At 59.2% G+C, this 225,197-nt stretch carries 225 protein-coding genes, 2 tRNA genes and 2 pseudogenes (2 of these 229 cut by a window edge); 107 read left to right on the plus strand and 122 right to left on the minus strand.

The features are described from left to right. The 6 genes from ACQZ60_RS00260 to ACQZ60_RS00285 form a co-directional block, all read left to right on the plus strand. Positions 1–328: the final stretch of a sigma-54-dependent transcriptional regulator gene (locus ACQZ60_RS00260; RefSeq protein ID WP_448734581.1), read on the plus strand. It extends 1,019 nt beyond the left edge of the window; 328 of the gene's 1,347 nt are visible here — the last part of the coding sequence; the start codon falls outside the window, past its left edge; the stop codon is at positions 326–328. A 198-nt stretch (positions 329–526) separates the two neighbouring features. Next, entirely contained in the window at positions 527–1,510 is a 984-nt protein-coding gene (locus ACQZ60_RS00265) for a tripartite tricarboxylate transporter substrate-binding protein (RefSeq protein ID WP_003524332.1), read from the plus strand. Positions 1,511–1,609: 99 nt separating this feature from the next. Further along, the gene (locus tag ACQZ60_RS00270) at positions 1,610–2,071 is read left to right on the plus strand and encodes a tripartite tricarboxylate transporter TctB family protein (RefSeq protein WP_035240376.1); all 462 of its coding nucleotides are present in this window, start codon (positions 1,610–1,612) and stop codon (positions 2,069–2,071) included. A gap of 9 nt (positions 2,072–2,080) precedes the next feature. After that, a complete protein-coding gene (locus ACQZ60_RS00275; protein ID WP_003524335.1) occupies positions 2,081–3,586 on the plus strand; it encodes a tripartite tricarboxylate transporter permease in 1,506 nt (501 codons plus the stop codon). Between the two features lie 148 nt (positions 3,587–3,734). Beyond that, entirely contained in the window at positions 3,735–3,947 is a 213-nt protein-coding gene (locus ACQZ60_RS00280) for a SlyX family protein (RefSeq protein WP_059759493.1), read from the plus strand. 13 nt (positions 3,948–3,960) lie between these two features. Further along, entirely contained in the window at positions 3,961–4,512 is a 552-nt protein-coding gene (locus tag ACQZ60_RS00285; RefSeq protein ID WP_448734582.1) for a DUF924 family protein, read from the plus strand. A gap of 67 nt (positions 4,513–4,579) precedes the next feature. On the opposite strand, the gene dnaJ is transcribed toward ACQZ60_RS00285, so the two are convergent. The 3 genes from dnaJ to ACQZ60_RS00300 form a co-directional block, all read right to left on the minus strand. Continuing rightward, a complete protein-coding gene (gene dnaJ, locus ACQZ60_RS00290; RefSeq protein ID WP_004439156.1) occupies positions 4,580–5,716 on the minus strand; it encodes a molecular chaperone DnaJ in 1,137 nt (378 codons plus the stop codon). 90 nt (positions 5,717–5,806) lie between these two features. Continuing rightward, complete coding sequence (gene dnaK / locus ACQZ60_RS00295; protein WP_003524342.1) at positions 5,807–7,708, minus strand: molecular chaperone DnaK; 1,902 nt, start codon at positions 7,706–7,708, stop codon at positions 5,807–5,809. A 309-nt stretch (positions 7,709–8,017) separates the two neighbouring features. Further along, positions 8,018–8,107, minus strand: a tRNA-Ser gene (locus ACQZ60_RS00300). Between the two features lie 220 nt (positions 8,108–8,327). Between ACQZ60_RS00300 and ACQZ60_RS00305 the strand changes: the two genes are divergently transcribed. From ACQZ60_RS00305 to deoA, 10 genes are all read left to right on the plus strand, one after another. After that, the gene (locus ACQZ60_RS00305; protein ID WP_448734583.1) at positions 8,328–8,645 is read left to right on the plus strand and encodes a hypothetical protein; all 318 of its coding nucleotides are present in this window, start codon (positions 8,328–8,330) and stop codon (positions 8,643–8,645) included. Between the two features lie 75 nt (positions 8,646–8,720). Beyond that, a complete protein-coding gene (gene msrA, locus ACQZ60_RS00310) occupies positions 8,721–9,371 on the plus strand; it encodes a peptide-methionine (S)-S-oxide reductase MsrA (protein WP_020812546.1) in 651 nt (216 codons plus the stop codon). A gap of 214 nt (positions 9,372–9,585) precedes the next feature. Next, positions 9,586–10,578, plus strand: coding sequence for a BMP family lipoprotein (locus tag ACQZ60_RS00315; protein ID WP_004439166.1), 993 nt, complete (start codon positions 9,586–9,588; stop codon positions 10,576–10,578). Between the two features lie 82 nt (positions 10,579–10,660). Continuing rightward, the gene (locus ACQZ60_RS00320) at positions 10,661–12,166 is read left to right on the plus strand and encodes an ABC transporter ATP-binding protein (RefSeq protein WP_137004407.1); all 1,506 of its coding nucleotides are present in this window, start codon (positions 10,661–10,663) and stop codon (positions 12,164–12,166) included. A gap of 7 nt (positions 12,167–12,173) precedes the next feature. Beyond that, on the plus strand, positions 12,174–13,277 hold the full coding sequence (locus ACQZ60_RS00325) for an ABC transporter permease (protein WP_142174694.1): 1,104 nt from the start codon (positions 12,174–12,176) through the stop codon (positions 13,275–13,277). Positions 13,278–13,283: 6 nt separating this feature from the next. Next, positions 13,284–14,255: an ABC transporter permease gene (locus ACQZ60_RS00330; protein WP_448734584.1), complete on the plus strand. Its 972-nt coding sequence runs from the start codon at positions 13,284–13,286 to the stop codon at positions 14,253–14,255. Positions 14,256–14,274: 19 nt separating this feature from the next. Continuing rightward, complete coding sequence (locus ACQZ60_RS00335; RefSeq protein ID WP_003524353.1) at positions 14,275–14,664, plus strand: cytidine deaminase; 390 nt, start codon at positions 14,275–14,277, stop codon at positions 14,662–14,664. Continuing rightward, entirely contained in the window at positions 14,664–15,464 is an 801-nt protein-coding gene (locus ACQZ60_RS00340) for a purine-nucleoside phosphorylase (RefSeq protein WP_003524354.1), read from the plus strand. The genes ACQZ60_RS00335 and ACQZ60_RS00340 overlap by 1 nt, the downstream gene beginning before the upstream one ends. A 2-nt stretch (positions 15,465–15,466) precedes the next feature. Further along, positions 15,467–16,240 carry a deoxyribose-phosphate aldolase gene (gene deoC / locus ACQZ60_RS00345; RefSeq protein WP_020812542.1) on the plus strand — a complete coding sequence of 258 codons (774 nt, stop codon included), beginning with the start codon at positions 15,467–15,469 and terminating at the stop codon, positions 16,238–16,240. After that, on the plus strand, positions 16,237–17,553 hold the full coding sequence (deoA, locus tag ACQZ60_RS00350; protein ID WP_080657640.1) for a thymidine phosphorylase: 1,317 nt from the start codon (positions 16,237–16,239) through the stop codon (positions 17,551–17,553). Before deoC ends, deoA begins: the two co-directional genes overlap by 4 nt. On the opposite strand, the gene ACQZ60_RS00355 is transcribed toward deoA, so the two are convergent. The 9 genes from ACQZ60_RS00355 to cyoA all read right to left on the minus strand — a co-directional run bounded on the left by ACQZ60_RS00355 (position 17,546) and on the right by cyoA (position 26,455). Next, complete coding sequence (locus tag ACQZ60_RS00355) at positions 17,546–18,067, minus strand: TIGR02281 family clan AA aspartic protease (protein ID WP_448734585.1); 522 nt, start codon at positions 18,065–18,067, stop codon at positions 17,546–17,548. The two genes, deoA and ACQZ60_RS00355, sit on opposite strands and share 8 nt — an antisense overlap. A 134-nt stretch (positions 18,068–18,201) precedes the next feature. Further along, positions 18,202–18,831, minus strand: coding sequence for a uracil phosphoribosyltransferase (gene upp, locus ACQZ60_RS00360; protein WP_003524359.1), 630 nt, complete (start codon positions 18,829–18,831; stop codon positions 18,202–18,204). Between the two features lie 95 nt (positions 18,832–18,926). Then, positions 18,927–19,904 carry an adenosine deaminase gene (locus ACQZ60_RS00365; RefSeq protein ID WP_020812539.1) on the minus strand — a complete coding sequence of 326 codons (978 nt, stop codon included), beginning with the start codon at positions 19,902–19,904 and terminating at the stop codon, positions 18,927–18,929. Then, positions 19,901–21,121, minus strand: coding sequence for a phosphopentomutase (locus tag ACQZ60_RS00370; RefSeq protein WP_035264400.1), 1,221 nt, complete (start codon positions 21,119–21,121; stop codon positions 19,901–19,903). Before ACQZ60_RS00370 ends, ACQZ60_RS00365 begins: the two co-directional genes overlap by 4 nt. 113 nt (positions 21,122–21,234) lie before the next feature. After that, positions 21,235–21,996, minus strand: coding sequence for an SURF1 family protein (locus ACQZ60_RS00375; RefSeq protein ID WP_020812537.1), 762 nt, complete (start codon positions 21,994–21,996; stop codon positions 21,235–21,237). Between the two features lie 277 nt (positions 21,997–22,273). Continuing rightward, positions 22,274–22,669 carry a cytochrome o ubiquinol oxidase subunit IV gene (gene cyoD / locus ACQZ60_RS00380; protein WP_003514416.1) on the minus strand — a complete coding sequence of 132 codons (396 nt, stop codon included), beginning with the start codon at positions 22,667–22,669 and terminating at the stop codon, positions 22,274–22,276. Continuing rightward, the gene (gene cyoC, locus ACQZ60_RS00385) at positions 22,669–23,295 is read right to left on the minus strand and encodes a cytochrome o ubiquinol oxidase subunit III (protein ID WP_020812536.1); all 627 of its coding nucleotides are present in this window, start codon (positions 23,293–23,295) and stop codon (positions 22,669–22,671) included. The genes cyoD and cyoC overlap by 1 nt, the downstream gene beginning before the upstream one ends. A gap of 6 nt (positions 23,296–23,301) precedes the next feature. Next, positions 23,302–25,305 carry a cytochrome o ubiquinol oxidase subunit I gene (gene cyoB, locus ACQZ60_RS00390; RefSeq protein ID WP_003524365.1) on the minus strand — a complete coding sequence of 668 codons (2,004 nt, stop codon included), beginning with the start codon at positions 25,303–25,305 and terminating at the stop codon, positions 23,302–23,304. A gap of 76 nt (positions 25,306–25,381) precedes the next feature. Beyond that, positions 25,382–26,455 carry a ubiquinol oxidase subunit II gene (gene cyoA, locus ACQZ60_RS00395; protein ID WP_031234366.1) on the minus strand — a complete coding sequence of 358 codons (1,074 nt, stop codon included), beginning with the start codon at positions 26,453–26,455 and terminating at the stop codon, positions 25,382–25,384. A 306-nt stretch (positions 26,456–26,761) separates the two neighbouring features. Between cyoA and ACQZ60_RS00400 the strand changes: the two genes are divergently transcribed. From ACQZ60_RS00400 to ACQZ60_RS00410, 3 genes are all read left to right on the plus strand, one after another. After that, positions 26,762–28,090: an MFS transporter gene (locus ACQZ60_RS00400; protein ID WP_020812534.1), complete on the plus strand. Its 1,329-nt coding sequence runs from the start codon at positions 26,762–26,764 to the stop codon at positions 28,088–28,090. Between the two features lie 406 nt (positions 28,091–28,496). Further along, a complete protein-coding gene (locus tag ACQZ60_RS00405; RefSeq protein WP_020812533.1) occupies positions 28,497–33,998 on the plus strand; it encodes a glutamate synthase-related protein in 5,502 nt (1,833 codons plus the stop codon). After that, complete coding sequence (locus ACQZ60_RS00410; protein WP_020812532.1) at positions 33,995–35,764, plus strand: sulfite reductase subunit alpha; 1,770 nt, start codon at positions 33,995–33,997, stop codon at positions 35,762–35,764. Before ACQZ60_RS00405 ends, ACQZ60_RS00410 begins: the two co-directional genes overlap by 4 nt. Positions 35,765–35,803: 39 nt before the next feature. Here the strand turns inward: ACQZ60_RS00410 and ACQZ60_RS00415 are convergent, their stop codons facing one another. From ACQZ60_RS00415 to fabA, 5 genes are all read right to left on the minus strand, one after another. After that, the gene (locus tag ACQZ60_RS00415; RefSeq protein ID WP_020812531.1) at positions 35,804–36,397 is read right to left on the minus strand and encodes a TadE/TadG family type IV pilus assembly protein; all 594 of its coding nucleotides are present in this window, start codon (positions 36,395–36,397) and stop codon (positions 35,804–35,806) included. Further along, the gene (locus tag ACQZ60_RS00420) at positions 36,394–36,990 is read right to left on the minus strand and encodes a TadE/TadG family type IV pilus assembly protein (protein ID WP_020812530.1); all 597 of its coding nucleotides are present in this window, start codon (positions 36,988–36,990) and stop codon (positions 36,394–36,396) included. Before ACQZ60_RS00420 ends, ACQZ60_RS00415 begins: the two co-directional genes overlap by 4 nt. A 188-nt stretch (positions 36,991–37,178) precedes the next feature. Then, positions 37,179–37,985 (minus strand): enoyl-ACP reductase FabI, encoded by an 807-nt coding sequence (fabI, locus tag ACQZ60_RS00425; RefSeq protein WP_020812529.1) that lies wholly within the window; start codon positions 37,983–37,985, stop codon positions 37,179–37,181. Positions 37,986–37,991: 6 nt separating this feature from the next. Continuing rightward, on the minus strand, positions 37,992–39,215 hold the full coding sequence (fabB, locus tag ACQZ60_RS00430; RefSeq protein WP_003524377.1) for a beta-ketoacyl-ACP synthase I: 1,224 nt from the start codon (positions 39,213–39,215) through the stop codon (positions 37,992–37,994). Positions 39,216–39,290: 75 nt separating this feature from the next. Further along, positions 39,291–39,806, minus strand: coding sequence for a 3-hydroxyacyl-[acyl-carrier-protein] dehydratase FabA (fabA, locus tag ACQZ60_RS00435; RefSeq protein WP_003507274.1), 516 nt, complete (start codon positions 39,804–39,806; stop codon positions 39,291–39,293). 317 nt (positions 39,807–40,123) lie between these two features. Here fabA and irrA point away from each other — a divergent pair, with 317 nt between their 5' ends. After that, a complete protein-coding gene (irrA, locus tag ACQZ60_RS00440) occupies positions 40,124–40,543 on the plus strand; it encodes an iron response transcriptional regulator IrrA (RefSeq protein ID WP_003507276.1) in 420 nt (139 codons plus the stop codon). A gap of 67 nt (positions 40,544–40,610) precedes the next feature. On the opposite strand, the gene ACQZ60_RS00445 is transcribed toward irrA, so the two are convergent. Continuing rightward, complete coding sequence (locus ACQZ60_RS00445; protein WP_035264404.1) at positions 40,611–41,249, minus strand: trimeric intracellular cation channel family protein; 639 nt, start codon at positions 41,247–41,249, stop codon at positions 40,611–40,613. A gap of 78 nt (positions 41,250–41,327) precedes the next feature. Here ACQZ60_RS00445 and ACQZ60_RS00450 point away from each other — a divergent pair, with 78 nt between their 5' ends. Beyond that, positions 41,328–41,846, plus strand: a complete 519-nt coding sequence (locus tag ACQZ60_RS00450; RefSeq protein WP_051671926.1) for a hypothetical protein — start codon at positions 41,328–41,330, stop codon at positions 41,844–41,846. A gap of 12 nt (positions 41,847–41,858) precedes the next feature. Here ACQZ60_RS00450 and ACQZ60_RS00455 read toward each other — a convergent pair whose 3' ends face one another. After that, positions 41,859–42,569, minus strand: coding sequence for a YoaK family protein (locus ACQZ60_RS00455; protein WP_003524382.1), 711 nt, complete (start codon positions 42,567–42,569; stop codon positions 41,859–41,861). Positions 42,570–42,774: 205 nt separating this feature from the next. Between ACQZ60_RS00455 and ACQZ60_RS00460 the strand changes: the two genes are divergently transcribed. From ACQZ60_RS00460 to ACQZ60_RS00495, 8 genes are all read left to right on the plus strand, one after another. After that, positions 42,775–43,716: an ABC transporter substrate-binding protein gene (locus tag ACQZ60_RS00460; RefSeq protein WP_020809180.1), complete on the plus strand. Its 942-nt coding sequence runs from the start codon at positions 42,775–42,777 to the stop codon at positions 43,714–43,716. 138 nt (positions 43,717–43,854) lie between these two features. Next, the gene (locus ACQZ60_RS00465; RefSeq protein ID WP_020809179.1) at positions 43,855–44,628 is read left to right on the plus strand and encodes an ABC transporter permease; all 774 of its coding nucleotides are present in this window, start codon (positions 43,855–43,857) and stop codon (positions 44,626–44,628) included. Next, on the plus strand, positions 44,628–45,413 hold the full coding sequence (locus tag ACQZ60_RS00470) for an ABC transporter ATP-binding protein (RefSeq protein ID WP_020809178.1): 786 nt from the start codon (positions 44,628–44,630) through the stop codon (positions 45,411–45,413). Before ACQZ60_RS00465 ends, ACQZ60_RS00470 begins: the two co-directional genes overlap by 1 nt. Before the next feature lie 34 nt (positions 45,414–45,447). Next, positions 45,448–46,185 (plus strand): histidine utilization repressor, encoded by a 738-nt coding sequence (gene hutC / locus ACQZ60_RS00475; protein WP_020809177.1) that lies wholly within the window; start codon positions 45,448–45,450, stop codon positions 46,183–46,185. A gap of 193 nt (positions 46,186–46,378) precedes the next feature. Continuing rightward, positions 46,379–47,584 (plus strand): tonB-system energizer ExbB, encoded by a 1,206-nt coding sequence (gene exbB / locus ACQZ60_RS00480; RefSeq protein ID WP_031233509.1) that lies wholly within the window; start codon positions 46,379–46,381, stop codon positions 47,582–47,584. A gap of 6 nt (positions 47,585–47,590) precedes the next feature. Beyond that, a complete protein-coding gene (gene exbD, locus ACQZ60_RS00485) occupies positions 47,591–48,067 on the plus strand; it encodes a TonB system transport protein ExbD (RefSeq protein WP_020809175.1) in 477 nt (158 codons plus the stop codon). Then, positions 48,064–48,990 carry an energy transducer TonB family protein gene (locus ACQZ60_RS00490; RefSeq protein ID WP_020809174.1) on the plus strand — a complete coding sequence of 309 codons (927 nt, stop codon included), beginning with the start codon at positions 48,064–48,066 and terminating at the stop codon, positions 48,988–48,990. The genes exbD and ACQZ60_RS00490 overlap by 4 nt, the downstream gene beginning before the upstream one ends. Positions 48,991–49,140: 150 nt before the next feature. Further along, entirely contained in the window at positions 49,141–50,130 is a 990-nt protein-coding gene (locus ACQZ60_RS00495; protein WP_020809173.1) for an Ldh family oxidoreductase, read from the plus strand. Between the two features lie 217 nt (positions 50,131–50,347). Here ACQZ60_RS00495 and ACQZ60_RS00500 read toward each other — a convergent pair whose 3' ends face one another. The 16 genes from ACQZ60_RS00500 to phnG all read right to left on the minus strand — a co-directional run bounded on the left by ACQZ60_RS00500 (position 50,348) and on the right by phnG (position 64,694). Beyond that, a complete protein-coding gene (locus tag ACQZ60_RS00500; RefSeq protein WP_020809172.1) occupies positions 50,348–50,593 on the minus strand; it encodes a helix-turn-helix domain-containing protein in 246 nt (81 codons plus the stop codon). A gap of 464 nt (positions 50,594–51,057) precedes the next feature. After that, complete coding sequence (locus ACQZ60_RS00505) at positions 51,058–52,098, minus strand: AraC family transcriptional regulator (RefSeq protein WP_020809171.1); 1,041 nt, start codon at positions 52,096–52,098, stop codon at positions 51,058–51,060. Between the two features lie 87 nt (positions 52,099–52,185). Continuing rightward, positions 52,186–52,785: a phosphonate metabolism protein/1,5-bisphosphokinase (PRPP-forming) PhnN gene (gene phnN, locus ACQZ60_RS00510; RefSeq protein WP_020809170.1), complete on the minus strand. Its 600-nt coding sequence runs from the start codon at positions 52,783–52,785 to the stop codon at positions 52,186–52,188. Beyond that, the gene (locus ACQZ60_RS00515; RefSeq protein WP_020809169.1) at positions 52,782–53,918 is read right to left on the minus strand and encodes an alpha-D-ribose 1-methylphosphonate 5-triphosphate diphosphatase; all 1,137 of its coding nucleotides are present in this window, start codon (positions 53,916–53,918) and stop codon (positions 52,782–52,784) included. The genes phnN and ACQZ60_RS00515 overlap by 4 nt, the downstream gene beginning before the upstream one ends. After that, positions 53,915–54,604, minus strand: a complete 690-nt coding sequence (locus tag ACQZ60_RS00520) for a DUF1045 domain-containing protein (protein ID WP_448734586.1) — start codon at positions 54,602–54,604, stop codon at positions 53,915–53,917. The genes ACQZ60_RS00515 and ACQZ60_RS00520 overlap by 4 nt, the downstream gene beginning before the upstream one ends. Positions 54,605–54,884: 280 nt before the next feature. After that, positions 54,885–56,234 (minus strand): phosphonate ABC transporter, permease protein PhnE, encoded by a 1,350-nt coding sequence (gene phnE, locus ACQZ60_RS00525; protein ID WP_448734587.1) that lies wholly within the window; start codon positions 56,232–56,234, stop codon positions 54,885–54,887. Continuing rightward, entirely contained in the window at positions 56,234–57,220 is a 987-nt protein-coding gene (gene phnE / locus ACQZ60_RS00530) for a phosphonate ABC transporter, permease protein PhnE (RefSeq protein ID WP_269828381.1), read from the minus strand. The genes phnE (ACQZ60_RS00525) and phnE (ACQZ60_RS00530) overlap by 1 nt, the downstream gene beginning before the upstream one ends. A 72-nt stretch (positions 57,221–57,292) precedes the next feature. After that, positions 57,293–58,198, minus strand: coding sequence for a phosphonate ABC transporter substrate-binding protein (gene phnD, locus ACQZ60_RS00535; RefSeq protein ID WP_035264407.1), 906 nt, complete (start codon positions 58,196–58,198; stop codon positions 57,293–57,295). An 85-nt stretch (positions 58,199–58,283) separates the two neighbouring features. Continuing rightward, a complete protein-coding gene (gene phnC / locus ACQZ60_RS00540; RefSeq protein ID WP_035264410.1) occupies positions 58,284–59,144 on the minus strand; it encodes a phosphonate ABC transporter ATP-binding protein in 861 nt (286 codons plus the stop codon). Positions 59,145–59,378: 234 nt separating this feature from the next. Further along, positions 59,379–59,996, minus strand: coding sequence for a transferase hexapeptide repeat family protein (locus ACQZ60_RS00545; protein WP_448734588.1), 618 nt, complete (start codon positions 59,994–59,996; stop codon positions 59,379–59,381). Then, on the minus strand, positions 59,993–60,700 hold the full coding sequence (phnL, locus tag ACQZ60_RS00550) for a phosphonate C-P lyase system protein PhnL (RefSeq protein ID WP_003524417.1): 708 nt from the start codon (positions 60,698–60,700) through the stop codon (positions 59,993–59,995). Before phnL ends, ACQZ60_RS00545 begins: the two co-directional genes overlap by 4 nt. Before the next feature lie 4 nt (positions 60,701–60,704). Continuing rightward, positions 60,705–61,481, minus strand: coding sequence for a phosphonate C-P lyase system protein PhnK (phnK, locus tag ACQZ60_RS00555; RefSeq protein WP_003524419.1), 777 nt, complete (start codon positions 61,479–61,481; stop codon positions 60,705–60,707). After that, positions 61,478–62,380 (minus strand): alpha-D-ribose 1-methylphosphonate 5-phosphate C-P-lyase PhnJ, encoded by a 903-nt coding sequence (locus ACQZ60_RS00560; protein WP_020812955.1) that lies wholly within the window; start codon positions 62,378–62,380, stop codon positions 61,478–61,480. The genes phnK and ACQZ60_RS00560 overlap by 4 nt, the downstream gene beginning before the upstream one ends. Before the next feature lie 133 nt (positions 62,381–62,513). Continuing rightward, on the minus strand, positions 62,514–63,623 hold the full coding sequence (locus ACQZ60_RS00565) for a carbon-phosphorus lyase complex subunit PhnI (protein WP_020812953.1): 1,110 nt from the start codon (positions 63,621–63,623) through the stop codon (positions 62,514–62,516). A 1-nt stretch (position 63,624) separates the two neighbouring features. Then, positions 63,625–64,233, minus strand: a complete 609-nt coding sequence (phnH, locus tag ACQZ60_RS00570; RefSeq protein WP_020812952.1) for a phosphonate C-P lyase system protein PhnH — start codon at positions 64,231–64,233, stop codon at positions 63,625–63,627. Continuing rightward, the gene (phnG, locus tag ACQZ60_RS00575; RefSeq protein ID WP_020812951.1) at positions 64,233–64,694 is read right to left on the minus strand and encodes a phosphonate C-P lyase system protein PhnG; all 462 of its coding nucleotides are present in this window, start codon (positions 64,692–64,694) and stop codon (positions 64,233–64,235) included. The genes phnH and phnG overlap by 1 nt, the downstream gene beginning before the upstream one ends. A gap of 82 nt (positions 64,695–64,776) precedes the next feature. Here phnG and phnF point away from each other — a divergent pair, with 82 nt between their 5' ends. Next, positions 64,777–65,514, plus strand: a complete 738-nt coding sequence (gene phnF, locus ACQZ60_RS00580; protein WP_020812950.1) for a phosphonate metabolism transcriptional regulator PhnF — start codon at positions 64,777–64,779, stop codon at positions 65,512–65,514. Between the two features lie 8 nt (positions 65,515–65,522). Here the strand turns inward: phnF and dapB are convergent, their stop codons facing one another. The 4 genes from dapB to mepA all read right to left on the minus strand — a co-directional run bounded on the left by dapB (position 65,523) and on the right by mepA (position 69,055). Beyond that, positions 65,523–66,350: a 4-hydroxy-tetrahydrodipicolinate reductase gene (gene dapB / locus ACQZ60_RS00585; RefSeq protein ID WP_020812949.1), complete on the minus strand. Its 828-nt coding sequence runs from the start codon at positions 66,348–66,350 to the stop codon at positions 65,523–65,525. Between the two features lie 126 nt (positions 66,351–66,476). After that, positions 66,477–67,499 (minus strand): glucokinase, encoded by a 1,023-nt coding sequence (locus ACQZ60_RS00590; protein ID WP_031234470.1) that lies wholly within the window; start codon positions 67,497–67,499, stop codon positions 66,477–66,479. A 22-nt stretch (positions 67,500–67,521) separates the two neighbouring features. Continuing rightward, positions 67,522–67,905 (minus strand): methylglyoxal synthase, encoded by a 384-nt coding sequence (locus ACQZ60_RS00595; protein ID WP_020812947.1) that lies wholly within the window; start codon positions 67,903–67,905, stop codon positions 67,522–67,524. Positions 67,906–68,005: 100 nt separating this feature from the next. After that, a complete protein-coding gene (gene mepA / locus ACQZ60_RS00600) occupies positions 68,006–69,055 on the minus strand; it encodes a penicillin-insensitive murein endopeptidase (protein ID WP_080852839.1) in 1,050 nt (349 codons plus the stop codon). Positions 69,056–69,260: 205 nt separating this feature from the next. On the opposite strand from mepA, the gene ACQZ60_RS00605 reads away from it, so the two are divergent. The 7 genes from ACQZ60_RS00605 (at position 69,261) to ACQZ60_RS00635 (ending at position 79,399) form a co-directional block, all read left to right on the plus strand. Continuing rightward, a complete protein-coding gene (locus tag ACQZ60_RS00605; protein WP_448734589.1) occupies positions 69,261–71,105 on the plus strand; it encodes an extracellular solute-binding protein in 1,845 nt (614 codons plus the stop codon). A gap of 139 nt (positions 71,106–71,244) precedes the next feature. Beyond that, a complete protein-coding gene (locus tag ACQZ60_RS00610; RefSeq protein WP_003524435.1) occupies positions 71,245–72,339 on the plus strand; it encodes a microcin C ABC transporter permease YejB in 1,095 nt (364 codons plus the stop codon). After that, positions 72,339–73,484 carry an ABC transporter permease gene (locus ACQZ60_RS00615; protein ID WP_448734590.1) on the plus strand — a complete coding sequence of 382 codons (1,146 nt, stop codon included), beginning with the start codon at positions 72,339–72,341 and terminating at the stop codon, positions 73,482–73,484. Before ACQZ60_RS00610 ends, ACQZ60_RS00615 begins: the two co-directional genes overlap by 1 nt. Before the next feature lie 5 nt (positions 73,485–73,489). After that, on the plus strand, positions 73,490–75,130 hold the full coding sequence (locus ACQZ60_RS00620) for an ABC transporter ATP-binding protein (protein WP_448734591.1): 1,641 nt from the start codon (positions 73,490–73,492) through the stop codon (positions 75,128–75,130). 102 nt (positions 75,131–75,232) lie between these two features. Next, positions 75,233–76,480 (plus strand): NAD(P)/FAD-dependent oxidoreductase, encoded by a 1,248-nt coding sequence (locus ACQZ60_RS00625; protein WP_196378173.1) that lies wholly within the window; start codon positions 75,233–75,235, stop codon positions 76,478–76,480. 254 nt (positions 76,481–76,734) lie between these two features. Further along, entirely contained in the window at positions 76,735–78,096 is a 1,362-nt protein-coding gene (locus ACQZ60_RS00630) for a glutamine synthetase family protein (RefSeq protein WP_003524441.1), read from the plus strand. A 1-nt stretch (position 78,097) separates the two neighbouring features. After that, positions 78,098–79,399, plus strand: coding sequence for an NAD(P)/FAD-dependent oxidoreductase (locus ACQZ60_RS00635; protein WP_448734592.1), 1,302 nt, complete (start codon positions 78,098–78,100; stop codon positions 79,397–79,399). Here the strand turns inward: ACQZ60_RS00635 and ACQZ60_RS00640 are convergent. From ACQZ60_RS00640 to rirA, 7 genes are all read right to left on the minus strand, one after another. Further along, positions 79,396–79,884, minus strand: coding sequence for a gluconokinase (locus ACQZ60_RS00640; RefSeq protein WP_031234467.1), 489 nt, complete (start codon positions 79,882–79,884; stop codon positions 79,396–79,398). The two genes, ACQZ60_RS00635 and ACQZ60_RS00640, sit on opposite strands and share 4 nt — an antisense overlap. 109 nt (positions 79,885–79,993) lie before the next feature. Continuing rightward, entirely contained in the window at positions 79,994–80,734 is a 741-nt protein-coding gene (locus ACQZ60_RS00645) for an ABC transporter permease (protein ID WP_448734593.1), read from the minus strand. Beyond that, the gene (locus tag ACQZ60_RS00650; protein ID WP_448734594.1) at positions 80,731–81,669 is read right to left on the minus strand and encodes an ABC transporter ATP-binding protein; all 939 of its coding nucleotides are present in this window, start codon (positions 81,667–81,669) and stop codon (positions 80,731–80,733) included. Before ACQZ60_RS00650 ends, ACQZ60_RS00645 begins: the two co-directional genes overlap by 4 nt. Beyond that, positions 81,666–82,832 (minus strand): ABC transporter permease, encoded by a 1,167-nt coding sequence (locus tag ACQZ60_RS00655; RefSeq protein ID WP_448734595.1) that lies wholly within the window; start codon positions 82,830–82,832, stop codon positions 81,666–81,668. Before ACQZ60_RS00655 ends, ACQZ60_RS00650 begins: the two co-directional genes overlap by 4 nt. Positions 82,833–82,928: 96 nt before the next feature. Next, the gene (gene osmF, locus ACQZ60_RS00660) at positions 82,929–83,840 is read right to left on the minus strand and encodes a glycine betaine ABC transporter substrate-binding protein OsmF (RefSeq protein WP_020812934.1); all 912 of its coding nucleotides are present in this window, start codon (positions 83,838–83,840) and stop codon (positions 82,929–82,931) included. A 140-nt stretch (positions 83,841–83,980) separates the two neighbouring features. Next, positions 83,981–85,027, minus strand: a complete 1,047-nt coding sequence (locus ACQZ60_RS00665; RefSeq protein WP_031234466.1) for an AbrB family transcriptional regulator — start codon at positions 85,025–85,027, stop codon at positions 83,981–83,983. Positions 85,028–85,197: 170 nt separating this feature from the next. Further along, complete coding sequence (rirA, locus tag ACQZ60_RS00670; RefSeq protein WP_035264574.1) at positions 85,198–85,668, minus strand: iron-responsive transcriptional regulator RirA; 471 nt, start codon at positions 85,666–85,668, stop codon at positions 85,198–85,200. Positions 85,669–85,841: 173 nt separating this feature from the next. Here rirA and ACQZ60_RS00675 point away from each other — a divergent pair, with 173 nt between their 5' ends. After that, positions 85,842–86,891, plus strand: coding sequence for a Fe(3+) ABC transporter substrate-binding protein (locus ACQZ60_RS00675; RefSeq protein WP_035264601.1), 1,050 nt, complete (start codon positions 85,842–85,844; stop codon positions 86,889–86,891). A gap of 42 nt (positions 86,892–86,933) precedes the next feature. On the opposite strand, the gene ACQZ60_RS00680 is transcribed toward ACQZ60_RS00675, so the two are convergent. From ACQZ60_RS00680 to ACQZ60_RS00690, 3 genes are all read right to left on the minus strand, one after another. Continuing rightward, positions 86,934–88,004 carry a M48 family metallopeptidase gene (locus ACQZ60_RS00680; protein WP_020809665.1) on the minus strand — a complete coding sequence of 357 codons (1,071 nt, stop codon included), beginning with the start codon at positions 88,002–88,004 and terminating at the stop codon, positions 86,934–86,936. Beyond that, positions 87,994–89,064, minus strand: a complete 1,071-nt coding sequence (locus tag ACQZ60_RS00685; RefSeq protein WP_020809666.1) for a YjgN family protein — start codon at positions 89,062–89,064, stop codon at positions 87,994–87,996. Before ACQZ60_RS00685 ends, ACQZ60_RS00680 begins: the two co-directional genes overlap by 11 nt. A 225-nt stretch (positions 89,065–89,289) precedes the next feature. Beyond that, positions 89,290–90,786 carry a CoA-acylating methylmalonate-semialdehyde dehydrogenase gene (locus ACQZ60_RS00690; protein ID WP_003524451.1) on the minus strand — a complete coding sequence of 499 codons (1,497 nt, stop codon included), beginning with the start codon at positions 90,784–90,786 and terminating at the stop codon, positions 89,290–89,292. Between the two features lie 106 nt (positions 90,787–90,892). Here ACQZ60_RS00690 and ACQZ60_RS00695 point away from each other — a divergent pair, with 106 nt between their 5' ends. The 7 genes from ACQZ60_RS00695 (at position 90,893) to pncB (ending at position 97,758) form a co-directional block, all read left to right on the plus strand. After that, positions 90,893–91,774, plus strand: coding sequence for a LysR family transcriptional regulator (locus tag ACQZ60_RS00695; RefSeq protein ID WP_142780018.1), 882 nt, complete (start codon positions 90,893–90,895; stop codon positions 91,772–91,774). A gap of 123 nt (positions 91,775–91,897) precedes the next feature. Beyond that, entirely contained in the window at positions 91,898–92,815 is a 918-nt protein-coding gene (locus ACQZ60_RS00700; RefSeq protein WP_031233695.1) for a DMT family transporter, read from the plus strand. Positions 92,816–93,106: 291 nt separating this feature from the next. After that, positions 93,107–94,213, plus strand: a complete 1,107-nt coding sequence (locus ACQZ60_RS00705) for a DUF475 domain-containing protein (RefSeq protein WP_020809669.1) — start codon at positions 93,107–93,109, stop codon at positions 94,211–94,213. Positions 94,214–94,575: 362 nt separating this feature from the next. Further along, positions 94,576–94,920, plus strand: coding sequence for a MarR family transcriptional regulator (locus ACQZ60_RS00710; RefSeq protein ID WP_003507384.1), 345 nt, complete (start codon positions 94,576–94,578; stop codon positions 94,918–94,920). A gap of 18 nt (positions 94,921–94,938) precedes the next feature. After that, positions 94,939–95,790 carry a C40 family peptidase gene (locus ACQZ60_RS00715; protein WP_080865728.1) on the plus strand — a complete coding sequence of 284 codons (852 nt, stop codon included), beginning with the start codon at positions 94,939–94,941 and terminating at the stop codon, positions 95,788–95,790. 93 nt (positions 95,791–95,883) lie between these two features. Beyond that, positions 95,884–96,243 (plus strand): hypothetical protein, encoded by a 360-nt coding sequence (locus ACQZ60_RS00720; protein ID WP_031233701.1) that lies wholly within the window; start codon positions 95,884–95,886, stop codon positions 96,241–96,243. A gap of 210 nt (positions 96,244–96,453) precedes the next feature. Then, positions 96,454–97,758, plus strand: coding sequence for a nicotinate phosphoribosyltransferase (gene pncB / locus ACQZ60_RS00725; RefSeq protein ID WP_003507389.1), 1,305 nt, complete (start codon positions 96,454–96,456; stop codon positions 97,756–97,758). A gap of 109 nt (positions 97,759–97,867) precedes the next feature. Here the strand turns inward: pncB and ACQZ60_RS00730 are convergent, their stop codons facing one another. Next, positions 97,868–99,262 (minus strand): leucyl aminopeptidase family protein, encoded by a 1,395-nt coding sequence (locus tag ACQZ60_RS00730; RefSeq protein WP_035264577.1) that lies wholly within the window; start codon positions 99,260–99,262, stop codon positions 97,868–97,870. A gap of 256 nt (positions 99,263–99,518) precedes the next feature. On the opposite strand from ACQZ60_RS00730, the gene ACQZ60_RS00735 reads away from it, so the two are divergent. Beyond that, positions 99,519–100,229, plus strand: coding sequence for a tetratricopeptide repeat protein (locus tag ACQZ60_RS00735; protein ID WP_003524462.1), 711 nt, complete (start codon positions 99,519–99,521; stop codon positions 100,227–100,229). Positions 100,230–100,303: 74 nt separating this feature from the next. On the opposite strand, the gene ACQZ60_RS00740 is transcribed toward ACQZ60_RS00735, so the two are convergent. From ACQZ60_RS00740 to ACQZ60_RS00780, 9 genes are all read right to left on the minus strand, one after another. Further along, entirely contained in the window at positions 100,304–101,290 is a 987-nt protein-coding gene (locus ACQZ60_RS00740) for a type II secretion system F family protein (RefSeq protein ID WP_020810200.1), read from the minus strand. Between the two features lie 8 nt (positions 101,291–101,298). Beyond that, a complete protein-coding gene (locus ACQZ60_RS00745) occupies positions 101,299–102,303 on the minus strand; it encodes a type II secretion system F family protein (RefSeq protein ID WP_020810201.1) in 1,005 nt (334 codons plus the stop codon). 15 nt (positions 102,304–102,318) lie between these two features. Continuing rightward, positions 102,319–103,791, minus strand: a complete 1,473-nt coding sequence (locus ACQZ60_RS00750) for a CpaF family protein (protein WP_020810202.1) — start codon at positions 103,789–103,791, stop codon at positions 102,319–102,321. A gap of 33 nt (positions 103,792–103,824) precedes the next feature. Continuing rightward, the gene (locus ACQZ60_RS00755) at positions 103,825–105,108 is read right to left on the minus strand and encodes an AAA family ATPase (RefSeq protein ID WP_020810203.1); all 1,284 of its coding nucleotides are present in this window, start codon (positions 105,106–105,108) and stop codon (positions 103,825–103,827) included. 34 nt (positions 105,109–105,142) lie between these two features. Beyond that, positions 105,143–105,835 (minus strand): CpaD family pilus assembly protein, encoded by a 693-nt coding sequence (locus tag ACQZ60_RS00760; RefSeq protein WP_448734596.1) that lies wholly within the window; start codon positions 105,833–105,835, stop codon positions 105,143–105,145. 56 nt (positions 105,836–105,891) lie between these two features. Next, positions 105,892–107,475 carry a type II and III secretion system protein family protein gene (locus tag ACQZ60_RS00765; RefSeq protein ID WP_448733122.1) on the minus strand — a complete coding sequence of 528 codons (1,584 nt, stop codon included), beginning with the start codon at positions 107,473–107,475 and terminating at the stop codon, positions 105,892–105,894. After that, on the minus strand, positions 107,472–108,278 hold the full coding sequence (gene cpaB, locus ACQZ60_RS00770; RefSeq protein WP_020810206.1) for a Flp pilus assembly protein CpaB: 807 nt from the start codon (positions 108,276–108,278) through the stop codon (positions 107,472–107,474). The genes ACQZ60_RS00765 and cpaB overlap by 4 nt, the downstream gene beginning before the upstream one ends. Positions 108,279–108,405: 127 nt before the next feature. Continuing rightward, positions 108,406–108,918, minus strand: coding sequence for an A24 family peptidase (locus ACQZ60_RS00775; RefSeq protein ID WP_448734597.1), 513 nt, complete (start codon positions 108,916–108,918; stop codon positions 108,406–108,408). Positions 108,919–109,017: 99 nt separating this feature from the next. Then, positions 109,018–109,209: a Flp family type IVb pilin gene (locus ACQZ60_RS00780; protein WP_003524475.1), complete on the minus strand. Its 192-nt coding sequence runs from the start codon at positions 109,207–109,209 to the stop codon at positions 109,018–109,020. Positions 109,210–109,650: 441 nt separating this feature from the next. Between ACQZ60_RS00780 and ACQZ60_RS00785 the strand changes: the two genes are divergently transcribed. Continuing rightward, positions 109,651–110,034, plus strand: a complete 384-nt coding sequence (locus ACQZ60_RS00785) for a pilus assembly protein N-terminal domain-containing protein (RefSeq protein ID WP_031233864.1) — start codon at positions 109,651–109,653, stop codon at positions 110,032–110,034. A gap of 186 nt (positions 110,035–110,220) precedes the next feature. On the opposite strand, the gene ACQZ60_RS00790 is transcribed toward ACQZ60_RS00785, so the two are convergent. Together ACQZ60_RS00790 and ACQZ60_RS00795 are read right to left on the minus strand one after the other, a co-directional pair. Further along, a tRNA-Leu gene (locus ACQZ60_RS00790) sits at positions 110,221–110,307 on the minus strand. Positions 110,308–110,426: 119 nt separating this feature from the next. Next, positions 110,427–110,732: an Rdx family protein gene (locus tag ACQZ60_RS00795; RefSeq protein ID WP_020808445.1), complete on the minus strand. Its 306-nt coding sequence runs from the start codon at positions 110,730–110,732 to the stop codon at positions 110,427–110,429. Positions 110,733–110,877: 145 nt separating this feature from the next. Here ACQZ60_RS00795 and ACQZ60_RS00800 point away from each other — a divergent pair, with 145 nt between their 5' ends. The 4 genes from ACQZ60_RS00800 (at position 110,878) to ACQZ60_RS00815 (ending at position 113,729) form a co-directional block, all read left to right on the plus strand. Further along, on the plus strand, positions 110,878–111,327 hold the full coding sequence (locus ACQZ60_RS00800; protein WP_020808446.1) for a DoxX family protein: 450 nt from the start codon (positions 110,878–110,880) through the stop codon (positions 111,325–111,327). Positions 111,328–111,465: 138 nt separating this feature from the next. Continuing rightward, positions 111,466–112,191 (plus strand): type 1 glutamine amidotransferase, encoded by a 726-nt coding sequence (locus ACQZ60_RS00805; protein WP_448734598.1) that lies wholly within the window; start codon positions 111,466–111,468, stop codon positions 112,189–112,191. A gap of 58 nt (positions 112,192–112,249) precedes the next feature. Continuing rightward, on the plus strand, positions 112,250–112,438 hold the full coding sequence (locus tag ACQZ60_RS00810) for a YegP family protein (RefSeq protein ID WP_059759498.1): 189 nt from the start codon (positions 112,250–112,252) through the stop codon (positions 112,436–112,438). A 178-nt stretch (positions 112,439–112,616) separates the two neighbouring features. Further along, on the plus strand, positions 112,617–113,729 hold the full coding sequence (locus tag ACQZ60_RS00815) for a glycoside hydrolase family 25 protein (protein WP_035240397.1): 1,113 nt from the start codon (positions 112,617–112,619) through the stop codon (positions 113,727–113,729). A 12-nt stretch (positions 113,730–113,741) separates the two neighbouring features. Here ACQZ60_RS00815 and ACQZ60_RS00820 read toward each other — a convergent pair whose 3' ends face one another. Beyond that, a complete protein-coding gene (locus tag ACQZ60_RS00820; protein WP_448734599.1) occupies positions 113,742–114,617 on the minus strand; it encodes a DMT family transporter in 876 nt (291 codons plus the stop codon). A gap of 116 nt (positions 114,618–114,733) precedes the next feature. On the opposite strand from ACQZ60_RS00820, the gene ACQZ60_RS00825 reads away from it, so the two are divergent. Then, positions 114,734–116,146: an aminotransferase-like domain-containing protein gene (locus tag ACQZ60_RS00825; protein ID WP_448734600.1), complete on the plus strand. Its 1,413-nt coding sequence runs from the start codon at positions 114,734–114,736 to the stop codon at positions 116,144–116,146. A gap of 72 nt (positions 116,147–116,218) precedes the next feature. After that, positions 116,219–116,536: a hypothetical protein gene (locus tag ACQZ60_RS00830; RefSeq protein ID WP_003524488.1), complete on the plus strand. Its 318-nt coding sequence runs from the start codon at positions 116,219–116,221 to the stop codon at positions 116,534–116,536. A 71-nt stretch (positions 116,537–116,607) separates the two neighbouring features. Here the strand turns inward: ACQZ60_RS00830 and ACQZ60_RS00835 are convergent, their stop codons facing one another. Continuing rightward, complete coding sequence (locus ACQZ60_RS00835; RefSeq protein WP_020808452.1) at positions 116,608–117,066, minus strand: Rrf2 family transcriptional regulator; 459 nt, start codon at positions 117,064–117,066, stop codon at positions 116,608–116,610. Between the two features lie 154 nt (positions 117,067–117,220). On the opposite strand from ACQZ60_RS00835, the gene ACQZ60_RS00840 reads away from it, so the two are divergent. Beyond that, entirely contained in the window at positions 117,221–118,111 is an 891-nt protein-coding gene (locus ACQZ60_RS00840; RefSeq protein ID WP_448734601.1) for an NAD(P)/FAD-dependent oxidoreductase, read from the plus strand. Positions 118,112–118,174: 63 nt separating this feature from the next. Here the strand turns inward: ACQZ60_RS00840 and ACQZ60_RS00845 are convergent, their stop codons facing one another. Both ACQZ60_RS00845 and ACQZ60_RS00850 read right to left on the minus strand, forming a co-directional pair. Beyond that, positions 118,175–118,402 carry a DUF2188 domain-containing protein gene (locus tag ACQZ60_RS00845; RefSeq protein WP_173614953.1) on the minus strand — a complete coding sequence of 76 codons (228 nt, stop codon included), beginning with the start codon at positions 118,400–118,402 and terminating at the stop codon, positions 118,175–118,177. Positions 118,403–118,417: 15 nt separating this feature from the next. After that, positions 118,418–118,615 carry a hypothetical protein gene (locus ACQZ60_RS00850; protein ID WP_448734602.1) on the minus strand — a complete coding sequence of 66 codons (198 nt, stop codon included), beginning with the start codon at positions 118,613–118,615 and terminating at the stop codon, positions 118,418–118,420. 570 nt (positions 118,616–119,185) lie between these two features. On the opposite strand from ACQZ60_RS00850, the gene ACQZ60_RS00855 reads away from it, so the two are divergent. Then, positions 119,186–119,740, plus strand: a complete 555-nt coding sequence (locus tag ACQZ60_RS00855) for a hypothetical protein (protein ID WP_448734603.1) — start codon at positions 119,186–119,188, stop codon at positions 119,738–119,740. A 101-nt stretch (positions 119,741–119,841) separates the two neighbouring features. On the opposite strand, the gene lepA is transcribed toward ACQZ60_RS00855, so the two are convergent. From lepA to ACQZ60_RS00870, 3 genes are all read right to left on the minus strand, one after another. Beyond that, entirely contained in the window at positions 119,842–121,680 is a 1,839-nt protein-coding gene (gene lepA, locus ACQZ60_RS00860) for a translation elongation factor 4 (protein WP_035264582.1), read from the minus strand. A 61-nt stretch (positions 121,681–121,741) separates the two neighbouring features. Then, positions 121,742–122,611, minus strand: coding sequence for a carbon-nitrogen hydrolase family protein (locus tag ACQZ60_RS00865; protein ID WP_448734604.1), 870 nt, complete (start codon positions 122,609–122,611; stop codon positions 121,742–121,744). After that, the gene (locus ACQZ60_RS00870; RefSeq protein ID WP_448734605.1) at positions 122,608–123,216 is read right to left on the minus strand and encodes a GNAT family N-acetyltransferase; all 609 of its coding nucleotides are present in this window, start codon (positions 123,214–123,216) and stop codon (positions 122,608–122,610) included. The genes ACQZ60_RS00865 and ACQZ60_RS00870 overlap by 4 nt, the downstream gene beginning before the upstream one ends. Before the next feature lie 73 nt (positions 123,217–123,289). Between ACQZ60_RS00870 and ACQZ60_RS00875 the strand changes: the two genes are divergently transcribed. The 3 genes from ACQZ60_RS00875 to ACQZ60_RS00885 all read left to right on the plus strand — a co-directional run bounded on the left by ACQZ60_RS00875 (position 123,290) and on the right by ACQZ60_RS00885 (position 124,909). Further along, the gene (locus ACQZ60_RS00875) at positions 123,290–123,691 is read left to right on the plus strand and encodes a ketosteroid isomerase-related protein (RefSeq protein ID WP_035264585.1); all 402 of its coding nucleotides are present in this window, start codon (positions 123,290–123,292) and stop codon (positions 123,689–123,691) included. Between the two features lie 97 nt (positions 123,692–123,788). After that, a complete protein-coding gene (locus tag ACQZ60_RS00880; RefSeq protein ID WP_020808461.1) occupies positions 123,789–124,370 on the plus strand; it encodes a helix-turn-helix domain-containing protein in 582 nt (193 codons plus the stop codon). A gap of 20 nt (positions 124,371–124,390) precedes the next feature. Further along, entirely contained in the window at positions 124,391–124,909 is a 519-nt protein-coding gene (locus ACQZ60_RS00885) for a GNAT family N-acetyltransferase (RefSeq protein ID WP_020808462.1), read from the plus strand. Positions 124,910–124,927: 18 nt separating this feature from the next. On the opposite strand, the gene ACQZ60_RS00890 is transcribed toward ACQZ60_RS00885, so the two are convergent. Further along, positions 124,928–126,001, minus strand: a complete 1,074-nt coding sequence (locus ACQZ60_RS00890; RefSeq protein WP_448734606.1) for an alpha/beta hydrolase family protein — start codon at positions 125,999–126,001, stop codon at positions 124,928–124,930. A gap of 145 nt (positions 126,002–126,146) precedes the next feature. Between ACQZ60_RS00890 and ACQZ60_RS00895 the strand changes: the two genes are divergently transcribed. Next, positions 126,147–127,241, plus strand: a complete 1,095-nt coding sequence (locus ACQZ60_RS00895) for a helix-turn-helix domain-containing protein (protein WP_031233329.1) — start codon at positions 126,147–126,149, stop codon at positions 127,239–127,241. A gap of 6 nt (positions 127,242–127,247) precedes the next feature. Here the strand turns inward: ACQZ60_RS00895 and ACQZ60_RS00900 are convergent, their stop codons facing one another. Together ACQZ60_RS00900 and ACQZ60_RS00905 are read right to left on the minus strand one after the other, a co-directional pair. Next, positions 127,248–128,351, minus strand: coding sequence for a TRAP transporter substrate-binding protein (locus ACQZ60_RS00900; protein ID WP_448734607.1), 1,104 nt, complete (start codon positions 128,349–128,351; stop codon positions 127,248–127,250). Between the two features lie 162 nt (positions 128,352–128,513). Next, positions 128,514–128,984: a group III truncated hemoglobin gene (locus ACQZ60_RS00905; protein ID WP_020808467.1), complete on the minus strand. Its 471-nt coding sequence runs from the start codon at positions 128,982–128,984 to the stop codon at positions 128,514–128,516. Between the two features lie 140 nt (positions 128,985–129,124). Between ACQZ60_RS00905 and mbfA the strand changes: the two genes are divergently transcribed. After that, positions 129,125–130,108, plus strand: coding sequence for an iron exporter MbfA (gene mbfA / locus ACQZ60_RS00910; protein ID WP_020808468.1), 984 nt, complete (start codon positions 129,125–129,127; stop codon positions 130,106–130,108). Positions 130,109–130,165: 57 nt separating this feature from the next. On the opposite strand, the gene ACQZ60_RS00915 is transcribed toward mbfA, so the two are convergent. Further along, a complete protein-coding gene (locus tag ACQZ60_RS00915) occupies positions 130,166–130,780 on the minus strand; it encodes a transglutaminase-like cysteine peptidase (RefSeq protein ID WP_003524508.1) in 615 nt (204 codons plus the stop codon). A gap of 118 nt (positions 130,781–130,898) precedes the next feature. Beyond that, complete coding sequence (locus ACQZ60_RS00920; protein WP_448734608.1) at positions 130,899–131,687, minus strand: alpha/beta hydrolase; 789 nt, start codon at positions 131,685–131,687, stop codon at positions 130,899–130,901. 187 nt (positions 131,688–131,874) lie between these two features. Between ACQZ60_RS00920 and infC the strand changes: the two genes are divergently transcribed. From infC to pheT, 6 genes are all read left to right on the plus strand, one after another. Beyond that, positions 131,875–132,411: a translation initiation factor IF-3 gene (gene infC / locus ACQZ60_RS00925; protein WP_078051391.1), complete on the plus strand. Its 537-nt coding sequence runs from the start codon at positions 131,875–131,877 to the stop codon at positions 132,409–132,411. Between the two features lie 190 nt (positions 132,412–132,601). Beyond that, positions 132,602–132,805 carry a 50S ribosomal protein L35 gene (gene rpmI / locus ACQZ60_RS00930; protein ID WP_003493355.1) on the plus strand — a complete coding sequence of 68 codons (204 nt, stop codon included), beginning with the start codon at positions 132,602–132,604 and terminating at the stop codon, positions 132,803–132,805. Positions 132,806–132,845: 40 nt separating this feature from the next. Continuing rightward, complete coding sequence (rplT, locus tag ACQZ60_RS00935; RefSeq protein WP_003493358.1) at positions 132,846–133,250, plus strand: 50S ribosomal protein L20; 405 nt, start codon at positions 132,846–132,848, stop codon at positions 133,248–133,250. A 175-nt stretch (positions 133,251–133,425) separates the two neighbouring features. Continuing rightward, positions 133,426–134,304 carry a phosphotransferase gene (locus ACQZ60_RS00940; protein ID WP_448734609.1) on the plus strand — a complete coding sequence of 293 codons (879 nt, stop codon included), beginning with the start codon at positions 133,426–133,428 and terminating at the stop codon, positions 134,302–134,304. Continuing rightward, entirely contained in the window at positions 134,297–135,379 is a 1,083-nt protein-coding gene (gene pheS / locus ACQZ60_RS00945) for a phenylalanine--tRNA ligase subunit alpha (RefSeq protein WP_448734610.1), read from the plus strand. The genes ACQZ60_RS00940 and pheS overlap by 8 nt, the downstream gene beginning before the upstream one ends. Positions 135,380–135,403: 24 nt before the next feature. Next, positions 135,404–137,827, plus strand: a complete 2,424-nt coding sequence (gene pheT, locus ACQZ60_RS00950) for a phenylalanine--tRNA ligase subunit beta (protein WP_448734611.1) — start codon at positions 135,404–135,406, stop codon at positions 137,825–137,827. A 58-nt stretch (positions 137,828–137,885) separates the two neighbouring features. Here the strand turns inward: pheT and ACQZ60_RS00955 are convergent, their stop codons facing one another. After that, entirely contained in the window at positions 137,886–138,887 is a 1,002-nt protein-coding gene (locus ACQZ60_RS00955; protein WP_448734612.1) for an aldo/keto reductase, read from the minus strand. A gap of 117 nt (positions 138,888–139,004) precedes the next feature. Between ACQZ60_RS00955 and ACQZ60_RS00960 the strand changes: the two genes are divergently transcribed. Next, a complete protein-coding gene (locus ACQZ60_RS00960; protein WP_448734613.1) occupies positions 139,005–139,895 on the plus strand; it encodes a LysR family transcriptional regulator in 891 nt (296 codons plus the stop codon). Here ACQZ60_RS00960 and ACQZ60_RS00965 read toward each other — a convergent pair whose 3' ends face one another. The 4 genes from ACQZ60_RS00965 to ACQZ60_RS00980 all read right to left on the minus strand — a co-directional run bounded on the left by ACQZ60_RS00965 (position 139,896) and on the right by ACQZ60_RS00980 (position 142,945). Continuing rightward, entirely contained in the window at positions 139,896–140,339 is a 444-nt protein-coding gene (locus ACQZ60_RS00965; protein WP_448734614.1) for an N-acetyltransferase family protein, read from the minus strand. Position 140,340: 1 nt separating this feature from the next. Continuing rightward, positions 140,341–141,291, minus strand: coding sequence for an aldo/keto reductase (locus tag ACQZ60_RS00970; RefSeq protein WP_448734615.1), 951 nt, complete (start codon positions 141,289–141,291; stop codon positions 140,341–140,343). A 110-nt stretch (positions 141,292–141,401) separates the two neighbouring features. Further along, positions 141,402–142,385 carry a GlxA family transcriptional regulator gene (locus ACQZ60_RS00975; protein ID WP_448734616.1) on the minus strand — a complete coding sequence of 328 codons (984 nt, stop codon included), beginning with the start codon at positions 142,383–142,385 and terminating at the stop codon, positions 141,402–141,404. After that, the gene (locus ACQZ60_RS00980; protein ID WP_448734617.1) at positions 142,385–142,945 is read right to left on the minus strand and encodes an isochorismatase family protein; all 561 of its coding nucleotides are present in this window, start codon (positions 142,943–142,945) and stop codon (positions 142,385–142,387) included. The genes ACQZ60_RS00975 and ACQZ60_RS00980 overlap by 1 nt, the downstream gene beginning before the upstream one ends. 182 nt (positions 142,946–143,127) lie before the next feature. Between ACQZ60_RS00980 and ACQZ60_RS00985 the strand changes: the two genes are divergently transcribed. Further along, entirely contained in the window at positions 143,128–144,111 is a 984-nt protein-coding gene (locus tag ACQZ60_RS00985) for a Gfo/Idh/MocA family protein (protein ID WP_448734618.1), read from the plus strand. On the opposite strand, the gene ACQZ60_RS00990 is transcribed toward ACQZ60_RS00985, so the two are convergent. Next, on the minus strand, positions 144,108–144,479 hold the full coding sequence (locus ACQZ60_RS00990) for a hypothetical protein (protein WP_448734619.1): 372 nt from the start codon (positions 144,477–144,479) through the stop codon (positions 144,108–144,110). The two genes, ACQZ60_RS00985 and ACQZ60_RS00990, sit on opposite strands and share 4 nt — an antisense overlap. Positions 144,480–144,491: 12 nt before the next feature. After that, a complete protein-coding gene (locus ACQZ60_RS00995; protein ID WP_020812414.1) occupies positions 144,492–144,734 on the minus strand; it encodes a hypothetical protein in 243 nt (80 codons plus the stop codon). A 189-nt stretch (positions 144,735–144,923) separates the two neighbouring features. Between ACQZ60_RS00995 and xseA the strand changes: the two genes are divergently transcribed. Next, on the plus strand, positions 144,924–146,522 hold the full coding sequence (gene xseA, locus ACQZ60_RS01000; RefSeq protein WP_448734620.1) for an exodeoxyribonuclease VII large subunit: 1,599 nt from the start codon (positions 144,924–144,926) through the stop codon (positions 146,520–146,522). Here xseA and ACQZ60_RS01005 read toward each other — a convergent pair whose 3' ends face one another. From ACQZ60_RS01005 to ACQZ60_RS01015, 3 genes are all read right to left on the minus strand, one after another. Next, positions 146,523–147,725, minus strand: a complete 1,203-nt coding sequence (locus tag ACQZ60_RS01005; protein WP_448734621.1) for a mandelate racemase/muconate lactonizing enzyme family protein — start codon at positions 147,723–147,725, stop codon at positions 146,523–146,525. Positions 147,726–147,782: 57 nt separating this feature from the next. Next, positions 147,783–148,490 carry a FadR/GntR family transcriptional regulator gene (locus tag ACQZ60_RS01010; protein ID WP_003520144.1) on the minus strand — a complete coding sequence of 236 codons (708 nt, stop codon included), beginning with the start codon at positions 148,488–148,490 and terminating at the stop codon, positions 147,783–147,785. Positions 148,491–148,597: 107 nt separating this feature from the next. Beyond that, positions 148,598–149,098 (minus strand): MarR family winged helix-turn-helix transcriptional regulator, encoded by a 501-nt coding sequence (locus ACQZ60_RS01015; RefSeq protein ID WP_162935940.1) that lies wholly within the window; start codon positions 149,096–149,098, stop codon positions 148,598–148,600. A gap of 81 nt (positions 149,099–149,179) precedes the next feature. On the opposite strand from ACQZ60_RS01015, the gene pecM reads away from it, so the two are divergent. Next, positions 149,180–150,043, plus strand: a complete 864-nt coding sequence (gene pecM, locus ACQZ60_RS01020) for a 4-hydroxybenzaldehyde efflux transporter PecM (protein WP_127756734.1) — start codon at positions 149,180–149,182, stop codon at positions 150,041–150,043. A gap of 6 nt (positions 150,044–150,049) precedes the next feature. Here the strand turns inward: pecM and ACQZ60_RS01025 are convergent, their stop codons facing one another. From ACQZ60_RS01025 to ACQZ60_RS01035, 3 genes are all read right to left on the minus strand, one after another. Continuing rightward, positions 150,050–151,288: an aminopeptidase gene (locus ACQZ60_RS01025; RefSeq protein ID WP_448734622.1), complete on the minus strand. Its 1,239-nt coding sequence runs from the start codon at positions 151,286–151,288 to the stop codon at positions 150,050–150,052. A gap of 88 nt (positions 151,289–151,376) precedes the next feature. Further along, positions 151,377–151,853 carry a Cys-tRNA(Pro) deacylase gene (ybaK, locus tag ACQZ60_RS01030; RefSeq protein WP_125145165.1) on the minus strand — a complete coding sequence of 159 codons (477 nt, stop codon included), beginning with the start codon at positions 151,851–151,853 and terminating at the stop codon, positions 151,377–151,379. Positions 151,854–151,865: 12 nt separating this feature from the next. Further along, complete coding sequence (locus ACQZ60_RS01035) at positions 151,866–152,213, minus strand: ArsC family reductase (protein WP_003520139.1); 348 nt, start codon at positions 152,211–152,213, stop codon at positions 151,866–151,868. 237 nt (positions 152,214–152,450) lie between these two features. Here ACQZ60_RS01035 and ACQZ60_RS01040 point away from each other — a divergent pair, with 237 nt between their 5' ends. Further along, positions 152,451–152,618 carry a hypothetical protein gene (locus ACQZ60_RS01040; protein WP_003503889.1) on the plus strand — a complete coding sequence of 56 codons (168 nt, stop codon included), beginning with the start codon at positions 152,451–152,453 and terminating at the stop codon, positions 152,616–152,618. A 198-nt stretch (positions 152,619–152,816) separates the two neighbouring features. On the opposite strand, the gene ACQZ60_RS01045 is transcribed toward ACQZ60_RS01040, so the two are convergent. Together ACQZ60_RS01045 and ACQZ60_RS01050 are read right to left on the minus strand one after the other, a co-directional pair. Next, entirely contained in the window at positions 152,817–153,533 is a 717-nt protein-coding gene (locus ACQZ60_RS01045) for a 2'-5' RNA ligase family protein (protein ID WP_020812406.1), read from the minus strand. 90 nt (positions 153,534–153,623) lie between these two features. Then, positions 153,624–154,325 (minus strand): methyltransferase family protein, encoded by a 702-nt coding sequence (locus ACQZ60_RS01050; protein WP_020812405.1) that lies wholly within the window; start codon positions 154,323–154,325, stop codon positions 153,624–153,626. 357 nt (positions 154,326–154,682) lie between these two features. On the opposite strand from ACQZ60_RS01050, the gene ACQZ60_RS01055 reads away from it, so the two are divergent. From ACQZ60_RS01055 to ACQZ60_RS01075, 5 genes are all read left to right on the plus strand, one after another. Next, on the plus strand, positions 154,683–155,261 hold the full coding sequence (locus ACQZ60_RS01055; RefSeq protein ID WP_020812404.1) for a TetR/AcrR family transcriptional regulator: 579 nt from the start codon (positions 154,683–154,685) through the stop codon (positions 155,259–155,261). Between the two features lie 143 nt (positions 155,262–155,404). Next, on the plus strand, positions 155,405–155,893 hold the full coding sequence (locus tag ACQZ60_RS01060; RefSeq protein WP_020812403.1) for a hypothetical protein: 489 nt from the start codon (positions 155,405–155,407) through the stop codon (positions 155,891–155,893). A 193-nt stretch (positions 155,894–156,086) separates the two neighbouring features. Continuing rightward, positions 156,087–156,905 carry an SDR family oxidoreductase gene (locus tag ACQZ60_RS01065; RefSeq protein ID WP_020812402.1) on the plus strand — a complete coding sequence of 273 codons (819 nt, stop codon included), beginning with the start codon at positions 156,087–156,089 and terminating at the stop codon, positions 156,903–156,905. A gap of 346 nt (positions 156,906–157,251) precedes the next feature. After that, positions 157,252–158,799, plus strand: coding sequence for a class I SAM-dependent methyltransferase (locus ACQZ60_RS01070; RefSeq protein WP_020812401.1), 1,548 nt, complete (start codon positions 157,252–157,254; stop codon positions 158,797–158,799). Positions 158,800–158,907: 108 nt separating this feature from the next. Continuing rightward, on the plus strand, positions 158,908–159,900 hold the full coding sequence (locus tag ACQZ60_RS01075) for an AraC family transcriptional regulator (RefSeq protein WP_020812400.1): 993 nt from the start codon (positions 158,908–158,910) through the stop codon (positions 159,898–159,900). A 69-nt stretch (positions 159,901–159,969) separates the two neighbouring features. Here ACQZ60_RS01075 and guaA read toward each other — a convergent pair whose 3' ends face one another. The 13 genes from guaA to ACQZ60_RS01140 all read right to left on the minus strand — a co-directional run bounded on the left by guaA (position 159,970) and on the right by ACQZ60_RS01140 (position 173,531). Further along, on the minus strand, positions 159,970–161,547 hold the full coding sequence (guaA, locus tag ACQZ60_RS01080; RefSeq protein WP_448734623.1) for a glutamine-hydrolyzing GMP synthase: 1,578 nt from the start codon (positions 161,545–161,547) through the stop codon (positions 159,970–159,972). An 83-nt stretch (positions 161,548–161,630) separates the two neighbouring features. Continuing rightward, positions 161,631–162,269, minus strand: a complete 639-nt coding sequence (locus ACQZ60_RS01085) for a 5'-methylthioadenosine/S-adenosylhomocysteine nucleosidase (protein WP_448734624.1) — start codon at positions 162,267–162,269, stop codon at positions 161,631–161,633. Beyond that, complete coding sequence (locus ACQZ60_RS01090; RefSeq protein WP_425648005.1) at positions 162,266–162,715, minus strand: PaaI family thioesterase; 450 nt, start codon at positions 162,713–162,715, stop codon at positions 162,266–162,268. Before ACQZ60_RS01090 ends, ACQZ60_RS01085 begins: the two co-directional genes overlap by 4 nt. A 78-nt stretch (positions 162,716–162,793) precedes the next feature. Beyond that, positions 162,794–163,246 (minus strand): TspO/MBR family protein, encoded by a 453-nt coding sequence (locus ACQZ60_RS01095; protein ID WP_448734625.1) that lies wholly within the window; start codon positions 163,244–163,246, stop codon positions 162,794–162,796. 51 nt (positions 163,247–163,297) lie between these two features. Further along, positions 163,298–164,392: a DUF1513 domain-containing protein gene (locus tag ACQZ60_RS01100; RefSeq protein WP_448734626.1), complete on the minus strand. Its 1,095-nt coding sequence runs from the start codon at positions 164,390–164,392 to the stop codon at positions 163,298–163,300. Positions 164,393–164,396: 4 nt separating this feature from the next. Next, on the minus strand, positions 164,397–165,518 hold the full coding sequence (locus tag ACQZ60_RS01105; protein ID WP_448734627.1) for an imelysin family protein: 1,122 nt from the start codon (positions 165,516–165,518) through the stop codon (positions 164,397–164,399). Further along, on the minus strand, positions 165,518–167,041 hold the full coding sequence (locus ACQZ60_RS01110) for a di-heme oxidoreductase family protein (protein WP_448734628.1): 1,524 nt from the start codon (positions 167,039–167,041) through the stop codon (positions 165,518–165,520). The genes ACQZ60_RS01105 and ACQZ60_RS01110 overlap by 1 nt, the downstream gene beginning before the upstream one ends. A 58-nt stretch (positions 167,042–167,099) precedes the next feature. Then, positions 167,100–168,377, minus strand: coding sequence for an imelysin family protein (locus tag ACQZ60_RS01115; RefSeq protein WP_448734629.1), 1,278 nt, complete (start codon positions 168,375–168,377; stop codon positions 167,100–167,102). Positions 168,378–168,532: 155 nt separating this feature from the next. Beyond that, the gene (locus ACQZ60_RS01120) at positions 168,533–169,822 is read right to left on the minus strand and encodes an RsmB/NOP family class I SAM-dependent RNA methyltransferase (RefSeq protein ID WP_448734630.1); all 1,290 of its coding nucleotides are present in this window, start codon (positions 169,820–169,822) and stop codon (positions 168,533–168,535) included. A 61-nt stretch (positions 169,823–169,883) separates the two neighbouring features. Beyond that, on the minus strand, positions 169,884–170,252 hold the full coding sequence (locus ACQZ60_RS01125) for a septal ring lytic transglycosylase RlpA family protein (protein ID WP_003503862.1): 369 nt from the start codon (positions 170,250–170,252) through the stop codon (positions 169,884–169,886). Positions 170,253–170,680: 428 nt separating this feature from the next. Then, positions 170,681–171,553 (minus strand): SDR family oxidoreductase, encoded by an 873-nt coding sequence (locus tag ACQZ60_RS01130; RefSeq protein WP_448734631.1) that lies wholly within the window; start codon positions 171,551–171,553, stop codon positions 170,681–170,683. 3 nt (positions 171,554–171,556) lie between these two features. Further along, positions 171,557–172,708, minus strand: a complete 1,152-nt coding sequence (gene queG, locus ACQZ60_RS01135; protein WP_448735303.1) for a tRNA epoxyqueuosine(34) reductase QueG — start codon at positions 172,706–172,708, stop codon at positions 171,557–171,559. 130 nt (positions 172,709–172,838) lie between these two features. Beyond that, positions 172,839–173,531 (minus strand): glutathione S-transferase family protein, encoded by a 693-nt coding sequence (locus tag ACQZ60_RS01140; RefSeq protein ID WP_003520121.1) that lies wholly within the window; start codon positions 173,529–173,531, stop codon positions 172,839–172,841. Positions 173,532–173,690: 159 nt separating this feature from the next. Here ACQZ60_RS01140 and ACQZ60_RS01145 point away from each other — a divergent pair, with 159 nt between their 5' ends. Continuing rightward, positions 173,691–174,497, plus strand: coding sequence for an undecaprenyl-diphosphate phosphatase (locus ACQZ60_RS01145; RefSeq protein WP_080852772.1), 807 nt, complete (start codon positions 173,691–173,693; stop codon positions 174,495–174,497). Positions 174,498–175,099: 602 nt separating this feature from the next. Here ACQZ60_RS01145 and ACQZ60_RS01150 read toward each other — a convergent pair. The 6 genes from ACQZ60_RS01150 to dnaN all read right to left on the minus strand — a co-directional run bounded on the left by ACQZ60_RS01150 (position 175,100) and on the right by dnaN (position 179,819). Then, on the minus strand, positions 175,100–176,080 hold the full coding sequence (locus ACQZ60_RS01150; RefSeq protein WP_448734632.1) for a complex I NDUFA9 subunit family protein: 981 nt from the start codon (positions 176,078–176,080) through the stop codon (positions 175,100–175,102). A gap of 121 nt (positions 176,081–176,201) precedes the next feature. Then, complete coding sequence (locus ACQZ60_RS01155; RefSeq protein ID WP_003520118.1) at positions 176,202–176,489, minus strand: DUF1330 domain-containing protein; 288 nt, start codon at positions 176,487–176,489, stop codon at positions 176,202–176,204. 20 nt (positions 176,490–176,509) lie between these two features. Continuing rightward, positions 176,510–177,217, minus strand: a complete 708-nt coding sequence (gene pyrF / locus ACQZ60_RS01160; protein ID WP_196378115.1) for an orotidine-5'-phosphate decarboxylase — start codon at positions 177,215–177,217, stop codon at positions 176,510–176,512. A 4-nt stretch (positions 177,218–177,221) separates the two neighbouring features. Further along, positions 177,222–177,818, minus strand: coding sequence for a histidine phosphatase family protein (locus tag ACQZ60_RS01165; RefSeq protein ID WP_448734633.1), 597 nt, complete (start codon positions 177,816–177,818; stop codon positions 177,222–177,224). 95 nt (positions 177,819–177,913) lie between these two features. Continuing rightward, positions 177,914–178,507 carry a phospholipid N-methyltransferase PmtA gene (gene pmtA / locus ACQZ60_RS01170; protein ID WP_003520115.1) on the minus strand — a complete coding sequence of 198 codons (594 nt, stop codon included), beginning with the start codon at positions 178,505–178,507 and terminating at the stop codon, positions 177,914–177,916. 193 nt (positions 178,508–178,700) lie between these two features. Next, positions 178,701–179,819 (minus strand): DNA polymerase III subunit beta, encoded by a 1,119-nt coding sequence (dnaN, locus tag ACQZ60_RS01175; protein WP_031233744.1) that lies wholly within the window; start codon positions 179,817–179,819, stop codon positions 178,701–178,703. 267 nt (positions 179,820–180,086) lie between these two features. Between dnaN and rsmI the strand changes: the two genes are divergently transcribed. The 11 genes and pseudogenes from rsmI to ACQZ60_RS01230 all read left to right on the plus strand — a co-directional run bounded on the left by rsmI (position 180,087) and on the right by ACQZ60_RS01230 (position 189,927). After that, complete coding sequence (gene rsmI / locus ACQZ60_RS01180) at positions 180,087–181,028, plus strand: 16S rRNA (cytidine(1402)-2'-O)-methyltransferase (RefSeq protein WP_020809802.1); 942 nt, start codon at positions 180,087–180,089, stop codon at positions 181,026–181,028. Then, a complete protein-coding gene (locus ACQZ60_RS01185) occupies positions 181,018–181,386 on the plus strand; it encodes a YraN family protein (RefSeq protein WP_020809801.1) in 369 nt (122 codons plus the stop codon). The genes rsmI and ACQZ60_RS01185 overlap by 11 nt, the downstream gene beginning before the upstream one ends. A gap of 34 nt (positions 181,387–181,420) precedes the next feature. Beyond that, positions 181,421–181,561: pseudogene (locus ACQZ60_RS01190) on the plus strand (maltose acetyltransferase domain-containing protein); the annotation flags it as partial. Between the two features lie 222 nt (positions 181,562–181,783). Then, positions 181,784–181,948, plus strand: a pseudogene (locus tag ACQZ60_RS01195) (DapH/DapD/GlmU-related protein); the annotation flags it as partial. Positions 181,949–182,068: 120 nt separating this feature from the next. Continuing rightward, entirely contained in the window at positions 182,069–183,367 is a 1,299-nt protein-coding gene (locus ACQZ60_RS01200) for an extracellular solute-binding protein (protein ID WP_020809799.1), read from the plus strand. A gap of 83 nt (positions 183,368–183,450) precedes the next feature. Beyond that, the gene (locus tag ACQZ60_RS01205) at positions 183,451–184,419 is read left to right on the plus strand and encodes an ABC transporter permease subunit (protein WP_020809798.1); all 969 of its coding nucleotides are present in this window, start codon (positions 183,451–183,453) and stop codon (positions 184,417–184,419) included. 11 nt (positions 184,420–184,430) lie between these two features. After that, entirely contained in the window at positions 184,431–185,273 is an 843-nt protein-coding gene (ugpE, locus tag ACQZ60_RS01210) for a sn-glycerol-3-phosphate ABC transporter permease UgpE (RefSeq protein ID WP_020809797.1), read from the plus strand. 10 nt (positions 185,274–185,283) lie between these two features. Next, positions 185,284–186,384, plus strand: coding sequence for a sn-glycerol-3-phosphate import ATP-binding protein UgpC (locus ACQZ60_RS01215; protein WP_020809796.1), 1,101 nt, complete (start codon positions 185,284–185,286; stop codon positions 186,382–186,384). Between the two features lie 109 nt (positions 186,385–186,493). Continuing rightward, positions 186,494–187,006 carry a cupin domain-containing protein gene (locus tag ACQZ60_RS01220; protein ID WP_035264088.1) on the plus strand — a complete coding sequence of 171 codons (513 nt, stop codon included), beginning with the start codon at positions 186,494–186,496 and terminating at the stop codon, positions 187,004–187,006. Positions 187,007–187,249: 243 nt separating this feature from the next. Further along, positions 187,250–188,209, plus strand: coding sequence for a glutathione synthase (gene gshB, locus ACQZ60_RS01225; RefSeq protein ID WP_003503823.1), 960 nt, complete (start codon positions 187,250–187,252; stop codon positions 188,207–188,209). Positions 188,210–188,394: 185 nt separating this feature from the next. Continuing rightward, positions 188,395–189,927: a YifB family Mg chelatase-like AAA ATPase gene (locus tag ACQZ60_RS01230; protein ID WP_020811509.1), complete on the plus strand. Its 1,533-nt coding sequence runs from the start codon at positions 188,395–188,397 to the stop codon at positions 189,925–189,927. A 217-nt stretch (positions 189,928–190,144) separates the two neighbouring features. On the opposite strand, the gene cysK is transcribed toward ACQZ60_RS01230, so the two are convergent. The 3 genes from cysK to dut all read right to left on the minus strand — a co-directional run bounded on the left by cysK (position 190,145) and on the right by dut (position 192,429). Then, entirely contained in the window at positions 190,145–191,113 is a 969-nt protein-coding gene (gene cysK, locus ACQZ60_RS01235) for a cysteine synthase A (protein WP_003520103.1), read from the minus strand. Positions 191,114–191,253: 140 nt separating this feature from the next. Next, the gene (locus tag ACQZ60_RS01240; protein ID WP_003520102.1) at positions 191,254–191,871 is read right to left on the minus strand and encodes a LysE family translocator; all 618 of its coding nucleotides are present in this window, start codon (positions 191,869–191,871) and stop codon (positions 191,254–191,256) included. A gap of 87 nt (positions 191,872–191,958) precedes the next feature. Then, on the minus strand, positions 191,959–192,429 hold the full coding sequence (gene dut, locus ACQZ60_RS01245) for a dUTP diphosphatase (RefSeq protein WP_035264085.1): 471 nt from the start codon (positions 192,427–192,429) through the stop codon (positions 191,959–191,961). Positions 192,430–192,519: 90 nt separating this feature from the next. On the opposite strand from dut, the gene ACQZ60_RS01250 reads away from it, so the two are divergent. The 3 genes from ACQZ60_RS01250 (at position 192,520) to ACQZ60_RS01260 (ending at position 195,851) form a co-directional block, all read left to right on the plus strand. Further along, positions 192,520–194,103, plus strand: coding sequence for a peptide chain release factor 3 (locus tag ACQZ60_RS01250; protein ID WP_035264080.1), 1,584 nt, complete (start codon positions 192,520–192,522; stop codon positions 194,101–194,103). 171 nt (positions 194,104–194,274) lie between these two features. Next, positions 194,275–195,480 carry a bifunctional phosphopantothenoylcysteine decarboxylase/phosphopantothenate--cysteine ligase CoaBC gene (gene coaBC / locus ACQZ60_RS01255; RefSeq protein WP_448734634.1) on the plus strand — a complete coding sequence of 402 codons (1,206 nt, stop codon included), beginning with the start codon at positions 194,275–194,277 and terminating at the stop codon, positions 195,478–195,480. Beyond that, a complete protein-coding gene (locus ACQZ60_RS01260) occupies positions 195,477–195,851 on the plus strand; it encodes an MmcQ/YjbR family DNA-binding protein (protein ID WP_003520098.1) in 375 nt (124 codons plus the stop codon). The genes coaBC and ACQZ60_RS01260 overlap by 4 nt, the downstream gene beginning before the upstream one ends. Before the next feature lie 8 nt (positions 195,852–195,859). On the opposite strand, the gene olsE is transcribed toward ACQZ60_RS01260, so the two are convergent. From olsE to ubiE, 3 genes are all read right to left on the minus strand, one after another. After that, positions 195,860–196,774, minus strand: coding sequence for an ornithine lipid hydroxylase OlsE (gene olsE, locus ACQZ60_RS01265; protein ID WP_065654590.1), 915 nt, complete (start codon positions 196,772–196,774; stop codon positions 195,860–195,862). A 165-nt stretch (positions 196,775–196,939) separates the two neighbouring features. Continuing rightward, complete coding sequence (gene ubiB, locus ACQZ60_RS01270) at positions 196,940–198,514, minus strand: 2-polyprenylphenol 6-hydroxylase (protein WP_142780077.1); 1,575 nt, start codon at positions 198,512–198,514, stop codon at positions 196,940–196,942. A 36-nt stretch (positions 198,515–198,550) separates the two neighbouring features. Continuing rightward, positions 198,551–199,327: a bifunctional demethylmenaquinone methyltransferase/2-methoxy-6-polyprenyl-1,4-benzoquinol methylase UbiE gene (ubiE, locus tag ACQZ60_RS01275; protein ID WP_003520094.1), complete on the minus strand. Its 777-nt coding sequence runs from the start codon at positions 199,325–199,327 to the stop codon at positions 198,551–198,553. Positions 199,328–199,470: 143 nt separating this feature from the next. Here ubiE and mutM point away from each other — a divergent pair, with 143 nt between their 5' ends. The 4 genes from mutM (at position 199,471) to dnaA (ending at position 203,964) form a co-directional block, all read left to right on the plus strand. After that, complete coding sequence (mutM, locus tag ACQZ60_RS01280; protein WP_448734635.1) at positions 199,471–200,367, plus strand: bifunctional DNA-formamidopyrimidine glycosylase/DNA-(apurinic or apyrimidinic site) lyase; 897 nt, start codon at positions 199,471–199,473, stop codon at positions 200,365–200,367. Between the two features lie 31 nt (positions 200,368–200,398). Further along, positions 200,399–201,172: an enoyl-CoA hydratase gene (locus ACQZ60_RS01285; protein ID WP_003520092.1), complete on the plus strand. Its 774-nt coding sequence runs from the start codon at positions 200,399–200,401 to the stop codon at positions 201,170–201,172. A 195-nt stretch (positions 201,173–201,367) separates the two neighbouring features. Then, the gene (rpsT, locus tag ACQZ60_RS01290; protein ID WP_003493474.1) at positions 201,368–201,634 is read left to right on the plus strand and encodes a 30S ribosomal protein S20; all 267 of its coding nucleotides are present in this window, start codon (positions 201,368–201,370) and stop codon (positions 201,632–201,634) included. Positions 201,635–202,503: 869 nt separating this feature from the next. Beyond that, positions 202,504–203,964, plus strand: coding sequence for a chromosomal replication initiator protein DnaA (gene dnaA, locus ACQZ60_RS01295; protein ID WP_003520091.1), 1,461 nt, complete (start codon positions 202,504–202,506; stop codon positions 203,962–203,964). 69 nt (positions 203,965–204,033) lie between these two features. Here the strand turns inward: dnaA and hemW are convergent, their stop codons facing one another. Genes hemW through rph form a run of 3 tightly spaced genes read right to left on the minus strand, consistent with a single transcriptional unit; the run spans position 204,034 to position 206,617 of the window. Next, positions 204,034–205,233 (minus strand): radical SAM family heme chaperone HemW, encoded by a 1,200-nt coding sequence (gene hemW, locus ACQZ60_RS01300; RefSeq protein ID WP_059759503.1) that lies wholly within the window; start codon positions 205,231–205,233, stop codon positions 204,034–204,036. Positions 205,234–205,238: 5 nt separating this feature from the next. Beyond that, a complete protein-coding gene (gene rdgB, locus ACQZ60_RS01305) occupies positions 205,239–205,883 on the minus strand; it encodes an RdgB/HAM1 family non-canonical purine NTP pyrophosphatase (RefSeq protein ID WP_003520089.1) in 645 nt (214 codons plus the stop codon). 17 nt (positions 205,884–205,900) lie between these two features. Beyond that, positions 205,901–206,617: a ribonuclease PH gene (gene rph / locus ACQZ60_RS01310; protein WP_003503798.1), complete on the minus strand. Its 717-nt coding sequence runs from the start codon at positions 206,615–206,617 to the stop codon at positions 205,901–205,903. Between the two features lie 135 nt (positions 206,618–206,752). Between rph and hrcA the strand changes: the two genes are divergently transcribed. Next, positions 206,753–207,844 carry a heat-inducible transcriptional repressor HrcA gene (gene hrcA / locus ACQZ60_RS01315; RefSeq protein WP_020811203.1) on the plus strand — a complete coding sequence of 364 codons (1,092 nt, stop codon included), beginning with the start codon at positions 206,753–206,755 and terminating at the stop codon, positions 207,842–207,844. Between the two features lie 112 nt (positions 207,845–207,956). Further along, positions 207,957–208,592 (plus strand): nucleotide exchange factor GrpE, encoded by a 636-nt coding sequence (gene grpE, locus ACQZ60_RS01320; RefSeq protein WP_059759318.1) that lies wholly within the window; start codon positions 207,957–207,959, stop codon positions 208,590–208,592. A gap of 81 nt (positions 208,593–208,673) precedes the next feature. On the opposite strand, the gene ptsN is transcribed toward grpE, so the two are convergent. The 6 genes from ptsN to lptC form a co-directional block, all read right to left on the minus strand. Continuing rightward, a complete protein-coding gene (gene ptsN, locus ACQZ60_RS01325) occupies positions 208,674–209,135 on the minus strand; it encodes a PTS IIA-like nitrogen regulatory protein PtsN (protein ID WP_003503792.1) in 462 nt (153 codons plus the stop codon). A gap of 82 nt (positions 209,136–209,217) precedes the next feature. Then, entirely contained in the window at positions 209,218–209,790 is a 573-nt protein-coding gene (gene hpf, locus ACQZ60_RS01330) for a ribosome hibernation-promoting factor, HPF/YfiA family (RefSeq protein WP_003520085.1), read from the minus strand. A 234-nt stretch (positions 209,791–210,024) separates the two neighbouring features. After that, positions 210,025–211,575 (minus strand): RNA polymerase factor sigma-54, encoded by a 1,551-nt coding sequence (gene rpoN, locus ACQZ60_RS01335; RefSeq protein ID WP_448734636.1) that lies wholly within the window; start codon positions 211,573–211,575, stop codon positions 210,025–210,027. Positions 211,576–211,842: 267 nt separating this feature from the next. Next, on the minus strand, positions 211,843–212,652 hold the full coding sequence (gene lptB, locus ACQZ60_RS01340) for an LPS export ABC transporter ATP-binding protein (protein WP_020811788.1): 810 nt from the start codon (positions 212,650–212,652) through the stop codon (positions 211,843–211,845). 9 nt (positions 212,653–212,661) lie between these two features. Next, the gene (locus ACQZ60_RS01345) at positions 212,662–213,225 is read right to left on the minus strand and encodes an LptA/OstA family protein (RefSeq protein WP_003503784.1); all 564 of its coding nucleotides are present in this window, start codon (positions 213,223–213,225) and stop codon (positions 212,662–212,664) included. 13 nt (positions 213,226–213,238) lie between these two features. Beyond that, positions 213,239–213,904: an LPS export ABC transporter periplasmic protein LptC gene (lptC, locus tag ACQZ60_RS01350; RefSeq protein WP_003520082.1), complete on the minus strand. Its 666-nt coding sequence runs from the start codon at positions 213,902–213,904 to the stop codon at positions 213,239–213,241. A gap of 234 nt (positions 213,905–214,138) precedes the next feature. On the opposite strand from lptC, the gene sppA reads away from it, so the two are divergent. The 10 genes from sppA to ACQZ60_RS01400 form a co-directional block, all read left to right on the plus strand. Then, the gene (sppA, locus tag ACQZ60_RS01355) at positions 214,139–215,092 is read left to right on the plus strand and encodes a signal peptide peptidase SppA (protein WP_035259534.1); all 954 of its coding nucleotides are present in this window, start codon (positions 214,139–214,141) and stop codon (positions 215,090–215,092) included. Positions 215,093–215,094: 2 nt separating this feature from the next. Then, positions 215,095–215,421 (plus strand): integration host factor subunit beta, encoded by a 327-nt coding sequence (locus ACQZ60_RS01360; protein ID WP_219256707.1) that lies wholly within the window; start codon positions 215,095–215,097, stop codon positions 215,419–215,421. A 65-nt stretch (positions 215,422–215,486) separates the two neighbouring features. Continuing rightward, positions 215,487–215,828, plus strand: coding sequence for a LapA family protein (locus ACQZ60_RS01365; protein ID WP_448734637.1), 342 nt, complete (start codon positions 215,487–215,489; stop codon positions 215,826–215,828). Between the two features lie 202 nt (positions 215,829–216,030). Beyond that, positions 216,031–217,164, plus strand: coding sequence for a class I SAM-dependent methyltransferase (locus ACQZ60_RS01370; protein WP_448734638.1), 1,134 nt, complete (start codon positions 216,031–216,033; stop codon positions 217,162–217,164). Beyond that, a complete protein-coding gene (locus ACQZ60_RS01375) occupies positions 217,161–218,021 on the plus strand; it encodes a TrmH family RNA methyltransferase (RefSeq protein ID WP_448734639.1) in 861 nt (286 codons plus the stop codon). Before ACQZ60_RS01370 ends, ACQZ60_RS01375 begins: the two co-directional genes overlap by 4 nt. Further along, positions 218,021–218,509, plus strand: a complete 489-nt coding sequence (gene lspA, locus ACQZ60_RS01380) for a signal peptidase II (protein WP_443405702.1) — start codon at positions 218,021–218,023, stop codon at positions 218,507–218,509. Before ACQZ60_RS01375 ends, lspA begins: the two co-directional genes overlap by 1 nt. A gap of 55 nt (positions 218,510–218,564) precedes the next feature. Beyond that, positions 218,565–220,811, plus strand: coding sequence for an ATP-binding response regulator (locus tag ACQZ60_RS01385; RefSeq protein ID WP_448734640.1), 2,247 nt, complete (start codon positions 218,565–218,567; stop codon positions 220,809–220,811). Positions 220,812–220,905: 94 nt separating this feature from the next. Beyond that, on the plus strand, positions 220,906–221,787 hold the full coding sequence (olsB, locus tag ACQZ60_RS01390) for a l-ornithine N(alpha)-acyltransferase (protein WP_448735304.1): 882 nt from the start codon (positions 220,906–220,908) through the stop codon (positions 221,785–221,787). A 190-nt stretch (positions 221,788–221,977) separates the two neighbouring features. Next, positions 221,978–224,629 carry a DNA mismatch repair protein MutS gene (gene mutS / locus ACQZ60_RS01395; protein WP_448735305.1) on the plus strand — a complete coding sequence of 884 codons (2,652 nt, stop codon included), beginning with the start codon at positions 221,978–221,980 and terminating at the stop codon, positions 224,627–224,629. Positions 224,630–224,725: 96 nt separating this feature from the next. Then, on the plus strand, positions 224,726–225,197 hold the 5' portion of the coding sequence (locus tag ACQZ60_RS01400; RefSeq protein WP_448733061.1) for a [protein-PII] uridylyltransferase. It continues 2,357 nt past the right edge of the window; 472 of the gene's 2,829 nt are visible here — the first part of the coding sequence; it begins with the start codon at positions 224,726–224,728; the stop codon falls past the right edge of the window.

The following is a 225,197-nucleotide window of genomic DNA, read 5'->3' on the forward strand; positions in this document are numbered from 1 at the left end:
GGAAGACATGGAGGTACCGCAAAGTCTGCTTTCGGCCGTCTCCCTGCGTGAGTGGCCGGGCAATGTGCGTGAATTGCGCAATGCCGCAGACCGCTTCGTTCTCGGTCTGGAAAGCGATGTTTCCGAAACCTCGCTGCCGTTTCAGGATGACGGAAAAGCGGCCCTTTCCGCGCGGGTTGCGGCTTATGAAAAAAGCCTGATCGCACATGCAATCGCCGCGCACAGCGGAAATCTGAAATCCGTTTATGAAAATCTCGGCATTTCGCGCAAAACGCTCTATGAAAAAATGCAGAAATACGGGCTGCACCGGCACATGACCGAGGTCTGATGGGTGGATTTCCACCCATGGATGAGCCCCCATGGGTAGAAATCCACCCATTGCCGTCCGGGATAGCAATAAAAGCGCACCTTACTACAAGACCGCCATTGCTGAACGGTGATCCCGGATCGCAAATATCTCACCCCGGTCGCCATGGAGGAGCATGCGCGGCTGAAGTGGCGAAACATTTTCATCCGGGAGGAATCGATGAAAATACTGAAGACAGTCACCGGCCTTGCTGCCGCCGCTGCCGTTTCCCTTTTTGCGCTGTCCGCATCCGCTCAGAACTATCCCGAGCGCAACATCACCATGGTCGTGCCCTTTGCCGCCGGCGGCCCGACGGATACGGTTGCGCGCCTTGTCGCTGAATCCATGTCGAAGGACCTTGGCCAGCAGATCATCGTCGAAAATGTCGGCGGCGCAGGCGGTACGCTGGGTGCTGGTCGTGTGGCATCGTCCGATCCGGACGGCTACACCGTTCTTCTCCACCATATCGGCATGGCAACCAGTGCCACGCTCTACCGCAAGCTCGCTTATGACACGCTGAACGCCTTCGAATATGTCGGCCTGGTCACCGAAGTGCCGATGACCATCCTGTCGCGCAAGAACCTCGAGACGACGGATCTGAAAGGTCTGATCGAATACGCCAAGGCGAACAAGGACAAGGTCACCGTCGCCAATGCCGGCATCGGCGCTGCCTCGCATCTGTGCGGCATGCTGTTCATGAGCGCCATCGAAACCCCGCTCGTCACCGTTCCCTATAAGGGTACCGGTCCGGCCATGACCGATCTGCTCGGCGGCCAGGTTGACATCATGTGCGACCAGACCACCAATACCACCAAGCAGATCCAGGGCGGCACCGTGAAAGCCTATGCCGTGACCACGGCCAAGCGGCTGGACGTGTTGCCGGATGTGCCGACGGTTGTTGAAGCTGGCCTACCGAAGCTCGAAGTGGGTATCTGGCACGGCATTTATACGCCGAAGGGCACGCCTGCGGAAATCAACGAAAAGCTCTCCAAGTCGCTGCAGGTCGCGCTGAAGGACAAGAATGTCGCGGCTCGTTTTGCCGAACTCGGCACCACGCCCTCCTCGGAAAGCGATGCGACGCCTGCGGCGCTGAAGGCCAAGCTTGAAAGCGAAATCGCGCGCTGGAAGCCGGTGATCGAGGCTGCCGGCCAATATGCCGACTGATGAACGCGGAATGACCGGCGGTGTCTCGCCGCCGGTCGACCGTGATCATTTTAACAGACGGACCGGTGTGATGCCGGCCGCGGTGGAGAGGCATCTTTCATGAAGTCGTTATTTAATGACCCTGCCGAGGCAGTCTGCGGGGCAATTTTCATGGGACTTGGCGTCTTTTTCGCCTTGCAGTCTTATGGGCTGGAGATCGGAACCGCCTTTCGCATGGGGCCGGGCTATTTCCCGCTCGTGTTGGCAATCATCCTGATCCTGCTCGGTGGCGTCATATTTCTGCGCTCAGCCCGCCCGGCCGGAGAAGGTATCGGAGCAATCGCCTGGCGGGGCATATTCTTCATCCTGCCCGCGCCAATCTTCTTCGGTTTCACTGTCCGGGGTCTTGGTTTCGTGCCGGCGCTTTTTTTCAGCGCCCTTATCGCAGCCTTCGCCTCGCACAAGATGAGCCCGCTCATGGCGGTCATTCTTTCCGCTGCCATCACGGTCTTTTCCGTCGCTGTTTTCAACTACGGTCTCGGCCTGCCGTTCCAGCGCTTCGGCCCCTGGCTTAAATTTTGAGGTGCCGTGATGGATTTGCTCGATAATCTCGCTCTCGGTTTCGTCACGGCATCTTCGCTGGCAAACCTGTTCTTCTGCCTGATCGGCGTGCTGCTCGGCACCCTGATCGGTGTGCTGCCCGGCATCGGCGCGACGGCGACCATCGCCATGCTGCTGCCGATTACCTTCCAGCTCGAGCCCGTCTCGTCGCTGATCATGCTCGCCGGCATTTATTACGGCGCGCAATATGGCGGCTCGACCACGGCTATTCTGATCAATATGCCGGGGGAATCCTCCTCTGCCGTCACCGCCATCGATGGTTACCAGATGGCGCGCAAGGGCAAGGCGGGCGCTGCTCTCGCCATCGCCGCCATCGGCTCGTTCTTTGCCGGCACGGTTTCCACCTTCCTGGTGGCAATCTTCGCTCCGCCCTTGACCGCAATTGCGCTGGAATTCGGCGCGGCGGAATATTTCTCGCTGATGGTCGTCGGCCTTGTTTCGTCCATTGCACTTGCCCATGGCTCCATCGTCAAGGCGCTGGCCATGGTCGTGCTGGGCCTGCTGCTGGGTTTGGTGGGCACCGATATCTATAGCGGTACGCCGCGTTTCACCCTCGGCATCCGCGAATATGCCGACGGTCTGAACTTCGTGGCCGTGGCCGTCGGCGTCTTCGGTATCGCCGAAATCCTGCGCAATCTCGAAAATGAGCGCACCCGTTCGGTGCTGATCGCCAAGGTCAGCGGGCTGATGCCGACACGGGAGGATTTCAGGAAAATGATCGCGCCGGTGCTGCGCGGCACGGTCATTGGTTCCGCGCTCGGCATTCTTCCGGGCGGCGGCGCGATCCTTGCGGCCTTCGCTTCCTATACGGTGGAAAAACGCGTCTCCAAGAACCCGGAAGAATTCGGGCATGGCGCGGTTGCCGGCGTAGCCGGTCCGGAATCCGCCAACAATGCCGGCGCGCAGACCTCCTTCATCCCGCTGCTCACGCTCGGCATTCCCGCCAATCCGGTGATGGCGCTGATGATCGGCGCGATGATCATTCAGGGTATCGTGCCGGGTCCGAACGTCGCGATCGAACAGCCGGCACTGTTCTGGGGCATCATCGCCTCCATGTGGATCGGCAACCTGATGCTCGTCATCCTGAACCTGCCGCTGATCGGGCTGTGGGTGAAGCTTCTGACGGTGCCCTATTATGTGCTGTTCCCCATCATCATGGCCTTCTGCGCCATCGGGGTCTACAGCGTCAATTCCAATGTCTTCGATCTCTATGCCGTCGCCTTCTTCGGCTTCATCGGTTACGTGCTGGTGAAACTGCGCTGCGAGCCGGCGCCGCTGCTCCTGGGCTTCGTGCTTGGGCCGCTGCTGGAGGAGAACCTGCGCCGTGCCATGATCCTGTCGCGCGGCGATCCGACCACCTTCGTCACCCGGCCGATCAGCGCCACCCTGCTCTTCATTGCTCTGGCCGTGCTGATCGTCGTCTTCCTGCCCAGCGTGAAGAAGAAGCGCGAAGAGGTTTTCGTAGAAGAAGACTGAGGAATACCAAAGACTCGGATGCCGGCGATGGAAACATCGCCGGCTTTTTCCGTTTCTGGATCGCCATGACGAATTCGCTTCACCAAAGCGACATATGGTTGACTTAGGCGCTTTTAGGCCCAAGGAAGGGCTGGAAAGAGAGGTCGATATGACGTCGGAAACCGAAAAACGGATCATCGCGCTCGAGGAGACGGCCGCGCACCAGGCCAAGGTGATAGAGGAGCTGTCCGATCAGCTGGCGGAACAATGGAAGGTGGTGGAGCAGACCCGCGCCAAGCTCGACCGCCTGACGGAGAGGTTCCTGAGCCTGGAGGAGCAATCGCTGGACGCGCCCGCGATCACTCGACCGCCGCATTATTGACAGGGAAGAGCCAATGAAAAACGACACCGCCGCGCTGGCCGCCGATATCGTCGATTTCTGGAAGAAGGCCGGACCGGACAAGTGGTTCGACAAGGACGCCGCCTTCGACAACCACTTTCACGACCGTTTCCGCGATGCCCATTTTGCAGCAGCACGGCGTGAGCTGGACGACTGGCTGGAGAGTGCGGAAAGCAGTCTCGCGCTGATGCTTCTGCTGGATCAGTTTCCGCGCAACTGCTTTCGCGGCACCGCTCACATGTATGCAACCGACCCGCTGGCACGGCTCTTTGCCGACGAGGCCATTCGCCGTGGCCACGATCGGGCGATGGGCGGGGATTTGCGTGTTTTTTTCTATCTGCCCTTTTCCCATGCGGAAGATATCAAGGCCCAGCGGCGCGCCTGCGACCTGAACCAGCCGCTTGGCGGGCTTTATCTTCACCATGCCGAAGAACATCGCGATATCGTCGAGCGTTTCGGCCGCTTTCCGCATCGCAACCACATATTGCTGCGGGAAACGACGCCGGCGGAACGGCAATATCTGGATGAAGGCGGCTTTTCCGGCTGAGCCGGAAACGAAAACGCCGCCAGTCCCGAAGGGTGGCGGCGTTCTAAAGGCATGGGAGCGGCGACAGTCAGCCGTCGAAGAATTCCTTCATCCGAGCGAAGAAGCCCGTCGATTCCGGATTGTTCTCCTTGGAGGAGAGCTGCTCGAACTCCTGCAACAGCTCGCGCTGACGCTTGCTGAGTTTCTGCGGCGTTTCGATCTGAATCTGGATATAGAGGTCGCCCGTCTGCGCCGAACGCAGCACCGGCATGCCCTTACCCTTCAGACGGAACTGTTTGCCCGGCTGGGTTCCTTCCGGAACCGTAACGCGCGACTTGGTGCCGTCGAGCGTCGTGACATCGAAAGTGCCGCCAAGCGCTGCCGTCGTCATGGAGATCGGTACGGTGCAATAGAGGTCGGCGCCGTCGCGCTGGAAGAATTCATGCGGACGCACGGACAGGAAGATATAGAGATCGCCCGCCGGACCGCCGCGCATGCCAGCCTCGCCTTCGCCCTGCAGGCGAATGCGGGTGCCGTCCTCGATGCCCGAGGGAATGTTGACGGAAAGCGAACGCTCTTCGGTTACACGGCCCTGACCGTGGCACTTGCCGCAGGGATCCGAGATCGTCTGCCCGCGACCATGGCAGGTGGGGCAGGTGCGTTCCACCGAGAAGAAGCCCTGTGCTGCACGCACGCGGCCGGAACCCTGACAGGTGGCGCAGGTCTTGGGCTGCGTGCCGGGCTTTGCACCCGAGCCGGAACAGACATCGCAGGTGATCGAGGTCGGAACCCTGATCTGCGCCGTCTTGCCGGTGAAGGCCTCTTCCAGCGTGATTTCCATATTGTAGCGAAGGTCGGCGCCGCGCTCGCGTCCGCCGGAAGAACGGCGCGCACGGCCGCCGCCCATCATCTCGCCGAAGATATCTTCGAAAATATCCGAGAAGCCGCCATTGGCGAAACCGCCGCCGCCAAAGCCGCCACCGCCGCCCATGCCGCCATTTTCAAATGCGGCGTGGCCGAAACGGTCATAGGCCGCGCGCTTCTGCGGGTCCTTCAGCGTTTCATAGGCTTCGTTGATTTCCTTGAATTTCCGTTCGGAATCGGCATCGTCCGGGTTCTTGTCCGGATGGTATTTCATCGCGAGTTTGCGGAAGGCGCTTTTCAGCTCTTTTTCGTCCGCGGTCTTGCTGACGCCAAGTGTTTCGTAAAAGTCTGCTTTCGCCATTAAGTTAACAAGCCCCGCAAATGGATTTCCGGCTGCACGTCGGCAGCCGGATGTCTTGCATATGTTTTCAGGAGACGGGAGGTCACGCGATTAGGCGGACTTCTTGTCGTCCTTGATTTCCTCATAGTCGGCGTCGACGACGTCGTCCTTGCCTTCTGCGGAAGCATCGCCGGCCTCGGCCTGCTGCGCTTCGTAGATGGCCTGACCGAGCTTCATGGAAACTTCCATGAGGGTCTGGGTCTTGGCCTGAATGTCGTCTGCATCCGGCTCAGCGGCTTCGACGGCGGTCTTCAGGCTGGCAATGGCGTCTTCGATAGCCTTGCGGTCGGTCTCGGAAACCTTGTCGCCATATTCCTTCACCGACTTCTCGGTGGAGTGGATGAGGCTTTCGGCCTGGTTCTTGGCTTCCACACCCGCACGGCGCTTCTTGTCGGCTTCGGCATTGGCTTCGGCGTCCTTCACCATCTTCTCGATGTCGGCATCGGAGAGACCGCCGGAAGCCTGGATGCGAATCTGCTGTTCCTTGCCGGTGCCCTTGTCTTTCGCCGAAACCTGCACGATGCCGTTGGCGTCGATATCGAAGGTCACTTCGATCTGCGGAACGCCACGCGGTGCCGGCGGCAGGCCGACGAGGTCGAACTGGCCGAGCAGCTTGTTGTCCTGCGCCATTTCGCGCTCACCCTGCGAGACGCGGATGGTCACGGCCGACTGGTTGTCTTCGGCGGTCGAGAAGGTCTGGCTCTTCTTGGTCGGGATCGTCGTGTTGCGATCGATCAGACGCGTGAAGACACCACCCAGCGTTTCGATGCCGAGCGACAGCGGGGTCACGTCGAGCAGCAGAACGTCCTTGACGTCGCCCTGCAGAACGCCGGCCTGGATGGCGGCGCCCATGGCGACAACTTCATCCGGGTTCACGCCCTTGTGCGGCTCCTTGCCGAACAGCTGCTTGACGACTTCCTGCACCTTCGGCATGCGGCTCATGCCACCGACGAGAACGACTTCATCGATCTCGGAAGCGGAAACGCCGGCATCCTTGAGTGCTGCCTTGCAGGGCGCGACGGTGCGCTGCACCAGATCGTCCACCAGGCTTTCGAACTTGGCGCGGGTCAGCTTCAGCGTCAGGTGCTTCGGACCGGAAGCATCGGCCGTGATGAACGGCAGGTTGATTTCGGTCTGCTGCGAGGACGAAAGTTCGATCTTCGCCTTTTCGGCAGCTTCCTTGAGGCGCTGCAGGGCGAGCTTGTCGTTCTTCAGGTCGATGCCCTGATCCTTCTTGAACTCACCGGCCAGATATTCGACCAGACGCATGTCGAAGTCTTCACCACCAAGGAAGGTATCGCCATTGGTGGACTTCACTTCGAAGACGCCGTCGCCGATTTCCAGAACGGAAATATCGAAGGTGCCGCCGCCAAGGTCGTAAACGGCGATGGTCTTGCCGTCCTTCTTGTCGAGGCCATAGGCAAGCGCTGCCGCAGTCGGCTCGTTGATGATGCGCAGGACGTCCAGACCGGCGATGCGGCCGGCATCCTTGGTTGCCTGACGCTGGGCGTCGTTGAAGTAGGCAGGAACCGTGATAACGGCCTTCTCGACCTTTTCGCCGAGATAGGATTCAGCCGTTTCCTTCATCTTCTGAAGGATCATCGCGGAAATCTGCGAAGGGGAATAGGGCTTGTCCTGCGCCTTCACCCATGCGTCGCCATTGTCACCCTTGACGATTTCAAAGGGAACGAGGGCCTTGTCCTTTTCGACGGTCGGGTCTTCATAACGGCGGCCGATGAGGCGCTTAACCGCAAACAGGGTGTTGGTCGGGTTGGTGACCGCCTGGCGCTTGGCCGGCTGGCCGACAAGGCGTTCGCCATCGTCGGAAAATGCCACCATGGACGGCGTGGTGCGCGCGCCTTCCGCGTTTTCAATTACTTTCGTGTCCTTGCCGTCCATCACTGCAACGCAGGAATTGGTCGTGCCAAGGTCGATACCGATTACTTTTGCCATGCTCTTCTCTCCTTGAAGCGAGCTGTCGGAACCCCGTGAGGCATTCTTGTGGCAGCTCCTTGACTTGGATTTGCAGTATTTGCTGCAGTTCTGCGGCGTATATAAGGAGCGATTTTTCCTGCTGCAAGGCGCAAGAGAGGGGGAAGCGCAGCAAAAAAGCGCAAGAAACCCCTGTCTGTGCAGAAGCATAGCCATCACGGCTTGCGGAAGAGGGAAAACGCGACTTGTGTGCTACACGGCGCCGTCGGTCGGCATCGCGGCGGGCGAACCGGTGAGGCTTGCTTTTAACGGCATCGGGGTGGGGTGAAATGGCGGACAGGGTGGGATTCGAACCCACGGTACGCTTTCACGCACACACGCGTTCCAGGCGTGCGCCTTAAACCACTCGGCCACCTGTCCTTTTTCAAATCTGCATGTTTTGAAGAATGCAAATCACTGGAACGGCGCGATATATACCGATGAATTCGCAGGGATCAACACGAATCTGACAGTTTTTTGAAATGTCGGCAATTTCCTGTGTTCCGATGCGATTGCAAACCGGTTTTCCCGCCTTTATCGATGCATTATAGATTTCAAAATATGGCTGTCTGACCGGCAGATCGTAAACGAGGTGTCCCTGATGAAAGCTTTTTTGCGGTTTTTGAGCTTTCTTTTCCTCGTTGCGGCGGTTTTTCTGGGCGTGCTCGATTCGATCCGCTCGGTTTCCACATCCTCGGTCAACATCACCGGCATCCTGTCCGTCTGGAACTATCTTCTTCCTGCTTCCCGCACCATGGTGGAAGCGGCCATGGCTCACTATATTCACCCTGAAGCGTGGCGCTTCATTGAAAATGCCCTGTCGGCGGTGCCCGCATTTGCCGTTTCCCTGGCGCTTTCCCTGTTCTGCTGGATGGCGGGTTACAGGAAACACAAGGCGATGAGGCGGTTATCGGCCTGACCTCGTGTCTGTCGAATTGGGCGCCCGCAGACGTGAACCATGAGAAGCGGCGGAACTGGCCGCATGGAGGACCGAATGTTCCTGTTCGATACGCTTTCAAAAAAAACGACGATGCCGACCGAAGAAACCGCCTTGCCCGGCCGTGAAGAGGCGCTTGCGGTGCCGGAAGCCCATTTCGTCAATGGCCGGCCCTTGAAGGGGCCTTATCCTGACGGACTTGAAACCATCTATCTCGGCATGGGTTGCTTCTGGGGTGCGGAACGGTTGTTCTGGAAAACGCCGGGCGTGTGGGTGACGGCGGTGGGTTATGCCGGCGGCTTCACCCGCAACCCCACCTATCAGGAGACGACGACGGGCCAGACGGGCCACGCCGAAGTGGTCAAGGTTGTCTACGATCCGGCGGTGATCTCGCTCTCGGGCCTGCTGAAGATATTCTTCGAGGAGCATGATCCGACACAAGGAATGCGGCAGGGCAACGATGTCGGCACGACCTACCGTTCCGCCATTTACGCGACGACGGAAGGGCAGTTGCAGCAGGCGCAGAAGGCGAGCGATGCTTTTCAACAGGCTTTGGACGAGGCCGGCCATGGCAGCGCCATCACCACCGAGATCGGGCCGCTTGAAAAGTTTTATTACGCTGAAGACTACCATCAGCAATATCTTGCCAAGAACCCGGGCGGCTACTGCGGCCTGAGGGGAACCGGCGTAAGCTGCAATATCGACTAGATTTTTTGCAGGTCGCCCCGGTGGAAAGACCAAAAAAGCGCCAGAATAAAGTTTTTCCACCGGGTCAAAAAAACCGGATGAATTTTTCATTGAGCCATGCAAGGATATGAGGCAAGCACAGCCGGGAAAACGGCTGGCGGTTCCGCAGACATTCCCGGTCAACGGGATTGCGGGAGGACCCTTAAAATATCAATTGCAACAACAGGGCTGCACAATGAAAAAATCCCTTCTGACGCTTTTTGCGCTCGCCGCAATGTCGGCTTCCGCGCTCGCCGCCGATATCAAGCCGGCGCTGGTCTATGGCACGGGCGGCAAGTTCGACAAATCGTTCAACGAAGCCGCTGCGGCCGGCGCTGAAAAGTTCAAGGCAGAAACGGGCATCGAGTTCCGCGATTTCGAACCGACCAGCGACACGCAGGGCGAACAGGCCATCCGCAACTTTGCGAGCAAGGGCTTCAACCCGGTCGTTGCCGTTTCCTTCGCCTGGACCTCGGCCATGGAAAAGGTCGCAGCAGAATTCCCCGACACCAAGTTCGTCATCGTCGATTCCGTCGTCGAACTGCCGAATGTCCGCTCGGTCGTCTATAAGGAGCACGAAGGCTCCTATCTCGTCGGTCTGCTGGCCGGCATGGCCTCCAAGACCGGCAAGGTCGGCTTCATCGGTGGCATGGATATTCCGCTGATCCGTAAGTTCGCCTGTGGTTATGCACAGGGCGCAAAGGCTGCCAACGACAAGATCGAAGTCTTCCAGAACATGACCGGCACCACGGGTGCTGCCTGGAACGATCCGGTGCGCGGCGGCGAACTCACCAAGAACCAGATCGACCAGGGTGCGGACGTGATTTACGCGGCAGCCGGTGCGACCGGTATCGGCGTGCTGCAGACTGCCGCCGACAACAAGAAGTTCTCGATCGGCGTCGATTCCAACCAGAACCACCTGCATCCGGGTTCGGTTCTGACCTCCATGGTCAAGCGCGTCGATCTGGCCGTCTACAATGCCTACAAGGATGCCAAGGACGACAAGTTCACCCCCGGCATCGTTGCGCTCGGCGTCAAGGAAGATGGCGTCGCCTACGCCCTCGACGACAATAACAAGGCCCTGATCACGCCGGAAATGACCGCTGCCGTGGACAAGGCGAAGGCCGATATCATCTCCGGCGCCGTCAAGGTTCATGACTATATGGCGGATAATTCCTGCCCGAAATGATATGATATGTAACGGGGGCGCATGATGTTTTTCATCTTGCGCCCTTTTCATATCCAGCCTTCGGAGAGGTTTCGGTTTGAGTATGGACCCTGCAATCGAACTGGTGGGCATCGACAAGAAATTCGGTGCCGTTCACGCCAACAAGAATATCAATCTGACTGTCGCCAAGGGCACGATCCACGGCATCATCGGGGAAAACGGTGCCGGGAAATCGACCCTGATGTCGATCCTATACGGCTTTTACCAGGCGGATGCCGGTGAAATCCGGGTGAATGGCACGCCCGTCGCGATCCGTGACAGCCAGACGGCCATCAATGCCGGCATCGGCATGGTGCATCAGCACTTCATGCTTGTGGAAAATTTCACCGTGCTGGAAAACGTCATGCTCGGCGCGGAAGGCGGCGCATCGCTCGCCAAGGGCCGGGCGGCGGCCCGCAAGGAATTGCAGCGCCTAGAGGACGATTACGGTCTGGAAGTCGATCCGGATGCGGTCATCGAAGAATTGCCGGTCGGTCTGCAGCAGCGCGTCGAAATCCTTAAAGCCATGTATCGTGGCGCCGAAATCCTGATCCTCGATGAGCCGACCGGCGTTCTGACGCCGGCTGAGGCCGATCACCTTTTCAAGATTCTCGGCGTCCTGCGCGAGCAGGGCAAGACCGTCATCCTCATCACCCACAAGCTGCGCGAAATCATGGCGATCACGGATTCCGTCTCCGTCATGCGCCGCGGTGAAATGGTCGCGACCCGCAAGACCTCCGAAACCAGCGTCGAGGAACTGGCCGAACTGATGGTTGGCCGCCGCGTGCTGCTCAGGGTGGAAAAGGGCGAGACGACACCGGGCGATGTTCTGCTCTCCATCCGCAATCTCACTGTCAAGGACAGTCGCGGCGTCACCATGGTGGACGATGTCTCGCTCGATGTCCGCGCCGGTGAAATCGTCGGCATTGCCGGCGTGGCGGGTAATGGCCAGTCGGAGCTGCTCGAAGCCATCGCCGGCATCCGCAAACCCTATTCGGGCGAGATATGGGTGGATGGCCAGAAGGTGGACCGCCCCGATCCGGCCATTCTGCGCAGGCTCGGCCTCGCGCATATCCCGGAAGACCGCCACCATATGGGGCTGGTCTTGAAATTCGAGGAATATGAAAACTCCATCCTCGGTTATCACCATGATGAGCGATACGGCAAAGGACCTTTCCTCAACCCTGAGGCCATCCGCAGGGATGCGGTCGAAAAGATAGAGAAATACGATATCCGCCCGCCGAACCCGCAGTTGAAGACCGCCAATTTTTCTGGCGGCAATCAGCAGAAGATCGTCGTTGCGCGCGAAATCGAGCGTGACCCCAAGATGCTGATCATCGGCCAGCCGACACGCGGCGTGGATATCGGCGCCATCGAGTTCATCCATCGCCGCATCATCGAAATGCGCGATGCCGGTAAGGCTATTCTGCTGGTTTCGGTCGAACTCGATGAAATCCGTTCCCTTTCGGACCGGATCATGGTCATGTTCGCCGGCCGTGTCGTTGGAGAAAAAACGGCGGAAGCCGAAGAACAGACGCTGGGCCTGATGATGGCCGGCATCGCCGCATGAGGCATGAATGAGTACCGCTTCCGTACCCCTACCAAACTGGATCAGCTACGGCCTGTTGCCGTTGCTGAACGTCGTCACCGCCTTTCTGATTTCCGGCCTCGTTGTCTGGTCCATCGGTGAAAACCCGCTGGCAGCACTTCGCCTGCTGATCGAAGGCGCGCTCGGCCGTGGTGATGCCATCGGCTTCACGCTGTTTTACACGACGAGCTTCATCTTCACCGGCCTTTCCGTCGCAGTCGCCTTTCATGCGGGCCTGTTCAACATCGGCTCGGAAGGTCAGGCCTATATTGGCGGGCTGGGCGCCGCGCTGGTGGCGCTGGCGCTCGACCGCTACGTGCCGTGGTATGTGACGATGCCTTTCGCCGTCATCGGCGCCGCGGTTTTCGGCGCAGCCTGGGCCTTCATTCCGGCCTGGCTGCAGGCAAAACGCGGCAGCCACGTTGTCATCACCACCATCATGTTCAACTTCATCGCGGCTGCGCTGATGGTCTATCTGCTGGTGAATGTGCTGATCGTGCCGGGCAAGATGGCGCCGGAAACGCGCACCTTCCTGCCGGGCGGGCAATTGCCGAAATTGGACTGGCTGATGGCGCTGTTCGGTCTCAAACTTGGGCCGGCGCCGTTCAACGTCTCCTTCATCATCGCGCTGGTCATGTGTTTCCTCGTCTGGGTACTGATCTGGCGCACCAAGCTCGGTTATGAGATGCGCACGCTCGGCATCAGCCCGTCGGCCGCCATCTATGCCGGTATTCCCTATGCGCGCACGGTCATCATCGCCATGCTGATTTCCGGCGGTCTTGCGGGCATGATGGCGCTGAACCCGGTCATGGGCGCTTCCGCCCGCCTGCAGGTGGAATTCGTCGGCGGTGCCGGTTTCGTCGGCATCGCCGTGTCGCTGATGGGGCGAAGCCATCCGCTCGGCATCATCTTCTCGGCATTGCTGTTCGGCATTCTCTATCAGGGCGGCGCTGACCTTTCCTTCGAGATGCCGAACATTACCCGCGAGATGATCGTGGTGATCCAGGGTCTTGTGATCCTGTTTGCCGGCGCGCTGGAATATATGTACCGGCCGGCGGTTGTCCGCATCTATCAGCGTTTGGCAAAGGGGTGAGCTGATATGGATTTTTTCGATATGCTGGTCAGCATCCTCGGCTCGACCGTCCGCCTCACCATCCCGCTTCTGTTTACTGCACTTGCCGGGCTCTTTTCCGAACGTGCCGGCGTGTTCGATATCGGCCTTGAAGGCAAGATGCTGGCGGCGGCCTTCGCCTCCGCCTGCGTCGCCTATCTCGCAGCGGACCCATGGGCCGGTCTGCTGGCGGGCATCACGGTCTCCATCCTCTTCTCGCTGATCCATGGTTTCGCCGTCATCACCAATCGCGGCAATCAGATTGTGTCGGGCGTAGCGCTGAACTTCATCGCCGCCGGCCTGACGGTGGTTCTGGGGCAGGCCTGGTTCGGACAGGGAGGCCGCACGCCGCAATTGCCGTCCGAAGGCCGCTTTGCGCCGATCATCCTGCCGGGTGCGGATGCGATGCGCGAAGTGCCTTTCATCGGCCCGCTTTATGCCAATGTCATCTCCGGCAACAATATCCTCACTTATCTCGCTTTTCTGGCGGTGCCGCTCTCCTGGTGGGTGCTTTACCGCACCCGTTTCGGCCTGCGTCTGCGCGCCGTGGGTGAAAACCCGGGCGCGGTGGATACGGCAGGCATTTCGGTGACATGGATGCGCTTTCGCGCCGTCATCGTCGCCGGTTTCCTCTGCGGTTTCTCGGGCGCCTATCTTGCCGTTGCGCAATCGGCGGCCTTCATCGCCAATATGTCGGCCGGCAAGGGCTATATTGCGCTCGCGGCGCTGATTTTTGCCAAATGGAAGCCGGTGCCGGTCATGTTCGCCTGCCTGCTCTTCGGTTTTCTGGATGCCTTCGCCAACTTCATGCAGGGTAAATCCGTGCCCGGTATCGGCGAGGTGCCGGTGCAGATTTTCCAGGCCATGCCCTATATTCTGACCTGCATCCTGCTTGCCGGTTTCATCGGCGTCGCCAAGCCCCCCAAGGCCGGTGGCGTTGCCTATGCGAAGGAGCGTTAAACCCATGTCCCGAGACCCGATGTCCCATGCCCTGTTCGAGGCAGCGGTGGAGGCCATGGCCTTTGCCCATGCGCCCTATTCGAAATTTCCGGTCGGTGCGGCGATCCGCGCCGAAGACGGCAAGATCTACAAGGGCGCCAATATCGAGAACCTCTCCTTCCCGCAGGGGTGGTGCGCTGAACCTTCCGCCATCAGCGCCATGATCATGGGTGGGGCGAAGAAGATCAGCGAAATCGCCGTTATCGCCGAAAAGCTTGCTCTTTGCCCACCCTGCGGCGGCTGCCGGCAGAAGATCGCCGAATTCGCCACGCCGGATACGAAAGTCTATCTCTGCGACGAAACCGGCGTGCAGAAGGTGATGACCATGGAAGAGCTTTTGCCCTTCAGCTTCAAGACAGAGCTGCCCTGATGCCGGATATGCTGATCGATATTCTGGTGGAACGCCTGAACGGCCTGATGCCGCGTGTCGCCATCGTCCTCGGCTCGGGTCTCGGTTCACTGGTGGAAGACGTCAGCGATCCGATCCGGGTGCCCTATGCCGAACTTCCCGGTTTTCCCGCAAGCGGCGTTTCCGGCCATGCGGGCGAGCTGGTGGCGGGCTATCTTGGTGGTGAGCCGGTCATGATGCTCTCCGGCCGGGTGCATTATTACGAAAAGGGCGATCCGTCCGCCATGCGCGCGATCATCGGGGCGCTGGCCGGTCTCGGCGTGCAGTCGCTCATCCTCACCAATTCGGCAGGTTCGGTCAGGCAGGATATGCCGCCCGGGTCGGTCATGCAGATCACCGATCACATCAACTATTCCGGCATGAACCCGCTGATTGGCGAGGAAAGCGACCGCCGCTTCGTCGGCATGACCACCGCTTACGATCCCGATCTGATGCTTGCCATGCGCAACGCCGCCATCCGCGCCACGGTGCCTTTGTTCGGCGGCGTCTATATGTGGTTTTCCGGCCCGAGCTTCGAAACGCCGGCGGAAATCCGCATGGCGCGGCTGCTGGGGGCGGATGCCGTTGGCATGTCCACCGTGCCGGAAGTCATCCTTGCGCGCTTTTTCGGGATGCGCGTTGCCGCCGCATCGGTTATTACCAATTACGGTGCCGGCATGACCGGCGCGGAACTGAGCCATGAGGAAACCAAGGACATGGCTCCGGTGGGCGGCAAGAGACTTGCCGCTATCTTAAAGGAAATGATCGCAGGAGGAGCGTGACCATGGAACTCCAGCGTCCGCGCGAAGCGGCTGCCCTGACACTGTCCTTGCTGGACCTGACCAATCTTAAGGAAGACTGCACACCCGAGCAGATCGCGGCTTTGTGCCAAAGGGCGCATACGGAATACGGCAATACGGCTGCAATCTGCATCTGGCCGCGCTTCGTGGCGCAGGCCCGTGCTGCTTTCGGAAAAGACCATGCTATCCGCATCGCCACGGTCGTCAATTTTCCTTCGGGCGATCTGGACATCGCGACCGTGGTTGCCGAAACCGAGGCGGCAATCCGCGACGGCGCTGACGAAATCGATCTCGTCATTCCCTATCGCAAATTCATAGCAGGCGATGAAACGGCGGTGTCCACCATGGTGGCCGCCGTTCGCAAGGCCTGCGCAGCACCCGTGTTGCTCAAGGTCATTCTTGAAACCGGCGAGTTGAAGGACAAGGCGCTGATCCGTCGCGCATCCGAACTCGCCATTGCCGAAGGGGCCGATTTCATCAAGACCTCAACCGGCAAGGTTGCCATCAATGCCACGCTGGAGGCAGCCGACATCATGTTGCAGGCGATCCGCGACAGCCGGCAGAAGGTGGGTTTCAAGCCCGCCGGCGGCATCGGCACGGTGGAGGACGCCACGCTTTACCTCAGGCTTGCGGAAACCATCATGGCGCCCAACTGGGCCATGCCGTCCACCTTCCGTTTCGGCGCTTCGGGTGTTCTCGATGATGTGCTGAACGTGCTGGCCGGCGGCGAGCCCGCCAAGGCCGCCAGCGGGTATTGAGCTTGATCCCGCAGGAAATCATCCGCCGCAAACGCGATGGCCTGTCACTTGAGCCTCGGGAGATTGCCGCTTTCATAGAGGCGCTTTCGAAAGACGGCATCTCGGAAGGGCAGGCGGCCGCCTTTGCCATGGCGGTGTTCTTTCGCGGCATGAACCGGGATGAGATGGTGGCGCTGACACTCGCGATGCGCGACAGCGGCGATATCCTCTCATGGAGCGATCTCGGCAGGCCGGTGGCGGACAAGCATTCCACCGGCGGCGTCGGCGATAATGTCTCCCTGATGCTCGCCCCCATCGTTGCCGCCTGCGGTCTCGCCGTGCCGATGATTTCCGGCAGGGGCCTTGGCCATACCGGCGGCACGCTGGACAAGCTGGAAGCGATCCCCGGTTACAACGTCATGCCGGACGAGGTGTTGTTTCGCCGGACGGTGAAGACGGTCGGCTGCGCCATCATCGGCCAGACGGGCGATCTCGCTCCCGCCGACAAACGGCTTTATGCCATTCGCGATGTGACCGCGACGGTCGATTCCATACCGCTGATCACGGCCTCCATCCTGTCGAAGAAGCTTGCAGCCGGGCTGCAGACGCTGGTTCTGGATGTGAAGGTCGGCAGCGGTGCTTTCATGCAGAGTGTTGAGGATGCCCGCAATCTGGCCCGCGCGCTGGTCGATGTGGCGAATGGTGCAGGGCTGCCGACAACGGCGCTGATAACCGACATGAACCAGCCGCTCGGCGATGCCGCCGGTAATGCGGTCGAAATCGTCAATTGTCTGGATTTTCTGGCCGGTCGCAAGGCCGGCACCCGTCTTGAAAAGGTGGTCCTGTCCTTTGCGGCGGAAATGCTAGTGCAGGCGCAAAAGGCGGCCACGCTGGAGGAAGGAGAGGCGCTGGCGTCAGCTGCGCTCTCCTCCGGCCGGGCGCTGGAAATCTTTGCGCGGATGGCTTCGGCACTGGGCGGTCCATCGGATTTCGTCGAGCGCCCGTCGCGCTATTTGCCATCAGCGCCGGTCATTCTTCCGGTTCTGGCGGAGCGCAGCGGTTTGCTCGCCTCCTGCGCCACGCGCGATCTTGGCATGGTTGTCGTCGAACTCGGCGGCGGCAGAAGAAAGCCATCAGACACGATCGATCCTTCCGTCGGTATTTCGGATATCCTGCCGCTCGGTACGAAAGTGGAAAAGGGCGAGCCGATCGCCATTGTCCACGCCGCTTCCAGTGACGAAGCGGAACATGCCGTGAAAAGAATAGCGGCCTGCTATGGAATTGCTGACAGCGCGCCGGAAATCGATGCGCCCATTCTCGAGCGGATCACCTGACCAGCCGCATCTCGCCGCCCGATACCTTGAAAGACGACAATTGCTTCAGGAAGCTCATGCCGATCAGCATGTTGTTAAGCGCATTGTCCTTCAGCACCATGGCGTCGACATTCTGAACCCGGATAGCGCCGATCTCCACCCGGTCCAGTTTCACATAGGCCGCCATGGTCTGACCATTGGCCGTTGAAATCGCATATTTAAAATCGAGGCTGTTGACGCCGTAACCGAGACGGCGCGCAATCGTCTCGTTGATGGCGACCATGGAAGCGCCGGTATCGACAAGCCCGTCGAAGGATTTGCCGTTGATGCGGAAGGTGGCATTGAAGTGGCCGCGGGCATCCGCTTTCAGATTGACGCCGCCAAGGGAGACGGACTCCGGTTTGGCCGCTTCGGGTCTGGCTTCCGCTTTCTCGATGCTCGTTTCCGGGCGCGGCTGAAATTTTTCCACCAGCGCCGGAATTTGCGTGGCACCGACCGAAAGACCAACAAGCAGGAAAATCGCGCGCGCCAGCAAGTCGTTGCTCCTCAAAGGGCAGGGTTATTTTTGCCGAGAATAGACGTAAAACATGCTGAAATCTTAAAAGAAAAAGCCATTCGCCGCTTATCGGGCGGCGAATGGCTCAAACGGTTAAGCGATGATGAACGGCGTTATTTGGTGCCATACATGCGGTCGCCGGCGTCCCCGAGGCCGGGAACGATATAACCCTTCTCGTTCAGATGGCTGTCGATGGCGGCGGTGTAGATATGCACATCGGGATGCGCTTCACGGAAATTCTTGATGCCTTCGGGCGCCGCCAGCAGACACAGAAAGCGGATGTTCTTCGCACCGCGTTCCTTCAGCTTTTCCACGGCGGCGATGGAGGAGTTGCCGGTTGCCAGCATCGGATCGACAACGATGATAAGGCGCGCATCGAGGCTTTCCGGAGCCTTGAAGTAATATTCGACAGCTTCCAGCGTGTCATGATCGCGATAAACGCCGATATGGGAAACACGCGCCGAAGGCACGAGCTCGAGCATGCCTTCCAGCAGGCCGTTGCCGGCGCGCAGGATGGAGGCGAAAACCAGCTTCTTGCCTTCGAGCACGGGGGCTTCGATGGTTTCGAGCGGCGTATCGATGGTTTCCATCGTCATCTCAAGGTCGCGCGTCACTTCATAGCAGAGCAGCGTCGAAATTTCCCTGAGCAGGCGGCGGAAGCCGGCCGTGGAAGTTTCCTTCTTGCGCATGATGGTAAGTTTGTGCCGCACCAGCGGATGTTCGATGACTGTGACGCCGTCCATGAAACTGGCCTTCCTTTTATCTTATGCCCCTGTAATTCACCGAAAGCGTGCTTTTCGCAAGCCTTCTTCGCGGTTTTACCCTGCGAACCGCAACGTCAGGCGCCGTCGAGTTTCGCAAGCAGTCGTGCGCGTGTTGCCTCGTCCACGAAGGCGCATTCCAGCGCGGTCCGCGTCATGCGGTCGATCTCGGCATCGCTGAAGCCGAACTCATCCGCAGCCAGCGCATATTCCCGCGCAAGCGAGGTGAAGAAGAACGGCGGGTCGTCGGAACTGATGCACACTCGCACCCCTGCATCGCTGAGAGCTTTCAGCGGGTGGCTGGCAAAATCAGGATAGACGTTGAGAGCGATATTCGAGCCGGGGCAGACTTCCAGAACCGTTCCCGCCTCGGCCAACCGGGTGATGAGACCGGCATCTTCGATGGCGCGCACGCCATGCCCGATGCGGGACGGTTTGACGAGATCGAGCGCATCGGCAACGCTTTCCGGTCCGCAAACCTCGCCGGCATGAATGGTTAGTCCAAGGCCGGCATCGCGGGCGATGTCGAAGGCGCGTGCATAATCGGCGACGCGGCCCATCCGCTCCTCGCCGGCCATGTTGAAGCCCGTCACCAGCGGATGTTGGGCACGTGCCGCATATTCGGCCGCGGCGATTACCCGCTCCGGGCCGAAGTGGCGCTCACCGGTGACGATGATGCGGGTTTCGATCCCCGTCTTTTCCCTTGCGATGCGGATGCCTTCGGCAATGCCGGCTAGATAGGCGTCGGCACCGAGCCCGATGCGGTCGCCGTGATCGGGCGAAATGATCAGTTCGCTATAGATCGTATTGGCTTCGGCGAGTTCGGTCAGGTAGGTCTCAGTCAGGATGGCATAGTCCTCATCCGTTTTGAACACCTGCGCCACCGCATCGTAACAACGGATGAATTCGGCGAAATCCGACCAGACATATTGGCCGTCCCGCAGAAAGCCGCTGGTGTCGATGCCGTATTTCTCCGCCTGTTTCGCGACAAGGGCGGGCGGGGCCGCACCTTCGATGTGGCAGTGAATTTCCGCTTTCAGCAAATGCGATGTCAAATGAAGCTCCTGCCGTGAGAACCGGCCTCGATGCCAAGATGGTGGGCGATGCTTTCGCCGATATCGGCGTAGCTTGAACGGATGCCGACATCGCGTGAGCGAATGCCCGGCCCGAATGCCATGATCGGCACCCGTTCCCGTGTATGGTCCGTGCCCCGCCAGGTGGGGTCGCAGCCGTGATCGGCGGTCAGAAGGGCGATATCGCCTGGCGCCATCTTGCGATGGATTTCGGGGATTCGCGCATCGAAGGCCTCAAGGGCGGCGGCGTAACCGGCAACGTCGCGGCGATGGCCATAAAGCATGTCGAAATCGACGAAATTGGTGAAGACGAGATCGCCGTTTTCAGCCTCGTCGATAGCCTGCAACGTCGCATCCATCAGGGCGCTGTTGCCATTTGCCTTGATGACGCGCGAGACGCCCTGATGGGCGTAGATATCGCCGATCTTGCCGATGGCGTGTACTTTTCGGCCGGCCTCCAGAAGTCTGTCGAGCAGGGTCGGCTCCGGCGGCAGAACGGAGAAATCGCGGCGGTTGCCGGTGCGTTCGAAAGTCGCGACCGTCTCGCCGATGAAGGGGCGGGCGATGACGCGGCCGATATTCAGCGGATCGAGCAGCTTGCGCACGGTCTCGCAGAGCGCGATGAGACGCTCCAGACCGAAATGCGTTTCATGCGCGGCGATCTGGAAAACGGAATCGGATGAGGTGTAGCAGATCGGTTTACCGGTCCTGATATGCTCCTCGCCGAGCGCAGCGATGATCTCGGTGCCGGAAGCATGGCAATTGCCGAGAATGCTCGGAATATCGGCTTGCCTGCAGATCGCTTCCACCAGTTCCGGCGAAAACGCATCGCCTTCCGTCGGGAAATATCCCCAGTCGAAGGTGACGGGCGTACCGGCGATCTCCCAGTGACCGGAAGGCGTGTCCTTGCCCTTGGAGATTTCGCTGGCGGAGCCGTGCAGGCCGAAAATGCGCTCAGGCGGTTCCATGCCGGCGGGAATGTCGCCGCTTGCCTGCCGCGCGATCTCCAGCAGGCCGAGCGAACACATGTTCGGCAGTTTCAGCGGACCGGAGCGAAGCCCCGCTTTGTCGGCAGCTCCTGCTGCACAGAATTCCGCGATATGGCCGAGTGTGTTTGCGCCAAGATCGCCATAACGCTCCGCGTCGGGTGCGCCGCCGACGCCGAAGGAATCCAGAACGAGAAGAAATGCTCTTGCCATAACTCACCGAAACAAAATGCGCCGACGGGCAATGTCAGGCCGAACTGTCGTTATAGATCAGCAAAACGTGAAGAAGGAAGTGCTTTTATGAACCATCCGGTAAAACCAGCTGCTTAGTCCTTGTCCCGTTTCGGTTTGGGGGCGTTGAGGTTGCGCAGGACATACCACCCCGCAGCCACCACCATCGCCGCCAGAATATACCACGTAACGGCATAGGAGAGGTGGTTGTTGGGAAAGGTGAGCATGGTCTTGCCGCCGACCGGCAGGCCGCCCGGATTGGGTGTCGCATCGGCGTCGACATAGAACGGCGCGACATCGGAAAGGCCCGATGCCTGCGAGATTTGCGGAATGTTGCGGGAATACCAGCGGCCGTTTGCCGGATCGTTGGTGCGCAGGAAAAGCCCACCGGTCTCGGGCGCGCGCATCAGCCCGACGATCTCGACGTTTCCGGTCGGTTCGCCTTCCTGGCGGGAGGACGGGTCGCGCCTGTCGGACGGCACGAAGCCGCGATTGACGATGATGCTGGAGCCATCGTCCCGCTTGAGCGGCGTCATCACCCAGTAACCGGGGCCGAGGTCCGTGACCGTATAGACCTGAACCTCCCTGTCATTGAGGAAGGTGCCGGACAGTTTCACACGGCGATATTCGTATTCCGCCGGATCGCCGAGCGCCGGCCATTCTTTGACGGCAGGGGCGTCGACGGGATCGGCATGGGCGCGGGCTTCGACCCGCTCGATAAGATCGAGCTTCCAGGAAAGGCGCTTGACCTGCCAAGTACCGAGCGCGAGCAGCAGACCCGTCAGAACAACGGTCAGGAACAGGACGACGATGGCCGCAGGGCGGATGCGCCGGTTATGGGGTGTGGTTTCGCTCATGTCACGGTCCTTGCGAAGCGCGCCTGGCAGAAACCAGTCTGCTTTGGCGGGTTTCCTAGAGCATTTCCAGGAAAAGTGGAACCCGGTTTTCCGTCCGGAAATGCGCCAAAACAAAGAGTTAGAGTGTTTTCGCGATTCGAAGAAAAGCGAAAAACTCTAGCGCCCGCATGCGCTTTTTCCAGCAAATAACCCCATAAATCGCACCACGATTCATGGGGTTATGTGTTGGTGCGTTAGCCGGCCCGCCGGAAACCCGGCAGGCCGTTTATTATGCTGCTCAGGGCAGGTTCTTCACATCTTCGATGTGCAGCGGCATCATGTTCTTGTTCATGTTGTACATGACCCAGAGCGAGCCGGAGAGCGTGATCAGGAGCACCACGACGGTGAAGATCAGCGCCATGAAGGTCCAGCCGCCTTCGGACTTGGTGTCCATGTGCAGGAAGTAGATCATGTGCACGAAGATTTGGATGACGCCGAGACCCATGATCGCGATGACCAGCAGGGTCTTGTTTTCAAGAACGTCGCCCATGACCAGCCAGAAGGGGATCGCCGTCAGGATGACCGACAGGACGAAGCCGATCATGTAGCTCTTGAAGGTGCCGTGGCTCGCGCCATCATGGTGATGATGGTCGTCGCCATGCGCGTCGTGATGTGCGTGTGCTTCGGAACTCATCAAAGAACTCCCATGAGGTAAACGAAGGAGAAGACGCCGATCCAGATGACGTCAAGGAAGTGCCAGAACATCGACAGGCACATCAGGCGGCGCTTGTTTGCCGCGATCAGGCCGTGCTTGGCGACCTGGAACATCAGCGTGACGAGCCAGATGATGCCGAAGGTGACGTGCAGACCGTGCGTACCGACCAGCGCGAAGAAGGCCGACAGGAACGCCGAACGCTGCGGACCCGCGCCTTCCGCGATCAGGTGATGGAACTCGTAAAGTTCCACGGCGAGGAAGGCGAGGCCGAAGAGGCCGGTCACACCCAGCCAGACCAGCGTGGCCTTTACCTTCTGCTTTTCCATTTCCAGCATGGCGAAGCCATAGGTGATGGAGGAGAGAAGCAGGAAGCCGGTATTGATCGCCACCAGCTTCAGGTCGAACAGGTCGGCGCCGGAAGGGCCGGCCGCATAGTTGCGGCCGACAACGGCATAGGTGGCAAACAGCGTCGCGAAGATAAGGCAGTCGCTCATCAGGTAGAGCCAGAAGCCCAGCGAGGTGCCGTTCTCCGGGTGATGGTCTTCCTTCAGGTAGAAGACCGGTGGTTCAGCGCCGTCGACGCTTTGTGCAGGTGTATGAGACATGTTCCGTTACGCCTGTTCCGCGAGCAGCTTGGTACGCTCCGCTTCGACCGTCGAAACGTCGGAAGCCGGAATGTAATAATCGCGATTGTAGTTGAAGGTATGGGCGATGGAGACCGCGATGATGGCGAGCATCGACAGAGCCGCAAGCCACCAGATGTGCCATACCAGGGCGAAGCCGAGAACCACGCTGATGGCGCTGATGATCACGCCCGCGCCGGTGTTCTTCGGCATATGGATCGGAATGAAGCCTTCCTTGGGACGGTTGTAACCGCGCTTCTTCATATCCGCCCAGGCGTCGACATCATGGATGACGGGCGTAAAGGCGAAGTTGTAGGCGGGCGGCGGCGACGATGTCGACCATTCCAGCGTACGGCCGTTATAGGGGTCGCCGGTCACGTCACGCAACTTGTCGCGCTTCAGGAAGCTGACGATGAGCTGGATGACGAAGGAGGCTATGCCGAGCGCGATCAGGAAGGCGCCGAAGGCGGCGATCACGAACCAGATCTGCAGGGAATTATCTTCGAACTGGCTGATACGGCGGGTGATGCCCATCAGGCCGAGAATATAAAGCGGCATGAAGGCGAAATAGAAGCCGATGAACCAGAACCAGAAGGACAGCTTGCCCCAGAACGGATCGAGCCGGTATCCGAATGCCTTCGGGAACCAGTAGACGATACCCGCAAGCACACCGAACACGACGCCACCGATGATGGTGTTGTGGAAGTGGGCGATGAGGAACAGCGAGTTGTGCAGCACGAAGTCCGCCGGTGGAACGGCGAGAAGAACGCCGGTCATGCCGCCGATGACGAAGGTGATCATGAAGCCGATGGTCCAGAGCATCGGAACGTCGAACTTGATGCGGCCCTTATACATGGTGAAGAGCCAGTTGAAGATCTTCGCGCCCGTCGGGATCGAGATGATCATCGTGGTGATGCCGAAGAAAGCGTTGACGCTTGCACCGGAACCCATGGTGAAGAAGTGGTGCAGCCACACGATATAGGCGAGGATGGTGATGACGCCCGTGGCGTAGACCATCGATGCATAACCGAAAAGGCGCTTGTTGGAGAAGGTCGAGACGATTTCCGAGAAGACGCCGAAGGCCGGCAGCACCAGGATGTAGACTTCGGGATGGCCCCAGATCCAGATGAGGTTGACATACATCATCGGATTGCCGCCGAGATCGTTGGTGAAGAAGTTGGTGCCAACGTAACGGTCGAGGGTGAGAAGGGCGAGCGTGCCGGTCAGGATCGGGAAGGAGGCCACGATCAGGATGTTCGAACACAGCGATGTCCAGACGAAGATCGGCAGGCGCATCATGGTCATGCCAGGCGCGCGCATCTTGATGATCGTCACGATCAGGTTGATGCCCGATAGCGTCGTTCCCACACCGGCGATCTGCAGACCCCAGATATAATAATCGACCCCGACACCCGGGCTTCCATCGATGCCGGAGAGCGGCGGATAGGCCAGCCAGCCGGTCTGCGCATATTCACCGATGAACAGCGAGATCATGGTGATGACGGCGCCGGCCGTGGTCATCCAGAAGGAGAAGTTGTTGAGGAAGGGGAACGAAACGTCGCGGGCGCCGATCTGCAGCGGCACGACGAAGTTCATCAGACCCGTGATCATCGGCATGGCCATGAAGAAGATCATGATGACGCCGTGGGCCGTGAAGATCTGGTCGTAATGGTGCGGCGGAAGGTAACCTTCCGATCCGCCAGACGCGATCGCCTGCTGGACGCGCATCATGATGGCATCGGCGAAACCGCGCAAAAGCATGACCAGCGCCAGAATGATGTACATGATACCGATCTTCTTGTGATCGATGCTCGTGAACCATTCATTCCAGAGATAGCCCCAGAGGCGGAAATAGGTGAGGGCGCCGACGACGGCGATACCGCCCAGAGCCACGGCCGCGAAGGTCGCGACAAGAATGGGCTCGTGAAGCGGGATGGACTCCCATGTCAGCTTCCCGAACAGGAACGACGTTTGATCGGAATTGACGATCATTTTTAGCCTCTTGCGATTCTAAGACATAAGATCGGCGCAGCCATTGGCCGCGCCGCATAATGCCGGGACGTATCCGTCAGCCAGCGACTTGTTTCGTTTCCGGCAGCGCCGCAGGCTCGAAAGTCTGTCCTTCGAGCGCAGCCGGAGTGGATTGGGGACCGCTGGCGACGCCAAAGGGCGCAAGCGGCGTGCAGACGACGGAGTTCAGCGCCTTGGCGATATCGATTCCTTCCTTGCCGCCGCCGCCATTGGCGTCGATATGCATCATGTCACGCATGCAGAGCTTGTTGGGCTCGACGCAGCGGTTGAGGATGGCGCTGTAGAGTTCGGGATCGACCGAAGCGAAATATTGTACCGGCTCGCGCTCGGAAGGCTTGGCGAATTCCAGATATTCCTGACGGCCGAAGCCCTTGCCGCTTTCTTTCGCCTTCGCCACCCACTGGTCGAAGCCCTGCTGGCTGAGGCCGTGGAACTTGAAGCGCATGTGGGAGAAGCCGGGGCCGGAGAAGTTGGCCGAGAAGCCGTCATAAACGCCTTCCTTGTTGATGACGGCGTGCAGCTTGGTCTGCATACCGCCCATGGCGTAGATCTGGCCGGCGAGCGCGGGCACGAAGAAAGAGTTCATCGCCGTCGTGCCGGTGATCTTGAAATTGATCGGAACATCGACCGGAGCAGCGAATTCATTAACGCTGCCAATGCCGAGTTCGGGATAGAAGAACAGCCACTTCCAGTCCATGGCCACCACTTCCACCGTGATCGGTTTGACATCGGCGGTCACCTGGCGGTTCTCGTCGATACGCTCCAGCGGGCGATAGGGGTCGAGACGGTGAGTGGAAATCCAGGTGACCGTGCCGAGCATCAGGATGATGGCGACCGGAGCCGACCAGATCACCATTTCAAGGCGCGTGGAGTGGTGCCACTCGGGATCGTAATCCTCGGCCTTTGCCGATTCCCGATACTTCCATGCGAAGAAAAGCGTCAGGACGATGACGGGGACGATGATCAGCAGCATCAAGACCGTGGACGTGATGATAAGATCGCGCTGCTGGATGGCGACGTCGCCCGAAGGGTTCATCACCACGAGGTTACAGCCGCTGAGCAGCAGCAGAGCCGGGATTGCCAGAAGGGCGGACGGGAGTTTTTTGATCATGCGCACGTTCTTTGAACTCGTACAGTTTGGATTATGCCGCGAATAATTGCCGAACATCATTTTTCAAATGAGGTATATTGTCGCGGTGCAGCGAAACCTTCGCGATGCACCATGTCTCGGGCAGAGCTGCGTTTAAGGACGGAGCGCGTGCATTATCGCATGGTCGGCTGACTGGGCAACCCTTTATTGCCAAACTTCAATTGACGTTACGTAGGGTGCGTGTGACAATCCGTCGCATCGTAACGCAACGGAAGAGGAGCCGGCGCGTTACAGGAAATGGTTCGTCCATGACGCAGGAGGGATATTATGAGTTATACGAATGCTGCTCCATCCTTTGGGCAGGCGCCGGAGGCGAACGGAAATGGGGCCGGTCCCGTTAAGGTCGATCCGGATCGCATCACGATTGCGGTCATTCTTGCGAGAATGACGGAATTCTTTGACTTTTTCATCTATGCCATCGCCTCCGCGCTCGTTTTCCCCCACGTCTTCTTTTCTTTCGTCGATCCGCTGACGGCGACGCTCTATTCCTTTGCGGTTTTCTCACTGGCCTTTATCGCAAGGCCGATCGGCTCGCTGATCTTCCTCCAGATCGACCGCAAATTCGGGCGCGCCGTGAAGCTGATGGCCGCCCTCTTCACGCTCTGTGGTTCCACCATGGCGATCAGCTTTCTTCCGTCCTATGCGGAAGCGGGCATGCTTGCTCCCTGTCTTCTGGCGGTATTCCGCATCGGCCAGGGCCTTGGGCTCGGCGGCGCATGGGACGGTCTTGTTTCGCTGCTCGCCATGAATGCACCGCAGAAACAGCGCGGCTGGTACGCCATGATGCCGCAGATCGGTGCGGCCATGGGCTTCGGTCTCGCCAGCGCCTTTTTTATTGTCTTCGTGACACAGCTTTCCAATGCGGAATTCCTCGCCTGGGGCTGGCGTTTCCCGTTCTTCGTGGCGCTGGCGCTGAATGTTCTCGCGCTCTTCGCCCGCCTGCGCATGATCGTGACGCCGGAATTCCAGGCCATGCTGGAACAGCACGAGCTGGAACCGCGCCCCATGTTCAAGATGCTGCGCTCGCAGTTTCCGGTGGTGGTCACAGGTGCATTCGTGCCGCTGGCAAGCTTTGCGCTCTTTCATCTTGTCACGGTCTTCCCGTTGAGCTGGGTTTCGCTCAACACCAGCCAGCGTGTCTCGGACTTCCTGTTCGTGCAATTCGTCAGCGCCATCATCGCCGGCGGAATGATTGTGGTCTCCGGTATTCTGGCCGACCGGATCGGCAGGCGGAAGCTTCTGGCCATCGCAGCGGTGCTGATCGGCCTTTTCAGTCTGGTTGCGCCGGTTCTTCTTGGTTCCGGCGATATTGGCCGCTATCTCTTTGTGCTGATCGGATTCTCGCTGCTTGGCCTGTCTTTCGGGCAGGCGGGCGGCGCGCTTGCTTCCCGCTTCAGCCGTGAGTACCGCTATACCGGCGCATCGCTCACCTCGGATATTTCCTGGCTGATCGGCGCCGGTTTTGCGCCGCTCGTCGCGCTCGGATTTTCGTCCAAATTCGGCCTTTTCGCAGTCGGTATTTACCTGATGTCGGGTGCGCTCTGCACGCTGATTGCCCTTTGGTTCAGCCGCACGCTGGACATGCCTTCGGAGTGATCTAGGCAATTTAAAAATCTCTGCAGCCATCGCGCCGCGGAATCCTGTCGGATTTCGCGGCGTTTTTGTTTTTTTATTGCGCCGAGTCGATTTTAATCTTGACTCGGTCGATCATGAAATATTATGTAAGCAATACTGACGTAATTCAGTGTATCTCACCGCCGGAAAGCCGGCCATCAGGGAACGCGATGCGAACGACGACGATCATTATTTGCGAAAAAGCGGCCATCGCCGCCAAGCCGTTTGACGGCCGCAAAACGACCGTTCGCGCCATTAAACGCCGATAAGCAGCAGAATGAGGAGCAGCCAGGTCGCCTGCGGCTCCGCCCGCAGAGTGCCGGCTGACGCGCCGGGTTTCGGGAAAGAGGGCGATGCCGCGCGAAATGCGCAACGAGAGGAGAGTGCCTTGAGTGTGACGGAGCAAAAATTCGGCCTTTACGATGCGGCTTTTGAAAAAAGCAGCTGTGGTGTCGGTTTCATCACCCGCAAGGACGGCGTGCAGACGCATGATGTGCTGAAGCGCGGCCATGAGGCGCTCTGTGCCGTGCCGCATCGCGGCGGCATGTCGGCGGAAGGTGTCGGCGATGGTGCCGGCGTGTCGCTGGATTTGTCGCTCTCCTTCTTTCGGGAATTGACCGGTGAGGCCGGCTTGCAGGCCGGCCGGTTCGGCGTCGGTAATTTTTTCCTGCCGCAAAATCCGGCTTTCCACGGCGAGGCTGTCGGTATCATCGCAAACGCCCTCAAAGAGCAGGGCTTTTTAATCCTGCTCGTTCGCGATGTGCCGGTGAATGACGCGGCCATCCGCCCCGCCGCCATCCCTTACCAGTTGCCGATCCGGCAATGGGTTTTCTCGGCTCCTGCCGAATGCGCAACCCTCGCCGAATTCGACTGGCGCATCCACAAGGCGCTGCTGGCCATCGAGGCGCTTGCCTATACCGTGCCGGAACTTGCCGGCTTTTATCCGTTGTCACTCAGCGCCCGCACGCAGGTTCTGAAAGGGCGTCTGAACTCGCATGAGGTCATGCCCTATTTCTGTGACCTTACCGATCCGCGCCATGAAGTGCATACGATGTATTTCCACACGCGGTTTTCCACCAATACCGATCCGCATCCCTCCATGGCGCAGCCCTTCCGCCTGATGGCGCATAATGGCGAACTCAATACCGACAAGAAGAACCGGCTGTCTGAAGCGGCCGTGGCGCTGGCGAAGAATGCCAGCATCATTCGGCCGAAGGGCCAGTCGGACAGCTGCCGTCTGGATCAGACCCTGCAGGCACGGGTAATGGAAGACGGTCTCGACCTCGTCACCGCCGTGGTCTCGATGATGCCGCCAGCCTGGGAAAACGACGATACCCTGTCACCCGACGTCAAGGCGATGCTGGAGTATTTCTCGCTCTATGAGGAAAAGAATGACGGCCCGGCCGCGCTGATCTTCGGCGATGGCACCATCATCGGCGCGCGGCTTGATCGCCTCGGCCTGCGCCCGCTGCGCACCGTCGAGACGCAAGATTATCTCTGCGTCATGTCGGAGGCCGGGCAGATCGCGTTTCCGGCGGAAAGCGTCATCCGCCGCGGCCGCATCGAGGCGGGCGGCATGCTTTATTACGATCACGCCGAGCGTCGTGCTTTTTCCACGGTCGAGGCGCTGGAGCTTCTGGCCGCGCAGCGGGACTATTCCTCGCTGCTATCTGAAGCGCGCGTAATGCTTGGTGATCTGCCGGAGGTGCCCGCCGACAAGCAGGGCTCGCCGCTGCGTTACAATGGCGATCTGGAACGCCACCAGCGTTATGTCGCCTATTCGCATAATCAGGAAAGCTTCAAGTTCCTGATGGACCCGATGCTGGCCTCCGGCGCGGAAAAGATTTCGGCGATGGGTTACGGCAATGCCATCAATGCGCTTTCCGATCAGGAAGGCGGCGTCGCGAAGTATTTTTCACAGCGTTTCGCGCAGGTCACCAATCCGCCGCTCGACAGTATTCGTGAGGCCGATGGCATGACGTTGCGTGTCGCCCTCGGTGCGAAGCCGAACAGCGGCGCGAAGAAGGCCCGCCAGATCGTCGTGCGCTCTCCGATCCTGACCCATCTCGATATGCTGCGTATTCGCGAACAGTCGGAGACGCCCCTTCGTCGTTTTGAAATGCTCTATTCGCCGGTCTTCGATGTTGCGGAGGCTAATGAAACGGCCCTGCGGCAGGCAATCGATGGTCTCTGCGATGAGGTTGTGGCTTTCGCAGCAGAGGAAGGCGGCATCGCCGTCATCACCGACCGGCATGTCTCGGCAGGCCGCGCCGCTCTGCCGATGATCATGGTCGTTTCCGCCATCAATCAGCGGCTGATCGAGGAAGGTCTGCGGCTGCGTATTTCCCTGATCGTGGAAAGTGGCCAGTTTTCTTCCTCGCATCACATAGCAGCCGGCCTCGGCTTCGGCGCTTCTGCCGTCTATCCGCTTGGCGTGCAGTTCCGCGCTGAGGAGAAATTCGGTGCCGATGCCGACAAGGCCTTCAAGCGTTTTGCCAAGGCGGCGGAAAAGTCGCTGATGAAGACCATGGGCAAGGTCGGCCTGTGCACGGCGGAAAGTTACATTGGCGGCGAGTTCTTCGAGCCGAACTTCCTCGACACCAACGATGCTGTATTGAAGCGCTATTTCCCGAATGTGAAGACCCCGGTTGGCGGCGTCAACTTCGCCGTCATCGCGCAGGCCGTGGCGGACTGGCACTGCAAGGCGCTGTCCGTGAAGGGCGAAAACGACATTCCGCTGCTCGGCCTCTTCAAGGAGCGCGCGGAAGGCGCCGGCCATTCCTATGGCACAACGGCGGTGCGCGGTTTCGTGGATATGACGGAGGAAAAGATCGGTTTCGACAAGGGAACCGAAAACGAGGAGGCGCTGCGTCTCCTGCCGCTCAACCGGCTCGAAGATGCGTTCGGTCTCAACGATGCCGCCTATTATCACAACAGCTTCGACCGGCTAACGCCAGACGCAATCGACAGATTCGAGGTAACACCTGGTTACCGCGCCTTCGCCCGCATGATGGCGGAGGAAAGGGCGCGCCGCCCCGCCGCCTTGCGCGATGTTCTGGAATTGCCGGCCGATCTGACCTTCGCCGGTTCCGCGGAAGAATTCCGTCGGGAAATGGGCCGTTTTTCCCGGCAGGGCAATAACAGCTTCATGGTGCGCGGATTGCGCTGCGAAGAGGCGGGAGACGGCGCTTTCCGGCTGCAATTGACCGGCCCGCACGGTCATGAGCTTGCCCGGCTTGCCGCACTCGGCCAATCGCTGCTCGACCGTTTCGGCGCGGATATTCCAGGCCATTGGCTGGAAGGTGGCGCACTCATGGTTCAGGCTAAGGGTGAAGCATCCGCCTATCTCTCGCTTATCCGCACTGCACCGGAAAGCATTCCGCTCGATGCCGTTCAGAAGGCGAGCGAGATCACCAAAACCCTCGCATCGGGTGCCATGAGCCACGGCGCGCTGGTTGCCGCTGCCCATGAGGCGGTCGCCCATGGCACCAACATGGTCGGCGGCATGTCGAATTCGGGTGAGGGTGGCGAGCATATTTCCCGTTACGGCACCATCCGTGCCTCGCGCATCAAGCAGTTCGCTTCTGGCCGCTTCGGCGTCTGGGCCGGTTATCTTGCCGATCCGATGCTGGAGGAAATCGAGATCAAGATCGGTCAGGGCGCAAAGCCGGGTGAGGGCGGGCAGTTGCCGTCTCCCAAGGTGACGGTGGAAATCGCCGCCGCACGCGGCGGCACGCCGGGCGTCGAGCTTGTCTCGCCGCCGCCGCATCACGATACCTATTCGATCGAGGATCTGGCCCAGCTCATCCATGACGCCAAGGCAGCGCGCGTGCGGGTCATCGTCAAGCTGGTCTCGTCGGAAGGCATCGGCACGATTGCGGTCGGCGTCGCCAAGGCGGGGGCGGATGTCATCAATGTCGCCGGCAATACCGGCGGCACGGGTGCGGCGGCCGTCACCAGCCTCAAATATACCGGCCGTGCGGCGGAGATCGGCATTGCCGAGGTCCATCAGGCGCTTTGCGCCACCGGCCTGCGCGCCAAGGTGCTGCTGCGTTGCTCCGGCGCACACCAGACGGCGAGCGACGTGGTGAAATCCGCCCTTCTTGGCGGCGACAGCTTCGAATTCGGCACGACGGCGCTGATGATGCTGAAATGTGTCATGGCCAAGAACTGCAACATCAAGTGCCCGGCCGGTCTCACCACCAATCAGGAAGCCTTCAACGGCGATCCGCGGGCGCTGGCGCAATATCTCATGAATATCGCCCATGAAACGCGCGAGATTTTGGCCGGGCTCGGGGTTGCCTCGCTGCGGGAGGCACGCGGCCGTTCCGATCTTCTTCATCTCCTCGATCATCCGGCGAGCGTCGGCCAGCTTGACCTCCGGGCAATGCTTGCCGTGGTCGAAGAGGTGAAGATCGACAGCCCCGTCTATATGGAAAAGGACTTTGCACTGGACGATGCCTTCATCGAACTCGTGCGCTCGGCCCTGGTCGACAGCAGGCGCGAGAACATCGAGCTTGGCGGCAATCGTTTCCTCAACAATTGCAACAAGAGCGTCGGTGGCCAGCTCGCCGTCGATATCGAACGCATGCTGAACCATGAGCTTTCCGATGAAGAGGCGGATGCGCTGCCGGCGGTGAAGCGGGACAGCCGTGGCCGCCGGTTCCTGGAGGCAGGTTCGGTGCGCATCGATACGTCCGGTTCCGCCGGGCAGTCTTTCGGCGCTTTCTGCAATGACGGCATGGTCATGGTCCATACCGGCACCTGCAATGACGGCGTCGGCAAAAGCGCCTGCGGCGGCACCATCGTCGTGCGCTCCCCCGGCGGCGGCTCAGAAGAGGCGGGCGGTAATGTGCTGGTCGGCAATTTCGCGCTGTTCGGCGCCACCGGCGGCCGCACCTTCGTGGAAGGGCAGGCGGGTGACCGTTTCGCCGTTCGTAACTCCGGCGCCACCGCCGTGGTCGAAGGCGTGGGTGATTTCGCCTGCGAATACATGACCAACGGCGCGGTGCTGAACCTGGGCAGCTTCGGCAAGGGTTTCGGCAACGGCATGAGCGGCGGCTTTGTTTATCAATATGATCCCTATGGCGATTTGCCGAAGAAGGTCAGCCACGATTCCATCCTGCTCGGCGCGATCACGGGAGAGGATGAGCAGGCCGCGATTCACAATCAGGCAGTCCACCAGCTTCTGACCTTGCATGTCGCGGAGACCGGCTCGGCCAAGGCGACATGGCTGTTGGAAAACTGGGAAAGTGAACAGCATAATTTCGTCTACGGCATGCCGCGTGCCCTGCTGCTTTATCAGGACAGCGATGAGATCCTCAAAGCCAAGCCCCGCAAGGAGTTGCTGGAGGAACTTGCATCCGCGCTTGCCGCCCACCAGCTGCGCAAGTTCAAACTCGCCTATCGCGACCGCAAGGCCGTCCTGAACGGAACGGTGCCGGGTTATGGCGAGACGGATACGGAAGACATGTATGCGCTGCTCAACAATTATACCGTGTTGAGCATGGCGCAGGCCATCGCTTTGCAGCGGCTGCCGCTGGCCTCGGGCCCTTCCGATCCCGCCATCGAAAAAGCCGTGCGCAATCTCATCCTCACGGAAGATTATGCGCTGATGCAACGGCTGCTGAAATATGCGCGCGAGGCGCTTTCAGACCATAGCGATGAACAGCTTGCGGTGATGATCGCCGCCAAGCGGCTCGACGATTACAAACAGGCGCTGGCGCGCAGGAACATCTGGTCGGTGGACAGCCCCGGCACCTATGGCTGGATCATTCAGCAGAACCGGAAAAACATCGAGAAGATCGGCCGTCTGCCGGGCTTCGAGGAGCTTTTCGCAGCCCGCGCCATCCCCGACCTCGCCACCGCATCCAGCCACAGGGCAGCATGATGAAGATACCTTATATTCCCGAAGACGCGCCCTTCAACGGTGATCAGCGCGCATGGCTTTCCGGTTTTCTGGCGGGGCTCCATTCCCGTGCCGCCATCGGCCTGGAGACATCGGTTGCCGCCGCTGCTCCCAGGGCGGCGGCCAGTGTGCTGAATATTCTCTTCGGCACCCAGACCGGCAATGCCGAGGCGCTGGCGATGGATATTGCCGCCGCCGCCCGCGCGCAGGGCATGCAGCCGGTGGTGACGGCACTCGATGATGTCTCGATGGACAGTCTCGGCGCCATGAAGCGGGTCATCGTCGTCACTTCGACCTATGGCGAAGGTGAAATGCCTGACAATGCCCAGCTTTTCTGGGAAGCGCTCGCCGCGGACAGCGCGCCGCGTCTGGACGAGGTGAATTTTGCCGTCCTCGCGCTCGGCGATACCGGCTATGACGGCTTCTGCCAGGCGGGCAAGCTTATCGATACGCGGTTCGAACAACTCGGCGGCAAGCGTATGAAGACGCGTATCGATTGCGATATCGACTTTGAGGACGCTGCCGCCGCATGGATCGGTGAGACCCTGCCGCTCGCGGTTGCTGTCGATGGCGGCAGCGCGGCATCTGTCACCATGCCCGACATCGCCGAGCCGCCCGTACGGGCAAAACAGGGCTGGAGCCGCAAAAATCCCTATTCCGCTGAGGTAAGCGTCAATCGTCGCCTGTCCGGTCCCGGCTCGTCCAAGGAAATTCGCCACTACGAATTCGATCTCGGCGAAAGCGGCCTGGACTATGAGGCGGGTGACGCTCTTGGCGTCGTGCCCCTGAACGATCCGAAACTGGTCGGCGCGCTGCTGAAACACTTCGGGGCGGCTGCGGACAGCCAAATCGCCGTGCTGGACCGGCCGGTCGGCGATGCGCTTCTCAACATGTTCGAGATATCGACGCCTTCGCGCGAACTCGTCGCCGAAATCGGCAAGCGGGCGGGGCATGACGAACTCAGCCACATTCTCGCAAACGGGGACAGGGAGCAGCTGGCCGCCTTTCTCTGGAGCAAGGATATTCTCGACCTCATCAATCTCGGCGGAAAGCCACTATTCGATGTTGCTGAATTCGTGACATTCCTGAAGCCGCTGCAACATCGCGCCTATTCCATCTCCTCCAGCCCGCTGGTTGCAAAAAACAGCGTGCATCTGACCATCGCCAGCGTGCGTTATCGCGCCGAGGGCCGTGAGCGTGGCGGCGTGTGCTCCACCTATCTCGCCGACCGCGTGGAGGCCGGGCAGAGTGCCGGGATTTTCGTCTCGCCGAACAAGGCGTTTCGTGTGCCGCAGGACAATGATGCACCTGTTATCATGGTGGGACCGGGTACGGGCATCGCGCCGTTCCGGGCTTTTTTGCAGGAACGGCAAGCCCGAGGCGCAAAGGGCAAAAACTGGCTGTTTTTCGGCGACCAGCACCGGCAGTCGGATTTCATCTATGAAAACGAGCTTGGCGACATGAGCCGCGATGGTGTGCTCACCCGCCTCGATCTCGCTTTCTCGCGGGATCAGGCGGAGAAGATCTATGTCCAGACCCGCATGCGGCAGAACGGCAAGGCGCTCTATCAATGGCTTGAAGAGGGCGGTTATTTCTACGTCTGCGGCGACGCGACCCGCATGGCGAAGGATGTCGATGATGCCCTGCACAGCATCGTCAGCGATGAGGCCGGCATCTCCGCCGAGGCGGCGAGCGAGTATGTGAACCGGCTGAAACGCGAAAAACGTTATCTGCGCGACGTCTACTAACTATTGCCATGACGAGACCGTTCTGACGCACCGATTGGTTCAGCAATTGGTGCAGACGGTCTCGGCGTCGCGTTGCTTGAAGAAATACTCGCGGCCGATCGTGATCGACTTCACCCCGGACGAGGCAAGATCGGGCATGAACATCAGCAATTCATGCGGGATGGAAAGTTCGACGTGGATGAGAAAGCTGTTTTCCACGAGCAGGCGCGTCGGAACGGCGACCGGTGACCCCACCGCATAGGGTCTCAGATTTTTCTCATCCCAGGACCAGGTGATTTTCGCCTGTTTTTGCGCGTCGATCTTGATGCCGCTGATCTTCAGCTGCAGACCCTTGGTACTATAGGGCGCAAACACGGCGGCTGCGACATCCTGCATGCCCGCGAGATAGGTTTTATCGACGGAACCTGTTTTCGATATCAGATCGTTGATGGAAGCTGCTGCGCTGCTTGCCCGCTTGTAGGTGTTGTATCCGATCGTCAATTCGAACGAGGTCAGATAAAGCGCAAGCAATATCGGAAAGAGGATCGCGAACTCCACCGCGCCCACGCCTCGGCGATCTTTGGCAAAGCGTGAAACGAGCGCCATCAGGCGTCGTTTGCCGTTTGCCGCAACGGACACCAGCCCTGCCATCATGAGCCCCCGCCTGTGATGTATTTCTCGTTCATGAACGCATTTGTCGCGACGATGAGGAAATGTGAGGGCATCGATCCGTCGGCCGGACGTATTTTTGTCAGGTATGGCCGGATGATATCGGCAACCACACGCCAGCGATAATAAACACGCAACATGTTGATGGTTTCCGGCCCGCCCGGTTTGAAGCCGAATTGAGCCGTATCGAGATCGTAATATTCGCCATAGGCCTTCAGCGGTATCGTGGTCGGAATATCCTTGAAGGCGGTAAAGGAGCGAAGGTCGATATAGAGCTTCTGTTCTTTCTGGATTTCATCCGCTGAGCAGGTGATCATCACTGAAACTTCATTGCAGAAGCTCTTGCGGAAATCCTCTTTCGAAATCGAGCTGCTGATCTGCCCGGTGCGCAGACGCCGCGCCATGTTCTCGGTGGCATTGGCGACGACCTGTTCCGCCATCAGGGCGATGAAGGTCTCGATGATCGCAAAGACGACGAGGAAATAGGGGATCGCGAGTATCGCGAATTCTATAGCCGCTGTCCCGTCGCGCGAGACTCCGAATTTTTCCAGCAATGGCTTCAGTTTGGCCAGTCGCATGAGGCGATATCGATCTCTAAGAATATGCGGCAAGCGCAACCGTTGAATTTGTTGCGGACCATAACCACCCGATGTTTAAATTCAGTTACTCCAATAAATTATACTTTAGTGATTTCCGAAATTGATACGGCCCACAATATAAAAAGCCCGGCACATGGCCGGGCTTTTGTTGACGCTGAAACGGACGCTTATTCCGCATCCGCTTTGGAGAGAACCTCCAGCGTGGGTGTGGAGGTGATGTTATAACCACAGTCCACATAATGGCATTCGCCGGTTACGCCGCGCGACAGATTGGACAGCAGGTAAAGCGCCGATCCGCCGATATCGTCGATATCCGCCGTCCGCCGAAGCGGTGCGTTTTTCTGGTTCCATGCGTAGATCGCCCGCGCATCCGAGATGCCGGCACCCGCCAGCGTGCGGACCGGACCGGCCGAGATGGCGTTGACGCGGATGTCACGCGGGCCGTAATCGGCGGCGAGATAGCGAACGGACGCCTCGAGCGCCGCCTTGGCGACGCCCATGACGTTGTAGTTCGGAATGACACGCTGCGAACCATTATAGGTCAACGTCAGCATCGAGCCGCCATTGGTCATCAGTTCTGCGGCGCGCTTGGCGATTTCCGTGAAGGAGAAACAGGAAATGACCATGGTGCGGCTGAAATTCTCGCGCGTCGTATCCGCGTAGAGGCCCTTCAGCTCGTTCTTGTCGGAAAAGCCGATGGCATGGACGATGAAATCCAGCGAGCCCCATTTTTCGCGGATCGTCGCGAACAAGGCGTCGACCGAGGCGATATCCTCGACATCGCATGGCACGATGAAATCGGATCCGAGTTCGGCGGCGAGCGGTTTCACACGCTTGCCGAGCGCTTCACCCTGATAGGTGAAGGCCAGTTCCGCGCCCTGTGCCGCAAGCGCCTTGGAGATACCCCAGGCGATGGAATGATTGTTTGCGACGCCCATGATGAGGCCGCGTTTACCCTGCATGATGCCGTTCATGGGCAATTATCCGTTATGACGCTGGAAGACGAGCGTGGCGTTGGTGCCGCCGAAGCCGAAGGAATTGGAAAGGATGGTGTCGATCTTGGCGTTGTCGATGCGGCTGCGAACAATCGGAACGCCCGCAAATTCGGGATCGAGTTCGGAAATATGCGCGCTTTCGCCGATGAAGCGTTCCTGCATCATCAACAGGCCGTAGATCGATTCCTGCACGCCGGCCGCACCCAGCGAATGGCCGGTGAGCGACTTGGTCGACTGGATATGCGGGATCTTGTCGCCGAAGACTTCCCGGATCGCGCCGATTTCCTTGCTGTCGCCAACCGGCGTCGAGGTGCCATGGGTATTGATGTAGTCGATGTCGCCCTTGACCGTGGAAAGCGCCTGCCGCATGCAGCGGATTGCGCCTTCGCCCGAAGGCGCCACCATGTCGTAACCGTCGGAGGTCGCGCCGTAACCGACGATCTCGGCGTAAATCTTGGCGCCGCGCGCCTTTGCATGTTCCAGCTCTTCGAGAACCAGCACGCCCGCGCCGCCGGCAATCACGAAACCGTCGCGGTTGACGTCATAGGCGCGCGACGCGACGCTCGGCGTCTCGTTATACTTGGACGACATGGCGCCCATGGCGTCGAAGAGGTTGGACATGGACCAGTCCAGATCCTCATGGCCGCCCGCGAACATCACGTCCTGCTTGCCCCACTGGATCATTTCAGCGGCGTTGCCGATACAATGCGCCGAGGTGGAGCAGGCCGACGAGATGGAGTAGTTGACGCCATGGATCTTGAACCAGGTGGCAAGCGTCGCGGAGGCGGTGGAGGACATGGCCTTCGGCACGGCAAAGGGGCCGATGCGCTTCGGGCTGTTGTTCTTCAGCGTGATATCGGCTGCCTCGACGATGGTGCGGGTGGAAGGACCGCCCGAACCCATGATGATGCCGGTGCGCTCATTGCCGCTGATGTCGCTCTCTTCGAGACCGGAATCGGCGATCGCCTGCTTCATCGCGACATGGTTCCACGCGCCGCCCTGCGACAGGAAGCGCATGGCGCGGCGGTCGACCAGATCGGTCGGGTCGAGAGACGGCTTACCCCAGACCTGGCATTTGAAACCGTGTTCGGCAAAATCCGGCGAAAATGAAATGCCGGATTTGGCATTGCGCAGCGATGCGGTGACTTCAGCGGCATCACCGCCGATGGAAGAAACAATACCGAGGCCGGTGACAACAACTCGTCTCATGAAAGGGACCTTTTCTTAAGATTTCGGCTGGACGACCGAAGCCGCCCGGCGTTTGTCAGGACTATTCCGTCTGCCTCAGGCAGCCTTTTCCTTCGACAGGCCTACGCGCAGGTCCGTCGCCTGATAGATGGTTTCGCCATCCGCCTTGAGCCAGCCGTCAGCGGTTCCGAGCACCAGACGGCCACGCATCACGCGCTTGAAATCAATACCATATTGAAGGAGCTTGGTGTGAGGGCGAACCATGCCCTTGAACTTCACTTCGCCGGTGGAAAGCGCCATGCCGCGGCCTTCTTCGCCCAGCCAGCCGAGGAAGAAGCCGGTCAGCTGCCACATGCCGTCAAGGCCCAGGCACCCCGGCATGATCGGGTTGCCCTGGAAATGGCAGGGGAAATACCAGTCGTCGGGGCTGACATCGTATTCGGCGCGGATGAAACCCTTGTCGAAGGCGCCGCCGGTTTCGGAAATTTCGGTAATGCGATGGACCATGAGCATGGGGGGCAATGGGAGCTGTGCATTTCCCGGGCCGAACAATTCGCCGCGACCGCAGGACAGGATCTCCTCGTAATTGTAACTTGATTGCCTCGTTGCCATACCGCTTTCACTTCCCCAGTTACTGGTGTTGATCGACTTCACTAGAGCAAGTTAGGTTCAAAATGAAGCGCTGCAAGGGCAGAGGCCGCTCTGCCCACATTCTTTGTCTTCGAACCTTCTTCGCAGAAGTCATTACCTCAATATGCCGTCCGCATACAGGAACCGTACGGCTGGAACCAGAGGAAATTTGCAGGAATGGCCGGTTTGCCGCCATTTGCCGCGCCTAAGCCACGCCGAAACTATTGAAAGCACTCGCCGCAAAAGATATATGCTAATGCAATTGGTAAGTTTCATACCTCTGTTTGGAATGGGATTGCATGGCATTTGACGCCACATTGGATATCGGAACGAGGTTGCGGCGCTCGGGGCTGCGCCCCACGCGACAGCGTGTGGCTTTGGGCGATCTGCTTTTCGCAAAGGGCGATCGCCATCTGACGGTCGAGGAACTGCACGATGAGGCGGTCACCGCCGGCGTGCCCGTTTCTCTCGCCACGGTCTACAATACGCTGCACCAGTTCACCGAAGCCGGCCTCATCCGTGTTCTCGCCGTGGAAGGCGCCCGCACCTATTTCGACACCAACGTCTCGGATCACCACCACTTCTTCGTGGAGGGCGAGAACGAGGTTCTGGATATTCCCGTCAATAACCTCCAGATCGACAATTTGCCGGAAGCGCCCGAGGGCATGGAAATCGCCCATGTGGACGTGGTCATCCGCCTTCGTCGCAAGCGCGGATGAGGCTTAAGTCCGAAAACAGAAATGGCGCCCACGGGCGCCATTTCTGTTTTCGGCGGTCTTCCATATATCACTTCATGATGTCTTCCGGCCGTCTGCCGGGCTTTGCCTTGTAGGGCGGAAAAGTCCAGCCGAAGATCAGCGCGCCTGACCGGACGGCGAAGGCCGTCAGGACGCCTGCGGCTGATGCGGCATAAAGCGGTGCGCCGAGGAAATAGACGACAATGAATGTGGAGGAGCCCAAGAGCGCGCAGGTGATGTAGATTTCCGGGCGCAGCAGCACGGAAGGTTCGCCGGCGAGAATATCGCGCAACACACCACCGAACGTCGCCGTCAGAACGCCGGTGACGATGGCGACGGTTGCGGAGCCGCTGGCGGCAAGCCCCTTGGCGGCTCCCATGACGCAATAAGCGGAAAGGCCCAGCGCATCGAGCCAGATCAGTACGCGGTAACGGGATTCGAACAGATGCGCGGTGAAGAACAGCAGCACCGCGACCGAGACGCAGACGAGGATATAGGTCGGGTTCACCACCCAGAATACCGGCGTCCTGCCAAGCACCAGATCGCGCACCGTGCCGCCGCCAATGCCGGTCGCGGCGGCGAAAAACAGGAAGCCGATCAGGTCGAGCTGCTTGCGCGAGGCGGCGAGCGCACCGGTTGCGGCAAAGATGGCGACGCCGGCATAGTCGAGAAAACCCAGAAGCGTCATGAAAAGGTTCCCCCCGGAAACACGGGCTGCGAACACGTCAGTGTCGCGCAAGCACTAAACTCTAGGCTGGCCGCCCGGATGATCGCAACATCCATAACCGAAACGGATGCAAAGGAAAATGCCGTGCGAATCGCTCTCGTTGCCGCTCTTCAGGCGCTGGTTCTCTTGATGTTTCCGGTGGCGCTCTCGGCGCAGCAGCAACTGGTGAACGACCCCGAGATCTACGAGAAGGATCATTTCCGCAACGAGTGCAAGGTGGCGGCCTTCGGCGACGATTTCGTCACGCGGCTGGATATCAACAATGACGGGCTGATGGACGCCGTCGTCAATCACGGCGTTCTCGATTGCGACGGCGAAGAGGGCCGCAGCTGCGACGACGAGGGATGCCCCTATAATTTCTATGTCCAGGTGAAAGAGGGCGGTTATCTGATGATCGCGACGGCCCGAATTTACGACTATGATTTCATCAAGCGCTTCGGCAACATGGTTTTTGTGCTGAAGATGCATCCGCGTTATTGCGAGCGTACCGACAAGGAGCCCTGCCTGATGACGGTGCGGGTGCGCGGCACGAAATTCGTCACCATCTCGCGAAAGTGACGGCGACGATTTTCAAGGCGTAATTCGCCGGATTTTGACCCTTTGATTGTAGCGCTGGCGAAGCGAGCGCGGGATGATGAAGGTGGCGATGGCGACGGCGAAAACCGTGGCCGCAACCACCCAAAGGGCATTCGATTGCAGGGTGGCGGCGAGAACGGCGCCGCATATCGCGCCGCATATCATGCCAAGCCATGGCACGATCTGAATGCCCCAGTCGAGGCTTCGTTCGCCGAGAAGAAAACGACCGATGCCGCGGCCGAAGCGGGAAAGCGCGCCGGTCACATAGGTAAGCCCGATTGGCAGTCCCTCAATGTGCTCAACGGCGGCGTTGACCATGCCCATGGCGAAAACGACGAGATAAAATTGCGCAAGAGCGGAAGTCTCGCCGCCGAGCAGCGCGGCAATTGTTACCAGCAATCCCACCGCCATCAGAACGGCGAAGATGCGCCGGTCGAACTTATGCGCCACCACGATGCCGCCGGCATTGCCCGCCACGAAGGCAACGATTGCGAAAAGCAGTTTCGCGGCGTGGGAATAGAGGCCAGCCTCCATCGAGACTGCGGCGCGTGTGGTGTTGCCGGTCATGAAGGATACGAAGTCACCTGAAATATGCAGGCCCACCGCATCCGTCATGCCCGCGATGAAGGAAATGGCGGCAACCAGTGCAATTCCAGTTCCGGTTCGCCTTGCCCTGATGATACTGCGACGTCTTTGTCTGGTCATGGAAAGCTCGATATGGAAAAACGGCGGCCTGCGCGCGGGGCCGTGTTATCCTATGTCTAGAATGCCGGATGGTGTATTTGCAATCTTTCTGGAGGCCTTCGGAAGCTTCTATTTTGTCTAGACAAATATAAAATCCCTGCCTACCATGCCTCAAATAAAGCGATAAACAACATCGCACAAAAATAAATCAAAAGGGGTTCAGATCATGAAGAAAACATGGGTTCTCGCCACAGTCGCCGCGCTCTTTTCATCCGCTTCCGCCTATGCCGAGACGTCGGTGACGATTGGCATGTCCGGCTGGACCGGTTTTGCGCCGCTGACGCTCGCCAAACAGGCCGGCATTTTCGAAAAGAACGGCCTGAAGGTCGACATCAAGAAAATCCCGCAGGCGAGCCGCCATCTGGCCCTTGCTTCCGGTGACATTCAGTGCGCCGCCACCACGGTGGAAACATGGATCGCGTGGAATGCCAATGGCGTGAAATCCACCCAGATTTTCCAGATGGACAAGTCGCATGGCGCGGATGGCATTGCGGTGCGCAGTGATGTTGCCAAGGTCGCGGACCTGAAAGGCAAGACGGTTGCCGCCTCCGCGCCGGGCACCTCCCCTTATTTCTTCCTTGCCTGGATCCTCAAGGAAAACGGCCTCACTCTTAAAGACGTCAAGGTCGTCAACCTCGAGCCGGGACCGGCCGCGCAGGCATTCGTTGCCGGTCAAAATGATGCGGCCATGACCTATGAGCCCTATCTGTCCACCGTCCGCGCCGCCCCCGACAAGGGCAAAATCCTCGCCACGACGCTGGATTATCCCGCCGTCATGGATACGTTCGGTTGCACCCCGGATTTCCTGAAGGCCAATCCGCAGGCGGCGAAAGCCCTGGCGGACAGCTATTTCCAGGCCCTCGAGCTCATCAAGGCCGATCCCGAAAAGTCCTATGCGACGATGGGGGCGGATGTGAAGCAGACCGGCGAGGCCTTTGCCGCTTCGGCAAAGTTCCTCGAATGGCAGGATAAGGCCGCCAACCAGAAGTTTTTCGAGGGTGAATTCAAGGCATTCTCGGAAAAATCGGCGGACCTGCTGCTGGAAATCGGCGTGATAAAGTCGAAACCCGATCTTTCGACCCTCGCGGATACGTCCTTCATCAAGTAACAGAAAAGGCGGCCGCATTCCCTGCAGGGAATATTGCAGCCAAAGACAAGTGAGTGCGTCGATTGTGCGTCACGAAACGCGCACGGCGTTCTGATGGCGCGGCGAAGGTGCCGCGCCGGTTTTCCGGACAGGCGACAGATGCAACCTCTTCAACCCATAAGGAACAGCACGAGAATTGCTCTCGGCATCCTGTTCTTCGTGCTGTTTTTTTCCGCCTGGGGCTTTGCCACGCTGGGCGGTTTCGTATCGCCGACCTTTCTGGCCGACCCCATCACCATGCTGAAGGACGGCATCTATTTGCTGACCGATCAGGGTTTTGCCAGCGATATCGGCATGACAATCTGGCGCGTGGTCGGCGGTTTCGTGCTGGCATCGCTCGTTGCCGTGCCGGTCGGCATCGCCATGGGGGCCTATAAGCCCATCGAGGCGCTGCTTGAGCCTTTCGTCTCCTTCGCACGCTATCTGCCGGCTTCCGCCTTCGTGCCGCTCCTCATTCTCTGGGCCGGCATCGGCGAGATGCAGAAGCTGCTGGTGATCTTCATCGGCGCGGTGTTCCAGATCATCCTGATGGTGGCCGTGGCTGTCGCCGGCACGCGGCGTGATCTGGTGGAGGCCGCCTATACGCTTGGTGCGAAGGACCGGGGCGTTGTTCGTCGTGTTCTCATTCCCGCCAATGCGCCCGATATTGCGGAAATCCTCCGTCTCGTTCTCGGCTGGGCCTGGACCTATGTCATTGTCGCTGAACTGATCGGCGCCTCCTCGGGCATCGGCTATATGATCATCAACAGCCAGGCGCTGATGGCGACCGGGCAGATCATCTTCGGCATCATCGTCATCGGCATTATCGGTCTTATTTCGGACTTCGCGTTTAAATCGCTGAACCGGAAGCTTTTCGCCTGGAGGCTTGCCTGATGAGCGAACTCGTTATCAAGGGCGTCAGCCGCACTTTTCCGGGTGTGCAGGGCGGGCAGCCGACGCTGGCCCTCCAGCCCACCGATCTGGAAATCCCCCGCAATGATTTCGTCACCATCCTCGGCCCGTCGGGATGTGGAAAATCGACCTTGCTGCGCATCATCGCCGGTCTCGACCGCCCAACGACGGGCGAAGTGCTGCTGTCCGGCAGGGCGGTGACGGGGCCGGGGGCGGATCGCGGCATGGTGTTCCAGTCCTACACCCTGTTTCCCTGGCTGACGATCCGCGAAAACGTCGCCTTCGGCCTGCGCGAACGCGGCGTTGCCGAGAAGGAAAAATGGGAGATTGTCGACAGCTATATCGACAAGGTCGGCCTGCGCGGCTTCGAGAACCATTGGCCGAAACAGCTCTCCGGCGGCATGCAGCAGAGAACGGCCATTGCCCGTGCCCTGGCGAACGGCCCGAAAATCCTGCTACTCGACGAGCCTTTCGGCGCTCTCGACAACCAGACGCGCGGACTGATGCAGGAACTGCTGCTCGGTATATGGGAGCGGGAGCAGAAGACGGTCATTTTCGTCACACACGATATCGAAGAGGCGGTCTTCATGGCGTCGCGTGTGGTGACCATGTCCGCAAGGCCGGGTCGCATCAAGTCGATCACGCCGGTCGACCTGCCGCATCCGCGTCACTACACCGTCAAGGCCAGCCCGGAATTTTCTGAGCTGCGCGCCAAGCTTACGGAGGAAATCCGCAGCGAGGCGATTGCCGCCGCTGCCCATGGATAGTTGATCCGGCAAAGGGGAGGATAAAAGCATCGGGATGAGGAGCACAGGCGCCGATCTTCAGGAAAAATCGCTGCACGAGCGCATTCGCAATGATGTCGAGCGCCACATCATGTCGGGCGAATGGCCGCCGGGTTATCGTATTCCCTTCGAACACGAGATGACCCGGCAATATGCCTGTTCGCGCATGACGGTGAACAAGGCTCTCGGCGAACTGGTGCAGCGCGGACTCATCGAAAGACGCCGCCGTCTCGGCACCTTCGTTCGCCAGCCCCATGCGCAATCCGCCGTTCTGGAAATCCACGATATTGAGCGGGAGGTGCAGGCGCTGGGTCTGGTCTACGGTTACCGTCTTGACAAACGACGGCTGCGTCCTGCGGGGGAAGAAGACGGCGCGGCCATGGCGCTTGCCGCCGAGGCCCCGGTCCTGGAACTCACCTGCACGCATTTCGCCGGCGGCGTTCCCTTTTGCCTTGAGGAGCGCATCATTAATGTCACCGCCGTTCCGGAGGCGGAAGCCGCGGATTTTTCACAGATCGGGCCGGGGACGTGGCTGCTGAAAATGGTGCCCTGGAGCGCTGCCGAACATCGCATCAGCGCCGTTTCCGCCGACCGTAAAAATGCAGCCGCGCTCGGTATTGCTTCCGGTGCTGCCTGTCTGGTGATCGATCGGCGGACCTGGCATGGGGCGGACTATATCACTCGTGTCCGTGTCACCTATCCCGGTGACCGTCATGCTCTCATTGCGCAGTTTTCGCCCTCGCAGAGCAGCTGAAGGCCTTCGATCGGTCAATTTTTTGTAAAGAAGAGTTTACGGGTCGTCTTTTGACAATATAATAGTTGTCAAAAGAACTCAGGTTTATTATCGGAACGTCAAGCTTTCACGACGGTATCCGTTCATGACCCCGGTTTTCAGGAACCGGTCAATCTGCGGATGAGTTCATCGACGGAAATCCGGGATAAAAATTATGTCAGCTGAGACCTCAACTTCTTCCGCATCCTTCAACAAGGCAAACACAACAAGGCATCTCTCCCTTGCCATGACTGTCACCTTGCTGGCCGGCTTGAGTGCCGGCGCGGTTTTCGCTCAGACGGCACCGGAAACCCAGATACAGACCGCACCGCAAACGGAAGCGGTTCAGCCGGCACAGCCGGCCGCTCCTGCAACGCCGAGCGCTCCGGCTGCCGCGCCCGTCCAGCCTTCCGCGACTGCACCGGAACAGCCGGCTGCCACCGCACCCTCGCAGCCTCAGTCAACTCAGCCCGCACCGGTCCAGCCTGCGCCGGCTCAGCCCGCGACGAATACCGCGCCGGGAGCCGAAGGCCTGGCGCCGCAGCCGACGCAGACCGAGCAACCCGCACAGACGGGCCAGACGACCGCGCCGAATGAAGCCGCGACCCCGATAGAGCCTGTCAGCACCGAGCCCGCGAGCGCTGAACATCGTGCGGATATCCCGCACAACCTTTCTCCCTGGGGCATGTTCATGGCGGCCGACTGGGTCGTGAAGGGTGTCATGATCGGTCTTGCCTTCGCATCTCTGGTCACGTGGACGGTCTGGGTCGCGAAGTCTATCGAGCTTGCAGGTGCGCGGGTGCGCGCCGGCTCGACGCTCAAGGTCATTCGCAGGGCAAAAACCCTGACCGAGGCCACCGAGGCCGTCGAAAAGAAGGGCGGGCCGGCAGCACTGATGCTGCGCATGGCAACCCACGAAATGCAGCTTTCCGATGCGGTGGTCGAACATACGGATGGCGGCGGTATCAAGGAGCGTGTCTCTTCGGCGCTGTCGCGTATCGAAACCCATGCGGGTCGCCGCATGTCGCGCGGAACGGGTGTTCTTGCGACCATCGGTTCCACCGCTCCCTTCGTCGGTCTGTTCGGCACCGTCTGGGGCATCATGAACTCCTTCATCAGCATTTCGGAATCGCAGACGACCAACCTCGCCGTCGTCGCGCCGGGCATTGCCGAGGCGCTGCTCGCCACCGCCATCGGCCTTGTCGCCGCTATTCCGGCCGTGGTGATCTATAACGTCTTCGCCCGCTCCATCACCGGTTACCGCCATCTGCTGGCGGATGCCGCAGCCGGTGTGGAACGCCTTGTCAGCCGCGATCTCGATTTCCGCCGTATTCCGCCGGGCAGCACCAGCAAGCCCGCAGTATCGCTGGTTGGACGGTGATCGGCCATGGCTGGCGGTATTCGCGAAAATAGCGGAGACGATCTCTCCGAAAACCACGAGATCAATGTCACGCCCTTCATCGACGTGATGCTGGTTCTTCTCATCATCTTCATGGTGGCCGCACCGCTGGCCACCGTCGATGTGAATGTCGATCTGCCCGCATCCACCGCAAAGCCGGCGGAACGCCCGGAGGAGCCGCTTTATCTGACGGTCAAGGACGATCTCTCGCTCAATCTCGGCAATGATGCGGTTGCCCGCGAAGCACTGGCCGCCACCATCGACCGGCAGACGGGCGGCAAGAAGGATACGCGCATCTTCCTGCGGGCCGACAAGGCGGTCGATTACGGCCACTTCATGGAAATCATGAATCTGCTGAGAGATGCCGGTTATCTGAAGATCGCCCTCGTAGGACTGGAAAACGCGGCTGCCGCATCGCAGCCCGCCGCCGTTGGGCAACCTGCAGCGCCGGGAACCGCGCCATGACTGAAAACGGCTACCCGCAGGCCCGGCATTCCCGTCTCGGGGAAGTGACGCTGTGGTCCGCCGCGGCGCTGCTCATGCTGGGCGTTCACGCTGGTTTTGCCTATTATCTGATGCAGGAGCCCGAAGAGCTGGATGCCGGCGGGCCGCCGCCTGCTGCAATCATGATCGAAATGGCGGCGATACCGGAGGCCGTCAAGACCGAAGAAACGACGCCCGCGCAGGATGTCGAGGACGCCGAAGAGGTGAAGAGCGACAGCAGCGAACCGGTGGAGGAAGCTGCCCCGGAAGAGCCGCCGCCACCGGAGCCGGTTGCGGAAACGCCGCCGCCGCCAGAGCCGGTGCAGCCGCCTGAACCGCCGGTCGAGGAGATCGTCGAACCGCAGGAAATTCCCGAACCCGTGGAGCCGGTCGATCCGGTTCAGGAGCAGATGATGGCGGAACTCGAAAATGTCGAGGTTCCTCTGCCCGTCATGCGTCCTCCTCCGCCGCCCGTCGAAAAGAAGGTGGAAAAAAAAGAGCCGGAAGAGAAAAAGAAGGTCGAGCGCCAGCGTCCCAAACCGCAGCAGGCATCGGAACTGCGCGAAACGGCGAAGGCTGAAGCCCAGCAGTCCGACCGGACGGCGGCATCGCGCAGCAATGCCGGCTCCTTCTCGTCCTCGTCCATGTCAAATGCCGATTGGGGTGCGAAAGTGCGCTCGGCGATGCAGCGGCGACTGGTGCGTTCGGCTGGAAAATCGGGGATGACCATTACGGTTTCATTCAAGATAGACAGCGGTGGTTCCGTCGGCGGTGCGAGGATTATTTCATCCACCGGTGACTCGGCGATGGATCAGAAGCTTCTGGCCGTCATACAAAGAGCGTCCGTCTCGCCGCCGCCGCCAGGCGCAAATACGAGTTTTACCCTGCCGATTCTTTTCAAGTAGGGTGAAACAGCCCGACCGCATAAGGGCATCCCGACTCTGGAGAGGATGGGATGCCCGATTTATTTTCCATGTTGATTTGCAGCGACCGTATACCGCAAAGTAGGACCAATCCGTCCCATCGCATGCAAGCCAACAGGAATCACGAAAATCATGAAATTCTCAATCGCAGAGGCGGAGGATCTCGTATCCTCTATCTTTGAGCGCAACGGCGTTCTGCCGCAAAACGCCCGTTCGGTAGCAAAGGCGCTCGTCGCCTCCGAGGCGGCCGGTCAAGGCGGTCACGGTTTTCGCCGCATCCCCGTTTATGTCCGGCAGGCGCGGGTTGGAAAGGTCGATGGCAAGGCGCGTCCGGTGGCGACCCGCGTGAAGCCGGGTGTGCTCTCGGTCGACGCCAATCACGGCTATGCCTATCCGGCGATCGATTGCGCCCTTGGGGAATTGCCGGACATGGTCCGGCAGCAGGGCATTGCGCTTGCCGCCATCCACCGCTCCCATCATGCGGGTGTCATGGCGCTGACCGTCGAACGCCTCGCCGAAATGGGTTTTGTCGCACTCATGTTCGCCAACGCCCCGGCATCCATGGCGCCTTGGGGCGGCAGCAAACCGCTTTATGGAACCAATCCAATCGCTTTCGCCACTCCCGTCAGCGGCGCCGATCCGCTGGTCATCGATCTCGCGCTCTCCAAGGTCGCGCGCGGAAAGATCATGGCGGCCCGCCAGAAGGGTGAAACCATCCCCGGCGACTGGGCGCTCGACCGAAATGGTCGGCCGACGACCGATCCCGAAGAGGCCATAGAGGGAACCATGGTGCCCGCAGGCGAGGCCAAGGGCGCTGCGCTGGCGTTGATGGTGGAGATCATGGCCGCTGCGGTGACAGGCGGAAACTTCGCATTCGAGGCTTCTTCCCTTCTCGACGACAAGGGAGCGCCGCCCTCTCTCGGCCACACGATCATCGCCATAGACCCGGTATCGTCAGGTGGTGCGGCCTTTACCGAGCGGCTGGCGCTCATCGCCGGCGAGATAGAAAAGCAGGAAAATGTGCGTCTGCCCGGTCGCCGAAGCCAGGGGATTCGCAAGCAGGCGCTGGAAAGCGGCATCGTGATCGAAAGCGATATTCTGGCCGAAATTCAATCGCTCTGACGTGATAATAAAAACCCGGCGGGTCGAATATGACCCGCCGGGCAAACCGTAAATGGCTGCTTTGCATTTGCGTCGATAGGGCCGGACATCATGTCCAGCCCGCTTTGGTCCGCCATCCCGCCATTGATATGGAAGGATTTTGACGCAGAAAGCCGCTCATTCGGTTTTCAGCTTACGGGAGGGGACGTTTCGCGTAAGCTTGGATATCAGGTGGCGATTACGCGTCCTGTTCGATCAGGCCGCGCAGCAGGGCGATGCTGACGGCATTCAGCAGATTGGTGGCGCCCAGCCTGTGGCGCACCCTTTCAAGAGTGTCCTTCACGTCCGCTTCGTCCGCGCCGGTTATCAAGGCGATGTGGGACGGATGCTTGCCCCGCGCGACCAGCCCCAGATAATGCCGCTCACGCTCCGAAAGGATGATTTCACGCGTCTGGCGATGTTCATGCGGCGTATTTGAAGACATTTTCTTTCAGCCTTAAAAGAGATTGGCCTTCCCGGGGCACGATCAGTCAATGATTCATTCCCCGAAACCAGCTCGTTTACCGCTCTGTCTATACGCGAACAGAAACGCTAATTTCGCCAATAGGTTTCATCGGGCATCGGTAATTATGCAATACAGGGCCGCTTTCGCAGCCAGTCGATCGCGGCGCGGACGCTCTATTCTGTGCATTGAAAGGAACTGCGACATCGATATCGCCAAGGACCACAATTGGTCTGGCGTGAAATGCAGCTTCAAGGCTCTGGAATGTTTTCGTCACACCCGAAGGATATGCGGCGCTCTAATAGGCGATGTGCCACGCCGATAGAATAACATCTCGCGCCAAGTTTTTCGTTTTATTGTTATGTTTCGGCACATATTGCGATGAGCATCGACATATTTCTCAAATTTAATGGGTCATTTCGAAATATTGATGCCGTCAACATGTATCATCCGGCGGAATGATGCGCGTGTTTCTTGCGAATGTCGGTCGGTGTCGCGCCGAACCAGCGGGAAACGGAACGCGAAAACGCACCGGGTGTCGAATAGCCAAGCCTGTAACTGATGTCGGATACCGGAAGATCGCTTTCCACGAGGAGTTTGAAACCGGCATTTTTGCGAATGGCGTCCTTTATCTCGTTGAGATTGGTGCCGAGCTCTGCGAGCCGCCGTTGAAAACTCCGTTCCGACAGGTTAAAATAGGGAGCGATCTCGCCGAGCGAAAGCTCGGCATCCGAGAGCCGCATCTGCATGTACCGCTTCACCTGGTCAATGAAATGGGTCGCGTCCGCCGATGTTTCCGGTCGCAACATGCGGCATTGCAGGTTCATCAGCTCGAACAGCCGCTCATCCGCATTCGGATTGACCACATCGAGAAGCGATACCGGAAGACGCATGGTATGGATCGGCTGGGAGAAACTGACGCGCCTGGTCATTCTTTCTTTAAATAGCTGAATATTACTTGGTTTCGGCCGCTCCAGACCGATCTCGATCTGGTTGATACGATCTCCGAGAATATCTCGGAGACGTTGTACCAGGACGGCGAGCGACAAATCCACATATTGATCGCGTTTGGCGATAACCGGCGCGAAGGACCATGACAGGGTTACCTGCGTGGCATCCGTTACCATGGTGAAATTGCTGTTGTTGGTCGCGTAATAGACATGGTCCTGAAGAAAACGCAGGAACGCCCGTACCGTCGGTGCGCTGATCAGCCCATATCCGAACGCGCCGGATGCACCCGCTGGAAAGGTGGAAGCGCATTGCAGACCGAAGGCGTCGTCGCCGGAAATCAGTGCGCAGGTTTCGAGCAGGCGGGAAAATCTATCGAGGCTGATACGTTCCGTTAGGCTGCTGAATATGGCTGGATCAATGTCCAGAGCCTTGCAGATCGGCGCGATATCGATGCCCCGGGACCGGGCATAATTGCTGACGCCGGCAGCCAGACCGGCCACCACACTTATCTCGTCGCTGACCCTTTTCTCGGGCATCCCTCGCCTTGGCGTACCATGTTTGGAAATTGTCGCCTGATGGTAAGCCTTGAGAGAGCGTTTGTCGAGCAGCCCGGCTCCGGGATTTTAAGTGCGGTCGGTGTCTGCGCTTTGCTCCAGCACTTGCATGATGGCTTGGCCGGCATCTTCGATAGCGCCGCTATTGTCGACGGTCGTCACGTCGAAATCTCCAACGACCGTCAACGAGCTGCGTTCCAGCCGCCGGAGAATATCGTCCCGGCTTTCCCGCCCGCGCTGTTCCAGCCGCCTTGCCAGCACATCCGGCCGCGCAACGATGTTCACGACCTTAAGACGGGAAAAGGCGGTGCCGAAATGCGGCAGGGCGGAACGCGAACCGTTGGCGATGACCACATCTCCCGCATTGAGATGACGATAGACAGCGGCCGGGATGCCATATTTTAACCCATGCGCCTGCCAGGACACCGCGAAGGCGCCCTCATCTTCCAGCCGGTTGAACTCGTGCATCGAAACGGCATCGTGGTTTTCACCCCCCGCATCGCCGCTGCGGGTAATGACGCGGCGGGTGAAGTGAAAGCCCGGCCGCCCACACAGTCGCGCTGCGGCATAGTCCATCAGCGTGTCCTTGCCGGCCCCGCTCGGGCCGACAATCACGATCATCGTGCCGGGCGATGCCGCGCGCCGGCTATCCTGCCCATCATCGGTCATGCCACGCGCTTGCCCTGACGCCAGACGGAACGGGCGACCGGCACACCATCCTCGCGGTGAACCCGGACCAGATCGGCCCGCAATCCCGTCGCGATACGACCGCGATCGAGAAGGCCGACGGTGCGCGCCGGCGTGGCGGTGACCATGCGCAGCGCTTCCGGCAGGCTGATGGCTTCTACCTGATCGGCGAGCAGGAATGGCGCGAAGAGCAGGCTGAAGGGCACATAGTCGGAAGAAAGAACATCCAGCACGCCGATCTCCGCGAGGTCGCGGGCGGCGATGTTGCCGGAGTGGGACTTGCCGCGAACGATGTTCGGCGCGCCCATCAGCACGCTCATACCGGCGCTGTGCGAAGCTTTTGCGGCCTCGACGCTGGTGGGGAATTCCGCCAGCTTCACGCCGTGGCCGATAGCCTCGCCGACGTGCGCTTCGGTGGCGTCGTCATGGCTTGCGACCGTAATGCCGCGCTCGGCGCAGCGGGCGGCCAGATAATCGCGGTGCTTGGCGGAATATTCCGCCGACGCCGCCTGCCGACGCCGCACGAACTCGGCGAAAGCCTCGTCGCTCAGCCCACGCTTCTTCTGGTAATAGAAGATATATTGATCCATCGACTGGAACTGGCGCTGCCCCGGGGAGTGGTCCATCAGGGAAATCAGCCGCACGCGCGGATCGGTTTCGAAATCTTCGAAATGTTCCAGCACATCCGAGGAAGCGACTTCACAGCGCAGATGCAGCAGGTGATCCGAACGAAGGCGGTTCTGATCTGCCGCGGCCTCGATGGCGTCAGCCATTTCGCGCATTTCACCCTTCTTGAAGCCGCCGTCTTCATCCGAGCCGAGCCGCAGGCAGTCGAATACGGTGGTGATGCCGGAGGCGGCCACCTGTGCGTCATGGGCCTGAATGGCGGCGATCTTGTCCCAGATCACGCCGGGGCGCGGTGAATAATGCTGCTCAAGATGGTCGGTATGCAGTTCCACCAGACCCGGGATCAAATAATCACCTTCCAGGTCTTCGCCGGTTTTGGAAGCACCTTCGCTGATATCGGCGATCTTGCCGTCACGGATCAGGACTGAGCCCAGAATAATATCGTCTTCCAGAACGATACGGGCATTGGAAAGGGCGTGCTCGGTCATGGGTTCGCATCTTTCTTTGGTGGCTGGCCAAGGGGGTGCCAGCTATGAACGGTAAAGGGCGCGCCGCGCGTTTCTTCAATGAACAAAGCGAGGCTGGAAATGCTGAGAGGTCGATCGGTGAATTCGGAAAACCGCGCCGAAAGCACCTCGTGCATGGCGGGCTGCTCGCTCTCGTCGATGCGGCCGGTCAGCGTCATGTGAAAACGGAAATCATCCATGACATGGGGATAACCCCAGAGCGACAGATTTTGCCGCTGGCTCTCCGTCAGCATCTGTGGTCGCCGACGGGCAATATCGGTCTCGGACAGAGGCGCGCGAAACCGGTCGAAATGATCGACGATCTCGGCGGCAAAATCCTGCAGCGGCTGATAGGTGCGGTCCGGGATCAGTGCGAAAAAGGGCCCGAGTGCACCGACGACGACACGCGGAATTTCGAAGGTGGACTGGCTGGCCGCGAAATCTTCGAAGGCCGTGAGCAGCTCCGCTTCGCTATATTTTTCGGCAAGTTCGAAAGGAGCCTTCAGGGTCGCGTGGAAACCGTAACGGCGTGGCTCCTCCGTCATGTCGGCATAGTCGTCGTGGTCGTCATGCAGCGTGCCGGAAAATGCGTCGCGGCCCAGCCAGCGTGACGCTGCCTCAGTTAGCGGGTGATCTTTAGCCGGAGAAAAATAGATGGCATAGCGCACGGCAAGCACTCTTCAGTGTCATGGGAGACCAGGGATGAGAAGCTATTTGGCGTGACTCGCCGGCTTCCCGCAAGGTCAGGAGTGCGAGGTAATTGGTTTCCGTGACAGAATGATGATGCCGAAGGAAAAAAGCGCCTTGGAAATGCGGCAAGCTTCCGAATGTGCTGAAGACACAGGCAGAGATGATGACGGGATAGGGGCGGCATAAATCGGGACCGCGCAAGTGTCCGGCGGAGATGACGAACATCATTACGACGTTCGCCATTCCATCCCTTCAGACTTAGTGTTGTGTTTTGCCGATCAGGCGTGAACGCAGCGAATTGGAGATGTGGTCGAACAGGAAAACGACGAAGAGGATGAGCAGGACCATATAGGCGACCTTGTCCCAGTCGGCATTGGTGCCCATCGCTTCCAGCAGTTTCAGGCCGATGCCGCCCGCGCCCACCGCGCCGATGATCGTGGCGGAGCGGGTGTTGCTTTCCCAGAAATAGAGTGACTGCGAAATGAAGACCGGCAGGACCTGCGGCAGCACACCGAAGCGGTTGACGGCAATCGGGGAAGCGCCGACCGATTTGACGCCTTCGCGCTGCTTGTCGTCGACATTTTCCAGCGCCTCGGCATAGACCTTGCCGAGCGCACCGGTATCGGTGAAGAAGATCGCGGCGATGCCGGGGATCGGTCCGGGACCGAAGCTGCGGGTGAAGAACAGGGCCCAGATCAGCATGTCGATGGAACGCAGGAAGTCGAACAGCCGCTTCATGCCCCAATTTGCGGCCCTGTTGGCGGTAATGTTGCGCGCGGCGATGAAGGCGAGCGGCAGGGCGACGAGCGTGCCGAACAGCGTGCCCACAAAGGCCATGACCAGCGTCTGCATCAGCTTGGAAAGAATATCGGCATGTTGCCAGACGCTGTTGTCGAGGAAATCATCCACCATATGGCCGATATTGGAGCGCTCGGGATCGAGCCTTTCTCCCCACAGCGCGAGAGCGGCGAGTTCGCCATAGCCCTTGCCCCAGAATTCCGATGTGGTGTCGAACAGGAAATTCGCCCATCCAAGGAAGCGGCGCTGGACATAGACCTGGCTGGTGCGGATTTCCGCCTGTCCGGCAAAACCAAAATGCACGAGAACCTTGTTGCCGTCCTGTTGGATTTCCTGCGGCACATCGTCGGATACCTGGGCCTGTTCTCCATTGATGATGACGGGATAATTCTTGCCGTCGACATAGACATCCACCCGGGTCGGGGTCACGTCGAGGCGGTTTTCCAGGCCCGCATAAACGACGCTGTAGCCACCGCCCGACAGGGGCTGCAGCCAGTCGATCTTTGCATCGACCGGATATTGTCCGCGGCTGGACCATTGCGGCTCCACCTTGCCGTCTTCGAAACGCAGGCGCGGCTGGGCGCGCCAGGAATACCAGTCCTGAATATAGCTCGAGGCACGATCCCATCGGCCCTGCATGAAGGCCGGACCGACATTGAAGAAGAAAAAGCAGCCGATGAGATAAACGGTGACAGTGAGAAGGCCGACGAGCAGGCCATATCGCTGCATGAAACTGCGATTGAACACTTGCGGATGCGCGGCCGTCAGCCTCTCGCGGTCGGCGGTGTTGAGAATGAAGCTGGACGACATCAGGCCGCTCCCCGTCCGAATTCGAAGGATTGATGGCCGATCAACCTGCGACGCAGCCAGCTGGAAAACTGGTCGACGGCGATGATGGTGATCAGCAGAAGGATGATGATGGCATAGGTCTTCGACGCATGATCGTTACCGATCGAAAGCCGGAAGACCTCGCCGATGCCGCCGCCGCCCACGGCACCGATGATGGTGGAGGCGCGCACGTTGATTTCGGCGCGCAGCAGCGCGTAAGACACGAAATTGGGCAGAACCTGCGGTACGATGGCGAAACGCACCCGCTCCAGCCAGTTGGCGCCGGCGGCGCGCAGGCCTTCATCGGGCTTCATATCGGCATTTTCAACCACTTCGAAGAACAGCTTGCCCAGAGCGCCGATCGTGTGGACAGAAATCGCGATGATCGCGGCGATTGGACCGATCGACAGGATGGCGGTGAGCAACCCGGCGACGACGATTTCCGGAAAAGCGCGCAGCACTTCCATGACCCGGCGCACCACAAAGCGCACGAGGCCGGCGCCGACAAGGTTGGTGGAGGCGAAGAAGCAGAGCACGAAGGCAAAACCCGTGCCGATGATTGTCGAGACCAATGCGATGTTAAGGGTGATGATCAGCTGGTAAATGAAATGCGGGATGTAAACGCTGTCGGTGACATAGACGCGATCCGCGACGTAATTGTATTTCATCGAACCATTGTCATAGGGCGACGGCAGATCGAACATGGCACGGAAGATTTCAAGTGGGCTATCCGGCACAAACGTTTTCAGAAAATCGAAGAAATAGGGCAGGCGCTCGAAGAACTTGCCTGAATTCGCCTCGTTGGCAAAATTCAGCGATGCCGCGAGAATGACTAGAAAGACCACGAGCGAAATGACGGTATAGACCCGCCGCGTCGCAAGCTGCTGTTGATAATGACGCATGACCGTTCGGGACGATGCGCTCAATCCCTCGGGCGTGAGGGTACCCTGTTGCAGTGTGGTCGCCATGCCGCTTTTCCTTTATTGGCAAAAAGCGGCGATGCCATAGGGCACCGCCGCTTTCAGAACATTCCGTCAGGATCAGCCGCCGATAACGGATTTACGGGCGTCGATGATCGTCTGGTAGAAGGACGGATCGACCTTGATGTAGGCGGTGTTCTTGCCCTGCGTGTAGGCCTGGAAGCAGGCGAGGTCCTTCTTGGGCAGTTCCATGAAGTAGTCTTCAACCTTCTGCTTCATGCTGTCGCCGAGCTTGTTGGTGACCATCAGCGGGCCGTTCGGGATCAGCGGCGACTTCCAGACTTCGACGATATCGTCCATGTCGAGGTTGCCCTTCTTGACCATCTGGTGAAGGTTGCCGCCCGAGTAGCCTTCTTCCCACTTGCCGACGCCCGAACCGAAGGTGGTGCCAACGTCGAACTTCTTGTCGAGAACGGCGAGAACGAGGTTCTCATGGCCGCCGCCGAAGCCGGTTTCAGAGAAATATTCCTTGATCGGCGTGCCGGTTTCCTTGGGGATCGCCACGTTCGGAACGAGGAAGCCGGAGGTGGAATCCGGGTCGGCGAAGCCGATCTTCTTACCCTTGGCATCGGCCAGCTTCTTGATGCCGCTGTCCTTGCGGGCAACCATGATGGTGTAATAGCCGCTGGAGCCGTCAGAACCCGTATAGGTCAGGATCGGGTCGACAGCCTTGGGGTCGGCCAGGGCGATCTTGGCGTAGGAGGACGCGCCCATGGAAGCGATGTCGATGGTGCCGCCGAGAAGACCCTGGATGACGCCGTTATAGTCCGGCGACGGGAAAACCTGAACTTCGGCAACGCCGGTCGCGGCCTTCAGGCCATCGGCAACGCACTTGGTGTTGCGGATCTGGTCGGCTTCGTTTTCAGAGCCGTCGAGACCGATGCGCAGAACCTTGACGTCCTGAGCCATGGCGGAACCGGCCAGAACGCCAAGCGCGACTGCCGAAAGAAGGACTTTCTTCAACATGGACTTTCTCCTGTTTCCCGGCGAGCCGGAGTTTGTTGTGAAGTATCGGCCCTTGACGCGGGCGCAAACGATGCTGAGCGGTTCCTCAGAGCCCGGCGAGAGCGAGCGGTTCGGGGCCGGCAGATTGCTGCACCGGACGCGCGGGAAGCTGCGCGCCGGGAATATTTATGCTGGTCGAGGTCATGGTCTCGTCGATGCCCGACCCTTGAGAGTCGGTTCCGTAAATCTCCGTGACGGCCGCAGCCGTCAGCTCAGTAGGGGTTCCGTCGAAGACGACGCGGCCCTGAGACATGCCGATGATGCGTTCGCAATAATTGCGTGCCGTATCCAGCGTATGCAGGTTGGTGATGACCGTAATGCCTTCGCGCTCATTGATGTCGCGCAGCGCGTCCATCACGATCTTGGCGTTCAGCGGGTCGAGGGAAGCGATCGGCTCATCGGCGAGAACCATCTTCGGAGACTGCATCAGGGCGCGGGCGATGGCGACGCGCTGCTGCTGACCGCCGGAAAGCGTGCCGGCAGCCTGCATGGCCACATGCTCGATGCCGAGCCTTTCCAGGGCGGCGATGGCCATCAGGCGCTCGTCATTGGTGAAGATGTTGAACAGGCTGAGCGCCGTCGAGCGGTGATTGAGGCGACCGAGCATGACATTGGTGAGCACATCGAGGCGCGGCACCAGATTGAACTGCTGGAAAATCATGGCGCAGTCGCGCTGCCAGCTGCGAAGCGCCGCGCCCTTCAGCGCCGAAACTTCCGTGTCGTTGAAATGGATGGAACCCGAGGACGGATCGACGAGGCGGTTGATCATGCGCAGCAGCGTCGATTTTCCCGCACCCGAGCGTCCGATAACGCCAACCATCTGGCCCTGCGGAATTTCGACATTCACGGAATCGACCGCAGTGTGGTTGCCAAAGCGGCGCGTGACTTGCTTCAGGTGAAAGCTCATTTCCCCGTCCAATCTTCTTTTTGACGGGGTTCGGCGTAACAGCGGTGCGTGAAGTGTGGATGTCAGTTTGATGAATAAAATATTACAGATTTCACGGATCTCGCATCCGCCTGTTCGCCGACAAAGCTTTCGGGAGGAATCTTGGACCGTTCAATTCCGCGTGTCTTTTTTAATCGCATAAACAAAAATCCCGGGGGTGCCCCGGGATTTGCAGGTGTTCGGCAGAGGGAGATTTCATCCGCCATATTTCGCGACAAAACCCTCGGCGTCCAGATTACGGAAATCCTCGAGAGCGACGCGCAATGCCGCGTGGTCCCAGTCCCACCATTTCAGATTATCCATTTGCCGGCCCAGTTCCGCCGGGAAGCGCTCCCGGATCAGCCGGGCGGGCACGCCGCCGACGATGGTATAGGGCGCGACGTCTTTTGAGACGACTGCACCCGCCCCGATCACCGCACCGTTTCCCACCGTGACACCGGGCAGGATCGTCGCACCATGACCGATCCACACATCGTGGCCGATGACGACGCGTTTGGCGCGGCGGGCGGCAAAGAAGTCCGTCTCATCCTCCGCATCGTCCCAATAGTTGTGGGCACGATAGGTGAAGTGATGCAGCGTCGCCCGCTGCATCGGGTGATTGGTGGCGTTGATGCGGACGGAGGCGGCGATGTTGACGAATTTGCCGATGGTGGCGCACCAGATCGCACCGTCCTGCATGATATAGGAGTAATCGCCCATCTCGACCTCCTCTATACGGCAGCGTTCCGAAACTTCGGTATAGCGACCGATCGAAGAGTTGATGACACGGGCGCTTTCGTGGATGACGGGTTCCAGACCCACCTTGACGCTCATGCCGCTGCCTTTCTGGGAGAAAACTGTGAGACGTCCAGAATGCGGTCGGCCACGGCTTCCCGCACCTCCTCGTCATGGAAAATGCCGAGCAGTGCCGTGCCCTTCTGTTTTTTCTCGACGATCATATCGACGACGACACGCCGGTTGAGGGCGTCCAGCGAGGCCGTCGGTTCGTCCAGAAGCAGGATCGCATGGTCGGTGATGAAACCGCGCGCGATATTCACGCGCTGCTGTTCGCCGCCCGAAAAGGTTGCCGGCGGCAGTGACCATAGTTCCCGTGGCAGGTTGAGCTTCGAAAGCAGCATGGCTGCGTGTTCGCGGGCTTCATCGGCGGCAACCTTGCGCGCCAGAAGCGGTTCGGCAACGACATCTATGGCAGCGACACGCGGCACGGTGCGCAGGAACTGGCTGACATAACCGATGGTGCGGTGACGGATATCGAGGATCGTGCGCGGCGAGGCGTTGCCGATATCGACGACCTGGCCCTCATGACGAACGAGAATCTGCCCGCTGTCGATGGCGTAGTTGCCATAGAGCATTTTCAGGATCGAGCTTTTGCCGATGCCGGAGGGACCGCCCAGTACGACACATTCGCCGCCGCAAACGGAGAAATTGACATCGCGCACAACGGGCAGTTCGATACCGTCGCGAAGATGCATGGTGAAGCTTTTGAAGACTTCCGAAACGATAAGAGGCGTCGGCATGGCGTCAAACCTGCAGAATAGAGGAAACAAGCAATTGCGTATAGGGCTCGCGCGGGTCGTCCAGCACCCGGTCGGTCAGGCCGTGCTCGATGACATCGCCGCCCTTCATCACCATCATGCGATGGGAAAGCAGCCGCGCCACCGCCAGATCATGGGTGACGACCACGACAGCAAGACCGAGATCGTTGACGAGACCGCGGACCAGATCAAGCAGGCGCGCCTGCACGGAGACATCGAGGCCGCCGGTCGGTTCGTCCATGAAGACGAGGCGCGGCGAGGTGACGAGGTTGCGGGCGATCTGCAGGCGCTGGCGCATGCCGCCGGAAAAGGCGCGTGGTTGGTCGTCGATGCGGTCGGTGCCGATTTCCACCCGCTCCAGCCATTCGCTGGCCGATTGCCTGATATTGCCGTAATGCCGGTTGCCGACGGCCATCAGCCGCTCGCCGACATTGGCGCCGGCCGAAACCGCCATGCGCAGCCCGTCCGCCGGGTTCTGGTGCACGAAACCCCAGTCGGTCCGCATCAGGAAACGCCGTTCGGCCTCGCCCATATGATAGAGGTCACGCACCGAACCGTCGCGCATGCGATATTCCACGCTGCCCGCCGTCGGCATCAGCCGGGTGGAAATGCAGTTGAGAAGCGTGGTCTTGCCGGAACCGGATTCGCCGACGATGGCCAGAACCTCGCCGGGATAAAGCTCGAAGGAGACATTGCGGCAACCGGCGCGGTCGCCATAATATTTGGAAACGTCCCTGACTTTCAGAAGCGGTGCGTCGCTCATTCTGCGGCCTCCTTCACATCCGCCAGCAGGTGGCCTTTATGGCCATGGGCGCGGCGGTCCTCGCAATGGTCGGTATCGGAGCAGACGAACATCCGTCCGCCCTTATCATCAAGCACCACCTCGTCCAGATAGACATTCTCCGCACCGCACAGCGCGCAGGGCTTGTCGAAGCGCTGGATCTCGAAGGGATGGTCCTCGAAATCGAGGCTGACGACGTCGGTATAGGGCGGCACGGCATAGATGCGCTTTTCGCGTCCTGCGCCGAAGAGCTGCAGGGCGTCCGAGAGATGCATTTTCGGATTGTCGAATTTAGGGGTCGGAGACGGATCCATCACGTAACGCCCGGCCACCTTTACCGGATAGGCATAGGTGGTGGAGATGCGTCCGTTGCGGGCGATATCCTCGTAAAGCTTGACGTGCATCAGGCCGTATTCCTCCAGCGCGTGCATGACACGCGTTTCGGTCTCGCGCGGTTCGAGGAAGCGCAGGGGCTCGGGAATGGGAACCTGATAGACGAGGACCTGACCCGAATGCAGTTCTTCTTCGGGAATGCGGTGCCGCGTCTGGATGATGGTCGCATCCTTGGTGCGGGTGGTGACGGTAACATTAGCCACCTTCTGGAAAAAGGCGCGGATGGAAACCGCATTGGTCGTGTCGTCCGCGCCCTGGTCGATGACCTTCAGTACATCGTCTGGGCCGAGGATGGAGGCGGTTACCTGCACGCCGCCAGTGCCCCAGCCATAGGGCATGGGCATTTCGCGGGAAGCGAAGGGAACCTGATAACCGGGAATGGCGATGGCCTTGAGGATCGCCCGGCGGATCATTCGCTTGGTCTGTTCGTCCAGATAGGCGAAGTTGTAGACAGCCAGCCCGTCGTCAAATGAAACTTCTTCAAGCATTGCGCGTTAGCCTTGTGAAAAAAGGAGTACAAGCTCATGGAGATTGGAATTCTTGCAGCCGTGTTCTTTGCTGTGTTTGCAGCATCGACCGTCTTTTGCGCTTACTGGTTTGGCGAGCAGCACAGCCGCTGAGCTATTCGGCCGCATTGCCCATCCACTCCGCGCCATTGGCGTTGACCGCCTCGAAATCGGCACGCATTTTCCTGACCAGACCGAGTTCGGCCTGGAAATCCACATAATGCGGCAGTTTCAGATGTTCGACGAAGCCCGTTGCCTGCACGTTGTCGGCGTGTGAAATGACGAATTCCTCGTCCTGCGCGGGGGCCACGACGTCCTCGCCGAATTCGCCTGCCCGCAGCGCCCGGTCGACCAGCGACATGGCCATGGCCTTGCGCTCGCTTTGGCCGAACACCAGACCGTAGCCGCGCGTGAATTGCGGTGGCGCCTTGGCAGAACCCTTGAACTGGTTGACCATCTGGCATTCGGTGACCTGTATGTCGCCCAGCGAGACGGAAAACCCGAGTTCCGGCACCTCCAGTTCCACCTCCACCTCGCCGATGCGGATTTCGCCGACGAACGGATGGGTGCGGCCGTAGCCGCGCTGCGTCGAGTAAGCGAGCGCCAGAAGGAAACCCTCGTCACCGCGCGCCAGCGATTGCAGGCGCAGGTCACGCGGCATCGGAAACTCCATCGGCTCCCGTGTCAGATCGCCGGCAATATGGTCAGCCGGCATATCGCCGTCGGTTTCGATCAATCCTTCTTGCGCTAGAATGTCTGAAACCCGCATGACATGTTCCGGCTCGCCTTCGCGCTGGGTGGCTGTCTCAACGGCCTCGTCCTCAAGAAGCGAAGGATCGAGCAGGCGATGGGTGTAGTCGAAGGTCGGTCCCAGCAATTGCCCGCCGGGCAGATCCTTGTAGGTCGCGGAAACGCGCCGCTGCACCGTCATGTCAGCGGTATCGACCGGAACCGAATAACCGAAGCGCGGCAGCGTCGTGCGGTAGGCACGCAGCAGGAAGATGGCCTCAATCATGTCGCCGCGGGCCTGCTTGACGGCAAGGGCTGCAAGCGACTGATCATAAAGAGACGCTTCCGCCATCACCCGGTCGACGGCGAGCGAAAGCTGCGAAACGATCTGCGACACCGTCATCGCGGGCAGGTCACGGTCTCCGCGCCGCTTGTCGGCCAGAAGCCGGTGGGCGTTGGCAATGGCGGTTTCCCCGCCTTTGACAGCAACATACATCTTACGCCTCCACGGGTTGAATGCGCGTCGTGCGCGGCAGGCAGACAAATCTGTCGGCGGATGTCAGGATGACATCGACGCCGCGCGGGAAAATGGCATTGTTTTCCGCCCACAGCCGCGGGAATATGTCCGGCAGGCCGGTGGGGCTGATGATGTTGACGTGGCGGATACCGGGGCCGGAGAGCAGCAATTCCCGTCCCCCATCCAGATCAGGCAACTCGATGATGAGCGTGGTGGAGCGGTCGGGATATTCCTGACTTCCCTGCGCGAAGAGACCGAAGGAGGCTATGGCGCTGCCCGCTTCGATGACGGCGAAATGCGCTGCGCTTTTTTCTTCGGTCGGGACCGCACCGGTATGAAATCCGATCCAGCCGGGGACGGTCGTTTTCCGTAGGGCGCCGCTCAGCCAGACCGGCGTATCGTGATCGCAGAGCGCCAGCAGGACCGCGCCGGTGGCGGGGGCGAGAGGCGATGGCGGGGAGACTGCGGTTTCGATTGTCTGCGGCGTGCCCGGCCGGGCCATGCCATCCATGAGTTTCTTGAAAATCCGTTGGGAATCGAAGACGGCATCGGAAAAACCGCCCGTCAATGCTTCGGCCTTGACGCTCATCAATCCTCTCCTCGAACCATGGTGAAGAAATCGACCCGGGTGGCGGCGGTCTCTTTTGTTTTCCTGTCCTTCTCCTCGGCCAATCGTTTCTCGACCGGTGAAAGAAGCTCGGTCTCGATGAAACCGCGGGTCGGGCTTTCCTGCCAGAGCGCATCGAAAACGGCGGCGTACCAGGCCTTCTTGCGGCCGGTGCCGAGAACATGGGCGTGACCCACTGTGCCCGAAGCAAGCTTGACGGTTGCCCGGGTAACGGTCGTCTCACCCAGATTGAAGGGCGCGCCGCCGCCGCCGATGCGGCCTTTGACCATGACGAGGCCGGTTTCCGGCCCGCGCACATTTTCCGTCCGGGGGCTCTCATCCTGCCGGTTCCAGACGGTTTCGAGTTCCTGCACGGTGGCGCGGGCAAGAAGCGCCGCCACCCGCTTTCTGTCTGCATGCAAGTCTGCAGTTTCGTGAATCATCGCTTGACCTCTAATGTCTATTGATATAGACAACTATACAATATAAGGTACATTTAACGTTCGTGAATGACAAGCGTGTGACATGAGCCCTTCGGCAGCGATGAAAAGAAAGAACGGCGTGGCGCTCTGGCGGCAGATCGCCGACAGGATCAGAGGCGAGATCGCGGCGGGCGATCACGATGAAACCGGCATGTTGCCGCCGGAAATGACGCTGGCCGAAAAATTCGGCGTCAACCGCCATACTGTCCGAAGCGCCATTGCCGCACTGGCCAGCGAAGGCATTCTCGAGCCGATGCAGGGGCGCGGTACGATGATCGCCCGCAAGGAGCGCCTGAGTTTTCCGATTTCACGGCGCACGCGATTTACGGAGGGCATCGGCGATCAGGTCAAGGAAATGGAAGCGCTGCTTCTTTCCCACACGACCGAACCGGCCAATGCCGATCTGGCGGCGCGGCTGCAATTGCCGGCGGGTGCGCCGCTCATACGTCTCGAAACGCTGCGCAAGGCCGATAACCGCCCGGTGTCCCGCTCGACCACATGGTTTCCGGCGGATCGTTTCGCCGGAATAGGGGAGGCTTACCAGAAGAGCGGCTCGATTACCGCTGCCTTCAATATGCTGGGCGTGGCGGATTACGTGCGTATTTCCACCGTCATCTCCGCCAGCCATGCGGACACGCAGGATCTGGCCGATCTGGAGCTGTCGCCGGGTGCAATTCTGCTCGTCACTCAGGCGCTGAATGCCGATATGGATGGCGTACCGGTGCAATATGCCATCAGCCGTTTTTCGGCCGATACGGTCGAATTCACGGTGGAGAATTAAGCCGAAGCTTACTCCGCCTGCGAAAGCCCCAGCACATCCAGCATGGAATAGAAGCCCGGTTTCTTGTCTAAGGCCCAGACGGCTGCAGCAATCGCGCCGCGTGCGAAAATAGAGCGGTCGCCGGCATAATGCGAAAGCTCGACGCGCTCGCCCTCTCCGGCGAAGATCACCGAATGTTCGCCGATCACCGAGCCGCCACGCAGCGTGGCAAAACCGATGGTCCCGGCTTCACGCGCACCCGTATGCCCGTCGCGCACGCGAACGGACGATGTGGTGAGATCGACCTTGCGGCCCGCCGCCGCCGCCTCGCCGAGCAGAAGGGCGGTGCCGGAGGGCGCATCCACCTTGTGCTTGTGGTGCATTTCAAGGATTTCGATATCCCAGTTCTGCGCATCCAGCGCCTGCGCCGCCTGCTGTGTGAGAACACTGAGCAGGTTGACGCCGAGGCTCATATTGCCCGATTTGACGATGCGGGCATGGCGCGACGCCGCCTTGAATTTTTCCTCGTCTTCCGCCGAGCAACCCGTGGTGCCGATGATATGCACGATGCGGGCCTGTGCGGCGAGGCCGGCAAAGGTGACGCTGGTTGCCGGCGAAGTGAAATCGATCACCCCTTCCGCATGCAGAAATGCCTGAAGCGGATCGCTGGTGATTTCGACGCCGATCGGGCCGAGACCGGCGATCTCGCCCGCATCGCGGCCGACAAAGGCAGAGCTCTCGCGCGCGACGGCGGCGTGCAGCTGGACGCCGGGCGTCTGGTGAATAAGGCGGATTAGCGCCTGTCCCATGCGGCCCGCCGCGCCGACCACCACCAGTTTCATGCCGCTGCTGCCCATGCTGTCACTCACTTTTCATCTCGGGCGGATCGAGATCCGCCGGTATCTGTCGATTGATGTTTGCAGCAGCGACGTTAAAGACCGCCCGCCCGCTTCGCAAGCATCACATAAGAACAGGCCAAGCGATCAAGCCCTCCAGCGTCGTCCGTCCAGCGACAGGCCGAAATCGGATGGCGTTCTCGAATAGGTGGCAAGCCCGGAAAGAGCCGCCTGCGGATGGGTGACGACGAAGGTGGGGATGGTCCGCATCAGCGCGCTGTGCGGCGCCTTGTCTTCGAAGGCAGCCCGGAATTCCGGGCTCTTCAGCGCCGGAATGATCTTCTGCGAAATGCCGCCGGCCAGATAGACACCGCCCTTCGCCATGAAGATCAGCGCGAGGTCACCGGCCACGCGGCCGAGATAGGTGCTGAAAAGGGACAGGGTCTCTTTCGCCTGCCGGTTATCGCCCGAAAGCCCCTGTGAGGTAATGTCGGCCGGATCGGAAAAGACAGGCTCGACGCCATCGGCGGTGCAGATGGCCCGGTAAAGATTGACCAGCCCGCGCCCGCAAAGGATCTGCTCCCCGGCGACACGGCCCTCGATGGTTTCGATATGCGGGAAAACCGCATAATCACGCGTGCTTCTCGGGCCGATGTCGATATGGCCGCCCTCACCGGGCACCGGGAACCACATATGGCGGGCGTAAACCAGCCCGGCGACGCCAAGCCCCGTGCCCGGCCCAAGAACGACGCGCGATGCCAGCACATCCTTGCGGCCGGAGCCGATGGATTCGCGGTTGTCGTCGTCAAGTGCTGCAATCGCCAGAGCCTGCGCCTCGAAGTCGTTGATGACGATGACATCCTTCAGGCCGAGATTGGCCAGCATGTCCTTCGGCCTGACGACCCAATGGCAGTTGGTGAGCGGAATCTCGTCACCTTCGATGGGGCCGGCAATCGCCAGAATGGTCGAGACCGGCTGGAGTGAGGTCTTGTCCAGAACCGCCTGCTGGATGGCGTCGTCGATGGTCGGATATTCCGCTGTCTTCACGGTGGTGAGGTGAACTGGTTCGGCAAAGGAATCGATCAGAATGGAAAAGCGGGCATTGGTGCCGCCGATGTCGCCAAGAAGGATCGGAAAGGACAGATATTCGGTATCGGACGTCTTCGGCATTGCCTGTTCCATGTTGGGAGGTTCAGTTGGCGACGTGGAAGTCGATGAGATTTTCTGCGGTGGCGCGGTTGAGCGCCATGGGAATATCGTAAACCGTAGCAAGCCGCGTCAGCGCCTTCACATCCACATCATGCGGCATCGCGGTCAGCGGGTCGGTGAAGAAGATCAGCATGTCCACCTCGCCGGTGGCGATCATCGCGCCGATCTGCTGGTCGCCGCCGAGAGGTCCGCTTTTGAGGCGAATGACTTCAAGACCCGGACAGGCTTCCTGCACGCGCCCGCCCGTCGTGCCGGTGGCGACGATCCTGAAACCGGCAAGCGCTTTCTGGTGGTGACGGGCGAAATCCGCCATATCGTCCTTTTTCTCGTCATGAGCGATGAGCGCGATACAGCGTTGTTCTTCCATGGTCCCAGCCCGTTCCATCAAGAATTAAATCGATTTGAAGCCTTCTATAACAGCTTGCCGCCATTTGAAAAGGGAAGCTGTTGAATGCCCCATTTCTGTTTCAGTTCAATGTCGGGCGCTGGGTGGGAAGCGGAATATCCGAAGGCGGCTGCAGGGCGGGGGCTGCCTGAATGACTTGTTCCACGCTTTGCTGGCGCGTTGCCGGAGCAGGCGAATAGGCTTGGGCCGCAAGTCCCTCGGGGTTAGTGGAAGGGGCGGCAGCCACGGCGGCGCAGGCCGAGGGCAGATCGGAAACCATGACCGGGCGCGGTTTCACCGGCTTGGCATTGGGGTCCTTTTTCGGCGGCGCCCATGGTTCCTTGCTGAACCACCAGGCAAGCGACTTGTCGCAGCCGTCGCCTTTGCCCACGGCCGCCTGCGGTTTGCAGTTGGGCGCGCCGGGCGGGCATTCGAGACGGATGTGGAAATGCTCGTCATGGCCGTAGATCGGCCTGATCTTGCCCATGAAGGTGCGGTCGCCGGTCCATGTCTGGCAGAGTTTTTGCTTGATCGCCGGGTTCACGAAGACACGCTCCACCTGCGGGTAGCTTGCCGCCATCATCACCAGCCGGGCATTGAGCGGTGACCACTTGCGGTCATCGACCGTCAGGAACTTGCTCTTGTCCAGCATGGAGATGAAAGGCACGGTTTCGCGCTGCTCCACGCTCAGCCGTGGGCTCGGCATCGGTCGCCACCAGATGTCCACATCGAGGCCGATCTGGTGCGACGCATGGCCGGTCAGCATCGGCCCGCCGCGCGGTTGGGAAATATCGCCCAGCAGCAGGCCCGGCCAGCCGATCTTCTGGGCATCCTGCGAAAATTGCTCGAGGAAGGAAATCATCTGCGGCTGGCCCCAGCGCCGGTTGCGGGAAAGGCGCATGGCCTGCCAGCCGGGACCGTCCGTCGGCATGGCGATGGCGCCGGACTGGCAGCCCTTGGCATAGGAGCCGATCGGCTGCGAGCCCGTGGCGGAAGGCAGCGCCATGTGGCCGAACACTTCTTTCGCAGGCCTGTCCTCGGCCGATGCGGTTTCCATCTGCAACTGCAGCGCGGAGACGACCGAAATCGCCAGCATGGCCGCCTTGAAAACTCTCGATGATCCCGCCGTCATATCGTCGTGCCCGTCCGATCAGATGATTCTCTTCCCCTTAAGATAAACTGGAACGGGATTTTGTTGAAACCATGTTTCGCCCCGCCTGTTGTAAAGCGGGAGGATAAAGGCGCGGATAAAGAGCTTGTGAGCCAGCGCATCTGTTTTTTGCCAATCTTTGTTTTATGCTCTCTTCAACAAACGCGAAAACAGGGACATTCCCCCGATGATATTGGCACCACTGAAATCCCGTCTCCTCATTGCTCTTGCTGCATCCGCCCTGCTGATACCGGCGGCGGCCTCCGCACAATCGGCCGATGTGTGGCGAAAGGGGATTTCGACGGTCGGGGAACTGAAACATCCCGATGGCTTCGATCATTTCGACTATGTGAACACCAAGGCACCGAAAGGCGGCACCCTTCGCCTGTCGACGGCGGGCACCTTCGATACCCTCAATCCGCTGCTCGCCAAGGGCGAGGCGGCGACCGGCCTTTCGCTGGTTTTCGATACATTGATGAAATCGACGGAAGAGGAACTGTCGGCCTCCTACGGTCTTCTGGCGGAGGGTGTGAGTTACCCGGACGATATTTCGAAAGCCACCTTCCGGCTGCGCGCGGAGGCGAAATGGGCGGATGGCAAGCCGGTGACGCCGGAGGATGTCGTCTTCAGCTTCGAAAAAGCCAAGGATTTGAGCCCGCAGCTTGCGACCTATTACACCCATGTCACCAAGGCGGAGGTGAGCGGCGAAAGGGACATTACCTTCACTTTCGACGAAAAGAACAATCGCGAATTGCCGCAGATTGTCGGGCAATTGCTGATCGTTCCCAAGCACTGGTGGGAAGCCGCCGGCCCGGACGGCAAGCCACGCGACATATCGCGTGGCACGCTGGAGCCGGTGATGGGTTCCGGCCCCTACAAGATCGCCTCAGTCTCTCCCGGCTCGACAATCACTTACGAACGCCGCGACGACTACTGGGGCAAGGACGTGAACGTGAATGTGGGAATGAACAATTTCAAGACCATCGCCTACACCTTCTTCGCCGATCAGGATGTCGAATTCCAGGCCTTCAAGTCCGGCACCGTCGATTTCCGGCAGGAAGCCTCCTCCAGCCGCTGGGTCACGGGTTATGATTTTCCGGCCGTCAAGGAAGGCCGCGTCAAGAAGGAAGAGCTGCCGAATATCTATCGCTCCGTCGGTATCATGCAGGCCTTCGTGCCGAACATGCGCAGGGAGAAGTTCCAGAACCCGAAACTGCGCAAGGCGCTCAATTATGCTTTCGATTTCGAGGAGTTGAACCGCACGCTGGCTTACGGCCAGTTCCAGCGCATCAACAGCTTCTTCATGGGCAGTGAACTGGCCTCTTCCGGCCTGCCGACCGGTCGCGAGCTGGAAATTCTTCAGGAACTGAAGGATCAGGTTCCGCCAGAGGTTTTCACCACCGAATATCGCAATCCGGTCGCGGGCGATCCGGCCAAGCAGCGCGACAATCTGCGCGAGGCGGTCAGGCTGATGAAGGAGGCCGGTTACGAGCTGCGCGGCAACCGCATGGTCAATGCGAAAACCGGACAGCCGCTCGATATGGAGTTTCTGATCGATTCCGCCGGCATGGAAAGAACCATCCTTCCCTATGTCCAGAACCTCAAGAAGATCGGCATCAACGCCACCATTCGTACCGTCGACGCCTCGCAATATACCAACCGCACCCGCAGCTTCGATTATGACGTCATCGTCAAGCTCTGGGCGACCTCGGCCAACCCCGGAAACGAACAGGCGGATTTCTGGGGCTCGGCCGCCGCCGACCGGCAAGGGTCCAACAATATTGCCGGAATCAAGAACCCCGCGGTCGATGCGTTGGTCAGGAAGGTCATATTTGCGCCCAACCGGGATGAACAGGTGGCCGCCGCACGCGCTCTCGACCGCGTGCTTTTGGCAAACAGCTATGTCATCCCGCAATTCTATCGCGGTGAGATGTTCATCGCCTACTGGAACACGCTTATCCGTCCGGAAAACCTGCCCCAATATGGTGTCGGTTTTCCGGAAGCATGGTGGTCCAGTCAGGCCGCGAATTGACGCTGGCCTTGCTTTCGCGCCGAAGGCTTGATTCACATAGGGCGAGACGAATCGCTTAAAGCGCAGGCAGCGCTTTCAGGAAAGGACCGGGTTTGACAGAAACGAAAACCGCTGACGTATCGGCCGGGAGCAGAGGCTGATGGGCGCCTATATCCTCAGACGTCTGGCGCTGATGATCCCGACCATCGTCGGCATTATGGGCATTTCGTTTCTCGTCATCCAGTTCGCGCCGGGCGGGCCGGTGGAACAGGTCGTCGCGCAATTGACGGGGCAGGGCGACAGCGCCTCCGACCGGCTCTCGGGCGGCGGCGATCTCATGGGTCAGTCCGGCGGTTTCGATGACAGCGGTTCGAAATATCGCGGTGCGCAGGGTCTCGATCCGGAATTGATCGCCAAGCTCGAAAAACAGTTCGGCTTCGACAAGCCGCCGCTCACCCGTTTTCTCGAAATGATGTGGAATTATATCCGCTTCGATTTCGGCGACAGCTTCTTCCGCAATTCCTCTGTTATCGATCTCATCATCGACAAGCTGCCGGTGTCCGCGTCGCTCGGTTTCTGGATTCTGATCATTTCCTACATCATCTCCATTCCGCTCGGCATCAAGAAGGCCGTGTCCGACGGCTCGACCTTCGACGTCTGGACCTCCGGCATCATCATCATCGGTTATGCCGTACCGAGCTTCCTGTTCGGTATCCTGCTCATCGTCCTCTTTGCCGGCGGATCCTTCTTCGACTGGTTCCCGCTGCGCGGTCTGGTGTCGGATAATTTTGATCAGCTGAACTGGTGGCAGAAGATCATCGACTACTTCTGGCACCTGACTCTGCCGCTCATTGCGCTGTCGCTTTCGGCCTTCGCGACGACGACGCTTCTGACCAAGAACTCCTTCATCGACGAAATCAAGAAGCAATATGTCATCACCGCCCGCGCCAAGGGCCTCACCGAGCGCAGGGTTCTTTATGGTCATGTCTTCCGCAACGCGATGCTGATCGTGATCGCCGGTTTTCCGGGCGCCTTCATCTCGGCCTTCTTCACCGGATCGCTGCTGATCGAGAATATCTTCTCGCTGGATGGCCTTGGCCGCCTCGGTTATCTCTCCGTCGTCAACCGTGACTATCCGATCGTGTTCGGCACGCTCTTCATCTTCTCCCTGATGGGCCTCGTGGTCGGCCTCATTTCCGACCTTATCTATACGTGGATCGATCCGCGCATCGATTTCGAGCGGAGGGACGTGTGATGACGCTTGCCCATACCGCCGCAGCCGAAACGATAGAAAAGCCGAAGCGCCCGTGGTTTTCGCCCACCACCAAACGCCGCTGGCAGAATTTCAAGGCGAACCGGCGCGGTTACTGGTCCTTCTGGCTGTTCCTGCTCCTGTTTTTCCTGAGTCTAATTGCGGAATTCATCGCCAATGACAAACCCGTCCTTGCCTCCTACAAGGGCGAGCTGCTGGTGCCGGTCATGGTGGATTATCCGGAGGAAAAATTCGGCGGCTTCCTGGCCCAGACCGATTACAAATCCTCCTTCATTCAGGACGAGATCAATGCCAATGGCTGGATGATCTGGCCGCCGATCCGCTATTCCTATCAGACGGTCAATTCCAATATTCCGCATTCGGCACCTACCGCGCCGTTCTGGCTGATGGATGAAAAAGACCGCTGCTCGGCCTATCCGCAGGGCAATGCCGACCCCGGCTGCACGCTTGGCAATCTCAACTGGCTCGGAACCGACAATCAGGCGCGCGATGTCACGGCACGGATGATCTACGGTTTCCGTATTTCCGTGCTGTTCGGTCTGACGCTGACCATTGCGTCGGCCCTTGTCGGCGTCACTGCCGGTGCGATCCAGGGTTATTTCGGTGGCTGGACGGACCTGCTGTTGCAGCGTTTCATCGAAATCTGGTCGTCCATGCCGGTGCTTTATATCCTGCTCATCATCGCGGCCATCCTGCCGCCGGGCTTCTTCGTGCTGCTCGGCATCATGCTGCTCTTTTCATGGGTCGGCTTCGTCGGCATCGTGCGCGCGGAATTCCTGCGCGCCAGAAACTTCGAATATGTCCGCGCCGCCCGCGCCCTTGGCGTCGGCAACTGGACGATCATGTTCCGGCATCTTCTGCCCAATGCCATGGTGGCGACACTGACCTTCCTGCCTTTCATCCTCTCCGGTTCGATCACGACGCTCACCTCGCTCGATTTCCTCGGCTTCGGCATGCCGCCGGGATCGCCGTCGCTGGGCGAGATGATCGCGCAGGGCAAGAACAACCTTCAGGCCCCCTGGCTTGGCCTCACTGCGTTTTTCACCATGTCCATCATGCTCTCATTGTTGATTTTCGTCGGTGAAGCGGTGCGCGACGCCTTCGATCCACGCAAGACGTTCCGGTGATCGCCATGACGGAAACAAAGACCCAACCGCTTCTCTCCGTCCGTGATCTCTCCGTCGCTTTCCACCAGGGCGGTGCGACCAGTATCGCCGTTGATCACGTCTCTTTCGATCTGATGCCGGGCGAGGTCGTCGCCCTCGTCGGCGAGTCGGGTTCCGGCAAGTCCGTGACGGCGAATTCCATTCTCAAATTGCTGCCCTATCCGGCGGCAAGCCATCCATCGGGGAAAATCCTGTTCGACGGCAAGGACATGCTGACTTTGCCGGAGCGCGCCCTGCGTGCGGTCCGCGGTAACGACGTCACCATGATTTTTCAGGAGCCGATGACCTCGCTCAACCCGCTCCACACCATCGAGCGGCAGATCGGCGAGATTCTGGAGCTGCATCAGGCAATCACTGGGGCGCAGGCGCGGGCGCGCACGCTGGAATTGCTGCTGCAGGTGGGTATCCGCGAACCGGAAAAGCGCCTGAAGGCCTATCCGCATGAATTGTCCGGCGGCCAGCGGCAGCGCGTGATGATTGCCATGGCGCTTGCCAACCGGCCGAAACTGCTGATCGCCGACGAACCGACGACGGCGCTCGACGTGACGGTTCAGGCCCAGATCCTCGAACTTTTGAGCGACCTCAAGACGAAGCACGGCATGTCCATGCTGTTCATCACCCACGATCTCGGCATTGTCCGCAAATTTGCCGACCGCGTCTGCGTCATGACCAAGGGCAAGATTGTCGAGACCGGCACCGTGGAGCAGGTTTTCAACGATCCGCAGCACGCCTATACCCGCCATCTTCTGGCGGCGGAGCCGAAGGGCGAGCCTCCCCATTCCGACGCCGGCAAACCCGTGGTCATGCAGGGCGACGATATCAAGGTCTGGTTCCCCATCAAGGCGGGGCTTATGCGCCGGGTGGTCGACCATGTGAAGGCGGTGGACGGTATCGATATCACCCTTCGCGCCGGCCAGACTGTGGGCGTGGTGGGCGAATCCGGCTCCGGCAAGACCACGCTCGGTCTGGCCCTCTCGCGGTTGATTGCGTCTGAAGGGCGCATCAGCTTCATCGGCCAGTCGATCGACCACTATTCCTACGAGATGATGAAGCCGCTCAGAAACCGGCTTCAGGTGGTGTTTCAGGATCCTTACGGTTCGCTCAGCCCGCGCATGTCGGTCGGCGAAATCGTCGCCGAGGGCTTGAAGGTGCATGAGCGGTCTCTGTCTGCCGATGAGCGCGATACGCGTGTCGCCACCGCGCTGGAAGAGGTCGGCCTCGATCCGGCCACCCGCTGGCGGTATCCGCATGAATTTTCCGGAGGCCAGCGCCAGCGCATCGCCATTGCCCGCGCCATGGTGCTTAAACCCCGTTTCGTCATGCTGGATGAGCCGACCTCCGCGCTTGATATGAGCGTGCAGGCGCAGGTGGTCGATCTGCTACGCGATCTCCAGGCGAAGCACGAACTCGCCTATCTCTTCATCAGCCACGATCTTAAGGTAGTGAAGGCGCTTGCCAACGATCTGATCGTCATGCGCCACGGCAAGGTGGTGGAGAGCGGCCCGGCGGCGGAAATCTTCGCTGACCCGCAGCAGGACTATACTAAGGCGCTACTGGCGGCCGCCTTCAACATCGAGGCGATGAAAACGAAGGCGATAAGCCAGTAGGCCGCATTGCTGTTTCTGTTAAGGTGATGATTTTTCTGTTGCTTCGCGGAAAATGCCGACCCATGTTGAGGGGGCATGTGATGCGGAAACGGATTGATTGCCATGGCAGCGGATGTGATCGTTTTGGGTGCGGGGATCATCGGGGTCTCCATCGCCCTGCAACTGGCCCGCAGGGGTAAATCGGTGGTGCTGGTCGACCGGCGCGGGCCGGGTGAGGAGACCTCCTTCGGCAATGCCGGGCTGATCCAGAGAGAAGGCGTCGTGCCTTATGCCTTCCCGCAGGATCTCGCCCTGCTGCTGCGCTATTCCCTGAACAACAGCATCGATGCCCGCTATCACCTCTTTGCCCTGCCGAAGATCGCGCCTTTTCTCGGCCGTTACTGGTACAATTCCGCAGCCACGCGCCACGCGGCAATTGCCCGCGCCTATGCGCCGCTGATCGAGCATTCGGTCTCCGAACACAGCATTTTGATCGACGAGGCGAAGGCCGGCGATCTCATCGTCAAGAACGGCTGGATGGAGGCCTACAGAACCGCCGCAAGGCGGGATGCCGATTTTGCTTTCGCCGAGCGTCTGGCGCGCGACCACGGTATTTCCCATACGAAACTCGACGCCGAGGAGCTTGCCGCAGCCGAACCGCATCTGAGCCATGATTTCGTCGGCGGCCTGAAATGGAACGATCCCTGGTCGGTGCGCGATCCGCATGCGCTGACGCTCGCTTATGTCCGGCTGTTCGAGAGCCTCGGCGGAAGCTTCGTTAGGGGCGATGCCTCCACCCTCAGCCAGACGGTGAGCGGGTGGACGGTGCGCACCGAAACCGGCGCGGTCGAGGCCGAACATGCCGTCGTGGCGCTTGGCCCCTGGGCGGATACCGTCACGGAACGGCTGGGTTACCGCTTTCCACTCGGTGTGAAACGCGGTTACCACATGCATTACGCGCCGCAGGAGGGCACGAAGCTCAATAACTGGCTGATCGACGCCGAGCGCGGTTATTTCCTCGCGCCGATGCGAAAGGGCATCCGCCTGACGACGGGCGCGGAATTTGCCGAACGCGATGCACCGAAATCTCCCGTGCAGATCGAGCGGGCAGAGCGGGTGGCGCGCACCGTCTTTCCTCTCGGCGGCCGGCTGGATGCGGAACCGTGGATGGGTGCGCGGCCCTGCACGCCGGATATGATGCCAATCATCGGCAAAGCGCCGCGGCATAAAACATTGTGGTTTGCTTTCGGCCACGCCCACCATGGCCTCACACTTGGGCCGATCACCGGCCGTGTACTGGCGGAAACCATGCTGGGCGAAACGCCGGTTATCGCCATCGACGCCTATCGCCCGGAAAGGTTCAATCCCTGATAGCTAAATCCGCTGGCCTTCCGAGGACAGGCCACGTAACATGGTCGCATGCTGGAGCGGGATGGCGAAAAGTGTAAGCGGTTTTCGCCTGAAATCCCGTTCTAACTATATAATTTAGATCATGTAATGATCTAAAGGGGAAAAGGGGCGAAACGTCATCATGGTGGCGAGGTTTCTCATCTATCAGCAGCAGGACGACTTTCGTTAGCGCAACTCGCTGCGCATGAAACGAGATGGAAACGGCTTGCTGGTGCATGATGGATGATATTGAAAACGCAAAGAAATTTTTCGCCGATAACCCCGATATCGAAATTCTCGAAGCTTTCGTCATAGACGCGAACGGCGTGCCGCGCGGCAAGTGGATTCCGCGCGAACGGGCAATCGACGTTCTTGAAAAGGGAATGGCCATTCCCCGGTCGGTCTATGCGCTGGATATCTGGGGCCGGGATGTGCATGCTGCAGGTCTTGCGGAAGGCACGGGCGATCCGGACGGGTTTTGTTTCCCCGTTCCAGGCACGCTGTCGCGAGTGACATGGCTTGGCCGCCCGACGGCACAGGTTCTGCTGGCAATGAAAAATCCGGATGGAACCGGCTTTTATGGCGATCCGCGCCATGTTCTGGCGCAGGTTCTGGGCGCCTATAAAAAGGCCGGCCTCACGCCGGTCGTGGCGACCGAACTCGAGTTTTACCTGATCGATCCCGTCCGCTCCGCGCTTGATCCCGTTCGTCCGCCGCACAGCCGCGAGGGCCGGTGGCATACGGGCCAGACACAGGTTCTGTCGATTTCCGAACTGCAGGATTTCGAGGACGTCTTCCATGATATTGCCACGGCCTGCCGCGCACAGGGCGTGCTTGCCGATACGACGTTGCGGGAGAATGGTCCCGGCCAATATGAGATCAATCTCAACCATGTGCCGGATGCATTGCAGGCGGCCGATTTCGCAGTCTTCCTGAAACGTATCGTCAAGGGCGTGGCGCGGCGGCATGACCTCGACGCCACCTTCATGGCCAAGCCTTACGGGTTACAGGCCGGCAATGGCATGCACGTGCATTTTTCCGTTCTCGACAGGGACGGCAGGAACATCTACGCCGGAGAGGACGGTCCATCGGATGCTTTGATGCATTCGGTTGGCGGCCTCTTGGAAAACATGGGTGAAAGCATGGCGATCTTCGCCCCCCATGCCAATTCCTATCGCCGCCTGACCCCTAGCGAACACGCACCGACCTACGCCTCCTGGGGCATCGACAACCGCTCGGCGGCTGTGCGTGTCATCGTTGCCAGCAAGGCCGCGACGCGTATCGAACACCGGGTCGCGGGCGCCGACACCAATCCCTATCTCGTTGTCGCGATGATCCTGAGCGCCGCATTGGCCGGCATGAAGGAGAAGCGCCAACCGGGCGGCGCGATTGCCGGCGACAGCCATGCGATCAATCACGAGCCGCTGCCCACCAACTGGGACTATGCGTTGCAGCGCTTCACGCGGTCGAGCTTTGCCTATGCGACGCTCGGCCAGAAGTACCGCACGCTGTTTTCCGCCTGCAAGCAGCAGGAGCTTTCCGAATTTTCCCTGCGTGTAACCGACGTCGAATATGACGCCTATATCAGGACGGTGTGAAATGGCTGAGGTAACGAATATTCCCAATCCCGGCCACACATCGTCATGGTATGCGGCCTCCGCCAATGTCAAAACCGTGCGGCCGACGCTCGAAGGCGCGCTGGACGCCGATGTCTGCATCATCGGCGGCGGCTTCACCGGTATTTCCGCCGCGCTGGAACTCAGTGAGCGCGGCTATTCCGTCATCGTTCTTGAGGGGGTGCGGGTCGGCTTCGGCGCTTCGGGCCGCAATGGCGGCCAGATCGTCAACGGCTATAGCCGCGATCTCGAAACCATTGCCGGCCGCTATGGGCATGACAAGGCGGTAAAACTGGGCGAAATGTCGCTTGAGGGCGGCGCGATCATCCGCAACCGCATCGCCAAATACGCCATCGATTGCGATCTGGTCGATGGCGGTTTCTTTGCCGCCTTTACCCCGAAACAGATCCGCGAGATGGAGGCCCATAAGGCCCATTGGGAGAAACACGGCCATGGCGGTCTCGAAATGGTCTCGAAGGCGGATGTCGGCAACTATGTGGAGACCGATCGATATGCCGGCGGCATGATCGACCGCTTCGGCGGGCATATCCACCCGCTCAATCTGGTGCAGGGCGAAGCGGCGGCGGCGGAAAGCCTCGGTGCTCGCATATTCGAAAATTCGCGGGTCATTGCGGTAGAACAGGGCGCAAACCCCGTGGTGCGCACGGCGACAGGCGGTGTGAAGACGAAATATGTCCTCGTCTGCGGCAACGCCTATCTCGGCAAACTCTTGCCGGAAATCGGCGACCGGATGATGCCGGTCTCAAGCCAGGTCATGGCGACGGAGCCGCTCGATGCCGATCTGATCGAGGCTCTTCTGCCTGCCGATTATTGCGTTGAAGATGCCAACTACATTCTCGATTATTACCGCCGCACCTCCGACAATCGCCTGCTCTATGGGGGCGGCATCGGTTATGGCGGCAGCGATCCGGCCGATCTGACGGGTGCGATCCGCCCGAACATGCTCAAAACCTTCCCGCAACTGGAAAAAACGAAAATCGACTTTGCCTGGAGCGGAAATTTCGCGCTGACCCTGACGCGCATTCCGCATATGGGTAGGCTGTCGGACAATATCTATTTCTCGCATGGCGACAGTGGCCATGGTGTTACGACAACCCATCTGCTCGGCAAGATACTGGGCGAGGCCGTTGCCGGCCATGCCGAACGTTTCGATGTCTGGAGTTCGCTGCCGAACTATCCGTTCCCCGGCGGCAAGACCTTCCGGGTGCCGCTGACCGTGCTTGGCGCATGGTGGTACGGCCTGCGCGACAGGCTCGGATTTTAGAACGTCACCGTCTTCAAACCGGAAAGTGCGTTTTTCGCAATATCCTCCGGTGTGGCATCGATGCTGACGGTCACGACGCCCGGTTCGCCGGTCGGCACTTCCAGCGTGGCAAGCTGGGTCTGCAGCAGCGAAAGCGGCATGAAATGGCCCTTGCGTTCGCCCATGCGCCGGCTGAGAAGCTCCAGGCTGCCATCCAGATAGACGAAAGCCAGCGGGCCGCCGGTGGCTTTGCGAAGGCGGTCGCGATAGATTTTCTTGAGCGCCGAGCAGGAAACGACGACACCGTTGCTTTCGCTGCCCTTGCGCAGTTCCGCGCCGATCAGATCGAGCCAGGGCCAACGGTCTTCGTCCGTCAGCGGAATACCCTCGGACATTTTATCGACATTGGATTTCGGGTGAAGCTTGTCGCCTTCTATGAAAGCAACGCCCAGTTTCTCCGCCACTGCTTCCGCGACCGTGGACTTGCCGGAGCCGCTCACTCCCATCACGACAATTGCCTGTGTCACCCGAACCTCGAATGTTTCTGTTTCGACGGTCAGCCCCTACCATGTGCGGCAGGCATCGGGAATATAAAAATGCGGGGGCTTGCCTGTGTCAGTGCCCGGTTTTGCGCGCCGCAGTCTTTTCCATGGCGGAAAAGGCAGCGTGAATCAGGATCGCCAGCGCCGCAACGATCAGCCCGCCCTGAAGAATGAAGGCGAGATTGTTGGATTGCAGGCCGGCAATGATCACTTCGCCGAGGGTACGCGCCGCGACGGTCGAGCCGATGGTCGCGGTCGAAAGGCTGATGACCGCCGAAAGCCGGATGCCGGCGAGAATGGCTGGAAGGGCAAGCGGCAACTCCACTTTGACAAGGCGTTGCCAGCCGGTCATGCCGCTGCCTCTCGCGGCATCCATCACCGTGGCGGGTTGGGTCGTAAGACCCGTCAGCGTATTTTCGAATACTGGCAAAAGCGCATAGAGAAACAGGGCAATGAGCGTTGGTTTTTCGCCAAAACCAATCATCGGTACGGCTAGCGCCAGCACCGCTACCGGCGGAAAGGTTTGGCCGATATTGACGATGCTGCGCGACAGCGGCAGGAAATCCGCCCCGAATGGCCGGGTGACGAGAACCGCAAGCGCTCCCGCCGTGAGCGTGGCGAGCCCCGTGGCAATCGCCACGATTGTTAGATGCGACAGCGTGAGGGAAAACAGATTGGCCTGCGTGTAGATTGCCGGCGCATTGGCCTGCACGAGAGGGCGAAACACCGGTGCGAAGACCTGCGGCACGGCAAGGAAGGTGGCCAGCGCCAGCGTCAGGAAACCGAGGGCAAAGAAGGATAAGGCGTTTTTCATAGGGCTCCGGCGGCACGCTGGAGGAGAACGTCACGCCGCACCCGGCCGGCGGGTTGTCCATCGTCCCTGACGACCGGCAAGGCATCGCAGCCCGCCCATAACATCGCCGACAGGGCGTCACGCTGGCTTGTATGCTCGGTGAGCGGTTCGCCCTCTGCGTTTCCCGGCTCCACGACATCGGCAACGGAGAGAACGGACAGCAGTTTCAGCGCCCGTTCGTTTTCGCCGATCATGGTGCGCACGAAATCCGTCGCCGGTTTCAGCACCAGTTCGGCTGGCGGGCAGTCCTGCACGATGCGACCCTTGTCCATCACGGCGATCCGATCCGCCAGATGAAAGGCCTCGTCCATGTCGTGCGTGACGAGAACCACGGTTACACCGAGCTTTTTCTGGATATCGAGAAGATCGTTCTGGGCCTTGGCGCGGATCACCGGGTCCAGCGCGCCAAAGGGTTCGTCCATCAGAAGAATGTTCGGTTCGGCGGCCAGCGCACGCGCCACGCCGACACGCTGCTGCTGACCGCCTGAGAGTTCATGCGGGAAACGGTCGGCATAAAGCGCGGGATCGAGCTGGAAGAGATGCATCAGCGCGTCGATCTTCGCCTCAATCCGCTTGCGATCCCAGCCGATCAGCTGCGGAACGGTCGCGATATTTTCGGCCACCGTCCGGTGCGGAAACAGGCCATGGCCCTGAATGGCGTAGCCGATCTGGCGGCGCAGCTTGAAACCGGGTATGGCGCTGACATCCTCACCGTCGATACGGATCGTGCCGGAGGTGGGCTCCACCAGCCGGTTTATCATGCGCAGCAGGGTGGTTTTTCCCGATCCTGACGTGCCGACGATGACGGTGACGGTGCGCGGCGCGACAGTCAGCGATACCTGATCCACCACGGCTGCATCGCCATATCGTTTCGTAATGGTGTCGATTTCGATCATGCCTTTTGCCTTCCGCCTGCGCTGAAGAGATTGCTGTCGATGAGGGCGTCGAGTGTTATTGCGGCGGCAAAGCCGAGAAGAACCGTCGGCACGGTGCCGAGCAGCACGAGGTCCATCGCCGTCTGCCCGATGCCCTGAAATACGAAAACGCCAAAGCCGCCGCCGCCGATCAGGGCGGCAATCGTCGCCAGGCCGATATTCTGCACCAGAACGATGCGGATGCCGGTGAGGATGACCGGCATGGCCAGCGGAAATTCCACCCTCAGCAGCCGTTGCACCGGCGTCATGCCAAGCCCGCGCGCCGCTTCCCGAACCGCCTGCGAAACACCGGAAAGACCGACCACCGTGTTGGAAACCACCGGCAGCAGCGAATAAAGAAACAGCGCCACGAAAGCGGGCGCCATGCCGATGCCAGCAATGCCGATTTTCGCGGCACCCGGCACAGTGGCCGCGATCCATCCGAGCGGGGCGATCAAAAGGCCGAAAAGGGCGATGGAGGGGATGGTCTGGACGATGTTGAGGCTGTTCAGTACGCCTGCGCGCAACCGCTCGACCTTATAACAGAGTATCCCCAGGGGAATACCCACTACGGTCGCTGCGATCAGCGAGCCGATGGCAAGTTCCACATGCCGCAAAGCCTCGGTCCAGAATGTATCGGCCCGGCCGGTATATTCCTTGATGATGGAGAGGTCGTTCCAGAGGCCGCTTGTCAGCACGGCCGCGAGCGCAGCGATGGCCACCAGCAGCAACAAAATCCGGGCAACGGGCTTCGGCTCAAGACGCGCAATACAATCCGTGGCGAGCAGAGCCAGACCGGCAAATATCAGCCAGAAGCCGCTGGCAGGTGAAACGCGGGCAAAACCGTTACCGTCCGGCGTGAGGAAAGAAGCCGCCTGCCCGACGAAAACCGCCAGTGCCGCAAGACCGACCAGCGCGAATGCGAGTTTCAATCGCGTAGGAAAGCGGAAAAAGGCGATGAAGACCGAAAGAAGAACGATGGTGGCGAGAACAGTTGCAGCCGAACCCGGAAGCGCTTCGAAGATCGTCCGTGTCTCACCCTGAACGATCCGGTTGGCACGGAATGTCATGAAAGGCGACGCAAAAAGCGCATAAAGAAGCAGGCACGAAATCACCACGCCCACTTTGTCAGGCCATTTCGTCAAATCCTGCTCCCCTGTCTTCTGGCCCGTGTACTCTGAATTGGGACGGGATCATGGGAACGCACCGGTTCCCGCAACCCGCTCCGGCGCCGCGAGCGGTTACTTGACGAAGCCGTTCTTTGTCAGAAAGTCGAGCGCCACCGTCTTGGCCTGTTCGCCGCCGACCTGCACGCGGGCGTTCAAATCCTGCAGCGTTGCCAGATCGAGCTTTTCGAATACGGGTTTCAGCAGCTCTTCGATATTCGGGTGCTTTTTCAGAACCTCTTCGCGAATGATCGGCGCTGGCTGATAGACCGGCTGCACATGTTTGTCGTCCTCCAGCACCACGAGACCTGAAGGCGCGATGCCGCCATCCGTGCCATAGACCATGGCGGCATTGGCGTTGTTCGTCTGGTTGGCGGCGGCGGCAATCGTGGCCGCGGTGTCGCCGCCGGAAAGCGTGATCAGCTGCTCAGGCTTCATGGTGAAGCCATAGGTGGTCTGAAATGCAGGGAGCGCGGCGGCGGAGTTGACGAATTCGGAAGAAGCGGCAAGGACGACCTCGCCACCATCGGCAACATATTTGCCGAAATCGGAAAGCGTCTTCAGATTGTTCTTGTCGGCAACATCCTTGCGCAGCGCAATTGCCCAGGTGTTGTTTGCCGGCGATGGTGTCAGCCAGACGATCTTGTTAGCGTCGAAGTCGAGTGTTTTCGCCTCTTCATAGCCCTTGGCTGCATCTTTCCAGAGCGGATCGTCCGCCTTGGAGAAAAAGAACGCGGCGTTGCCGGTATATTCCGGATAGATGTCGATCTCACCGGCCGTTATCGCTTTTCGCACAACCGGCGTGGCGCCAAGCTGGATGCGATCCGTCGTTTCGATCTTGTTCTGGTTAAGGACGGCAAGGATGATGTTGCCGAGAACACCGCCTTCCGTGTCGATTTTCGACGACACGACCACCTGCGCCTGAGCGATGGAAACAGAAAGGGCAAGCGCAAGTCCGGCGCCCGTCAACGTCATCAAGCGGTTCATGAATGTTCCTCCGGTGGGTCAGCCTGCCGAACAGGCGAAAGATCGCCGCCGCAATTGCGGCGGAATATAAACGGCCGGGAGGAAAAATGGTTGCATGCCACCTGCGTTTTTGCGTCGATAGCTCCGCTACACGCCGATGGTCAGGTTTCTCCGTCGCGCTTGCGTGCATCCTTGCCCATGACGAGCGGCATGAGAACCGAAAGAAACAAGAGCCTGATGACGTGGTGGGAGCCGACATAGGCGGTATCGGCATGCATCATCACCGCCATCGCCGCCATGGTTTCCAGGCCGCCCGGCGAATAGGCGATCATGACGGCATTGAGCGGAACGCCGGTCACGCCGGAAATCATCCAGGCAATGCTTCCGGCAATCAGCATCACGGCGATGGTGACGACGAAGCCTGCCAGAAAGCCTTTCCGCACGTCCATCAGTGAGACATTCGAAAAGCGCGTGCCGATAAGGCAACCGATCAGCACATAGACGGGCAGGCTGAGCCAGGTGGGAACGCCGCCTTCGGTAAGGCCGGTAATGTGGGTGCCGATGGAAATGGCGACGCCGCCAAGCAGCAGCGCGGCCGGAAACTTCCAGCGCAGGAAAAGCCAGCCGGTCAGAAGCGATGCGCCGATGGTCAGCGCGAGTGTGAGCAGACCCATTGGCGGGTTGGCCACAAGCGGTTCCGTGCTGACGAGATCGAAATATTCGACGATCAGCGGCACGGAAAGCGTCAGCGCCAGCACCCGCACGCTTTGCACGATGCTGACGGTCGCAAGGTCGCTTTTCGTCTCTGCGCCGAGGCTGATAATATAGCTGAGATGACCGGGAGAGGCGCCCAGCATCGCCGTTGTCCGGTCGTAACCGAAGCCATAATGCAGGATCCAGTAGGCGACATAGAGCATGATAACGACAGCGACGAGCACAACGACGAAGCTCACGGGCCAGGTCTTTGCCGCGTCGATCACGGAGGGCGTCACGCTCGTTCCCATAGAAATGCCGACGACGACGAAACAGGCATTGCGGATGAAGGCGGGAACGCCAAGCCTTACACCGGCCAGCCCCGTGATCGTCACGGCAAGCGCCGGGCCGGAAAGAAAAGGTGCCGGAATATCGATGAGGCTGGCGAGTAGCGCCCCTATGCCGCCGACGAGCGCGGTGAGCGCAAATGTATGGAATTCAGGCTTGATGATCATTGCGACGCTGATTGGTTGCTTGAAAAAGCTCGCGACCAAATGCGCCGCTTCCATTCGCGACGTCAACACGCAGGATCAAAAATATTACATTTCATGCGTATTCTATAAAAGAAAAGCCCGTGGCCTGAAGGACACGGGCTATGGCAATTGTCGATGCGACAATGGGATGGTCAGGCAGCCGGAAGGGCGGCGATCTTCGGCATTTCCGTATCGAGGCCCAGCAGGAAGTTGATCTGGGGCCGCGCCTTGACGAGATCGTCGATCGAATATTCCGCCAGAACGTCGAAAAAGGCATTGAGCGCCTTGCGAAGCGCCGAGTTGAGGCCGCAGCTATCCACAAGCGGACACTCCACAGCACCGTCCTCGAAGCATTCGGCCATGGCGAAGCTGTCTTCAGTCACTTTCACCACGTCGAACAGGCTGATCTTTTCGGCAGGTTTGCCAAGACGCACGCCGCCGTTGCGACCGCGCACGGTTTCCACCAGGCCCGCCTTGTTGAGCGGCTGCAGGATTTTGAACAGGAACAGCTCCGAAACGCCATAGGCTCTGGCGATCTCAGGAATGCGGCTCAGATGGCCTTCATTGGCGGCGCAATACATCAACATGCGAACGGCATAGTTGGTCTGTTTGGTCAAGCGCATGCTGGTCTCCTAACTCTCAATGTGGAGTTATATAGTCTCTTTTTCAGTTTAGAACAATTCCAGAAACTGAAAAAACTGGCACCCATCCGATATTTCTCGAACAGCCTTGTTGACCGTCCGGATGATTCATGAACAAACAAGTCAAGAATCGGAATGTAATGGAGGCATTCATAATGGCAAGCTTGAAATCATACTTTTCCGCTGCCGTTTTTTCAGGGCTGACGATCCTTGTCGCCGCGCCCGTCGCTTTGGCAGAGGGGGAGGTTAACGTCTATTCCTATCGCCAGCCTGAATTGATCCAGCCGCTGCTCGATGCTTTCACGAAGGAAACCGGGATAGAGGCGAATGTGCTTTTTCTCGACAAGGGGCTGGTGGAACGCATTCAGGCTGAGGGCGTCAATTCGCCTGCCGATGTGCTGCTGACGGTCGATATCGCCCGTCTCGTCGAGGCGAAGGAGGGCAAGGTTACCCAGCCGGTCCTCAACGATCCCGTCATCGAAAAGGATATCCCTGCCAATCTGCGCGATCCCGAGGGCGAATGGTTTGGTCTCACCACGCGCGGCCGGGTGGTCTATGCGTCTAAGGAGCGGGTGACCCAGAAGGATATTACCTATGAGGAGCTTGCCGATCCGAAATGGAAGGGCAAGATCTGCATTCGCGACGGCCAGCATTCCTATAATATCGCGCTGATCGCCTCGATGATCGCCCATCACGGCGTCGATTATACCCGCACATGGCTGACCGGTCTGAAGAACAATCTCGCTCGCAAGCCTGACGGAACCGACCGCAGCCAGGCGAAATCGATCTTTTCCGGTGAATGCGACATCGCGCTCGGCAACACCTATTATGTCGGCCTGATGCTGACGAATGATCGCGAGCCGGAAGAAAAGGAATGGGCCGGATCGGTGCGGGTGATCTTCCCCAATGCGGGCGATCGCGGCACACATGTAAATATCTCCGGCATGGCGCTGACGAAATACGCACCCAACAAAGACAATGCGCTGAAGCTGATGGAATTCCTGGCCTCGCGCGAGGCGCAGGAAATCTACGCCAAGCAGGTCTTCGAATATCCGGTGCTGCCCGGCGCGGAGCCATCCGATGTCGTGAAGGGCTTCGGCCCCATCAATCCGGACAAGCTGCCGCTGACGGACATAGCGGCCCATCGCAAGCAGGCGTCCGAACTGGTTGATGAAGTGGGTTTCAACGACGGCCCGACCAACTGAGTTAGCTCTTGATCGAACTCTGATAGTTGCGATACCGGTGGGTCAGTTGCCCGCCGGTTTGTTGTCCAGGGAAGCGTTGTAATCGAGAATGGCCTTGCGCCTTTCCGGTGTTCCGGGATGGGTGGACACGATGCTGGTGCCGTCCTTGTCGCCCAGCTTTTCCTCCAGCAGCGCAAAGAACCGTTCGATGGCGGTTGGGTCGAGCCCGGCCTTGCGCATCAGTTCGACGGAGCGCTGGTCCGCCTGCCGCTCGGCATCGCGCGAATGCGATAGCGCCAGAAGACCGCCACCCTGGGTGAGAATATCTTCCATTGCCGAACCGACATCGCCGGCAATCAGCATGACGAGACCGGCAACCCCGGCGGCGCGGTAAAGCTGCCGCAGGCTGTGTTCATATTCCACATGGCCGATTTCATGGGCGAGAACCCCGGTGATCATCTGCCTGTCGTCGCCTGCGAGTTCCACCAGCTCGTCCGTCAGTACCAGCGTGCCATCCGGAAGCGCAAAGGCATTGGGGCCGATATAACCGCCCTTGCGGAAATTCAGCTTGTAGTCCTCGGGCGAACCTTCCGCATGGGCGACGATCCGGGCAAATTCCGCACGGATGGCGTCCTGCTCTTCCTGCGGAAGTTCGCTTGGAGAAAACACCGCCTGGTCGAAGGCCTGCATGGTGCTGGCCGACATGACCTGTGGAACGATGGGCGGCGTTACGGCGACCGCCAGTTCCACCAGCGCCGGAAGCGCCAGCTTATAGGTGCCGTAAGCCAGAAGAACGGCTGCGGCGGTGATGCCGATCAGCCGTGGGCGGAACTGTTCCAGCCAGTGCACGAAACCGGAACGCTTGGTAATGTGCTGGCCAAGCAGCCGGTCCACGCCGTCATTGTCGCGGGTTTCGAACAGCGACCCGTCGGGAAAATGCAACTCCCGGGGGATGGTGCCGACCCGGTGGCTGATCTCCACCGTTTTTATCTCGGCCTGGGTTCTGACGTGGTTGTCCTTCGCGTCGAGCACGAGAAGGACCGTGCCGCCAAGCTTCAGCCTGGCGACGCTGGAAAGGTTGGAGCGAGCGGCATGCCACTCGCCCGCAACGGTTTCTCCGGTATCAGAAACCAAATTCGAAACCTTCCATATCCATATATTCGGCGCTGACGGCGGCGCCTGTCGCCTCCATCGAGGAGAGAACCTCGCCGACATCGCCATTGAAACGGATTGCCGTGCGTTCAACGGTATAACGCGCTTCGCGCACCGCCGCCCATGGCCGCATCAGGCCAAGCGTGAAGACGGTGACGATCAGGTTGGAGATGACGATCCACAGGTAGCGACCGCGATGAAGATCGCTGTGCAGGTCGTGCTTTCCGTCCAGCAGCATGGAGGAGATGACGACATTGCGAACGCCGGTGCGATAGACGACACCCGCAAGACCATAGACCAGAAACGCGCCGAAAATTCCGACATAAAGGGAAGCCAGCGCCGTGGCCATGGCTGCCGTCTCGTCTTCGAGCATAGCGCTATTGGCCGCAAAGGCGGCAATGCCGAAAAAGCCGACTACGATGCCGCCGATCACCACCATGATCGCGGGAATGATCCAGACCCGGTAGAGCTTGCCGATCCTGGGATCGGCGCTGAAAGGCCGGTCGCCGTAACGCAGGTTGCTGAAAATATAGCGGTTCGCCCAGCGGCTGGACAGCGGCGCCAGAATGCCGAAGGAGAAGAACGCGACGAGGCTGCCAAGCAGGATGGAGACAAAAGCGCCCCATGCCGTTCCGACAAAATCAAAACGCACATTGCGATAGCTCGTCACCCGCGCATTGAAACGAATGCTGCGCGTGATCAGCCATGGAAAGAAGATCATCAGCAGGATTGCCGGCACGAAAACCAGGAAGGGATGGATGAGGCCGACGAGCTGCGAGACGACGATGAAGGCAAAGGCGATCAGCCGGCCCTTGAAGATTTGCCCGCCGGTGGCGTGATAACCGAAGGCACGACCGGCCAGCACGGTATTGCCATTGAAATAACGCTTGCGGCGCACCTTTGCCCAGGCGGAATAGATGCCGATGGTGATGATCGTCAGCAGAATATTGACGATCCAGATTCCGAAATATTCCTTGGCATTTCCGCTGAACGAGCCGCGTTCAAGCGCACGCTGATCCGCACTCACTGAGATATCACTCATAATAGTCCCTCATGATATGCCCCTCTCCGGGCAGATTGAGTTTGCAGGCTTCCCCGTTATCGTCGGTTGGCAGCGTCCCCACGCCGCAACTGCTCTCTTACGCCATAACAGCTTTAAGTGGAAATATTTTGAAGGAAAAACTTGATTTTTTAAGTTATCTTTTAATCGAAAAAGCCCCGCCGTGAAAACAGCGAGGCTCTTTGTAATGTAGAGGGCTCTGCCCGCTTACTTCATTGTCGGCATCACGAATTCAGCGCCCGACTTGATACCCGACGGCCAGCGCGAGGTGATCGTCTTGGTCTTCGTCCAGAACTTGATCGAATCCGTCCCGTGCTGGTTGAGGTCGCCGAAGCTCGAAGCCTTCCAGCCGCCGAAGGAGTGATAGGCAAGCGGAACCGGGATCGGAACGTTGACGCCGATCATGCCGATATTGACGCGGCTTGCGAAGTCGCGGGCGGCGTCGCCGTCGCGGGTATAGATCGCGACGCCGTTGCCATATTCATGCTTCATCGGCAGTTCCAGCGCGTCTTCGTAATTCTTGGCGCGAACGACGGAGAGAACGGGTCCGAAGATTTCCGTCTTGTAGATGTCCATATCAGGGGTCACGTGGTCGAACAGGCAGCCGCCGACGAAATAGCCGTCTTCATAGCCCTGCAGCTTGAAGTCGCGGCCATCGACCAGAAGCTTCGCACCCTGTGCGACGCCGCTGTCGATCAGGCCCTTGACGCGCGTCTGCGCTTCTTTGGTGACGAGCGGACCCATATCGGCCTTGTCGTCGGTATAGGGGCCGATTCTCAGGCTTTCGATCTGCGGAATGAGCTTTTCGACGAGACGGTTTGCCGTCTCCTCACCAACCGGAACCGCAACGGAAACAGCCATGCAGCGCTCGCCCGCCGAACCGTAACCCGCGCCCATCAACGCGTTTACCGCCTGGTCGAGATCGGCATCCGGCATGATGATCATGTGGTTCTTCGCACCGCCGAAGCACTGCGCACGCTTGCCGTTCATGGCGGCCGTGCCATAGACATAGCGGGCGATCGGCGTCGAGCCGACGAAGGAGACCGCGCCGATATCGGGATCGGTCAGGATGGCGTCGACGGCGCCCTTGTCACCGTTGACGACGTTCAGGATGCCGGCCGGAAGACCGGCTTCGATCATCAGTTCGGCAAGACGGATCGGCAGCGACGGGTCGCGCTCGGAAGGCTTGAGGATGAAGGCGTTGCCGCAGGCGATCGCCGGCGCGAACATCCACATCGGGATCATGCCGGGGAAGTTGAACGGGGTGATGCCTGCGCCGATGCCGACCGGCTGGCGGATCGAATACATGTCGATGGCCGGACCGGCACCCTCGGTGAATTCACCCTTTTGCAGGTGCGGAATGCCGCAGACGAATTCGCAGACTTCAAGGCCGCGCACGATATCGCCCTTGGAATCCTCGACGGTCTTACCATGCTCGCTGGAGAGCAGCACAGCCAGCTCGTTCATGTCGCGGTTCAGAAGTTCGACGAACTTGAAGAAAACGCGGGCGCGACGCTGCGGGTTGGTAGCGGCCCATTTCGGCTGCGCAGCCTTGGCGCTCTCCACGGCGGCGCGCAATTCGGCGTCGCTGGCAAGCGCAACGGTTGCCTGCACTTCGCCGGTGGCCGGGTTGTAGACATTCGATGTGCGGCCGCTGGTGCCTGGCACATGCTTGCCGTTAATGAAATGACCGATTTCCTTCATGGGTTTTCCTCCAGAATGTGATGGCGCAGCATTACCTTTCGATTTGCACAAATCAATCGCCTGAAATAAGCATCCATTGTGCAAAAATAGACATAAGGAGGGTGTTGTGAACTGGGATGATGTGCGTTTGTTTCTAAGCGTCGCGCGAAGCGGCCAGTTTCTTTCGGCGGCCAGAAAGCTTGGCGTCAACCATGCCACCCTCAGCCGGCGCATTTCCGCACTGGAAGCGGCCATCGGCACGCAGCTCTTCCTGCGGAGCACCAATGGCTGCGAGCTGACCGAAGAGGGGCAGCGCCTTCTTGCCGGGGCCGAGCGCATGGAAACCGAAATGCTGAATGCCCAGGCAAATCTCGGCCGCGTCGATACGGCGGTGGCGGGAACGGTGCGCATCGGCGCGCCGGATGGTCTCGGCGTTTCCTTCCTCGCGCCGCGGCTCGGCCGGCTGACGGCGCGTTATCCTGATCTGAAAATCCAGCTCGTGCCGGTGCCGCGCTCTTTCTCCCTGTCGCAGCGTGAGGCCGATATCGCCATCACCATCGAAAGGCCGGAGCAGGGCAGGCTGATGTTTTCGAAGCTCACCGATTATTCGCTGGGCCTTTATGCCTCGGCGGATTATCTGGCCGATTATGGAACGCCTGATGATGTCGAGGCGCTGAAGCGCCACCGGCGGATCGGCTACGTGGAGGATCTGATCTTTTCGCCTTCACTGAACTTTACCGGTGAGATCATGCGCGACTGGGACGCCGCCTTTGAAATCTCCAGCGCCACCGGGCAGACCGAGGCGGTGCGTTCCGGTGCGGGTATCGGCATCCTGCATAATTACATCGCCGGGCAATATCCAGAACTTCTGCGGATCATGCCGCACCTCACCATCAGCCGGTCCTACTGGACGGCCTATCACGAATCCGCCCGTCAACTGGTCCGGGTCCGAACGGTGGTCGATTTTCTCCAGGAACTCGTAGCCGAAGAACGGCGAATCTTCATCTGACATCCCACATGCCGATATTATTAGTACTATTAATTGTTCGGGCCCGGCCGTTCGGGGCTTGACAAAGGATGGCTGGCTGGACGACCAATGCAGCCATTGGGAGAGATCGGAACTGACATGTCTATGATACGTAAGCTTTCGCCGACTGGCCTCGGCGTGGCCGTCATGCTGCTTGGAATGCTGCTTTTCGCACTGAACGACGCCATGGGGAAATGGCTCGTAGCCACCTATAGCCAGGGTCAGGTGATCCTTATTCGCAGCGCGGCGGCGCTTATTATCCTCGTTCCGATCGTCTGGCGTGCCGGCCTCTCCGGCCTTGTCAGAATTGAGCGTCCCGGCCTTCAGTTTGCGCGCGTCTTCTTTTCCACCGCAGAGCTTTTCTGTTTCTATTTCGCGGTCGCGGCCCTGCCGCTCGCCGATGTCATGACCTATTGGCTGGCCGCCCCCATCTATGTGGCGGCGCTCTCGCCGTTTCTGCTCGGAGAAAAGGTGGGCTGGCGTCGCTGGACGGCCATCGCCATCGGTTTTGTCGGCGTTCTCATTGCGCTCAAACCCAGTTCGGCAAGCCTCACCTCCGCAGCATTGTTTTCGATCCTCGGCAGTGCCGCTTTCGCTTTCATGATGTTATCTGGCCGCCAGCTGCGCAATACGCCGGATACGGTGCTTGCCTTCTGGCAGATCATCGGTGCGGCGCTTGCGGGCATTGTCGCGGTATTCCTCACGCCATCGGGATGGCTGCCGGTTCAGTCCAGTTTCGATCTGGCATTCCTCGGCCTGCTCGGCGTCGTCGCCATGACGGCGCATGTGCTGGTCAACCGGGCGCTTAAACTCGCCGATGCCGCCACCGTCGCGCCGCTGCAATATACGCTGCTGCTCTGGGCGGTGATTTTCGGCTGGCTGTTCTTCGGCGATGTGCCGCAGACGAGTATCGTCGTCGGCGCGGGCCTGATCGTTCTTTCCGGCCTTTATATCTTCTTCCGCGAAAATACTCTCAAACGCCGCCGCGAAACCGCTGAAGGACTGGCTGTGGAGCAGGTTTGATCTTTCTCAGGGCCTTGATCACGATCACGGGACTTGACGAAGGCGTGATCTTCGGGGAGTAAGAAAGAGCCCTGCGATGATTTGTCTCGCAACGGCAGAGGAAACAAAGGTGCCGGGCCCCTCTGGCGAGAGTTTTACGGCGCTCTCGCGATGTCGGTACCGCCTGCAAAAATTGGCCGGCGGATTAAAAACTATGAAAAACCTGAATGTGCTTCGCGCGCGTGCTTTCTGCGTGCGGCCTGACGCCCTGCGTCGGTCCGTGAACGCCCTCGTTATGGGAGGCGACCGGACATGAGCGCTGCCCAGAAAAACACCCTTACCTACTTCAAGTGGGCCTTTATCGTCACCGTGGTCGGTTTGATCCTCGGCGGTTATCTCGGTTGGGAAATGACCGGAACGGTCGGCGGCACGGCGACGATCTTCTTCATCTGCGTCGTGCTGGCGGTGCTGGAAATCTCGCTTTCCTTCGACAACGCCATCGTCAACGCCAACAAGCTGAAGGACATGACACCGGTCTGGCAGCACCGCTTCCTGACCTGGGGTATCCTGATTGCCGTTTTCGGCATGCGTATCGTCTTCCCGCTTCTCATCGTGGTCGTCGCGGCCAATGTCGGCCCGTGGACGGCTCTCGTCATGGCGGCCACGCAGCCGGAACGTTATGCGGAAATCATGCGTGACGCCCATCTGCCGATTGCGGCTTTCGGCGGCACCTTCCTGATGATGGTCGGTCTCAACTTCTTCTTCGACCATGAAAAAGACGTGCACTGGGTGCGCTGGATCGAGGAAAAGGCTGCAACCTATTCCTCCGTCAAGGGCATCGAGATTGCCTTCGTGCTGGTCGTCATGCTGATCTTTTCCCGCATCATCGGTGCTAGCGACAATCCGGAACTTGGTCCGGTCGCGGCCAACACTTTCTTCCATTCGGCGATCTGGGGTCTTTTGACCTTCCTGCTGGTGGAAGTCGTCGGCGGCATTCTCGATCGCAGCCAGGAAATGCTGGAAGGTGCGGCGAAAGGCGGCTTCGGTGCGTTTCTTTATCTCGAAGTGCTGGATGCCAGCTTCTCCTTCGACGGCGTTATCGGCGCTTTCGCGCTGACGCAGAACCTCTTCATCATCGCCATCGGCCTCGGCATCGGCGCCATGTATGTGCGTTCGATGACCATCATGCTGGTCGAGAAGGGAACCCTGGCTGAATATCGCTATCTGGAGCACGGCGCCTTTTATGCAATCCTCATCCTGTCCGTCATCATGTACGTGCAGACCATGGTGCATATTCCGGAGGTCATCACGGGCCTTGGCGGCGCGGGCCTGATCGGCATCTCGCTCTGGTCGTCGATCCGCTATAACCGGCGACAGAATGCCGATGCGGTCGATGCCGCGCGCGGCGCGGAGATCTGATCCGCGATATCCTTGCCTTCCGCTGTCGCGGCGGAAGGCAGTTTTTAAGCATTGAATTATTTTTTGCCTGTTTTTATTGCTGTTTATCCTTTGCGAAAAACTTCGCCACAACGCGGAGTTTTTGCCTTAAGTTGCTGTTTTTACGAGTATTTGTGCGCTGCATCAAAATTGGCACGCTTCCTGCGTCTCATTCCGCAAGTCCAGAGGGGACATCATGGCTCGAAAACGGGTCAACAAACGCCGCCGCGCCGCGCGATCTTTCGGATCTGCGCCGTGCGGCGGTTTTGTTTGTGCGGGATGGTTCTTGAGTTTTTCGCTCTGTTGAATGAAAACGGTAGGACAACGACTGGAAGGGTCACGGCTTGCCTGCACAATTGTCGCCCACGGAGGCCTTGGGGCTCTGGCATCGTGTATCCACGGCGCAGGTCGTTGACGATCAGCCGGATTTGACCTTGCGTCAAACCGCCATCCTGCTGCAGATTTATCTCGTGCCGCCGCCGCACACTGTCCGGGGTCTTGCCGCCATGCTGGGGGTCACCAAGCCGGTCATTACCCGCGCGCTCGACAGTCTCGGCGCGCTCGGGCTGGTCGATCGGGTTCGGGATGAGCGGGACAGGCGCAATGTTGTGATAAAACGCACGGTGGCCGGTGCGCTTTATCTGGAAAAAATCGGCGATCTGATTATTGATCAGGCGCGCAAGATCTAACCTCTGGATGTGAAACCCATGATGCTCGACCGCCGCCTGAATGTCTTCCGCTCCGACCTCGCCGATGAAAAACTGCAGGGCGTGGTGCAGGCCGAACGTTTTGTCAACGGCACGGCCGCCCAGATCGTGTTGCCGGTTACTGGCCTGCGGCCGACGCCCGATCTTGCCGCCGGCATCGATACCGAGTTGCTGTTTGGCGAAACTATCCGTGTTTTCGACAGGGCCAACGGCTGGGCATGGGTGCAGGCGGATGCGGACGGGTATGCCGGTTACGTGCCGGAAACGGCGATCGGCGATGTCGTTGTCGCCACCCATAGGGTGATTGCACCGCGCACTTTTCTCTACCCAGCCGCTGAATTGCGCAAACCGCCGGTCGCAGCGCTGTCCATGGGTAGCCTGATCCGCATCGTCGGCGAAGCGGAGACGCGCGGCACCCGTTACCTGCTGACCGAAAAAGGCGAAGGCATCATCGCTGCCCATTGCCAGGCCGTCGACGCGGCGCTTGAGGAAGATTATGTGGCGGTGGCGCTGCGCTTTATCGAAACGCCCTATCTCTGGGGCGGCCGCTCCGGTTTTGGTATCGATTGTTCCGGCCTCGTGCAGCTTTCCATGGCCATGACGGGCCGGCGGGTCCTTCGCGATACCGACATGCAGGTGAAGTCGCTCGGCGTGGAAATAGAGCGGGATGAATTGCGGCGCGGCGATCTCGTCTTCTGGAAGGGTCATGTCGGCCTTATGGAAAACGAGGAAACGCTGCTCCATGCCAATGGCCATACGATGAATGTCGCACGCGAGAATCTCGATGCGGCCATCGAGCGCATTGGCTGGCTTTATGAAAAGCCAACTGCTTACCGCCGGCTCGAGGCCTGAGAAGGGCTTTCACGAAATTGTGCCTGCCACGCCCTTTGTGTGGAGGTCGCCGACAGCCTACATCGGTTGAATGATGGTACGGGACCGGCATCGATGAAGACAAGAACGGCGACACGATTGGCAGCGATCCTCACGGCGGCTTTGCTAAGCGCGTCGGCGCAGGCACAGACTGTTTTCCAGAACGGTTTTGCCCCCGCTCCGGATGCCTATGCAAACCTGCCCGGCGTCAAGGATCCGCGCACGCTGCAGCCAAAGGTCCGCTACAACTGCCATAGCGCACTCGGCGTGACCGGATATTCCCGAGGTCCCTACAGGGATGTTTTCGGCAGCCGTGGGCTTCCTGTTCAGGGGTATCGCTGCACCGACGAAAACGGCATTTCCAGTTTCGGCGGCAGAAATCCCGTCTCCAAGGACTGGTATCCCGGCATAAACCCCGTAGACCCGACCTTTTGAAGCAGCATGTTTGAACACCGGACCGAAAACCCCATTGTGGTCTTCGGAAAATCGATGCGCGGGCGGTCGCGGCGGGCATTTGCCGGGCCAGTGCTCTGGACTTGTTGTCGCTTTTTCAGATAAATCTTTCCGCATGACAGGTTGATACCTGCCGGGGTGCGGAGTGACATCGGCTGTTCTGACCTTTGGCCGATATTGGGGAATGCGAGTATGACGAAGACCGATATAGCCACCCGTGTCCATAATCATACCTGGAAACTCGACCCTATCGTCCGCAGCCTGATCGATACGGATTTCTACAAGCTCCTGATGTTGCAGATGATCTGGAAGCTCTATCCGGAAGTCGACGCGACGTTTTCCCTGATCAACCGCACGAAGACGGTGCGGCTGGCGGAAGAGATCGACGAGATGGAGCTGCGCGAACAGCTCGATCATGCACGCACCCTGCGTCTTTCCAAGAAGGAAAACATCTGGCTTGCGGGTAACACGTTTTACGGCCGCTCGCAGATTTTCGAGCCGGAATTCCTCTCCTGGCTGTCGAGCTATCAATTGCCGGAATATGAGCTTTTCAAGCGCGACGGGCAATATGAGCTGAATTTTCATGGCCGCTGGATGGATACGACGCTCTGGGAAATCCCGGCGCTCGCCATCATCAACGAGTTGCGCTCGCGCAGCGCCATGCGTTCGCTCGGTTATTTCACGCTCGATGTGCTTTATGCCCGCGCAAAGGCCAAGATGTGGGAGAAGGTCGAGCGGCTGCGGGAACTGCCGGGCCTGCGCATTTCCGATTTCGGCACCCGCCGCCGCCACAGCTTCCTTTGGCAACGCTGGTGCGTCGAAGCGCTGAAGGAAGGCATCGGGCCCGCCTTTACCGGTACGAGTAACGTCCTGCTCGCCATGGATTCCGATCTCGAAGCCGTGGGCACGAACGCGCATGAACTGCCCATGGTGGTAGCAGCGCTGGCGCAAACGAATGAGGAGCTGGCCGCTGCCCCCTATCAGGTTCTGAAGGACTGGAACCGGCTTTATGGCGGCAACCTGCTGATCGTGCTTCCCGACGCCTTCGGCACGGCGGCTTTCCTGCGCAATGCGCCGGAATGGGTGGCAGACTGGACGGGTTTCCGTCCCGACAGTGCGCCGCCGATCGAAGGCGGCGAAAAAATCATCGAGTGGTGGCAGAAGATGGGCCGCGACCCACGCAAGAAGATGTTGATCTTCTCCGACGGTCTCGATGTCGACGCCATCATCGACACCTACAGGCATTTCGAAGGCCGCGTCCGCATGAGCTTCGGCTGGGGCACCAACCTCACCAATGATTTTGCCGGTTGCGCGCCAAAAACCATCGCCAGCCTCAAGCCGATTTCCATCGTCTGCAAGGTGAGCGACGCCAATGGCCGGCCGGCCGTGAAGCTCTCGGACAATCCGCAAAAGGCCACCGGTGACCCGGCCGAAGTGGAGCGTTACCTGAAGTTCTTCGGCGAAGAAGACCACAAGGAACAGAAGGTTCTGGTTTAAAGCTTTTCCAGGAAAAGTGGAGCCCGGTTTTCCGCCCGGAAATGCTCTAAATTGAGAACGGGCGCTCCGGTTGAGGAAGCGCCCGTGGAAGCCCGAACCTATCAGCAGATTACTTCGCGAACTGGTGTGCGATGTAATGGAAGAGTGCGCGGATGCCCTGCGCTTCCCCGCCGATCGATGAATGATGCCTCTCGCTCAGAGACCAGCCGTAAATATCGAAATGCGCCCAGCGCCTGGTATTGGTAACGAAACGCTTCAGGAACAGGGCGGCGGTGATCGATCCGCCCATGCCGCCCGAAGGCGCGTTGGTGATATCGGCTGCGCGTGAGCGGATATCCTTGTCGTAGCCCATATAGAGCGGCATGCGCCACAGCGGATCGTCCGTGTCGATGCTGGCTTCCGCGATATCATGCGCCAGATCCTCGTCATCTGTATAGAAGGGCGGCAGATCCGGGCCGAGCGCGACGCGTGCGGCACCCGTCAGCGTCGCCATGTCGATCATCAGGTCTGGCGCATCTTCGTCCGCATAGGCCAGCGCATCCGCCAGAACAAGACGGCCTTCAGCGTCGGTATTGTCGATCTGCACCGTCAGCCCCTTGCGGCTGCGGTAGATATCGCCAGGGCGGAAGGCATTGGAGGAGATAGAGTTTTCGACCGCGGGCACGAGAACACGAAGATCGACCGGCAGCTTCGCATCCATGATCATCAGCGCAAGGCCGAGCACATTGGCCGCACCTCCCATATCCTTCTTCATCAACGCCATCGAAGCGGCGGGTTTGATATCGAGGCCGCCGGTATCGAAGCAGACGCCCTTGCCGACGAGGGTGAGGCGTGGATTGCCCTTCTTGCCCCAGTTCATCTCCAGAAGCCGCGGCGCACTTTCGCTGGCCCGGCCGACAGCATGGATCAGGGGTAAGTTTTCCTTGAGCAGATCGTCACCGGTGGTGACCTTCACCTTTGCCTTGTAATGGGCGGCAAGCGCGCGGAAGGCAATCTCAAGCTCATCCGGTCCCATATCGTTGGCCGGAACATTGATGAGGTCGCGCGCAAGGAAAACGCCGGCCAGAACGCGCTTGATCTCGCCGTCTTCCGCATCCTGCGGAATGAGGAGCTTTGCCCCGTTCGTCTTGGTGGTCTTGTATTTGTCGAAGCGGTAGCTGCCGAGACCGAAACCGAGAGCGAGGCGATTGGCGGTCAGTGGTGCGGTCTCGATGTGCCACTCGCCTTCCGGCAGCTCACGGGCGAGTTTCCCGGTGATGAAGGGGATTTCCGAGGGATTGCCGCCGAGGCCGAGAAGCACGCCGCCCAGCGAACCATCGGCGGAAGGAACGAGGAGAATGGCGCCTGCCTCCGCCTTGAACCCCGCCTTCTTTGCCCAATCCAGAGCAACAGGATCGATGGCGCCCTGTTCGATATGGGCCGGCGTGACGGCGAAAACCGGCAATGTGCTGCCGGCCTTGGAGCTGAAAGGGGTTGGGCGTTCGATGAACTGATAGGGCGCCATTGTATGCTTCCGTAAATGTCGAGAATCGGTGCGATTAACGCTCTGTTAGGGTTAACAGATTATTGCTTAAGCGAAAGTTGCGTCATGTGAGTCTGTCGTGTGTCGGGCGCAAGATTGATCATTCTTGGGCGGGGGCGCTGCCATGACTGCATTTTCTTTGGGCGAGACAGGCCGGACCGGGTTGCTGCGGGGAGCATGTCTTGCCGCATTGGTTCTTGCGGTTTCAGGATGCGCGGGCACCAACAAGCCCGATCGCATGTCCACCGGCTCCATTCCCGCCGCCACACGCTCCTATGATCACATGAACATGGAGCAGCTTCGGCAGGCGGAGGAGAGCGCCGGCAAAGCCTATGAACGCAGCCCCAAGGATAAATCGGTCGGCATGAATTATGCCAGCGTGCTGATGATGACCGGCAAGAACACACAGGCTCTCGCCGTCATGCAGCAGATCGCCATCGCCAATCCAGCCGACCGCGATGTCCTTGCCGCCTATGGCAAATCGCAGGCCGCCGCCGGTCAGCTGGAGCAGGCGCTTTCGACCATCCAGCGGGCGCAGACGCCGGACCGGCCCGACTGGCGGCTTTATTCCGCCGAGGGCGCCGTGCTCGATCAGCTTGGACGCTCGAACGAGGCGCGTTCCCGCTACAGGCAGGCGCTTGACCTGAAGCCGAACGACCCGAGCGTATTGTCCAACCTCGGCATGTCCTATGTCCTGTCGAGCGATCCGCGCACTGCCGAAACATATCTGCAATCCGCCATCGCCCAGCCGGGCGCCGATAGCCGCGTTCGCCAGAACCTTGCGCTCGTGGTCGGTCTACAGGGCCGCTTTGCCGAAGCCGAGCGCATCGCGGTTCAGGAACTCTCGCCACAGCAGGCGCAGGCAAACCTCACCTATCTGCGTGCCATGCTTTCGCAGCAGAACTCCTGGCAGCAACTGGCGAAAAAGGACGGCAAGCCGGCTGGTTGATACGCTTTCGCAGGTATAGAAGGGTTGCGCCCTGATCGAACGATTTCCGGTTTCGCTCCTGCGCGTTTCCGTCGCTAGAACGTGTCGGCGACACGAATGCCGGCAGGCCCGAGAATAACGGCGATGAGAACCGGCAGGAAGAACACTATCATCGGCACAGTCAGTTTGGGCGGCAGCGCTGCGGCCTTTTTCTCAGCTTCATTCATTCGCTCGTCTCGACCTTCCTGCGCGAGAACGCGCAGAGCCTGTGCGAGCGGCGTGCCATATCGTTCCGCCTGGATGAGGGCCTGCACCACGCTTTTGACACCGTCCAGTTGGGTGCGCATACCAAAATTCTCAAGCGCGACACGCCTGTCCTGAAGGAAGGACAATTCCGCTGTCGTCAGGATCATTTCTTCCGCCAGTTCAGGCGACTGTTCACCCATCTCTTCCGCTACGCGGCGCATGGCTGCTTCCATTGATACGCCGGATTCGATGCAGATCAGCATCAGGTCAAGTGCATCTGGCCAAGCCCGCTTGATCGAGGCCTGTCGCTTGGTCATGCGGTTAGAAACGTAGATATTGGGAGCATAAAAGCCGATATAGCCGAAAAGAAGAACGGCCATCAGTCGAATGAAGAAGGCTTTATCCGCAAGATTTCCGAGAACGAAAATCCAGGTGAATGCGACGGCCAGAAAAATGAACGGCAATATGAATCGGGCAGCAAGAAATGTATTAAGCGCATTTTGCGAACGAAAACCGGCTGCACGCAGCTTGTTCATTGTGTTCTTGTCGGCGAGCGCTTCCTGGAGATTGAATTTTTCAACGATTCGCCGTGCGGACTTGTTGTTGTTGCCACGCAGGGAGGCCTTGCCGTCTCTGGTTGCAGTTGCCAGACGCTCGCGCTCGCGGCTGCGAATAAGTTCCCGCTCCGACGATACGGCTTTCATGCGCTTGGCAAAGTCCTTTCGTTCGAAGAAAGGCGTAATGAGCGTATAAAGGGTGGCGAAAACTGCCACTGTTACGAGAATCGCAATGATAGTTTGCGGATTCGTCAGGTCTGAAAGGAGATTTCCCGTCATCGGTGACCTCAAATATCGAAATTGATCATTTGGCGCATGATGAAAATTCCGATGAGCATCCATAGTCCGGATGCACCCAGAATGATGTGCCCGCGCATATCCGTGAAGAGGACTGCAAGATAGTCGGGCGATGTGAAGTGCACCAGCAGCATCACAATAAAAGGCAATGCGCCGATAATGACGGCCGACGCTTTTGCCTCCATCGACAGAGCGTTCACTTTGGCGCGCATTTTCTTTCGGTCACGCAATACCTTCGAAAGGTTGGATAAAGCCTCCGAAAGATTGCCGCCTGCCTGTGCCTGGATATTGATGACGGTGCTGAAGAAGCTGACTTCGAAAAGCGGCATGGTCAGCATCATGCGCTCTATCCCTTGGGGAATCCCGATACCAACCTGCTGCGCGTCTACGACCCGTTGAAACTCTGTTTTCACCGGCTCCTGACCATCCGACGCGATCAGTCGCACGGCGTCATTCAGCGGCAATCCGGATTTGATCGAGCGGCACATGACATCCAGCGCATTGGGAAACTCCTCAAGGAATTTTTTCTGCCGGCGCTTGAGGATAAACGCCAATACCCAACGGGGCAGCCCTAAAGCCACCACTGCGCCTATGAGCAGGGCGGTTATTAATGATAGATCATATAGAAGTGCGATGAGAGTGGCGAAAGCCGAAGCACCTGCGCTCAGGAGATGAAACTGCCGAACGGAGATTGCCAGCCCAGCCTGCACGAGTTTATCGCGCAGGCTGACATTTTTTGCTTTTTTCGCCTTTTCATTTTGTTTTTTTTCCATATCCCGCAGGCTGTCCTGCATGGATTTGCGGCGCTTGCTGAGTTCCTGGACCCGATCGCGTGCAGCTTTGATATTTACGTGATCCGTCTCTGCGGCCTGCACCCGCTTGAAACGGCTTGTGGTCTTTTTCTCGACCTCTATCCGCTGAAAAAGAAAGACGTAGGCGAGTGCTCCTGCCGAGATGGCGACAAGTACGGCCAGTAACACTATTGTCGGGTCCATGGCAGTCGCTTTCCCTTAGGATGTCTTTTCCATTTCATCGAGCGCGGCCGCCAGACGTTTCTCTTCGCCGTAATAGCGTGCACGATCCCAGAAATTGGGCTTGCTGATGCCGGTCGATACGTGCCTGCCGATCAGCTTGCCATTCGCATCTTCGCCTTCGATTTCGTATCGCATCAGATCCTGAGTGACGATGACATCGCCTTCCATGCCGATCACTTCCGTAATCTGCGTTATCCGGCGCGAGCCGTCACGCAGACGCGCCGCCTGAATGACGACATCAATCGAGCCTGAGATGATTTCACGTACGGTCTTGGCCGGCAGGGTGAAGCCGCCCATGGCGATCATCGATTCGATACGGCTGAGGCATTCGCGTGGCGTATTGGCGTGAAGTGTTCCCATCGAACCGTCGTGACCGGTGTTCATGGCCTGGAGAAGGTCGAAAACTTCCGGTCCGCGCACTTCGCCGACGATGATACGTTCGGGCCGCATGCGAAGGCAGTTCTTGACGAGATCGCGCATGGTGATCTCGCCTTCCCCTTCGATATTGGGCGGACGTGTTTCGAGCCTCACCACATGCGGCTGCTGCAGCTGAAGTTCGGCGGTGTCTTCGCAGGTGATAACGCGTTCATCCCTGTCGATGAAGCTCGTCAGGCAGTTGAGAAGCGTCGTCTTGCCCGAGCCGGTGCCGCCCGAGATGACGACATTGCAGCGGACGCGACCGATGATCTTGAGCAATGTCGCGCCTTCGGGCGTGATCGCTCCAAAACGCACGAGCTGGTCGAGTGTCAGTTTGTCTTTCTTGAATTTTCGGATCGTCAGCGCCGGACCGTCGATGGCAAGCGGCGGAGCGATGACGTTGACGCGCGATCCATCCGGCAGGCGTGCGTCGCATATCGGGCTCGACTCATCCACGCGTCGGCCGACCTGGCTGACGATGCGCTGGCAGATGGAAAGCAACTGCGCATTGTCACGAAAGCGGATATCGGATTCGATGGTCTTGCCGCCGACTTCGATGAAGGTTTGGCCGGAACCGTTGACCATGATATCGGCAATGTCGTCGCGTGCCAGGAGAGGCTCCAGCGGCCCGTAACCAAGAACGTCGTTGCAGATATCTTCGAGCAGCTCTTCCTGCTCGGCGATCGACATGGCGAAATTTTTGATCGTGATGATGTCGTTGACGATATCGCGAATTTCCTCGCGCGCACTTTCCGCGTCGAGCTTGGCGAGCTGCGAAAGGTCGATCGTATCGATAAGTGCGGAAAATACCTGGCTCTTGGTATTGTAGTAATCTTCCGTGCGGGTACGTTTTCTCTGCGCGGGCGGTGCGTTTGCAGTTGCCTGACGCATTGCCGGTGATTGGCCGGGTTCAAGAGTGTCAATTGCAGCAGAACGAGGCTCAGGCGCTGTCGTCACCTGCATGGGCGCAGGTGCAGCAAGATCCGGCTTTGTGCTTCTGGCTGGGCTTTCAGGCCCGCGTTTTCCGAACATCGGCGTTTCCGTCTAAGGACGCAGGCAGAAGGCCTACTTGCGCTTGAGAATATTCTTCAGTTTTTCCAGACCGCCACGCCTGCTTTTGCGCAGCACGGAGCGGCCTGTGATGGTATGGGCGATTTGCGAAAAGGTTTCCGCCGTCTGGGATTTTTCATCCATTTCGCTGATCATACGGCCGCTATTGGCGGCATTTCCGAACAATTGTGCGTCGAACGGAATGATCGCGATCGGCTCGATTTCCAGCGGCTCAAGGAAATCCGCCGGCGCGATTTCCGGACGCTTGGGCATGCCGACCTGATTGAGAACGAGATGCGGCAATTTATCGTTGGGTCTCAGCTTGATCAGTGCGTCGAAGAGGTTCTTCGTATTGCGCAGATTTGCGAGATCGGGAACCGCCGTTATGACCACCTCATCGGCTTCCGAAAGGACTGCCCGCGTCCAGTCGCACCATTGGTGGGGAAGATCGAGAACCGCGACCGGGGCACTGCGCTGCAAAACCTCGAGGATCGGCAGAAAGGCCTGACGATCGAGATCATAGGTCCTGTCGAGAAGAGACGGCGCTGCCAAAAGCGACAGATGATCGGAACATTTCGTCAAGAGACGGTCGAGAAATACCTCGTCCAGTCGCTCCGGCGAAAAGACCGCTTCAGCCATGCCTTGGGCAGGGTCCTGATCGAAATCGATATTCGCCGTTCCATAGGCAAGGTCCATATCCGCCAGAATGGTTTCCGTGGAGAAAAGACTCGAAATGCCGAAGGCGCAATTATGCGCGATGGTGGACGAGCCTACGCCGCCCTTGGCGCCAATGAAGGCGATGTTGCGACCCAGCGGCTCCGCGTCCGGATCGACGAAGATCGCAGCGATCGAAGCCAGGAGATCGGCCATATTGACCGGGGCGACGAGATATTCGGAAATGCCGTTGCGGATGAGATCGCGATAGAGCGTTATATCGTTGTGCCGGCCGACGATGATGACACGGGTGGAAGGATCGCAAACCTCCGCCAAAGGCGCGAGATCGTCCAGCAGCGAGGCAGGTGAGCTTGCTGTCTCGAGAATTATGAGATTGGGCGTGGGCGACGTGGAAAACATCGTGGCTGCCGCATTGATATCACCTTTGGTCACCCGCAGGGTGACCTTGCTCATGCGCCGGTCGCTGGACAATGCGTCCATGACGCCTTGCATATTGTCGCTGACGCAGAAAGCGTGAACGGAAATGCGGGGCAGGGGCCGCAGGTGGTCCATATCCGAAGCGCGCACGGGCGGCTCGGCTTCTGTGCCGCCGCTTGGCTTGATATCGTATTCTACAGCGCTCATCGTATTTCCTGCCGTGACAAATGTTGGATCCGCATCAATCTGTCGTCGTCGTCGAAGTCTTACCGCGATAGGTGTCGATGACGACCGCACGGCGCTCGGCATCGATCGGGCTCATGCCGCGCGGGCCGACCAGATCCATGGGATTGGCAATCTGCGCCGCGAGATTGCTTTGGGAAGCGCACCCGAAATTGTACCAGTTCTTGTTGGCGAAGGTATTGTCTGAGAGATCCTCGGGCCATTGGCCGCACTGGCCAGTCATGGCGGTAACGGCGACATAGCTCAGGCGAATGGGGGAGGCGTCGCCATTCGGGGAAGCGGCATAACGCGTCTCCATGATCTTGCCCGGCGCCACACCCGCGCCGGAAAGCGTCGAGCGGATCTGTTTTGCCATTCGCGATGCGGCCGCTGAATTGGCCGATCCCGACGGGGTCTGAATATTGATGATCCCGGTCGACATAGACGCATAATTCTGGGCAAAACCGCGAACATTATCCGCCATCGCTGTGGTCAGCCGGCTGTCGCTGGCCGAGACCGGAATATCCAGCGAATGCTCCGCTTCCGACAGGGTAATCGGGTGGCGTGTGCGATAATCGTCGGGAATGGCGTTGGTGGTCATCGGATCGCGTGCGCAGCCCTGCAACAGGCCGGCGGCAAGCGCGGCAATGACGACGAGGCCGATCCGTCTTCCGGAAAGGCAGGGGGAAAAGGAGGAATAGGATTCCTTCATGACGTTTCCTGCCCTGACCGGGCTTGCTGTGAAGAGGGGATTTTGTGTGCATGTCGTCATTTGTAGATGAACCCCACTGACCCCTGATAGGGCGCCGCCTGAACCTGATCCTTGCGGCCATAGACCTTGTTGACGCGGTTCATGAAATACATGGCGGCGTCGTTTTCCGGATTGAAGTTATCGTCTGGCCGGGCGATCTGATTGCGGGCAACGGGCCGCACCAGATAGGGCGTTGCGATAATGACCAGTTCCGTTTCGTTGCGGAGGAAGTCCTTGCTGCGGAAAAGCGTGCCGAAAATCGGAATCTTCGACATGCCCGGAAGCCCGGACATGGCCTGACGGACATTGTCCTGAACGAGACCTGCGATCACGATCGATCCCCCCGAGGGAAGCTCGACCGTTGTGGAGGTTTCGCGCTTTCTTACCGACATGTAGGTCGAACCTGGGACCGTGCGACCCGAATTACCGGTTACAACATTGCCTTCGTAGGTGGGCTCGGAAACATTGGTTTCAATTTTGAGACTTATTCGGCCTGGCGAAAGCACCACGGGCTTGAAGTTTAACGTGATGCCATAATCGACAGTATTGGTCGTGCGCGTAATTGTGGGCCGCCCGGTGTCCTCGTCGATGTCGACTTCCTGTTCTCCGGCAATCCTGAAATCGCCTCCGACGTAGAACTTTGCCTGCTCTCCGGAAATAGCGGTCAGGCTTGGTTCCGCCAATGTACGCATGACGCCCGCCTGCTCCATTGCGGTGAGATAAGAAGCGAATCTGAGAGACCCCGAGCCTATCGCACCACTGGCAATTCTTGACGCGCCATCGATCACATTGCCAAGATTAGACGGATTCGCAAATTCGAAACCATTACCGCTTGTTGAACTGCTGATGGAGCCGTTGAAGCCGAGTTGCTTCAGAACCTGTCTGCTCACTTCGGCGACGGTAACCTTCAGTGTTACCTGATCTTCCCCCTCAATCGTCAGCATGTTGACAATTTGCGATACCTGCCGGCGCTCCGCAAAAATCGCTGCATCGCCGCCATTGTCACCGCCTGTCAGAGATATATTACGGGTGGTGGCCTCACCGCCTTTTAGAAAGGCGTCGGCAAGTTGAACGGCGCGTGCGGAGTCCTGCGGTGTCCGCACCGATCCTGTAAGAACGATGTTGTCCGAAACGATTTCTACCTTGATATCAGACTCGGGAATGAACCGGCGAATATTTGCCTCGAGTCCGGCGATGTCCCGCTCTACTTCCAGATCGAGACTGACGATTTCCCGGCCGCCCTCACCAAAAATGAAAATGTTGGTCTGTCCTACCGTTTTACCGAAAAGATAAATACGTCTGGACGTGCGGGTGACGGCATCGGCAAGGCTCGGATCGGCAACGAGAATGTCGTGTGCATCTTCGGGCAGGTCGATGACCAGCGCCTTGTTTAAACCCAGCTTTAAGCGCTTGCGAATGCCTGTGCCGCTTTCGGTAATCCGCACGATGCTTGCGCTTTGCGCCTCCGCTTCGCTGACGCGCAGAAACTTGGGGGAATGCTGGCCGGGAACGCCTGAAAAGGCCAGGCAGAATGCGAGCCCACCCGCCATCGATGAACGCAGGCGTTGGTTGAGACGATTTGTCATGAGCCTCCCGGTCATTGTGATGCTCCCTGACCGCTCTTCACGATCGAGCCGGATTTGATCACCTGAATTTCCGGCTGTCCGGAACCGCCGCTGAGAAGATGGCCAGCCGAAAGCGTATCGTTTTCCTGCGCATCGGCGACGGAGCGCAAAGCAAGCGTGAGACGGTCCGCCATTTGCTGCGCCACCGTTATGATCTTCGCCTGTTCCGGGGTCAGTTCGAGTGTAGCGGTTGCGCCGACCACCGCCGACGTCCCGTCCTCGCCTTCCTTGATCTGCTGATCGATCGCCAGGACACGAACATTGTTCAAAACATTTTCGGTCAGAAAGTTGTTGTTGTCGCCCTTGCGGACCATGATCACATCGACCCGGTCGTTCGGCAGTACGAAACCGCCTGCGCCCGTCGAGACGGAAATCTCGGTGGCGACAGCGCGTTTCCCGGCCGGCAAAAGGGAGGACATGATGCGCGTGCTGGAATCGACCACTTTTTCCGGCCGGATCGGTTCACCTTCGAACAGAGGCAGCCGCACGACCGCGCCGGTGAGTTCGGTGATGGCATCAGGCCTTTTCGCTTCCGTTATGAAACTGTCGACCACATTGCCCTGTGGCCAGGGTGTCCAGCGCACGGAACTGTCGTTCAGGCGGCTACCGACGGGCAGATTGACCGATGAAACGAGAACGTTGACCGTCGGTTCTTTCTGGATGATCGTTTCTGCTTTTTCGATGACCTGCTTCGCGCCGGAAATCTGCATGGCGACAAGGCCGGCAAGACCGGCGGCCACCAGAGCAACGGAAAGAATAAAGATACGCGACGGTTTCATGTTCGATCCTTGAGGGAATCAGATTCTTCTTCCCCGAGGATGGCGCGCGATTGGTATAATTATGGTTAATAGTGTGCTTGGATTTGTAGTTAACAATTCTATAAACGATTGGGATCGAAATCCTGATCTAGTATAGGCTTGTGATCGCCGCTTTTACGAGGGGGCAATTCCCATAGGTCAGGAGTCCCGCTGCGGCGATACCGATACCGTATGGAATCTTCTTTGCAACCATAAGGGAATCAGGGATCGGTATGCCGATGGCTATGATTTCCTGGGACCGTGATCTCAACAGTAGTATGCCAACTGTCAATGCGCCGCCGATCAGCGTCACCGCAAGTAAAAATTCTATCAGAGAAATGTTGAAGCCGTACCAGACTGCCGCTCCAGTCAATAGTTTTGCGTCTCCTCCACCCATGACATTGGCAGCGAAGAGCATAAAACAGCAGAGAAAAACGGCGAGGCCGCCTGCGAGACTCAAGGTAAAAGTCTGCAAATCCATTCCCGACAGGGGCGCAACGAAAGCGAAAGATAGCAAGAGCACGACGGTTATCGAGTTGGGGATCGTCATGCTGAAAAGATCGTTCAAGGCAGCGAAACTGAGGCAGAGCGGGACAATAAGAAAAATCGCTGCGACGATCATGATTACCCTGCCTTAATCTATCCAATTCAGCTGGAAGAATAGCAAATGCAGGTGATTTCCCAATTCTGGGTAAATCACCTGCATTATACTTTTTATCAATCAAACGCCGCCGGTGGAGGCTTTCGAGTTCGTGAACGAGGTGCTGATGAAAGTGAAAGTGTCTTTCAGCTTACCGCCGACTGCCGTTGTACCACCGATAATGCCAACGGAAATAAGTGCAGCAATCAAACCATATTCGATTGCAGTGGCACCGGATTCGTCTTTCAGGAAACGAGCGAAAATCTTGGTCATAGGGTCTCTCCTAACTTGTGTTGGTTCAGCACGCCGACAACTGTTCTCCGTTGTTCGGTTGGGTTCAAACTACAACGGAGCGATTTCCAAGCGCTTAAAAAAAACGATTAACTCAAAGTAAACGGCAGGATGAGTTTCTCTTGGTAAATAAAAACGAAAAGTATTGTCTGCATTTTTATATTTGCTGATAAACAAATATATTCAGACGCTGGCCATTTCTCTCGTCCGGCTAAGTTTCGGTTGAAAGAGGCGCAGCTGTTCAGTTTTGACGCGGGGCGGAGAGACGTGAAAATATCAATACATTACGAATGGTTACCATCCTCATTGCGGATTTTTGCCATTTAACGCTTCATTCACTAAAACCGCGCATTCTGTGGAGCAATAAAGTGCGGGTAGTGAGCAAGGGCCAAACGCGTGTCATTCGGAAAACTGGCGAAAATTGTGGTCGGCTTGTCCGTCTTTATATCGGGTTCGCTGCAGCCCGCTTTTGCTGAGGATGACATATTGCGCGTTTCGATGAATCACGCCCGTGTCCTTCGTCTCGACCGTGCCGTCAGCAAGGTTATCGTCGGCAACTCCAAAGTCGCCGATGCCACGGTTGCCGATGCCACCACGATTGTTCTGACAGGTCGCAGTTTCGGCACGACCAATCTCGTGCTTCTGGATGCCGATGGCAATCCAATCGTGGATGAACGCATTCTCGTCTCCATCGACGAGGGCAATACGGTGCGTGTTTTCCGCCAGACGGAGCGAACCGTTCTGTCCTGTACGCCGAATTGCGAACAGCATTCGCAAAATAGTGGCGACAAAGACGCTCAGCCATAACAGGCAAGGTCGATCATATTTCAGACAGGACAACAGGCCTTCCGACAAAAAAGGAAGCGGCCTGTTCGTAGCTTTTATGTAAGTGGAAAAGACGAAAAAGCAACACGCTTCCCGGCGTTTACCGGTCGGCTATATGTTGCTGTTTTTTCGGCTAAGTTCTTGATCTGGCTAAGATCAAAAATGGAATGGTGCCCAGAAGAGGACTCGAACCTCCACACCCTTGCGAGTACCAGCACCTGAAGCTGGCGCGTCTACCAATTCCGCCATCTGGGCGACGGAGAGCGATGTACGAGGGCAGCCGCCCGGTGTCAACAGACTTTTTGAACTTTTATGACGATCATTGATTTTAAAGGGAAAAAACTTGGTTGGGGCTGTTGAAACATGTCGCCGGATCAGGTGTCGAGCCCTTCATGCTTCGTTCTGTCCACATGGCCGAGGTCGCGCTGCGGGTCGATGATGTCACGGATTCTCTGCTTGAGTTCTTTGGGGCCAGGAAAACCGCCATCGCGTTTGCGTTCCCATATGGTCGTGCCGTCCACGGTGATCTCGAACAGACCGCCGGTTGAGGGAACGAGGCTGACTTCGCCGACATCGGAAGCGAAGGTCTGCAGGATTTCCTGCGCCATCCAGCCTGCCCGAAGCAGCCAGTTGCATTGCGTGCAATAGCGGATGGTTATGCGGGGTTTGGTCTCGGTCATCCTCACGTCTCCTTCACTGCCTGACGGCAATAATGTTCACGATAATGTCAACTATAATACTCATGTTTTTACCGGGCGTACGCTTGTTCTTATCATGCGGCTTTGCGAACAGAGAAGCTGTCGAAGGCTGAAACGTGGAGATCCTATGGCCCAGTTCGAGAATAATCGTCAGCGTCTTTTCGTTCCGGCGTTCGCACCGCTTTACAATGCGACACACGATCTGGTGGAGACGATCCTGCGCGTTACGGCCGGGCTTCTCCTCGTCACCCATGGGTTCGGCAAGATCGTCAATCCTTTCGGCGCGGTCGGCATGGTGGAGAGCCTCGGTTTTTATCCCGGCGTCTTCTGGTCGCCGCTGCTTGCTGCCACAGAATTTTTCGGCGGCATTCTGGTCGCCATCGGCCTGTTCACACGGCCGGCATCTTTCGCGGCCATGATCGTTCTTTTGGTAACGGTTTATTTTCACGGCATCGTAAAGGCGGAAGGTCTGGGCGGCGCGGAAAAATCGATCCTTTGGGCCACGATTTTCCTGTTCTTTGCCGTTCGTGGTGGCAACCGGCATTCCGCAGACGCAAAGCTGGCGCGTGAATTCTAAGGCGCATCAGGTCAGGTCATCCGTTTGTCGTCGCACTGACGACGCCGCGGCTCTTGAAAATCGATTTTTCTCGTGGTGAAGCTGGATTCGATCGGCACTCTTGGCCGGTTGAATCCATTGTCGTCTCCACGAGGTTTTATGCGCGTCGCAATCATAGAAAACATGGCGGGTACGCCGCATGGGCAACTCGGCGTAGCGCTGGAAGAAGCGGCGGCGGAAATCCATGTGATCCGCGCCTATGCGGGTGAGCCTCTCCCAAGGGATGCCGCCGACCATGATGCGCTTGTCGTTCTGGGCGGCGAACAGAACGCGCTTGACGATGCGCTTTATCCCTATCTGGCCGATCTCGCCCTTCTCATGAAAGCCTTTGGCGATGCTGGTAAAGCGGTCATGGGTGTGTGCCTCGGCAGCCAGTTGCTGGCGCGCGCCTATGGCGGAGAGAATATTCTCTCGGGGCCGCCGGAATTCGGCTGGCAGGATGTCTCCCTGACGGAAGAGGGCGTGTCCGATCCGCTATTGGCCGGGCTGGAAAAGACATTCCCGATTTTTCAGTGGCATTGCGATACATTTACGCTTCCGCCGGACGCCACGCGGCTTGCGACCAATGGCGCGACACGAAATCAGGCTTTTCGCATCGGCCGGGCAGTCTATGGCACGCAATTCCATTTCGAGGCCTCTACCGCCGTGGTTGACGGCTGGTGTCAGGCGTTTCCTGCTTCCGTCGAAAGAATGTCGCCGGGCTGGCTGGAGAATTATCGTGACCATCGTGGCTTGCGCGCAGAAATGGCCGATGCAGCCGGGCTGGAGATCGCTCGAGCCTGGGTACGGCTCATTGAGATCGGCGATTTTCCGTTGCGAAAGTGATTGAGGCCGAACAGAGTTGCGGCTGATGGACTACCGCGCGAAAGGAGGCGCAAAGATCATGTACAAATTCGAAATATATCAGGACAAGGCCGGCGAATATCGTTTCCGTTTCAAGGCATCCAACGGGGAAACAATGTTCTCGTCGGAAGGATACAAGGCGAAGGCGTCGGCTATCCATGCGATCGAATCGATCAAGAGAAATTCCCCCGGCGCCGACACTGTCGATCTGACCGCCATGACGGCCTGAGCCGCGCCGCTGCGCGGGAACTCGAACCGTTTCGCCTGCCAGAAATGACGGGCGCATCGGCAGGTGCCGACGTAAAGATAAGATTCAGTCTTTTTTGATAATCTTCCGTTAGCATTTGTATTTCGAGGTCTCCGGGCGGCATCAGAGTGCCCCCGATTTGTTTTGCGTACGGGTTCTCATGCGTTCATCGGCTGTGCCAGCACTTTTCTTCGGTTGCTTCCTGCTTGGAGGCTGCACGTCCAGTTCCGGGCCGGAAAGCCTGATGGCCGGTTTGCCCTCGAAGGAAACGACGAGTTCGGTCACGCCATCCGCACCGGTGCCGCAGGCAGGCGTCGGTACCCAGGCCATCGCTGCCCAGCCACGGCAGGAAGTTCTGGCATGGGGCGGGCCGGTGCCTGACGAACCCAAGGCCTTTTCCGCTGTCACCCCCAGGGCGTCGTTAACGCAGAATGCACCTGAAATCCGTTTGCCGGTTCCGTCACAGGCGGCGGGAATGGTGCGGCCGGCGGAGCGCCCCACGATCAACCAGATGGAGCGTCCGGTACAGTTGGCTATGGCTGCGGCCCCGGCGGCGAGCGCCGGTGCACAAATCCGCTCGCGCATTTTCCGCTCCAGCTTCAGCGATGCCAAGCCGATCAATTTCGGCAGGGTCCAGCCGCGTCATTTTCAGGTCCATGGCGTGGATGTATCCCGCTGGCAGGCCAATATAAACTGGCCGCAGCTGCGCACGCGCGGCGCCAATTTCGCCTTCATCAAGGCGACGGATGGCGGCGACCATCTCGATCCGATGTTCCGCACCAACTGGCAGCGCGCGAAGGAAGCGGGCATTCGCCGCGGCGCTTACCACTTCTTCTACTGGTGCCGCAACGCCAGCGAACAGGCGGACTGGTTCATTCGCAATGTACCGCGCGATCCTGACGCCCTGCCGCCGGTGATCGATGTGGAATATAACGGCGAATCGAGCTGCAAGATGCGCCATTCCCGCGAACGCGTTCTGGAAAAGATGCGCGTCTTCATGGACAAGCTCGAGCGCCATTATGGCCAGCGGCCGATCATTTATACGGCGCCCGATTTTTACAAGGACAACCTCCAGGGCGAATTCCAGGATTATCCCTTCTGGCTGCGCGCCGTCGCCCAGCATCCGTCAGTGGTTTATCCCGGCCGCAAGTGGCTTTTCTGGCAATATTCCGGTTCCGGCCTGTCACATGGTGTCGATGGCCGCATCGATCTCAATGTCTTCAACGGCAGTGAGGATGCATGGCATCGCTGGGTGGACCGCCGTTCGAGCTGACGATGGCAATCATCAGCGCGCGAATTTTCGCGCGCCTGCAACGCAGAGCACCACCACAAGCGTAACGGCGATCATGGCCGGGCTCACCTCCTCATGCAACAGGGTCGCGGCAAGTGCCAGCCCGAAGAAGGGCTGAAGCAATTGCAGTTGGCCGACGGCGGCAATGCCGCCAAGCGCCAGCCCGCGATACCAGAAGATGAAGCCAATCAGCATGCTGAACAGGGAAACATAGGCAAGGCCAGCCCAGGCCTGCGGGTCGATGCCGGCAAGCGTTTCCGGCCCGGTGAAGAAAGCAAGCGGCAGCATTACCGGCAGGGAAAGAACCAGCGCCCAGGAAATGACCTGCCAGCCGCCCAGCTTACGGGAAAGGGCAGCACCTTCCGCATAGCCGAGCCCGCAGACGATGATTGCGCCGAGCATCAGAAGATCGCCGGCAAGCGAGGCTTCGATCCCGGCGGCAAACGAATTCGACAGCGAAAACCCTGCAACAAGCGCGCTTCCAAGACAGGAAAAGAGCCAGAACACCGGACGCGGGCGTTCTCCGCCGCGCAGCACGGCGAAGATTGCCGTTGCGAGCGGCAAGAGCCCCACGAAAACGATGGAATGCGCCGAGGTGACATGCCGCAGCGCCAGCGCGGTCAATAGCGGGAAGCCCACCACGACACCGAGCGAGACGATGAAAAGCGATGTCAGGTCATCGCGCGCCGGGCGCCTTTGCCTGAACAGAAACAGCAGCGCCAGCGCCAGCAGGCCGGCAATGCTGGCACGGGCGACGGTCAGGAACACCGGATCGAAACCCGCTACCGCAATGCGCGTCGCGGGCAGCGAACCGCTGAATATCACCACGCCTGTCAGGCCGCTCAGCCAGCCGCTCGTCGTCTTGTCCATTGTCAACTCCTGCGTTTTGCCTTTCTTGATCCCGAATGGCTGGCAGGAACAGCGACAATCATATACAATTTCAACAAACTGTTATGGTATCATAAGCGGTACAGTTAGAGGAAAGTGTGGACGGACAAGTCGCTGCGGGCACGCGCATAGAAAAGGTGATGGCAAGTGTGCGGCAACGCATCGCCTCGCGCAGCCTCGTGCCGGGCGCGCGCCTGCCGTCGGTCAGGGCGCTGGCGAAGACCATGCAGGTTTCCACCTCCACCGTTGTCGAGGCCTATGACCGGCTCGTGGCGGATGGTACGATAAGCTCGCGCCCCGGCTCCGGTTTTTTCGTTTCGGGCCCGCTTGCGCCCCTGTCGCTCGCCGATATCGAGCCGCAGCTCGACAGGGCGGTGGATCCCTTGTGGGTCTCGCGGCAGGCGCTGGATGAAGGTTCCGTTCTCGCCAAATCCGGTTGCGGCTGGCTTCCCGCATCGTGGATGCCGCAGGAAGCGTTGAGGCGGGCGATGCGCGGGCTTGCCCGCGCCGACGCCGCCCTGCTGACGGATTATGGCAACCCGATGGGGCTGCTGCCCCTGCGCCAGCTTCTGTCGCGCAGGCTGGCCGAACACGGGGTGCAGGCGGGCGCCAGCCAGATCATGCTCACCGATTCCGGCACGCAGGCGATCGATCTTCTGTGCCGTTTCCTGCTGCAACCGGGGGATACGGTTGTTGTCGATGACCCATGCTACTTCAATTTCCATGCTCTTTTGCGGGCGCATCGGGTGAAGATCGTCGGTGTTCCCTATACGCCGACCGGACCGGATCTGGCACTTTTCGAGCAGGCGCTGAAAGACCATCAGCCCCGGCTTTATATCACCAATTCCGCAATCCATAATCCGACAGGTGCAAGGCTTTCCGCCGTTTCCGCCCATCGCCTGCTGATGCTCGCCGAGCAGGTGGGGCTGACCATCATCGAGGATGATATTTTTGCCGATTTCGAAACCCAGGCCGCGCCCCGGCTGGCGGCCTTTGATGGTCTGAACCGCGTCGTCCAGATAGGCAGTTTTTCAAAAACACTGTCGGCCTCCGTGCGGTGCGGTTTCATTGCAGCACCCATGGCTTGGGTGGAGGCCCTGACCGATCTCAAGATCGCCACCACTTTTGGCGGAACGCATTTTTCGGCGGCGCTGATCCTCTCGCTTTTGACCGATGGCAGTTACCGCAAGCATGTCGAGGCGCTGAGGCAGCGTCTTGCGGCAACGATGCCGGAGGTGGCGGCGCGTCTGAGGTCGGTCGGATGTGTGCCGTGGATCGAACCGCAGGCGGGCATGTTTTTATGGTGCCGTCTGCCGGACGGGGTCGATGCCGCCGATGTGGCGCGCCGCGCGCTTTCGCGGCAGGTGGTGCTGGCCCCCGGCAATGTGTTCAGTTCTTCGCAGAACGCCTCCGGTTTCATGCGTTTCAATGTCTCGCAAATGGCAGGTCCGCAGGTCATGACGGTGCTGGCGGAGGCGCTTCAGCAAGTGCCCGAACCTCGTCGGTTGTAAGCGTTCTGGAAGGAATCGGAACAAAATCCCGTGAACGTCGTTTTCTCCGCAGAATGAAGAGGAGGAAACACCATGACATTCGATCCGAACAACCCGCGTCCGGACCGCGATCTTCGTCCGGAAGTGAATATCAGCAATGAACCGCGTGCCCGCACGTCGTCGTCCTGGGTGCCGTGGTTGGCGATCATCGTCGTCGTATTGGTGGGCGTTTTCGCCTGGTCGCAGATGAGCGGCCCGACCACCGATCCGGCCACGACATCCTCCACCACGCCGCCTGCGGCAACGGATCAGGCACCGGCGCCCATGGCTCCGACCGCTCCGGCAACACCGCCTGCGAACAACACCGCACCGGCAAGCCCGAATACGGGCGGCACGCAGACCCAGCCGTAACGGGCCTACTGATATGATAAAACCGCCTGCCTCCGGGCAGGCGGTTTTTCTTTGCGGCCCTTATCCGCGCCCTAAAGCTGCTCCATCGCGGAAGGGTGGTTGGAAACCCTGGACCAGCGGCTGATGGATTCCTGTGCCAGCTGCGAAAGGGCAATGCTTCCGAAACGGGACAGCAGAATGTTTTCCGCCTCTTTCATGGCGTCGAAAAGTGCTGCATTGACGGCCTGTTCGATGACGCAGTTCGGATTGTCGCCCGCCAGCCCGATTGAGAACAGTTCCGGCGCGCCAAGCGCCCGGTAAATATCGAGCAGTGTGATTTCGCTGAGCGGCCGCGCCAGCACCCATCCGCCGCCATGGCCTTTTTCCGACGAGACATAACCATGCTCGCGCAAGCCGGCCATTGTCCTGCGCACCACCACCGGGTTGGTCTGAAGCATCGCCGCGATGCTCTCGGATGTCGCCGCACCCTTATGATTTTCCATATGGATCAGAATATGCAGCACCCGTGAAAGGCGCGTGTCGTGTCTCATTGTCCAAACCCGTCTGTTTACACCGAAGCTATCACTTTCGATGTGACGTAACAATATAAGTTGCGTGACTATTGACTCCGAAAATCACGTAACAATATAAGTATCGTGAAATGAACAGGCACTTCCGCCTCTTTCCTGAACCGATGGGTGCATCATGAAATTCGACGTCATCATTATCGGCGGCAGCTATGCCGGCCTCTCGGCCGCCCTGCAGCTTGGACGCGCCAGAAAAAACATTCTGGTGGTGGACGCCGGTGAACGGAGAAACCGTTTCGCCAGCCATTCCCACGGTTTTCTCGGCCAGGATGGCAAGGCGCCGGGTGAGATTATCGCCGAGGCGCGCCGCCAGATCGAACGTTACCCGACCATAGATTGGGCTGAGGGCAGGGTGACCGATGCCGAAGGCTCCTCCGGCGATTTTGTAGTCGAGATCGATGGCAAACGCCGTGAGACAGCGGACCGGCTGATCCTCGCCATGGGGGTCACCGATGAATTGCCTGCTATTGCCGGGCTGAAAGAGCGTTGGGGCTCTTCGGTCTTCCATTGCCCCTATTGCCATGGTTACGAGCTCAATCAGGAAAGGATCGGCGTCATCGCCGCTTCACCCTTGGCCATTCACCAGGCATTGATGCTGCCCGACTGGGGCGAGACGACCTTTTTCACCAATGGCGTATTCGAGCCGGATGGGAATCAGCAAGCATTGTTGTCGGACCGGGGCGTGCGGGTGGAAACAACCCGCATCCGGGAAATTACGGGGCATGCGGATGTCGTTCTGGCGGATGGACGCAGCATCGCATTGGCTGGCCTTTTCACCCAGCCGAAATTGCGTATCTCCTCGAACTGGCTGGAAAAACTTGGCTGCGCCGTGGAGGAGGGGCCGATGGGATCGACCATCGTGACAGATCCCATGAAACAGACCACCGCCCGCGGCATCTTCGCCTGCGGTGATGTGGCAAGGCCTGCCGGCTCGGTCGCCCTTTCGGTGGGAGACGGCGCCATGGCGGGCGCTGCGGCTCACCGGTCGATCCTGTTTCCGGAGATATGAGAATAAAAGGAATTTATAAAACTGGTGGCCTTGGGAGGCCACCAGCACCATTAAAAAGATCAATCAGCCCTTGGGCGGAAACGGATCATTGCCATAGGAGTTACGCTCGCGGATGCGACCGTTCTCTCCGTGAACCAGCATTTCCGTTGCCTGATTTTGTGCGATTCCGCGGGCAATATCGATTGCTTCACGTTGGGTTTCCACCACCCTCGTTGCCCGTTCTGCGCCGGCACCTTTTACGGCCCAGCCATCGGGATGAGGAACAACGTGCTGATTGCGTTTATTCGTCATGTTCAGAACCTTTCGTCACGCGGAGCGCCGGGAAAGCGCGGCTTCACGGCTGCCGACATGTTTCCGCTCTTTAAGGACATCGTTAACGCGGCCCGGATTGACGTCGAAGCTCGCTGCAATCCGGTTCTGGAATTCACCCTTCCAGTGGTGAAGCCAAATCTGGATGGCGTCATCAAAAGTGAGCGTGTAGCTCGGCATATTGTCGTTGGTCATAGGGACCTCCTATTACGACAGAAAGCCCTCTTGAAACGGAGACCGGAAAATGCGATTCTGAGGATGTAACGTGCTTCAGATATCGGCAATTCCAGTCATTCCGTCCAACGGATTTGGGCTTGTCCGCTGACACCATGGGTCACAATTCGCGCCGACTGGTATTCGGTTCGTTTTGTGGCCCTTTCTGTTATTGCCAACCGCGACGGTGCTCGTTGGTGCGGCTGGCTAGTGTTATTCTCGCCATGCGATTCTCCTTTTCAAAGATACTCGGACGATATTTCCGAGGTGTCAATCCTTTGGCGACGATCAACGCGCGATTTTTTTATAAACCAGACAGAATAATTTATCAGATCGATTAGTCGGAATTTACTATCTATTCAGATAGATAATTTTTATCAATAAAAAATACATATTTTACAATGCGTTGTGAAATCAATGTCTGTCATTTTGATGTCGTGTTTATATGTTTGGCGTCTGAGTCTGGTGTGTGTCAGGGTAGATAGTGACTCGCTAGGGCTTATTGACGCGTTTGTGACGCTCTGTAATAATAAAGTAAATAGGAGTCGGAAGATGAATGGTCAAAAATCTAGAGACGCGTTGCTTGCCTTTCTCGACTATCTTTCTCGTAAGGGTCTCATGAACAAGACAACGGTTTCCTCAAGGAAGGCGGCTGTTAACAACGTTCTGGGGATTCTGGATGTAGAGGAAGCGAAAGATGTGTCCATGATAGATTTGGACGATGTGATGCATCGATTTCAAAACCTGAATGGAATGAAATACACCGGTGATAGCTTGGCTACCTATAAGAGTAGGGTGAGGTCTGCTATCGATGATTTTCTTAGCTATGTTGAAAATCCGATGGCATTTCGGCCAAGCACAGGCAACGGAAAAAAAACGCGTGAGAGTTCACGAGCAGCCAATAGAGCGCAAAAAGAGAATACTACGACGTTCGCTTCTGCGTCGACATTAATCGCTCAGACACCGCCACCGGTTGCCACGTTGATTTTGCCCATACCAGTTCGCGCTGATTTGACGGTCTATGTACAGGGGATACCCCACGATCTAACTCAATCAGAGGCGTCAAGGATAGCGAACGTGATACGTGCTATGGCAATTCTTGATTAGTGTTAGCGGCGGATTTTCCGGTTACTTCTAGTAGGTGCAGGTTAAACAAGCGTAGCGCGCTGCCTGCTGTCGCGCCACGCTTTTGCAGCATTACAGATGCATCACTCGTCGTTCATCTTCAAAGCGGCGATGAAGGCTTCCTGCGGAATTTCCACCTTGCCGAACTGGCGCATGCGCTTCTTGCCTTCCTTCTGCTTGTCCAGAAGCTTGCGTTTGCGCGTCGCGTCGCCGCCATAGCACTTCGCCGTCACGTCCTTGCGCAGCGCGCGCACGGTTTCACGGGCGATGACCTTGCCGCCGATGGCCGCCTGGATCGGGATCTGGAACATGTGCGGCGGAATGAGTTCCTTCAGCTTTTCGCACATGCCACGCCCGCGCCGGTCCGCCGCCGAGCGGTGAACCAGCATGGAGAGCGCATCCACCGGATCGCCATTGACGAGGATCGACATCTTGACGAGATCGCCTTCGCGATAGTCGATGATGTTGTAATCGAACGAGGCGTAACCCTTGGAGATGGATTTCAGGCGGTCGTAGAAATCGAACACCACTTCGTTGAGCGGCAGCTCATAGGTGATCATCGCACGGTTGCCGACATAGGTCAGCTCCGTCTGCAGGCCGCGCCGGTCCTGACAGAGTTTCAGGATGCCGCCGAGATATTCGTCCGGCGTCATGATCGTCGCCTTGATCCACGGCTCGCGGATTTCCTTGATCTTCACAACGTCGGGCATGTCGGCCGGGTTGTGAAGTTCCTTCTCCGTGCCATCCGTCAGCGTCATTTCATAAACAACGGAAGGCGCTGTCGCGACGAGATCGAGATTGAACTCGCGCTCGAGGCGCTCCTGAATGATTTCGAGATGCAGCAGGCCGAGGAAGCCGCAGCGGAAACCGAAACCGAGGGCGGCGGACGATTCCATTTCGAAGGAGAAGGAAGCATCGTTGAGGCGAAGCTTGCCCACCGCCGCGCGCAAATCTTCGAAGTCGGCCGCATCGACCGGGAAGAGGCCGCAGAACACCACGGGCTGCGCAGGCTTGAAGCCGGGCAGGGCTTGCGCCGTCGGGCGCTTGTCGTCGGTGATGGTATCGCCAACACGCGTATCGGCGACTTCCTTGATCGAGGCGGTGATGAAACCGATCTCGCCGGGGCCGAGGCTGTCGACATTGACCATCTTCGGAGTCAGCACGCCGACGCGCTCGATGCCGTATTTCGCGCCCGAACCCATCATGCGGATCTGCTGGCCCTTGCTCAGCACGCCATCGATGACGCGCACCAGAACCATGACGCCGAGATAGGTGTCGTACCAGCTATCGACCAGCAGCGCCTTCAGCGGTCCGTTTTCGCCGACTTCGCTCTTCGGTGGCGGCAGACGGTTGACGATGGCTTCCAGAACATCGGGAATACCAAGACCGGTCTTGGCGGAAATCATCACGGCGTCGGAGGCGTCGATGCCGATCACCTCTTCGATCTGCTCCTTGATGCGGTCGGGTTCGGCCGCCGGCAGGTCGATCTTGTTGAGCACCGTCACCAGCTCGTGATTGTTGTCGATGGCCTGATAGACGTTGGCGAGCGTCTGGGCTTCCACGCCCTGCGATGCATCGACCACCAGCAGCGAGCCTTCGCAGGCCGAAAGCGAGCGGGACACTTCGTAGGCGAAGTCGACGTGACCGGGCGTGTCGATGAGGTTCAGCACATAGGTTTCGCCGTTATTTGCCTTGTAGTGCAGGCGCACGGTCTGGGCCTTGATGGTGATGCCGCGTTCGCGCTCGATATCCATCGAATCGAGAACCTGTTCCGACATGTCGCGTTCGGCAAGGCCGCCCGTCGACTGGATCAACCGGTCGGCCAGCGTCGATTTGCCGTGATCGATGTGGGCAACGATCGAGAAGTTGCGGATATGGTCCAGGGGCGTGCGGGTCGAATTTGTGCTCATGTCCCGCGCTATAGCAGGGGCTTGTCACACCGCAAAGCGGGAATTTGGTTAAAAGCCCTTTAAAATGGGCTTTTCAGATCGCAAATTGCTCCGGCCAGTCGCGGCGGGTGGCCACCTGTCCCTCGGTTCGGAGCCTTGCGACGGCGGCAAGATCGATATCGGCAATCAGAAGCGTGCTCTGTGTCACCGCATCGCTTTCGCTTTCCGCGACGATACCGGATGCGGGCATGCCGTAGTCGGACGGCACGTAAAGGGCGGCGCGGCCGCGATTCTCATCGACGGCGGGAGACCAAGGGGCCTCGCCCGCGGTGGGGGAGGAGAGGATGGCATATTGGTTTTCCAATGCCCTGGCCTGCGCGCCGATGCGTACGCGGTAAGCACCCGCCAGCGTATCGGTGCAGCTCGGCGCGAGCACCAGTTCCACACCCAGCTCCGCCAGCCGGCGGCCCAGCATCGGGAACTCGTTGTCGTAACAGATGAGGATGCCGAGCCTGCCTATCGGCGTCTCGAAGGCTTTCAGGCCCTCGACGCCGGCATGAATGTTCCATTGCTCCCGCTCGAAGCGGGTCATGATCTGCTTGTCCTGATAACCGATCAGCCCATCCGGGCCGAACAGCCATGCGCGGTTGCGAAACTTGCCGTCGGGGTCCTTCACCGGCGCGCTGCCCGGCTGGAAGAGGATTTGATGTTGCCGCGCCAGCTCCTCGCAAAGCTCCACCCAAGAGGGTATCAGCTGTTGAAGCTCTTCAATGGAACGATGCAGATCGGCCCGGATATCGGGCGGCAATTGCCCGGTCAGCGTCATCGCCGAATATTCCGGCAAAAGCAGCAGCTCGGCGCCCTTCTCCTTCGCCTCGCGAACAATGGCGGAAAGATGCGCGGCGTAAGCCTCCCATGTCTCGATCAGTTCGATGGCATATTGGCTGGCGGCAACTCGGGTCATCTGGTTCCGTCTCCTGCGGCGATGTTTTTCATCCAGAAGGACAGGGGTTTCGGGCTTTCGGCGCTTTCGTCGAGGTCCTGCCATGTGAAACTGGTGCGCAGTTCCGGGTGAGGGCGATAACCGCGCTTTTCCCAGAAGGTGTTCAGCGGAACGTAGTCCGCCGGCCGTCGTGGATGGTCTGCGGGCCGCTCCACCGCGCAGAAAGTGCACCGCTCGAAGCCGAGCCGCCTTGCATGCGCCTCCCGTTCCTCAAAGAAGCGCACGCCGACGCCATGGCCGCGATAGCCGGGCAGCAGCACGCTTTCACCGAAGTAGAATATCCGGTCCGGAGCGTAACCCGCTTTGACGAAGGGCGTCTTTACCTCTTCGGTCTCTGCCGCCATCGGCATGCCGGTCGACATGCCGACCACTTTGCCGTCATCAAGCGCCAGCACGAAAACTGCGCCGTCCGTATCGGCATAGGTCGCGAGATAGTTGCGCTCATAGTCCAGCGAGCCATCATAGAGATAGGGAAAGGCGCGGAATACTTCGATCCGCAGCCGCGCCAGGTCATCGAAATAGGGGACGGCGTCGATGCCGGAAAGAGACTTGATTTCGACGGTCATGGGCATTTTCACTTTCGGTTGCACTGGTTATACCGTCATGGAAAACCCGCGCAAGCATTGAACGGAGAAGACGATGACCGCTGCCGAGACCATCCGCGCCTATTACGAAGCCTTCAACCGTCAGGACATGGATGCCTTTCTGGCGCTTCTTCATGATGAGGTCGTGCACGACATTAATCAGGGCAAGCGCCAGACCGGCAAGGCCGCCTTCGCCTCCTTCATGGACCACATGAACCGCTGCTATAAGGAAAATCTCACCGACATGGTCATCATGGCGAGCGAAGACGGCAGGCGTGCTTCCGCGGAATTCATCGTGAACGGCGAATATCTCGCAACCGATGAAGGTTTGCCCGAAGCCGATGGCCAGAAATACGTCCTGCCAGCTGGTGCCTTCTTTGATCTCAAGGACGGGAAAGTTAGTCGAGTAACGAACTACTATAATCTGAACGACTGGATTGCCCAGGTCGGCGCCTGAGACACCCATTTTGCTGCCAAGCAACCGGCGGCAAACACGATGATCAATTTCCACTATCATGGATATTGACTCCATCATATGAGAGTGCAATTCTCATATGATGGAAAACGAAGATCATATTCTTGAACGCTCTATCGGCGAGCGGATCAAAACATTGCGGGCTGAAAACGGCCTAACGCTGGAACGGCTCGCGTCCGAATCCGGCGTCAGCCGCGCGATGATTTCCCGCATCGAGCGTGGAGAAGCGAGCCCCACGGCCTCGCTGCTGGCCCGTATCTGCGCAGCCCTTGGCTTGTCGCTTTCCGGTTTCTTCGCCGAAAACGAAGAGGCTGTTTCCCCGCTCATGAAAAAGCGTGATCAGCAGCTCTGGAAAGATCCGGAGACCGGTTATGTCCGCCGCGCCATTTCCCCGCCGCGTGTGGGATCCGATGTCGATATCGTCGAAGTCGAATTTCCGCCCGGCGCGCGCGTGGGTTTCCCACCGCATGCGGCAAGCCGGGGGATGACGCAATATGTCTGGCTTTTCGAAGGTGTGCTGGAAATGACGAGCGGCGGAAACGTTCACCGGCTGGAGCCCGGCGATTGCCTTTTCATGCCTGTTGGAGAAGGGCATGTCTTCCACAATCCTTCCGAAAAATCTGCCCGTTATGCCGTCGTGCTGGATCAAAAACAGCGCTGATTTTCCCGACAGGAGTTCATATGACCACCATCCGCGTGTTGAACGGACAAGAGACCATCGATGTCTTGCCCGAACTCTGTCAGGTTCTGGCTGCCTGCGTGAACGGCGGCGCATCCGTCGGCTTCATGTTGCCTTTTTCGCCGCAGGATGCGCAGCCTTTCTGGCAAGCCGTTGCAGAAGCGGCAGGCGAGGGCAGCACCATTCATGTGGTGGCGGAGGTGGATGGCAGGGTGGTGGGCACCGTTCAGGTCGGACTTGCCTCCAAACCCAACCAGCCGCATCGCGGCGATCTGATGAAGCTCCTCGTGCATCCGTCCGCGAGAGGCCTCGGGCTTGCCCGCAAACTCATGCAAAAGGTGGAAGAGGAGGCGGCGAAACGTGGTCGTACCCTTTTGGTGCTGGATACGGCCACGGGCAGCGATGCCGAGGCGATTTATCCTCATCTCGGCTGGGAGCGGGTCGGCGTCATCCCCGATTACGCTTTGTTTCCGGATGGACGCTTTTGCGGCACGACCCTGTTTTACAAGCGGATCGGCTAGGCCTCTTAGTCTGCCGCCTTACTGACCCGGCTTAAGCGTGCGGTTGAAGGCGGCAGCGATCATTGTCTCCAATTGCGCGTGAATATCCGCACGGTCCCTCAGTCCGGCCGGTTCGCAGATCGGATCGCGCTCGCCGACGGATTTGAGAAAGGCGTCGGCATCCGGTTTGCACAGCGGCAGGAAGCTGAAATGATTGGCCTCGTCTACCTGCTGATAGGTCGCGCCGGGCACTTCATCCGCGAGTTTATCCGCAAGCACGGCAGGCGGAATTTTGCCCTTGCTGCCCAGATTAATGAAGGTCAGTGGAATATCGATCTGCTTCAGGCTGTCAGGCTGAAAGGCGAGCGCCAGACCGGGATCGACCAGCACGGCGGACCGAATACGGGGATCGCGGTTCTGCTGCTCGAAACGGGCCTTGTCGAGGGTTCTGAGATCGAGCTTCGGCACGTCGACCGCCTCGCCATTGAGATAACCCCGGCCACCGGCGAACCATTGGCAATCCATCATCGTGGAATAGTCTTTGCAATAGCGCGCATAGGCATCGAGATCGGCGCGCGCACCCGAAATCTCCATCGCCGCGCTGCCGCCGAGCGAAAAGCCGAGCACGCCAATCCTTTGCGCGTCGATCGCACTCGACCATTTGCCCTTTGCCGTTAGAACAGTGACAATCGTGGAGAGATCGTCCGTTCGCTCCCAGATTTTCGGCGTGTCGGCGGGTGTGGAATCGCCGCTGGTGGTGCCGGGGTGGTTGGCTCCCGCCACAATGAAACCTTCGCTCGCAAGTTTCGCGGCTATCCACGCCATGCCGGACACTCGTGAACCCGAGCCGTGAGACAGAAGCACAAGCGGCAGCCGACCCGGTTTCACGGCGCCATCCTTGACCATTGGCGTGCCCTGAAAAATCCGGTCATCGCCGGAAAGCGTCTGCGTACCCTTTCCGTCGGATGGGTACCAGATTGTGACGGCCAGGTCCTTGCCGCGTGCTGGCGAATGAATGGTGGTTTCGCTGACGCCGACAGCCTCGCCTGCAAGAACAGGCTGGGTGACGAGAGCGGAAAACAGGATGGTCGTGATGGTGGTGATGGGGCGCATGAAAACCTCGTGCGGTTGGAAAGAACGGGGTTCAATCTGCGCCGCGACATGTTTTTTGCGTCCTTGATCGTGTTAAAGGTCGTCCCGAAACGCGATCTGGTCCATGAATTGGCGATATAGGCCGTTGTTCCGGGGATATTCATTCGTGCTGTTCATTCCGCTACCTTTCGTCGTGGCGCTTCTGCTGGTTGTCATGTTCATCGTTTTCTTGCGAGGCGGAGACGATGTGCGAACCAATCGGGCCTTTCTGACGCTGATCGCGCTTTGTGCCCTGCAATCCGTCCTTGTCGGCCTGCGCTGGGGGTATGGTGTCAGCGAAACCCGTTATGTTTTGCCGGTCCTCGCCGCCTGCCTGCCGCCGCTGGTCTACATTGCTTTTCGTGGGCTGATGAGAGTGGCGGCGGAGAGCAGGATGGTGATGCTTGCCAACCTCGTCCTGTCGCCTTTGCTCATCGTCATCATGGAACTCACCTTGCCGATGGCGATTGATCTTGCGCTGATCGTCATCTTCGTCGGCCACGCCATTGCCCTGCTTCTTCTTGGCAGAAAGGGCCCGGATGGGCTGGACGAGGCGCAATTTGCCAGCGTCACCTCGGCGCACCGGGCGCTTATTATCGCTGCCATCGCTCTTTGTGTTTCTGCCCTATTCGATCTTCTGGTGTTTTTCGATTTCGAATGGGCGCATGGGCAGAATGTTGCAGCGCTGGTCAGCAATGCCAATCTTTTCGGCCTGCTGCTGATTGGCCTCATGGCTGCTCTGGCCGGCAGGAGCAAGGCGCCGCAAACAGCCACGGAACCTGTCGCGGAATTGTCAGCGTCGGCGGAGCCATCGGAACAGGACCGGGATATCGTTGCAAGGGTTGATCGGCTGATGGAGACGCAGGCGCTTTACCGTGATGAGAACCTCAACCTGTCGCGGCTTGCAAGACGCCTCGGCCTGCCGAGCCGGCAGATATCGGGCGCGATCAACCGCTCGCTCGGCGTCAATGTCTCGCAATATGTCAACCAGTTGCGCATCCGCGAAGCCTGCCGGCTGCTGGAAGAGACGGAGCAATCGGTGACGACGATCATGCTGTCCTCCGGCTTCCAGACCAAGTCCAACTTCAACCGCGAATTCCGCCGCGTCACCGGCATGAGCCCGGTCGACTGGCGGGAGCGTGAAGTGTGGAAGCTGGTCTCGCCAAACAAAACGGCCACCCGGCAGATGCCGGATGACCGTCTCAAGATCGTCGGAAAATGATGGGGATCAGAGCGTGCCGTTGCGCTGCTGGATCATCATGTAGGTGTCATAGGTATATTCGGCGATCTGGGCCCAGAGATAGGCATCTTTCTTGAAGGCCTGCTGGCTCTCGTAGATCTTCTTGAAGTTTTCGTTCTTGGCCGAAATCTCCGCATAGGTGTCCTGGGCCGCCTTGTGGCAGACATCGAGGATTTCCTGGCTGAAGGGGCGCAGGATGGCGCCCTGCGCCACGAGTTCCTTCAGCGCCTTCGGATTGCGCGCATCGTAACGTTCCAGCATGCTGGCGCTGCCGGCGGCGCAGGCGTCTTTCAGGATGCGCTTGTAGTTCTCCGGCAGCTCATTGAACTTCTGCAGGTTCACGAAGGCATGCACGGCCGGGCCGCCTTCCCACCATGCCGGGTAGTAGTAATATTTCGCGACCTTGTAGAAGCCGAGTTTCTGGTCGTCATAGGGGCCGACGAATTCGGTGGCGTCGATTGTGCCCTTTTCCAGAGCCGCATAGACATCGCCGCCGGCGATCTGCTGCGGTGTCACGCCAACCTTCTGCATCACCTGGCCGGTCAGGCCGGCGATACGCATCTTCAGACCCTTCAGGTCGTCGATGGTGTTGAGTTCCTTGCGGAACCAGCCGCCCATCTGGGCACCGGTATTGCCGAGGAGGATCGAGTAGATATTGTGCTGGGCAAGGAATTCATTCAGCAACTCGTTGCCACCGGCCTGATTGAACCAGGCATTGGTCTGGCGTGCATTGAGGCCGAAGGGAACCGAGGTTCCGAGCGCGAAGGTCGGATCCTTGCCAACGTAATAATAAGCGCAGGTATGCGCCATTTCGACGGTTCCGGCCGTTACCGCATCCGCCGCCTGAAGCGCCGGCACGATTTCACCGCCGGCAAAGTGCTGAATGACGAAGTTGCCGCCGGAGGCTTCCTTGACATGGTCGGCGACGATCTGGCCCGCGCCGAACAAAATGTCGAGGCCCTTGGTGAAGGACGACGTCATGCGCCAGGTGATCTTGGGGTTTTCCTGTGCGATGGCCGGAGCGGCAAGCGCCGTTGCGGTAACACCGGCGCCGAGAGCGCCCGCCTTGCGGATAAATGATCTGCGATCCATGTCGATAAGCCCTGCTATGTCTGCATATTACAGGCGAACCGCACGGTACGCCTCCCGCCGGCTACTAATCATTTATCCCTGCAGCCATCAAGAGGGAATGTTTGAAACTTGCGTGATCTCCGGTGATGCTTGGCGAATATTGCTTCGTCACGTCTTTCCGCGTCACTTGCTTCGCATCAACGCCGGGTCGTCCATTGCGGGATTGTAAAACAGTGAAAGCGTCAGGCTTCTGGCGATGCGTTCCGCCGTTTCCATGAACCAGCCATGGGCCTCTCTGTTCGGCGCGATGTCATCCAGCGTGGCGGAAAAAAGCGCAAGCCACTGCGGAAAAAGCTCCGCCGACATGCCCTTTACGCCGAGATGCGCCTGCACGGGCTTGCCGCCATAGCCGCCATTCTTGAACGCGACAGCCGCCCAGAACTGTTTCATCCTGGCCATATGCTCCGGCCAGCGCCCGGCAAGCCGCGCATCAAAAACCGGGCCGAGCGTGGGATGTTCAAGAACGCGGCCATAAAATGTTTCCACCAGCAAATCGATGAAACCGGCATCGACGCCGATCTCCGCCATGGCTTTTTCCGCCCTGTCCTGAATTTCCGCGCTGTGGGCGGCTCTGGCCGCAACGTCGTTCTGCATGGTGTTTCCTTTTTGGCGAATTTACCCCGCCGCGATGCCGCCCGCAATGCGACCCTTTGCCATATTAGAATTATTCTAAGGTGGCTTGATCCTGCTGCAGCATGGATGTATTTAGAATTATTCTAAAAAAGGTTTCAGCCATGTTTCGCAGTCTTTTTTCCCTGTCCAAACGCCCCTTTTCCTCCCTCGGTGAGCAGGAAATCCTCGCGCTCGCCATTTCGTCTGAAGAAGACGATTCCCGTATCTATCGCTCCTATGCCGATCATCTGCGTGCACAATATCCGCAGTCCGCAAAAGTCTTCGATGATATGGCCGAGGTCGAGCAGCAGCATCGAAACGTGCTGATCGACATGCATCGCCGCCGCTTCGGAGAAACCATCCCGCTAATCCGCCGCGAACATGTGCGTGGTTTTTATGAGCGCACCCCGGACTGGCTGGTGAAGAACCTGTCGCTCGAAAAAATCCGCGCTCAGGCCGAATTGATGGAAGCCCAGGCGATCCGCTTCTATGATGAGGCCCTCAAGCGCACCAGCGATGCCTCGACGCGCAAGCTGCTCGGCGATCTGGCCGAGGCGGAGCGGGGTCACGAAGACATCGCGCAGATGCTGGAAGAAAAACACCTCGATGAAAACGGCAAGACCGAAGAGGCGGAAACCGCAAAACGGCAATTTCTTCTGACCTATATTCAGCCGGGTCTTGCGGGGCTTATGGATGGCTCCGTCTCGACGCTCGCGCCGATTTTCGCGGCCGCCTTTGCCACGCAGGATACCTGGCAGACCTTCTTGATCGGCCTCTCGGCCTCCGTCGGTGCGGGCATCTCCATGGGTTTCACCGAGGCCGCCCATGATGACGGCAAGCTTTCTGGCCGCGGTTCTCCGGTAAAGCGGGGCCTAGCTTCGGGCATCATGACGGCCATAGGCGGTCTCGGCCACGCATTGCCCTATCTCATTCCGCATTTCTGGACGGCAACGGCGATTGCCGCTGTCGTCGTTTTCGTGGAACTCTGGGCCATCGCCTTCATTCAGAACCGCTTCATGGAAACGCCGTTCCTGCGCGCGGTGTTTCAGGTGGTCCTCGGCGGCTCACTGGTGCTCGCGGCCGGCATTATCATCGGCAATGGGTGAAAAAAGAAAGAGCCCGCAATAGCGGGCTCTTAATTCCATCGAACTTAGGATTAGGTGTCAGCGCAATGCGCCAACCAGCACGTCGCGACCGTCTTCGATGGACACCCAACGGCCCGTATTGAAGGACGCCTGCCGCTTCAGATAGGTGTAGTTGGTGTCGGTCCACAGCTTCACGTCGTCGGTGAGATTGTCGAGAATATAATCGCCGTCGGTGGTGCGAAGGGTCAGCACGGCATGGCCCTCGCCATCCGGCTTGCGCACGACGGTGATCAGAAGATCAGCCACGGAAAAACCACGCTCGACCAGCTTCTTGCGCTTCAGCAGCACGAAATCTTCACAATCGCCGGCGGTCGTCGGATATTCCCAGACTTCGTCCTTGCCGTAGATTTCCTGGTCGGTCATCGCCACGATTGTGGTGTTGACGGACGTATTGACCTCGCGAATGACATCCCAGCCATAATCCGTGACGCGCGGCGGCGGTGTCGCCTTGCTGCGAATATTGCATTCGTCTGCATATTTCTGACAGAACTCATAATGGCCGATCGGCTGGGATGTGATCCCCCCCGTCACCATGGAAGGGCTTCCCTTGGTTTCCGCCGTGGCGGAGGCAGCAGTCATTAGCCCGGCGGCAACTGCAAACAGCAGCGCACGCGCCAGCGGTGCGTTCATCATGAAACCCGTCCCTTAATTCTTAACGAAAAGTTAAGAGGGATAGGGGGCTTGAGTCAATCGCTAGCAATCGGCGGCGCGCAAGACTCGTCGAATATGGTTAAGAGCGTTGCGCAAATGCCTATATTGCAAGGGCTTTGACCGCGGCGAGCATCCGCTCGATATCCTGCGGCCGGGAAAGCCGATGGTCGCCGTCGCGGATCAGCGTCAGCACGAGGTCGTCGGACGGAAGATGTTCGAGAAGCTTCAGCGCATGCTGATAGGGAACATCGGGGTCGCGCATGCCCTGCAGGATGTGAACGGGGCAGCCGGTGGTGATGATCCCCTGCAGCACGCGGTTCTGCTTCCCGTCCTCCATCAGCGCGCGGGTGAAGATGTTGGGCTCTGGGCTATATTCCGAATGTTCCTCGAAATAACCCTTTTCCGCCAGAGAGGTTTTTTCCGCATCCGAAAGGCTGGGCTCTATCAGCTCCTGCGTGAAATCCGGCGCTGGCGCAATGAGGACGAGACCGGCGACGGATGGCGCGCTACCCGCCTTGCGCAGCTCCTCGACCATGCGTAGCGCAATCCATCCGCCCATGGAGGAGCCGATGAGAACGACGCGCGACGGCGCTTTTGCGCGCACCACGGCAAGCGCTTCTTCCAGCCAGCGGGAAATCGTGCCCTTCCTGAAGTCGCCGCCGGAGGCGCCATGGCCGGAATAGTCGAGCCGCAGGCAGGCAAGACCGTTTTCAGCGGCGAAGCGATCGAGTTCAACCGCCTTGGTTCCGGTCATGTCGGAACGATAGCCGCCGAGCCATACCAGCATCGGCATATTCTCGCCCGAAGCCGCCGGGCGATGAAGGAAAGCGATGTCGCGAGTGTCGTTGTCGGGGCCTACACGCAGGAATTCAGCGGCTTGTTCGGTCATGTATATGCAATTCTCCTGATTTTGGTGCAACAACGGCGGCGTATTTGCAAAAACCGTGACAACAGGTGATCTTTTCGGGCAGATATGCTATTGACTTCGCCACGGCAATAACGACATTTCCGCCGCTTGTACCAAACAAGCTGTTTTTTGCTGACGTGATCCAGAAACAGATCAGGAGAATACGACCATTCGCAGACCTTTCAAAGCCGATGCCCCCGTCAAGGAGGGGCCGCGCTCCAACCGGGAAATTCGGGTTCCCAGAGTTCAGCTTATTGATGAAGAGGGCCAGAACCTCGGTAGCATGCCGACGGATCAGGCTTTGAAACTGGCGGAGGAGGCCGGTCTCGATCTCGTTGAGATTTCGCCGAACGCGGAACCGCCGGTATGCAAGATCCTCGATCTCGGCAAGCTGAAGTACTCGACCCAGAAAAAGGCCGCTGAAGCGCGCAAGAAACAGAAGATCGTCGAAGTTAAAGAAATCAAGATGCGCCCGAACATCGACACGCATGACTATGACGTGAAGATGAAGGCGATGGGCCGTTTCTTTGACGATGGCGACAAGGTGAAGGTAACGCTGAAGTTCCGCGGCCGCGAAATGGCCCACCAGGAACTCGGCATGAAGCTTCTCCTCCAGGTGAAGGAAGACACCCAGGCGATTGCCAAGGTGGAGGCCGAGCCGAAGCTGGAAGGCCGTCAGATGATGATGGTTCTCGCCCCGAAATAATCTTTTTACGCGTTCACATCACCGGCGCGTATCCCACCGCAAGGGGAAATTCTCATTCCCCGTTGCGCTTTTAGCCGACTGCGGTTATAAGCGCGCGTCCGAACGGTCCGGCAGGGCATGCCGAGGCCGTTCCTGAATAGCTTGAAATAGGCCTCGTCTGCCTGTTTCGATACAAAAACGGAGTAGCAAAATGCCCAAGATGAAGACGAAGTCCGCTGCAAAGAAGCGGTTCAAGATCACCGCAACCGGCAAGGTTGTTGCAGCCGCCGCCGGCAAGCGCCACGGCATGATCAAGCGTACCAACAAGTTCATTCGCGACGCGCGCGGAACCATGGTTCTCGCCGAAGCTGACGGCAAGAAGGTCGTCAAGAACTACCTGCCGAACGGTCTCTGAGACTTTTCCGCACATTTGGACACTTTAAGGAGATCATGACATGGCACGCGTAAAACGTGGCGTAACTTCCCGCGCCAAGCACACCAAGACACTCAAGGCAGCCAAGGGCTTCTACGGCCGCCGCAAGAACACCATCCGCGCAGCAAAGGCTGCCGTGGATCGTTCCAAGCAGTACGCTTACCGCGACCGCAAGGTCAACAAGCGCAACTTCCGCGCTCTGTGGATCCAGCGTATCAACGCTGCTGTTCGCGAATTCGGCCTGACCTACGGCCGCTTCATCGACGGCCTGAACAAGGCTGGTATCGAAGTCGACCGCAAGGTTCTGTCCGACATGGCTATCCATGAGCCGGCAGCATTCGGCGCGCTCGTCGAAGCAGCGAAGAAGGCGCTTGAGTACCTCAAGGATGCTGGTACGGCCAACGAGTTTGAAACCGCTGTAAAGTAATTACGGCGCGGACAATCTGTTGTTCATTTGAAACCCGCGCCGGTTCTCCGGCGCGGGTTTTCGTTTTTTGGAATTCACGGCAGTTTCGGCAAGGCGTGGAACGCTTTTTGCGCCGAGGTTGCCAAAAGGGTGGGGCATCCGGCTCTCGGTCGGCAGGTTCCATTGGGGGCGGAAAATGCTGGTTGCCGCAAGCGAGGCGGAAAAGGCGAAGGGTTTCCACGTCCATCTCGAAGATGGCGATATCGCAGCCTTGATGCGGGCTTTGCTTAAGAGCGAGCGCCGCGTGCAGAAACTCGAGCTTTCCGCAACAACCGTGTGGATCAAGCGCCAGGGCACGGAAACGCCATCCTGGTGGATAAAGCTGCAGACCTTTCTCGCAAAGCTGCTTCCCTACACTTTCATGCGCCCATCGCCGCCGCTCGATGGCGCAGGCCTGATGCGCCGTGAACTCGAAACATTGCAGGTCTTCAAGGCCCGCGGCTTTCCTGTTCCGCCCATCATCTATTCTTCGTTGACGGCCGTTGTCCTGGGGGATGTCGGCCCAACCATCATGGAGCATATGGACGCGATTAAAACCGCGAGGCCGGCGGAACATGATGCCCTGCTGGTAAAATCTGCCGAGGCACTCGGCGAATTGCATGCGGCAGGCCTTTGCCATGGACGCCCGCATGTGCGCGACTTTTTTCTCGAACATGGCCGCGTCGGTTTCATGGATTTCGAGGAGCGCCCGCAGGACGTCATGCCGCTCGAGACGGCGCAGGCCCGCGATATCTGGCTGCTGTTTTTACAGGTCGCGACACGCGCCTGCGATGCGCGGAGAACCTGCGATGCCGCCTTCGCCCGCTGGCGCGAAAACGCCCCGCCCCGGGCGCTGGAAGAATTGTGCCGTCTGACCGGCATTCTGGGGCGTTTTTTACCGGTTGCCCGGTTGATCGGGCGCGTGCGGATGGGTAGTGATCTGCGACGCTTTATCATGGCGACCGACTATCTGATGAATGCTGTGAACCCCGAAGCCGCTGTTAAAAAGACCGGCAAGGCAGGAAAAGATGACTGAACTTGATACCTTGAAATCGCAATTGATGTCGGAGATCGCCACGGCTGGCGATGAGCCGGCCATCGAAGCCGTGCGTGTTTCCGCGCTTGGCAAGAAGGGCTCGGTTTCGGAGCTTCTGAAGACGCTTGGCAGCATGACGCCGGAAGAGCGCCAGACCCGCGGCGCTGCCATCAACCAGCTCAAGACCGAAATCACCGACCTCATCGGCGAGCGCAAGAATGCGCTGAAGTACGCCGCCATTACTGCGCGCCTGAAGGCCGAAACGGTGGATGTCAGCCTGCCAGTCCGCCAGTCTCCGGCCGAGCGCGGCCGCATTCATCCGATCAGCCAGATCGTCGATGAAATCACCGCCATCTTCGCGGATATGGGTTTCTCGATTGCCGAAGGTCCGGATATCGAAACCGACTATTACAACTTCACGGCGCTGAATTTCCCCGAAGGCCATCCGGCCCGCGAAATGCACGACACCTTCTTCTTCCAGCCGGATGAAAACGGCGAGCGCAAGGTGCTGCGCACCCACACCTCGCCGGTGCAGATCCGCACCATGGAAAGCCAGAAGCCGCCGATCCGCATCGTCATTCCCGGCAAGACCTATCGTCAGGATTCCGACGCCACTCATTCGCCGATGTTCCATCAGGTCGAAGGCCTTGTCATCGACAAGAAGGCGCATGTCGGCAATCTGCGCTGGATTCTGGAAGAATTCTGCAAGACCTTCTTCGAGGTCGACAGCGTCGTCATGCGTTTCCGCCCGTCCTTCTTCCCCTTCACGGAGCCGAGCTTCGAGGTGGATATCCAGTGCGACCGTTCCGGCCCCATCGTCAAGTTCGGCGAAGGCAAGGACTGGATGGAAATCCTTGGCTGCGGCATGGTACACCCGAACGTGCTGCGCGCCGGTGGGCTGGATCCCGATGAATATCAGGGCTTTGCCTGGGGCATGGGCCTCGACCGCATCGCCATGCTGAAATATGGCATGCCGGACCTGCGCGATTTCTTCAACGCCGATGTCCGCTGGATGAACCACTACGGCTTCCGCCCGCTCGACATGCCGACGCTGTTCGGCGGTTTGAGCGTTTAATCCGGTTAGCCAAGGAGCAAAGACATGAAATTCACTCTTTCCTGGCTGAAAGAGCATCTCGATACCGATGCGACGCTGGACGAGATTTGCGAACGGCTGACGGCGATTGGCCTCGAAGTTGAGGACGTTGACGACAAGGCGGCCTACAAGCCTTTTGTCATCGCCAAGGTGCTCTCCGCCGAGAAGCACCCGGAAGCTGACCGCCTGAAGGTTCTCTCCGTCGACGCCGGCGACGGCAAGCCGGTGCAGATCGTTTGCGGCGCGCCGAATGCACGCGCCGGCCTCATCGGTGCGCTCGCGCGTCCGGGCATGTATGTTCCGGGCATCGACGTCACCCTTGCCGTCGGCAAGATACGCGGCGTGGAAAGCCACGGCATGATGTGCTCCGAAAAGGAGCTGAACATTTCCGACGATCACGACGGCATCATCGACCTGCCGGAAGATGCGCCGGTCGGCACCTCTTTCGCCGCCTATGCCGGGCTCGATGATCCGGTCATCGAAATCAACCTGACCCCGAACCGCCCGGACTGCACCTCGATCTACGGTATTGCCCGCGATCTCGCTGCTTCCGGTCTCGGCAGGCTGAAGACGAGACCCGCACCGTCCTTCAAGATCGAAGGCGCAACCCCGGTCGACGTGAAGCTTGAGCTGGACGATGCGGCGCTCTGCCCCGGCTTTTCGCTGCGCATCGTGCGCGGCGTCAAGAACGGCCCCAGCCCGAAATGGATGCAGCAGCGCCTGCTGGCAATCGGCCTGCGTCCCATCAATGCGCTTGTCGACATCACTAACTACATGACCTTCGACCAGGGCCGGCCGATGCATGTCTTCGACGCCGCCAAGGTCAAGGGCGATCTGACGGTTCGCCGCGCAAAAGAGGGCGAGACGATCCTCGCGCTCGATCAGCGTGAATATAAGCTCGGCCCGAACAATGTCGTCATCGCCGACGAGAAAGGCCTCGAATCCATCGGCGGCGTCATGGGCGGCGAACATTCCGGCTGCGATGACAACACCGTCGACGTGCTGATCGAATCCGCACTCTGGGATCCGATCAACATCGCCAAGACCGGCCGTTCGCTCGGCATCATCACCGATGCGCGTTATCGTTTCGAGCGTGGCGTCGATCCTGAATATATGGTCCCGGGTCTGGAGCGCACCACCGAACTGGTCCTCGAACTGTGCGGCGGCGTCGCCGGCGAAGCCCGGGTTGTCGGTTACAAGGGCCATCAGCCCAAGGTCGTGGATTTTCCGCTGGCGGAAGTAAAGCGTCTGACGGGTCTGGAAGTCTCGGCAGAAGAGAGCCTCGCCATTCTCAAAGGCCTTGGTTTCGGTGTCGAGGGAACGGGCGAGCGCGTTTCCGTCACCGTCCCGTCCTGGCGTCCTGATGTCGACGGCAAGGCCGATCTGGTGGAAGAGGTCATGCGCATCCATGGCGTCGACAACATCAAGCCGGAGCCGCTGGAAAGTTTTGGGGCCGTCAACGGCCGTATCCTGACCACGCTGCAGATACGCACCCGTACCGCGCGCCGTGCGCTGGCAAGCCGCGGCATGCTCGAGGCCGTCACCTGGTCCTTCATCCCGGAAGCGCAGGCGAAACTCTTCGGCGGTGGTTCACCCGCGCTGAAACTCGCCAACCCCATCGCAGCCGATATGTCGGACATGCGGCCTTCGCTGCTGCCCGGCCTTCTGACCGCCGCGCAGCGCAATGCCGACAAGGGCTATGGCGATGTCGCAATCTTCGAGGTCTCCGGCACCTATGAGGGCGATACGCCTGATGCGCAGCGCCGCGTTGCCGGCGGTGTTCGCCGCGGCACAGCCTCGCTCGCAGGCAGCGGCCGCATGTGGTCCAATGCTTTGAAGGGCGGTGGAAAGCCGGTGGATGTCTATGACGCCAAGGCCGATGCGCTGGCGGTGCTGGAAGCCTGCGGCCTGCCCATGGCCAATGTGCAGATCGAAGCCGGCGGCCCCGGCTGGTATCACCCAGGCCGCTCCGGCACCATCAAGATGGGGCCGAAGGTCGTGCTCGGCTATTTCGGCGAGTTCCATCCGAAGACGCTGTCCGAGCTGGACGTCTCCGGCGCCTATTGCGGTTTTGAGATTTATCTCGACGCCATGCAGGAGCCGAAGAAGAAGGCAACCCGCACCAAGCCTGCGCTCGAACTTTCGCCCTTCCAGGCCGTCAAGCGCGACTTCGCTTTCGTGGTCGACAAGTCGGTAGAGGCGGGCGCCATCATCAAGGCTGCGACCAGCGCTGACCGCAAGCTGATCACCGGCGTCAATGTCTTCGATATTTTCGAAGGCGCGTCGCTCGGTGAAAACCGCAAGTCGGTCGCCATCGAAGTGCAGATCCAGCCGGTCGACAAGACGCTGACGGACGAGGATTTCGAGGCGCTGACGGCCAAGATCGTCGGCAATGTCGAGAAATCGACGGGCGGCGTTCTGCGCGCCTGAGCCTGAAGGCATCTGTCGAAATGAAAAAAGCCGCGGCAACTGCCGCGGCTTTTTGTTTTTAGCGATTGGCCATCCGTGACATCTGTTCTGGGTAACGCGCGCCGGCGACTTTTGCGGGCGAAAGCAGCGCGCCGAGGCTGGCGGCTTCTTCTGCTGTCAGCGACACCTCCGCTGCGGCAACGTTCTTCTCCAGATTGGCGATTTTTGTCGTGCCGGGAATAGGAACGATGAAGTCGCCCTGCGCCAGAACCCAGGCCAGCGCCAGTTGTCCGGCGGTTACGCCCTTCTCAGTCGCCATGTCTTCCAGAAGCTTGATGAGCGCCAGATTGGCGTCGAAGTTTTCGCCCTGGAAGCGCGGCAGGCCGCGGCGGAAATCGTCGGATGCAAGTCCGTCGAGCGACTTCAGCGCGCCAGTCAACGCGCCGCGTCCAAGTGGGCTGAAGGGTACAAAACCAATGCCAAGCTCACGACAGGTTTCCAGCACGCCGTTTTCCTCCACGTCGCGGGTCCACAGCGAATATTCGCTCTGAATTGCCGCAATGGGATGAACGGCGTGCGCTTTGCGCAGTGTTTCGGCACTCGCTTCCGAAAGGCCGAGATGCTTCACCTTGCCCTGCCGGACCAGCTCGGCCATAGCGCCTACCGTGTCTTCGATTGGAACATTTGGATCGACGCGATGCTGGTAGAACAGGTCGATCTCATCGACGCCGAGGCGTTTGAGAGAGGCTTCGGCGACGGCGCGCACATTGTCCGGACGGCTGTCGGTGCCCACCATCATCTGGCCAGCGGGTTTGCTGGTGTCGATTTTGAAGCCGAACTTGGTGGCGATGACCACCTTGTCGCGATAGGGCTTCAAACCCTTGCCGACAAGAATCTCGTTATTGTAAGGCCCGTAAACCTCCGCCGTATCGAAAAAGGTGACGCCGAGTTCGACGGCGCGGTGCAGCGTTGCAATTGCGCTGCTCTCATCGCCGGTCGGGCTATAGGCATGTGTCATGCCCATGCAGCCGAGGCCAAGCGCCGAAACGGAAAGGTTGTTTCCAAGGGTTCTTTTTTTCATCTGTACGTCCTTCCATAAGGAACCGCCCATCGCTAAGGGCGTGATGAGAAAATAGCGTCTCATGGCGGTAAAAATAATCGCTGCAAATCCGCTTGGGTTATTCTATCATTTAGAACAATGAACCGTGTGCAACTCTCCCAGCTGGCTGTTCTCGCCGCCGTTGCCGAAGGCCGCAGCTTTCGCAAGGCCGCCGCCGAACTTGCCATTGCCCCTTCCGCCGTCAGCCATGCGGTGTCGTCGCTGGAGGTAAGCCTTGGGCTGCGCCTGCTTCATCGTACCACCCGCAGCGTTTCTCCGACAGAGGAGGGCAAGCGGCTTCTCGAGACGCTTGGCCCGGCGCTTGCCGATATCGATGCGGTCATCGAGACGCTTGCCGAGCAGGGCGGAAGACCCGCTGGCCCCCTGCGCATCACCCTGCCGCGACTTGCCGCGGAGGACCTCATCGTCCCCCGGCTGGGCGAGTTCCTGCGGCTCTATCCCGATATTTCACTCGAAATTTCAACGGATGATCGTTTCGAGGATATTGTCGCGAAAGGTTTCGATGCCGGTCTGCGGCTCGGAGAGCACCTCGATGCCGACATGATTGCGGTGAAAGCGAGCGGCGCATGGCGCGGCGCTATTGTTGGCGCGCCCGCCTATTTCGTAGAAAATCCACCACCGCAGGATCCAAGGGATCTCATCCGGCATCGCTGCATCCGCCGGCGTTTCGCCAGCGGCCTTATCTATCGCTGGGAACTGGAGAAGAATGGCAAGCCATTGGTGGTCGATGTGCAGGGGCCGCTTATCCTGTCGGACCAGAGCCTTATTCGAAGGGCGGCGATTGACGGCGCAGGGCTGGCCTTCGTTTTCGAGCAGCGTGTCGAGGACGATATCAGGGAGGGAAGGCTGATCCGCGTGCTGGAGGACTGGTGCGCGCCCTTCGATGGTTTTTACATTTATTATCCCTCGCGCCGGCAGATGCGGCCAGCGCTGAGGGCTTTCGTGGATTTTTTCCGCTTCAGGAGTTGATCAGAACTTGATGCGATAGCGGATATGGCCGTCGCTTTTCACGTAGCTGTCGTAGAGCTTCTGGGCGCGGTGATTGTCCTCGCCGGTGTGCCAGTACAGCCGTGACCAGCCCTTGTCCCTGCAGATGGCGACAAGATCGTCCATCAGCGCCCGGCCCGTTCCCTTGCCGCGGATTTCGCCATCGACAAACAGGTCTTCCAGATAGCAGTCGGGCGTCTTCACCCAGGTGGAATCATGGAAGTGGTGAATGGCGAAACCGGCCATGCGGTCGTCGAGCATGGCCACGCGCATGGAGACGCGGGATGCGGGATCGAGAATGCGCGCCCATGTATGGTCGGTTACGTCATCGGCAAGATCGACATCATAAAAGGCGAGATAGTCGTTCCACAGGCGCAGCCATTCCGTCCGGTCAGCCGGCTGCGCATCGCGAATTCTGAGTTCCATGTTACGCGCCCGCCTTGTCGAGCAGCGTCATCATCTCATCCGTCAGCTTTAACTCGACGGCGCGTTTGAAGCTTTCAAGCTGGGACAGGCTGGTGGCGCTGGCGATCGGCGCGGTTATCGCCTTCTTTCGCAATAGCCAGGCCAGCGCGATATCGGCAAGCTTGGCCCCGGTTTCCACTGCCACCGCATCCATGGCGCCCAGAATGGCAAGCCCGCGCGTATTGACATATTCGCCCACGCGATAGCTGCGGGCGACGCCTTCCGTATCGGCCTTGGCACGATATTTCCCGGTCAGGAATCCGGCGGCGAGGCTGTAATAATTGATGACGCCGATCTCTTCCTTCTGGCAAAGTTCGGCAAGCGGGCCTTCGAAATCCGCGCGGTTATAGAGATTATATTCCGGCTGCAGCACGTCATAACGGGGAAGATTGCTCTTCGCAGCCGTATCCAGCGCGTCCTGAAGCTGGCTTGCCGAATAGTTGGAGCAGCCGATGGCGCGGATTTTTCCCTGTTCCTTCAGCTTTGCGAAGGCGGTGAGTGTTTCCTCCAGCGGCACCTCCGCATCCGGCTTATGGGCGAGATAAAGGTCGATATAGTCGGTTTGCAGCCGCTTCAGCGAGGCATCGACAGCTTCTGCGATCCATTTGGCGCTGAGGCCGGTCTTCTGGCCGCGATTGTCAAAACCGACCTTGGTGACGATTACCGCATCTTCGCGCTTCACGCTCGACTGCTTCAGCCATTTGCCGATGATGGTTTCGGACTCGCCGCCCTCATGGCCATCCACCCATGCGGAATAGACATCCGCCGTGTCGATGGCGTTGAAACCCGCATCGAAAAAGGCATCGAGCAGGGCAAAGGAAGTCTTCTCGTCCGCTGTCCAGCCGAACACGTTGCCGCCGAAGACGATCGGGGCGATGGAGAGGCCGGTGCGGCCAAGGCTTCGTTTTTCCACGGGGAATGCTCCTGTTGCTGTCGTTGTGGCAAGGTTAGCAACTGCTCATCCGCATAACCATTCAATTCCTTTGATGGCATTCATCAGGCAACGGGAGAAAGCTGGCGAGGTCAGGCCTGAAAGCCGCGATAGTGGCTGGGCGGAAGGCGATTATGCTGTTGCCACACGCGCCGCAAATGCCGGGCGGAGGCAAAGCCCGCCCGCTCGGCGATGGCTTCCATATCGAGACGGCTGTTGGCGAGAATGTCGCGCGCGAGATTGACCCGCATCAGGTTGACGTAGTCGATGACGCTGATGCCGGTATGCTCGCGAAACAGACGCGATAAATGCCGTTCACTCAGCGCGGCAATATCCGCCAGCCGTTCCAGCGACCAGTCGCCTGCCGGTTCCGCCATCACCCGGTCCTGAACCCGGTGAATGGCAGGGTGGATGTGGTTGCGGCCGGTGAGCCAGGGGGAAATCTGCGGGTCGTTGCCGCTGCGCCTGAGATAAACGACCATGGTTTTGGCAATACGCGCCGCGACCGCCGGGGAGGTGAGCCGGGAAACGACATGCAGCATGAGGTCGATGCCGGTCGAAATGCCGGCACTTGAGAAACGGTTGCCATCCTCGACGAAAAGGCGGTTCTCCGCCACCTGGGATAGAGGTGCGATACGACGCAGCGCTTCGACGCAATCGGCATGCGTCGTGCAGTTCCGCCCGTCGAAAAGTCCGGCCTCCCCCGCCAGCAGCGCGCCGGAGCAGATGGAAACGACCGTGGTGTCGGCGCGCACCGTGTGACGCAGCCACGCCGCCAGCGCCTGCCGTTCCCGGCGCGTTTCCGGCTCGTAATCGAAGCGTGAGGTGCTGCCGGAAATCAGCAGGAACGCATTTTCCGGAAGGGTCGCGGGCAGGGCTTCCAGCCCGCAAAGCCCAAGACCGATGGAGGATTGCTGCTGGTCATGCGCTGCGATGTAGCGGCAATCGAAATGGATATCCTTCTGTTCCCCGTTGGCATAACGGACAACTTCCAGCGGGCCTGCAATGTCGAGCAGCAGCGCGTGCGGCGGCACAAGCGTATAAAACGGAATGATGCGTGTGCCGCCTTTGTCCATCAGGCGGCCTTTTTAACGGTCGCAAGCACGTCGTCCACGCTAGTGATGCGTGCGAAGCGGCCCGCCAGCACCAGTTCGGTCCGTTTGCGGATATCGTCCGCGCTGAACACGGTGCCAGAGGCATGTGTCATCGGAAAGGTAAGCGTCGCCTCGGTAACGTAGTCGACGCTATAGCCGAGGTCAGAAGCATGCCGCGTCGTTGTTTCGCAGCATTGTTCGGTGCGAATGCCGGAGACGATAAGCCGGTTGATGCCCTTCTGCGTCAGCCAGATTTCGAGGCCGGTGCCGGCAAAAGCGGAGTGACGGTTCTTGTGGAAGGTGACATCAGGGCTGATCCGCACACCTTCCAGCGCGCGGATGTAACCGCTTTCCTTTGCAAAGGCCCGGTCACCATCGACATGGAAGATCTGCACGACGGGTATTCCCGCAGCCTTGGCACCGTCAATCAGCGCCTGCTGTTTTTCCAGATAGGCAGCCAGTCCGCTTTCCTCGAAATAGGGCGCGTGCCGGAAGGATTCCTGAACGTCGATGACAAGAAGGGCTGTCTGAGAAGAGGACATTTCATGGTTCTCCATTGGGTTCACGCTTAGCATAATTCACCTTCAAAAGAACGGATGAAAGCAGGAAAACCGACAAAGGCAGGACAGATTCGGCCATCGTTCCTGCAGAGCCCGTCGCGTGTGGCTTGCCAGGCTGTCCGACAATGATAAGTTTCGGAGAGATTGCAGAATGGGAGAACGGGATGCTGCGCTTCGGAATAATGTCTACGGCAAAAATCGCTCAGGATCATGTCATCCCGGCGATACAGGATGCCCAGAACTGCGTGGTCAGTGCCATCGCCAGCCGCGATCACGCAAAGGCCCGCGCGGTCGCGGACCGCTTTTCCGTACCCCACGCCTTCGGCTCCTATGAGGAGATGCTGGCATCGGATGTGATAGACGCTGTTTATATTCCGCTTCCCACTGCGCAACATGCGGAATGGACCATAAAAGCCGCTGATGCCGGCAAACATGTTCTTTGCGAAAAGCCGATTGCTTTGAAAGCCGGGGAGATAGACGCCCTCATCGCCGCGCGTGACCGCAATGGCGTCGTCGTATCGGAGGCCTTCATGGTCACTTATTCCCCGGTTTGGGCCAAGGTGAAGGAGTTGCTGGCCTCCGGCGCGATCGGAACGCTGAAACATGTGCAGGGCGCTTTCAGCTATTTCAATCGCGATCCCGGCAATATGCGCAATATTCCCGAACTGGGCGGCGGCGCGCTGCCGGATATCGGTGTCTACCCGACCATCGTGACCCGTTTTGCCACCGGCGCCGAGCCGAAGCGCGTGCAGGCGAGCGTCGAGCGCGACAGGGAATTCGGTACGGATATCTATTCCAGCGTCAGGGCCGATTTCGGCGGTTTCGAGCTGAGCTTTTATCTGGCGACCCAGCTTGCCGCCCGTCAGCTCATGGTTTTCCATGGCACTGAGGGGTACATTGAGGTCAAATCTCCCTTCAACGCCAATCGCTGGGGTGCGGAAGAGATCGAACTGACCAATCAGGCCCATAACCAGTCGCAAATATTCCGGTTTCAGGATAGCCGCCAATATAAGCTGGAGGCGGAGGCCTTTGCCCGTGCGGCGAAGGGCGAGGGCGACGTCGTGACGCTGGAAAGCTCGAGAAAGAACCAGCTTTTCATCGACGCTATCTACCGGGCGGCGGAAAAGGATGGCTGGGAGACGGTTTAGTCCTGATCTTGCCGTTGCTTTTGAAGCCGCCAATAGCCGTAGAGCGCCAGTGCCAGTGCTGCGATTATTGAAAAGGCGAGCGGGACGAACGGCTGGACGAGAGGATTGCGCCATTGCAGCAGGGCAAACAGGCCGACACTGACGATACGTGAGGTGAGTGTGACGGCATTCATCAGAAAGCTGTTCAGCCTGGCCGATGCCTCACCATTTGCACGGTTCAGCCGCCAGCTTGTTGCAAGCCCCGTTGCTGCGCCCGGCAAACGGGCGGCCAGCGGATCGACGCCGAGATAGAAAATAAGCAGACAGGTAACGGCAAGGTCGGCGGCCAGTCCGCATGTCTCGGTCAGCGCAAAGTGCGGAAGCTTCAAGACCGTGGGCTTTTAGAGGGTTGGCTGGGTGGAACGCGGGCGTTGCAGCACCAGTAGGCCGAGGACGACACCCACGACACCGAAATTGTAACCGGCGAGCGCCAGAAGCAGCGACATCAAGGGCACGGCCGTGGAAGAAAGTGCAATCGCCACGCCATAGGCACCGATAATCATCATGCAGATGAAAACGATGCTGAAAACCGAACGGAGCGCAACTGCGGTTACGCCGAGCGCTGTGGCGGTAAGAAAAATCATGATGCCGCCTCCTCTTTGGTTGCCGGGCCTGGGGCCAGACGTAACGCCGTTTTCCCTAACGAACCCTTGTTTCCTCCTCCAATCCCCATTTTCCTAACTCGTTAGTTGAGGATATGGTTTCATCGCCGTTAAAATGAGGCTGGCCGGCGCCGGCATTTCCGAATCGACGGGTTTTGGTTACAAACGGGCATGAGCGATATCTTCTCCCACGCAGCATTGAGCAATCTTGCCGAGTTCTCGGTCTCCGAACTGTCGGGTTCCATCAAGCGCACGGTGGAGACGGCTTTCGAGCAGGTGCGGGTGCGCGGCGAGATTTCCGGCTATCGCGGTCCGCATTCTTCAGGACATGCCTATTTCTCGTTGAAGGACGACCGCGCCCGTATCGATGCGGTGATCTGGAAAGGCACCTTTTCACGGCTGAAGTTCCGCCCGGAAGAGGGCATGGAAGTCATCGCCACCGGCAAGGTCACAACTTTTCCCGGCTCATCGAAATACCAGATCGTCATAGAAAGCCTCGAGCCTGCCGGCGCGGGCGCGCTGATGGCGCTTCTCGAAGATCGCCGCCGGCGTCTGGCGGCGGAAGGGTTGTTCGATGCGACCCGCAAGCGCCGGCTGCCCTTCATGCCGCATGTCATCGGCGTCGTCACTTCGCCCACAGGCGCTGTCATTCGCGATATTCTTCACCGCATTTCGGATCGCTTTCCTGTCCATGTGGTCGTCTGGCCGGTCAAGGTGCAGGGCGAAGGCTCGGGCGAGGAGGTGGCGAACGCCATTCGCGGTTTCAACGCACTCCAGCCCGGCGGTGAGATTGCGCGGCCGGATGTACTGATTGTCGCGCGTGGCGGCGGCAGTCTGGAGGACCTCTGGAGCTTCAACGACGAAATCGTCGTGCGTGCCGCTGCCGAAAGCGAAATTCCGCTGATTTCCGCCGTCGGGCATGAAACCGATACGACCTTGATCGACTACGTCGCCGATGTGCGTGCGCCGACCCCGACGGGGGCCGCCGAAATGGCCGTGCCGGTGCGAGCGGAACTGGAAGCGCAGCTCTCCGGCCTTGCCGCGCGTCTTTCAGGCTCTGTATCGCGGCAGATGGACAATCGCCGTCAGGGTGTGCGGGCGCTGGTGCGCGCGCTGCCGTCGCTCGATCAGCTTCTGGCGCTGCCACGCCGCCGTTTCGACGAGGCCGCGAGCGGTCTCGGGCGTGGACTGGAATTGACCACGCTGAACAAGCGCCGCGCCTTTGAACGGTCCGCTTCGGGTCTCAGGCCGGAAACCTTGCTGAACGGTCTCAAACAGCACAGGCAACGGATTACCGAGCGCATGCATCGGGCCGAGACCCTGGTGGAGCGCCGTCTGCTGCAGGGAAAAGGCCGTGTCGATGCCTTCGATTCCGCGCTGCGTTCGCTTCCTGCCCGGCTGCTCGGCCAGGTGGAGCGGCAGAAGGAGCGGGTCGTCACCGGCGCGCGCCGGGCCGATACAGCCGTATTGCACCGCATGGCGCAGAACCGCGCAGGCCTTGCCGCCCATGACCGCATCCTGCAATCGCTGTCTTATAAAAACGTGCTGAAACGTGGTTATGCCGTAATCCGCGATGAGGAGAACCGGCCGCTGACCCGCGCTGCCGCTGTCGCTTCAGGTGCTGTGGTGTCGATGGAATTTGCCGATGGCCGCGTCTCGGCCATCGCGACGGGGGAGGGCGCGCCATCCCCTGATAACCCCGTAGTGCCAAAAAAGAAACCGGCGAAACCGGCTTCTTCCGATCCGGGCAATCAGGGCAGCCTGTTCTGATCAGATCGACGTCGCATCCGAAAAACGGCGGCTGACGGTGAAGGTCTTTTCGATATCGGGATGCAGTTCCATGCCAAGGCCGGCGCCCGGCGGCACGGTTATCATGCCGTTCTTCACCTCAGGCAATGCGGTGACGAGATCGCGATACCAGGTTTTATAGAAGGCGCGCACGCTTTCCTGCACCAGCGCGTTCGGCGCGTTGAGCGACAGATGGGTGGAGGCGCAGAGCACCACCGGCCCGGTGCAATCATGCGGGGCGACCGGCAGATGCCAGGCTTCCGCCATCGAAGCGATCTTGCGCGCCTCCGAAAGCCCGCCGCACCAGCTGATGTCCAGCATCACCACACCGGCAGCACCTGTCTCCAGCAGATCGCGGAAGGCCCAGCGTGAACCGAGCGTTTCCGAGGCGGAAATGGGCGCAGGCGAAACGGCGGCATAACGCGCCAGGCTGGAAAGACTGTCCATCTTGATCGGGTCTTCATGCCAGAAGGTCTGGTAGGGAGTGAGCGCCTTGGCGATCTGCATGGCGGGCAGAAGCTGCCACATGGAGTGAAACTCCACCATGATATCCATCTTGTCACCCACCGCCTTGCGGATTTTTTCGAAAGGCTCGAGCGCGCTTTTTAGGTCCGGCATCGAGATATATTGCCCGCGCGTCTTTTCCGCCGCCGCATCGAACGGCCAGATCTTCATGGCCGTGATGCCCTCTTCCAGCAGCGAATGGGCAAGGTCGTCAGCGCGGTGCAGGAAGCCGTTGAGGTCGTCGTAATCCTTGCCGCTGGAGAGGCCGTAATTGGCCGTCTGCTGCCCGGTGGCCTTCTTGATATATTCGGTGCCCGCGCAGGTATTGTAGGTGCGAATTTCCTTGCGGCTGAAACCGCCGAGCAGCTGGGCGATGGGCTGGTTTGTGGCCTTGCCGAAAATATCCCACAGCGCAATATCGAAGGCGGAATTGCCGCGCACTTCCGCGCCCGATGAGCGGAAGCCGAGATAACCGACGAGGTCCTGCGCCAGAAGGTCGATCTGCAGCGGATCGCGACCGATCACGCGCGGGGCAATATATTCATGCACATAGGTCTCCACCGTCTCCGCTCCGAAGAAGGTTTCGCCGAGCCCGGTAATGCCCTCATCCGTATGGACCAGAACCCAGAGCAAGTTCGTCCGTTCCGCCACGCGGACGGTCTCGAGTTTTGTGATTTTCATGAAGTGTCTCCTCCTCCAGAGGCAGGTCGTGTTCCGTCTGGAACCGTGTTTGAAAAATCAGGCGATGCCGGCTGCCAGAAGCGCATGCACGCTTTCATCGAAATGCCGCGCCATCAGTGTTGAAGCCGTTTGCGGATCGCCGGCGGCAATGGCCTGTCCGATGGCGATGTGAAGCTCGCTTGCGGCATGGCGCTGCGCATCGGATGTGCGGCTTTTCCAGCCGATCGGCCATGTCTGGCGCGTCACGTTCTGAAAAGCACCAAGAATGAGTTCGAAAACCGGGTTCTTGGAGGCCCTGGCAACGGCGATGTGAAAAGCAAGGTCGTGTTCCATGACCTTGTCGTTGTCGCCGAAATCCCGCTCCATATTGTTGGCATGGTCGAGAATGGTCAGCGCTTCCGCATCCGTGCGCCTCAGTGCCGCGAGCGTCACGGTTCTGACTTCGATCGTGCGGCGCACATCGTAGATCTGCTGGATGTTGATCTGCTCGGTGTGAATGCCATGTTCGAACATCAAGGACATTGCACCGTGATCCAGCGTCGCCACCGTCGCGCGCTTGCCGGCACTCACGTCGATCAGCCGCATGGCCGACAGAGAACGGAAAGCTTCCCGAACGACGGTACGGGAAACACCGAGCTGCTGCGAGAGCGAAAGCTCGCTGGGGAGCTTCGCTCCCGGTGCAAGTTCGTTTTCGCGGATATGGCGGGTGATAGCGCCGATCGTGCTGCTGACGAGACCGGACTCATGCGAAATGGCAGTTAACATTTTTCCTCCAACCTGTAGTACAGGTTTATGGAAAATTGCTTACAGGATTTTTGGGAGCGAAACAAGCGCCATCACGGAGCCATTGTGTGTTTGTTGGGCCGAAAAGCCTATTCTTCGAAATCCCGCAAAAACCGTTTCAGCAGCCGGTTCAGCGTCACGCGCTCTTCTTCGCTGAGGCCGGCGACCAGGCGGTGCTGGTTTTCGACGTGAGCGCCTGCCGCTTCCTCGACAATGGCAAATCCCCGTTCCGTCAACGATATCAGAACGCTGCGCCGGTCGTTCGGGTTATGGATGCGCTCCACCAGCCCGGCTTTCTCGAGCTGGTCGATCCGGTTGGTCATGGTGCCGGAACTCACCATCGTCATGGCTAGGAGATCGCCGGGGGAGAGCCTGTAGGGTGAGCCGGAGCGCCGCAATGTCGCCAGCACATCGAAAGCGGAAGAGGAAAGCCCGTGCTTCAGCAGCACCGCCTCCACCTCCCGGCCGAGATGGGTGGTGAGACGGTTCAGGCGCCCGAGCAGCCCCATGGGGCCGACATCGAGATCGGGCCGCTCCCTGCGCCATTGCGCCAGAATGTGATCGACATGGTCCAACGGTTCTTTGCTCATCACCAAGGCATAACAATTGATGTCTTGACGTCAAGATAAAATCGGCTAGATTATATTTATCTTGATGTAGAGATTCTTGAAATGAAGAAAAATACGACCTATGCCGCCGATGTGCTGGTGACAGCCCTTGCCCCCGCCATCTGGGGAACCACCTATTTCGTGACGACCGAATTTTTGCCGCACGGCTATCCCTTTCATGTCGCGATGCTGCGCGCATTGCCGGCCGGCGTGCTTTTGCTGCTTTTCGTGAGAAAGTTGCCGCACGGTATCTGGTGGCCGCGCAGCTTCATTCTCGGAGCGCTGAATTTCTCGTTCTTCTGGGCGATGCTTTTTGTGTCGGCCTATCGGCTGCCGGGCGGCGTGGCGGCAACGGTGGGCGCAGTGCAGCCCCTGATCGTGATTGGGCTTTCCCGGCTGTTTCTCGCCGCACCCGTCCGGCCGCTGGCCATCGCGGCCGGTTTTCTGGGCATTGTCGGCGTCGCGCTTCTGGTTCTGGCGCCGGGCGCTGCGCTGGATGGTATCGGTGTGGCGGCAGGTCTCGCCGGTGCCGTCTCCATGGCTTTTGGAACGGTGTTGACCCGTAAATGGCGGCCGCCGGTGTCGAACCTCACATTCACCGCCTGGCAATTGACGGCGGGCGGCCTTCTGTTGCTGCCGGTCGCCTATTTCCTGGAACCGGCCCTGCCGACGCCGACGGCGGCCAATATTCTCGGCATGGCCTATCTGGGACTTATCGGTGCCGCCCTGACCTATTTTCTGTGGTTTCGCGGGCTTGCCCGCATTGAACCTTCCGCCGCCGCATCGCTCGGTTTTCTAAGCCCGGTCGTTGCAACCCTGCTTGGCTGGCTGGCGCTCGGCCAAAGCCTTACGCCAGCGCAGATCGCCGGTTTCGTTGCGGTGCTTTTCAGCATCTGGCTCAGTCAGCGCAGCCAGTTGCCGAGATAGGTGTCGTCAGGCCCATTCGCCCTTGCGCATCACCGGAACCGTGGAGCCGTCCGGCTTTACACCGTCAATATCCACCTTGTCGGAGCCGATCATCCAGTCGATATGAATCAGGCTTGAGTTGCCGCCCTGCGCCTTGATCTGATCTTGCGACAGCGAAGCGCCGTCGAGGAAGCATTTCGAATAGCATTGGCCAAGCGCGATGTGGCAGGAGGCGTTTTCATCGAAAAGCGTATTGTAGAACAGAATGCCGCTTGCCGAGATCGGCGAGGAATGCGGCACCAGCGCCACTTCGCCGAGACGCCGCGCGCCCTCGTCGGTGTCGAGCACCTTGTTCAGCACCGCTTCGCCCTTCGAAGCCTTGGCTTCGACGATACGGCCGGCTTCAAACTTCACCTGTATGTCGTCGATCAGCGTTCCCTGATGCGACAGCGGCTTGGTGCTGGAGACGTAACCGTCGACACGCAACGCATGCGGGGTGGTGAAGACTTCTTCCGTCGGGATATTCGGGTTGCAGGTCACGCCATTCTTGGCGGTGGAGGCGCCGCCATGCCATTCATGGCCGTCCGCCAGGCCGATCTTCACATCAGTGCCGGGGCCGGTGAAATGCAGTGAGGAGAAGCGCTCGCCGTTCAGCCATGCCGAACGTTTGGCGAGATTGGCATTGTGCTCGGCCCATGCCGCGACCGGATCGGCCAGATCCACCCGCGATGCGGCGAAGATGGCGTCCGCGAGCTTGCGAACAGCTTCGTCTTCCGTCACATCCGGAAAGACCTGCTTTGCCCAGGAGGGGTTCGGATAGGAAATGATGTTCCAGTTGATGTCGAAATTGGAAATCTTCTCCAGCGCCGGCTTGTAGGCCGTGGAGTTGGCCTTGTTGGCGCGGGCTACCTTGGCGGGGTCCTGTTCGGCCAGCAGCATGGGATTGTCGCCGGCAATCGCCAGCCGCGCCGCGCCATTGGCATAGGCTTTCGCCATGCCTTCATAGAGCCAGCCGGAAGCCCGGTCGAAATTGGCGTCGCTGGCGTGGCGATAGCGGGCAAGCGTGGTTTCTTCGTCGGAATAGAAAGTGGTGACCAGTCCGCCACCCGCCATATAGGCGTGTTTGGTCAAAAATCGCACCAGTGGCAGGGCCGCCAGCGGTGCGGTAATCACCAGATCCTGATCCTTCTGCAATTGCAGGCCGACCTTGACGGCGACTTCGGCCAGTTTTTCGAGTTTGACGGGATCGATGGGGGAAACGGTCATGATCTGCCTTCGTCTATTTCAATAGGAGGCGCCGACCATAGCCCATTCCTTCCGAAAGCCAAATGCTTTCAGGTGCGCATCCTGCGCTTCAATCTGCGACCAGCGGCGCCGCAATCGCCTTCAGCGCGCTTTGGGCATCGCGGGGCGAAAGCCTCACCTGCAGGCCGCGTTGTCCGCCATTCATGTAGACATAATCATGTGCCATGGCCCCGGCCTCAATGGCCGTCGGCACCTGTTTCTTCTGCCCGAAAGGGCTGATGCCGCCGACATGGTAACCGGTGGCCCGTTCCGCATCGGCAGGCCTCATCATGCTGGCGGATTTGCCACCGAAGGCGGCGGCTAGTTTCTTCATGCTAACCTCGCGATCCGAAGGGACGACGACGCAGACCGGCTTGCCATCGAGTTCCGCCATCAGCGTTTTCAGCACCAGATGCGGTGGTTCACCGATCGCCTCGGCCGCCTGCAGGCCGATGCGATCGGCATTCGGATCGTAGTCATAGGTGACGGTGGTGAAGGCAACGCCGGCCTTGGTCAGCATCTGGGTGGCGCGGGTTGTTTTGGACATGGCGGGCTGCGTTCACGCAAAAAGGGTCTGGTAGGTTTCAGGCTTGAAACCGACGGTTATCCTGCCTTTCGCCTCCAGCACGGGACGCTTGATCATGGAGGGCTGCTCCAGCATCAGCCCGATGGCCTTTTCACGGGTGAGATCGGCCTTCTGGCCGTCATCGAGTTTCTTGAAGGTGGTGCCGGCGCGGTTGAGAACCGTTTCCCAGCCCGCGGCATCGCACCATGTTTCCAGATGGGCACGGTCGATGCCGGCCGCCTTATAGTCATGGAAAGAATAATCGACACCGTTGGCTTCCAGCCAGCTTCTGGCCTTCTTCATCGTGTCGCAGTTCTTGATGCCGTAAATTGTGACCGTCATGCCATCTGCCTCTTCGTCTCTAAAAGCACTTCCGGCATAACAAAATATCCGTCTTATTCAACCTGCCTGCTGAAGTGCCCTGCGCATATACCCGGTCCCGGTGCCTAAGCCATGCAAAATCGCAATGGCTGATATCCAAACGAGCGCGAGCAAAGCTGCATGGCTTCCCTGCTGCATCATGAGTTGTAGAACGGGCCGGAAATGCCCATTATCTAGGCATCAAAGATGGAGAGAAAAATGCGTCAGGTTGCAAAGACATCGCGTAACTTCTTCGGTGAAACTTTCGCCGTTCTCGGTGCAGCGCTCTCGGTTTCGGCCGCTGTTCGCGCACATCGCAAGCCCGCCCGCGCCGATCTCGAAGCCCTCGGCATCGACGGCAAGGCTTTCGACAAGGTACAGCTCTAAGCTGATCATCATCCGTTGCGAGGCGATATCGCCTCGCTTGCGCTCAGAATCGATAACCGGATCGGTTTTCGGCTGGCGCGGCGGATGTGCAACTGGCGCGAAGAGCGTCGGATTCGCACAAGAAGGTTCCGCATAGTTCCCAATGGAGAATGCGGAAAAATTGTCGGTATCAGAGCGCTATGCCGCTTCAGGTGCATGTTATCGCACCGACGCCCTTTGTGTCGGCCGTTTCGAAGGTCCGATCACTTTTTCCGGCAAATGTAGCTGGCTTTCAGGCCGTTCATAACGCTCCGCTTTCGGCGAGAGTGCGAAGCGCCCGAGCAGTTCATGCCGTGTTTCGCCATTGTGGCTGAAAACGAGTTCGAAGCTCCCCGCAAGCCAGCTATAGGGTTTGTCAGCCGGCATCAGCTCAATTTTCCCGCAGCCGTAGATAACGGTGAGATGTGGCGTAAACGACGATGCGGCGACATAGGGCAGGTTTGCCCGCCAAAGGGCGCGCTGCACCATTTTCGCCAGAGCCTTAAGTTCCAGCATCTCGCGGCTGCTGCGTAGCGCCAGACTGCTGCGATTGCCGAAAAGCGATGTTCCATCGAATGTGATCGGAACGGGCCGCGCCTTGATCTCGCCCAGCGCTGCCTTCAGCCTCTTTACCAGCCCGTGAGGCACGGTCTCGAAACCTCCAATACAGAGCAGGGTTATATGCAGAAGCTCCGGCGGATAGGCCTCACGCTTCGTCCGCCCTGCGGCATGGCGCGACGCATCGGCAAAAATTCGCTCCGCCAGGGCTGCCGGCGGTTTCACCGTGATCAAGAGCTTGCTGCTAAATCGCGGATTGAAACGCCGTATTTTCTCCGGCTCCCATCCTTCGAAGAAAAGCTGCTTTAAACCTCCTTCATCTGCCAACCCGAAACCCATAGCGATGCTCCACGGCCTTTGCCCGGGCCGGGATATTATCACCAATGGCAATAATTGAAAGAACAAAAGGAGAACAAAAGCATTAGGCGCTTACCAGATGCCGGGAAATAGCCGATAGCGCCTTTCACGGGCATAATCAGCATAACCGGGCAATTCGGCCTGGAGCAGACGATCTTCCCAGCCGGTGCGCAGGATCAGCAGGGCGATGGCCAAAGCGGCGGGGAGCAGCGCCACCCAGGAACCCAATGCGAGCGGTATGCCAGTGAACATGGCGATTGCGGACGTGTAACCGGGGTGGCGCACGATACCGTATGGGCCCGACGTGATCACCTGCTGTCCGCGCTCGCTTTGGATGCGGACACCCGGCTCGAAGAACGGATTGACGGCTTGGGCCCACGCCGTAACCCCAATGCCGCCGACAAGCAGGATATACCCGAGCAGAATGGCCCAAAGCGGCACGATGGACCACCCCATCCGGCCGGCGTCGAGTGCCGCAACCGGGATTTCAGCGGCAAAAGCGAGAAGGATACCGGTGACGAGAAACAGGTCCCATGTCTTGGTGCCCGGCTGGAACCGGCTGCGCGCGCGGAAAATGACCGGGTTCACAAGCGCCAATACTAGCGCGGAAAGGCCAAAGGCGGCGACGACAACCGCGAGGAAAACCCAGCCCGGACACCAGCCGATCCGGCCCGCAGGCAGAAAGATCAGGGCCATCAGACTGAGCGGTGAAATAATGGCGTAGAGGATCGCGGCGGCGCGTGACATTGGCTTCGGATCGACATCGTGTGTCATCGACGGGCTCCCCCATTGTCCTTTGCAGGCGAACGTAGCCTGTCCTAACGGACTGCATGGCACTGGCTAAAGCCGTGCCGGACCGACGGTGCTCTGCAAAGGATGGTCGAAATACTGGCGAAAAACGGCGCAAAGTCAAACGTGCAAGCGGCTTCGTGGCTCGTCAACCGCATGACACGAGCTTCTGGACCCGGACGATGCGGCCTCGGTTCGGGGCGTGGATCAGCTGCCATCGGCCTTGGAATAGGCTCGCCATATCCGTCACGCGCACTCGGTCTCCGGTAAGCTCCTTTCAGCGTTCATAGGTTAAAACCGCCTGGCGTTGACATTCTACCTACTAGTTGGTAGGCTACTCTCATGAAAAATCCACAGACCAAAGCCGATGAAATCCTCCGTTGCGCACGCTCCCTGATCATAAAGGGCGGCTACAACAGTTTCAGCTATGCCGACATTTCCGCTGTGGTCGGCATCCGCAATGCGAGCATTCACCACCATTTTCCCAGTAAGTCCGATCTGGTCCAAAAACTTGTCGCTCAATACAGGCAGGAGGCCGAAGCCGGTATCGCCGAACTGGAGCGAAACATTTCCAACCCGCTCGAACAGCTCCGCGCCTATATCGGCTATTGGGAGGGCTGTATCGCCGAGGCCACTCATCCCTTCTGCGTCTGCGCTCTGCTCGCCAGTGAAATTCCGGTTCTTCCTGAAACGGTCGCTCTTGAAGTGCGCGCGCATTTTCGAAATCTCTCCGACTGGCTAACCGCCGTTCTGGAAAGTGGCGTTGCCCAGGGGCGCCTCGCGCTGAGCGGGACCGCCAGAGCGAACGCTGAAATCTTCATGGCCACCGTGCACGGCGCGATGCTTTCCGCCCGTGCCCATGGTGATGCGACGACTTTTGGCGCAATAACCCGCCCCATGCTGGAGCGCATGACCGCTTAAATTCGGAGTTTCGCGAGGGAGCTCGATGCATGACCTGAGCGGCACGCCACCGAAAAAATAGACCGTATTAAGCTCGCAGATTTGTCGATGACGGTCTGCTTCCCGGACCACCACGTCCTTCTGGACGAGAAAGGCAATCTCTCATGTTCGGAATTTCTCCGCTCGGCTGGATCCATACGCTTGGAAGCCTGCCAGCCATTCCCGCCGCCATTTACATGTTTGCCCGCCACGGTCGAATCGTTCCCCGATCAGCGTTAGGCACTCTTTATCTTGTCTCCATGCTGATTGGCGCTGCGACGGTCTTCCTCGTGGCGCATCAGCCGATCAGTTACGGCGTTGGCGTCCTGACCATCCTGTTCCTGCTCGCAGGTTACGGCATCGAAGGCGTTCTGGGTTCAACGCGCATGGCCAGATATATTGAAACCATCTGTCTCAGCATCAGTGCGTTTCTTTTGATGGTCCCGACGGTCAGTGAAATCCTGCGTCGTGTTCCAGACGGTCACCCTCTGGTTACGGACCTGAAATCGCCGCTGCTTCTCGGCGCTCAGGCAGGGTTGCTGGCGATCCTCGTGGTCGGCCTGACCGCCCAGATCATCTATCTCGCACGACAAAACAGAAACGCCGCGAACTAGTCGCAGCGCTATATCCAAGTCTGTGTCCAACCCCAGTGGCGTTGCCGCAGCCACGGTGGATTGGGGAAGGGCCCCTACCGCGCCTAATCATGGAATGGTTGGCGCGCTTCGATTGTACATTGGCGTGCTCCGATACTGCCACCCAAAGACCAGTCAGATAGATTGAGGCTCGTCACAGAATTGGGAAGTGCAAATGACTGGAACGATCCTCATTACCGGAACTTCGAGCGGCCTCGGCCGTGCCACGGCCAAGCTCTTTCAAGCGAAGGGATGGAACGTCATCGCGACAATGCGCGACCCCGGGGCCGAAACAGAACTGACGAAGCTTGCAAACACGCTCGTTACCCGTCTCGACGTTCAGGATGTCACGTCGATCACCGCCGCGCTGGTCGCCGGTTTGGCGCGGTTCGGGCGTATCGATGCTCTTGTCAACAATGCGGGATACGGTGCCTATGGACCCCTTGAGGCGACGCCGCTGGAGAGCATGCGCCGCCAGTATGACGTGAATGTCCTTGGCCTCATGGCAACGACCAAAGCCCTTTTGCCGCATTTTCGGAAAAACCGCAGCGGCACCATCGTCAACATCTCATCGATGGGCGGACGGATCGCCTTTCCAACAGGCGCGCTCTATCACGGCACGAAATTCGCGGTGGAAGGCCTTTCCGAAGCGCTGCAATATGAGCTTGCACCCCTCGGCATCCGCGTGAAAATCGTCCAGCCCGGCATGATCAACACGGATTTTTCCGGTCGGTCCTTCGAGCACAACAACGATCCGGCACTTGTTGAATATCAGCCCGTTATTCAGGGCATGTGGGATCTGGCGAATTCGATGAAGGATCAAACATCGTCGCCAGAAACGATTGCGGAAGTCGTTTACGAGGCCACAACGGACGAGAGCGACCGGCTCCGCTATGCCGCCGGCGCCGATGCGGAGCAGCTCCTTGCCGCGCGCTACGCGTCGGACGACGCAGAGTTCTTCGCTGGTATGAAGGCACAATTCGGGATGGCTTAAGTCGTCGCCCCTGCGGCGCGCCGGAGTATCCAAGGGTTCATCAGCTCCCCCGATACGCCTCCTGCCCGATTTCCCCTGCTTCCGGAGCGGAAGTGGGGGCGGAATCGGGTGGTGAACTTCTCTCCTACCTGCGGGTGCGCGAGCGAGCAGCGACGGCCATTCCTAGGCGCATTCCGCCCTTGTTGGTGCCGCATGGCGGGCCCGACATCCCGTCCTATGAGCAGACACCCAAGGTCGGGCCCGTTGAACACGAACTCCGATCGGGTTTCGGAGCAAAGCAGCATACCGCCCGCCGATGCCCTGGCTTGATCGGCCCAGATCACAACCCCAGCAAAGCAGGTGCATTTTGACGACTTGGACGCAAGGCTATGTAGATGGCCTGGACTATACGTTCGATTTTTACCGGGAATTGACGCCTGCCTTGTTGGGTTTTGCGGCCCTTTGTAGGGGACAGAAGTTTGCCCTGGAAGGCCGGTCACTGAAATATTGCGAGCTTGGCTGCGGTCAGGGCTTTTCGACCAATCTTCTTGCCGCCGCCAATCCCGACATTGAATTTTATGCCAATGATTTCAATCCCGCCCACATTGCCGGCGCGCGATCGTTGGCGGGTGACGCCGCACTCGCCAATGTGCACTTTTACGAGCATGCCTTTGCGGATTTTGCCGATGAACCCTCGCTTCCGAATGGTTTCGATATCATCGCCCTCCATGGGGTCTTCAGCTGGATATCGGCGAGGAACCGCGGCCAGATCATGGACTTCATCTTTCGCAAGCTGAAGCCCGGCGGTCTGGTCTTCATCAGTTACAACACGCTCCCTGGCTGGGCCGCCACCCTGCCTTTGCGGCGCATTCTCCTCGATCGGGCAAATCGGAATTCAGGACCGCTGCAGCTGCGCATCGAGGAAGCCCTCGAATTCGCGGATACGCTCCTCAAATCGGATGCGGGATATTTCAAGAACAATCCCGCGGTGAAAACGCATTTTGGCCAGATGCAGCAGATGTCGCGCAACTACCTCGCGCACGAATATTTCAATGAGGACTGGCATCCCATGTATTTTTCGGATGCCGTCAGGGAATTGTCTGCGGCGAAGCTCTCATTCCTCGGGTCGGTCGACTTGCTCGATGCGGTCGAGAGCCAGTTGCTCAGCATCGAGCAGCAGGCCTTATTGGCAGCAGAGTTGGATCCGATACAGCGCGAGACTTTGAAAGCCTTCGTGACGAATGAGCAGTTTCGTCGGGACCTGTTCGTAAAGGGCGCTATTCCCCATACGGTTCGAAGTTCGGCGGGCGGCTGGATCGATGCCAGGTTTGCGCTTTCCAGGCCTCGCGACGTCGTTGCCGCAGCCCTGAAAAGGCGTTTCTCAAATCAGCAGCTTCAGGAGGCGATTTACGAGCCGCTGCTGAATGTTCTCTCTGGTGGTCCCGTCACCACGCGGGAAATTTTGAGCGATACCATCGTTGGCCGTTCCCTGTCCTGGGGACAGGTTACGGATACGCTGACCGCCCTCGTTGGCGCGGGATACCTCCAGCCATGTTTGCGGGAGGAGGGGCAGGCGCAGCGCGAGAAAAGCTGCGGCGCGTTCAACGCTGCTGTTTGCAGGAATGCGAAGGACAGCGAAACGCTACAGTTTCTCGCTTCTCCGGTGACCGGCGGAGGTGTCAGGCTGGACAGGTTCGAACAGCTTTTTCTTCTGGCGATCGGCGACTGTAAAGAGCGGCCGGAAGAATGGGCCCATCATGCCTGGTCGGTGCTTGCTCCCCAGGGACAAAAATTGTTGAAGGAGGGAAGAGCGCTCGAAACCGAGGAAGAGAATTTGACCGAACTCACAGCACGGGCGAACGTGTTTGCCGATAATCTGCTTCCTGTATGTCGATCCTTGCGTATAGTGCAATAGATACATAAAGCGCCCGGTCGGCATTGCTAAGAGTGCTGCCGGCCATGTTCTTTTCTGTGAAATGTGCTCTGCGAATGGATGGCTTAAATCGTAGCGCGAGAAACCAGAATGGCCCCATCTGACACCTACGCACTCGACACCGCGACATGGCGTATGGTCTTCAAGGACCTCGGCATCGTCCCGGCCAACGCCCTGCGGCGTGCAGGCCTGCCGGACGATCTTCTGCAACACCCCTCGGTTCGCCTCCCGCCCGATGAATACCACCGCCTCTGGAACGGAATGGAGGCGGAAGCGGGTGATGGACTTTTCCCGCTGCGGGTATGCGAAGCGATCCGCGGCGAAGCTTTTTCGCCGCCGATCTTCGCTGCCTTGTGCAGCCCTAACCTCGTGACGGCCGTCCGCCGTATCGCTCAATACAAGCGGCTGATCGCGCCAATGCGCCTTGAGGTGTCGGAGGAGCATGACAAGATGACCCTGGAACTTTCGTGGATCTGTACGACGCAGCCGCCGGGTTCCCTGATCCTGCTGGAATTGCTCTTTTTCGTTTCGCTCGCTCGCATGGGTACGCGCGAGACGGTTATTCCAGTCGCAGTAACGACGCCTGTCCTGCCCTCGCCGATCGCCCCCTATGAAGCATTTTTGGGTGCAAGCCTGAAACAGGGAGCGCGCCATCAGATCGTCTTCGGCGCGGCCGATGCGATCCGCCCTTTCCTGACATCAAATGCGCGAATGTGGGCAACTTTCGAGCCGCATTTACGTCAGCAGCTGGCCGAACTCGATGGAGAGGTCACGACGTCGCAACGCGTTCGAGAGGCTCTTCTCGCGGGGATCCCGAGCGGCCGTATTTCCATCGAGGCGATCGCAGGGAAACTCGTGATGAGCAAGCGAACTTTGCAACGGCGCATCGAATCCGAAGGTGCCAGTTATCAGCAACTCCTGGCAGAGACGCGCGCAGCGCTTGCACACCACTACCTCAGAAAGACAACCCTGCCTCTGGCGGAAATCTCTTTCCTGCTCGGCTTTGATGAACCGAATTCCTTCTATCGGGCCTTTCGAGCTTGGACAGGAAAGACGCCCGATAGTGTCAGGTATAAACAATGAGCGGAGCCGCTAGGCCCACGGGCGTCTGCCGTTCAGATTGGCACGCAGCGGCGTTTTGGCAGGCCAAAATCATTCCCACTCGATCGTGCCGGGCGGCTTGCTCGTCACGTCATAGACGACGCGATTGATGCCGCGTACTTCGTTGATGATGCGGGTTGCCGTGCGGCCAAGGAAATTCATGTCGTAGGGATAGAAATCCGCCGTCATGCCATCCACCGAGGTCACGGCGCGAAGCGCGCAGACGAAGTCATAGGTGCGGTAATCGCCCATGACGCCCACGGTCTGCACCGGCAGCAGCACGGCGAAAGCCTGCCAGATGGTGTCGTAGAGACCGGCCTTGCGGATTTCATCGAGATAGATCGCATCCGCCTTGCGCAGAATATCCAGCTTCTCACGGGTAATCGCACCGGGGCAGCGGATTGCCAGGCCCGGACCGGGGAAGGGGTGGCGGCCGATGAAGCTGTCCGGCAGGCCGAGTTCACGGCCGAGCGCGCGCACTTCATCCTTGAAGAGTTCGCGCAGCGGCTCGACGAGCTGCATGTTCATCCGCTCGGGAAGGCCGCCGACATTGTGGTGGCTCTTGATGGTGACCGACGGGCCGCCGGAGAAGGAGACGCTTTCGATGACGTCAGGGTAAAGCGTGCCCTGCGCCAGGAAATTCGGTGCGCCCTTGCCGTCGGCGGCAATCTTGGCCGCTTCGGCCTCGAAGACCTCGATGAACAGGCGGCCGATGGTCTTGCGCTTCACTTCCGGATCGGAAACGCCCGACAGTTCGCCGAGGAACAGGTCGGCGGCATCCACATGCACCAGCGGAATATTGTAATGGTCGCGGAACATGCCGACGACCTGCTCACTTTCGCCAAGCCGCATCAGGCCGTGGTCGACGTAAACGCAGGTGAGCTGGTCGCCGATCGCCTCATGAATGAGGATGGCCGCAACCGAGGAATCGACGCCGCCGGAAAGCGCGCAGAGCACGCGGCCGGTGCCGACCTGCTCGCGGATTTTGCGGATCATCTCGGCGCGATAGGCCGCCATCGTCCAATCGGATTTGAGCCCCACGATCTTGTGCACGAAGTTGGAGAGCAGCTTGCCGCCGTCGGGCGTATGCACCACTTCCGGGTGGAACATGGTGGAGTAGTAGTGACGCTTCTCGTCCGCGGCGATGGCGAAAGGTGCGTTCTCGGAGGTCGCGATGACCTCGAAACCTTCCGGCAGCTTCGTTACGCGGTCGCCATGGCTCATCCAGACGGGATAGCTCTTGCCCTGTTCCCAGAAGCCTTCGAAAAGCGGGCTCGCCTTCTTGATGTCGATATCGGCGCGGCCGAATTCCGCCGCATGGCCACCCTCGACCACACCGCCGAGCTGCGTGCAGAGCGTCTGTTGGCCGTAGCAGATGCCGAGGATCGGAACCTTGCTGTCGAACACCGCCTGCGGTGCGCGCGGGCTTCCTTCCGCCGTGACAGATGCGGGGCCGCCGGAGAAGATCACGCCCTTGGGCTGAAGCTTCTCGAACGCCTCTGCGGCATTCTGGAACGGATGGATTTCGCAATAGACCCCGGCTTCGCGGATGCGGCGCGCAATCAGCTGCGTCACCTGGCTGCCGAAATCGATGATGAGAATGCTGTCGGGATGGGCTATCTGGGTCATGGCGAGCCTTTAAAGAAAATGGCGGCTTTAGGCAACCCGGAAGCGGGCGTCAAACAGCGGAAATTTGCGAAAATCGCAAGGTTCTAAAGGGCAATCACGCCGTCCTCGATGGCGCGGCAAAGCCGATGGACGGCATCCGCCAGCTTTTCATCGATGATGTGCAGGTACTCCGTCCAGTCGTCCACATGGTTCACATCCACCTTGCCATCGGAAATGCCGCGCAGACTGACGAGCGGTACGCCGAAGCGCTGGCAGGCCCTTAATACCGCAAAGGTTTCCATTTCCACCATATCGGCGTCGATCAGCCCGTAGGCCTCGCCCGAAACGACATTGGCGCCCGTGGAAAGCCGCGCCTCGGCAATTTCGGGTATCCGCAAAGGCAAGGCCACTTCGGCGGGCAGATCGAGCAGCGGCGTGCAGCCCTTTTCGAAACCGAAGGCGGAGGCGTCCATGTCGCGATAGGAAACCGAAATCGCCTGATAGATGCCGGTTTGCTCCAGCGTCCGCGAACCGGCGGAACCGAGCGAAACGACGAGGTCGGGCAGGTGATCGGCCGCATCGAGACCGACAAGAACGGCCGTGACGGCAATCGCCGCCTCGACCGGGCCGATACCGGTCATCAGCGGCGCAATGCGTGCCTGAAGATGTGGGCCGTATTCGGGGGAAGCCGCCATGACGAAGAGGACGGATTTATCCGCAACATGCAAAAGCCGGTAGCTCATCCGGTAATATCCTCGCGCCCCTTCACCACCATCATCGTCCCCGTCATGGAGGCGATCAGCTTCGTCGGTCCGTCGGACAGCGCATAGGCGCGGCCATCGGCGACGATCAGGTTGTTCCCTGGCTTGATGATCTCGCCGCGAAAGAGGAACCGCTCGCCGCGCCCAGGCGACATGAGGTTGACCTTGAACTCGATGGTCAGCAGCGAGGCTTCCGGCTCGATAATCGTATAAGCGGCATAGGTGCAGGCCGTATCCAGACCGGCGGCGATGACGCCCGCATGCAATATGCCGTGCTGCTGCGTCAGCTTTTCATGAAAAGGGAGCTCGATTTCCACCAGCCGGTGTTCGATACGGCTGATCTCGGCGTTAATCGCCTGCACCACGCCCTGCCGCGCAAAGCTTCTTTCTATCCGCTGACGAAAATCGCCGGGATCCGTGATCTCCATGGCCTACCTGCCTGCTTCTGCCTCATCGCAAACTGACATGGCGTGTGGCGGCAGGCAAGGCAAGGGCGGTGCGGGGATTTAGTTCAACATGCCGATGCTTGCATTCAGCACCGTGGCAAAGGCGACCCACACGGCATAGGGCACGAAAAGCCACATGGATATGCGGTCACGGCGGTAGGTGAGCGCCACAAAGGCGACGATGCAGATCAGCATCGGAACGATGATGATGAGTGCACCCGCCGGGCTTTGCATTCCGAAAAAAATCGGAGACCATAGGAAGTTCAGCACCATCTGCGTGAACCAGAGCCGCATGCGCGTTCCCATCGGCTTGCGGATCCATGTCCGTGCGCCGGCAATGCCGATCAGCACGTAAAGCGCGGTCCAGACAGGCCCGAAAATCCAGTTGGGCGGATTGAAGAAAGGCTTCTGCAGCGATTGATACCATTCGCCGGGCACATTGTTGACGCCGATCAGCGCCCCCACGGCAACAACAGCAACCACAAAAACGACATAGACGGCAAGGTTTCTCATGATCCGTCCAATGCGCCGGCCGGGCTTTTGTTCCCCTTTCTTTTCAGTATTTTAGCTGGGCAGACGCACGATGTGCTGGTCCCACGCCACGTCACTGCGCCGGGTCTCGAAAAAGCCGTCATAGGAAGAAACCGCAATGCCTCTTGCGGCGGGCGCGACGCCTGCCGCTTCCCGCACGGTCGTCTCGGAAACGACGCGCCCGGTTTTCGCATCCAGCGTCACGGCGGCGTTGCCGTTGGGCGATGTCAGGCCCACCAGCCCATCGCGCCGGTTGACGGCAATGGCCCCGACATAATTGGCAAGGCGCACCGTCGTTTCTTCCGGCAGATCGACGAAGGTAAGAGCCGCGCCCTTGGAGAAATGGCCGACAAGCGGCGGGAGATCGTTGCGCGGTCCCTCATATTGGCAGGCGAACCAGATACGCCCGTCATCGCCGAGATCGACATGGCGGGTGGAAAGCTGCCGCAGATGCGCCGGCATGGCGTGTTTCTGGATCACTTGCCCGGTCGAGGCGTCCAGAAGCACGAGGGACGGCTGCATATTGTCGATATTGAGCTTGGTTCGGCCGAAATCCGGATGGGTTTCGATGCCGCCATTGGCGATCACGATCAGCCGGCCGTCATCGCTCACCGTCATGTCATGCGTGCCGATGCCATGCGCATCATATTCGCCGATGCGGGCAAAGCCGTTGCGGGCGTCATAGAGCCCGATAACACCGCGATTGCCGTCGAAGTCGTTTTCGCTGGCATAGAGGATTGTTCCGTCAGGGGAAAATTGCCCATGGCCGTAGAAGTGGCGGTTTTCCGGCGTGTGCATCACGATCGGTTCGCCGCGCCGCGCGGGGTCGAAGGCCATGAAGAAGGTGCCGGGCCGGCGCGCAAAGGCCACGGTCATGCCGGTCGCGTGGCTCGTCGCCATTCCATGGGCGCGGGCAGGAAGCGCGACGCGGTCAATGATCTCGCCGCGCTCGCTCACCGTCGCAATGCCGTAGGACCCGTCGCGGGCCCGGAAGGCGGAGGCAAAGACCGCGTCTGTCCGCTCAAGCGCATAAAGTGAACGGGGAGCCAGCGCGGCGAGGAAGGGAACTCCCGCCGCTTTGATGAAGTTGCGCCGATCTATCAGCATCCGTTTGGTGCCGGAGATCATCGGCTCAGTCCCCATCGGCGAAGGAAAAGCCGGAGCTGAGGCCGATGGCGCCGCCATATTGATCGTTCAAGCGGTAGATCAGGTCTTTGCCATTGAGCAGCAGATAATCCACCTTGGCGCGCTGATCGTCCTGATCCAGTGCCTTTTGCACATCCGTATCGATGGTCCCGGCAACGCGGATCATCGATTTGGCGATGAAATCGATGGAGTTGACGATGGAGCGTTGATCGGGCGGTACGAGTTCGGCCATATCCGCCGTGTGCAGCAGCGTCTGAACCGCCTTGATGTTGGTGGAAATGCTCTGCCATGTCAGGCCGGAGCGCCAGTAAATGGCGGTGCGGGGAAATCTTGCCTTGTCCGGTCCCTTGTAGAAGGTTTCGATCCGCTGGTCGCGAATGGCTTCGGAGCCATGGACGAGAATGCCGAGCAGGGCGACCAGCGCCTCGCGCTCGTCACGAAAGACGGGGTTGTCTGCTCCGGGCTGCGTCCAGTTTTTCTGCGCGCCCTCAGGCGCATTCCAGCTGTCGGAAAGTTCCGCCGCCACATTGGCGATATTACCGGCGATGGCCGCACCGTAACGGCAGCGGAAATCACCCTTCCTGTCGAGCAACTCTTCCGCTCCGGTTCCGTAAAGCACGAACTCAAGAGCGCCGAGCCCCTGCGCCGCAACGCTCTTGCCGCTGAGGCCATCCGCACTCGTGACGCTCTCGTCCTTTTCGGTGAGATAACGCTGCACCTGTTTCAGCCCGAGACCCTTCTTGTCGGGATAATAAAGCACGCGTTCGAAACGGTTCTTCTCGATGACAGGGCCGACACGCACGATCTCGATGGTCGACCAGCTTGACACCGTATCGGCAAAGGCAGCCTTGGCCGCTGCTGCGGTCGTTTCGGAGGGGGCGGTGCAGAAAGCTTTCATGCGGCCTTCCAGCGTCTCCGCCGACTGCCGGAAGCGGTCATAGCCGGGACGGATGAAGCCGTTCACCGCCTTTTCCATCACGCCTCGCACCTCAACCGGGTCGAGCGGCGGCGGCGGCATCAGTTCCACATCCTGCGCCCTCGCCGGCGGCGTGGTCAAAAGCAGCAGCACGGACATGACGCCGGAAATTTTTCGCATGGCATTTTTCATCAAAGGGACTCCAGAAAGGCCAGCAAAGCCTGCCGGTCGGATTTTTGCAAGGCGGCAAAGGCGTCGCGCGCTTTTTGCCCTTCGCCGCCGTGCCACAATATCGCTTCCGTCAGGCTGCGCGCCCGCCCGTCATGCAGGTAAAAACCGTTGCCATTGACCTTTTGCGTCAGGCCTATGCCCCAGAGCGGCTGGGTTCGCCACTGTCTGCCGTTTGCTTCGCCCACCTGCTGGCCATCGGCAAGTCCTTCGCCCATGTCATGCAGCAGAAAATCGGAATAGGGCCAGATCAGCTGGAAAGAATGCATGGGGTCGGCAGCGTCGCGGCGTGTGACGAATTTCGGGGTGTGGCAGGCCGTACAGCCGGAGGCGTAGAAAAGCTGCTTTCCCTGCAGGACCGTCGGATCATCGACGTTGCGGCGGCGCGGCACGGCGAGATTTTCGGTGTAGAAGGTCACGAGGTCGAGAACCGGATCGGGCGCCTCCACCGGCCCAAGCCTTAGCTGCACGCCGGTCGGCATGGCAAGACATTCCTTCTGGACGTCCGTGCAGTCGCCATAGGCATTCGGCGCATCCGGTGTGGAAATGCCGATATCGTGGGAGAAGGCGCCGGCGCTCTGGTCTCGCACGCTCGCATTCTGCGCTTTCCAGCCAAACCGCCCGAGTTTCACCTCGCCGGTGCGATGGTCTTTGACCCATGCGGGACGCCCGGCAATGCCGTCGCCATCATTGTCGTCCGGGTCGGCCCTGGCCAGAATATCGGTCTCGGCAATGGCCTCGATCAAGCCAAGACCGAGGGTGGGCATGGCGATGCGCGCCGAAAGCGTCGTGTCGGCACCGAGCGGGCCATGTTGCAGGTTCGCCACGGCATAGTCGGGCTTGCGCAGCATCACCACCTCACCATCCGCCAGCTGAAACGGCTCTTCCGTATAGGCGATGACCGGTTTGCCTTCGGCGGCGAGGCCGGGAATGGCCAGGTTCTGAAGCTGCCGGCCATAGGTCTCATCGGGAAAATTTAAGGTCTGGTGGCTGGCAATGGCCTGTCGTTCGGCTTCATTGCGCGCCGGTCGCGCCAGTCGCAGAAACAGCGAGACGGCATCTTCTCCGGCAAGTGGCGGTCGACCCCTGCCATCCTTCACATGGCAGGTCTGGCATGATCGAGCGTTAAACAGCGGCCCGAGCCCGTCCGAGGCCTGTGTGGAAGAGGGGGAGGAGACCCAGAGCTTCTGGAACAGTGCATTGCCGAGCTTGAAATCCTGCTTCCGTTCGAGCGGCATTGTGGCGGAAGGATGGGAGAACGCGCCGCTGTCGGCCTTGCTGGTGCTGGTCGTCGCTCCGCCGGCCATGGCCTCGAAAGGTTCCGGCCCGGTAAAATCCGCCGTTGGCACAGTCACGGCCAGCACACGGCTTCGATCTTTCTCCGTCAGGTCGTCCCGAAGCGGTTCGGCAAGCGCCATCGACGCCACAAGGCAGGCTGCCCCGGCGAAGAAGAATGGCTTGCGGATCGGCGGCAGCAAAAATTGCATGACAATAAGGGCGGGTGAAAAGTAACGGGCCGCAGCGATCTGCGGCCCGTTTTACCGCTTATTTGAAGACGGCGTTCGGATTGTCGAGGCTGTCGGAGCCTTCAAGCTCGATCTTGCCGAGATCGAGCGCCGCGATGACGCGTTCGACAGTCTTTGTCTGGTCGAGAAGGCCGTCGATGGCCGTCTGAACCACGGCGTTGCCTTCCTTATTGCCTTCGCCGATCATCTGGTCATAGGCCTCGACGGTCTGCGCGCGCTTTTCCATGGCATGCATGGCGTCGAGCGTCTTGTTCAGCTTCGCCAGCATCTCGTCGTTCAGCGCCTTGTCCTTGGCGCCGACCAGTTCCGACAGCGAGGCGCCCGTCATCTTCGTTCCGTCCACGCGGGTATAGTCGCCGGTATAGGCCGAGGCGATGCCGATCGCGTCGTAAAGATGGGAATTGTAGGTGTTGTCGGAGAAGCAATCGTGCTCCTCTTCCGGATCGTGCAGCAGAAGGCCGAGCTTCATGCGTTCACCCGCCAGCTCGCCATAGGAGAGCGAACCCATGCCGGTGAGAATGGCGGTCAGGCCCGCTTTCGGATCGGCTTCCACCGTTTTCGTGGCTTCGCCTTCCGGCGCCCAGGCATCCACCATCTCCTGAAGATCCTTGATCAGCAGGGTCGAGGCGGATTTCAGGTAGTCGGCGCGGCGGTCGCAATTGCCGTTCGTGCATTTCGCCTTGTCGTAATCGGTGTAGGAGCGGTTGCCTGCGCCCGGTCCGGTGCCGTTCAGATCCTGACCCCAAAGCAGGAATTCGATGGCGTGGTAACCGGTCGTCACATTGGCTTCGACATCGCCCGCCTCGTGCAGGCTTTCGATCAGCTCGGGGGTGATCTTGGAGGCGTCGACCTCTTCACCGCTGATCTTGATCTTCGGATTGGCGATGATGTTGGCAACGTAAAGCTCGTTCTCGTCGCTTTCCGTGCCATAAGAACCGTCGACATAGTCGATCAGGCCTTCATCCAGCGGCCAGGCATTCACCTTGCCTTCCCAATCGTCGACGATCGGGTTGCCGAAACGATAGACTTCCGACTGCTGATAGGGAACGCGGGCCTTGATCCATGCTTCCCGGGCGGCCTTCAGGGTTTCTTCGCTCGGCGTTGCGATCAGCGCATCGATGGCCTTGTCCAGCGCCTTCGCCGTGGTCAGCGAATCCTCATATTTCGCATGCGCGACATCGGCATAATGCTTGACGACGGCGGCCGCGTCGGTGGCGGCCCGGGCTGGGAGCGCGGTGAAAGCCGCAGATGCGGCGAGAAGCGCAAAAGAAGCGCTGAGAATGGTTTTGCGGATCATGATCCCTCTCCTTCGGCAGGCGTGAAATGACTTCGCGCCGCGGCAAGCGAGTTCTGACCCAATCACAAACTTGTGTCAAACATTCTAGTTTAGAATGCTTTGAAACAAGACCTGGTGTTGTTTTCCAAGTAAAATCAGTGCTTGCAAAGACAGCGTTATGCTTTGCGTTTCATCAAGCAGAAGAAGAAGCCATCCGTATCTGTGGTTGCAGGCGTCAGCGTCACTGTCTTGCCGTCGGAAGAATGCGGTTTATTCGCGTTGCCGCCGAAAGTCGTCTGCCAGCGTTCCAGTGCGGAGCCGATGGAAAATTCCGGATTTTCCGCGCAGAAACGCTTTACCTGCTGCTCGTTTTCTTCGGGCAGAACTGAACAGGTGACATAAAGCAGCTCTCCGCCCGGGCGTACGAACCCCTTGGCCTGTGAGAGCGCCTCGCCCTGCTGCTGCACGCGCTCTTCCAGATTACGGGCCGTCAGCCGCCATTTGGTGTCCGGCCGGCGGCGCCATGTCCCGGTGCCGGTGCAGGGCGCGTCGACCAGAACGCGGTCGAATTTTTCCTCAAACGGCGTCAGGCCGGAGGCGCGGTCGTGTACCTGCACATTGCGCGTGCCGGCCCGCTTCAGCCGTTCGATGATCGGCGCAAGGCGCTTGCGGTCGGCGTCAAAGGCGTGGACCTGGCCCTTATTGTTCATGCTGGCAGCCATGGCCAGCGTCTTGCCGCCGCCGCCCGCGCAATAATCGAGGATCTGTTCGCCTTCATGCGCACCTGCAAGATCGGCAACAATCTGCGAGCCCTCGTCCTGCACTTCGAACCAGCCTTTCTGGAAGGACAGTTCGGCGGTGACGTTCGGCAGGCGGGAAGGGCCCTCGCCGGCGGGAATGCGCACGCCCTGCCGGGCGATACGTGTGGCTTCCGCGCCGCTTTCTTCCAAAGCCTTTAGCACCTTGTCGCGCGTCGCTTTCAAGGTATTGGCGCGCAGATCAAGCGTGGGTCGCTCGTTCAGCGCCTGAGCCTCAGTGAGCCAGCGCTCTCCGAATGCCGTTTCGAGGGAAGATTGTACCCATTCGGGTATGTCGCCCTGAATATGGGCCGGTGCGTCAGCGAGGGAGCGGGAGAGAAAGGCCTGCTGCCTTTGTTCATCCGGTGCGGCGGGGGCGAATTTGTCGCCGTCGAATTCCGTCAAAAGGTCCGAAAAGCTCTTGCCCCATTGGCGCAGCAGCACGGCATAACCAAGCGAGGCAGCGCTGTCGTCATCCATCAGCCAGGCGTGCGACAGTTTCATGCGCAGCGCGTCATAGACGATGTTGCCGATTGCAGCCCTGTCGCCGGAGCCGGCGAAACGATGGGCAAGGCCCCAATCTTTCAGAGCATCGGCGACGGGACGCCTGCGTCCCTCAATATCCGCCAATACTTCGATTGCTCCGGCCAAACGCCCGCCTAAACGCATTGTCTACCTCGTTCTTGTGCTAAGCCCGGTTGGTAGACGCGAATGGCGGCGAGGGCAAGGCTCAATCGGCCTTGACGATCTCGTAGCAGACCTTGGCGGTGCCGGAGTTGATCATGCCGATGTTCTTGGCGGCTGCCTTGGAAAGATCGAGAACGCGGCCCTTGATGAACGGCCCACGGTCATTGATGCGCACCACAACGGCTTTGCCATTGCGCGCATTGGTCACCTTGACCTTGGTGCCGAACCGCAGCGAGCGGTGGGCGGCGGTCAGGTTGGCGGCGTTCATGCGCTCACCCGAAGCAGTCTTGGAGGTCAACGCATACCACGATGCGCCTCCACAACCATTTGCCGCATTCGCCTGAAGAGGCGCAATGATGGAACAGGCGGCGATAGTTGCAGCGGTGAAAGTTATACGACGGATATTCAACAAACTGTGCTTCCCTGAAAATCGGCCCCGCGCCGATTGATTGTGCCCTTGCTAAACGGCCATGAACTGGCCTGAACGCCTTTTGATGCGAGATTGTAGGGCGAGGGAAAAATGGCGAAAAAAAGCTGACCTCAAATCACGAACTGTTACAGTCTGTAATATTCGTGATCGTTAGCCGGAAAGCTGCCGGCAGGACATCCTGGCCAAAAGCTGGAAAAAATAACGCAGAATCAATGGATAACGGAAATGCTGTTGCAGGTCACGGCTTCGTGAATCCAGTTCACGAAATGTGAGTGAAATATTTTTCTAATGACTACGATTTTAGTGATTTTTGGATGGTTAATAAAATCCTAATTGGCTGAAATAAGACGAAAACCATCCGCAAAAGCGGGATTGGAAGGATTTTTCATCGCTTTTCAGGGTGGAGTTTTTCAGCCTCGCCAGAGGCCGTTTTCCCACAATTGTCTGAGGGAGAACCTGTACTCCGGAAAGCGGAAATCGAAGCCGAGATCGCGCATTCTGGCATTGGAAACGCGCTTGTTCTCGCCATAAAAAGAGCGCGCCATCGGCGTCAGATCGGCGGTCTCGAAGGCCTGCTCGGGTGGCGGTTCCACACCCATCAGCGCTGCTGCGAAACTCACCACATCCTGCGGCGGACAGGGTTCGTCGTCGGTCACGTTGAAGATGCCGCGTTCGTTTTTCCGTGCCAGAAAGGCAAGTGCGGCGCCGATATCCTCGACCCGGATGCGATTGAACACCTGGTCTTTCTTGACCAGCCGCCGTGCCGTTCCCTTCTCGAAATTCATGAAGGCATTGCGTCCAGGGCCGTAAATTCCGGAAAGGCGCAGGATGGAAAGCGGCACTGCCGCCTTTTCCGCTGCCGCAGTCCAGGCGGTTTCCGCAGCCACCCGTTCCACGGATCGCGCGGAGACCGGGCGGCAGGGCGTTGTCTCGTCCACCCAGGCGCCGCCATGGTCGCCATAAACGCCGACGGTGGAAAGATAAGCGACCCATTTCAGATTGGGCATGAGCTTTTTCAGATCGCCGCCCAGAAGCGCAAGCAGCGGATCGCCATCCTTGCCCGGCGCGACGGATTGTACGAGATGCGTGATATTGCCCATTGCGGCGACGAGTTCGTCATTGAGCTGAACGCCGTCAAAGAGGAAGGGCGTCATGCGTGCGGCGACGAGGTTTGGGAACTTGTCCTGGCTGCGTGTGGTGCCGGAAACGCTCGCTGCTTCGGTTCTCAGCGCGTTAGCGATGGCTTTGCCCGAATATCCCGCGCCGAAAATCATCACATGCATGCGTCACGCCTCTGCCAGTTGCCATTCCATTTCCGCCTCCGGATCAGGCTCCGGCGCGCGACCGGCAGAGTATGTACGGAATTCGTCCCTGTCCATAAGCCGTGACAAAGCCCATGCGGCCATGCCGCGTACTTCGGGCGAAGGGTCGGTTTCGGCAAGCGCCTTGCATCGTTCGATGAATTGCCGGTCTGCGGAGTTGCCCGCCGCGATCAGCACATTGCGGATGAAGCGATTGCGGCCGATGCGCTTGACGGGTGAGCCGCTGAAAAAACCGCGAAAGGCGGCGTCATCGAGCGTGAGCAGGAAGGCGATGGAAGGTTCCTTCAGATCCTCGCGCGCCTGCAATTTCATCTCGGAGGCGCTAGCCGCGAATTTATTCCACGGACAGGCGGCAAGGCAGTCGTCGCAGCCATAGATGCGATTGCCGATCATCGGCCGGAATTCGTGCGGGATCGGCCCCTTGTGCTCGATGGTGAGATAGGAAATGCAACGGCGCGCATCCAGTTGATAGGGTGCGGGGAAAGCGGCCGTCGGACAGGCATCGAGACAGGCGCGGCAGGAGCCGCAATGGTCCCTCTCGGCCTCGTCAAGACAGAGTTCGGCCGTGGTGAACATGCTGCCGAGAAACAGCCAGGAACCATGGGTGCGGCTGACGAGATTGGTGTGCTTGCCCTGCCAGCCGAGACCGGCGGCGGCGGCAAGCGGTTTTTCCATTACGGGAGCGGTATCGACAAAGACTTTCACATCCTCGCCGGCGCGCGCGGCAAAACGGGTAGCGATTTCCTTCAGCCGCCCCTTGATGACGTCGTGATAATCACGATTGCGGGCATAGACCGAAATGGCAGCCTTGTCGGGTTTGGAAAGCAGGCCGCGCGGATCTTCTTCCGGACCGTAGTTCAGCCCGAACATGACGATGGAGCGCACGTCTCCCCACAGCGTTTTCGGCTCTGCCCGGCGGGCCTCGGTTTCTTCCATCCACGCCATCGTGCCGTGATAGCCCTTGTCGAGAAACTGTCTCAGCCGTTCGGGTGCGAGCGGAATGCTGTCTGGGGCAGTGATGCGGCAGAGATCGAAGCCAAGCGAAAGCGCTTCCTGACGAACGAAGTCCGTCAGTTTACGCGCGCGTATCCGCTGCTTTTCGCTCGCGACGTCGATGGTCGTCTCTCCTGCGGGTTATTCTGCGGCATATATAATGCATGTCGCCCGAAAGTGTGCAGCGGTTTCGGGACAACGACATGCTTTAGATACAGCCGCGCGCCACAGCAAATAACCGGAAGGGCAGACCTCAGAAGTCCAGATCGGCGTAGTGGGAGGAGGGGGCAAGGCGCGGAATGCGTTCGCTGAGGAACGGCCGGAAGGAGGGCCGGGATTTCACCCGCTGATACCATTCCTTGGCAATCGGCGCTTCGAGCCAGTTGATCTCACCGAGATAATCCAGCACCGAGACCGCGGCAGCCGCGGCAAGATCGGCATAGCTCAACCGGTCGCCGGCGAGCCAGGTGCGCGAGCCGGCCAGCCATTCCAGATATTTGATGTGCTGGCGAATGTTGTTGCGGGCGGTGCGCAGCAGCTTGGAATCCGGCGGTCCGCCACCCTGCGCCGCCGTCATCTGCAATTTATAGACCCGTTCCCGCACCAGCGGCCGGGTCACGTCGTTTTCCATCTTCTGCAGAAACCATTCCGTCAGGCGGCGGATTTCCGCGCGCTGAAACGGGTCTTCGGCAAGAAGCCGACGGTCGCGCTTCAGAACCCCGTGCGTTTCATCGAGAAATTCCGCAAGCACATAGGGCCCGCTCAGCGAGCGCATATTGTCGTCCAGATAGACCGGCAGGGTGCCGGCCGGATTGAGCGCCAGAAACTCCCGCCGTCTTTCCCACGGCTGCTCCTCTACGAGATCGGTCTGGAACCCGTATTCCGCGAGGATCAGACGAACGAACCGGGATGCGGTCGACATCGGAGAGTGATAGAGAGTTGGCATCGGTACTCAATTTTTACGATTGGTTGTCATGATCGGCATTTGCCGAAAAACTTTTTCAGTTTCGCTTCATCAAGACGCTATAAGAGCTTGGCTACTTTAAAACAAGTTTAACGCAATTGCCTTCCATTGCCACTTTCCCCCTGAAAAGAAGGATACCTCATGGGTGACCAATCGATCATCAGCGCGCTTCTGCTGGGCATTATCGAGGGTCTGACGGAGTTCATTCCCGTCTCCTCAACGGCGCACGTGCTGCTGGCCGGGCATTTCCTCGGCTTTAAATCACCCGGCAACACCTTTGCCGTTCTTATTCAGCTTGGTGCGATCCTTGCGATCCTTCTTGTTTATTTTCAAAAGCTTGTGTCGATTGCGCTCGCTCTGCCGACAAGTGCGAAAGCGCGCCGCTTCGTGCTGGCCGTTGCTCTCGCTTTCCTGCCGGCGGCGATAATCGGCGCTTTGGCGCATGACTTCATCAAGACCGTGCTGTTTGAAACGCCGATGCTTATCTGCGTGGTGCTGATCATCGGCGGCGTCATTCTGCTCGGCGTCGACCGCATGCCGCTGAAGCCGAAATATACCGACATCATGGATTATCCGCCGTCGCTTGCCTTCAAGATAGGTCTCTTCCAGTGCCTTGCGATGATTCCCGGCACGTCGCGGTCCGGCGCCACAATCGTCGGGTCGTTGCTGATGGGAACGGACAAGCGCTCCGCCGCCGAATTTTCGTTCTTCCTGGCGATGCCGACCATGCTCGGCGCTTTCACGCTCGATCTTTACAAGAACCGCGATGCGCTGAGCTTCGATGACGGCGCGCTGATCGCCGTGGGCTTCATCGCCGCTTTCGTCTCGGGCCTCTTCGTCGTTCGCTCTCTGCTGGATTTCGTATCGCGGCGGGGCTTTGCACCCTTCGCCTGGTGGCGCATCGCCATCGGTTCGCTGGGACTGATCGCGCTTCTGGTTCTGGGTTGAACCAGGGGCGGGAATAATCTCCGTTTGCGACGAACGAACAGAAAAAGCGCCCCCGGAGAACCGGCGGCGCTTTTTCTTTGAAACTTTTAAAGGCCAATCAGTTGGTGCTGATCGAAGCCGTTGCGCAGGGGTCGACGCCATAGGCGGGAGCGCAACCGCTCTTACCCGCTGCAACCGTTCCCGGCGCCATGAAAGAACCCGCCAGAACCACCAAAGCCGCACACGCAAAAAAGAGTGCGATAGATCTGCCCATTTTATGATTGCCTTTCAGACGTTCGTTCGCGCGGATCATGCCGCCGTGTGTGAATTGAGTGGTCGGGATATGTTTGGAATGTGGCGAATATCAATAAAGCAGCTTGTTGAATACCGGGTTAATACGAAGTCTTTTCCACAGTTGCGCTTGTGCCACGCTTGCCTGTGGAGGCCAGACCGCCGTTAACTTTTACCCGGCTTTGCAAAGCAGCCCTGGTTCATTCAACACCTCCCCTGCAGTTGAGGGGAAAATGCACGAATAGCGGTTTGGTTGCAATTGAATTGCGCAAAAACAAAAAGCGGGAATGGCTCCCGCTTTCGTTTATGGTCGATGAGGCTGAAGATGGGCTTCAGGCCGCTTTTCCGGCATTGGAGAACTGGCCGTGCGGGCGGTATTGCACCATGTAGGAAGGCAGAATGGACGCGACGCGAACGGGAGTGATGCCGATGCCTTCCAGCGTCAGGCCGTTCTTTTCGGCGTCAGCGGAAACGACATTGTCCTTTTTCAGCATAGTCACTTGATCGGGCGTCAGCGGCGGCGCAATCAGCGGCACCATTGAAGCGATCTTGCCAATCATCGACGCGACGCCGAAGGGCAGGTTGACGAAGGGGCGCTCCCGATAGGTCGCGGCAAGAACCGCCTCGAGACAGTCACGGAACGTCATGACATCCTGACCGCCGAGTTCATAGATCGCGCCGGGCTTCAGCTTGCCATCGACGCCAAGGGCGACGGCCTCCGCGACATCCTCGACATAGACCGGCTGGAACCTGGTTTTCCCGCCGCCGATCAGCGGCAGGAACGGCATGCTGCGGGCCATCTTTGCGAACTTGTTGAAGAAATCGTCTTCCGGTCCAAAAATGATCGACGGGCGCAGGATCACGGCGTCAGGCAGGATGGAATGAATGGCAGCCTCGGCGCGGCCCTTGGTGCGGCCATAACCGGTCGGCGAACTGGCATCCGCGCCGATGGCGGAGATATGCGTCAGCGTGGCGCCGGCATCGCGGGCCGCCTCGGCAATGGCTTTTGCGCCGAATTCCTGTACGGCGTCAAAGGTGTTGCGGCCGCTTTCGGTCAGGATGCCGACGCAATTGACCACATGGTCGGCGTCTTCCACGGCTTTGACGATGGAATCGCGATAACGCAGGTTCGCTTGGGCGAAGGAAATCTGGCCGACATTGCCGAGCGGCTGCAGGAAACCGGCGAGATCCGGGCGGCGCACGGCGACGCGGATGCGATAACCGCGCTTCGCAAGTATCCGCACGACATGCCGCCCGACAAAACCCGAACCGCCGAAAACGGTGACGAGGGGTGGAAGGTTGGCCAAGGTCATGGGAGGCTCCTCAGAAGCTGTCGATAAAGCGTTTTTCAGTCTCTTAGCCCAAAGCCGCGCGCGCGTGAAGAGATGTTGTCGCGAGGCCGGAAGCCGGTTTGGGAAATGCGGTTGACGGTCGTCAAATTCCTTCGACGATCATCATCTCCGCATCCGCGACTTCCTGGCGGATTTTGGCCGCGGCCTGATATTCGGGAGAATTATAGCAGTCGATGGCGTGTTGCACCGAGGGGAACTCGATGACGACGTTGCGTGCACGCGCCTTGCCCTCCAGCTCGGTCAGCGCGCCGCCACGGGCCAGGAAATTGGCGCCGAACCGCTCGAAAGCGGGCTTTGCCGTCGTGACATAGTCCTTGTAACGCTCACTATCGCGCACATCGACGCGGGCGATCCAATATCCCTTTGCCATTTCATCTCCTCCGATTGTCGTTACTGATTGGCCGGAAAGCTGGCGCGCAGCATGTCGTCAAGAATGGCGCGGGCCGCCGCTTTCGGGTCTTCCGCCCTGACGATCGGGCGGGCGACGACCAGATGGCTCGATCCGGCCTTGATGGCGTCATAGGGTGTCATCACCCGCTTCTGATCGCCCAGATCCGCGCCGGCCGGGCGAATGCCGGGGGTGACGACGGCAAGGTCCGGACCGAGGATTTCGCGCACGGCGGTCGCTTCTTCCGCCGAACAGACGATGCCGCCCATGCCCGCCTCGCGTGCCTGCTCCGCTCGGCGCAGCACCAGCGAACGGGCGTCAGAGGCATAACCCGCCTCGGCGAGATCGACGTCGTCCATCGAGGTCAGCACGGTGACGCCCAGCAGGCAGAGACCGGAGCCTTCGGCGGCCTTGACGGCAGCGCGCATCGCTTTGGGATAGGCATGTAGCGTCAGCATCGACATGCCCATGCGGGCGATGTTTTCGACACCGGAGGCGACGGTGTTGTCGATATCGAGCAGCTTCATGTCGAGAAAGACCTTCTTGCCGCTCTGGACAAGGTCGCGCGCGAATTCGAGACCGCCGGCAAAGACCAACTGATAACCGATCTTGTAGAACAGAACCTCGTCGCCGATTTTCGACACGATGTCTTCGGCTTGCTGCACAGTCGGAACATCCAGCCCGACGATGAGTTTTTCGCGCGCGGTCATTGTCTTATCCCTGCCATGTTTCCATTGCCGTCCAGTCGCATGTGGGGGACGCGGCTGCAAGTGAAAAGTCGGCGATGGAGAAGCGAAAGAGATTGCCGCCGCCGGGCGGCTGGTCCTTGCTGCGGCTGATGCCGCGGCCTTCGATATGGCATTTCAGAAGCGTACCCACGCCACCATGGCCGACAAAGGCAATCGGCTGCTGCGGGTCGTGCCGGTCAAGAATGGCCTTGACCGCCCTGACGATCCGCGCCTGCGCGTCGATTGCACGCTCCCAGCCGTGAAAGCTTTCCTCGGGATGGGCGAAGAACCAGTCCGCCGCCTTTTCGAATTCCGGCGGCGGCAGGAAGCCGGTGGCGGACCGGTCGTTTTCATGCATCGCCTCGACGATGTCCATTTCCGCCCCGGAGGTTTCAGCCAGGATGCGGGCGGTTTCGATCGCCTTGGTTTCGGCACTGGAAACGATGCGGCGCAATGACCGTGCCCAGGGCAGGCGGCTTGCCTCGCGCGTCCGCTCGGCCCCCCTGTCCGAAAGCCCCCATTCGGGAACGGGAACAGCCGGATCGATCTTGACCTGGGGGTGGGTGATGTAGAGCGCATGCATGGCAATCGGTCCTCAAGGACGATGGAAAGGGCAAATCGACACCCTAACCATTCGTCACGACCGGGAAATGACGGGTTCCGGCACTCTGTCGAATATCAGGCCCGCGTATAGGTCCACAATTGCGCCGGCGGAATATTGCGCACGATGAAATCGAAATGGCGGATGTGGTAGAGATGCGGCTGCGCGACGATGGGGGAAATCGGTCCGTAGGATATCTGCACGACGGGGCGGCCATGGGGCACGCGCTTCAGCAATTCGTCGAGAAGCTTGATACGGGCGGCCATGGGGAAATTCAGCATCGGCACCGCGGAGACGACGCTGTCGAACATCTGGCCCTTGTGTTCGCCAAGCGTCGCATCGAGATCGAAGGCGTCGCCATTGACGAAATTGACGCCCGGATAGCTCCTGAGCAGCTGATTGTAGAAATCGGTCGAATATTCGATGGCGGTCAGGTTCTCCGGCTTGATGCCGCGCGCCAGAATGGCCTTGGTGATGACGCCGGTGCCAGGGCCGAGTTCGAGAACCGGCAGGCCGGAATGGGGATTGATGACACTCGCCATTTTTTTCGCCGTGATGGACGATGTCGGCACAATGGCCCCGACTTTTTTCGGCTGGCTGACCATGCCCTTGAAAAAGCGGATTTCTTCTTCAAATTTCTGTTCAAGCCGTTGCTTCAGGTTAAGTGCCATAGTTCCCTCAGATGCTTTTGGTCATTGTCAAAAAACTGTTACGCAATGTTGATCCCATTTGGCGCAAAAACAAGGCAAAATGTCGTAACTGGAAAAATTCGCTTACGGTTCGAAATGCGCTGTCGCCGAATCAAAAAAAGCCGGTGAAGCGTTCCACCGGCTTTTTTGATGAAATTTGCGGAAAATTCCCGTTTCAAACGCGCATCGGCATCAGAACATAAAGCGCATCGTCACCGGCGGTGTCGCGAACGAGCGTCGGCGAGCCGGCGTCGGCCAGCAGGAAAATCGCGTCGTCGCCGGAAAGCTGCGAGGTGATGTCGAGGAGATATTTGGCGTTGAAGCCGATTTCCATCGAATCATTGTCGTAACCGACAGCCACTTCTTCCGTAGCACTTCCCGAATCCGGGTTGTTGACGGTCAGCGTCAACTGGCCGTTGGTGAGCGCGAGCTTCACGGCGCGGCCGCGCTCGGAAGAAATGGTCGAGACGCGGTCGACAGCCTGCGCGAAGGTCTGGCAATCGACGCGCATTTCCTTGTCGTTGCCGGTCGGGATCACGCGCTGGTAATCCGGGAATGTGCCGTCGATCAGCTTCGAGGTCAGAACGACCGAACCGATGGTCAGGCGGATTTTTGCATCCGAGACTTCGACGGTGACTTCCAGCTCAGGGTTGTCCATCAGCTTCTGCAGCTCGCCGACGGTCTTGCGCGGAATGATGATGCCCGGCATGCCTTCGGAACCGGAAGGCGCATCCACATCGGCGCGCGCCAGGCGGTGGCCATCGGTCGCGACGGCGCGCAGCTTCAGGTCGCCATTGCTTTCGATGGTATGGAAGAAGATGCCGTTCAGGTAATAACGCGTTTCTTCGGTCGAGATCGCAAATTGCGTCCGGTCGATCAGCATCTTCAGGTCGGTCGCCTTCAGTTTGAAGGTGTGGCTGAAGGTGCCGGCGGTCAGATCAGGGAAATCCGTTTCCGGAAGGCATTGCAGCGAGAATTTCGAGCGGCCGGAAGCAACCGTCATCGAGGAGCCGTCCGGATTGGTCGCCAGAAGCACCTCGGAACCGTCCGGCAGCTTGCGCACGATTTCATAAAGCAGATGCGCCGGCACGGTGGTGGCGCCTGCCTGCTCCACCATGGCCGGTGTCGCTTCGGTGATTTCGAGATCGAGGTCGGTCGCCTTCATGTCCAGATTGGCGCCGGAGGCGCGCAGGAGGACGTTGGACAGGATCGGGATCGTGTTGCGACGCTCGACGACCCGGTGGACGTGGTTCAGCGATTTCAGAAGGTTCGACCGCTCAAGAGTAATACGCATGGACGCTACCGCTTTCAACCGTTGCGAACCGGCCACCGCCGGATCGGCAAGAAGAGTCTTCACCGGCCAGAAAGCCGGATAATGTGGACGGGCAAAATGGCAGAGTTATTGCAGGAAATGCAAGAGCCGAGTGCATCTGCCGCGGGTCATTTTGCTGCTATACAGCATGATCCACAGGCTGGGGGCGTCCGTGGACCTTGTTCGTCGGTTTTCTATTGCCCATAAAGAGAGGAAACCAGAGCGACCGGCCGCGAATAATCGGCCAGAATGATTGGAAGCCGTGTGACGGAAGAAATATCGAACAGCGACTTGAGAGATGCGACAAAGAGCTTCAGGATCGGCACGGCCACCATTCCGGCGCGGCCGCTGGAGCCTGCGCTCTATCTCGTGGCCACGCCCATCGGCAATCTTGGCGATATCACCATCCGCGCGCTGGAAACGCTGGCCTCGGCCGATGTTCTCGCCTGCGAGGATACCCGCGTCACCCGCATCCTGCTCGAACGTTACGGCATCCGCACCCGCCCGCTCTCTTATCATGAGCACAATGCAAACGAAGCGGGGCCGAAGCTCATTGCGGCGCTTGAGGCGGGAAAATCCGTGGCGCTGGTCTCGGATGCCGGAACGCCGCTCGTTTCCGATCCCGGTTACCGCCTCGGCCAGCTCGCGCTCGAGGCCGGGCATCGTGTCGTGCCGGTGCCGGGAGCATCCGCGCCGCTCGCCGCCCTCGTGGGTTCGGGAATGCCGAGCGACGCTTTCCTGTTTGCGGGCTTCCTGCCGGTGAAGGATCGCGGCAAGCGCGACCGTTTTGCCGAACTCGCGAAAATTCCGGCCACCTTGATCTTCTTTGAATCGCCGCATCGCATCGGCGCTTCCGTCAAGGTCGCGTCCGAAGTGCTCGGCCGCGACCGCCGCGCCGTGGTCTGCCGCGAGCTGACCAAGACCTTCGAGGAGTTCCGACGCGGCACGCTGGGCGAGCTTGCGGATTATTACGGTGGTGACCGTGTGGTGAAGGGTGAGATCGTGCTTCTGGTGGAGCCGCCCTCCTATGACGAGATTCCCGATATCGAGGATGTCGAGAAGCTGCTGAAGGATCTCGTCGCCACCATGCCCGCCGCCAAGGCGGCAGGCGAAGCGGCGAAGCTGACGGGCCTGCCGCGCAAGGAGCTTTATCAAAGGCTGCTGGATATGAAGGAAACGGATGGCCGCTGAGGGGCGAAGCAATAAAAGGCGCAAGGCCGAGCGACGTGGCCACGCCGCGGAATATTGGGCGGCACTTTATCTGCTGCTGAAGGGATATCGTATCCTCGCCATTCGTTATCGCACCCGGCTGGGGGAAATTGATCTCATCGCCCGCAAGAAGGACCTCGTCGCCATCGTCGAGGTCAAGGCGCGAACGTCCGGCGAAGGTGCCGTGGATGCTGTCGGTTTCCATTCGCAGCAACGCATTCGAGCGGCGGCCGATCTATGGCTCGCCCGTCGCAAGGATGCCGCGCGGTTTTCGCTGCGTTTCGATATCATCGCCGTTTTGCCGCGACGCCTGCCGCAGCATTTTATCGACGCCTTTTAAGGGGAGGGAAACAATGTCCACCGAGCGGGAAAAAATGGCCGCGGGCGAATGGTACAGCTGCATGGATGCCGAGCTGGATATATTGCGCTGGCGGGCACGAGGGGCCGTCCACCAGCACAATACGATGCCGCCGGATGAGCGCGGGGCAATGGCCCCCTTGCTACGGGCTCTGTTCGCTTCTGTTGGCGAAGGGGCATTTATCGAAGCGCCGTTTCATTGCGCTTACGGCTTCAACATCACGCTGGGCAAAAATGTCTATCTCAATGCCGGCTGCACCATTCTCGATTCCGCGAAGGTTACGATAGGCGACGGTGCGATGCTCGGGCCTGCGGTGCAGATCTATTGTGCGGAACACCATCTGGACCCGGTGCCGCGAGCGCAAGGCATTGAAATCGCAAAGCCTGTCACGATCGGCCGTGATGTCTGGATCGGCGGCGGAGCGATCCTTCTGGCTGGCATCACCATCGGTGACGGAGCGATTGTCGGCGCCGGTTCGGTGGTGACGCGCAATGTGCCGCCGGGCGTGACGGTGGTTGGAAATCCGGCTCGGCCCATAAAGCGCATGGCCGACTGAGATTTTCGTCAGTCGCTGTAATAAATCTGACATCGAACTGTCAAAGAGGCGTCATGGAACGTCTCTATTCGCATCCTCATCCCAATAAATGGTGGAGAGGATTTAGTAATGTTGAAGAAGATTTCCATGGCCGCAGTGGCCGTCAGCATTTCGGCGACGTCTTCCATGGCTGCTACCAACATCACCTGGTGGCACGGCATGGGCGGCCGCAATGGCGAAGTCATCAACGAAGTCGCCCAGAAGTTCAATGAAGCCCAGAAAGAATGCGCTCTGACGCCGGTTTCCAAGGGCTCCTATGAAGAAGCCCTGGCCAGCGGCATCGCTGCTTTCCGCTCTGGCGAACAGCCGAACATCCTCCAGGTTTTCGATGCTGGCGCCGCCACCATCATCAACGCCAAGGGCGCTGTCATTCCCGCCGAAGATCTCATCAACAAGGCCGGTTACAAGTTCGACCGCGACGCCTTCATCAACGGCGTGCGTTATTTCTATGCTGCCGCTGACGGCAAGTTTGTCGGCATGCCGTTCAACTCCTCCGCCCCCATCATGTACGTCAACGACGAAGCCCTGAAGAAGGCCGGCGTCGAAGCCCCGAAGACCTGGGAAGAGTTCGAGCAGGTTGCGCCGAAGCTGAAGGAAGCCGGCTACATTCCGCTCGTTCAGTCGCAGCTCACCTGGCAGTTCACGGAGAACTTCTTCTCCCGCAACAACATCCAGTTCGCCACCAACAATAACGGCTACGACAGCGTCACCGACACCAAGCTCAAGGTCACCGACCCGAACCTCGTCATGATGTTCGACAAGCTGAAGGACTGGAAGGACAAGGGCCTGTTCGCCTATTACGGCGCCGGCTGGAACGACAACCAGAAGCCCTTCGAAGAAGGCAAGGTCGCGTTCTGGATCGGTTCTTCGGGCTCCTTCGGCGGCCTGCAGAAGACGGCGACCATGCCGTTCTCGGCAACCTTCCTTCCCTACTGGGGCTCCATCAAGGGTGCCGGCACCAACTCCTTCATCGGCGGCGCTGCGCTCTTTGCAATGTCTGGCAAGTCTGAAGCCGAAAACAAGTGCGTGGCCGACTTCTTCCAGTTCCTGACCTCGCCGGAAATCCAGGTCTTCTACCACAAGGCAACCGGTTACGTCGCCATCACCAAGGCCGCTTACGAAAAGGCCAAGGCTGAAGGCTTCTACAAGGAAAAGCCGGTCGCGGAAGTCGGTATCCAGCAGCTCTCGCTGCCGGGCGGCGAATGGTCCAAGGGCTACCGCCTCGGCTTCTACCCGCAGATCCGCGCCGTCATGGAACGCGAATATAACCGCATCTTCTCCGGCGAAGTTACGCCGAAGGCTGCTTTCGAGATCATCGAGAAGGAAGGCAACGACCTGCTCGCCCGTTTCGCCAAGACGGCCGGCTGATCGCCTGTTTCGAAACCAATGACCATTGCCGAGCCTCCTTTCCCACGGAAGGGAGGCTCGCTCTCGGATAAGGAAGCGCAAGCGTGGCCTATACATCGTCTCAACCGCGCCGGTTTTTGTCCGGCTGGTCCGCAAAGGCTGGAAAGCCAGCCAAACCTGTCGACGCCGGTATGAAGCGCGTGCAGTTCTCCTCGTCCTACGTACCTTACCTGTTTCTGGCACCGCAGCTTGCGGTGATTTTCATCTTCTTCTACTGGCCATCGGTTCAGGCCATACATTCGTCCTTCTATATCGAAGACCCGTTCGGTTTCGGCGCTTCCTTCGTCGGACTTGCCAATTATTCGGATGCGATCTTCAGCGCCGAATATCTCAGCATCGCCAAATTCACGGTTGTCTTCACCGTGCTGGTCACCTTCTTTTCGCTGGCGCTCGGCTTGCTGCTCGCCGTCAAGGCCGACGCGGTCATTCGCGGCAGCTCGACATACAAGACGCTGCTGATTTCCGTCTATGCCATCGCGCCGCCGGTCGCCGGTCTCATCGGCATGATGTTTTTCGACCAGCATATCGGCCCCTTCGTCAAAATGGCCGCATTCCTCGGTTGGGACATGAAGGTCGGCCTCAACTATTTCGATACGGCCTTCGCTATGATCGTCGTCGCGGTCTGGAAGCAGATCCCTTACAACTTCATCTTCTTCCTTTCGGGTCTTCAGGGCGTTCCGGTCTCCGTGCGGGAAGCTGCCGCCATCGACTGCCGTTCGGGCTTTCGCCGGTTCTGGACGGTGATCATGCCACTTCTGGCGCCCACGGCCTTCTTCCTGCTGATCATCAACATCACCTATGCGCTCTTCGACACGTTCGGCGTCATCGACGTGATGGTGAAGGACAAGGCGGCCAACAATCCGATCACGCTGGTCTACAAGGTGTTTCTGGATGGTTTCCGCGGCAATGACATCGGTGGCTCCTCGGCCCAATCCGTCATCCTGATGCTGGTCGTCTTCGTTCTCACCATCATCCAGTTCCGCTTCATCGAAAAGCGCATCCACTACAATTGAGGGAAAAGACCATGTACAAGACAAAACCCCTCGATCATCTGGTGCTGATCATCGGCGCGCTGTTCCTGATATTGCCGGTCATCGTGGCCTTCATGACCTCCACCCACACCGCTGCGGAAATCCACCGCAGCGGTCTGACGATGATTCCCGGTGACAATTTCATCGAGACTTATGAAAAGGTTCTGACCCAGAAAGGCGGCTTCACCGGGCAGATCACGGGTCTCAACATGGTGCTGAATTCGCTGATCCTCGGCATCGGTTTTGCCGTCGGCAAGATCGTCCTGTCAATGACGGCGGCCTATGCGATCGTCTATTTCCGGTTCCGGTTCGCAACGCTCGCCTTCTGGATCATTTTCACGACGCTGCTTCTGCCGCTCGAAGTGCGCATCATGCCCTCCTACGAGGTGATGAGCAAACTTGGCCTTCTGAACTCCTATACCGGCCTCATCGTGCCGCTTCTCGCTTCGGCGACAGGCACCTTCTATTTCCGGCAGTTCTTCAAATCCGTGCCGGAGGAGTTGCTGGAGGCTGCCCGCATTGACGGCGCAGGGCCGGTGAAATTCTTCATCGACGTTCTCATCCCGCTGTCCCGCACCATGATGGCGGCGATCTTCATCATCATGTTCGTTTATGGCTGGAACCAGTATCTCTGGCCCATGCTGATGACGACGGATGAGGGCTTCTTCACCCTGATGCGTGGCATCAAGTCGATCCTGCAGGTCTGGGTCGGTTCGCAAATTCCCGATTACAACGAAGCTTTCGCGCTCGCCGTGCTGGCTATGCTGCCGCCGGTGCTGATCGTCGTCATTTTCCAGCGCTGGTTCATCAAGGGCCTGACCGAAAGCGATAAATAAGGAGACCGAAATGGCCGCGATAGAAATCAGTCAGGTCTGCAAGGATTATCATGGCGGCGTGCGCGCCGTGCACCACGTCGATATCGACATCCGGGACGGTGAGTTCATCGTTCTGGTCGGCCCCTCCGGCTGCGGCAAATCCACGCTTCTGCGCATGGTCGCAGGGCTTGAGGATATTTCCGAAGGCACAGTGAAGATCGGTGACCGGGTGGTCAATCAGGCCGATCCGGCTGACCGGGATATCGCCATGGTGTTTCAGAACTACGCCCTATATCCGCATATGTCGGTGCGCCAGAACCTGGAATACGGGTTGAAGAACCGCAAGACGCCGAAGACGGAGATCGATGCGCGTGTGGCCGAAGCCGCGCGTATGCTGCAGCTCGAACCTTATCTGGATCGCAAGCCGCGCGCCCTTTCCGGCGGCCAGCGGCAGCGTGTCGCCATGGGTCGCGCCATCGTGCGCAAACCGGCGGCCTTCCTGTTCGATGAGCCCCTGTCCAATCTCGATGCCAAGCTGCGCGTTTCCATGCGCGGCGAGATCAAGCGCCTGCAAAAGCGCCTCGGCACCACCTCGATCTACGTCACCCACGATCAGCTGGAGGCCATGACGCTCGCCGATCGTCTTGTGGTGTTGAATGGCGGCCGTATCGAACAGATCGGCGCACCGCTCGATGTCTATCACACCCCTGCTTCGACCTTCGTTGCGAGTTTCATCGGCTCTCCCGCCATGAATTTGCTGAACGCCGAGTTGCATGGCGATAGCCTCGCCATTGGTCCGTCGCTCTTTGCGCTCAACGGTTTCGCGCCTGTCTCCGGCCCCGTAACGGTGGGCATGCGGGCGGAAGATTTCCGCCTCGCTGCGGCCGGTGAGCAGGGCTTCCCGCTTCGGGTCGATTACATCGAGGAACTGGGTTCGCAGCGACTTATCCACGGCATGATCGGCGACCAGAACCTGACAGTTGCTTTCCCGCCGGATGTCGAGGTTCCGTCTGCGCTCTCCGTCACGATCGCGCCGGAGAAACTGCATTTCTTCTCCAGCGAAACCGGCAAGCGCATCGCCGGTAAAGCCGAGCAGCTGGCGGCGCAGCCCGCGCAAATGGCGACGGCCTGAGCGCATCGCAGAAATCGGCGCGATGACTAAAATTGCGCCGATTGTCAAAACCGCTTCGTTACGATCCCGATGATAGAAGACCTCCAATATTTCACGGGGGTTTTCTAATATGTCCTTCAAAATGATGTTCGCTGCCGCAGCAACCATGGCGGTCCGGACCGTGCCGATATTGCCGGCCTATTTGCGCCGGTCAAAAGACGAGGCCGTCGTCAGCGCATCCTGCACCGATCTGCGGCTTCAGCCGGCCCCCATCAATCCGGAATGGATCATTTCCGGCAACCCCCAGGCGCGCGCGGCGGATCATTCCAGAAGCGGCGACCGTGCTTCAAGCACCGCCATGTGGGATTGCACGGCGGGGGAATTCCGCTGGTTCTTCGGCTGGGATGAAACCGTCTATATTCTCGAAGGCGAAGTGCATGTGACCGCGGAAGACGGTTCCATCAGCATCCTGCGGGTCGGCGATGTCGCCTATTTCCCTGCGGGAACATGGGCCACCTGGCGAGTGGATGATTATGTCCGCAAAGTCGCTTTCATGCGCCGTCCGTTCCCCAAGGCGCTCGCTTTTGCCTATCGCGTCAAGAACAAGCTGTTTGCCGGCCGTTCCTATAAGCTGGCGGCCTGAACCCATAAAACATTCCAGTCGGCGGGGCCTGCACGGCTTCGCCGACGGAATTGTGAAGGTTCAATAAAACTCACACAAACCACCGCTTGCAGCAGTTGCCTTTGAATGGTCGCTGCCCTACATCTTCAGGGTTTTCTGAAGCATTTCCGGGTTTCTACCGGTCCTGCAGGGAAGCTTGAAAAGGCGAGGCAATGGGCACCGCGGGCCGACAAAGCGTCCGCATGCTGCAAGAGGAACATGCGCATGGCGAAGATCAAGAACGTCGCGATCCAGATGGATCATGTCTCCGGCATCAATATCGCCGGTGACTCCACCTTCGCCATGAGCCTTGAGGCGCAGGCACGCGGATACCGGCTGTTCCATTATACGCCCGAGCGCCTTTCCATGCGCGATGGCAAGATTTACGCCACTGTCGAGCAGATGGAACTGCGCGACATCAAGGGCGACCATTTCTCGCTGTCCGAACCGGAGCGCGTCGATCTGTCGACCATGGATGTCATCCATCTGCGTCAGGATCCGCCATTCGACATGGCTTACATCACCTCGACCCATCTGCTGGAACGCATTCATCCGAAAACGCTGGTGGTCAACGATCCCGCCTGGGTCCGCAACTCGCCGGAAAAGATTTTCGTCACCGAATTCGCCGATCTGATGCCGAAGACGCTGATCACCAAGGATGTGGAGGAAATCGCCCGCTTCCGCAACGAAATGGGCGATATCATCCTCAAGCCGCTTTATGGCAATGGCGGTGCAGGCGTCTTCCATTCCGCGCGCGACGACCGCAATTTCTCTTCTCTGCTGGAGATGTTCGGCCAGATGTTCCGCGAGCCTTACATCGCCCAGCAATATCTGCCTGACGTCCGCAAGGGCGACAAGCGCATCCTCCTGGTAGATGGCGAACCGGTTGGCGCAATCAACCGCGTGCCCGCGGAAAACGACGCCCGCTCCAACATGCATGCCGGCGGCCGGCCGGAACCGACGGAACTGACGGCGCGCGAGAAAGAAATCTGCCGCCGCATCGGTCCTGCCTTGCGCGAGCGCGGTTTTCTCTTCGTCGGTATCGATGTGATTGGCGACTATATGACGGAAATCAACGTCACCTCGCCGACCGGCATTCGCGAAGTGCGGAAATTCGGCGGTGCCGATGTCGCAAGCCTGTTGTGGGATGCGATCGAGAAAAAGCGCGAAGCCCAGGATTTCTGAGGCGAGCTTTCGCCGGTCCAGCTTTGTTCCGCGAGTACAACTAGACACAACTAAAATACATCGTCAGCGAGAAATTGTTCGCTGGATGTTCTTGTTTTATTCTTTTCCCTGTGGCACGTTGCTTGCGGGTGGCCGCGGTAGGGCATGAAGCTCTGACTAGCGCGGCCGGTTTGCGGGGGCAGGCCATGGTGGCAAGGGTCAATACGGTTGCATTTCAGGGCATAGAGGGTGTGCCCGTCGAGGTGCAGGTCATGGTCGCGCCGGGAAAGGTGGGCATCCAGATTGTCGGCCTGCCCGACAAGGCGGTGGCCGAAAGCCGCGAGCGGGTGCAGGCCGCCCTGCATGCCTCGGGTCTGGCGCTGCCGGCAAAAAAGGTCACCGTCAATCTCGCGCCTGCCGATCTGCCCAAGGAAGGATCGCATTTCGATCTTCCCATTGCGCTTGGCCTCATGGCCGCTCTGGGTGCGATACCGGCAGAAATGCTGGCACGTTATGTGGTTCTCGGCGAACTCAATCTCGATGGCACCATCGGTATGGTTTCGGGCGCCCTTCCAGCGGCCATGGGTGCCAATGCGCTTGGCAAGGGGCTGATCTGCCCGGCTGAAAGCGGGCCGGAAGCGGCCTGGGCCGGCGCCGGTATCGATATTCTCGCCCCGCGCAGCCTGATTGCGCTGGCCAACCATTTTCGCGGCACCCAGCTTCTCTCGCGCCCGACGCCCGCCATTCGCGCCAACCCGGTCAATCTGCCGGATTTAGTGGATATCAAAGGACAGGAGAGCGCCCGGCGCGCGCTGGAGGTGGCAGCCGCCGGCGGACACAACCTGCTCATGGTCGGGCCGCCCGGCTCCGGCAAATCCATGCTCGCAGCCCGCCTGCCATCCATCCTGCCGCCGCTGGAGGCGGCGGAATTGCTGGAAGTGTCGATGGTCCATTCCATCGCTGGCCAATTATCCGGCGGCAAGCTTTCGGACCGCAGGCCGTTCCGCACCCCGCACCATTCCGCCACCATGGCGGCGTTGATCGGCGGAGGGCTCCGCGCCAAGCCGGGTGAGGCTTCGCTCGCCCATCACGGTGTTCTTTTTCTGGACGAGTTCCCGGAATTTTCGCCGCAGGTGCTGGATGCACTGCGCCAGCCGCTGGAAACGGGCGAATGCATCATTGCGCGGGCCAATCATCGCGTCAGCTATCCGGCGGAAATCCAGCTCGTTGCGGCGATGAACCCCTGCCGCTGCGGCATGGCGGGAGAGCCGGGTTTCACCTGCGCCCGAGGCCCGCGTTGTGTGACGGATTATCAGGCCCGCATTTCCGGCCCGCTGCTGGATCGTATCGATATCCGCATCGACGTTCCCGCCGTCTCTGCCGCCGATCTCATCCGCCCCGTCGCGTCCGAGCCGAGTGCGGCGGTGGCCGCCCGTGTCGCCCGGGCGCGCCTTGCGCAGCAGGAACGTTACGCGTCGGCGGGATTTGACGCCATTCGCACAAACGCTCGCTGCACGACGACCCTGATAGAAAAATATGCCGAGCCGGATGCGTCCGGGCTGCAATTGCTGCGCGATGCGGCCGAGCGGCTGAAGTTCTCCGCGCGCGGTTATCATCGCATTCTCAAGGTTGCCCGCACCCTGGCCGATCTGGATGGCAAACAGACGGTCGGCCGTATCCATGTGGCGGAAGCCGTGTCCTATCGTATCGCTGGCGAGAGGCTGACGACGGCGGCATAGAACATTTCCAGTAAAGGCACGAAGCGGTTTTTGGTGGGGAAGTGTGTAAAAACAAGTAATTAGAGCACATCTAACGATTCCGTTTAAACCGGATATGCTCCAGAAGGTCGCCTGTTGTGCCTTCCCTGAAAAAACATTGTGCCGCCAGCGGAAGCCGGCGGCACATAAGAATATTCGCTACTCTGGCGCGCGATCGTACCGCGCTTGAAAGCCTGGCTTAAAGTCCAAGGCCTTCGAAAAGCGCCGTCGAAAGGTAGCGTTCCGCAAAGGAAGGAATGATGACGACGATGTTCTTGCCGGCATTTTCTTCCCGCGCGCCGACCTTGATTGCCGCCGCCAGCGCCGCACCCGAGGAGATGCCGACCGGCACGCCTTCCAGCCTTGCCGCCAGACGTGCGGTTTCGAAAGCCTCGTCATTGGTCACGGTGACGATCTCGTCATAAATGCCGGTATCGAGGATGGCGGGTGCAAAACCGGCGCCGATGCCCTGAATCTTGTGCGGGCCGGGGTTGCCGCCGGAAAGAACCGGGCTGTCCGCGGGCTCGACGGCAATCACCTTCACCTCGGGCTTGCGGGATTTCAGCACCTGACCCGTGCCGGTGATGGTGCCGCCGGTGCCGATACCCGAGACGAGAATATCGACCGTGCCTTCGGTGTCGTTCCAGATTTCTTCAGCCGTCGTCTTGCGGTGAATATCGGGATTGGCGGGGTTTTCGAACTGCTGCGGAATGATCGCGTCAGGCAGGGTCTCGGCCAGTTCCTGCGCCTTGGCGATGGCGCCCTTCATGCCCTTGGGGCCTTCGGTCAACACCAGTTCGGCGCCGAGCAGGGCCAGCATTTTCCGGCGTTCAACCGACATGGTTTCAGGCATGGTCAGGATCAGCTTGTAGCCCTTCGCAGCGGCGGCGAAGGCAAGCGCGATGCCCGTGTTACCGGAGGTCGGCTCCACCAGCGTGGTCTTGCCGGGGGTGATCTTGCCCTGCGCTTCCAGAGCTTCGATCATGGCGACGCCGATGCGGTCCTTCACGGAAGCGATGGGATTGAAAAATTCGAGTTTGGCGAGAAGGTTGGCCTTCACGCCCTTCTCCTTCGCCAGCTTGTCGAGCCGCACGATCGGCGTGTCGCCGATTGTTTCCGTAATTGAGGAATAGACGCGTCCGCGTCCGGGCTTTCTGGCTTCGGGCATGATGCTCTCCTGTGTAAGACCGCAAGATTTGAGCGGCAGAATAGGAGCAATAGCTTTCGCAAGCTAGCGAACGTTCGTCCTAATATCCCTAAATTGCAGGAATAATTTCACGATAAATCGCATAAATGCACGAATTTGTTTTACGTGCTGCGGATCGCGATCATGGTGGCGGTTCCGGCCAGAATACCCGCCGCCGTGCGGTTGAGGATCGTCAAGGCGCTCGGCCTTTTCAGGAGGTTACGCGCCTTGGCCGCAAGCAGGATGTAAGGCAGGAGAACCGCCATCAGCACGACGAAGGTGATGGCGAGAAGTGTTGCATATTCCGAAGGGCCGATCATGCGGATATCGATCAGTGTCGGCACCAGCGCCACATAAAACAGCATGGTTTTCGGGTTGCCGAGCGTGATCAGCAGTCCGGACAGGAAGGACATGGGCATGCTGGTGCTTTTCTTGGCCTTCAGCTCCTGCGGCAGCAGACCGGCGGTCCAAAGCTTCCAGGCAATATAAAGGAGATAGGCCGCGCCCGCGAATTTCAGCACCATGAAGGCTTCCTGAAAGGTCTGCGCGACGAAGGCCAGGCCCAGGATCACAGCGGTCAGGTAAATCATGTCGCCCAGCACCAGCCCGAGACCCATGAAGAAGGTTTCGCGAAAGCCCGAACCCAGCGCCCGCGCCACGATCGCCGTCATGCCGGGGCCGGGAATGGCGGCGGCGATGAAGAGGGCGGTGGCATAGGCGAAAAGTGTCGTCAGCGTCATGATCGTGTTTCCTGAAAAATCCGCTAAATCCATAACGAAATTGCCGGGTAAAGACAATCAGTCCGCACGTCTGTCCCAGCGGTGTCGCTAAACGCCGGTGGAGCCGAAACCGCCGGCGCCCCGCGCCGTCTGCGAGGTCTCCGTCACCTCGCTCACAACAACCTGGGTTACCGGAGCGATCACCATCTGAGCAATGCGCATGCCGCGCTCGATGACGAAAACGTCCTGGCCCAGATTGGCGAGGATGACTTTCACTTCGCCGCGATAATCGCTGTCCACCGTGCCGGGAGAGTTGAGGCAGGTGATGCCGTTCTTGATGGCGAGGCCGGAGCGGGGGCGGATTTGCGCCTCGTATCCCTGCGGAACCTCGAAGATGAAACCGGTCGGGACCAGGGCGCGTTCGCCCGGTTGCAGGGTCAGCGGTTCGCCGGCAGGTACGGCAGCGCGCAGGTCCATGCCGGCGGCGCCACGGGTTTCGTAGGACGGCAATTCGAGGTCAGCGCCATTGGCGAGGCGGACGAGCCGGAGAGGGGGGCGATTGTCGTTTTGAAGGGTCATGCGGCATTAGTTTGCCGAGATCGCGGCAAGGTCAATTGCAAATGCGGGCCTGAAACGCTAGATAGCCCGCAATTCCACAGGATTTGTCAGATGGCCGAAACACTTGCCGAGGCGGTCTCCCGCCGCCGCACCTTTGCTATTATCGCGCACCCGGATGCGGGTAAGACCACGCTTACCGAAAAACTGCTGCTGTTCGGCGGAGCGATCCAGCTTGCCGGTGAGGTGAAGGCGAAGAAGGATCGCATCCAGACCCGTTCGGACTGGATGAAGATCGAGCGCGAGCGCGGCATTTCGGTCGTCACCTCGGTCATGACCTTCGAATATAACGACCGTGTCTTCAACATTCTCGATACGCCCGGCCACGAGGACTTCGCCGACGACACCTACCGCACGCTGACGGCGGTGGATGCGGCGATCATGGTCATCGATGCCGCCAAGGGTATCGAGCCGCGCACGCTGAAGCTCTTCGAAGTCTGCCGCATGCGCGATATTCCGATCATCACCTTCATCAACAAGATGGACCGCGAAAGCCGCGACCCCTTCGAGATACTGGATGAGGTGGAAGAGAAGCTCGCGCTCGATACCGCGCCCATCACCTGGCCGGTCGGCCGGGCAAAGACCTTCTGCGGCGCCTATAATCTCGCCGACAGCACCTTCCGTGGCGTCGATACGCAGGTGGAAGCCATGCCGGTCAACGGTCCGCAGGCGGTTGCCGATCGCCTGCCGGAAAATGAGCGCCATCTTTTCGTCGAAGAAACCGAACTGGCGCTGGAAGCCTGCCGTCCTTTCGATCGTCAGGCATTTCTCGAAGGTCATATGACACCGGTGTTCTTCGGTTCGGCGCTGCGCAATTTCGGTGTGCGCGACCTCATCAATGCGCTTGGCGATTTCGCGCCGCCGCCGCGCGATCAGGTGGCGGATACCCGCACCGTACATGCGGCTGAAGAAAAAATGACGGCCTTCGTCTTCAAGATTCAGGCCAATATGGACCCGAACCATCGCGACCGCATCGCTTTCGCCCGCATCTGCTCCGGCAAGCTGGAGCGCGGCATGAAGGCGCGGCTTGCTCGCACCGGCAAACAGATGGGCCTCACTGCGCCGCAGTTCTTCTTCGCCTCGCAGCGCCAGCTGGCCGATACGGCCTTTGCGGGTGACGTGGTGGGCATCCCGAACCATGGTACGCTGCGCATCGGCGATACGCTGACCGAGGGTGAAAACCTGGTTTTCCAGGGCGTGCCGAACTTTTCGCCGGAAATTCTCCGGCGCGTGCGTCTGGAAGACGCCATGAAGGCCAAGAAGCTGAAGGAAGCCCTGCAGCAGATGGCGGAAGAGGGCGTCGTGCAGCTCTTTTCGCCGGAAGACGGTTCGCCGGCCATCGTCGGCGTTGTTGGTGCGCTGCAGCTCGACGTGTTGAAGGAGCGTCTGATGGGCGAATATGGCCTGCCGGTCTCCTTCGAAATGTCGCGCTTTTCCGTCTGCCGCTGGATTTCCTCCGATCAGCCGACGGAAATGGACAAGTTCCTCAACGTCAAGCGCGGCGATATCGCCCGCGATCTGGATGGCGATCCGGTGTTTCTGGCGCAGGATGCCTTCTCGCTCCGCTATGAGTCCGAGCGTTTTCCGGCGATCAAGATGGTTGCGATCAAGGAATATCACGTGGCCAAGGCAGCGTGATATCGGCCGGATTGCACTTTGTATGCCAAGGGCCGAGCATTTTCAGGAAAAGTGCGCAGCGGTTTTCCGTCCGGAAATGCGGAAAAAACAAAGAGCTAGAGCATTGAAGGTGATTACGTTTTCACTGGAAATGCTCTAGTTTCCCCTGAAACGGGAAACTGGTCCGGCATCATGACGCTTTCAGGCAAACATATTCTCCTCATCATCTCCGGCGGCATCGCAGCCTATAAGAGCCTCGATCTCATCCGCCGCCTGAAGGAGCGCGGCGCTAAGGTGACGCCGGTGATGACGAAGGGCGCCCAGGAATTTGTCACGCCGCTTGCTGTCGGTGCACTTTCCGCCACCCATGTCTTCACCGATCTCTTTTCCCGGCAGGATGAACAGGATGTCGGCCATATCAGGCTGGCGCGTGACTGCGACCTCGTGCTTGTGGCGCCCGCCACCGCCGATCTGATGGCGAAGATGGCGAATGGTCTGGCAGACGATCTTGCCTCCACCATTCTTCTCGCGACGGATCGAAAGGTGCTGGTGGCACCGGCGATGAACCCGAAAATGTGGGCGGCAAAGCCCACACTGCGTAATGTCGAAACGCTGAAAGAAGACGGCGTGTTTTTCGTCGGCCCGATGGCCGGTGAGATGGCAGAGAAGGGTGAAACAGGTCTTGGCCGTATGGCCGAGCCATTGCAGATCGTCGAAGCCGTCGTCGCACTGCTGGATGAGGGGCCAAAGCCCCTGAAGGGCAGAACGGCGATCGTGACCTCCGGCCCCACGCATGAACCGATTGACCCGGTGCGCTACATCGCCAACCGCTCCTCGGGCAAGCAGGGCCATGCCATTGCGGCGGCTCTGGCGGAACTGGGGGCGGAGGTTACGCTGGTTTCCGGCCCGGTCACCATCGCCGATCCTGCCGGGGTCACGACGATCCATGTCGAGCGCGCCGAGGAGATGCGCGATGCGGTGATATCGAGACTGCCGGCGGATATCGCCGTCATGGTCGCCGCCGTCGCCGACTGGCGGGTGACGGGCTCGTCGGAGCAGAAGATCAAGAAGCAGCCGGGCGATGCGCCGCCGGCGCTGCAACTGACGGAAAATCCCGATATTCTCAAAACCGTCGGCCATCATGAAAAGCGCCCGAGGATTGTGGTGGGCTTCGCCGCCGAAACGCAGGATGTCGAGAAGAACGGCCGGGCGAAGCTGGAGCGCAAAGGCGCGGACTATATCGTCGCGAATGATGTTTCGTCTGAAACCGGCATCATGGGCGGAGACCGCAACAGCGTGAAGATCATTTCCGCAGATGGCATCGACGCCTGGCCGGATCTCGACAAGGCCGACGTTGCAAAACGTCTGGCGGCCCTGATCGCGGAGAAACTCGCATGAGCCTGTTCGATCGCAAGACTTTCGACAAGGTGCTCGGTAAATGGCCGGGCGTGCGTTTTGTCGATCAGTGGGATTCCCATGTCGCCAAAGTGGGCGACAAGGTCTTTGCCGTGCTTGGCGAGCGGGAGGACTGGCGGCTGGTCGTGAAATGCTCGGAAGAGAGCTTCGAAATACTGACCTCGCTGGAAGGCATAGGGCAGGCGCCCTATTTCGCCAAACGCAAATGGATATCGATTGGCGATCATTCCCCGCTCGAACAGGAAGAACTGGAGCATTATGTGCGCCGCTCCTATGAGCTTGTCGCAGCCGGTCTGACCAAAAAACTGCGGGGCGAACTCGGTATCGTGATCGATACTGCGCGTGCCCTCTAGTTTTCGGTTCAGTCCAGTTTGGTGTCCTTGCCGATGATCTGGCGGACGCCTTCCTTGGTGAAGGGCTGCAGGAGCTGCGGCAGGAATCCTTTCGCAATCTTGCCCTTGATACCGATATCGGTGGAAGAAGGCCTGTCGGGATTATGGTAGGAGCCGAAGATCAGATCGAAGAAGACGAGGTTCTCGCCGTAATTGGTGTTTCCTTCCGGAAGCTGCTTCGAATGGTGCCAGCGGTGCAGGCGCGGTGTGCTGAACACGTAATCGAGCGGCCCCGTTTTCATATCGACGTTGCAATGGGTCAAAATACCGATGAATGCGGTAACGGCACCTAGCCACCAGAAAACCTGTAGCGGCGCACCCATGAAATAGAGTGGAATCTGGCTGAGCGCGATCTTGAACAGGGAATCGGCCACATGGAACCGTCCCGTATTGACGACCCAGAGCCGCACGACGCTGTGATGCAGCGCATGGAAACGCCAGAAGAATACGGTTTCATGCGCAATACGGTGGGACCAGTAGAGGCCGAATTCGGCAATCGTCACCGCAAGGGCGACCTGAACGATCATCGGCAGATGAGACGGCCAGAGGTCGAAACGCATGGCGGCGAGCGGCTGCAGCACATTGGCGGTCACCATCGGGAAGATTGCCGCTGCGGCGGCTGCGAGCTGGACCAGCCCTTTCGTCAAAAGCGTGTGGCCGATGCTGTTCACGGTCTCGCCATCACCCTCAAGCCATTGGATTTCGTAGGGAATATAGCGTTCGAGAAGAAACAGGCTCAAAACCGCGCCCGCATAAACGGTCAAAAAGGCCGCGATCGGATGGCTGCTCGTGAAAGCGAAATAGGACCCCACAAGGCCGCCGACGAACACCAGCGGCCACGAAGAATAGGAAAGGGCCTCTTTCAGTACTTGCGCTTTTGCCATCAAAATCAAATCCCGTCCGGCATCATCCGTCTATACCGCCGGCGCAATTCCGCGCAGGCATCAAAGCAGCCCTTACCCCGCATCGATCACCTGTCTCGATTGGAGATCAGGCCCTTATCGCTCCAATGCATTACACAAACATGGCACTCACCGGTGCCGAGATGCTCAGCTTATCCTGATTGCAATGTAAAGAAGCGTCAGCGCTATGACCCAGAGTGCCGCCCGTCCCCATTTGGTGTGGCGCGCTTCCGCCTTGCCGATGGCTTCAGCCGTCTGCGCATCGAAACGTAGGCCGTTCTCGCTCATATACATCAACTCGGAATGCAGCTTCTCCGTCTTGGCGGCGATCTCCGGCGCTGCCTCGGCAAGCTTGAGGGCCGCCTTCACGCCGTCCTTCAGATCGGTGACGATGCGTTTCGGGCCGAGATTGTCCCTGATCCAGCCGCCGACGACCGGATCTGCCGCCTTCCACATGTTGAAGCGCGGATTGAGCATGCGCGACACGCCTTCCACCACCACCATGGTCTTTTGCAGCATCACCAGTTCCGGCCGCGTTTCCATGTCGAAAAGCTCGGTCACTTCGAATAGCAGCGTCAAAAGCTTGCCCATGGAGATCGTCTCGGCCGGCTGGCCGTGGATCGGTTCGCCAATGGCGCGGATCGCCTGGGCGAAGCTTGCTATATCGTGATGGCCCGGCACGTAACCGGCCTCGAAATGCACTTCCGCCACCCGCATGTAATCGCGGGTAATGAAGCCGTAGAGGATCTCGGCAAGGAAGCGGCGTTCCTTTTTTCCGAGACGTCCGGCAATGCCCATGTCGACGGCGACGATCTCGCCCTCAGCATCGACGAAGAGATTGCCGGGATGCATGTCTGCATGGAAAAAACCATCGCGCAGCGTGTGCCGCAGGAAGGACTGGATCAGCGTGTCGGCGAGTTTGTTCAGGTCGTGGCCGGCGGCCTTCAACCCCTCGATATCCGACATCTTGACGCCGTCGATCCACTCCATGGTGACGACATCGCGCCCGGTGCGCTCCCAATCGACCTCGGGAACTCGGAACCCGGGATCGTTCCTGGTGTTTTCCGCAAGTTCGGAAAGGGCGGCGGCCTCGAGCCGCAGATCCATCTCGATCTTGGTGGTCTGCTCCAGCGTGCGTGTCACTTCGACGGGGCGCAGGCGACGGGCGGAGCGGACGAAACGCTGCTGCAGATCGGCGATCAGATACATCGCTTCGAGGTCGTTCTGGAAACGCTGGCGCACGCCGGGGCGGATGACCTTGACGGCCACCTTGCGCGGCCCCTTCGGCGTATCCACCATTGCCGGATGAACCTGGGCAATGGAGGCGGCGGCGATAGGATCGCCGAACTCCCTGTAGAGATCGGACACCGAACGGCCGAGCGAGCCTTCGATATTCGCCTTCGCCGCAGCCGCCGGGAAGAAGGCCATGCGGTCCTGAAGGCTCGCGAGATCGTCGGCGAAGTCGGCGCCCACCACATCCGGCCGGGTGGCGAGAAACTGACCCATCTTCACATAGGAAGGACCAAGCCGCTCCACAGCCACCGCCAGACGGTCGCTGCGCTGCGCCCTTTTCGCCTTGCTGCGGGCGAATGGCTTCAGCAGCGCTTTCAACAATTGGGCGGGAGCAGGCAGGTCATCGGAAGGCAGGGCCAGCACGACGCCTTCGCGCACGAGAACCCAGCCAACCCTTGCGAGGCGGAAATATGCGCCCAAAGTACTCATGCTTATGCTTGTCTCCTGCGTCTGCCGGCCATGGTCTTAAAGCTTCCAGCCGGAATGCAGGGCGGCGATGCCGCCGGTGTAATTGGTATAGGTGACACGGGAGAAGCCGGCGGTGCGGATCATCGTCGCGAAATCCTCCTGATTGGGGAATTTGCGGATCGATTCGACCAGATATTGATAGGGCTCGGCGTCACCCGTGATCATCTTGCCGAATTGCGGGATGGCGTTGAACGACCAGGCGTCGTAAACGCGGTCAAGCAACGGCATTTCGACCTCGGAAAACTCCAGCACCAGCAGCCGCCCGCCGCGCTTCAGCACGCGATGGGCCTCCTTCAGCGCGACGTCGATGCGCGGTACGTTGCGAATGCCGAAGGCGATCGTATAGGCGTCGAAACTGTTTGCTTCGAAAGGCAGTTCCTCGGCATTGGCTTCCACGAAGGTCAGATTGTCGGAAAGCTTCTTTTTTGCCGCGCGTTCTTCGCCGACGGCCAGCATCGAGCCGTTGATATCGAGAACAGTGGCATGCGCCAGACGGTTGGAGGCTTCGATGATGCGGAAGGCGATATCGCCGGTGCCGCCCGCAACGTCCAGAACCTTGTAGGACGCATCCTTGCGCGGCGAAAGCGAAGAGACCATGGCGTCTTTCCACAGCCGGTGCAGGCCGGCCGACATCACATCGTTCATGATGTCGTAGCGTTTGGCCACCTTGTGGAAGACTTCGTTGACCAACCCCTGCTTTTTGCCTTCGTCCACCTTGTGGAAGCCATAGGACGTTTCCATGCCGCCTTGGGCAGTGGTACGGGCGTCGGTCATCGTCTGTCTCCATATTTATTGCGTGGCGGACCATAGCGGAAACGCCATGGCAACGCTATCTGTTGCCGCATCGCCTGGGCGCGACATTTCGCGTGCACTGTATAGACCACATGGTCCTAACGATAAACTGTCGGATAAGCCAGATGCCAGAATTGCCAGAAGTCGAAACCGTCAGACGCGGCCTTGCGCCCGCCATGGAAGGCGCAAGGGTCCGCAGGCTCCATCTCGGCCGCCCCGATTTGCGCTTTCCATTCCCGCAGGATTTTGCAGCGCTTATCGAAGGCAAGACGATCCTGTCGCTCGGGCGCAGGGCGAAATATCTTCTGATCGAACTGGAGGATGGGCTGACCATCGTTTCCCACCTCGGCATGTCCGGCTCGTTCCGCATCGAGGCGGAAGCGGGCGAGGCCGGCGATGCACCCGGCGTGTTTCACCATGCCCGTTCCAAAGACGGCAAGCATGGCCATGTCGTCTTTCATCTGGATAAAGGAGAAGAGCGCGTCTGCGTCATTTATAATGATCCGCGCCGCTTCGGCTTCATGCATCTGGTGGAGCGCAACAAGCTCGACCTTTACCCTGCCTTTGCCGAGCTTGGCCCGGAGCCGACAGGCAATGCGCTGAGCGCGGATTATCTGGCGAGCCGGTTTGAAGGTAAAAGCCAGCCCCTGAAAAGCACGCTGCTGGACCAGAAGGTCATTGCCGGTCTCGGCAATATCTATGTCTGCGAGGCGCTGTGGCGCGCGCATCTTTCGCCTTTGCGGGCGGCGGGAACGCTGGTGACGAAAGGTGGCAAGCCCAAAGCGCAGCTCGTCGATCTGACGGAGAAAATCCGCGACGTGATCGCGGATGCGATCGCCGCCGGCGGTTCCTCATTGCGAGACCATATACAGACGGATGGAACGCTCGGTTATTTCCAGCATTCCTTTTCGGTCTACGATCAGGAAGGCCAGCCTTGCCGGACACCCGGCTGCGGGGGTACGGTTGAAAGGGTGGTGCAGGCCGGTCGTTCGACCTTTTATTGCGCCGCCTGCCAGAAGTAACGGAGCCGGAGTGCCGGAAGGGGAGATTGCCGTGGACTATGAAACGATACTGGTCGAGAAACGCGATGAGGTGGGTGTCATCACCCTCAACCGCCCCAAGGCGCTCAACGCTCTCAATTCGGTGCTTCTGAAAGAGCTGCGGCACATTCTGTCTTCGTTTTCCGCCGATGATTCCATCGGTGCGATCATTATTACCGGTTCGGAAAAGGCATTTGCGGCAGGCGCCGATATCAAGGAAATGCAGGGGCTGGATTTCGTCGATGCCTATGTCGGCGATTTTCTCGGCGGCTGGGACGAGGTTGCGGCCACCCGCAAGCCGGTCATCGCCGCCGTATCCGGCTTTGCGCTCGGCGGCGGCTGCGAACTGGCGATGATGTGCGATTTCATCATCGCTTCGGACACGGCAAAATTCGGCCAGCCGGAAATCACCCTCGGCGTCATCCCTGGCATGGGCGGCTCGCAGCGGCTGACACGGGCGGTCGGCAAGGCGAAGGCCATGGATCTGGTTCTGACCGGGCGTATGATGGATGCGGCGGAGGCTGAGCGGGCCGGTCTCGTGTCGCGTGTCGTGCCGGCTGCAAATCTCATGGACGAGGCGGTGGAGGCGGCAACCCGCATCGCTTCCCTGTCGCGTGCTTCCGTTCTCATGGCCAAGGAAAGCGTCAATCGCTCCTTCGAGGTGCCGCTTGCGGAAGGACTGAGATATGAAAGACGATCCTTCCAGTCGCTCTTTGCGACAGTGGATCAGAAGGAGGGCATGGCCGCCTTCGTGGAAAAGCGCAAACCCGCTTTCCGGAATCGCTAAGGATTCGGAATATCGGCGCTTTTAAGCGTTTTGCGCGTTGACGGGCGTAAGCTTTAGCGGTATATGCCCGCCCACGGTTAAGGAAAGCCATCCGGCTTGTCCGAAATTACTCCCGCATTCTTGGGTTACGTGAGGTCTTCGAACGACCCGATCCTATGGTTGCGGAATTTGGTTTGAATTCGAAGAGAGGCATACATGGCCAATACAACTTCGGCGAAAAAGGCGACCCGCAAGATCGCTCGCCGTACCGCAGTCAACAAGGCTCGCCGTTCGCGCGTTCGCGGCTTCATCCGCAAGGTCGAAGAAGCCATCGCTTCCGGTGATCTCGCAGTCGCCACCGAAGCTCTGAAGGCAGCTCAGCCCGAGATCCAGCGCGCCGCCACCCGGGGCGTTCTGCACGGCAACACCGCATCCCGCAAGGTGTCGCGTCTCGCACAGCGCGTTAAGGCTCTTTCCGCCTAATCCGGCTAATCACAAATAATTATTCAAAAAGCCTGGTCTTTTGACCGGGCTTTTTGTGATTCTAACTGCCCGTTAACCATTGCTGCCGTAACGTGACAAACGCATGTCAGATGGACGACAGGAAATTTGTAATAAAAACAATAGCTTGTTGGAGGTCTCTGGAAAACTCGGGGGCTTTCTCTACGGAAGTCGCGGCTAGTTTTGAGTCAAGAAGATTTTTATTTTTTTGCCAAAATCAGCTCTCAAAAATTGCCAAAATTGAATCTCATTGATTCATAAGCGATTCTGCTTCGCACCTTGTCGGTGATGCAAAACGGCCTTTGCGAGTCAATGGCCGATCTGAGTTTTTGCAGAAAAAACGCCATTGATCTCTCCCCACGATCCTGCCTAAATGCATTTCAACAAGGGGTGCGGATCTCAGTCCACAGATTATCTCGATGATCGTATCGACGATATTCACCTTCTTGCTGGCGGGTCTTTCGGGGTCCGTTTTTTCAGGTCATGGAGCTTTTTGTGCCGTTTCGGTCTCCGGAACGGGCGGGAGTTTTTTGTCCTCAAGAATGCGCCTTAAGGTTGTAACGAAAGGAGCGTTTTAGCGTGTCGCAGGCCTCTCCATGAGGGGGAGGGAAATGGGATAACCGGCTCGCAAACGAGTAGTCGCCTTTGACGTTCTTTCGAGGGGAACGCTGGAGGCAAAAATATACGAGGGGGATCTCTGGCGATCGATCTTTGATCGTCAGGCTATGATTGGCAATTTGAAAGGCGGCAATATGCAATTGAATTTGGCGATGGGTGCGGTGGCTGATGGGGACCGCGCACCAAAGACGCGTGATGCAGCTTGCTCAGATGCGGCAGGGGACAAATCGGCAATGACGCACGATGCGCTGTTTGAACGTTTTAGCGCGCGGCTCAAGGCACAGGTTGGTCCGGAGGTCTATGCAAGCTGGTTTGCACGGCTCAAACTCCATTCCGTTTCGAAAAGCGTCGTCCGTTTTACCGTTCCGACGACCTTTCTGAAGTCCTGGATCAACAACCGTTATATGGATCTGATCACGAACCTCGTCCAGAGCGAGGATCCGGATGTGCTGAAGGTGGAGATTCTGGTCCGCTCGGCCAGCCGCCCGGTCCGTCCGGCTCAGACCGAGGAAAGGGCGCAGCCCGTTCCGGAGGTCGGCGCGGTTCAACGTAACAAGTCCTTCATTCCGTCGCAGCCCGCGACGCCTGCTGCACAGCCTGCGGCTTCGCAGGCGACCCTGCGTCAGGGCGGTTCCGGGCCGTTGTTCGGTTCGCCGCTCGACACACGTTTCACCTTCGATACCTTTGTCGAGGGCTCGTCCAACCGCGTCGCCCTTGCGGCGGCAAAGACGATCGCCGAAGCCGGTGCCGGCGCCGTGCGCTTCAACCCGCTGTTCATTCATGCGGGTGTCGGCCTCGGCAAGACGCATCTTCTGCAGGCAATCGCCAATGCCGCCATCGACAGCCCGCGCAATCCGCGCGTGGTCTATCTGACGGCCGAATATTTCATGTGGCGTTTCGCCACTGCGATCCGCGACAATGACGCGCTGACGCTGAAGGACACGCTGCGCAATATCGACCTGCTCGTCATCGACGACATGCAGTTCCTGCAGGGCAAGATGATCCAGCACGAATTCTGCCATCTGCTCAACATGCTGCTCGACAGCGCCAAGCAGGTCGTGGTCGCTGCTGACCGTGCGCCATGGGAGCTGGAATCGCTCGATCCGCGTGTCCGTTCGCGTCTTCAGGGCGGCATGGCCATCGAGATCGAAGGTCCCGACTATGACATGCGCTACGAAATGCTCAACCGCCGCCTCGGCTCGGCACGTCAGGACGATCCGTCCTTCGAGATTTCGGATGAAATCCTGACCCATGTGGCCAAGAGCGTGACGGCAAGCGGACGCGAACTGGAAGGCGCCTTCAACCAGCTGATGTTCCGTCGCTCCTTCGAGCCGAACCTCTCGGTTGATCGTGTCGATGAGCTGCTGTCGCATCTCGTCGGGACGGGTGAGGCCAAGCGTGTACGCATCGAGGATATTCAGCGCATCGTCGCCAAGCACTATAATGTGTCGCGACAGGAGCTGGTGTCCAACCGCCGTACCCGCGTTATCGTCAAGCCGCGCCAGATCGCCATGTATCTGGCAAAGATGCTGACGCCGCGTTCCTTCCCCGAGATCGGTCGCCGTTTCGGCGGTCGCGATCACACCACGGTTCTGCATGCCGTGCGCAAGATCGAGGAACTGATTTCCGGCGACACCAAGCTCGGCCATGAGGTCGAGCTGCTGAAACGCCTGATCAACGAAAACAACGCATAAAAAAAGCGGCCTTCGGGCCGCTTTTTTTGTCGTCTTGTTTATTGGGCTAAAGCTGGGTGGAGGCTAGCGTCAGCAGGCGAGATCGGCCACCACCGCATCCAGAATAAGCATGCCGGAAGGCGTGCAGCGCAGGCGGGAATTGCCGAGCCTCTCCACGAAACCGTGCTGGAGGAGGAATTCCTCCTTTTCCGGATCGAGATCGCGGCCGGAAAGATCGCTCCAGCGGGCGAGATCGATGCCTTCGCGCAGGCGAAGCCCCATCAGCAGCAATTCATCGGCCTGCTCATCAACGCCAAGCAGTTCCTGATCGACCATGCCGTGGCCTTCCCGCTCAACGGTTTCGAGCCAGTTTTCCGGGTGGCGCTCGGTGGCGGTTGCGAGCTTGGAAGCGCCTCTCGTCAGGCGTCCATGCGCGCCGGGGCCGATGCCGGCATAATCGCCATAACGCCAGTAGGTCAGGTTGTGACGGCTTTCAGCGCCGGGCCGGGCATGGTTGGAAACCTCATAGGCCGGCATGCCGTAACGCTCGGTGATTTCCTGCGTCGCCTCATAAAGCACGGCCGAATGTTCGCCATCCGGCACGATGAGCTTGCCGGCCTTGTGCAGCCCGTAAAAGGGTGTGCCTTCCTCGATGGTCAGCTGATAGAGCGAAAGATGGTCGACCGCGTAGGAGACAGCCTCTTTCAGCTCGGCGTCCCATTCGGCCACCGTCTGGTTCGGGCGGGCATAGATGAGATCGAAGGACATGCGCGGAAAAATCTCCCGCGCCAGCCGGATGGCTTTCAAGGCATCGGCAACATCATGCAGGCGGCCAAGGAACTTCAGGTCGCGGTCGTTCAGCGCCTGCACGCCGAGCGAGACACGGTTGACGCCCGCCGCGCGGTAACCGCGAAAACGCTCCGCCTCGACGCTGGAAGGATTGGCTTCCATGGTGATCTCGATACCATCCGGCACATGCCAGAAGCGCGAGACGCCATCGAGAAGTGCCGCGACCGTCTGCGGGTCCATTAGCGATGGCGTGCCGCCGCCCATGAAGATGCTGGTTACGACACGCGGGCCGCTCAGCGTCCGCATATGTTCCATTTCACGGAGAAAGGCCGCCGTAAACCGTTCCTGATCCACCGGCCGGTGGCGGACATGGCTGTTGAAATCGCAATAGGGACATTTGGCCGCACAGAAGGGCCAATGCAGATAAATCCCGAAACCGGGATCGCCCGTATCCGGCAGAAGCGACGCGCCGGGGGCAGAAAGTTGATGCTCCCCGACCATCGGGTTCATGCCTCCAGGCAGGTTTCTACGAATTTTTTAAACGCCCGGGCACGGTGCGAAAGCGCGAAGGCGTCGCCATGTTTCCAGCCGTGTTTTTCATCCGCGCTCATCTCGCCGAATGTGGTGTCGTATCCTTCCGGTTTGAAGACCGGATCGTAACCGAAACCGCTCGTTCCGCGTGGCGGCCACACCACCGTGCCTTCCACCTCGCCGCGGAAATATTCGAGATGCCCATCCGGCCAGGCTAGGCACAGCACGCTGACGAAGCGGCCGGTGCGGTCTTCCGGCTTCGATGCGCCACGCTCGGCCAGCGCATCCTCGACCTTTTGCATCGCCATGGCGAAGTCGCGCGTGCCGTCGGCCGTTTCCGCCCAATTGGCGGTATAGACACCTGGCGCACCATCCAGCGCATCGATGACCAGCCCGGAATCGTCGGACAAAGCCGGAAGGCCGGATGCCTTAGCGGAGGCAAGCGCCTTGATTGCGGCATTTTCCTCGAAGGTCGTACCCGTCTCATCCGGCTCTTCGAAATTCAGCTCCGCCGCCGACTTGGCGGAGAAGCCGAAAGGCCCGATCAGATCGGCGATTTCGGCGATCTTGCCCTTGTTGTGGCTGGCGACGACGATCGTTCTGGTATCGAGCTTGCGCATGGTGCTTTCCTGTCGGCTCAGGCGATCGCCTGTTTTTGAAGGGCGACCAGTTCGCTGCAACCGGCCTTGGCAAGACCGAGCAGCGTCAGGAATTCTTCCTCCGAGAAGGGCGCGCCTTCCGCTGTGCCCTGAACCTCGACGATGCCGCCGGAGCCGGTGATGACGAAATTTGCATCGGTCTCGGCGGAGGAATCCTCGAGATAATCGAGATCGATCACCGGCTGGTTGGCGAAGATGCCGCAGGAGATCGCGGCGATATGGTCCTTCAGAACCTTCTCAACCTTGATCATGTTACGGGTTTCCATCCATTTCAGGCAATCGTGCAGCGCAATCCATGCGCCCGTGATGGAGGCGGTGCGAGTGCCGCCATCGGCCTGGATCACGTCGCAGTCGATGCTGATCTGGCGCTCGCCGAGCGCCTGCAGATCGACGACGGCGCGCAGCGAACGGCCGATGAGGCGCTGGATTTCCTGCGTGCGACCGCCCTGCTTGCCGGAAGCGGCTTCGCGCTTCATGCGCTCATGGGTGGAGCGCGGCAGCATGCCATATTCGGCGGTGACCCAGCCCTTGCCGCTGTTGCGCAGCCACGGCGGCGTCTTTTCTTCAAGGCTTGCGGTGACGAGCACATGCGTGTCGCCGAATTTCACGAGACAGGAACCTTCGGCATGTTTCGAGAAATTGCGCTCGAAGGAAACCTTGCGCATCTGGTCGGTTTTTCTGCCTGAAGGCCGCATATGATCCACTCTCCATGTTGGTCCCTGCCTTCTAAGGCGAGGTCCGGGCTTTTGCAAAGCCAATTTCCATTTTGCCGCGGCGTTGCAACGCATTATATTGATGTGAGCTGGTTTGAACGACAAAGAACGGACGAAATGGGTTTTTCCGCACCGCTATCAAAAGATCAGGCATCGCTGCTGGATGAACGGTCTCGGGAAATTTTCCGGCGCATCGTCGAAGGCTATCTCGATACGGGCGAGCCGCTCGGATCGCGCAGCCTGTCGCGGCTGTTGCCGATGTCGCTTTCACCCGCCTCCGTTCGTAATGTCATGAGCGATCTCGAAGAGCTTGGCCTCATCTATTCGCCGCATATCAGCGCCGGTCGCCTGCCGACCCAGACGGGGCTGCGTTTCTTTGTTGACGCTTTTATGCAGGTGGGTGATCTGCCCGCCGAGGAAAGGGCGACTATCGACCGTCAGATCGGGCCGGTCGCCGGCCACGAACAGTCGCTGGAAGGCCTGTTGACGGAGGCGAGCCGCATGCTGTCCGGCATGTCGCGCGGCGCGGGCCTCGTATTGACGGCGAAGAACGACGTCATCCTCAAGCATGTCGAATTCATAAGGCTGGAGCCCACCAAGGCGCTCGCCGTGCTGGTGGGCGACCACAATCAGGTCGAAAACCGCATCATCGAATTGCCGGCCGGTATCTCCTCGTCGCAATTGACCGAAGCGGCGAATTTCATCAATGCCCATCTCTCCGGTCAGACGCTGCATGAGTTGCGCGGTCAGTTTCAGACGCAGCGGGCGGAGCTGCAATCGGAACTCGGCATATTGGCGCAGGACCTCGTGGAGCGTGGTCTGGCGGTATGGGCGGGAGATAACGAGGAAGGCAAGCTTGGCCGTCTCATCGTTCGCGGTCGCTCCAACCTGCTCGAAGGTCTCGCCGGTGAGGAAGATATCGATCGGGTGCGCCTGCTGTTCGACGACCTGGAGCGCAAGGAAAATCTCATCGAAATCCTCAATCTCGCCGAAAGCGGCTCGGGGGTCAGGATTTTCATCGGCTCGGAAAACAAGCTGTTTTCGCTGTCCGGTTCGTCGCTGATCGTCGCGCCCTATCGTGACGAGGATAATCGTGTCGTGGGTGCGGTCGGTGTCATTGGCCCGACCCGTCTGAATTACGCCCGTATCGTGCCGATGGTGGACTATACGGCGCAGATCATGGCCCGCCTTTCCCGCAAGCAGAGATAGGACAGACCGGCAAGGTCAGGGAATGCGGCAAGCTTTTCGCCGCAAGCCTTGATTTTTGCCCGTCAAAGCTCGATATCGGGCGCAACCAACATATTCAAATCTGGAGAACGTCATGACCGACGATACAAAAAAGCCCGGACCTGACGCGGACGTCGCCGAAGAGTTTGTCGAACCCGTGCTCGCCGGGGAAGAGCCGATTGACGCTGCCGAACCTGATCCGGTCGAGCTGCTCAAGGCTGAAAATGCCGACCTGCGTGACAAGTTCCTGCGCCTTGCGGCCGAAATGGACAATCTTCGCCGTCGCACGGAACGCGATGTCAAGGATGCGAAAGCCTATTCGCTCGCTGGTTTCGCGCGCGATATGCTCGCCGTTTCCGATAATCTTCGCCGCGCGCTTGAAGCCATTCCCGATGAACTCAAGACCAATGGCGAAGCCGGTCTCAATGGTTTGATCGAAGGCGTCGAGATGACGGAACGTTCGATGCTGTCGACGCTGGAACGCCACGGCGTGAAGAAGATCGATGCCGAGGGCCAGAAGTTCGACCCGAATTTCCATCAGGCCATGTTCGAAATTCCGAATCCGGCGGTTCCGAACAATACCGTGCTTCAGGTCGTTCAGGCCGGTTTCACCATTGGCGACCGCGTCCTGCGCCCGGCAATGGTCGGCGTTGCCAAGGGCGGCCCGAAGGCGGAAGTTGCCGCATCGGCCGAGCCGGGCACCTCGTCTCTCAATGAAAAAGACGCGTAAGGCATCTATCCTTACGTCATAAAAAACGCGCCTTCAGGGCGCGTTTTTTATTGCCGTTAAACAGAAGGAGTTAGCCTGCGATCAAGCCGCCGTCGCCTGCTCCTGATTGAGGAAAGCGTAGATTGCGGTGTCGGAATCGGTGGCGCGCAGCTTGGCGACCAGTTCAGGGTCGCGCAGGGCGCGTGCAATTCTGGACAACGCCTTCAGGTGATCCGCGCCGGCGCCCTCGGGCGCGAGCAGCAGGAAAACCAGATCGACCGGCTGGTCGTCCAGCGCTTCGAAATCGACCGGTGTTTCAAGACGTGCGAAGACGCCGGTGATCTGATGGATGCTGTTGAGCTTGCCATGCGGAATGGCGATGCCGTGGCCCACACCGGTGGAGCCGAGTTTCTCACGCTGGAGGATGACGTCGAAAACTTCCCGTTCCGAGACTCCGGTAATTCTGGCTGCCTTTGCGGCCAGCTCCTGAAGCAACTGCTTTTTGGAATTCACCTTGAGGGCGGGAATAATCGCATCTTGTTGCAGCAAATCTGCCAACGCCATTCTCTTTTTCCTTCATGCCATCGAGACGATGCAGGAGGCAGCTACGCTTTCGCGCTCTGCCTCCCACGTCTTGTCAGACTGTTCAGCTCTTGATCGTTTCCGCGTCGATCCAGCCAATATTGCCGTCATGACGCCGGTAAACGATGTTGAGATATTCCTTGCCCGGGCTGCGGAACAGCAGAACCGGTTCGTCCGTCATGTCGAGCGCCATCACGGCGCTGGCGACGGACATTGTCTTAATCTGTTTCGAACTCTCCGCTACGATGGTGGGTGCGTAATCTTCAGGAACCTCGTGGTCCTCATCGGGAATAGCATCCATCACCGTATAGGCGATTTCCTGCGACACGCCATTCGCACCATTGTGGTGGTCCTTAAGCTTGCGCTTGTAGCGGCGCAGGCGCTTCTCGATCCGCTCTGCGGCGGCATCGAAGCTGGCCTGCGGATCATTTGCCTGACCCGCCGCATGCAACACAACGCCCGTATCGAGATGCAGCTTGCAGTCCGCGGCAAAACGCGATCCGGACTTCTCCACGGTCACCTGGCCTGAATACCCCCCATCGAAGTATTTGGTAACCGCCAGACCTATATTGTCCTCGATCCGCTGGCGGAAAGATTCACCGATCTCCATATGTTTACCAGATACACGCACACTCATGGAAATTTTCCTTTTTGTAGTGATTTGCGAGTACCAGCTTACGTCAAGCCGCGCGCGCATCCAAGCGTTTCGAAGACCTTAAAAAGCCCTCATTCGAATTTTACGCCCATGGACGGTGGAGATGAATCCGTTACAAATGACCTTGCTTACGTGTGCGGCGGGCTTCTAGCCCTTGCCGTGGCAAGAGTCAATGGTGCGGCAAAAAACCGCCATAAACGTGATCGCGGCCGCCGCTCAGAAGGCGGACAGCTTGGCCAGCGCCTTCTTTTCCCGACGTCTCTGCACGGAGGAGGGGATGTTCATCGCCTCGCGATATTTGGCGACGGTGCGGCGGGCGATATCGATGCCGCTCTTTTTCAGATTGTCGACGATATCGTCGTCTGAAAGAACCGCCTCGGCGGCCTCCTGCGCGATCATGGCCTTGATGCGGTGGCGCACCGCTTCCGCCGAATGGCTGTCTCCGCCTTCCACGGCGCTGATGGACACGCTGAAGAAATATTTCAGTTCGAACAGACCGCGCGGCGTCAGCATATATTTTTTCGATGTCACCCGGCTGACGGTGGATTCGTGCATCTTGATGGCGTCGGCCACCGTCTTGAGGTTCAGCGGGCGCAGGTGATCCACGCCATTGACGAGAAAGGCGTCCTGCTGGCGCACGATTTCCGTCGCGACCTTCATGATCGTCCGGGCGCGCTGATCGAGGCTGCGGGTCAGCCAATGCGCCGTCTGCATGCACTCAGTCAGGAAATCCTGATCCTCGCCTGCGCGTGCCTTGTGTTTCGACACCTCGGCGAAATAACTCTGGTTGATGAGCACGCGCGGCAGCGTCTCGGGATTGATTTCCACCAGCCAGCCGCCGGTGGAGGAGGGGCGAACGATAATGTCGGGAACGATGGTCTCCGAAACCATCGAATCGTAACCCGCGCCGGGGCGGGGGTTGAGCGTGCGGATTTCCGCCAGCATGTCGAGGAGGTCTTCCTCATCGACGCCGCAGATTTTTTTAAGGGAGGCGAAGTCGCGTTTCGCCAGAAGTTCCAGATTGTCGATGAAAGCCCGCATGGCCGGGTCGAGCCGGTCCTTCTGGGCAAGCTGGATCGCCAGACATTCGCTTAAGGAACGGGAAAATACACCCGGTGGATCGAAGCCCTGAAGCGTCTTTAGAACGTGCTCGACCACTGACGGGGCCGCGCCCAGCCGTTCGGCGACGTCGTCGACGGCATCCGCCGCAATATAGCCGGTCTCGTCAAGCTGGCCGATCAGCGCATCGGCGATCATCCGGTCCTCGGCGGCGGATATGGCGAGCGGCAGTTGTTGATTGAGATGGTCGCTGAGGCTCTGTCTGGCCGCGACGAAATCATCGAGATCGTAACTTTCCCCCGACTCCTGGCCGGGCATGGATTTCCATTGGCCAGCCAGTTCAGGCGCATCGGCCTTTCTGGGCTCGGCATCGTCGGGAAAGACGTTTTCGAAGCTGGTATCCAGTTGCTCGCCGAGATTTGCGGCGCGGTCGCCATACCAGTCGTCGCTGTCGGGCGTCACCGTGGCGGATCTCTCCGAGCCTTCGCCGTCCGCGTCGCCGAAACTTTCCGTCTCTGCCGGGGCATCGCTGCTCAAATCGCCATCGTTTGCCGCAATTTCCAGCAGCGGATTGCGCTCCACCTCCTGCGCGATGAACTGCGTCAGCTCGAAATGCGTCATCTGAAGCAGCTGGATGGACTGCATCAGTTGCGGTGTCATCACGAGAGACTGGTTTTGACGCAGCAAAAGGCTGGCAGACAATGCCATGGTGGACGCGAAACTCCCCTTACAGCTTCTCCGTCGCCTGATTTTCCAGAAATTTTACTGAGACGACGGAACTTGGCCCAAAAATTGCTTTTTTATCTTGTTTGGTCAAGCGTCAGGGCGGGGCGCGATGAAGAATCTTTCGCGCGCCGATCATGATGATTTTAGGTCGAAACGACCTGAAATCTTAAATCATGATCTAGATCATATAATTAGAGCGGGATTTCAAGCGAAAACCGCACACACTTTTCGCTATCCCGCTCTAGGCGTTTAAAGGCTAAAATTATTGCCGAGATAGAGACGGCGTACATCCGGATTGTTGACGATATCGTCCGGACGTCCATGCGTCAGCACCTCGCCGGCATGGATGATGTATGCGCGGTCAATGAGACCGAGCGTTTCACGGACATTGTGGTCGGTCACGAGAACGCCGATCCCGCGCGCTGTCAGGTGTCTCACCAGATTCTGGATATCGCTGACCGAAATCGGATCGACGCCCGCGAAAGGTTCGTCGAGCAGCATGAAGGTCGGATCGGTCGCGAGTGCCCGCGCGATTTCCAGACGCCGCCGCTCGCCACCCGAAAGCGCCACGGCAGGCGACTTTCGCAGTTGCGCGATATGAAACTCTTCCAGCAACTCATCGAGCTTGCGGTTGCGCTTGGCAGCGTCCGGCTCATGCACTTCCAGCACGGCGCGGATGTTTTCCTCGACCGTCAATCCCCGGAAGATCGATGCTTCCTGCGGCAGATAACCGACGCCGAGACGGGCGCGTCGATACATCGGCATGGTGGTGACATCATTGCCGTTGATGGCGATCTTGCCGGTATCCACGGGCACCAGGCCCGTGATCATGTAAAAACAGGTGGTTTTGCCCGCACCGTTCGGGCCGAGCAGTCCCACGGCCTCGCCACGGCGCACGACCAGCGAAACCCCGTTGACGACACGGCGCGTATTATAGGTCTTCGTCAGGCCATGCGCGATCAGCGTGCCCTGATAGGGGGTCTTGTCCGCCGGCGAGGCCGCGTCCGCGGATCGGCTGCGCCCGCCGCTGAATATCTTTGAGATCGAGGGTATCTTCACGAGGAAAGACTACTGTTTTTTCTGCGATTTCGGATCGAGCATGATCCGGACAGGGCCGCCGCAGCTTTCCAGCTTGGCCTGTCCCGTATTCATCAGAACGGTGAGCTTGCAGCCGGTGAACACATTCGTGCCCTCCGAAAGCACGACCTGCTTGCCGGTCAGAATGAAGGTCTGCGCCGCCATGTCGAATTCGCCGTGATCGGCCGTCGCCTTCTGGGTCTCGGACGTCAGATAGACATTATTGTCGACGAAGATTTTTTCGATATTGGCATCGCCGCTGGTGAGCGAAGAACCCTCGCCCTTGTAATTCACGGTCATCTTGCCGGCCTGAAGGGTGGTCGTTCCCTGCACCACTTTCACATTGCCGGTGAAATAGGCCTTGCGCTCCTGATCGCGAATCTCGAGCTGATCGCTTTCAATCGCGATCGGCTGGTCGCCGGAGAGCTTGACGCCCTGCATGTTGCTGGTGGTGTTCTGGGCGAAAGCCACAGTTGCAAGACACGAAAAAACAAGACCTGCGGCTGCAAGGCCGGCGGATTTGCCAAGGGAAACGGGACGGGAAATTTGCATCATCTGGACCGGGCTCTCACTTGCCTTCATTCTTGATATTGGATGCAGCGATACGTGCCCGTACCTGCCCCGAAAATGTAATTGTCTTGCCATTATCGGCGATGTCAATCGATTGCGCAACAATCGAGCCGTCGTTTGTTTTGATCGAAACCGGCTCCTGGCTGCTCATTTTCCCGGCCTTCAGATCGACATCCGCAGACTGGAACTTCGCTTGTATGCCATTGCTGAGATTGATGTCAAAAGGGGCGGTCATCTTCAGCTTGTTGGTCGCCCGGTCGAAAATGCCTTCCTGGGCGATCACCTGCGCGACGCTGTCGTTTACCGGCACTGCCGCCAGAACCTTCTCAAGCGTCATGAGATTGGGGTTGGCGATGTCCTGCAACGCACGGTCGGCGTTCATGGAATAATCGATCCCCTTCTCGTTGCGGCCGGCAACAGCGGGTTTTTCCATCACGATCTTGCCGTCTTCAATTCGTGCGCTCTCAAGAGAGACCTCGTCGGGCGCCCAGGTTCGGATAACCGAAACGGCGATGAAGGCGAACGAAATGATTGCCGCGCCGAGCGGCAGAATGATTTTCAGCCGCTTCACGCGCGCAGAATGCCGCAGCGCGGTGTCATAGGCGCCGTTCTGGTCATTGGGCAGCGAAAATGCTGGCGCGGGTTCGCGGAGTCTTTCGAGCATAAGAGTGGGTCCGGAATGCTTCTAGGGCGCCATTCTGGCGCACAATCGAAGCTTGTGTCTCTATCTAAATGTCTTTGGCATGAGTGCTTTGTCCTGCCAATATGGTTTTTGTCTGGAGAGGTGCAAGGGAAATGCGAATTTTATCGTAATTCTGGTTTCCTTATTGTTTCCTTGCGGCTTCGCGTTAGAAGAACCATATGGCCTGAAGCGCAAAAGCGGATGACAGAGGTTTTTATGGACAATATGGCGATAGCGGATCGCAGGCGGTTGCGCCGCAAGCTGACTTTCTGGCGGATTGCCGCCGTTCTCCTGCTTGTCGCCGGTGCTTTCGGTCTCTACCGGTTTTTATGGGATGGACCGCAGCAAAGTGCGAAACCCCATATTGCCCGCGTCGAGGTCTCCGGCCTGATCACCGACAATACCGAACTTCTCGAGCGGCTCGACAAGATCGCCAAGAGCGAGAATGTCAAAGGGCTGATCGTGTCGATTTCCTCGCCAGGCGGCACCACCTATGGCGGTGAGCGCATCTTCAAGGCCATTCGAGGCGTGGCGGAAAAGAAGCCGGTTGTCTCGGATGTGCGCACGCTCGCCGCTTCCGCAGGTTATATGATCGCATCGGCAGGCGATGTCATCGTCGCTGGCGAGACCTCGATCACCGGCTCGATCGGCGTGATCTTCCAATACCCCCAGCTTGGCCAGTTGATGGAAAAGCTCGGCGTTTCGTTGCAGGAAATCAAGTCGTCGCCGATGAAGGCGGAGCCTTCGCCTTTCCATGAGGCGCCGGAGGAAGCGAAGACGATGATCCGTGCCATGGTGATGGACAGCTATGGCTGGTTCGTCGATCTTGTGGCCGATCGCCGCAAGTTGCCGCGCGAGGACGTGCTGAAACTGGCGGATGGATCGATTTTCACCGGCAGGCAGGCGCTCGCCAACAAGCTGGTCGATACTCTGGGCGGCGAAAAGGAAATTCGCAGCTATTTCGAAACGCGCGGTGTTGCCAAGGATTTGCCGATCGTCGAATGGCGCGCGCCGTCGTCCCGTTCGCCTTTTGCGGTTTTCAGTGTTGCGCAAATAGCGAAGTTTCTGGGATATGACGATTTAATTCCCTTCGCAGGCCCCGGCCAGCTCGGTACGGACAAGTTGTTTCTTGACGGTCTTGTTTCCGTTTGGCAGGTTGAGCCGCGTTAAAAATCCAATTCTTTCAGGGGGCAACCGTGATCAAGTCTGAACTGGTGCAGATCGTTGCTGCGCGTAACCCGCACCTTTATCACCGTGACGTGGAAAACATCGTCAATGCGGTGCTGGATGAAATCACCGACGCCCTGGCGGCAGGAAATCGTGTCGAGCTTCGTGGTTTCGGCGCATTTTCGGTGAAAAACCGTCCATCGCGTTCCGGTCGGAACCCGCGCACGGGTGAGTCGGTTTTTGTCGAGGAAAAATGGGTGCCTTTCTTCAAGACGGGCAAGGAACTGCGCGAGCGCCTGAACCCCGGCATGGGTGACGAAGAGGACGATTGATCGTCCTCACTGCCCGCGCCGGAAACGGAGCCGGCGAAATGCCGGCCGCGATGGAGTATTGTCGGATGTCGAAAAAAATCATCAACCTCATCATCCTGCTTCCGCTGGCGATCATCCTCGTCATCCTGTGCGTGGCCAATCGTCAATCCGTGACGCTGGCGCTCAATCCGTTCCGACCGGAAGATGGCGTTTTGTCCTTCACCGCGCCGTTTTTCGTATTCCTGTTTCTGGCGGTCATTTTCGGTGTGCTGCTGGGATCGGCGGCCACATGGTTCGCCCAGGGCAAACATCGCAAACGCGCCCGTATCGAGGCGAAGGAAGCCGTTCGCTGGCATGATGAGGCGAACCGGCAGAAAGCCGCTGCGACAAGCCATCTTCCAAATGCCGGACAACTCCCGGCAAAGTGATGTAGCCGACATTCGTTCCGGCTCCCGGTCGTGATGACTTTAGGCCGGAATGGCCTAAAGTCATCACGACCTAAATCAAAGAACTAGGGCGGGATTTCAGGCGAAAACCGCTTACACTTTTCGCCATCCCGCCCTAGGCGAGCGGCGCATGGAATGCTATTTGCTGCGCCATAAGACGCGGGCAGAAGCGGAAAGATTTCCATTGAAGAAAAAAGACAGTCGGCCGGGCAATCGTGCACGTGCCGGGAGCGAGAAAAAACAGGTTCATGCCGCAAAGCCGGCACGACGGGCGGACGTGGCACCGAAAAAGCGCGAGCCGGACGCTGTCCGCAGCGCGCCAAAACCTGCGCCGAGGGAAAAGGTTACTCCGGCGACAGCCGTTGAGCAGGTGCCTGCGCGACCGCTCAAGCCCCGCACCGGCGACCGTCCCGCTGAACAGGTTCCGGTTATTCTGGAATCGAGTGGCGCGGGCGATTTTCACCTGATCGACAGCGGCAACGGCCTGAAACTTGAACAATACGGCGAATACCGCGTCGTCCGTCCCGAGGCGCAGGCGCTGTGGCAACCGTCGGTTCCCGACCGTGTATGGCAAAATGCCGACGCCATTTTCACCGGTGATACAGATGAGGACGGCATGGGCCGCTGGCGTTTTCCAAAGGCGGCGCTTGGCGAAACCTGGCCACTATCCCTGCTCGGGGTCGATTTTCTTGGCCGTTTCACCGCTTTCCGTCACGTTGGTGTCTTTCCGGAACAGATCGTCCATTGGGAATGGCTGAAAAACGCCGTCGAGACCGCCGACCGGCCGCTGAAAGTGCTGAACCTGTTCGGTTATACCGGCGTTGCTTCGCTGGTCGCGGCGGCCGCAGGCGCTGAAGTCACCCATGTCGATGCCTCCAAGAAGGCGATTGGCTGGGCCAAGGAAAATCAGGCGCTCGCCGGGCTCGAGCAGACGCCGATCCGCTGGATCTGCGAAGACGCGATGAAGTTCATCCAGCGTGAGGAGCGTCGCGGCAATAGCTACGACATCATCCTCACCGACCCGCCGAAATTCGGCCGCGGCACCCATGGCGAGGTCTGGCAATTATTCGACCATCTGCCGCTGATGCTGGATATCTGCCGGGAAATCCTGTCGCCCAAGGCGCTCGGCCTGGTGCTGACGGCCTATTCCATCAGGGCCAGCTTCTATTCGATGCATGAGCTGATGCGTGAAACCATGCGCGGCGCCGGTGGCGTTGTCGCATCCGGCGAACTCGTCATTCGTGAAGCCGGGCTTGACGGCAAGACGCCGGGCCGTGTGCTTTCCACATCGCTATTCAGCCGCTGGGAGCCGAAATGATGAAAGATATGCGCGAAAACACCACGCGCCGGGTTGGCCAGGTCAAGGAAGTGACCAGTCTTGCCAATCCCATCATCAAGGATATCAAGGCGCTCACCCAGAAAAAGGGCAGGGAAGAGACCGGCACCTTCATGGCGGAAGGCCTGAAGCTGGTCATCGACGCGCTCCAACTGGGCTGGACGATCAAGACGCTGGTTTATGCCAAGGCCGCCAAGGGCAAGCCGCTGGTGGAGCAGGCGGCGGTGAAGACGGTCGCATCGGGCGGTCTGGTGCTCGAAGTCAGCGAAAAGGTTATCGCCTCGATCACCCGCCGCGACAATCCGCAGATGGTCGTCGGCATTTTCGAACAGAAATGGAAGCCGCTGAAGGATATCCGGCCAGAAAAGGGCGAGACCTATATCGCGCTCGACCGGGTTCGTGATCCCGGCAATCTCGGCACCATCATCCGGACAGCGGATGCGGCGGGTGCTTCGGGCGTCATTCTCGTCGGGGACTGCACCGATCCGTTTTCGCTGGAAACGGTGCGCGCCACCATGGGGTCGGTTTTCGCCACGCCCGTCGCCCGCGCTTCGGTCGAGGAATTCCTGTCCTGGAAAAAATCGGCGCAGGTCAGCGTCGTCGCCACCCATCTGGCCGGCTCAGTGGATTATCGAAAGATCGACTATGCCGGAAAGCCGGTCGTGCTCCTGATGGGCAATGAACAATCCGGCCTGCCGCCGGAACTCGCCGGCAAGGCCGACCAGCTGGCGCGCATTCCCCAGCAGGGCCGCGCCGACAGCCTCAATCTCGCCATCGCAACTGCCGTCATGCTGTTTGAAGCACGGCGACATCTCCTCGAACTCGCACCGGTGACGTAATGGCCAAAGCGGCATTGTTCTCGAAATTCGGCCCGGCATTCGCGCTGATCGTCGCCGCACTGGTGCTGGACCAGATCGTCAAGCAGCTGGTCGAAGCCTATCTGCCGCTGCAGGAGATGGTGCCGGTCATTCCGTTCCTGGCGCTTTACCGCACCTATAATCTCGGCGTGGCCTTTTCGATGCTGGAGGACATGCATGGCTGGTTCATCGTCAGCATGCGGCTCGTCATCGTGGTCTTCGTCTTGTGGCTGTGGCGCAAGACGGCGGCGGACCGCACCTTTGCCCATCTCGGCTTTGCCTTCATCATCGCGGGTGCAGCCGGCAATCTGCTCGACCGTTTTTTTTATGGACATGTCATCGACTATATCCTGTTTCATACGCAGACATGGTCTTTCGCGGTCTTCAATCTGGCTGACAGTTTCATAACCATCGGCGCAGCCTGCGTCATTCTCGACGAGTTTTTGCACGCCCGGACGGCAAAAAAGTAAAATTTTAGGGTTTCAGCCAAACATATCAAAACCGCTGCCGTGGTAGCGGTTGCCTATGAGCGAACTGGCAAGACTTCGGCAAAAAGTTTCAGATGAGCTGGGCCTGGCCGCGACGGCGGCGCAGCCGGCGGATCGTGTCGAGGCAACAACGCGCCATGCGGATGAAGAACATGCGACCGATACCAGGTCGATTGCGCTCTATGTCGCCGCGTCGTTATCGGTCGGAGCTTTTTCCGCAGCCCTGATCGCGCTTGCTGTGCCTTATGCGGTTACGGTTGCGCTGGCGACCTTCTTTGGCGCCGTGCTCGTCGGTGTCCTGCTCTATGCGCTCTTTGATGAATCTTTCCATCAGCCCGCCGTGCGGGCTGCGGATTCCGATCTTCGGCTGCGGCAAACGCAAAACCGCTCGCTGATTGCCGAGATGCAGGAATTCATGGGCGATATCGTCGTGATCCGCGACATGAACCGGCGCATTGTGGAAGCGAACCGGGTCTTTCGCGAAATGACCGGCTGTGCGGCGCCCGAGGGGCTGAGCTGCGAGGAAATCGGCATCGCTTTCCGTCCGGGCGACAAGGTCCATGCTTATGATGTGGAGATCGCGACCCCGTTCGGTCAGCGCATCTTTTCCTGGCATGATGTCGTGACCCGCGATCTGGCAAGCAGCCGTCTTCTCATCAGCAGCATCGCCAGAGACGTGACCGAAGAGCGGCTTGCGCTCGGCGAGCGCGAGGACGCCCGGCTGCGCGCCGAAAAGGCCGATGCTGAAAAGGCGAGGCTGCTTGCAACCGTAAGCCATGAAATCCGCCTGCCGCTTTCCGGCATGCTGGGCATGAACCATCTTCTGTCGCAGACGAGGCTCAACGAGGAGCAGCGAAATTATCTCGATGGCATGCGGCAATCCGGCCAGTCGCTGGTGCAGCTTGTCGAGGATCTGCTGGATTATTCGACCATGGAGGCCGGCCGCTTCAGGCTCAACCCGCGCGCGGAAAACCTGCGCCGGCTGATCGAGAGCATCGTCGAGATGCTGGCCCATCGCGCCCATGAAAAAGGCATAGAAATTACCTCCTTCGTTGCGCCGAATGTGCCCGATCATCTCGATTTCGACCCGGCGAGGCTACGTCAGGTCCTCTTCAATCTCCTCGGCAATGCCGTCAAATTCACGCAGGAAGGCGGCGTCGTCATCCGGGCGCGCATGGCCGACGACGAATTGCACATTGCCGTCGAGGATACCGGCCCGGGCATGAGCCGGGCGGAACAGGCCCGTATTTTCGGGGAATTTGAGCAGGCGGGCCCGTTGTCGCAGCGAAGTGCCGGCACCGGCCTTGGACTTGCGATTTCCGCCCGTATCGTGCGGGAATTCGGCGGCCGCCTCACGGTTTCGAGTCGCAAGGGCAAGGGCAGCACTTTCAAACTGGCGTTTCGCCCGGCGGGCGCCCCTGCCGAAATGGCGGATCCGGCAAGGCGTCATTGCCTGCGGCATACAAATGTCCTGCTCATCGCACCAAAGGGCGTGGCGGCGGCGGTGACGATGGAGGCGATCGAGGCTTTCGGTGGTCAATGCACTCTCATCCATCAGCCTGAGGATCTGGAAAAGCTGAGGAAGAGTTCTGCCGCACGGGCGGCCGACCTTACCGATATCATCGTCGACCGGCGCATTTCGCCGCTGTTCAGGGACGTCCTGAAGGATTGGCCGCAACAGAATGTCCGCCGCACGCTGCTGGTCAGCCCCGAAGAGCGGCCGTCGACCATGCATGTGGCCTTCGACGCCTGGTTGATCCGGCCATTACGGGAAAAATCCCTGATCGACGTCTTGTGCGGCCGTCTGCGCGGCATTGAGAGGCGCGACGCCATCAACGACAACCACCCGGATGTGGGATTTTCCTCGCGGGTGGCGGAAGGGGCGAGCGGTATCGAGATACTCGTGGCCGAAGACGATGCCGTCAATCAGCGCATCATCCGCGCCGTTCTGGAAAAAAGCGGCTATATCGTCCGCGCTGTCGAGGATTTTGAGGCGTTGCGGCAATCTGTGGAGCCGGGCGCATCCCGCTTGCCTGACCTCATCGTCTCCGATCTCAACATGCCGGGCGGCGAGGGGCTCGATGTGCTTCCCGACCTTCTCCATACGCTGAAGGGCGAAAGAAATATTCCCGTCATCGTGCTCAGCGCAGATGCGAGTGACGCGACCGCCGAAATCCTGCTTGGGGCCGGTGTCGGTGCGGTTTTGAGCAAGCCTGCCGACCCGCGACGGCTGGTTGAGGAAATTCGCCGTCTGCTGGAGGCGAAACGCCTGTCGCTATCATAACTTGACAGACTCGCGCTGGCGGCATTTTGTCACTATTCTGTCGTCAATTAGTGATTTATGACAGGAAAATTCTTTGGTGGCGGAGCGATTCCCCATGGTTGCCGAAATCCTCAATCACGACATTTGTGAAAGCAATGTTGTCATTAATCCTCGTCCCGAGGCAGCTCAGGACAATGAGGGTCTTTTCGGCCGTATCGGCACGCTGGAAACACGGCTCGCCAGAAATGAACGCGAGATCGATGCCGCGCAATCCGTGCGTTACCGGGTTTTCGTCGAGGAAATGAAGGCGCGGCTTCCCGCGGAAGCCATGCGCCGCAAGCGCGACATCGATGCCTGGGACAGCGTTTGCGACCATCTGCTCGTGCTCGACAAGGCGATCGAAGGCGACAGCGAAGACCAGATCGTCGGCACCTATCGCCTGCTGCGGCAGGAAATCGCGCTTGCCAATAACGGTTTTTATTCCGCCAGCGAATTCGATATTGCCGGTCTCGTTGCGCGCCATCCGGGCAAGCGCTTCATGGAGCTTGGCCGTTCCTGCGTGCTGCCGGAATATCGCACAAAACGCACCGTCGAGCTTCTGTGGCAGGGCAACTGGGCCTATGCCGTGAAACACCGCATGGATGCCATGATCGGCTGTGCCTCCTTCCCCGGCGTGCAGCCGGAAGCCCACGCGCTTGCCCTGTCTTTCCTGCACCATAATTGCGTGGCCAAGGGCGAGTGGGAAGCTTCCGCTCTTCCCGAGCTTTACCATGAGATGGACCTCGTGCCCGCCGAAGCGCTCAACGCCCGCAAGGCGCTGAACGCCATGCCGCCGCTGATCAAGGGCTATATGCGCCTCGGCGCCATGTTTGGCTCCGGCGCGGTCGTGGACCATGCCTTCAATACCACAGACGTCCTCGTAGTCCTGCCGGTTTCGTCCATCGCCGGCCGTTACATCAGCTATTATGGCGGCGAGGCCGAGCGCATCAACGGCTGACCGGGTTTTGGCGCAGCCGGGCGGGATGTTCCTGTGGGCAGCGTCCCCGCGCGTGTTGTCTTAAGGTGGAGATTGCCGCTAGTGTCGGCGCTCCTTTTCCGCAACACGATATGACATCGGCAGGCCATTGACGGACGTTCTGACAACCGCTTCCCTGATCTCGGAAGAGAGCCGCGCGACGGCCACGCCGATGATGGAGCAATATATCGAGATCAAGGCGAACAATCCGGGTTCGCTGCTGTTCTACCGCATGGGCGATTTTTACGAATTGTTCTTCGACGATGCGGTTGAGGCTTCCCGCGCTCTCGGCATCACGCTGACGAAACGCGGCCAGCATATGGGTCATGATATCCCCATGTGCGGCGTCCCCGTCCATGCGGCGGATGATTATCTCCAGAAACTCATCCTGCGCGGTTATCGCGTTGCCGTCTGCGAACAGGTGGAAGATCCGGCGGAAGCCAAGAAGCGCGGATCGAAATCCGTGGTCAAGCGTGATGTGGTGCGGCTTGTCACGCCCGGTACGCTGACCGAAGAAAAACTGCTGTCGCCGACGGAATCCAACTATCTGATGGCGCTCGCCCGCATTCGCGGCAGTGCCGAGGCGCAATTTGCGCTCGCCTGGATCGATATTTCCACCGGCGTCTTCCGTCTGGCGGAAACCACGCTGACTCGGCTTCTGGCCGATATCTGGCGCATCGATCCGCGCGAGCTGATCGTCGCCGACAGCCTCTTCCATGACGAGGAACTGCGGCCGGTCTTCGATGTGCTTGGTCGCGTGGCGGTGCCGCAGCCGGCGATCCTCTTCGACAGCGCCACGGCGGAAGGGCGCATCGCGCGTTATTTCAGCGTCTCGACGCTGGACGGCTTCGGCACCTTTTCGCGGGTGGAAATGGCGGCCGCCGCCGCTGCCGTCGCCTATGTCGAAAAGACCCAGATCGCCGAGCGCCCGCCGCTTGGCGCGCCGGAGCGCGAAAGCGCCGCTTCGACCCTTTTCATCGACCCCGCTACCCGCGCCAATCTGGAGCTGGTGAAGACGCTGTCGGGCGAAAGGGATGGATCGCTGCTGCATGCCCTGAACCGCACGGTAACAGGCGGTGGCGCGCGGCTTCTCGCCGAGCGGCTGATGTCGCCCTTGACCGACCCGGAAAGGATCAATGCCCGCCTCGATGCCGTCGCTTATCTCATCGATGACGTTTCGCTGTGCGACGGCCTGCGCGATGCGCTGAAACATGTCGCCGATATGCCGCGTGCGCTTTCGCGTCTGGCGTTGGAGCGCGGTGGGCCACGCGATCTCGGCGCCATCCGGCTGGGGCTGGTTTCCGCCGAAAAAATAGCGGCCATTCTCGATGACGGGTTGTTACCGGATGAGCTGGCAACGGCTCTGAAGGATTTGAAAGCCTTGCCCGGTGGGCTGGAAGCCATGCTCGGCTCGATGCTGGCCGACGATCTGCCGCTTTTGAAGCGTGATGGCGGTTTCCTGCGTGAAGGCGCCAATCCCGAACTCGATGAGGTGCGGGCGCTTCGCGACCAGTCGCGCCGGGTGATTGCGGGTCTGCAACTCAAATATGCCGATGAGACAAGCATCAAGTCGCTTAAGATCAAGCACAACAATGTGCTGGGCTATTTCATCGAGGTGACGGCTGGCAATGCCGATGTGATGATGGCGACGGACGAGGCCAAGGCGCGTTTCATCCACCGCCAGACCATGGCAGGCGCCATGCGCTTCACCACCACCGAGCTTGCCGATCTTGAAAGCCGCATCGCCAATGCCGCTGCGCAGGCTTTGACCATGGAACTGGAAGCCTTTGAGCGCATGGTCAAGGCTGTGGTGCAGCAGGCGGAAGCGATCAAGGCCGGTGCACTGGCGCTTGCTGTGATCGATGTCGCCTCGAGCCTTGCCTATCTCGCTACCGAACAGGCCTATTGCCGGCCGATCGTCGATGCTTCCATGACCTTTGCGATCAAGGGCGGGCGGCATCCGGTGGTGGAGCAGGCGTTGCGGCGGCAGTCTGCCGGACCATTCATCGCCAACAACTGCGATCTGTCGGCCGTCAATGGCGGCAAGAACGGTGCGATCTGGTTGCTGACCGGCCCGAATATGGGCGGTAAATCGACCTTCCTGCGCCAGAATGCGCTGATCGCCATTCTCGCGCAGATCGGCTCCTTCGTTCCGGCGGAGGCCGCCCATATCGGCGTCGTCGACCGGCTGTTTTCCCGCGTTGGTGCCTCCGACGATCTGGCGCGGGGCCGCTCGACCTTCATGGTGGAGATGGTGGAAACCGCCGCCATTCTCAATCAGGCGACGGATCGCTCGCTGGTCATTCTGGACGAGATCGGCCGGGGCACGGCGACTTTTGACGGTCTTTCCATCGCTTGGGCGGCGGTAGAGCATCTGCACGAGGTCAATCGCTGCCGTGGTCTCTTCGCCACCCATTTCCACGAATTGACCGTGCTGTCGGAGAAACTCGGCCGCCTTTCCAATGCCACGATGCGGGTGAAGGAGTGGGAAGGTGACGTCATCTTCCTGCACGAGGTCGGACCGGGTGCTGCGGATCGTTCCTATGGCATTCAGGTGGCCCGGCTTGCGGGCTTGCCCGCATCGGTGGTGGAGCGCGCCCGCGAGGTACTGACGAAGCTTGAAGATGCCGACCGCAAGAACCCGGCGAGCCAGCTCATCGACGATCTGCCGCTGTTCCAGATCGCGGTTCGCCGCGAGGAAACCCGCAAGGTCGGACCATCGAAGCTGGAGGAAGCTCTGAAAGGCTTCAACCCCGACGAAATGACGCCGCGTGAGGCATTGGACGCGCTCTATGCGTTGAAGAAAGAACTTGGCAAGGCTTGAAGGGATAGATTGCCTGTCCATCGCCTTTAAAACTCGCTATAGGACACTCCCATCGCAAGTGGTGGGATTTCCCACAGGACATGGATACCGGCATAGATGGCCATCAAGGACCTGGATTTTTCCGACATTCTCGATGTATCGGCGCTGAAGCGCGAATGCGACATCATCTTCAAGGAAGACGGCAAACGCATCGCCGATATTCGCTCCGATCTGCTGCCGATCTTTCGAAAGGCCAGCACGGAAGGCCGGGAAAAGGCCAGAGAGCTGCTGAAAGCCGATGGCAGCGGCATCGATTGCGCCAGACGCATCTCCTGGCTTCAGGATCGGCTGATCGAAATCCTCTATGATCTCGCCTGCCAATATGTCTATCCGAAAGATACGCCGCAGATCGCTGTTGCCGCAGTCGGCGGTTATGGTCGCGGTACGTTGGCGCCGGGATCGGATATCGACCTTCTGTTCCTCCTGCCGGCCAAGAACACGCCTGACATGCACAAGGCCGTGGAGTTCGTGCTCTATCTCCTCTGGGACCTCGGTTTCAAGGTCGGCCACGCCACCCGCACGGTGGATG

The sequence above is a fragment of the Agrobacterium sp. 22-223-1 genome (genome assembly GCF_053522385.1).

Bases quoted from the DNA above. Each gene is read 5' to 3' on its own strand.
- ACQZ60_RS01375 (WP_448734639.1), top strand. From the start codon at position 217,161: ATGATGAAAGATATGCGCGAAAACACCACGCGCCGGGTTGGCCAGGTC.
- ACQZ60_RS00335 (WP_003524353.1), top strand. From the start codon at position 14,275: ATGTCCCATGCCCTGTTCGAGGCAGCGGTGGAGGCCATGGCCTTTGCC.
- dnaN (WP_031233744.1), bottom strand. From the start codon at position 179,819: ATGCGTATTACTCTTGAGCGGTCGAACCTTCTGAAATCGCTGAACCAC.
- ACQZ60_RS00720 (WP_031233701.1), top strand. From the start codon at position 95,884: ATGAAGACAAGAACGGCGACACGATTGGCAGCGATCCTCACGGCGGCT.
- ACQZ60_RS01115 (WP_448734629.1), bottom strand. From the start codon at position 168,377: ATGATCCGCAAAACCATTCTCAGCGCTTCTTTTGCGCTTCTCGCCGCA.
- ACQZ60_RS00995 (WP_020812414.1), bottom strand. From the start codon at position 144,734: ATGATTTTTCTTACCGCCACAGCGCTCGGCGTAACCGCAGTTGCGCTC.
- phnE (WP_269828381.1), bottom strand. From the start codon at position 57,220: ATGGCGACCACACTGCAACAGGGTACCCTCACGCCCGAGGGATTGAGC.
- ptsN (WP_003503792.1), bottom strand. From the start codon at position 209,135: ATGGCGTTGGCAGATTTGCTGCAACAAGATGCGATTATTCCCGCCCTC.
- ACQZ60_RS01240 (WP_003520102.1), bottom strand. From the start codon at position 191,871: ATGACGCTGACGACACTTTTCGCCTATGCCACCGCCCTCTTCATCGCC.
- ACQZ60_RS00975 (WP_448734616.1), bottom strand. From the start codon at position 142,385: ATGGACAAAGGCGGCACACGCATCATTCCGTTTTATACGCTTGTGCCG.
- ACQZ60_RS01345 (WP_003503784.1), bottom strand. From the start codon at position 213,225: ATGATGCAAATTTCCCGTCCCGTTTCCCTTGGCAAATCCGCCGGCCTT.
- ACQZ60_RS00800 (WP_020808446.1), top strand. From the start codon at position 110,878: ATGGCCCAGTTCGAGAATAATCGTCAGCGTCTTTTCGTTCCGGCGTTC.
- ACQZ60_RS01165 (WP_448734633.1), bottom strand. From the start codon at position 177,818: ATGCATGCGCTCTACATCACCCACCCCCAGGTCAAGATCGATCCGGCT.
- ACQZ60_RS00420 (WP_020812530.1), bottom strand. From the start codon at position 36,990: ATGCGACTGGCCAAACTGAAGCCATTGCTGGAAAAATTCGGAGTCTCG.
- ACQZ60_RS00610 (WP_003524435.1), top strand. From the start codon at position 71,245: ATGGGCGCCTATATCCTCAGACGTCTGGCGCTGATGATCCCGACCATC.
- pmtA (WP_003520115.1), bottom strand. From the start codon at position 178,507: ATGGCACTTAACCTGAAGCAACGGCTTGAACAGAAATTTGAAGAAGAA.
- ACQZ60_RS01250 (WP_035264080.1), top strand. From the start codon at position 192,520: ATGGCCGAAACACTTGCCGAGGCGGTCTCCCGCCGCCGCACCTTTGCT.
- ACQZ60_RS00820 (WP_448734599.1), bottom strand. From the start codon at position 114,617: ATGGACAAGACGACGAGCGGCTGGCTGAGCGGCCTGACAGGCGTGGTG.
- cyoD (WP_003514416.1), bottom strand. From the start codon at position 22,669: ATGAGTTCCGAAGCACACGCACATCACGACGCGCATGGCGACGACCAT.
- phnE (WP_448734587.1), bottom strand. From the start codon at position 56,234: ATGTCGTCCAGCTTCATTCTCAACACCGCCGACCGCGAGAGGCTGACG.
- olsE (WP_065654590.1), bottom strand. From the start codon at position 196,774: ATGGCAAAAGCGCAAGTACTGAAAGAGGCCCTTTCCTATTCTTCGTGG.
- ACQZ60_RS00470 (WP_020809178.1), top strand. From the start codon at position 44,628: ATGAGCGAACTCGTTATCAAGGGCGTCAGCCGCACTTTTCCGGGTGTG.
- ACQZ60_RS00700 (WP_031233695.1), top strand. From the start codon at position 91,898: ATGATACGTAAGCTTTCGCCGACTGGCCTCGGCGTGGCCGTCATGCTG.
- ACQZ60_RS00565 (WP_020812953.1), bottom strand. From the start codon at position 63,623: ATGTATGTTGCTGTCAAAGGCGGGGAAACCGCCATTGCCAACGCCCAC.
- ACQZ60_RS00870 (WP_448734605.1), bottom strand. From the start codon at position 123,216: ATGACCGTCGAAATCAAGTCTCTTTCCGGCATCGACGCCGTCCCCTAT.
- ACQZ60_RS00620 (WP_448734591.1), top strand. From the start codon at position 73,490: ATGACGGAAACAAAGACCCAACCGCTTCTCTCCGTCCGTGATCTCTCC.
- ACQZ60_RS00625 (WP_196378173.1), top strand. From the start codon at position 75,233: ATGGCAGCGGATGTGATCGTTTTGGGTGCGGGGATCATCGGGGTCTCC.
- ACQZ60_RS01055 (WP_020812404.1), top strand. From the start codon at position 154,683: ATGAAAAATCCACAGACCAAAGCCGATGAAATCCTCCGTTGCGCACGC.
- ACQZ60_RS01060 (WP_020812403.1), top strand. From the start codon at position 155,405: ATGTTCGGAATTTCTCCGCTCGGCTGGATCCATACGCTTGGAAGCCTG.
- ACQZ60_RS00325 (WP_142174694.1), top strand. From the start codon at position 12,174: ATGAGTACCGCTTCCGTACCCCTACCAAACTGGATCAGCTACGGCCTG.
- ACQZ60_RS00795 (WP_020808445.1), bottom strand. From the start codon at position 110,732: ATGACCGAGACCAAACCCCGCATAACCATCCGCTATTGCACGCAATGC.
- ACQZ60_RS00740 (WP_020810200.1), bottom strand. From the start codon at position 101,290: ATGACGGGAAATCTCCTTTCAGACCTGACGAATCCGCAAACTATCATT.
- ACQZ60_RS00635 (WP_448734592.1), top strand. From the start codon at position 78,098: ATGGCTGAGGTAACGAATATTCCCAATCCCGGCCACACATCGTCATGG.
- ACQZ60_RS00650 (WP_448734594.1), bottom strand. From the start codon at position 81,669: ATGATCGAAATCGACACCATTACGAAACGATATGGCGATGCAGCCGTG.
- pncB (WP_003507389.1), top strand. From the start codon at position 96,454: ATGACGAAGACCGATATAGCCACCCGTGTCCATAATCATACCTGGAAA.
- ACQZ60_RS00730 (WP_035264577.1), bottom strand. From the start codon at position 99,262: ATGGCGCCCTATCAGTTCATCGAACGCCCAACCCCTTTCAGCTCCAAG.
- ACQZ60_RS00275 (WP_003524335.1), top strand. From the start codon at position 2,081: ATGGATTTGCTCGATAATCTCGCTCTCGGTTTCGTCACGGCATCTTCG.
- hutC (WP_020809177.1), top strand. From the start codon at position 45,448: ATGAGGAGCACAGGCGCCGATCTTCAGGAAAAATCGCTGCACGAGCGC.
- ACQZ60_RS00450 (WP_051671926.1), top strand. From the start codon at position 41,328: ATGATCGCAACATCCATAACCGAAACGGATGCAAAGGAAAATGCCGTG.
- ACQZ60_RS00305 (WP_448734583.1), top strand. From the start codon at position 8,328: ATGAAAGCTTTTTTGCGGTTTTTGAGCTTTCTTTTCCTCGTTGCGGCG.
- ACQZ60_RS00850 (WP_448734602.1), bottom strand. From the start codon at position 118,615: ATGACCAACGACAATATGCCGAGCTACACGCTCACTTTTGATGACGCC.
- ACQZ60_RS01230 (WP_020811509.1), top strand. From the start codon at position 188,395: ATGGTGGCAAGGGTCAATACGGTTGCATTTCAGGGCATAGAGGGTGTG.
- hpf (WP_003520085.1), bottom strand. From the start codon at position 209,790: ATGAGTGTGCGTGTATCTGGTAAACATATGGAGATCGGTGAATCTTTC.
- ACQZ60_RS00815 (WP_035240397.1), top strand. From the start codon at position 112,617: ATGCGTTCATCGGCTGTGCCAGCACTTTTCTTCGGTTGCTTCCTGCTT.
- ACQZ60_RS00595 (WP_020812947.1), bottom strand. From the start codon at position 67,905: ATGGAAGAACAACGCTGTATCGCGCTCATCGCTCATGACGAGAAAAAG.
- dnaA (WP_003520091.1), top strand. From the start codon at position 202,504: ATGACGCACGATGCGCTGTTTGAACGTTTTAGCGCGCGGCTCAAGGCA.
- pecM (WP_127756734.1), top strand. From the start codon at position 149,180: ATGAAGAAAAATACGACCTATGCCGCCGATGTGCTGGTGACAGCCCTT.
- cysK (WP_003520103.1), bottom strand. From the start codon at position 191,113: ATGCCCGAAGCCAGAAAGCCCGGACGCGGACGCGTCTATTCCTCAATT.
- ACQZ60_RS00890 (WP_448734606.1), bottom strand. From the start codon at position 126,001: ATGCGCCCCATCACCACCATCACGACCATCCTGTTTTCCGCTCTCGTC.
- phnF (WP_020812950.1), top strand. From the start codon at position 64,777: ATGAGCCCTTCGGCAGCGATGAAAAGAAAGAACGGCGTGGCGCTCTGG.
- fabI (WP_020812529.1), bottom strand. From the start codon at position 37,985: ATGAACGGCATCATGCAGGGTAAACGCGGCCTCATCATGGGCGTCGCA.
- phnN (WP_020809170.1), bottom strand. From the start codon at position 52,785: ATGACCGATGATGGGCAGGATAGCCGGCGCGCGGCATCGCCCGGCACG.
- ACQZ60_RS00615 (WP_448734590.1), top strand. From the start codon at position 72,339: ATGACGCTTGCCCATACCGCCGCAGCCGAAACGATAGAAAAGCCGAAG.
- ACQZ60_RS00375 (WP_020812537.1), bottom strand. From the start codon at position 21,996: ATGAGCGAAACCACACCCCATAACCGGCGCATCCGCCCTGCGGCCATC.
- ACQZ60_RS01105 (WP_448734627.1), bottom strand. From the start codon at position 165,518: ATGAAAAATGCCATGCGAAAAATTTCCGGCGTCATGTCCGTGCTGCTG.
- fabB (WP_003524377.1), bottom strand. From the start codon at position 39,215: ATGAGACGAGTTGTTGTCACCGGCCTCGGTATTGTTTCTTCCATCGGC.
- ACQZ60_RS00640 (WP_031234467.1), bottom strand. From the start codon at position 79,884: ATGGGAGTGAGCGGCTCCGGCAAGTCCACGGTCGCGGAAGCAGTGGCG.
- cpaB (WP_020810206.1), bottom strand. From the start codon at position 108,278: ATGAAACCGTCGCGTATCTTTATTCTTTCCGTTGCTCTGGTGGCCGCC.
- ACQZ60_RS00690 (WP_003524451.1), bottom strand. From the start codon at position 90,786: ATGAAGGAAATCGGTCATTTCATTAACGGCAAGCATGTGCCAGGCACC.
- guaA (WP_448734623.1), bottom strand. From the start codon at position 161,547: ATGACCCAGATAGCCCATCCCGACAGCATTCTCATCATCGATTTCGGC.
- coaBC (WP_448734634.1), top strand. From the start codon at position 194,275: ATGACGCTTTCAGGCAAACATATTCTCCTCATCATCTCCGGCGGCATC.
- ACQZ60_RS00285 (WP_448734582.1), top strand. From the start codon at position 3,961: ATGAAAAACGACACCGCCGCGCTGGCCGCCGATATCGTCGATTTCTGG.
- ACQZ60_RS00630 (WP_003524441.1), top strand. From the start codon at position 76,735: ATGATGGATGATATTGAAAACGCAAAGAAATTTTTCGCCGATAACCCC.
- ACQZ60_RS00445 (WP_035264404.1), bottom strand. From the start codon at position 41,249: ATGACGCTTCTGGGTTTTCTCGACTATGCCGGCGTCGCCATCTTTGCC.
- ACQZ60_RS00645 (WP_448734593.1), bottom strand. From the start codon at position 80,734: ATGAAAAACGCCTTATCCTTCTTTGCCCTCGGTTTCCTGACGCTGGCG.
- ACQZ60_RS00940 (WP_448734609.1), top strand. From the start codon at position 133,426: ATGCTGGTTGCCGCAAGCGAGGCGGAAAAGGCGAAGGGTTTCCACGTC.
- ACQZ60_RS00675 (WP_035264601.1), top strand. From the start codon at position 85,842: ATGGCAAGCTTGAAATCATACTTTTCCGCTGCCGTTTTTTCAGGGCTG.
- ACQZ60_RS00760 (WP_448734596.1), bottom strand. From the start codon at position 105,835: ATGAAGGAATCCTATTCCTCCTTTTCCCCCTGCCTTTCCGGAAGACGG.
- ACQZ60_RS00400 (WP_020812534.1), top strand. From the start codon at position 26,762: ATGAGTTATACGAATGCTGCTCCATCCTTTGGGCAGGCGCCGGAGGCG.
- ACQZ60_RS01260 (WP_003520098.1), top strand. From the start codon at position 195,477: ATGAGCCTGTTCGATCGCAAGACTTTCGACAAGGTGCTCGGTAAATGG.
- ACQZ60_RS00965 (WP_448734614.1), bottom strand. From the start codon at position 140,339: ATGGAACTCAGAATTCGCGATGCGCAGCCGGCTGACCGGACGGAATGG.
- rplT (WP_003493358.1), top strand. From the start codon at position 132,846: ATGGCACGCGTAAAACGTGGCGTAACTTCCCGCGCCAAGCACACCAAG.
- ACQZ60_RS00605 (WP_448734589.1), top strand. From the start codon at position 69,261: ATGATATTGGCACCACTGAAATCCCGTCTCCTCATTGCTCTTGCTGCA.
- ACQZ60_RS00665 (WP_031234466.1), bottom strand. From the start codon at position 85,027: ATGATCATCAAGCCTGAATTCCATACATTTGCGCTCACCGCGCTCGTC.
- mbfA (WP_020808468.1), top strand. From the start codon at position 129,125: ATGTTTCGCAGTCTTTTTTCCCTGTCCAAACGCCCCTTTTCCTCCCTC.
- exbD (WP_020809175.1), top strand. From the start codon at position 47,591: ATGGCTGGCGGTATTCGCGAAAATAGCGGAGACGATCTCTCCGAAAAC.
- gshB (WP_003503823.1), top strand. From the start codon at position 187,250: ATGGCGAAGATCAAGAACGTCGCGATCCAGATGGATCATGTCTCCGGC.
- ACQZ60_RS01130 (WP_448734631.1), bottom strand. From the start codon at position 171,553: ATGCATGTGATGATTTTCGGCGCGGGATATTCGGGCAAAGCCATCGCT.
- deoC (WP_020812542.1), top strand. From the start codon at position 15,467: ATGGAACTCCAGCGTCCGCGCGAAGCGGCTGCCCTGACACTGTCCTTG.
- ACQZ60_RS01140 (WP_003520121.1), bottom strand. From the start codon at position 173,531: ATGCCAACTCTCTATCACTCTCCGATGTCGACCGCATCCCGGTTCGTT.
- ACQZ60_RS01100 (WP_448734626.1), bottom strand. From the start codon at position 164,392: ATGATCTCCGGCACCAAACGGATGCTGATAGATCGGCGCAACTTCATC.
- ACQZ60_RS00840 (WP_448734601.1), top strand. From the start codon at position 117,221: ATGAAATTCGACGTCATCATTATCGGCGGCAGCTATGCCGGCCTCTCG.
- ACQZ60_RS00775 (WP_448734597.1), bottom strand. From the start codon at position 108,918: ATGATCGTCGCAGCGATTTTTCTTATTGTCCCGCTCTGCCTCAGTTTC.
- ACQZ60_RS00495 (WP_020809173.1), top strand. From the start codon at position 49,141: ATGAAATTCTCAATCGCAGAGGCGGAGGATCTCGTATCCTCTATCTTT.
- ACQZ60_RS00370 (WP_035264400.1), bottom strand. From the start codon at position 21,121: ATGGCAAGAGCATTTCTTCTCGTTCTGGATTCCTTCGGCGTCGGCGGC.
- lptC (WP_003520082.1), bottom strand. From the start codon at position 213,904: ATGCTCGAAAGACTCCGCGAACCCGCGCCAGCATTTTCGCTGCCCAAT.
- rpmI (WP_003493355.1), top strand. From the start codon at position 132,602: ATGCCCAAGATGAAGACGAAGTCCGCTGCAAAGAAGCGGTTCAAGATC.
- hemW (WP_059759503.1), bottom strand. From the start codon at position 205,233: ATGGTCGGGGAGCATCAACTTTCTGCCCCCGGCGCGTCGCTTCTGCCG.
- ACQZ60_RS00780 (WP_003524475.1), bottom strand. From the start codon at position 109,209: ATGACCAAGATTTTCGCTCGTTTCCTGAAAGACGAATCCGGTGCCACT.
- exbB (WP_031233509.1), top strand. From the start codon at position 46,379: ATGTCAGCTGAGACCTCAACTTCTTCCGCATCCTTCAACAAGGCAAAC.
- ACQZ60_RS01095 (WP_448734625.1), bottom strand. From the start codon at position 163,246: ATGAGAAACCTTGCCGTCTATGTCGTTTTTGTGGTTGCTGTTGTTGCC.
- ACQZ60_RS00465 (WP_020809179.1), top strand. From the start codon at position 43,855: ATGCAACCTCTTCAACCCATAAGGAACAGCACGAGAATTGCTCTCGGC.
- ACQZ60_RS00845 (WP_173614953.1), bottom strand. From the start codon at position 118,402: ATGACGAATAAACGCAATCAGCACGTTGTTCCTCATCCCGATGGCTGG.
- sppA (WP_035259534.1), top strand. From the start codon at position 214,139: ATGGACAATATGGCGATAGCGGATCGCAGGCGGTTGCGCCGCAAGCTG.
- ACQZ60_RS00505 (WP_020809171.1), bottom strand. From the start codon at position 52,098: ATGCCCGAGAAAAGGGTCAGCGACGAGATAAGTGTGGTGGCCGGTCTG.
- ACQZ60_RS00955 (WP_448734612.1), bottom strand. From the start codon at position 138,887: ATGAAAAAAAGAACCCTTGGAAACAACCTTTCCGTTTCGGCGCTTGGC.
- ACQZ60_RS00545 (WP_448734588.1), bottom strand. From the start codon at position 59,996: ATGAGCGTCAAGGTGGGTCTGGAACCCGTCATCCACGAAAGCGCCCGT.
- ACQZ60_RS00315 (WP_004439166.1), top strand. From the start codon at position 9,586: ATGAAAAAATCCCTTCTGACGCTTTTTGCGCTCGCCGCAATGTCGGCT.
- cyoB (WP_003524365.1), bottom strand. From the start codon at position 25,305: ATGATCGTCAATTCCGATCAAACGTCGTTCCTGTTCGGGAAGCTGACA.
- ACQZ60_RS00985 (WP_448734618.1), top strand. From the start codon at position 143,128: ATGCTGCGCTTCGGAATAATGTCTACGGCAAAAATCGCTCAGGATCAT.
- ACQZ60_RS01040 (WP_003503889.1), top strand. From the start codon at position 152,451: ATGCGTCAGGTTGCAAAGACATCGCGTAACTTCTTCGGTGAAACTTTC.
- ACQZ60_RS00455 (WP_003524382.1), bottom strand. From the start codon at position 42,569: ATGACCAGACAAAGACGTCGCAGTATCATCAGGGCAAGGCGAACCGGA.
- ACQZ60_RS00960 (WP_448734613.1), top strand. From the start codon at position 139,005: ATGAACCGTGTGCAACTCTCCCAGCTGGCTGTTCTCGCCGCCGTTGCC.
- olsB (WP_448735304.1), top strand. From the start codon at position 220,906: ATGGTTGCCGAAATCCTCAATCACGACATTTGTGAAAGCAATGTTGTC.
- upp (WP_003524359.1), bottom strand. From the start codon at position 18,831: ATGGACGGCGTCACAGTCATCGAACATCCGCTGGTGCGGCACAAACTT.
- lspA (WP_443405702.1), top strand. From the start codon at position 218,021: ATGGCCAAAGCGGCATTGTTCTCGAAATTCGGCCCGGCATTCGCGCTG.
- ACQZ60_RS01015 (WP_162935940.1), bottom strand. From the start codon at position 149,098: ATGAGCAAAGAACCGTTGGACCATGTCGATCACATTCTGGCGCAATGG.
- phnG (WP_020812951.1), bottom strand. From the start codon at position 64,694: ATGATTCACGAAACTGCAGACTTGCATGCAGACAGAAAGCGGGTGGCG.
- phnH (WP_020812952.1), bottom strand. From the start codon at position 64,233: ATGAGCGTCAAGGCCGAAGCATTGACGGGCGGTTTTTCCGATGCCGTC.
- ACQZ60_RS01025 (WP_448734622.1), bottom strand. From the start codon at position 151,288: ATGACCGTTTCCCCCATCGATCCCGTCAAACTCGAAAAACTGGCCGAA.
- ubiE (WP_003520094.1), bottom strand. From the start codon at position 199,327: ATGACCGACGCCCGTACCACTGCCCAAGGCGGCATGGAAACGTCCTAT.
- cyoA (WP_031234366.1), bottom strand. From the start codon at position 26,455: ATGATCAAAAAACTCCCGTCCGCCCTTCTGGCAATCCCGGCTCTGCTG.
- ubiB (WP_142780077.1), bottom strand. From the start codon at position 198,514: ATGAGTACTTTGGGCGCATATTTCCGCCTCGCAAGGGTTGGCTGGGTT.
- ACQZ60_RS00705 (WP_020809669.1), top strand. From the start codon at position 93,107: ATGAGCGCTGCCCAGAAAAACACCCTTACCTACTTCAAGTGGGCCTTT.
- phnC (WP_035264410.1), bottom strand. From the start codon at position 59,144: ATGAGCTTTCACCTGAAGCAAGTCACGCGCCGCTTTGGCAACCACACT.
- mutS (WP_448735305.1), top strand. From the start codon at position 221,978: ATGATGGAGCAATATATCGAGATCAAGGCGAACAATCCGGGTTCGCTG.
- ACQZ60_RS01185 (WP_020809801.1), top strand. From the start codon at position 181,018: ATGGCCGCTGAGGGGCGAAGCAATAAAAGGCGCAAGGCCGAGCGACGT.
- ACQZ60_RS01005 (WP_448734621.1), bottom strand. From the start codon at position 147,725: ATGAAAATCACAAAACTCGAGACCGTCCGCGTGGCGGAACGGACGAAC.
- ACQZ60_RS01075 (WP_020812400.1), top strand. From the start codon at position 158,908: ATGGCCCCATCTGACACCTACGCACTCGACACCGCGACATGGCGTATG.
- ACQZ60_RS01085 (WP_448734624.1), bottom strand. From the start codon at position 162,269: ATGAGCTACCGGCTTTTGCATGTTGCGGATAAATCCGTCCTCTTCGTC.
- ACQZ60_RS00280 (WP_059759493.1), top strand. From the start codon at position 3,735: ATGACGTCGGAAACCGAAAAACGGATCATCGCGCTCGAGGAGACGGCC.
- mepA (WP_080852839.1), bottom strand. From the start codon at position 69,055: ATGACGGCGGGATCATCGAGAGTTTTCAAGGCGGCCATGCTGGCGATT.
- ACQZ60_RS01035 (WP_003520139.1), bottom strand. From the start codon at position 152,213: ATGACGGTCACAATTTACGGCATCAAGAACTGCGACACGATGAAGAAG.
- ACQZ60_RS01050 (WP_020812405.1), bottom strand. From the start codon at position 154,325: ATGACACACGATGTCGATCCGAAGCCAATGTCACGCGCCGCCGCGATC.
- ACQZ60_RS00330 (WP_448734584.1), top strand. From the start codon at position 13,284: ATGGATTTTTTCGATATGCTGGTCAGCATCCTCGGCTCGACCGTCCGC.
- ACQZ60_RS00410 (WP_020812532.1), top strand. From the start codon at position 33,995: ATGATGAAGATACCTTATATTCCCGAAGACGCGCCCTTCAACGGTGAT.
- ACQZ60_RS00715 (WP_080865728.1), top strand. From the start codon at position 94,939: ATGATGCTCGACCGCCGCCTGAATGTCTTCCGCTCCGACCTCGCCGAT.
- ACQZ60_RS01155 (WP_003520118.1), bottom strand. From the start codon at position 176,489: ATGGCAAAGGGATATTGGATCGCCCGCGTCGATGTGCGCGATAGTGAG.
- dut (WP_035264085.1), bottom strand. From the start codon at position 192,429: ATGACCCTTCAAAACGACAATCGCCCCCCTCTCCGGCTCGTCCGCCTC.
- msrA (WP_020812546.1), top strand. From the start codon at position 8,721: ATGTTCCTGTTCGATACGCTTTCAAAAAAAACGACGATGCCGACCGAA.
- ACQZ60_RS01215 (WP_020809796.1), top strand. From the start codon at position 185,284: ATGGCCGCGATAGAAATCAGTCAGGTCTGCAAGGATTATCATGGCGGC.
- ACQZ60_RS00560 (WP_020812955.1), bottom strand. From the start codon at position 62,380: ATGCTTGAAGAAGTTTCATTTGACGACGGGCTGGCTGTCTACAACTTC.
- dapB (WP_020812949.1), bottom strand. From the start codon at position 66,350: ATGGGCAGCAGCGGCATGAAACTGGTGGTGGTCGGCGCGGCGGGCCGC.
- ACQZ60_RS00340 (WP_003524354.1), top strand. From the start codon at position 14,664: ATGCCGGATATGCTGATCGATATTCTGGTGGAACGCCTGAACGGCCTG.
- ACQZ60_RS00865 (WP_448734604.1), bottom strand. From the start codon at position 122,611: ATGACCCGAGTTGCCGCCAGCCAATATGCCATCGAACTGATCGAGACA.
- ACQZ60_RS00270 (WP_035240376.1), top strand. From the start codon at position 1,610: ATGAAGTCGTTATTTAATGACCCTGCCGAGGCAGTCTGCGGGGCAATT.
- ACQZ60_RS00830 (WP_003524488.1), top strand. From the start codon at position 116,219: ATGACATTCGATCCGAACAACCCGCGTCCGGACCGCGATCTTCGTCCG.
- ACQZ60_RS00415 (WP_020812531.1), bottom strand. From the start codon at position 36,397: ATGATGGCAGGGCTGGTGTCCGTTGCGGCAAACGGCAAACGACGCCTG.
- rpsT (WP_003493474.1), top strand. From the start codon at position 201,368: ATGGCCAATACAACTTCGGCGAAAAAGGCGACCCGCAAGATCGCTCGC.
- ACQZ60_RS00750 (WP_020810202.1), bottom strand. From the start codon at position 103,791: ATGTTCGGAAAACGCGGGCCTGAAAGCCCAGCCAGAAGCACAAAGCCG.
- dnaK (WP_003524342.1), bottom strand. From the start codon at position 7,708: ATGGCAAAAGTAATCGGTATCGACCTTGGCACGACCAATTCCTGCGTT.
- ACQZ60_RS00515 (WP_020809169.1), bottom strand. From the start codon at position 53,918: ATGACCGAGCACGCCCTTTCCAATGCCCGTATCGTTCTGGAAGACGAT.
- ACQZ60_RS00460 (WP_020809180.1), top strand. From the start codon at position 42,775: ATGAAGAAAACATGGGTTCTCGCCACAGTCGCCGCGCTCTTTTCATCC.
- ACQZ60_RS01090 (WP_425648005.1), bottom strand. From the start codon at position 162,715: ATGGAGATCACGGATCCCGGCGATTTTCGTCAGCGGATAGAAAGAAGC.
- ACQZ60_RS00885 (WP_020808462.1), top strand. From the start codon at position 124,391: ATGACCACCATCCGCGTGTTGAACGGACAAGAGACCATCGATGTCTTG.
- fabA (WP_003507274.1), bottom strand. From the start codon at position 39,806: ATGGCAACGAGGCAATCAAGTTACAATTACGAGGAGATCCTGTCCTGC.
- ACQZ60_RS00905 (WP_020808467.1), bottom strand. From the start codon at position 128,984: ATGCAGAACGACGTTGCGGCCAGAGCCGCCCACAGCGCGGAAATTCAG.
- ACQZ60_RS00745 (WP_020810201.1), bottom strand. From the start codon at position 102,303: ATGGACCCGACAATAGTGTTACTGGCCGTACTTGTCGCCATCTCGGCA.
- rph (WP_003503798.1), bottom strand. From the start codon at position 206,617: ATGCGGCCTTCAGGCAGAAAAACCGACCAGATGCGCAAGGTTTCCTTC.
- grpE (WP_059759318.1), top strand. From the start codon at position 207,957: ATGACCGACGATACAAAAAAGCCCGGACCTGACGCGGACGTCGCCGAA.
- irrA (WP_003507276.1), top strand. From the start codon at position 40,124: ATGGCATTTGACGCCACATTGGATATCGGAACGAGGTTGCGGCGCTCG.
- ACQZ60_RS01365 (WP_448734637.1), top strand. From the start codon at position 215,487: ATGTCGAAAAAAATCATCAACCTCATCATCCTGCTTCCGCTGGCGATC.
- ACQZ60_RS00855 (WP_448734603.1), top strand. From the start codon at position 119,186: ATGAATGGTCAAAAATCTAGAGACGCGTTGCTTGCCTTTCTCGACTAT.
- ACQZ60_RS00810 (WP_059759498.1), top strand. From the start codon at position 112,250: ATGTACAAATTCGAAATATATCAGGACAAGGCCGGCGAATATCGTTTC.
- pyrF (WP_196378115.1), bottom strand. From the start codon at position 177,217: ATGACCGCGCGCGAAAAACTCATCGTCGGGCTGGATGTTCCGACTGTG.
- ACQZ60_RS01145 (WP_080852772.1), top strand. From the start codon at position 173,691: ATGGGTGACCAATCGATCATCAGCGCGCTTCTGCTGGGCATTATCGAG.
- ACQZ60_RS01120 (WP_448734630.1), bottom strand. From the start codon at position 169,822: ATGCGTTTAGGCGGGCGTTTGGCCGGAGCAATCGAAGTATTGGCGGAT.
- ACQZ60_RS00265 (WP_003524332.1), top strand. From the start codon at position 527: ATGAAAATACTGAAGACAGTCACCGGCCTTGCTGCCGCCGCTGCCGTT.
- ACQZ60_RS01150 (WP_448734632.1), bottom strand. From the start codon at position 176,080: ATGACCTTGGCCAACCTTCCACCCCTCGTCACCGTTTTCGGCGGTTCG.
- dnaJ (WP_004439156.1), bottom strand. From the start codon at position 5,716: ATGGCGAAAGCAGACTTTTACGAAACACTTGGCGTCAGCAAGACCGCG.
- pheS (WP_448734610.1), top strand. From the start codon at position 134,297: ATGACTGAACTTGATACCTTGAAATCGCAATTGATGTCGGAGATCGCC.
- ACQZ60_RS00805 (WP_448734598.1), top strand. From the start codon at position 111,466: ATGCGCGTCGCAATCATAGAAAACATGGCGGGTACGCCGCATGGGCAA.
- ACQZ60_RS01010 (WP_003520144.1), bottom strand. From the start codon at position 148,490: ATGTTAACTGCCATTTCGCATGAGTCCGGTCTCGTCAGCAGCACGATC.
- ACQZ60_RS00685 (WP_020809666.1), bottom strand. From the start codon at position 89,064: ATGAGTGATATCTCAGTGAGTGCGGATCAGCGTGCGCTTGAACGCGGC.
- ACQZ60_RS01065 (WP_020812402.1), top strand. From the start codon at position 156,087: ATGACTGGAACGATCCTCATTACCGGAACTTCGAGCGGCCTCGGCCGT.
- ACQZ60_RS00755 (WP_020810203.1), bottom strand. From the start codon at position 105,108: ATGAGCGCTGTAGAATACGATATCAAGCCAAGCGGCGGCACAGAAGCC.
- ACQZ60_RS01110 (WP_448734628.1), bottom strand. From the start codon at position 167,041: ATGCAATTTTTGCTGCCGCCGATCCGCAAGCCATTCTTCTTCGCCGGG.
- ACQZ60_RS00980 (WP_448734617.1), bottom strand. From the start codon at position 142,945: ATGTCCTCTTCTCAGACAGCCCTTCTTGTCATCGACGTTCAGGAATCC.
- phnD (WP_035264407.1), bottom strand. From the start codon at position 58,198: ATGTTGAAGAAAGTCCTTCTTTCGGCAGTCGCGCTTGGCGTTCTGGCC.
- hrcA (WP_020811203.1), top strand. From the start codon at position 206,753: ATGGGTTTTTCCGCACCGCTATCAAAAGATCAGGCATCGCTGCTGGAT.
- osmF (WP_020812934.1), bottom strand. From the start codon at position 83,840: ATGAACCGCTTGATGACGTTGACGGGCGCCGGACTTGCGCTTGCCCTT.
- ACQZ60_RS00765 (WP_448733122.1), bottom strand. From the start codon at position 107,475: ATGACCGGGAGGCTCATGACAAATCGTCTCAACCAACGCCTGCGTTCA.
- pheT (WP_448734611.1), top strand. From the start codon at position 135,404: ATGAAATTCACTCTTTCCTGGCTGAAAGAGCATCTCGATACCGATGCG.
- ACQZ60_RS01220 (WP_035264088.1), top strand. From the start codon at position 186,494: ATGTCCTTCAAAATGATGTTCGCTGCCGCAGCAACCATGGCGGTCCGG.
- ACQZ60_RS00920 (WP_448734608.1), bottom strand. From the start codon at position 131,687: ATGACCGAACAAGCCGCTGAATTCCTGCGTGTAGGCCCCGACAACGAC.
- xseA (WP_448734620.1), top strand. From the start codon at position 144,924: ATGAGCGATATCTTCTCCCACGCAGCATTGAGCAATCTTGCCGAGTTC.
- ACQZ60_RS00590 (WP_031234470.1), bottom strand. From the start codon at position 67,499: ATGCCGAAGACGTCCGATACCGAATATCTGTCCTTTCCGATCCTTCTT.
- phnL (WP_003524417.1), bottom strand. From the start codon at position 60,700: ATGCCGACGCCTCTTATCGTTTCGGAAGTCTTCAAAAGCTTCACCATG.
- ACQZ60_RS00915 (WP_003524508.1), bottom strand. From the start codon at position 130,780: ATGATGAACGCACCGCTGGCGCGTGCGCTGCTGTTTGCAGTTGCCGCC.
- ACQZ60_RS01200 (WP_020809799.1), top strand. From the start codon at position 182,069: ATGTTGAAGAAGATTTCCATGGCCGCAGTGGCCGTCAGCATTTCGGCG.
- mutM (WP_448734635.1), top strand. From the start codon at position 199,471: ATGCCAGAATTGCCAGAAGTCGAAACCGTCAGACGCGGCCTTGCGCCC.
- ACQZ60_RS00500 (WP_020809172.1), bottom strand. From the start codon at position 50,593: ATGTCTTCAAATACGCCGCATGAACATCGCCAGACGCGTGAAATCATC.
- ACQZ60_RS00880 (WP_020808461.1), top strand. From the start codon at position 123,789: ATGATGGAAAACGAAGATCATATTCTTGAACGCTCTATCGGCGAGCGG.
- ACQZ60_RS00735 (WP_003524462.1), top strand. From the start codon at position 99,519: ATGTCCACCGGCTCCATTCCCGCCGCCACACGCTCCTATGATCACATG.
- ybaK (WP_125145165.1), bottom strand. From the start codon at position 151,853: ATGTCCAAAACAACCCGCGCCACCCAGATGCTGACCAAGGCCGGCGTT.
- phnK (WP_003524419.1), bottom strand. From the start codon at position 61,481: ATGAGCGACGCACCGCTTCTGAAAGTCAGGGACGTTTCCAAATATTAT.
- rdgB (WP_003520089.1), bottom strand. From the start codon at position 205,883: ATGCGCAAGCTCGATACCAGAACGATCGTCGTCGCCAGCCACAACAAG.
- ACQZ60_RS00490 (WP_020809174.1), top strand. From the start codon at position 48,064: ATGACTGAAAACGGCTACCCGCAGGCCCGGCATTCCCGTCTCGGGGAA.
- ugpE (WP_020809797.1), top strand. From the start codon at position 184,431: ATGTACAAGACAAAACCCCTCGATCATCTGGTGCTGATCATCGGCGCG.
- ACQZ60_RS01045 (WP_020812406.1), bottom strand. From the start codon at position 153,533: ATGGGTTTCGGGTTGGCAGATGAAGGAGGTTTAAAGCAGCTTTTCTTC.
- rirA (WP_035264574.1), bottom strand. From the start codon at position 85,668: ATGCGCTTGACCAAACAGACCAACTATGCCGTTCGCATGTTGATGTAT.
- ACQZ60_RS00835 (WP_020808452.1), bottom strand. From the start codon at position 117,066: ATGAGACACGACACGCGCCTTTCACGGGTGCTGCATATTCTGATCCAT.
- rpoN (WP_448734636.1), bottom strand. From the start codon at position 211,575: ATGGCATTGTCTGCCAGCCTTTTGCTGCGTCAAAACCAGTCTCTCGTG.
- ACQZ60_RS00900 (WP_448734607.1), bottom strand. From the start codon at position 128,351: ATGGATCGCAGATCATTTATCCGCAAGGCGGGCGCTCTCGGCGCCGGT.
- ACQZ60_RS01385 (WP_448734640.1), top strand. From the start codon at position 218,565: ATGAGCGAACTGGCAAGACTTCGGCAAAAAGTTTCAGATGAGCTGGGC.
- rsmI (WP_020809802.1), top strand. From the start codon at position 180,087: ATGATTGGAAGCCGTGTGACGGAAGAAATATCGAACAGCGACTTGAGA.
- ACQZ60_RS00875 (WP_035264585.1), top strand. From the start codon at position 123,290: ATGACCGCTGCCGAGACCATCCGCGCCTATTACGAAGCCTTCAACCGT.
- ACQZ60_RS00320 (WP_137004407.1), top strand. From the start codon at position 10,661: ATGGACCCTGCAATCGAACTGGTGGGCATCGACAAGAAATTCGGTGCC.
- cyoC (WP_020812536.1), bottom strand. From the start codon at position 23,295: ATGTCTCATACACCTGCACAAAGCGTCGACGGCGCTGAACCACCGGTC.